This window comes from Kribbella aluminosa, from assembly GCF_017876295.1.
Taxonomy (GTDB): Bacteria; Actinomycetota; Actinomycetes; order Propionibacteriales; family Kribbellaceae; genus Kribbella; species Kribbella aluminosa.
Window position 1 is genome coordinate 4,042,736 of the sequence record NZ_JAGINT010000001.1, and the last position, 220,603, is coordinate 4,263,338.

Here is a 220,603-nt window from a genome sequence, read left to right on the forward strand (position 1 = left end):
GTCGATGAGGTGCCATACGTGAGTGGCTGTGGCTCCCACTCCGAGCCAGGCCGGGGTGGGATAGCCGCGCCTACGCATGTGCTCGACCACTCGCTGGGTTCGCAACGTCTCGTCCAGCTGGTGGGGCCGTGCCCGGGGCCATGCTTTGAGCACTGCATTTGCCCTTCCGGCCAACTGGACGCGCATGGCACCCACATCGAAGCCTCCGGGCAGGCGACTGAGAAGAGTGACCTCTGCCCCGACCACGCCGGCCACGTCGCGCAGGACCTCGGCTGGCAGCTCTTCGGGCTGAGCGCAACACATGCACAGCATCCTACGGCCGACGAATCGCCGCTGCTGGATGCCTTCACGCCGAGTGCGCCCAACCGATCGCCCGCATCACGCGTCGCGCCACTTGTGTCGGCGCGTCGAGCCCAGGGTCGACAAGAACACAGTCTCCATCTAGACCTCATCCAAGACCAAATCCAGTTCGCCACTACGCCGAAGGTGCCAGTCCCGAAGGGGTCCCGGCACGTGCCGTTCAGTCAGCCGCGCCCGGACGCGTTCCAAATCGGTCTTGAGCCGACACAGGTTCATCGGCATCGCGATGGCCGCCTCGTACCTGCGCGCGGCGGCGCGGCTCTCAACTACTCCAGAAACGACCACACGCATCGCCCCAGCAGCACGGTAGTTCTTCGCCATGGAGGCCAAGTTGGTCAGTTCGAGCTCCATGTTGAAGGGATCCTCGGCCGGGGCCGGCCATCCGCGCGCCAGCTCGTCCAGATCAATAACCGCATGCGGGATCCCCAGCTTCTGCAGCTGCTCACCGATCACCCGAGCGGTTGTCGTCTTGCCGACGCCAACGGTGCCAGTGATCAGAAGTCCTTTTACCGTCGCCGGTCCACCATGCATCGAACCAAACTAAGTCCCTCGGCGGCGCGACCTGGGTCTCTTGGGCGGCAACTCATTGGAGTGCAAATACTTGGGTTACCAGTTCTAGCCTGCGTATGGCATCAGATGAGTCAGCTACGTAGCCGCGGAACCATTACCCCGGGCGGGTCTTGCCCAGGCCGGCTGCCGGCGCGGCGAGCTGCCCGTCGGACCCGCCCGGCTCCCCCGCCCGGCTCCCTCGTCCGGCACGACCGTCCGGCACGACCGCCGGGACGACCTTGCTCTAGCCTGATTGGTCAGTCGTAAGTGCATCGCACGGAGTTGCTGTACCACCGACCGGCCGACAACAAACGGGAGCCTACATGCCGATAACCGCTATGCTCGACGTGCACTTTGCTGCCGACCACTTGGTCGACGGGCCAGCCATGTTCGCCGAGATCCTCAAGGAAACTCGGGATTTCGCAGGTTGCATGCGTGTCGACTTACTCGCAGACGTTGCCGACCCCGCGCATTACGTTGCCTATGAACTCTGGGAGTCGAACGAGCACGATCTCGCCTACCGTGCGTGGCGACAGGGCGAAGGAGCGACAAAGCTACGCGACGTCCTGGACCGTATTCCTGTTCTCACGAAGTTTGAGACTGCCGTGCAGTCATAGCCCCACCGCGGTCTGATCGAGCCTTCCGCGACTACTTCAGATCCCACCCCGACGCGAAGAAAAACGGGTTGACCGCGGACCGGTCCGACCGTTCGAATGGCTCGTGAGTCCCCGCAAGTTGCACGCCGACCAGGCCGACATCGATACGCCGCTGGTCCGCGAGCTGGTGGCCGCTCAGTTCCCGCAGTGGGCAGCCTTGCCGCTGGAGCCGGTCGACTCCGGTGGATTGGTGAACGCGATTTACCGCCTCGGTTGCGACCTGTCCGTACGGCTGCCGTTCCGGCCCTCGATCACCGACGAAGTCCGACGGGAGCAGGCGAAACTCGCGGCACTCACGCCGTTCCTGTCTGTGGCCATCCCTTCTGTCGAGGCGATCGGCTCACCCACCGACGCGTTCCCGGGCGAGTGGTCCGTCCACCGTTGGCTCGCCGGTACGCACCCCTCCCCCGACGCGCTCGTCGACCCACGCCGGCTGGCCACGGACCTCGCGGCGTTCGTCGACGAGTTCCGGCGGATCGACCTGTCAGACCGGCCGCCGGCGTATCCGGGCGAGCGCCGTACGCGCGCTCCGATGGTCTCGATGGACTCCTCGACGCGGAAAGCGATCGGCGAGCTGGACGGCCTGATCGACACTCGCGCAGCGCTGGCGTCCTGGGAGGAGTCGCTCGCCGCGCCATACGACGGGCGCGAGGTGTGGGTGCATTCGGACCTGACGCCGGGCAACCTGCTCGTGTCGGCGGAGGGCCGGCTGACCGCGGTGCTCGACTTCGAGACATGCGGTGTCGGCGATCCGGCGTGCGACCTGTTTCCCGTGTGGTACCTGCTGCCCGCGAACGTCCGCGACGAGTTCCGTGCGGCGCTGGACGTGGACGACGCGACGTGGCTCCGGGGACGCGGGCGTGTGCTGTCCCAGGCCCTGATCGTGTGGTCGTACCGAAAGGACACCAACCCGGCGGTGGCGAACTACACGCGGCACGTCATCGGTGAGTTGCTCGGAGCTCCTCGATGATGCTCTCCGAGCGCCATCGCGACCGAACACGCACGCGGTCAATACGCAGAGTCTCCGGTAGTACGAGACCTCGCAGCGCCGGGTGCGATCACGGCTTGGTTAGGCTGGCGGTGTGAGCCTCGACATTCCCGAGCAGGTCCGGAAGACGGTCGTGGCCGACGGGAACGAATCCTGGCTGGACGAGCTGCCGGGCGTGGTCGACTCGCTGGCCCGGGAGTGGTCTCTGGTCATCGGTCGCAGCTTCGCGGGCGGTCACGCTGCTCTGGCCGTCGAGGTGACGCTGGTTGACGGAACTCCGGCCGTCCTCAAGGTCGGCGTACCAGGTCGGGACGTCGCGCAGGAGGCCATGGCGTTGCGCCTGGCGAACGGAGCAGGATGCGCCAAGCTGTTGCGCGAAGACCTGGGTCGACAAGCCCTTCTGCTGGAGCGCCTTGGGGCTCCGATGTACGACCTCGTGGCCGACCCTGCAAGCCGCCACGACTTGCTGTGCGAAGTGGCCGTTCGCCTGTGGCGGCCGATCGGTCCCGACATCGACCTTCCAACCGGGGCGAAGTTGGCTGAGCAGTACGCCGATCGGCTGCCGAGGCTATGGGAGCAGGCGGGGCGACCGTGTTCGCCGGCCACCGTGGCGGACGCGCTGAATTGCATGGATCGTCGGCGCCTTGCCCACGACGATCGGTCCGCGGTTCTGGTCCACGGTGACATCCACGAGATGAACGCCCTGCAGGCGAGTGACGGCAGCTACAAGCTCATCGATCCAGCCGGACTGCGGGCCGAACCGGCGTGCGATCTCGGCACTATCGTGCGGTGCAACCCGGACCTCGGCGATGACCTGTGGGCGCGGACTGAGCAGCTGGCCTCTCGCACGGGCGTGGATGCCACCGCCATCTGGGAATGGGGAACTATCCACCGAGTCGTCAGCGGCGTCTACGCCTGCAGTATTGGCTTTCAGCCCTTTGGCGATCTGCTGCTGGCCGAAGCGGATCGCCTCACGGCGTAGTCACCGGATCGTGCTGCAGTCCCCCGCCTACCGGCCGGGATGGGGCCGGAGCTTGAAGATCAGGATGCCGAGGTACTTGTTCATCCACGCCTGCTTGTGCGGGTAGCGGCGTCGGGCGTCCTCGGATAGTTGGGGCTCGATCGCGGTCTCGATCCACAGCCCTGCCGCACTGAACACGTTGATCAGGTCAGAGACGGTGTACGTACGCTTCGTGAGGGTGATCTGGTCGTTCCAGCCGCTGACGTAGGAGAACGGGGCGGTGGAGAAATACTCTTCACCCAAGGAGGAACCATTCTGTTCGGCCCGTTCGACGGCGTATCGGATCGGTTGCGTCCTGGTCAACAGGATGAATCCGTCGTCGGTCAGCATCGTCCGCGCTGCCTGCAGGGTGCGGACCGGATCTTTCGCGTAGCCGAAGGACTGCAGGAACAAGATCCGGTCGAACCGGCGACCGTCAAGCCCGGGCACAGAATCCAGCTCAGAGAGATTGCCCCGGATGAACTCCAAGCCAGGCGGCGGGGCGCTGAGGAAGTTGCCACTGACATCGACACCTACCGAGGCAGCCGCACCGTCTCGAACCAGCTCAGCGAGCTTCCCGCCGTTGCCGCAACCGACATCGAGCACCGACCGTCCGGTGACCTCACCCAGAAGTTCTCGCTGCGCAGGCCACTCGACAAGCCGATCCAGCGAATCCTCTCTGGCTCGGGCCCGCTCGTAGTCCGGAGCAAGTTCCAGCCACGCCTGGCTCGGATCCCCAGGAGTGTCGGTCTGAGGATCCGCCCGTGAGTCGTCTGACATCGCCACGAGACAGACCATAGTCGCCGCCGCGAGGTACGCCGGTGAAGGCATCGATCGCCCACCCACCATGGGATGGGTGAACCCGTTGATGGACAGCGCGACCCCAGCCTGGTCCAACGGGTCCCACCGGCCGTAGAGATGCGCCCAGTACTCGGTCGCCGCAGCCTCGTCCGATGTTCGCGGCAACGGTTCGGGTTTCGCCGTACTTGCAGCCGGCGGCACGCGTGGTTGACTCATGGCGCTGCCTTGCTCGCACCGCACTCTCGCCGGCAACGGCGTTCCAGCTGCGCCGATCGGCGGTCACCGTGCTGGTCACGTACTCCTCACCGAACCACACGGCCCTCGTCCGGTGCCTGTGGCAACTACCTGCCCCTGCACCCCCATTGAAGCTGGCGCTCCCCCGAGCCTGCTCGAAGTCGGTTGTCAGGTTGTGGTAAGCGTGGCGACGATGGCGGTGAAGGCGTCGCGGGCTGGGTCGTGGATGTTTTTCAGGGCGGCGAGCGCGCAGGCGGACGGGGGCAGGTCGCGGAGTGGGATTGTGAGTACGTCGGGGTGGTGGAAGTGGTCCGCGAACGGCGCGACCGTGGGGTGTACGAGGCGGCCTCGGGCCAGGAGGTACAGGAGTTCGGCGTTGTCCTCGACTGCAGCGTCGACGAATCGGAGCTGGCGGCCGGACGGTGTTCGGGAGGGGCACGTCGCCTCGGCTGCCTCTGGCGTGAGTCCGTAGGGTCGCCTCACGTCGTGATCTGCGAGGTCCTCGACGGACAGCTCGGCGCGGTCGGCGAGTGGATGGGTGCGGCCTAGCATCACGACGCGCTGGTCCGCGGCGCTGAGCACCGGGCCGACGACGATGTCGGGCTGGTCGAGTGGAAGCCGTGTTACGACGAGGTCGACCTCGCGACGGCGTAAAGGACCGAGACGGTCGTTGAACGGCGTGGTACTCAGCTGCACCGTGGCGCCGACGTACAGGGTCTCGAACTGCTCGATGGCGCGGCTCAGGACGTCCACACCCGAGGCGGCGTTCAGCAGCCCGACACGCACGACCCCCGGCCCGGCGCCTCGAAAGGTCGCCGTACGCAGCACGCGCTCGAGGCCTGCAACCGCGGGACTCAGCTCGGCCTGCAGTGCGGACCCGGCCTCGGTCAGTTCGACGACACGGCTGGTACGGCGGAAGAGCTCCTGACCGCCCAGCTTCCGCTCAAGAGCTCGTACTGTCTGGCTGACTCGCGAAGTCGTGAGGCCAAGGCGCCCTGCGGTGCGCCCGAAGTGGAGCTCCTCGGCGAGCACCAGGAACACGCGCAGTTCACGCAACTCGACGTCCGGCATCGTTGAGCGATGCTACACGTTCCGTGCTGCAGATCGGCGTTGATAGCAGCCCTCCACGCTGCGAGGGTCAAGTCATGGACCTCAACGGCGTGATCACGGTGGGCGTGCTGACACCTCACGCAACACCTGGTCCAGACGTCGAGCTACCGGACATGGCGCCGGGCCGGGTCCGCGTCAAGCTCTCCAGGACCTCGAACGAGGTGCCCCGTAGGCGAGGCCCCGACGATGCACGACCTACCACGGTGCCGACCTCAGCCGACGGCGTGCGCGCACAGGCGAGGCCGACCTTCGACAAGGCGGTTTCGGCGCTGATGCCTGCAGCAGAAGTACTCGCCCTCGACAGGGCGGCGTCAGCGCTGATGCCCACGGCGGACATGCTCGCTCTCGACGAGGCGGCGGCGGTGGTGATGCCTGCGGCCGACGTACTCGCGGTCGCGTCGACGGGCTGCGGGTATGTGCTTGGGTACGACGAGGAGTCCGCGCTCGTGAAGGGACTCCGGGACCGGTGGGGCGTGCCGGCGTATGCCACGTCCCTGTCGGCCGTTTCGGCGTTGCGGTCGCGGGACATCAACCGCGTCAGCCTGGTTCATCCGCCGTGGTTCGGGCACGCGCTCAACGACCTCGGCGCCGAGTACTTCCGCGGCCAGGGCTTCGAGGTCGTGGACGCTCGGCTGGCCGACCTTCCCGACGACCCGAGCCGAGTCCAGCCGGAGATGGTCGTCGAGTGGGTCGCACAACACCTCTCCCCCGGCGCCGAAGCAATCTTCATCGGCGGGAACGGCTTGCGCGCCGCTCGCGCCATTCTGCCTTTGGAGCGCCGCACCGGACGCCTCGTTCTGGAGGCCAATCAGGTCCTGCTGTGGTCAATTCTCCGGAATGTCCGAGCACCGGTCCAAGGGTTCGGAATGCTGTTCGACTGACCGGAACAAACAAAGGAGAAATACCATGCGAGACGTCATTCTGTACATGTCGATGTCACTGGACGGTTTCGTCGGCAGCGACCGCGGACACCCCGGAATGTCGATCCCCGAAGGCGACGAACTCAAGCGGTGGAAGCTCGACCGCATCAGCACGGCAGGCGCCCATCTCATGGGGCGTACGACGTACCAGGAGATGGCGTCGTTCTGGCCGCACTCGGACGACGACTACGCGGCCCCGATGAACGACATCCCGAAGATCGTGTTCTCCAAGACCCTCACCGACGCCGAGGCCAGCTGGCCGATCACCCGGGTTGCGCGTGGCGACCTCGCGACCGAGATCGCCGCGCTCAAGTCCGAGCCTGGCCCGGACGTGATCGTGTGGGGTGGCCGGCGGCTGGCCGGCGCTCTGGCCGCGGCGGACCTCATCGACGAGTACCGCCTCCTGATCCAGCCGCTGGCGCTGGGCACCGGACAGTCGTTGTTCGACCAACTACCGGACCCCAGGCACCTGAACCTCGTCGAGGCGGTGCCGTTCCCCAGCGGCGTCGTCGTACACATCTACCGCTCCACGGATTAGCCGAGGTCCAGATGCATCGTCGAGGTCTGCTCGCCGTCGACGGCCGGCCAGTGCGGTCGGCGATAGTCGGCTTCGTAGTCGAAGTTCAACGCCGGCTCGGCGACGCCCTCGGGCGGGCAGACCAGCGCATAGCCGGCCTCCGCCGGTTCACCCGGACGCGGGCCTTCTTCCCGCATGTACGGCCAGTTCAGCAGCCGCGAGTAGAACCGCGCCAACTCACGCGGATGGGCTGCCATGATCGTCACCGCCCCGAGCCGGATCCGCGGCGGCTCGCCCATCACAGGTGACCGGCCAGGTCTGCACAGCACTGCGACATTTCCACTGCTCCCTCAATTCCCGCGCGAACTGCTGCTGACTGCATCTTTCGAGGGTAGGTGAGTGCGGGAGGTCCCCCGGGGAAGTCCGCGGATCCCGGCGCTGCTCCGGCACCACTTCAGCACGGCGAGTTGGGGAGGATTTCCCGCCCGATTCGGCACAACATCCTCCCCAACCCGGACCTACGTCCGGCCGCGAGCTACGCCGTCCACCCACACGGTGGGGTGTGCAGCGGCGAGCTGGTCTACCGCTGCCGCGCCACCCTCGACGCCGTCACCAACGCACGAGAATCGACCACACCCACCACAACCACGCCACACCGACCGCCGACGACCAGCTGATCCCCCATACCTGCAACGAAATCCGCCACGTCACCGCGTCCGACTCTGCAACTGCCGACGCCGAAAGGGTCACGATCTACGGCTGTAGTACTAGGGGGCTGAAGATCGCTTCAGCACGGAGCGGATGGGGGTTCGGAGCAGGACCAGGAGTAGGCAGACGTAGAAGCCTCCGGCGACGAGTCCGCCGGTGGCGAGGGCCAAGTAGAAGGACCTGTCCCCCGACTGCAGTTTTGTTTGCCAGATCAGAAGGGTACGGCGAGCAGCGCCGGCGTGAGCGTGACCGCGGGCAGGACGCGGCCGGGATTCTCCCCCGCGGCCAGGCGGTCGATGACGCCGAGGCGGACGAGGGTCGAGCCGGTGCCAACCACGAGATCGCCGCCGAGCTGTTCATCTCGCTCAGCATCGTCAAGGGACACGTCGCCGGCCTCCGGACGAAGCTCGAGGCCCTGAACCGTGCCGAGGTCGCCGTCTGGGTCTGGTAGTCCGGACTGGCCTGGCACCACCCCTTTGTGAATCCGATCACGAGCTGCGAGGATCTGCGGCATGACCAGCGCGGGGCGTCTTCGTGGATGGCTGGACGGTACGCGCGACACCTGGAGTCCGCCGCGTGAGAGGGACCTGGCGAGCCCGTACCGGTTCCTCTTCTGGCTCACGCGAGAGCAGGCGCGGCGGGTCGGTTGGGGCGCCGCGTTGGGCACCTGCTGGATGGTCGGCCTGACCGTACCGCCGTGGGTCTTGTCCAAGGCCGTCGACGAAGGACTTGCCGCCCGCGACACGAGCGCCCTGGTCAAGTGGGTCCTGCTGCTGCTCGGTGTCAGCGTCCTGAACGCGCTCCTCGGGATCGCACGGCACCGCACGATGACCAAGATCCGCATGGACGCCTCGTTCCGCTCCGTCCGTGCGACCGTCTGGCACACGTCCCGCCTCGGCGCGTCCCTCCAGCGGCGGATGACCGCCGGCGAGGTGGTGACGGTCGGGATCAGCGACGTGTACACGGTCGCCCAGGCGCTGACGGTCACCGGCCCCGGCGTCGGCGCGGTCATCGCGTACGCCGTGGTCGCGGCCGTGCTGTTCACGATCTCCCCGCTCCTGGCGGCCGTCGTACTCGCGGGAGTACCGCTGCTCGCGGTCGCGGTCGGCCCGTTCCTGCAGCGCATCGAACGCACCGGCGGCACGTACCGGGTACACCAGGGCCACCTCACGACGCGCCTCGTCGACATACTTGCCGGGCTGCGCGTGCTCAACGGTCTGGGCGGGAAGGCGTTCGTCGCGGAGCGGTACGGACAGGAGTCGCAGCAGCTGATCGGCCACGGCTACCGGATCGCCGGTCCCGCGAGCTGGGTCGGCGCGTTGTCCACAGGATTGCCGGCGTTGTTCCTCGCCGCCGTCGTGTGGTTGTCGGCGCGGATGGCCGCGACCGGCGCCATCACGATCGGCGATGTGGTCGCCGTCTACGGGTACGTCGCCGTACTCGTCGTCCCAGTCTCCGCCTTCATCGAGGGCGGTGGGGACATCGCCCGCGCCCGGGTGGCGGGCCGGCGCATCATCGACCTGCTCAACCTGCCGGTCGCCCGCGACAACGACGGCGCCGTACCGCAAGGCCCGCTGGCCGATCCGACGTCTGGAGTTGTGGTCCGCCCCGGCGTGCTCACCGCCCTGGTCGCCGCCCAGCCGGCAGATGCCACCGCGGTTGTCGAACGCCTCGGACAGGTAGACGCTGGTGCCGGCGGCGTCGGGGTGACCTGGGCGGGGATGCCGATCGACAGCATCGGCCGTACCGAGTTCCGGCGCCGGTTGGTTGTCGCGGACAACGATGCCGAGGTGTTCGCGGGCACGGTGCGCGAGGTCGTCGCGGGACGCGTGGATCCCGCTGACGACCGGATCCGTACGGCGCTCCGCGTCGCGGTCGCCGAGGACGTCGTCGAGGCGCTCCCCGGCGGGCTCGACGCCCCGATCGCGGCCGGCGGCACCGACCTGTCCGGCGGTCAACGACAGCGCATCCGGCTCGCCCGCGCGGTCTACTCGGCACCCGACGTACTGCTCGCCGTCGAGCCGACCTCGGCGCTCGATGCGAACACCGAGGCGGCCGTCGTCGACCGGATCCGCGCGGCCAGGCGAAACACGACGACGGTGATCACCACGACGTCGCCGCTGGTACTCGATCGCGCCGACGAGGTCATCCTCCTGGTCGACGGCAAGTTGTCCGCGGCCGGCACGCACGCGGACCTGCTGCGCAGCAACCCGTACTATCGCGACCTCGTAGCGAGGACCGCCGATGAGTAGCCAGCTGCCGGTCGCCGGCCCCGCCGAGGTCCGGGCCGCCGCGATCCGGGACCTGAGCGCCGACCGCCGCGCTGTCGTCGCGGTCGTAATCGTCAACGGGCTTGCGTCAGCGGCAGGTCTGGCGGCTCCGTGGTTGCTCGGCCGCATCATCGACACGATCCGCGCCGGCGGCGGGGACGTGCTCGGCGCGGTGGACCGGCTTGCCTTCGGGGCGCTGGTCTTCACCGTCGTACAGACCGTGCTGGCGTGGTGGGCGCTGAAGATCGGCTACCGGTTCGGCGAGCGTACGGCGGCCCGTGTTCGGGAGCGCTTCCTGAGCCGGACGCTCGCATTGCCGCCCCGCGCGGCGGACCATCTTCCGGCCGGAGACCTGATTGCCCGTGGCAGCACCGACGCCTCGCTGGTCGCATCCACGCTGCGATCGGCCGTGCCGGAAGTACTCGTGGCCCTCATGCACGCGCTCTTCCTGATCGTCGCCGTACTCGTCCTGGATTTCCGGCTCGGGCTGTGCGGGCTGGTCTGTCTGCTCGGCGTCGGCGCGGCGGTGCGCTGGTACCTGCGCCGCGCGCGACCGGTGTACCTCGCCGTGGCGGCCACCGGTGCGGATCTGGCCGACGCCGTCGTCAGTACGGCGAAGGGCGCCCGTACGGTCGAACTCCTCGGGCTGGAACGCCGCCGGGTCGAGGTCACCGAGTCCGCCGTCATGCGCGCCCGGACCGCGCGCCTCGACGCGTTGTGGCTGCGGACGGTGCTGTTCCCGTGGGTCGATGTCTCGCTGGCGCTGCCGGTGGTCGGCGTACTGCTGGTCGGTGGCGCGTTGTACGCCGGCGACCTGGTCAGCCTCGGGGTCGTGGTGACCGCGACGGTGTACCTGCGCCAGCTCGTCGGCCCACTCGACACCCTGATGCTCTGGATCGAACAACTGCAGGGCGCCGGAGCGTCGTACGCACGGGTCGAAGGACTCGCGGACATCCCCGAGCCGCAACCGACCGTGCCGGCGCAGAACCTCGGCGACCGCATCCAGGTCCGCGACGCACACTTCAGCTACACCGGCGCGCGCGACGTCCTCCGCGGCATCGACCTGCTCGTGCAGCCCGGTGAACGGCTGGCGATCGTCGGTACGTCGGGAGCCGGGAAGTCGACTCTCGCCCGCCTGCTCGCCGGTCTCGACCGGCCGCGGACCGGGTCGGTGACGATCGGCGGTACGCCGGTCGCGGAGCTGCCGCCCGAGCAGCTGCGGGAGCACGTCGTACTGATCACGCAGGACCATCATGTCTTCCACGACTCGGTCCGCGACAACCTGCTGATCGCGAAACCCGACGCCACCGACAAGGAGCTGTACGCCGCCCTCGAAGCCGTCGGCCGGCGGGGCGACCTGGACACCGAGGTCGGCACGGACCTCGACGACGCGGGCGCGCAGCAGCTCTCGCTGGCCCGGGTCGTGCTCGCCGATCCGCACACGGTGATCCTGGACGAGGCGACCGCGCTCCTGGACCCGAAGACGGCGCGCCGGACGGAACAGTCGCTGGCCGGCGTGCTGCGCGGCCGGACCGTGATCGCGATCGCGCACCGCCTGCAGACCGCGCACGACGCGGATCGGATCGCGGTCATGGAGGCGGGCGAGCTGGTCGAGCTCGGGACCCACGGCGAGCTGGTCAGCGCGGGAGGCGTCTACGGGCAGCTCTGGCGAGCCTGGCACGGAGACCCCGCCGCGCGGTAGAAGGGAACTGTGGATCTCTTGGCGATCGCGCAGCTGCCCGGCCTGCTGGAGGAGCACCGACTGCCAGGGATGGCGGTCGGTGTCTGTACGGCGGACTCGGTGCTGTGGTCGGGTGGATTCGGTGTCACGCGGGCCGGTGGTGCGGTTCCGGTGGGCACCGGGACCATGTTCAGCGTCCAGTCGTGTTCGAAGATGTACACGGCGACGGCGGTGCTGCACGCCGTACAGGAAGGGCTCGTCGAGCTGGATGTGCCGATCGTCCGCTATCTGCCGGAGTTCCGGGTGCGGAGTTCGTTCGAGGAGCATCCGGAGCGGCGGATCACGCTGCGGCAGCTGCTCAGTCATACCGCGGGATTCACGCACGAGGCGCCGGTCGGATCGAACTACCTGGTCGGGCGGGCGTCGTTCGAGGCGCATTGCCGGAGCATTTCCGGGACCTGGTTGCGGTTTCCGGTCGGGCACCATTTCGAGTATTCGAACCTCGGGATCGATCTGGCCGGGTACGTGTTGCAGCGGTGCAGTGGAATGCCGTTCCACGAGTTCGTACGGCGATCGTTGTTCGTACCGCTGGGGCTGGATCGGACGTCGTTCGATGCGCGGGTGATCGCGCGCGACGCCGACCGGGCGATCGGGCATTCGACGGGGTACTCGCGGTTGCCGGTCCGGGTGCCGGTGGTTGCCGCGGGCGGGCTGTACACGTCCGTCGCCGATGCGTGCCGGTTCGTGCAATTCCATCTTGCGAATGGTGAATCGCTTGCTGAGCTGTATCGCGGGCGGGGCTACGGGTTAGGTGTCGCGCTCACCAAGGCGAACGGTATTCCGGTGCGCGGGCACGGCGGCGGCGGTTTCGGGTTTCTGTCGGACATGTATTGGGCTCCGGAGGCGGGAATCGGCGTCGTCGTCCTCACCAATTCCACGGCTCATCCGCTGCAATGGAAGCTTGCCAGCGACATCTTCCGGGAGCTGGTCGGCGAGAGACCTCCCGCACCCGCTCCGACCCGATCGGTCGCTCCGGCGGACTCGCTGGCGGGTAGGTACGACCAGCTGCGAGTCGTCGTCGAAGACGGGCAGGGCTTCCTGGTGGAGGGCGAATCGCGGAAGCCTGTGCAGTTCGTCGGACCGCACGAGTTCCGGGTTGGCGAGGAGCTGTACCGGTTCCACGAGGGACCTCCGGCGTACCTCGAGTCGGTCGAGGACGGCAGGGTCAAGTACCGCAACGACGTACCCGAGCCGGCGCCGGCCGCGGCGGACGGGCCGTGGAACCGGGACTACGCGATCCACGTCTCCGGGGTCCGCGACGGGACGGTGCGGTTGCGGAAGGAGAACGGCGTACACCTGTTCGACCACTGGGGCGGCGGCACGTATCGGCTGCGCGAGTACCGGCCCGGGCTCTACCTCTCCTCCAACGGGGAGATGCTCGACCTGACCCGGGTGCCGCCGACGTACGCGAATGTCCGGCTGCACGGATTGTCGGATCCGGGTGCTTAGGTTCGTTGAGTGGGTGTGGCCCAGCGAATGGAGACGGTGATGTTTTCGGCGAAGCGGTTGATGCGATTGCGGACGGTCCTCGAGCAACGGGTCGAGTCCGGCGCCGTGCCGGGCGTCCTGGCGGTGCTCGCGCGCCGTGGCGAGGTGCACGTCGAGGCCGTCGGCAGCCTCGCCTTCGACGGTGGCAGTACGGCGATGGCGACCGACACGATCGTCCGGATGGCGTCGATGTCGAAGCCGATCGTGGCGGCGTGCGCGATGACGCTGATCGAGGACTGCACACTGCGCCTCGACGATCCGGTCGACGACCTCGTCCCGGAGCTGGCGAGCATGAGGGTGCTGGCCGATCCCGCGGGACCGGTGGAGGACACCGTCGCGGCGGCCCGCCCGATCACGGTGCGGGACGTACTGGCGTTCACGCTCGGGACCGGCATGGTTCCGGCGGAGACGCCGATCTCGGACGCGCTGGACACGGTCCGCGGCAGGGACCTCGACGAATGGGTCGCGCGGCTCGGAAAGGTGCCGCTGGTCCATCAGCCCGGTGAGCGGTGGATGTACGAGACGGGCTCCGACGTGACCGGCGTACTGATCCAGCGGGCCACCGGGAAGTCCTTCGGTACGGCGCTGCGTGAGCGGATCCTCGAGCCGCTCGGGATGAAGGACACCGGGTTCAGCGTCGAGGCGCGGAACTTCGACCGGTTCGCGACGGCGTACGAGCAGGAGGACGGACCGGATGGGGCGGTCGTCGAGGACGTGCCGGAGACCGGGCGGTGGAGTGCGCCGCCGGTGCTCGAGGACGGTGGCGGCGGGCTGGTCTCGACCGCCGAGGACTACCTCGCGTTCGCGTCGGCGATGCTTGCGGGCGGCAGGTATCAGGGCACGCAGGTGCTGTCCCGGGCGGCGGTGACGCTGATGACGAGCGATCAGCTGACGCCGGAGCAGCGGGCGGTGTCCGGGTTCTGGCCGGGGTACTTCGCGACCACGAGCTGGGGATTCGGGACCGGGATCGTCACCGACCGGACGCGGCTCGGCCCGTCGGCCGGGAGCTACGGGTGGACGGGGTTCTACGGCACGGCCTGGTACAACGATCCGGCCGAGGAGCTGACCGGGATCCTGATCCAGCAGCGCGCTCACGCCGGCGACGCCCGGCTCGCGTTCGCGCGGGACTTCTGGACCACTGTGTACCAATCGCTCACCTAAGGAACGGCAAAACCTGACCTGTCCTGCCGGGTCTCCCCGCTCTTCGGTCGTATCGTCCGAAGAAGGTGCCGGTTCACACCGAGCCGGAGATTCACGAACGGGGAACCAGATCCATGCGCAGGTCCGTACTGACTACCGTCCCGCTGCTGCTCATCGCGCTTTTGCTCGGTGGCTGCGGCGGCAAGACGAACAACAACAGCTCTGCCGGGACCACGCCGTCCACCGGCACTAGCGCGAGCCAGCCGACCGCGGGAAGTACCGCGCCCACGACCGCGGCCGCTGACACCTGTCCGGCGAGCAACACCAAGTCGTTCGCGAAGACGAAGTTCGTCGCGCACGTCGGGCTCGCGGCGGGCAGCTTCCACCGGTGGATCTGGAAGCCGTACAAGGCCGGGACGTTCTCGAAGGGCGCGCACGGCCGGCTCAAGGCGACCATCAAGGCCGGCCTGACCGCGGCGTTCATCGCCCACGAGGTCAAGGTCGCCAGCGACGACGTGAGCGCGAGTCCCGCACTCTGCAAGGTCCTGAAGAAGCCGCTGGTCGCCCTGGGCAACCAGTTGAGCGACCTGAAGAGCAAGATCACCGGCGGCGACCTCTCCTCCCTGGACGGCGTCAACACCGCGATCGCCGGCGTCACGACGCTCAGCGACAAGAACGGTGCCCAGATCACCGAAACCTCGCAGAACTAACCCGCACTCCCCATCGACGACCGGCCCGGCGGATATCTTCGCCGGGCCGGTCGTCACTTTTGTTCGCAAGAGTGTCGGACCGGGGTGGTTCGGTTCGTTGGGTGGGTGTACGCAGTCTTGGGAAGGGAGAAGCGCATGCAGTACCTGATTTCGGTGATCGATCATCGGACCGCGTCGGCGACCGACGACGAGATGGCGGCGATCGGCACGTTCAACGAGCAACTGGTCGCGGACGGGCACTGGGTGTTCGCCGGTGGGCTGAGCGCGCCGAGCGACGCCACGGTGATCGACGGGCGGGGTGACGGGCCGCCGATCTTCACCGACGGCCCGTTCCTGGAGTCGAAGGAGTACCTGGCCGGGTTCTGGGTCTTCGAGGCGCCGGATCTGGACGTCGCGCTGAAGCTGGCCGGTGCCGCGTCGAAGGCGTGCAACCGGCGGCTCGAGGTGCGGCCGTTCCTGTGAGCGACGTCGAGGAGGTGGTCACCCGGGCGCATCGCGAGGAGTGGGCGCGGGTGGTCGCCTCGCTCGCGAAGCGGTTCGGGGATCTGGACATCGCGGAGGAGTCGGCCGCCGAGGCGTTCGCGACCGCGGTCGAGCGCTGGCCGCTGGACGGCGTACCGCCGAACCCCGGCGCCTGGCTGACCACCACCGCGAACCGCAAGGCGATCGACCGGATCCGCCGCGAGAACAAGCGGGACGACAAACAGAAGGAGGCTCAGATGTCGTACGACGGTCCGCCGGAGCCTCTCGGGGTGATCGACGACGAGCGGCTACGGCTGATCTTCACATGCTGCCATCCGGCGCTGGCGATGGAGACCCGGGTCGCCTTGACGCTGCGGATGGTCGGCGGGCTGACCGTGCCGGAGATCGCCCGCGCGTTCTTCGTCCAGGAGACCGCGATGGGCCAGCGGATCACCCGCGCGAAGGCGAAGATCAAAGCGGCCCGGATCCCCTATCGGGTGCCGGCCGCGGAGGACCTCCCGAGCCGGGTGTCCGGCGTACTCGCGGTGCTGTTCCTGGTCTTCAACGAGGGCTATCTGGCGACCGGGCCGGATACCGATCCGGTGCGCGGCGAGCTGACCGTCGAGGCGATCCGCCTGACCCGGCTGATCCGCGCGCTGCTCCCGGCCGACGGTGAGGTCGCCGGGCTGCTCGCGTTGATGCTGCTCACCGAGGCGCGCCGTACCGCGCGCGTCTCGCAGACCGGTGAGCTGGTCGCGCTCGACGAGCAGGACCGCGGCGCCTGGGACACGGCGATGATTGCCGAAGGCCACCACTTGGTGCGGGAGCGGCTCGCGACCCGGATCGCGCCCGGCCGGTACCAGATCCTGGCGGCGATCAACGCAGTACACACGTCCGCTCGCGACCTGCGGGACACCGACTGGTCGCAGGTTGTCGCACTCTACTACCAGCTCGCGCGCGTCGACCCGTCGCCGATCGTCGCGCTGAACCGGGCGATCGCGGTCGCCGAGCTAGACGGCCCCGAGGTCGCGCTGGCGATCGTCGACGGGCTCACCGACACGCTGTCCGGCTATCACCCGTACCACGCGACCCGCGCAGACCTGCTCCGCCGGCTGGGCCGGAGCCGGGAGTCGCGGGCGGCGTACGACGCGGCCATCGAGCTGTCCGGGAACACCGCCGAGATCGCCTACCTGACCCGGCGGCGCGATCAGCTCGGCTGAGGGTGGCGCCGCTGGCTCTCGCCGAGGTCTCGAGACGGCGTTCTGGGCGTGGATCTCGCAGTACGAGTCGGACTGGTCGAACACCTTGACCAAGCTGCGCGAGGTGGCTACCTCCGACCGAAACGCGCCAGACAATGCCAGACGTACTTGATCGTCTGGGGCGGATGTTTGCGGGCTGCGTCGCCGAGGAGGTACGGCGTCAGCTCCAGGCCGAGTTCCTGCGCAAGCGCGACGATGTCGGGACCGCGGTACGCCGGGTCGAAAGTGGCCGGCGTACCGCGGAAGCCGGGGTGGTATTCGATCGGGCAGCCGAGTTCGCGGGCGGCCGATTCGACCGGGGTGCCGATGAAGGACGGGTCGAGGACCAGCGCGTCGACGTCGGTGGCGAATTCGACGGGGCCGTGGATGTGCGCCTCGACGTAATCGTCCAGGTCGTCGGAGCCGGTGGCATCCGCCAATTCACAGAGCTGCGGCAGCGAATGCCGGTCGCCGTAGTCCTCGGGCTCGAGGGCGGAATCCGGAAAGCAGAAGGTCGCCCGTTCGGCCACTTCCGATTTCAGCCGCAAGTACGACGACCCGAACCGGATCGCCCCGCCGTACACGTCCTCCCGCCGATTCCACACGCCGTACACCGGCCGAGCAGTCCCCGGCTGACCGTCGTACCGCCCGCCGAACAACCGACTCTCCCACCGCCACCGGTCCCCACCCGGAAACGCGGTCCGCCCACCATTAGAAATCCCCGTAGCGAACTGCGACCTGTAAACCCCGTCCCCCACCATCGACTCGATCACCATCCCCGAACCATGCGGCCAATTCGGCTGAAACTGCACACTGAGCATCAGAAGTGCATTGTCAGACGTTGATGTTGAAGCCGGGGTTCAGGTCGGAGGCGGCTTGGCCGGCGCGGATTCCCCAGTTGGTGGTGGGGAGGTCGCGGACCAGGATCGTGACGTGGTCGGGTGGGATGCCGAATGCCTTCAGGTTGGTGACGATGTCGGTGTAGAGGGCGCGCTTGGCGTCGACGGAGCGGCCGGCGAAGCAGTCGATGCTGACGAGGGTGAAGTACTCGGGCTGGGTCAGCCGCGGCGAGCAGGCGAGGCGGTGGGGCGCGTGCACCACGAGCCGCACGTCCTTGTCCTGCGGCGGGATCCGGAACGCGGTGATCAGCGCCTGGTGGACCGCGTCGATCAACCCCGCCTCGTCCGCCTCGGCGTACTCTCGGCGAACCTCGATCAGTGCACTCGGCATGCCAGCCTCTCCGCAGTCGGTCCCCAGACCTCATCACGAACCACCCTCCCGCGGCGACCGAATATGTCGGTGCCGCCGGACACACTCGTTCCTCATGAAGATCCCACGCGGCGCCGCCGTCGTCCTGCGGTCCGGAAAGATCCTGGTCATCAAGCGCTACCTCCAGCAGGAGTCGGCCGCGGACTGCGCGATGTGTGAGTACACCGACACACCAGGACCGGAGTGCAGCGGCCATCGGTACGCCGTACTGCCCGGCGGACATGTCGAGCCGGGCGAGTCGGCCGCCGCCGCGGCGCTGCGGGAGCTGACCGAGGAAACGACCCTCACCGGTGCCATCGACCACCTCCTGTGGACCGGCACCCACAACGGACGCCCGGCGTACTACTTCCAGATCAAGGACGTCGCCGGCGTACCCGAACTCTCCGGCGACGAAGCAGCCGTCCACTCCGGGTACGGCCCTTGTTCGTCAACCGGACCAGCCTGCGCGCGGCGCTGGTGCGACTGGTCACGGTACCTTCGCCGCCCGTGCTGCGGCGGGGGTTGCCCAGCCGCGTAGTACGGCATCAATCGTTGCCCTGAACGCGGTCTCGGCTGCAGTGCCGTCGAGGCCGCCGGCGAGTTCGAGGGTGACGAGCCCGTGCAGGGCGACCCACAACGAGACGGCGATCAGTGTGGTGTCGCCCGCGAGGATATGGTCCGCCACGGCGCGGTCGATCGCCGTGACAAGCGGCCGCACCGGGTCGCGGTCGCCGACCCGGGTCGACGGGACGAAGGACTGTGCGCCGCCGAACAACACCGTGTACAGGTGGCGGTGTTCGCGTCCCCACTGGCGGTACGCCGCGGCCAGCGCGCACAGATCCTCCAAGGCGGTCTCCGAGCTGGGAACAGCCGTCAGGTCCTGGAACAGGCCGGCGACCGCCTGGTCGCGCACCTCGCGGATCAGTCCGTCCTTGCCCTGGAACAACGTGTACACCGCCGCCGTCGACGTTCCGGCGGCGGCGGCCAGCGCGCGGACTGTGACCGACTCCTGGGGACGGGTGGCGAACATCTCGGTCGCGCACGCGACGAGCCGTTCTCTGACGGCGACGTCGTTCGTTCTCGGCCTTCCCATGGGGAGCAGTTTAGCCGAGCTGATAACATTGTTTCAAAACACTGTTACAAAACGCTGGAGGACCAACATGCCACCGTCCGTCGTACGTCCCTTGCGCCTTGCCGGCCGCCTGCTGACGGCCACCGCCGTGGTGGTGGGACTCGTCGCCGTCTTCCTCGCGTTGATCGTCGCCACCAACGGCGCGGGATCGGGGTTCGCCGCATGGTCCGCGACTGTCGGGGTCGCGGCTGTCGCGGCGCTCTGGCGGGGCCGCCGCCGCGCCTGGCGGGGACGGCTGGTGCCGTTCCTGCCGGTGCTCGTCGCAGCGGCCCTGACGCTGTCGGTGTGCGTCCCGACCGTTCCGACGACGCGCCGCTACCCGCCCGCCCTGGCGTTTGTGACCACCGAGCACTGGAGCCTGTCCACCGGCAGCCGAGTCGCCGTCTACCACTACCCGCCCACAGGCAAGGGCCCCCGGCATCGCGTTCCGCTCGTCTACCTCGCCGGCGGGCCGGTGCGCAGCATCTCGGTGCTCGACCACCGCTTCCTGCAGCGGCTCGCGGGGCAGGGCTACGACGTGTACGCCTACGAGCAGGCGGGCGGTGGACGCAGCGACCTGCTGCCCATGGACCAGTACTCGATCACCCGGTCCGTCCAGGACCTCGGCGCCTTCGTCGGCAAGCTGGCCAAGGGCCGCGCCGACGTACTGGGATTCTCCGCGGGCGGGGTCGTGCTGACCCGCGCGCTGGCCGACCCGGCCACCGCCGCCCACCTGCGCCGGGCGGTCATCGCCGAGCCAGGCCCGATGGACGGCCCCACCGCCCGGATCGCGAAGCAGACGGGCCGACCGTCGGCCCGCGGCATCGCACCGGCCATGACCGGACCGCGCTCCACACACGTCCCGCGGTACGCGGTCGCGTTCGGACTCATGCGGCTCGGACTGCTCAGCCTCGACACTGGCCTGGTAGGACAGGCGGAGGGCGTCAATGCCTTCACCGCCGCCGATCTCGGCAGCGACACCGCGTCCAGCTACTGCGCGCGGGACGCGCACCGCATTCCGGTCGAGGACACAGCGCACAACTTCTCCTTCAGCGCCGCCGCCAGTCTCCGCATCCAGCAAACGATCAAAGACTCCCCCTCCATCGCCCCTCAGCTGAGGCTCTCCCGGACACCCGCGATGCTGATGATCGCCGAGTGCTCCTCCCAGGTCCGGCAGTGGCAGACAACCATCCTCGCGAACGACCCCGCGATCCAGCGCACCCAGTACATGGCCGGCGTCGGCCACCGCATGTGGAACGGCCTGGGTGACAACGACCAACGAGCAGCAGCCGTCATCACCGCATTCCTCCAGGACAAGCCCGCACCGCTGCCGGACTACCCGACCCAAGCCGACGTCCCGGCCTTCCTCCGTGACCACAAGTAAGTGGGCAGCCCCTGATCCGGGAGTCCACGCTCGAAGGGCTCGACACCGCCACCCGCAAGGGCAAGCACGGCGGGTCGCGCACGATCGTCGCGGACGGGAACCAGAGGTCCAGCAGCGCCTGCTGCCGATCGGAGAGTCGCACAGATTAATGCAGAAAAGCGACGGAGAAGTATGGACGAATTTCCCCGGAGGATTTACCCTGGCCGAATGCAGAATTCACAGGGAAATGCCTCACCATCAATAAACGTATCATCGGGAATTGCGGAAAGCAAGTCCGGGGAATTCTGGCAGCTCGGGGCGGATCGGGTCCGCCGCATCGGCTTCGGCGCGAAGCGGCTCGCGGGGTCCGGCCTGCCTGACGGGGCGGATGTGCGGGAGCGGGCGATCGCGCTGCTGCGGCGGGTCGTCGAGCTGGGCGTGAACCATCTCGACACTGCCGCGTTCTATCCCAGTCACGGGCGGGCCGGCGAGACCGAGTTCGAGAGCCTGGACTGGGCGAACGACGTGATCCGGCAGGCGCTCGCGCCGTACCCGGACAACCTGGTGATCGCGACCAAGGTCGGCCCGACGAAGAACGGGCTGGCGCGGCCGGACGAACTGCGTGGGCTTGTCGAGGCCGATCTGCGGGCGCTCAGTGTCGACACGCTCGACCTCGTGTATCTGCGGCAGCTGCGGCTGGAATCGATCGCCGAGCATTTCGGGGCACTCGCCGAACTCCAGGCGAAAGGAATGATCCGGCAGCTCGGAATCTCGAACGTCCGGGTGTCACATTTGCACGAGGCACGCGAGATCGCGCCGGTGGTCGCGGTGCAGAATCGGTACAGCGTCGGGTTCGGGCGGGTGAACGACGAAATTCTGCAGCTGTGCGGTGAGCTCGGGATCGCCTTCGTGCCGTTCTTCGCGGTCACCGCGGAATCACGCGAGGCGGGTGGTGTGCCGGAGTCCGATCCGGTCCAGGAGATCGCCGCGCGGCACGGGGCGACCGCGGCGCAGGTCCGGCTGGCGTGGACGCTCAGCCGCGGTCCGCACGTCCTGGCGATCCCGGGCACGTCCAGCGAGCGTCATCTCGAGGAGAACCTTCGGGCCGGGGACCTCGTCCTGTCCCCCGACGAGCTGACCGCGCTGGACTCGGTGATCGACTGAGGTGGGTGGGTGCTCAGAGGAAGTGTTATCCCCCGGAGCACCTACCATCGTCGGATGCTCAGGACGGTGCTGTTCGACCTTGACGGGACGCTCGTCGATCACGAGTCAGCTGCAGCTGCGGCGGTCGTCGTGTGGGCGGCGGAGTACGGCGTGGTCGGTCCGGAGGTTGCCGCGGAGTGGGCTGCGGTGTCGGACAAGCACTACCGGCGTTACCAGCGGCGGGAGCTGACGTTTCCCGAGCAGCGGCGATTGCGCGTGCGCGAGTTCCTCGGGGTGGAGGCGAGCGAGGCCGAGGCGGACGAGATGTTCGAGAGCTATGCACGGCGGTACGAGGCGGGCTGGGCCGTGTACGACGATGCGGTGCCGGCGTTGCGGGCTGTCCGTGCGGCCGGGCTCGGGGCGGTGGTGCTGACGAACGGCAACACCGCCCACCAGACGTTCAAGCTCGACCGGATGGGGCTGACCGCGGAGATCGACGAGCTGATCACCGGCGACGACCTGCCCGCGACCAAGCCCGACCCGAGGGCCTTCGCGTACGCACTCGAACGTGTCGGCGCGGACCCTGACGAGGTGATCATGGTCGGCGACTCGCTCGAGAACGACGTACGCGGGGCGCAGGCAGCCGGGATCCACGCCGTGCTGATCGACCGGAACGACGTACACACGCAGACCGACGTACGCCGTATCCGGTCGTTGACCGAGGTCCTGGACGTGGTCAGCCCGCCAGGCGTCGACGGCGGGCGCGCTGCCGGCAGGTAGCCCCGCAGTACTGTGCCGGGCGACCCGTGGGCCGGGGCGGGAGCGTGGCGCCGCAGTCCGCACACAACCCGACGGGTTCCCGGCGAAAGCCGAGATCGTCACGAAAGGCCTGCCGTTCCGTGACGCCGACTGAAGGTCGCAGACTGTCCAGGACCAGTTGGACGAGTCGGAGACCGGCCGATCGATCGCTGTGGGCAGCGAGCATCGACGCACAGCCGACGGCGAGGGAAACCACGTCGTCAGGGCGGAGGTCGGAGCGGACACCCCCGGCCCGCTGCCCCGCGTGCAACAGTGCGGTCAAGACCTGCCGGAACCGTTGCACGGACGCCGTGAGCATCGGATGCGGCCAGCCCGCGTCGGCGGCCACGACGTCGCAAATGTGCCCGCGCTTGTGGGACTTCTCGACGACGTCCAGCAGAAACCCGAAGAACGCCTGCGTGGGCGCGAATTGCGCCATCCGCCGCTCACCCGAGGAGATCAGCTCATCCAGGTGCTGCACGAACACCGCCTCGAGCAGCGCCTGCTTGGTCGGAAAGTGCCGATAGACCGTGCCGGCGCCGACACCGGCCCGGCGGGCGATCTCTCCGAGCGGGACATCGAGTCCCTGCTCGGAGAGGGCCGCGCCGGCGGCGGTCAGCATCTTGGCCCGGTTGCGGCGGGCATCAGCCCTGTCACCGCCACCGATCGCTGCTGTCGTCATGTCACGAAATCCCTTGTGCGCCCGACTCAACCGGGTTGAAGTATTCCAGATATCCCCGGGTCAATCATCTTCCGACCAGTCCCCGGGAGAGGAGAGCGCGACATGGCCACCGAACCCACCATTAACCAGGCGCCTGACGCCGCAGCAGGCAGGACCGTCGCTGTCACCGGCGCGACCGGCAGGCAGGGCGGCGCGACGGCGCACCGGCTGCTGGCCGGCGGGTGGCGGGTCCGGGCACTGATTCGGGACAAGACCTCACCCGCCGCCGCAGCGCTCACGGACGCCGGTGCCGAGCTTGCCTTCGCCGACTTCGACGATCCGGCAAGCCTGGCACCGGCGCTGGAGGGAACCACCGATCTGTTCGCGGTACCGCCGGCTGCGTACGGGCCGGCCGGCAGCAACCACGAACTGGAGTTCACCCGCGGCCGGGCCCTGGCTGACGCGGCAGCAGCCGCTGGAGTCCGCCACGTGGTGTTCACCGGCGTCGCCTCGACTTCCGGCGACGCGTTCGCCGCCCCAGGAAAGCGGCGTACCGAGGAATATCTCCGCGAACAGCTCCCGATCGTCACGGTGCTGCGCCCGGTACGGTTCATGACGAACTACCTCGGGGCACCCGGCATCGGCCTCGACGGCATCGTCGACGGCGTTCACCGGCACCTGTTCCCGCCGGACGAGCCGTTCCAGATCATCGCGCTCGAAGATATCGCGGAGTTTGCCGCGCTGGCGTTCGAGCAGCCGGAACGGTTCGCCGGCCGGACGCTGGAGCTGGCAGGAGACGATCTGACCCCGGTCGAGGCCGTCGCCGTGATCGGCGCCGCGATCGGAGTCGAACTGCGGTACGAGCAGCTCACCCATGACGAGGCCGCCGCGCTGAACCCGGAGATCGCGGCGCTCCGGCAACGGTGGATCGATGGCCAACGGTGGCATGCGGACATCGAGGCGCTGCGAGTCATCCACCCCGGGCTGCGCACCCTGACCGACTGGCTCGCCGAGTCCGGAGCCGCCGCGCTCCGTGCGAGCCTGCTCGGCACGGATTAGCCGGCTCCAGATGTTGCCCTGGCTCGGCGCGCCGCTCGTCCGTCCGACCTGCTCAGGCAGCCGACCTGCTCGTCCGTCCGACCTGCTTGTCCGTCCGACCTGCTCGGGCAGCCGATCGCCCGGGTGATGCTCAGGTGCCGGACGGGGTCAGAAGGTCACCTCGTCGGTCTTCTTGACCGCTGCGGTGCGGCCCGGGGCGCGGTGGTTGGCCCAGTAGAGGTTGGTGTGGGCGACCACCTTGTCGGGGGTTGGTGCGCCCCACTCGGAGAGGTCCTCGGTCGTGTGGGCGTCGCCGATCAAGGTCACGTCGTACCCCCGGACCATCGCGCCGTGGATCGTCGAGCGGATGCATTCGTCGGTCTGGGCGCCGGCGACCACCAGGTGGCCGATGCCGGCGCGGCCGAGCACCTGCTCCAGGTCGGTTGCCTCGAACGAGTCGGCGTAAGTCTTGTGCACAAGCGTCTCCGAGCCGTCACGGGACAGCTCGGGGACCAGCTGCCACTCGTCGCTGTCCTTCGGGAGGTTCTCACCGGAGTGCTGGACCCAGACCACCGGGACTCCCCCGGCGCGCGCCTTGCCGACCAGGGTGCCGATGTTGGCGACCACCTGGTCCCGCTCGTACGCCTCTCCGACGACACCGGTCTGTACGTCGACCACCAAGAGGGCCGTGTTCGGCCGATCAGACAGCGTGGACATGCGCCGTTCCTTCCGTTCGAGTTGTACGACGGAACGCTAGCCGCGCCCGCCGACAGTTCTCGTCAGGTCCGCAACCTCAGCCGCACCGTCGGTACGTCGCCGTCGTCCAGATCCTCGGCCCGCCGGACCGAGGCCTTCAGCGGCAGGATGTACTGCCCGTCCTTCGGAAACATCGACGTCGCCCACACGCTTCCCCCGATCTCGGCCGTCACCGGGATCATCCCCCACCCGTAGGAAACCTGCCCCGCCTCCGCCTCGAAGTACGCGCACTCCTCCTCCGGCACCGTCACGAAGTACCAAGGCGCCGGTCCACGCCAGTACCAGACTTCTCCCGCAAACTCGATCTCGCTCACAACCACCCGTCCAGGGATCTCACGAAGTCGTCCATCCGCCCGTACCACACAGAATGCCCTGCCCTTGGGATCGCCCGAACACAGAATCCCAGCTCTTCCCGCACCCCGCTCCACGCCGGGTGGCGCCGAGGCGTGCCTGGCAGGTTGGTGACGACTGCGCGGTAGCCGTGCGCTGCTGGTGCCGGGCCGAGTTGGTGGTACTGCGTTGCCGCGCCGAGCATGCCGTGGAGCAGCGGCGCGAAGCGATCGCCGGATCCCCAGGCGAGCATCAGGCGAGGGTGCTGGCGGCGAGGAGGCGTTGGGAGAGGGCGTGGGAGGCGGTTTGGAGTTCGGGGCCGGCGAGGATTCGGTAGGGGGCCCGGATCGCGGTCAGTTGGGCGGCGTACCAGGTGGGCTCGTCGGTGCTGGCGACGAGTCGGGTGTGGGTTTCGTCGATGGGTTCGAGGCGGCCCATGCTGCGGGGGATCCAGCACGCGGTGTCCTCGCGCGGGGCGTCGATCTCGACCTCGATGGGGTACTTCCAGCCCATCGCCAGGTGCTCTTCGACCATGGCCAGCGGGTCGAAGTCGGCGGGTGGGGTGAAGTCGGTGGGTTGCGGCTCGACGCGGGTGATCCTGTCGACGCGCAGGACCCGTTGGGCGTCCTTCGTGTGGGACCAGCACAGCAGGTACCAGCGGCCGCGGCGGACGACGACCGCCCACGGGTCGACGTCCATCGGGAACTCGCTCTGGTGGCGCCGGTACTGGATGGTGATCCGGCGGTGCTCGGTGCTGTGTGAGACCAGCGCCGCGGTGATCTCCGGATCAGGCGTCCGTACGCCGGGGTCGGGGTCGCGGGCGCTGACCCGGCGGACGGCGTCGGTGGAGCGGGCGACCGGTTCGGGCAGGACGCGGATGATCTTGCCGAGCGCGGTCTCCACCGGGTCCGCCGTACCGCGCGGGCCTTCGAGGACCGCCATCACCAGGCCGAGCGCCTCGGTGGTGCTGAACATCAGCGGCGGCAGCCGAAGCCCGCGCCCGACGCGGTAGCCGCCGTACGGGCCGCGCGTCGACTCGATCGGGATGTCGGCCTCGCGCAGGATCGCGACGTACCGGCGGGCGGCGCGCTCCGAGACGCCGAGCTTGTCACCGAGTTGTTCCGCGGTGATGCCGGGCCGGTTCTGGATCAGCTCCAGGACCATCAGGGTGCGCGCGGTCGGGCTCACGTCGTACGCCATCGTCCACCGTTCCGGAAGAAGTCCGTCCGGTTCCGAGGGTAGCCCACCCTGAAGTGCTCAGGAGGTGAGCGGTTTGTCTGCGAGGATCGACGGGTGCGGGCAGATCGGTTGGTGGCGGTGCTGTTGCTGATGCAGGCACGCGGCCGGGTGACCGCGGCGGAGGTCGCGGCGGAGCTGGAGATCTCGGTCGCGACCGCGCGCCGTGATCTCGAGGCGTTGTCCACCGCCGGCATCCCGGTCTATCCGCAGCCCGGGCGGAACGGCGGCTGGCAGCTCGTCGGCGGCGCCCGTACCGATCTCAGCGGCCTGTCCGCGACCGAGGCGCAGGCGTTGTTCCTGCTCGTCGGCCCCGCCGCGTCGATCGCCCCGGACGCGAAGGCCGCGCTCCGCAAGCTGGTCCGCGCGCTGCCGGACACCTTTCGCGAGCACGCGCAGGCGGCCGCCGAGGCAGTGGTGATCGACCCGGCCCGCTGGGGCGAGCACGTGAAGGAGCGCCCGGAGCTGGTCCGTCGTCTGCAGGACGCCGTCGTACGCCGGGATCGCGTCCGATTGGTCTACTCCGGCCGCGGCCAGGACACGTCGGAACGTACGGCCGAACCGCTCGGCCTCGTCGACAAGGACGACGTCTGGTACCTGATCGCGGGTACCACCAACGGTCGGCGGACGTTCCGGGTCGACCGGATCGTGACCGCCGAACCGACCGGTGACTCCTTCGAGCGACCGGGCGACTTCGAACTGTCATCGGCCTGGGCCGAGATCGTCGAGCGGATGGAGGAACGCCGATCGGGGCTGACGGCAACGGTCCTGATGGACGAGCGGTTCGTGTGGGTGATGCAGGACCGGCTCGGCCGCAACTGCGAGGTGGACGGGACGGTCGGCGACCGGGTCCGGATCCGGGTCACCGCGGCGACGCCGTTGATGATCGCGCAGCACCTGGCCGGCTGGGGCGGGTCGGTCGAAGTCGTCGATCCGCCGTCGGTGCAGGCGGAGCTGGCACGTCTTGGCCGGGAATTGACCAACCGCTATGCCTCGGTGGACCACCCGGGTGAGTAAGGTGCCATGGTTCAGCGTGTCCCGATCAAGCCTCAGGAACCATTCGTGACGACATCCCCTCCCCAGCCGCCGCAAGGCCCGTACTCAGGTCAGCCGGACGGTTACGGCCCGCCACCGCAGCAGTTCCCGCAGTACGGCCAGCCCGCTCAGCAAGACCACCAGCAGGATCAGCAGTACGGCGGCCAGCAGGCCCCGCAGTATCAGGGCCAGCCCGGGCCGTACCAGCAGCAGTACGCCGGTCAGCCGGGCCAGCAGGCTCCGCAGTACGGCCAGTACCAGCAGCCCGGTCAGCAGGGTCAGTACCCGGGCCAGTCGTTCCCGCAGCCGGGATACGCCCCGCCGCAGGGTCAGATGGTCTGCCGCTTCTGCGGCGGCTACCCGGCGGTCGAGGCGACCGTCCGCGGCCACCAGGGCATGGTCATCCTGATGCGGTTTCTCAAGCTGCGGGGCCCGTTCTGCCGCACGTGCGGGATCGCATCCGTCCGTGACATGACCTCGAAGAGCCTGTGGCAGGGCTGGTGGGGCATCGGTTCGTCGATCATCAACCCGATCACGATGCTGATGAACATCGGCCCGATGCAGAAGTTCAAGGGCCTGCCGGAGCCGACGCCGGGTCCGGGCCGCCCGATGGATCCGGGCAAGCCGCTGTTCCAGCGCCCGGCGATCCTGATGTTGCTGCTGCCGTTCGTGGTGATCGCGCTGCTGATCGTCGGCAACCTCAACTCGACCGAGGCGAAGGCCCAGGTCGGTGCCTGCGTCGTGAACAAGGGCACGTCGAGCAACCCGAACGTGAAGGTCGTCGACTGCAGTTCGTCCGACGCCGAGTACAAGGTCATCGACAAGCTCGACTCCACGGACGAGAGCCAGTGCGGTGATACCGCCGACGCGACGTATGTCGACGAGAAAGCGAACTACACGCTCTGCCTGGCGAAGATCAAGTGAGTGCGGCGGGGTCCCGGCAGCGGGACCCCGCTCCTCAGCTGTAGTAACCCGCTACGGGTACCCGGGCCTCGTCGTACAGAGCAGGGCCTTCCAACGGCACGCCTGTGAAGTTGCCTGTGGTCTTGAGGCCGTCCAACTGCTCCCCCGACAGCGCGAACACGACCTTGCCCAGCCCGGAGCGTGCCAGCGCGCCTGAGCACATCTCGCACGGCTGACAGCTCGTGTACATGGTCGTGCCGGCAGCCACCTCGGGCGTGAGGTGCTGCGCCGCCCACACCGCCAGCTTCAGCTCCGGGTGAAAGCTGAGGTTGGTTTCGCTGATCGTCGTGTTGTGGTCCTCTGCCAGCACGTCGCCGCCCGGGCCGACCAGCAGCGAGCCGAACGGCGGGTCGCCGCCCTCCCGCGAGGCCGTGGCCAGCGCGATCGCTCGGCGCAGGAATCCTTCTGCTTCAGGTGTCACGTCGTCTCCAGTTCTCCGCAATCGTTGCCAACGCCTGCCATGCCGTCTCCGGTCGTTCGGTCTCCGCGGGATCGCCGACGAACGGATCGAGTACGACGCTCCCGGCGCCGAGCTCCCGCAGTACGGCGAGGTCCTGCAGCACCTGGTCGATCGATCCTTCGCCCGCGATCCGATCGTCGTCCGGCAGCGGGTCGCTGGTCAGCCGGAGCAGGATCCGCGGCGCGAACCCCGGCACCGGCCGGTCGAGCTGTTCCGCGAGCGCCCGCATCCGCGCCAGGCCGGCCCGCAACTCGGGAACAGTCTGCCGCAGCGGGTGCCACGCGTCGCCGTACCGCACGCTCCGCCGCAGTGCCGCCGTACTGCTGCCGCCCACCCACAACGGGACGAGGCCCTGCAGCTCCGCGAGCACCTCGTCGGTCCGGCGGCCGCGCGCGGCATGGTCCGCGCCGAGCGCCTCGAACTCCTGCCGCGCCCAGCCGACCCCGACGCCGAGCACGAGCCGGCCGCCGCTGAGCGCGTTCAGGTTCGCCGTCATCCTTGCCGTCAGCAACGGATGCCGGTACGGCGCGATCAGCACGGTGGTGCCGAGCCGGACCCGTTCGGTGATCCCGGCCAGCCAGCTCAGCGTGGTGAACGGCTCGTAGAACGGCTCCGGGTACTGCTCGGCGACGTCCGGAGTGACCACCACGTGGTCCGACACCATCAACAGGTCGTACCCGAGCCCTTCGACGATCCGGGCCCAGTCGCGCAGCCGCGCCGGGTTCGTCCCCGGCCCGAAGTTCGGCACGTTCACCCCGAGGTCCATGCCTCAAGGCTATCCAGGTGAAGACCTCCTCCTGAAGAGATTCCTCCCGGCGTACGCCGCCCTGCACCGGGGAATCACCGGTAGATTGGCCGTATGACCGAGAGTCTCGATCCGACCGACTGGGCGATCCTCGACGAGCTGCAGGCCGACGCCCGGCTGTCCCTGACCGAGCTCGGCCGGCGGGTGAGCCTGAGCGCGTCCGCGACCACCGAGCGGGTCCGGCGGCTGGAGTCGATCGGCGTGATCACCGGGTACCGCGCCGAGGTCGACCTGACGTCGGTCGGCTACCCGGTGCTGGCAGTCGTCCGGCTGAAGTACCCCGGGAACAAGCACGAGCCGTTGCACCGGCTGCTGGCCGAGCGCGGCGAGATCCTCGAGTGCCTGCGGACCACCGGCGACGACTGCTACACGCTGAAGGTCGCCGCGGCCTCGATGCCGCACCTGGAGGAGCTGGTCAACGAGCTGACCGACTTCGGCAGTACGACGACCAACCTCGTCTACTCGCAGACGCAGCGGTACCGCGGCCCGCAAAAGCCGGTGGCCGATCGGCCCTGAGGATGAGAGCGTGTCCCGATGCTGACCGTCCTCGGTATCGCCGTCTCCCCCGACCTGCTCGACCGCTGGGTCGACTGGCTCGCGCCCGACGAGCAGCCGTTCTTCGTCACGCGGAAGCAGGCGAACGCGTGGAAGCTCGGCACCGATGATCGCGAGCCGAGCCGCGAGGACCGCGACACGTACTGGATCTACGCGATCGACCGGAAGGCGGCGCGGACGGTCTGGCTGACCGAGGCGGCGTACGGCGAACTTCCGAAGGCTACCCGCGCCGGGCTGGTGCGTGCGCAGGTGAGCTACGGGCGCGGGTTCGTGCCGAGCGTGCGGAGGTGGTCCGGCGTTGTCGGGGACGGCATCAGGCAGCAGGCGGACGGGCATCGGTTCGTCTGGTGGAAATCGTTGCTGGGCAATCCGATGGCGGTACTGCCGGAGATCGTCAGCGAGGACCTGGGACCGAGTCGGCACGCGGAGGTTCGCAGCTGGCCGAGGAAGTTGCCACGGGTGGAGGAACTGGCGGGGACGTTCGCGGACGGGAGCGGGCCGAACTGTTTCGGCACGGTGATGGCGGCGTGCGGGGTCGAGGGCGCCGAGCACGTGTGGATGGTGCGCGAGCCGTTCGAGGAGTGGCTGGCGGCGCACACCGAGCGCGGCGGCAAGGACGACGTACCGGGGACGGTCTTCGTGTGGCGGGACGCTGCGGGGCTCGTGCAGCACGCGGCGGTGACCATTGGCGGCGGCTGGATGTTGCACAAGCCGTCGCAGTCGTGGAAGTCGCCGCGCAAGGTGCGGACGGTGGCCGAGGTGAAGCGCGCCACGCGGACCGCGGGCTGGCGGCTCGAACGCCATAGGGTTGTCCTGTGAGGCTGCTTGTCACCGGTGACGCAGGACTCCTGGGGCGGGAACTCCTGCGCGTGGCGTCGCACGACGTCGTCCCGGCGTACCACGCGCAACCGGTCCCGGGCGGTGTGCAGCTCGACGTACGGCGACCCGATCAGGTCCGGGACGTGATCCGGAAGGTCGAGCCGGACGGGATCATCCACACCGCGTACAAGCAGGACGACTGGGCGACCACCGCCGACGGCGCCGTCAACGTCGCCCTCGCCGCTGGCGATGCCCGCCTCGTCTTCGTGTCGAGCGACGCGGTCTTCGGCTCCCGCGCGACGGCCTACGCGGAGCACGAGTCGCCCTGCCCGACAACGCCGTACGGCGCGGCCAAGGCGGCCGCGGAGACGGCCGTCCGGGCGCTCCGGCCGGACGCGGTCATCGCCCGTACGTCGATCATCGTCGGATCGGACGGCTCCTCCGGAGAGGAACGCCGGGTACGCCGCCTCGCGGCAGGCGAACCCGGCGCGTTCTTCACCGCCAACATCCGCTGCCCGGTCCACGTCGCCGACCTGGCGTCCGCACTGCTCGAACTACTGATCCTGGACTTCCACGGCATCACCCACGTGGCCGGCCCCGAACCGCTCAGCCGTCACGAGCTGGGCCGTCTGATCGCCGTTCGCGATGGCCTCGACCCGGACGCGCTCCCGTTCGAAGCAGGCACTCCGTCGGACATCCGCGTCGACAGCCGCAGTACCCAACGCCTCCTGCGCACCCGCCTCAGGCCGCCGAAAGAGTTCCTCAGTCGTTGACCGTGGTCGTCACCGGTGTGCCGAGTTCGACGGTCCGGCTGACCGTGCACAGCCGGTCGTGGGACATCTTCACCGCGCGCGGGAGCGCCTCGCGGGCCTTGTCGCCGTCCTCGCCCTCGGGGAAGTGGACGGTGAACTCGATCGCGAGGTTCTGCATCCGGTTGCCTTCGTCGGCGTCGCGGATCTTGTCGCCCTTGACCACCGCGCTGAACTCGGTCGGCTCCGCGCGCCGGCTGACCACGACGTCGACGTCGATCGCCGAGCAGGTGCCGATCGCGGCCAGCAGCAGCTCGACCGGCGTGAAGTCGGTGTCCGCGCCGCCGGAACCGACCCGGATGCTGCCGCCGCGGGCGTTCTTCACCTCGTAGCTGCTGTTCGCCAGGCGTTCGAAGCTGACCTGGCGGAGGGTGTCTGCCATCGTCCCGTCACATTCTGTTGCTTGTGGCAACGTTAGAGGTTCTGCAGGGCCTCGCGAACCGGGGTGTCGCCGGCCACGAGCTCGAGTGTCCGGCCGATCGCGGCCGGGGTGTCGCAGAGCCCGGCCAGCACCAGCGCGACGTCGTCACGGGTGATCCGGCCGTTCCCGGTCTTGTCGGCGAGGTACACCGTGCCGGTGCCCGGGTCGTCCGTCAGGCCGCCGGGCCGCAGTACCGTCCAGTCCAGGTCGCGGGCGCGCAGGTCCTCCTCGGCCGCCCACTTCGCCTTCAGGTACACCGTGAACGTCGCGTCGTCGGTGAGCGACTCGGCCCGGTCCGCGCCCATCGAGCCGACCTGGATGTGCCGCCGTACGCCGGCCTGCTCGGCGGCGTCCGCGAACAACGCGGCCGCACCGCGGTCGACGGTGTCCTTCCGGGCATTCCCGCTGCCCGGCCCGGCGCCGGCCGCGAAGATCGCGACGTCGGCACCACGCAGTACGTCGGCCACGGCAGCCGTATCGGCCTGCTCAAGGTCGAGGACGGCGGCCTGACCACCGGCTGCGGCGATGTCGGACTCGTGCTCCGGGTTGCGCACTATGCCGACCACCAGATGACCGTCGGCGCTCAGCAACCGGGTCAGGCGCAGCGCGATCTGTCCGTGTCCACCTGCAATCACGACTCGCATACCCCGACCCTATCCCGCAGGTTGTGCTACCCGCGGAGGACCGGCCGGAGGGCATCGAGTACGGCGGGGTCCTCGATCGTCGACGGGACCGGCTCGTCGCGGCCGTCGGCGATGCCGCGCATCGTCCGGCGCAGGATCTTCCCGGACCGGGTCTTCGGTAGCGCCTCCACCACCGACACGTCCCGGAACGCCGCAACCGGTCCGATCTCCCGGCGTACTGCGGCCACCAGTTCGTCCCGCAGTACGTCGTCGGTGACCGTGGCCCCCGCCTTCAGTACGACGAAGGCCCGCGGCAGCTGCCCCTTCAGCGCGTCGTGCACGCCGATCACCGCGCACTCCGCGACGGCCGGGTTGGACGCCACGACGGCCTCGATCGACCCCGTCGACAGCCGGTGGCCGGCCACGTTGATGACATCGTCGGTTCGGCCCATCACGAAGATGTAGCCGTCGTCGTCGATGTAGCCGCCGTCTCCGGTCAGGTAGTACCCGTCGTACTCCTTCAGATAACTGTCGATGTAGCGCTGGTCGTCACCCCACAGCGTCGGCAGCGCGCCGGGCGGCAGCGGGAGCTTGATCGCGATCGAGCCCTCCTCGTGCGGCAGCAGCTCCTTGCCGTACGTGTCGAGGATCTGCACGTTCCACCCGGGCATCGGTACGGTCGCCGAGCCAGGCTTGGTCGGCAGTGGCTCGAGCCCGCGCGGGTTCGCGGCGATCGGCCAGCCGGTCTCGGTCTGCCACCAGTGGTCGACTACCGGTACGTCGAGGTGGTCGTGCGCCCAGTGGTACGTCTCCGGGTCCAGCCGCTCCCCCGCCAGGAACAAGGTCCGGAACGTGTCCATCGGGTATTTCGCCGGCTCGGCCGCCTCGGGGTCCACTTTCTTGATCGCCCGGATCGCGGTCGGCGCGGTGAACAACGCCTTGACGCCGTGCTCCGAGATCACCCGCCAGAACGCGCCGGCGTCCGGCGTACCGACCGGCTTGCCCTCGTACAGGACGGTCGTCGCACCCGCCAGGAGCGGCGCGTACACGATGTACGAGTGGCCGACCACCCAGCCGACGTCGGAGGCGGTCCACCACACGTCGCCCGGGCCGACGTCGTACACGTTCCGCATCGTCCAGGCGAGCGCGACCGCGTGCCCGCCGTTGTCACGGACCACGCCTTTCGGGCGTCCCGTCGTACCGGAGGTGTAGAGGATGTAGAGCGGGTCGGTCGCGGCGACCGGCACCGGGCCGGCCGGCTGGGCCTGCGCGACCAACGAGGTCCAGTCGAGGTCCCGTTCGCCCAGCTGCGCCTCTGCTTGCGGACGCTGCAGTACGACGGTGTACGCGGGCCGGTGCGACGCGATCGTGAGCGCCTCGTCGATGATCGGCTTGTACTCGACCACCCGGGACGGCTCGATCCCGCAGGACGCGGCCACGATCACCTTCGGGCCGGCGTCCTCGATCCGGGCCGCCAGCTCCCGCGGCGCGAACCCGCCGAACACCACCGAGTGGATCGCGCCGAGCCGCGCGCACGCCAGCATCGCGACCACGGCCTCCGGGATCATCGGCATGTAGACGATCACCCGATCACCCTTGCCCACCCCGAGCCCGGCCAGCGCCCCGGCGAACGTCGCCACCTCGTCGCGCAGTTCCGTGTAGCTGTAGCTGCGCCCGGTCCCGGTCACCGGCGAGTCGTAGATCAGCGCCGTCCGCTCGCCGTCGCCCGCGTCGACATGCCGGTCGAGAGCGTTGTACGACGTGTTCAGCTCGCCGTCCGGGAACCACCGGAAGATCGGCGCCGCGCTCGCGTCGAGGGCCTGGGTCGGCGGCCGCGTCCAGGAGATCGCCTCGGCCGCCTCCAGCCAGAACCCGTGCGGGTCGTCCAGGCTCCGGCGATAACTCTCGTCGTACGCGCCCATGGGCAGGGCCTCCCAACCGTCGGCTGTTCACCATCGTGGCAGGGTTGGGGTATGACGGTAAGTGTCGACGACGTACAGCAGGCCGCGCAGCGGATCGCCGGGCGGGTCCGGCGTACTCCGGTGATCGAGGTGGCGCCGGGCGTCACGTTCAAGCTCGAGCTGCTGCAGCACACCGGGTCGTTCAAACCGCGAGGCGCCTTCAACCGGTTGCTGACCGCGAAGGAGAACGGCGAGCTGGGCGGTCAGGGCATCGTCGCCGCGTCCGGTGGGAACCACGGGCTCGCGGCCGCGTACGCCGCGCGCGAACTCGGCGTACCGGCCCGGATCTTCGTACCCGAGACCACCCCGGCCGCGAAGCTCGGCAAGCTGCAGACGCTCGGCGCGGACATCGTGCAGGTCGGCAACGAGTACGCCGAGGCGTACGAGGCGGCGCTGCAGGCGCAGGGCGAGTCCGGCGGGCTGCTCGTGCACGCGTACGACCAGGCGGAGGTCGTCGCCGGTCAGGGCACGGTCGGCCTGGAGATCCTCGACCAGGTCGACGACTTCGACACCGTACTGGTCGCGGTCGGGGGCGGCGGGCTGATCGGCGGCATCGTTACCGCGATCGGCGACAACGCCAACGTCATCGGGGTGGAGCCGGTGCTGGCCCCGACCATGAACCGCGCTCTGCACGCGCAGCAGCCCACGGACGGGCCAGTAGGTGGCGTAGCAGCCGACTCCCTGGGAGCCCGCCGCCTCGGCGACCTCGCGTTCGCCGCAGTACGGCGCCACCAGGTGCAGTCCCTCCTGGTCGACGACGACTCGATCGTTGCCGCCCGCAAGGAACTGTGGAGCAGCTACCACCTGGCAACGGAGCACGGCGGCGCTGTCGCCTGGGCAGCCCTCTCGTCCGGCGCCTACAAACCGGCCGACGGCGAGCGGGTGGTCGTGGTCGTCTGCGGAGCCAACACCGACCCGAGCACGCTCATTTAGGACGGGCTGGTTTGTCGTCGGCGAGCACCCAGGCCGCGAACAGACCGGCGATGCCGCCGCACAGGTGACCCTGCCAGGAGATTCCGTCCTGCGGCAGCAGGCTGGTCAGCAGCGCGCTGCCCCACACCATGATGACCACGATCCCGACCAGCACCTGACCGAGCCGCCGGTTGAACAGCCCCCGCACGATCAGGTACGCCGCGTACCCGAAGACCAGGCCGCTGGCGCCGATCGTGATCACGTTCGACGGTGAGATCAGCCAGGTCCCGAAACCGCCGAGCACCGTCACGATCGCGGTCACCGCGAACAACCGGGACGCGCCGCTGACCGCGATCAGCACGCCGAGCGTCACGAGCGGCAGCGTGTTCGAGATCAGGTGGCCGAACCCCAGGTGCAGGAACGGGGAGGTCAGAATCCCGATCAGGCCGCGCGGCTCCCGGGAGATGATCCCGTACTGGTTCAGGGCGCCGTTCGTCGCGGTGTCGATGATCTCGCTGAGCCACATCAGCCCGACCAGCCCAGCGAGCAGCTTCAGGCCACCTCCGATCTTCGAGGTGTCCACGCTCCGCCCGGTCCGCTTCGCCGGCGTCTGGTAGCTCATGTCTCAACGATGCCGTATCCGGCCAAGTCTCAGCCCTTGACAGGCGCGGCGACAGCGGAACGTGACGTCTGCGATACTGCGAGTGGCTCGTCGAGTGAGGGGGAACGATGCCGATCGCGGTGTACGTCCTTGGCCTGAGCATCTTCGCGCAGGGCACATCGGAGCTGATGCTCGCCGGGCTGCTCCCGGAGCTGGCCGCGGACCTGCACGTCTCGATCCCGCAGGCGGGGCTGCTGATCTCCGCGTTCGCGGCCGGCATGCTGGTCGGCGCCCCGGTGCTCGCGGTCGTCACGCTCAACTGGTCCCGGCGTACGGCGCTGCTCGTCTTCCTTGCGATCTTCGCGCTCACCCATGTCGCGGGCGCCCTGACCACCAGTTACGCCGTACTGCTCGCGACCCGGATCGTCGGCGCGTTCGTGTACGCCGGGTTCTGGTCGGTCGCCGCGGTGACGGTCGTGGCGCTGGTCCCGTCGAACGCCCGCGCCCGCGCGATGAGCGTCGTCACCGGCGGCCTCACGATCGCCACGATCATCGGCCTGCCGCTCGGCACCGTCCTCGGCCAGCACCTCGGCTGGCAGTCGGCGTTCTGGACCGTCGCCGGCCTGTGTGTGCTCGCGATGGCCGGCGTCGTCGCCACCGTCCCCGCGGGCCGCCCTGACCCGGCGACGACCCCACGCCTCCTCGAGGAACTCCGCGCCCTGCGCAACACCCGTCTCTGGCTGGCCTTCGCCACCACGGCACTGGTCACCGCGTCGATCCTCGTCACCTTCAGCTATCTGGCCCCGCTGCTGACCCAAACCACTCACCTCCCCACCGGCGCAGTGCCAGGCATCCTCGCGCTGTACGGTCTCGGGTCCTTCATCGGGATCACCGTCGGCGGCCGCTTCGCCGACGCGCTCCCGTTCCACACGCTGTTCATCAGCATCACCGGACTCATCGCGCTGTCCGCCGTACTCGCCCTTACCGCTCACATCGCGGTGCTCGCGATCGCCGTCATCGTGTTCCTCGGCGCCTTCGGCTTCGCCGCGAACCCGGCGCTCAACGCCCGCGTCTTCAGCCTCGCCGGCGACGCACCCACGCTCGCCACCGCCACCAACTTCTCCGCGTTCAACGTCGGCATCACCGTCGGCCCGTGGCTCGGCGGCCTCGCGATCGACGCCGGCGCGGGCTACCCGAGCCTCGGCTGGATCGCGGTCGGCACCGGGCTGGCGGCGCTCGCGACGGTCCTGTTCGCCGCGCTGGTCACTGCACCGGACCCTGCTGATCGCGGTGCGCCGGATCGAAGTCGGCGTGCCGTCTGAGCTTGCGGCATCATGTCGACCGTGATGCATCTGCGCCTGATCGTTCCGCCGGATCGTAGCGAGCACGTCCTGAACACCCTGGTCGCCGATCCGCGGGTCACCAGCATCGTGCGGCTGCCCGGCGCGGCCCGCCGCCCCGACGGCGACGTGGTCGAGTGCGACGTGACCCGCGAGGCGACCTCCGACATCCTCGGCTTCCTGAAGGCCGAGGGCCTGTACGACGAGGGCGCCGTCGCGCTGTCCGCCGTCGACTCGGCCCCGTCGCGGAACGCCCAGGCCGCGGAGAAGGCAGCACCCGGTGCGCCCGACGACGCGGTGATCTGGGACGCCGTGGTCGACCAGGCGTACAACGAGGCCGGCGGCTCGTGGGTGTACTACGCGTTCCTGACGCTGGCGACGATGATCGCCTCGGTCGCCGTGGTCACCGACTCCGCGATCCTGGTCGTCGGCGCGATGGTGGTCGGGCCGGAGTTCGGGGTGGTCGCCGCGCTCGCCGTCGGGCTGTTCCTGCGCAAGCGCGGGCTCTCGCGCGCGTCGCTCGTACTGCTCGTCAAAGGGTTCGTGGTCGCGATCGTGCTCACCGCGATCGCCGCGCTGCTGGCACGCGCGGTCGGGTGGGTGGACGTAAGCGATGTGACGGCCGCGCGCCCGTTGACCGGGTTCATCTGGCGACCGGACAAGTGGTCGGCGGTGGTCGCCGTACTCGCCGGATGTGCCGGTGTGCTGTCGCAGACGGCCGGTCGCGGCAACGCGCTCGTGGGGGTGTTCATCTCGGTGACCACAGTCCCGGCCGCCGGTGATCTGGCGTTGTCGCTCGCGCTCTGGGCGCCGCACCAGATCGGCGGATCCGCGGCGCAGCTCGGTATCAACCTGGCCGGTATGACCGTCGCCGGGGTGCTGACGCTGATGCTGCAGCGGGTGGTGTGGCGCAGCTACCTGCGGGTCAAGCGCAGGACGGGCGCGCGCGTTGAGGCTTGACCGGGCGTCCCCTGTCCGGTCCGCGCGCGCCCGGCACGTCAGATGTACCCCACTCGAGGGGGTCGTGCACCTGTCCGGGTACTGACGTATGTCGGCCATGACGTGAAGTCGCCAAACCGGTCGAGCCCGTCCGGGGAACGAGATAGCCTGATCGGATGCTGGAGTCCGTGGGGGTGGAGCCGTCCGACGAGGAGGCCTACCGAGCGCTGCTGTCCGCGCCGGGTTGCGAGATCCAGCCGCTCGCCGACCGCCTCGGCCGGGACCTGCAGGACGTGATCGCGACCGTCGGCCGGCTCGAGAAGCTCGGTCTGCTGACCAGTACCTCCGACGACCCGGTCCGCCTGCTGCCGACCCGCCCCGACGTGGCGGTGGACGCGCTGGTCGCCGTACGACGGGCCGAGCTCGACCGCGTCCGCGCCGAGGCACGGGTGCTGCTGTCCGAGCTGAGCACCCAGGAGCGGTACCGGCCGGAGAACCTGGTCGAGGTGATCGTCGGGCAGGAGGCGATCGCGGCCCGGTTCACACAGCTGCTCAACGGGACGCGGAACCAGCTCCTCGTCCTCGACCGCCCGCCGTACGCCGCTCAAGCCGCCGAGTCCGACAGTACGGTCCGCGGGCTGCTCGGTGAGGGGGTCGTCGTGCACGGCATCTACTCCCCCGACTCGCTCGACATCCCGGGCGGCGTTGACGAGGCGTTCAGCGCTGCCGACGCGGGCGAGACCTCGCGGGTCCATCCGCAGGTGCCGATGAAGCTGGCCGTATTCGACGGCAGGATCGCGCTGCTGCCGTTGTCCGTGGATCAGCTCGTCGACAGCGCTCTCGTCGTCCATCCGTGTGCGTTGCTGGACGCGCTGATGGAGATGTTCTGGTTGCTGTGGGACCAGGCGGTGCCGGTGGTTCCGGCCGCGAAGGCCGACCCGACCGACGCGCGGCTGATGACGCTGCTCGCGGCCGGTTTCAAGGACGACGCGATCGCGCGGCAGCTCGCCTTGAGCAGCCGTACCGTCGGCCGCCGGGTCGCCGAGCTGATGGAGACGCTGGGCGCCCGGACCCGTTTCCAGGCCGGCATCCACGCCCAGCGCCGCCACCTTCTCGAGGACTAGCAGGTGTCCCTAGCAGGTACCCAGCATCTGCTGCAGCGCCGTCTTCTCGGTGGACTGCAGGGACAGGCTGTAGGTGTACTTCACCCAGATCCAGTACCGCGCGTACAGGCAGTGCACCGCGGTGTTGGTCGGCTGCCACGCCGACGGGTCCCGGTCACCCTTCGAGCGGTTGCTCGACGCCGACACCGCGATCAGCTGCGAGATCGTCAGGTTGTTCGCGAACTCCTGACGCTTCGCCTGGGTCCAGCCGCTGGCGCCCGACTTCCACGCCTCCGCGAGCGGCACGATGTGGTCGATGTCGACGTCCGAGGAGTTCGTGAACGTCTGCTTGTCGTACACGCTGTACCAGCTGCCGGAGGTCGGCTGGCAGCTGCTGTCGACCTTCACGCCGGTCCCGTCGCGCTTCAGGACCTCTTCCCGGGTGTCGCAGGTCCCCGACTGGTTGATCCAGTGCGGGAACTTATCCCGGCTGTAGCCGGTCGTCGAGCCCTCCGCCTTGACGGTCAGGCTCGCCAGCTCGGTGGCCGCGGCGCTCGCGGACGGCGGGGTCGGCGGCGACGCCATGACCGGCCCGGCTGTCAGAGCCCAGGCGGTCGCGGCGGCTGCCACGGTGGTGACAAGGGTGGTCATACGGGTGAACTTGCGGGGCATTGGTCAGGCCTCCGATGGGTGGGGCGGATCCCCCCGGACGTTGCTGCCCTCAGCCTTCCCCGATCACGCACCGTAGGAAACCACTCACCAGTTACAGTCGAGTGAACGTCAGTCGTGTTCCACGACGGTCAACGTCCACCCGGCCCCAGGCTTGCCAGGGTGGTCGAGTTCGGCGTTCCAGCGCTCGCCGATCAGCTTGTGCAGGGATTTCGCGGTCCCCGGATCCTTGCCCGATTCAAGCAAGTGCCGCGCGACCAGACCGCGGGTGTGCTTGGCGTTGTGCGAGACGACGGTACGTACGCCGTTCCGTTCGCGGACCACGTTCACCGACACCCACCTGTCCGCCTGCGCACCGCTCGGACGCCACGCGGCGACGTACGTCGAGGAGCGGCAGTCGACGATCACGCCGTCCACGTCGGCCAGTGCGGCGTTGAGCGGTTCCCGCCAGACGGAGGCGAGCGGTCCGTGGCCCGGCAGCGTCGTACCCATCGAGAGTCGGTACGGCGGGACGCGGTCGGCCGGGCGGAGTGCGCCCCAGGCGGCCGAGACGACGAGCAGCCGGTTCGCGGCGCGGCGCTTCGTGCCCGCGGAGAGCGTGGCGTAGCCGAGGGCGTCGTACAGGACGCCGGAGTACAGCTCGGAGACCGGAACCGACGGCTCGGTGCGCCAGCGGGTGTTGCGCTCGACCTCGTGCTGCAGCGAGGCGCCGACCTCCAGTACGTCGTGCGCGTCGGCGGAGGCGGACACCTTCGCCAGCGTCTCCAGCACCTGCTCACGGACCGGGTTCAGCTCAGGAAACGACAGCGTCGAGAAGTCCACAGCACGACCGCGCGTCCGCCCGGTCTTGCCTTCGGAGGGCGGCAGGAGAATCAGTGTCATGGGGCCTCCCGGCCTGGACTGAGGAGCGCAGGGAGCGAAGCGACTGGAGCGACGAGGGGAGGCCGGGAGTAGCAGCCCCGTGACACGCCGCGCGGAGCGCGGCATTCAATACAGTTCACGTGAGTTCGTCGAGGGCGGCGAGGTCGGCGGGGGTCGGGTCCCAGGTGCCGGCGGCGACGTTCTGGGTGATCTGCTCGGGCTTCGTCGCACCGGCGATCACCGACGCGACCGCGGGCTGCGCGGCCAGGCCGCCGATCGCCACGTCGATCATCGTCAGGCCCCGCTCGGCCGCGAACGTGTCCAGCGCCTCGAGCTTGTCGAAGTCCGCCCGCGCGAGCCGCTCCGGCTGCGACGCCAGCCGGCTGTCCTCGGGTGCCGACGTACCACGTTTGTACTTGCCGGACAGCAGACCGGAGGCGAGCGGGAAGAACGGCAGGACGCCGATCCCGAGGTGCTCGCAAGCCGGCACCAGCTCGTCCTCGACGTCACGCTCGAGCAGCGAGTACTGGTTCTGGGCGCTGATGAAGTGCTCCAGGCCGTTGGACCGTGCCGTCCAGTCCGCGTCGACCACCTGCCAGCCCGCGAACTGCGAGCTGCCGATGTACCGCACCTTGCCCTCGGCAACCAATTCGGACAGGGCTGCCAAAGTCTCTTCGATGGGCGTCACCGGGTCCGGGAAGTGCAGCTGGTACAGGTCGATCCAGTCGGTGCCGAGCCGCTGCAGGCTGGACTCGACCGCCTTCCGGATGTACCGCCGGGAGCCGCGGACGCCCCAGTCCGGGCCGTTCACACCGCCCATGTCACCGCCGAACTTGGTCGCGATCACGACCTCGTCGCGGCGCGCACCGAGCGCCTTGCCGAGCAGCTCCTCGCTGAACCCGTGCTCGCCGCGGTAGATGTCCGCGGTGTCGAACAGCGTGATGCCGGCGTCGACCGCGGCGCTCACGACGGCCTCGGTCCGGCCCGCGTCCAGCCGGCGCCCGAAGTTGTTGCAGCCGAGTCCGACGACGCTCACGGTCAGACCCGAGTCACCCAGCTGGCGGTACTCCATATTGCCCATGGGGCTCAGCCTAGTCACCGCATACAGTGGCCCTCATGCCGAGTCTCACCGTCGACGGCGCCCGCACTCGGGCCGCCGCGCTTTCCGTCCACTCGTACGACGTCGACCTCGACCTCACCCAGGGCGAGCGGACGTTCGGATCCGCCACGACGATCCGGTTCACGACCTCCGCGCCGTCGAGCTGGGTCGACGTGAAACCCGACGAGCTGATCTCGGTCACGCTCAACGGTTCGGCCGTCGACGTGGCCGGCCTGAACGACGGACGGCTCGAGCTGTCCGGCCTGCAGCCGGACAACGAGCTGGTCGTCGTCGCCACGATGGCGTACTCGCACGACGGCGAGGGCCTGCACCGCGCGGTGGACGCCGCCGACGGGCTCGCCTACACGTACGCGATGTCGTTCCTGGACGCCGGCCCGCGGATCTTCGCGTGCTTCGACCAGCCCGACCTGAAGGCGCCGTACCGGCTGAAGGTCACCGCGCCGCCGGAGTGGCTCGTGCTCGGCAACGGGGCCGCAACGCAGGTCTCCCCCGGCCGCTGGGAGCTCGCCGAGACCAAGCCGCTGTCGACGTACTTCGTCACCGTGGTCGCCGGGCCGTACCACCAGGTCACCGACGCGCACGACGGGATCAACCTCAGCGTCGTCTCGCGGCAGTCGCTCAAGGACGCCCTGGACCGGGAGGCCGCGGACATCTTCGAGGTCACCAAGCAGTCCTTCGACGAGTACCACCGGATGTTCGGCTACCGGTACCCGTTCGGCGAGTACCACCAGGCGTTCGTGCCGGAGTTCAACGCCGGCGCGATGGAGAACCCGGGCTGCGTGACCTTCCGGGACCAGATGGTGTTCCGGTCCGCGGTGACCGACGGCGAGCGCAGCCAGCGGGCCCGGACGATCGTGCACGAGATGGCGCACCAGTGGTTCGGCGACACCGTGACGATGAAGTGGTGGAACGACCTCTGGCTGAACGAGTCGTTCGCCGAGTACATGGCGCACCGGGTCGCGACCGCCGCCACCCGGTACACCGACAACTGGCTCGACTTCGCCTACATGCGCAAGTGGTGGGGCCTGCAGGCCGACCAGCGGTCGTCGACGCATCCGGTCGCGGCCGACGCGGTCAAGGACGCGGCCTCCTCGCTCGACGACTTCGACGGCATCTCGTACGCCAAGGGCGCCGCGACCCTCAAGCAGCTCGCGGCGTACCTCGGCGACGATGTCTTCCTGGCCGGTGTCAACGCGCACATCGCGGCGCACGAGTTCGGCAACGCGACCTTCGCGGACCTGGTCGGGAAGTGGACCGAGGCCGGCGCGACCGGGCTCGACGAGTGGGCCCAGGCCTGGCTGCGGACGCCCGGCCTCGACACGTTGACCGTCGTCCGGACGGCCGACGGGATCAAGCTGCACCGGAAGGCGCCCGCGGCGTACCCGGCGTCCCGGCCGCACAAGCTCACCGTCGCCGGGTACGACGCCGACGGCGGGCGGACCACTGTCGACGTACTGGTCGATGCCGATGAGGTGGACGTCGACCTGGACCCGTCGGTCGCCGTGGTGATCCCGGACTCCGGCGACGACAGCTGGGCGAAGATCCGGCTCGACCCGGACAGCCTCGCGAACCTCGCGGCGCTGCTGCCGAAGATCGGCGACGGGGTCACGCGGGCCGTCGTACTGAACAGCGTCCGGGACTCGGTCGCCGACGCCGAGCTGGACCCGAAGGCCGGGTTCGGCGTGGTGCTCGGGATGCTGCCGACCGAGACCAGCGACATCGCGGTCGGGACGATGCTGAACTGGTCGATCAGCCACCTGCTCGGCGTCTACCTGCCGTACGAGCCGTACCGCGGGCAGCTGGCCGGCGTACTGCAGGCGCGGCTGGAGACCGTCGAGGCCGGGACCAGCGTGCAGTTGTCGCTGGCCCGCGGGTTCGCGCGGTTCACCGACGACGCCGACCGGCTGAACGGGTGGCTGGCCGGTGACGACGTACCGGATGGCGTGACGATGGACGCGGACCTGCGCTGGCTGGTCACGCTGCAGCTCGCCCGGCTCGGTGCGATCGGCGAGGCCGAGATCGCCGCCGAACTGCAGCGCGACCCGTCCTCCGAAGGCGTCGTACACGCGACCCGCTGCCGCGCCGCGCTGCCGACCGCCGAGGCGAAGGAGCGCGCCTGGGCGCAGATCACGACCGACGCCGACCTGCCGAACTACGAGCTGTACGCCGCGTGCGAAGGGTTCTGGCACCCGACGCAGGCCGAGCTCACGGCGCCGTACGTCGACCGGTACTTCGCCGAGATCGCGGGCACCGAGAAGCTCCGATCGGGCTGGGTGGTCGCGAGCAGCGCCAAGCTCGCGTTCCCGCGGTACGCGATCGAACAGCGGGTGGTCGATCTGGCCGGCGGCCTGATCGCCGACGAGTCGGTCGCGGCCGGCATCCGGCGCTCGGTGGCCGACAGCGCGGACGATCTGAAGCGGGCGCTGTCGGTCCGTTCGGCCTTCGGTGACTGACCCGTCGTGGGCCGTCACGCCGTGTTGTGACTACTGTGACTGGTGTGACCAGGAGGACCCTGGTGACCAGGCAAGATGTGTTTTCGTGACGTAACCTCCACAATGACCGGGCGGCACGGCGCGCCGGTCTTGGTCAGGCCCAGCGTCCGGGAGAGACTGTCTAGAACCGCACAGGAGAACAAGGTCAATGCGCGAGGCGAGGCTCGTCGGTCTGAGCCAGGATGGGAAACAGCTCATCCTGGCGATGGCAGAGACGGGCGAGGAGTTCGCCGTACCGGTCGACGACCGGTTGCGTGCGGCCCTCCGCGGCGACCGTGCCCGACTCGGCCAGCTGGAGATTCAAATGGAGAGCGCGCTGCGCCCACGAGACATCCAGGCTCGTATCCGCGCCGGCGAAAGTCCCGAGGCGGTCGCGGCGGTCGCCCAGATGCCGATGGAACGCGTGATGGCGTTCGCCGGCCCGGTCCTGGCCGAGCGGGACCACATCGCGACCCTCGCGCAGCGCGCGTCCGTCCGCCGTCGCGGTGGCGGCGACGCTCCGACGCGAAACCTGGGTGCCTGGGTGACCGACCGGTTGCGGCTCCGGCACGTCGACCCGGCGTCGGCCGAGTGGGACGCGTGGCGCCGCGAGGACGGGCGCTGGGCGGTGCGGGTGTCGTACTTCGTCGAGTCCGAGGACAGCGAGGACTCCGGCGAGGAGCAGAAGGACGAGAAGGTCGGGATGTTCGCGTACGACGCTCCCGGTCGGTACGTCGTACCCGATGACGACGAGGCGCGCTGGCTGGTCGGCGAGCAGGCGCAGGTCCTGCCGACCCCCGTACAGCCGCAGCCCGGCGAGCGCCGGCTGGCCGCGGTCGCGGACATCGACCCGCTGATCGCACCGGACCACGGCGCCGACAGCTACGAGGCAGGCTTCGAGGACACCGTCGCCCTGCGCCGCCGAAACCACCCGGTTTCCCGCGACGACACCCAGGGCCACCAGCGCGAGGTCTCCCGCACCTCCCACGACACCGACCGCGGCCCGCGCCGAGTCCACTCCGTCCCCAACCCCGACGAAGAACCAACCCTGATCGACGTCCCCGTCGACCAGCCCCCCGCCCCCCGCCCGTCGGTCCGAGCCGTAGAACGCCCCACCCCACCCCCCACCTACGCCTCCCCCGCCGACCCCCACCGCGACGACGATTCAGTCGACGACCTCGGCGACGAGCCCTCCGCACTCAACACTCGCGACTCCCGGTCAACGCGCGGTTTCCACGACGAGTCGGCGCGCGACTTCCGTGACGAGCAGCCCGGGCGCGGACTGCCGGACGACCGCTCCGCTCGCAACCGGCCGGCTGGTTCGCGCCAGGAGCAGGCGCCGTCGGCACGTGCTACTCCGTCGCGGACCCCCGAGACGCAGCGGGCCGAGCCGAGCCGTCCGACCGGACCGCGACCGACAGCACCCCGCCCGGCGGACCCACGCCCCGAGCAGAGCGCACGCTCTGGCGAGCAGCGTCCGTCCGAGGACCGCCGCCCAGCACCGGACCGCGCCTCCGAAGACAACCAGCCCGAGTACACCCAGTCGGCCCGCGCCGAGCAGCCGCCGGGCGACGCCCGCACCGAGTCCGCTCGTCCCTCCAAGCCGGCCACAACCCCCGAGCAGCCGGCCCTGCCGGAAGGCGCCGACAACACCCAGGCCACCGACCCCCCAGCCGAACCAAAGAAGAAGCCCGCCCGCCGCGGCAAGCGCGCAAGCGTCCCCAGCTGGGACGAAATCATGTTCGGCAAGAAGGCCGACTGACCCACGGAGCAGGTACGCCTCGGACTCCCATCACCCGAACTCGTCTGCGTCGGCGCTCGATCCATAAGCGCGAATTGGATTCGCCGGCGGCAGAACCGGGGTCGAGGAATCCAGAACAGCGGTTGGCGCTGAGAATGATCTTGATGTTTGTGGGTGTTGAGGTGGGTGGGGTGGGTGAGGGTTTGGTGATCATGAAGTTACTTTGGGTGATCATCCGGAAACGTGGCGTGTCTACGTTTTGCGTCCATGCCTGTCGAATTCCTGTCTGATGAGATGGTCGCCGCGTACAGCACCTTCGGGGAGGTGCCGCCGTCGTCGGACCTGGAGAAGTTCTTCTTCCTCGACGCCTCCGATCGGGATCTGATCGCGCAGTCGCGTGCGGATTCGCACCGTCTGGGTGTGGCCGTCCAGATCTGCACCGTCCGGTACAAGGGCCTGTTCCTGGAGGACCTCCTCGCGGTGCCGTGGCCGGTGGTCGACTACCTGGCCGAGCAGCTTGAGATCGGGGACGCCTCAGCGGTGCAGAAGTACACCGAGCGGCCCAAGACCTCCTACGAGCACGCCTGGAAAATCCAGGCCGCCTACGGGTTCGTGACCTTCGGCGACCGGGAGAGCTGGCGCGCGTCAGCTCAACAAGGGGTTCCTGACGTTCCTGCACGGGCGGGCGTGGACGCACGCGGAGGGGCCGGTGGCGTTGTTCGACCAGTCGGCGGCCTGGCCGCGCCGGCACCGGGTGCTGCTGCCGGGGTGGTTTTGTGGAATTCGAAGTACCTGCGCTGCGCTCGCCGACCACTGACCAGGACGCCGCAGATGATGGCGAGTGAGTGATCACGTGGCCGAGACGCTGGCCGGTATCGCGGCGGCGCTCGATGCCGCACGGTGCCCGGTGATCCTGGCTGGGCAGGGCGCGAAACTCTCCGGGGCTGGTCCGGTCTGGCCGGGCCACGCTCGGGAGCGGAGAGCACTCCCGGTGCGATCGGGAGTGCCCTCCGCACCGGGAGGAGCGCTATTGGCAGGTGTTGGTGCTCGGGGAGCAGAACTTGAGCTCCGGGTAGCGCTTTGACGGTTTGTCCAGCAAGGGTTGTGGCTGGTTGCGCAGGTTCAGGTCGAAGAAGGCTAGGACGTATCGGCGGGTGATCTGCATGCCTCGGGTGCCGGGCAGGACGGCGTTGTGGCCGAGGCCGAGTTGGTCGTTCAGCAGCCCAAGGTCGGTGAAGGACATGTGTTGCGCCCCGGCCACGACGAGCCAGCGCTTCCAGCTGGTCAGGAGTTTCCAGTCACGGTCCCAGCTGGTGTCCGGGCCTCCCGGGCTGTGGTTGGCCTGCGTGCCCAGGAACAGGAACGGCCGAGGCAGTCCGCTGTCTGGGATCGAGGCGTAGGTGGTGCCGTCCATGTCGATGCCGGCGCGCACGCGGGAGTCCTTCAGCAGGGCTGCTATGACGCTGGCGCCGCCGAGGGAGTGGCCGACCATCGCGATCCGGGACGAGTCGATCAAAGATGCGCCCCTCCATGCCGGGTGCAGCCCGGTCAGTTCGTCGAGCACGAAGGAGACATCGGCTGCCCGTACCTGCATGACCTTTGTGAGGAACCCGGGATCTTGGGTGGCCCGGCAGGCGACGCATGCGGTGGTCCGCCCGTCGGGGAAGGTCTCGGCGAAGTTCTCGTAGGTGTGGTCGATCCCGGCCACCACATACCCGTGGCTTGCCAGGTCCTCGGCCAGGCCCGACAGTGTTTTACGAGTCACCTGGAAGCCGGGCGAGAGCACCACGAGGGGGAGACCGTGCCTCCGACCGGCTGGTTTGGCGTCACTGAAGGCGCCGGTCCGGACTCGGCTCAGCGCGTCGTAGGGCACGCCGGTGACGCCCTCGCCCTTCAGAAGGAGTTCTGACTCCTTGGGCGTCATGTATTGCGCCCGCTGTCGGCCCGGCGATGTCGCCGGATACCACAGGGTGACCATGAGTTCCCGGGCCTTCTGCTGGGGGACCCAGGGGTCGGGACGGGAGGAGTCCTTCAGATACACCGAGGTCGTGCCGACCGGATGAGGACCGGTCGGCTTGAGCAGATAGGGCGTGGCCGAAGGGGTAGCGGACGTAGTCGCCGACACCGGGGAGGCGGACGCCGGCGAGCAGGCGGCGGACAGCACGAAGGCGAGGAATGTGGTGGCGGCGGCCAGGCCACCACGCAGCCCACGGGTCCACGACCCGACGATCATCGCTTGACCGCCGCCGCGGCAGGTACGGCCTGGTCGGACGGAGCGAACTGGAGGTTCATGGCGTTCCTCTCGATCTCGATGAGTTCGAAGCCGACCCGGGTTTGCCGGGCTGCCGATTACGCTAGATATCGACCTGCCGGCGCCGATATGGGGCTGGATGGCATGTATGGGGTACGTGTAGACGTACCTGCGGTTCGGGGTTCAAGGTCACTGCGGGTCGGTCGGACGCACGGCACAATGAACCGAAATACCCCCGGCCGAGGAGATCAGCGGTGACCGGTAGAGCGACGATCCCGGCAAGGGCGGTCCCGCGGCGCGAGCGCTGGCCATGGACGTTCTGGATAGGCGATGGCCTGGTGGCTTGTGCCCGCGGGCTGGTGTTGTGCGGGTTGACGCTGGCCGGAGCCGCCGCGCTGCTGGGAGCTCCGGTGCTCGCGGTGGCCGCCGTAGGGCTGCACCACCCCGATGGCCCGGGCTCGGTGCCGTCCCCCGGTCCCGGCACCCGCGGTCAGTACGACTACGTGTGGCTGGGTCTGGCGGTCCTGCTGGTTTCGTGCAGCGTGGTGGGCATGCGGTGGGTGACCGGACGCATCGCCTGGCCGGCCGGGGCCGTGCCGCTGGCGCCTCCGGTACTGGCACTGGCGGCCGTAGGGATCAACCGTGGCACGCCCACTGGCGGACGTAGCTTCCTGTGCCTGGGCCTGGCGGTACTCCTGGTTCCTTGCGGCGCGCTGGGCACGCGCTGGGTGGCCGGGCTGACCAGACGGCTGGTCGGAGCGTGGTGCGGGGTGCCCATCGCCGTCCCGTACCGGCCCGCTCCGGGCGAGCAGACCGGCCGCCGGCGGTGGATCGGCTGGCTGCTGACCGACCCGGCGACCTGGCGGGACCTGATGTGGACGGCCGTGAACACCACCGGCGGCTGCCTGCTGGTCGCCGTGCCCGCCGCCCTGCTGGCCGGTGGGCCGGGCGCCATGATCGCCCTGCAGCCGACCGCTTGGCTGGCCGTGCCGCTGGGTTTGGCGTTGATGGGGCTCGGGCTGTGGGCCGGGCCGCGGCTGCTGCCGGCCTACGGCGAGTTCGCCCGTTCGATGTTGGGCCCCAACAGGCAGGCTGAGCTGGCGCTGCGGGTCCGCCACCTGGCCCAGACCCGGTCGGCCACCATCGATGCCGGCGCGGCCCAGATGCGCCGCATCGAACGGGACCTGCACGACGGCGCACAAGCCCGGCTGGTGGCGATGGGCATGACCCTGGACGCTGCCGAGGAACTGGTCGAGACCAGCCCGCAGGCCGCACGGGCGCTGCTGGCCGAGGCCAGGGACTCCTCGGTCAAAGCGCTGGCCGAGCTGCGTGACCTCGTCCGCGGGATCCATCCGCCGATGCTGGCCGACCGAGGGCTGGTCAACGCGGTGCACGGGCTCGCCCTGGACCTGCCGCTGCGGGTTCACTTCGCGGGCGAGTTGCCCGGCCGGCCACCGGCGCCGGTCGAATCAGCGGCCTACTTCGCGGTCAGCGAGCTGCTGGCCAACGTGTCCAAACACGCCCGTGCCGGTGCGGTCTGGATCGACATCGGCCACACCGCCGGGACACTGCGGATCGGCGTCACCGACGACGGCCGCGGCGGTGCCGATCCCGCGCAGGGCACCGGGCTGCGCGGCCTGGAGCAGCGGCTCGCCGCGTTCGACGGCATCCTTGCTGTCAGCAGCCCGCCCGGCGGGCCGACCATGGTGAACCTGGAGATCCCGTGCGCGTTGTCATTGCCGAAGACCTCTTCCTGCTGAGGGACGGCCTGACCCGGATGCTCAGAGCACGCGGAGTTCAGGTCACCGCCGCCGTCGACAACGGGCCGGACCTGCTCGCCGCCGTGGCAGCCGACAGGCCGGACGTGGCCATCGTCGACGTCCGGCTACCACCCACCTTCACCGACGAGGGATTGCGCGCCGCGCTCAAAGCCAGACGGGAGGCGCCCGGGCTGCCGGTTCTGGTGCTGTCGCAGTACGTCGAACCCCTGTACGCCCGCGAGCTGCTGACCGACAACGCAGGCGGCATCGGCTACCTCCTCAAAGACCGAGTCATGCGCAGCGCCCCCTTCATCGACGCGGTACGCCGAGTCGCCGACGGCGGCACCGCCATCGACCCCGAAGTCATCACCCGCCTGCTCACCCACAACTCCAGCGACACCACCCTGGCCACACTCAGCCCCCGAGAACGCGAAGTACTCACCCTCATGGCAGAAGGCCGCTCCAACACCGCCATCGCCCAGCACATGGTCATCACCGAACGAGCCGTCGCCAAACACACCACCTCCATCTTCCACAAGCTCGGCCTGCAACCATCCGACGACGACAACCGGCGAGTCCTCGCCGTCCTGGCATACCTCAACCGCTAAAGGCCCCTCCCCTCTCCGCGTTCCGGGTCGGAGGTAGCTCCCAAATGGCATGGCCGATGGGGGTGGAATCGTTCGTCTACGCCGCCCTCGGCCGATCCAATCAGGATCCCGCGCCCGACCTGCGACAACCGGCCACCGATCCAATCGGATCCGATCCCGGCTTCCGCCCCTCCTTTTCGCCCCCTAAATCGCTGCGGATGCCCGTCGGACACCGCCCAGCCGACCGGAGAGTGGGACACGATGGTCCGCATCTACCTGCGGCACTCCACTGACAAACAGACCGACGCCCGCCAGCGGCACGCCCTCGCCCCGCTGCTAAAGGCCGGCGCCCCCGTCTACGACGACCCCGCCACCTCCAGCCGCCAGCTCTCCCTGCACCGGGCGGGGTTCACCAAACTCCTGGACGAGGCCGCCGACGTCGTAACCGCCTACCAGGAAGGCGCCGCCGTCAAGGCCCTGGCTCGCCAGCACCAGGTCGCCCCCGAGGCCATCCGCCTCACCGCCCCGCTCGCCCTCCACCGGGCGGCCCTCCAGCAGAGCGCCGCCCTCGCCGCCGACACCGCCACACCCGCCGCCCGCAAGGCCCACCGGGTCTACGCCACCCGGATCAAAACCGCCGAACAGTAGCCGCCACCAGGCTACTCGCCAGCACACCCACACCAGATCCATCAAGATCATTCTCAGCGCCAACCGCTGTTCCTGGATTCCTCGACCCCGAGGACAACGGCAACCACCTCAGCGCCCGACGACAGAGGTACAGCCGGCACGAAGGGTTGACAAGACCCAAGGCCCGGCGTGGCGTAAGGCCAGGCCAGCCGCCGTTGCGATCGGTCTTCTCTGCTCGCTGACGGTTGGGTGTACTTCCCAGGGGCCAAGCGGCGCCCGGAAGACCCAGGTGCTCCGGTTGCGTCCATGCCCGCGAATGTCGGCACCATCGGCAACCTGCGCCTGCACGATGGCAGCCTCGAATGATCCGCTCATCCCTCAACCAGAGGACATCAGCGCCGGACCGCTGAGTTACCCCGATGCTCGGATCACCCTCGGGGGCACACGCTGAGCGTGTGTACTTCGGCTGGTCACGGATTCAGTTAGTCAATCCGTCGGTCCGGGTTGAACGTCAGACGCATCACGGTTCTGGCGCCGGCGTCGCGGAGAGTGAGGAACCCGCGTGCCTCATATGAGGCGCGGCGTCCCATCCAACTGTCGTTCTCCTCGGCCCTGCGGCTGGCTTGGGCGTGCGGTGCGAGGTTCGTCTTCGGGAACGCGTCAAGAGCGACGGCACCGCGCTCTCGCGCGTGGTCGATCGCTGCGTCCAGCAACGCGCTGGCTATACCTCTTCCCCGGACGTCGCGATCGACGTAGAAACAGGTGACGGCGAAGACATCATGGTCTCCAGCAGTTGGCCCGTACTGCCGAGATCGTTCAAGCCTGCTGTGGTCCGCACGTGGCGCCACGGCGACCCAGCCAACCGGACGGTCGTCAATGTAGGCGACGAGCCCCGGATACCGGCCTTGATCGACGGTGGCCTTCAGCGCCGCTTTGCGGCGGTCGGCCGGCCCCTGCTCGTCTCGCCAGAGCATGCACCAGCAGTGACCCGGAATCGGAACGCCACCGCGTGGACCTTTGCGTTCGAATAGTTGGACCAGGTCGTTCCAGCGGTCAGGAGTGACTACATGTACTTCCATTTGGGGAGGGCTCCCCGGGGTGGTGTCCTCGCGGTGGACGGGCATCAGATACCTCCCTGAGTATCAGTCGGCCGGCGGCCAGCAAACGCGAGGGGATGGCCCCGCGTGGCCGGCATAGGTCTGCACCTCCTCGCATGGCCGTGCGATCGTCGGCAGCACTCAGCACCCGCGCCTCAGAGCAGCCCGGCCCAGAACGAGCTCTCGGAGTCAATATCCGCGGCGTCGAACACGATCATCCGGTGTTTCACCTCCATCTGCAGCTCCTCGTCGAAGCTAGACCCAGGCTGATCAGCGCTGTTACGCGTGACCCTACTGGCTGAATCTCGGGCGAGAGTTCGGTCTCGATCGCGCGTCGCCTCGCCGGTCACCACCCATGCCGCTGAAGCCAGTCGGCCACCGGGGCTGTCGCCGGGCTTTCAGGATCGCCGAGGCCGCAGCCGCCGTGGTCAAGACCAGCGAACTCGGCGACGTCGATCCCAAGCCCGCGAAGTATGTGCTGGTCCTTGAGCGAGACGCGCTGGGCGTCCAGCGTTGGTGGGCTGTCGTCTGCCCCGCGCGTTCCACGATCAGCCCACCGTGCGGTTACCGCGTTGCGCGGGTCAGTGCGGCGCGGATGACGTCCTCGCCGGCCGGTTGGCCCTTCTCGTTCGAGTACGGTCCGTACGGCGTCCCCCACACCGGCGTGCCGGTCGCCTGCCGCCAGCTGTCGGCCAGCGGTCCGGCGTCGACCACGCTGTAGCCGATGGATTCGATGAACTCGGTCACCGTCGCCTTTGCCGGCGCGGAGTCCCCGGCGATCGGCAGGTACGAGCGGTCGGCCACCCCCGCCGGGCGGCCGAGTGCGAACAGGTGTTTGTAGAAGATGTTGTTGAACGCTTTGACGAGCCTGGCGTCCGGGAGGTACCGAAGGAGCAGTTCGCTCGAGGTGAGCGCGTTGCTGTCGAGTTCCGGGATGTACCCGTCACGCTCGGCTCCGTAGTTGCAGGTGTCGATGACCGTCTTCCCGGCCAATGGCGCGGCGGGCACATCGGGGAACGCCTTGACCGGCACCGTGACCACGACGATGTCACCGGCCGCCGCAGCCTCCCCGCTCGTCGCCGCGGACGCTCGCAGCCCCAGTCGCGCGGTCGTGTCGCCGAGCGTTTCCGGGCCGCGGGAATTGCTGATCACGACCTGGTGCCCGGCGTCGACGGCCAGGCGCGCGATGGTGAGGCCGATGTTGCCGCTTCCGATGAATCCCACAGTCGTCATCTGGGTCCCTGTTCGCGCTTCGTGGGGAAGTAGTGGCCGTTGTCCAGACCGGCGAGCAGACCGGGCTGCGCGGGTTCCCAGCCGAGGGTCTCGCGGGTGATGAGGTTGGACGCCGGGTAGCTCTGCGTGACGATGTTCGCGAGGAACCCGAAGTATCCGGGCACCATCAGGACGTCGGCAGGGATGCTCACGACGGGCAGGTCCAGTCGGCTGCCGATGGCCTCGGCGATCTCGCGGAGCGGGATGGCCCCGTCCCCGACGGCGTGCCAATAGCTGCCTGCCGGCCCCTTCTCCAGCGCCAGGCGGAACACGGACGCAAGATCGCGGACGTGTACGGCGTTCCATAGGTTAGCGCCGTCTCCGGGGTAGCCGACGACGCCTTTCTCCTGTGCGAGCGCGATCAGCTGTACGAGGAAGCCGGCAGGATCGGTCGTGCTGTGTGCGATGTTCGCGATCCGAACGACCGAGGACCGCACGCCTTGCTCGGCCAGGCCAATCACGGCGGTTTCCACCACGTTGCGAACGCGCAAGGTTCCCTTGTACTCATCGCCGCCGGGAAGCGCCGGGTCCTCCTCGGTGGCCGGCCGGCCAAGGTTGCCGGGCGAGCCGATGCTTCCTGCCGCGACCAGCGGCTTTCCGGTTCCGGCGAGCGCCTCGCCGTAGGCCAGCATGATCGGGAGCTCCGCGGCGGCCACGGCGTCGATCCCGCCGGAGGTAAGCAGGTCCTGGCGGTGCGCGACGTGGATGACGCCCTCGGAGTCCGCGGCCGCCTCCTTGAGCCCGTCGAGATCCTCGAGGTCGCCGCGACGGACCTTCGCGCCGAGCGCGGACAACGCCGTCGCGGCCGTGTCCGACCGGGCCAGGCCGGTGACCTCGTGCCCGGCGGCGATCAGCTCGGGGATGATGTAGGAACCGGTGTGGCCGGTCCCGCCAGTAACGAAAACGCGCACTACTGCTCCTTATGCGTCTAGGTGGAGGTGCTTCTCGTTGCGCTCAGCCGGCCAGGTTGACGCCGAGAGAGAAGTTGAAGGTTCCTAGGCCATGGCTGGCCAGGCCGATCATCACCAGGCCCAGCCCTTCCAGCCAGCGCGCCACCTGCAGTCCGCCGGCGTCCAGCGGGCGCAGCCCGAGGCTGTCGATGAAGGCCGACACCCTTGCCTTGGCGTCCGCGTCGTCGCCGGCGAGCAGCACGTCCAGCGAGCCGCCCTGAGCCAGGACGTGGCCGAAGATGGTATTGAACGCTTTCACCACGTGCGCGCTCGCCGGGGCGGCCTCGGCGATCTCCTGTGCACCAGAGGTGTCGCCCGGGGTGACCAGCCCGGCGGCATCGGCATTGAAGGTGTTGGTGATGTCGATGATGACCTTGCCGGCGAGCGCGTCTCCGTACTGCGCGACGATCGGCACGGCACCGGCGTACGGCACGGCGAGGATGACGAGGTCGCCGGCTGGGGTGGCGCCGAAGGTCCCGGCCGTGGCCCGGCCGCCAAGCTCGGCGGCCAGGGCCTTGGCCTTGGCCGCGTCGCGGCCGATGACCTCGACGGCGGCATCGCCCGCAACCGCGCGGGTGGCGATGGCGCGGGCCATGCCCCCAAGGCCGATGATGCTGATGCTGCTCATGATGTGCTGCCTTCTCGAGTCCGTTGACGACGCGCCGGGACGGCGCGCAATCAATGGTTGCCATCGGCTCCAGTCGATGTCCAAGACCTCTTTTGGCCGCGGCGATACCCTGTTGGCATTGCCGGACCGGGAGGCCTCGTGGATCTGGACCTGCGCAAGTTGCGCTACTTCGTCGCTGTCGCTGACACGCTGCATTTTGGCCGCGCCGCCGAGCAACTGCACATCGCGCAGCCGGTACTGAGCCGGCAGATCCGGGCGCTGGAGCACGATCTCGGCGCCGAGCTGTTTTCAAGGGACAGCCATGGCGTGGTGCTGACTGACGCCGGGAGGCAGCTGCTGACCGACACCGGTCCGTTGCTGGCCTCCGCGGACGCGGCGCGCCGCCGGGTGTCGATAGCCGCGCAGGGCAGCCGGCGAATCATGGTCGGCTTCCGAGCAGGCATCGCGGTCGCCCCGGCGGTCCAGGAGTTCGCCACCCGACACCCAGACATCCTGGTCGACGTGCAACGCATCGAAGCAGACGAGCAAGCGCCGATGCTGCTCGACGGCCGCATCGACATCGGCTACGTGCGGCTGCCGATCGACGAGGCAGGCCTCCGCATCGCCCCGCTCTACACCGAGCCACGGGTCGTGGTGCTGCCGGCCGGCCACCGGCTGGCCGGTAAGGAGGAAGTCACCGAGGCCGACCTGGCCGGCGAACCGCTGCTCTGGAACGGCGACACGAACACGCAGCCCACCAGGCGCCCACACCCCAACGCCGGGTACCTGGTGCGCGGCGTGGACGAAACACTCGAGCATGTCGCAGCCGGCCGCGGCATCTCGTTCCTGGCGCGATCGGCGACCGTGTTCTACTCACACCCGGAGGTCACCTTCGTGCCCGTCCCGGATCTCGCGCCCGACCAGGTGTACCTCGCCGTGGCGGCATCGCACATCTCACCGGTAGTCGACGACTTCTTCACGGCGGCGCAGGCCGCGGCCGAGATCACGTCGGAATGCGGGAACTACGACATGTGGCAGCTCGGAGGCGACGCCATCTCACGCACCGCTGAGAAATAGCAGCCGCGCCGATTCACTTCCTGGACAGGTGTCCCAGATCGCGGACGGTGTTTGGTGTTGGACCCTGGGTGCTGTCATGATCGTCGGCATGCAGATGCTGTGTTGTTGCTGTTGTCAGTGTTGTCACTGACGCGCGCCGACTCCGGCGCCCGAGGCCCTGCCCCTTTCCGTGGCCCGCCCGCCGACACAGCACTCACAGGAACATCGCATGAATCTCCCGGCTCTTGCCGACCTTTTCGCGTCCCACGGCCTCCGGCTGCTGCCCGGTTCGTACGCCGTACCGGTCGAGCTGCTCGTGCAGTTGCCTGACGCAACCATCGTCCGGTTCAGCGCCCGCGGTACGACCCTGCGGCTGCGCAAGTACTCCCCCGACGCGCTGACCGCGATCACCATCCCAGCCGAATGCGGCTGCGGCGACCACCACCCGCAGACCGGCCCCGCCCGCACCACCCTCAGCCGGTACGCCGTACCGCTCGAGGAACGCGCGATCCACGGCGACCTCGAGCACGGCTGGCACCACCACGAGGCCGGCCTCCTCACGCTCACCGATGCCACCCCGTTCTTCTTCGATCTCCTCAGCACTCTCCACACCAGGGAACTGGTCAGCGTTGGCTGAGCCGGCTGCGAGGCCAGCTGGTCCGTAGTAGGCGAGGAGGTGGCGGCTGGTGGCAGGTTTCTTTACTGGCCTCCCGTCTCGCGGATGGAGCGTTCGAGTTCGGCGTAGACCTCGGTGAGGACGAGATCGCCGCTGTCGGCGTCGTAGTCGAAGAGTTCGCCGTAGCGGCCCCAGTCGATGGCGATGTCGAGTTGCTTTTCGGTGTCTTCGGTGGAGTAGCCGCGGCGAAGGAGGTCGCGGAAGAAGTCGTCGCGCAGGGAGCCGTCGTCGCTGTTTTCCAGGGCTTTGCAGATCGTACGGACCAGGGGTACGTGCTGGACGGCGAGGTTCGCGAACATCTCCTTGCTGGCCAGGATGCCGGCGGTGTACCAGTCGCGACCGGTTTCGGTGAGGAACGCCTGGGCGCCTTCGACCTCGAGCAGGCCGAGCATGACCGCGGCGTCGACGAGTGGAAGCAGGTCGTCTACCTCGAATGACAGCTCGTAGGCGAGGTCCGGCAGGTCGGTCTGGCCGTTGTGTGCATACACGATCTCGACGAGGCCGGCCAGTCCGCCGACGGTTGCGTCGGGCAACGGGTGGCTGAGCGGTCCGGGCGGGACGGCCGGGGCGGGTTGCCGTTCGTCACCTTTGGCCAGGGTCGCGTAGAGTTGGTCGACGAGCGCGTCGAACGTCGGGCTGCGCCGGTCTCGCGGGCGTGGGAGCCGGACCGCTACTTCGGCCTTGATGCGGCCAGGGTTGGAGCCGAGGACGAGGACTCGGTCGGCGAGCAGCACGGCCTCTTCGATGTTGTGGGTGACGATGCAGATCGCCTTGGTCGGGAACTCCGGCTGGGCCCACAGTGCGGTCAGTTCGGTGCGCAGGTTCTCCGCGGTGAGCACATCGAGTGCGCTGAACGGCTCGTCCATCAGCAGGGCGTCCGGCCGCAGTACCAGCGCCCGGGCGAACCCGACACGTTGCCGCATCCCGCCGGACAGTTCCTTCGGGTACGCCGACTCGAATCCGTCGAGCCCGATCAGATCGATCGCCTCCAGCGCGCGCTCGCGCCGTTCGGCCGCCGGCACTCCGCGGGCCTGCAGGCCGAGTTCGACGTTGTCCTGCACGGTCAGCCACGGCATCAGCGCGAAGGACTGGAACACCATGCCGACACCCGGGTTGGCGCCGTTCAGGATCTCGCCGCGGTAGCGTACGGTTCCGTTGCTCGGGGCAATGAGACCGGCAATCGTGCGTAGCAGCGTGGACTTGCCGGAGCCGGACTTGCCGAGCAGTGCGACGATCTCGCCCTCGTGCAGGGTCAGGTTGATACCTTCCAGAACCGGCAGCGTGGTGCCTCCGGCGCCGGGGAAGAACTTGGAGAGGTTCTCGACCTCGACAATCGCCGGCGGGCGCGCGACGGTCGCTGCGGTGGTGGATGTGGATGTGGTGGCGGCCATGAGGCACCTCCCGGGGGCTGGTTGGATCATGTCAGTGAGTAGCGGGTCTCGGCGAGCCGGTAGAGACGTCGCCAGAGCAGTCTGTTGAGGCCGACGACGTACACGCTCATCACCGTGACGCCGACCAGCGTCTTGGCGAAGTCTCCGCTCTGGGTCGACTGGGCGATGTACGCGCCGAGGCCGGTGGCGGTCAGTTTGGTCGAGCCGTAGCTGACGACTTCGGCGACGATCGAGGCGTTCCAGGCGCCTCCGGCCGCCGTGAGTGCACCGGTCACCCAGGCTCCGAAGACCGACGGCAGGATCACGGTCCGCCAGCGCAGTACCAGCGGGAGGCGCAGGTTGAGCGAGGCCTCCCTCAGGTCGTTGGGGATTGCGCTGGCGCCGGCGATGACGTTGAACAGGATGTACCACTGCGCTCCGAGGCTCATCAGCACGATGCCGCCGACGTTCAGGCTGATTCCGGTCCGGATCAGCAGCAGCGTGAACAGTGGGAACAAGAAGTTCGCCGGGAAGCTGGCCAGCACCTGCACGACTGGCTGAGCGAAACGGCTCACGCGGGGGTTCATGCCGATCCAGACACCGATCGGCACCCACACCAGCGAGCCGAAAACGACGAGCACGATCACCCGTCCGAACGTCACCAGCCCGAGCGCGAACGCGTGCCCGAAGGCACCGAGGCCCGTCCCGTGGTCGACGTACACGAGCATCCGGTACAGGCCCCAGGCGACGGCGAGCGCCACCACCACGGAGAACACCACGTCGCCCGCGCGGCGCCGTACCTGATCGACGTGCAGCGGGTACTCCGCCAGGCCGAACGGCCGCGTCCCGCGGTCGAGGGCGACGCCTACCGGCTTCACCAGCAGGTGCGCGAACTGCGGCACCCGCGAGCGGCGCAGCACGTCGAGCACCAGGCTGCGCGGTGCCTCGGAGGCCTCGGACTCCTCGACCCGGAACTTCTCCGCCCAGGCGGTCAGCGGCCGCCAGAACAACACGTTCACGCCGATCACCATGACGATCATGACGCCGATCGCGAGGAACATCCGGCCGAGATGCTCCTGCGAGCCGGCCGCCGCGACATAGCTGCCGATCCCGGGCAGCGCGTAAGTGTGGTTGTTCACGCTGATCACTTCCGACGCGATCAGGAAGAACCAGCCGCCGCCGAAGCTCATCATTCCGTTCCAGACCAGCGGGATCATCCCGTTGGGTACGTCGAGACGCCAGAACCGCTGCCACTTCGTCAGCCGCAGAACCCGGGCCGCCTCGTCCAGCTCACGCGGCTGCGTGACCAGCGAGTTGTAGAAGGCAAACGTCAGGTTCCACGCCTGCGAGGTGAAGATCGCGAACACCGACGCGCACTCGACCCCGAGCGTCGTGTGCGGGAACAACGTCAGCCACACGCTCAACGTCACCGACAAGAATCCGAGCACCGGCACGGACTGCAGTACGTCGAGAATCGGCAGCAGTACCTTCTCCGTCCGACGCAACCGCGCGGCGGCCGTCGCGTAGACGAACGTGAAGACCACCGACACCACGAGCGCGGCGAACATCCGCAGCAGCGACCGCGCAGCGTAATACGGCAGATTCGCCGGATCCGTCGACACGCTCGCTGCTGCAGTCGACGGCGAGAACGGAGTGTTGATGCCCTGCGAGACACGGACCAGCAGCCAGAACAGTACGGCCATCCCGGCCAGCACGAGCACATCGGCGATCAGGTGCGTGCGCGAGCGCAGCGGCGCATCCTGCGCGGTGAACGGGCGCAGCATCGACATCAGATGGCCTCCTGGACGGACAAGCGACTACGCCTCCGCCGTCAAGAGCCCCAGTGAGCTACGGCATGACGAGGACAGCGGTGAACACGGTGAACGAGCTGGATCTATGGGCGTCCGGACTCATCACAACCACCTCCTCGGGCACGACTCGGCGCCGCTCTGGCGTCGACTGAAAGCTACTCCATACTCAACGGCTTGCGCAAATGAGTGCTCGTTGGGTTAGAGTGGCGAGATCATGACCTCCGCCGTCGATCCTCGCGTCCCAGCCGAACAACTCGAAGCCGCCGCGTCGACGTTCGACCTACTGTCGGTGCCCGGCCGGCTGCACCTCGTGGTCATCCTGGCCGGCGGCGAGTACGACGTGTCCACGCTCGCCGACCTGTCCGGCGCGAACGTGCCCGCCACCAGCCAGCAGCTGGCCAAGCTCCGCGCGGCCGGCGTCGTCACCGCCCGCCGCGAAGGCCGCCGGCAGCTGTACCAGGTCAAGGATCCGCACATCCTGTCGGTGATCGCCCAGATGTTCAGCCACATCGCGCCCGACGGCACCCTCGCCGTCCAGGAACCCGACCGTCCGCCGCGTCGCCCCCGATTCACCGCAACGAGCAACGTCAGATGAGGCGTTGGACGAGCCCGATCCAGTCGGCCCCCTGCGCAGCGCGGTCGTCGCCTGGGCCTCCCGCGACGGCCGCCGCGAACCGCGCAGGCCGTCGTACGCTGGAGCGAGCACGGCGAGCTCACCCGCCCATCGCAAACGCTGGAATGAACTTGGGCAACACGTCCGGACTCAAGACGCACTACGGCTACTTCGCCGTACTCGCCGTACTCGCCGTCATGGCGGCCGTCGCCGTCGTCCTCTACCCCGTCTTCACGCGCAAACGGTGGCTGTGAGTTGTCGAACTTCCTCGCTCCTGGGCGTCTGTGGCTGCTGGTACTGATCCCAGCAGCCGTCGCGGTCTACCTGATCCTGCAGCGCCGGCGAACGGAATACGCGCTGCGGTTCACCAACCTCGCTCTGCTCGACCGCGTCGCACCACGGCGCCCGCAGTGGCGCCGCCACCTTGCCGTCGCGCTGGTCCTGCTCGCCGCGACGTCGTCGGTGATCGCCTTCGCGCGGCCCAAGGCCGTGGTCAAGGTTCCCCGAGAACGCGCCACGATCGTGATGACTATCGACGTGTCGCTGTCGATGATGGCCACCGACATCGACCCGACCCGGCTGGGCGCCGCCAAGAAGGCGGCCAAAAACTTCATCAACCAGCTGCCGGCCAAGTTCAACGTGGCCGTGGTCGCCTTCGCCGGTACGGCGACCATCGTCGTACCACCCACGACCGACCATGCCAGTGCATTGCGCGCGATCGACAGCCTGCAACTCGCCGAATCGACCGGTACCGGCGAAGGCATCTTCGCCGCCCTGCAGGCCATCACCCAGGTCCCACCCGACCCGAACCACCCGAACGACCCCGCGCCCGCACGCATCGTCCTCGAATCCGACGGCAAACGCACCGTCGGCCGTACCATCCAGGAAGCAGCTGCCGCGGCCAAAGCCAAGGACGTCCCCGTCTACACCCTCACCATCGGCACCCAGTCCGGCTTCATCGAAATGGACGGCATCCGGCAACGCGTCCCACCCGACCCCGGCGAAATGCAGCAGATCGCCCAGATCACCGGCGGCCGCGCCTACAACGCCGAGTCAGCCGACGAGCTCGACAACGTCTACCAGGACATCGGCTCCTCCGTCGGCTACGACGAACTGGACCGAGAGATTACCTCCCGCTTTGCCGGCATCGCCATGCTCCTCACCTTCCTCGCCGGCGCCGCCTCCATCGCAGCAGCCTCGCGCCTCCCCTGATCCTCCGCCCAACACCACCACAGCCGACGACGTACCGCCGACACTGCGGGCGCCGCCGGCCGTACACCGTCTACACCGTGGCCCGCCCGGCGTGCGGCGGCAGCGCTCCATCACCGGCCATCTAGGCGTCACCGCCCTGACCGGCTGACGCCTCAGTTCACGGGTGTATCGGCGAGGACCGTGTGCACCGTGCGCGACGGTAGGCACTCCGCGGGAGATGCCGTCGCGGTGAGATCACGCGTGTTCAGCATCACCCCCAGGGTCGCCTGTCTCGCGAACGCCGGCGCGAAGGGCGCGGCGAGATATCGCGTCACCCGCAGTACGCCGAGTGGCACTCGCCTGATCGCAGTCGCGCCCTGAGCGCGAGCCAGTTCGACGAGGGTGACGTTCTCGGGGGCCGGCCACGTCGAGCACGCGCCGAATCGTCGACGGCTCGATCAGGCAGTGGTCGACGACGGCGGCCACGTCGACCACCGACACCACGTTGAGCAGGTTCTCTCCCGGGCCGAGGACGACAGCCGGTCCTCCCGTGCCGAGCCTGCCGCGGACGATGTCGAGCCACAGTTCGAGGAAGCAGGTCGGGCGCAGGATCGTCCAGTCCAGGCCGGTTGCCCGCAGATGCTGCTCGGCGGCGTACTTCGCCCGGAACAACGACGACGTGTGGTCGGGTGCCGCATCCTTGATCGACACCAGCACGAACCGCCGGACTCCCGCCCGCTGCGCAGCGTCGACCGTCGCGATGCAGGCCGCCCGGTCGATCTGATCCGGTCCGGCTCCCCGGCCACCCAGCAGACCGTGCACGCACCAAACAGCTGTGTCACAGCCCTCGAGTGCTGCAGCGACCGCCGCGTGGTTCCGGACGTCGCCAACTGCCACCTCGCAGCCATTCACTGGTGCAGTGCCCGGGGTGCGCGTCAGCATCCGGACGCGCTCGCCACGTTGCACGAGCCGCCGTACGACGATCGAACCCAGCCGGCCGGTGCCGCCGGCAACGAAGATCATTGCGGCCGCGCGGACGAGTGCAGTGCCGCGGCAACCGCCGCGTCGACGCCGGTACTGCTGGTGTCGAGTGGTTCGAGGTAGAACCTGGCCGCCGTCGCGCGGCCGCGCTCGACGGTGAACACGACAACACCGCGCATGTGGTGTCCGGTGCCGTCGCGACGGGTGCCGTCCATCGCCCATTCGGTCCACACCGTGTCGCCGGCGACCGCCAGCGCCGGCACTCGTACGACGAGATCGGGGACCATGTCGAAGATCGCCGACCAATTGCGCCCTACCTGATCGTTGCCTGTGAAGCCCCGTGCGGGATGCGCCGGAGTCTCGTTGACGTAGTCGGCAGCGAACAGGCTGACCAGCCTGTCCAGGTCGTGGCGGTTGACCGCCTCGACGAGATCGGCGACGAACCGCTCTGCGATGGTTTCCATCGCGCACCACCCTTGGCTACACTACCTAGTATTCAATACAAGACTATGGAACCAAATGCCACGACACGTCAAGACGTCCCGCAGTTACGATTCGTCTGCGCGCCGCCGTCAGGCCGAGGCGAACCGGCAGGCGATCCTCGCAGCCGCCCATGAGCACTTTCTGCAGTACGGGTACGCCGCAACCACGGTAGCCGCGGTGGCCCGGGCTGCCGGTGTGTCCACTGAGACTGTCTACAAGGCGTTCGGGCCGAAGCGTGCGCTCGTCCGGGCACTCTGGGAACGCGGCCTCGAGGGGCGGCAGCCGGTGCCGGCGCCCGAACGCAGCGACCGGCTGAGCGCCACCGAGCAGGATCCGAGGACGGTGCTCACCGGTTGGGGCCGACTCACGACGGAGGTCGCCCCGGAAGCGGCGCCGATCATCCTACTGATCAGAGATGCCGCCGCTCAGGATCCCGACATGACGACGCTGCTGGCCGAGGTGGAGCAGCAGCGCCGCGACCGGATGCGCCACAACGCTGAGCGCCTCGCCGCTCAGGGCTGGCTGAAGCCCGGTCTCGAGCTCGCCCGAGCGGCGGACATCCTGTGGACCTACTCATCGCCGGAGCTCTACGAGCTGCTGGTCCTCAAGTCCGGCTGGCCGCTCCCGGCGTACGGCGACTTCATCTCCTCAGCCCTTGCCGCCGCATTACTCGACCACGACCTCCGCTGAGCTGTCGTGCGCCTCCGCGGGGGTCCTGTCCGTTCTACCGAGCCGTCGCTGCGTTTGTGGGCTTGCCCGCGTCGGCGCGCGGTGTCGGCAAGCCGCTACAGATGTTGGCATCGGCCCCACGACTTTGCACACCCGAAACCGGCGGCCGCGGCCCTGGTGCTGCGGCTTTCGGAGCCGTGGCCGCATGATGGATTCCCGCGAAGTCGCTTCCGATGGTCAGGGTGATCGTGCTGGAACCCCCGGCTGGTGCGGTGGCGGGTGAGCCGGCGACGTACGAGCGGAGCAACTCCGCGCCTGGCCCGGAGCTGACAGTCGTGGTCGAGCTCCGCGTGGTCGTGCCGATTCCGGAGACGTGGAAGCCGAGACTGGTCAGTTCCGTCCTGACAGTGGCCGCCTTTCCGGTGACACCAGTGGCGTTCAGGACCCGTACGGCGACTTGGCCCGGTTTGGTGCGGCTGGAACCCGGATGGCCGGCAGCGGTGGACAGGGTGCCGGTCCACCGCTGGTCGCTGCGCAGCAGCTGGAAGACCTCGTTGAACTGCGGTTCCGCCGGGACAACCCGGTTGGGGTCGGTGGAGTCGGCCGTGTTGGGGGCGGTGATGAAGGTCATGCTGTTGGTCTTGAGGGAGCGGAGTTGCTCGGCGAGACCCACCAGTTTGTCGATGGAGCCTAGTCCGGGATCGACGGTGAGCGACGATGTGGCGGCGTCTGCGAGCTTGTACAGGGTCACCGGGTTGGCGAGTGTCCCAGCGCTTTCGAGCTTCTGGGCCAGCGACGACACGAACATCTGCTGCATCTTGATCCGGCCCAGGTCTCCCCCGTCGCCGATGCCGTGCCGGTCCCGTACGAACGCCAGTGCTTCCTGATCGGTGACCAGGTGCTTCCCGGGTGGGATATCGAGTTTGCTGCGCCAGTCATGGATCCCGGGATACGGGACGCAGACCTCTACCCCACCGACCGCGTCGACCATTTTGCGGAAGCCGTTGAAGTCCAGCCGGATGAAGTGATCCACACGCAGGTTCGCCATGTGCTCGACCGTGGCAACCGCGCAGGACGGACCGCCCAGAGACATCGCCAGATCGAACATCGCCGCGTTCGACCCCGCCACCGTGGCGTGCGGATCGGTCCGCGAAACACAGGCAGGCCGCGCGACGACCAGGTCACGCGGGATCGAGGTGATGATGGCGTGCTGCCGGTCGGCCGACAAGTGCACCAGCATCGCGGTGTCGGAGATGTCGGTACCCAGCTTGCTCGCGTTCCCGAAGGCTGAGCCCTGCTGACCGTTGCGGGTCTGCGACCCCAGAACGAGGACGTTCAACGGACGCTGCCCCTTGGCATCGGCTGCGGGCTGGTCGGGCCGCTGTCCGAGGATGTCCAGCGGGTTGCTGGCAAGGTTGCTGTCGAGCTTGAAGTACAAGCCTGCGCCACACGAACTGATCAGCAGCAGGCTGACCAGCGAGGCGACCAGCACCTTCCCGCGCCGCGGCATCCGCCGCCACCAGTCACCCCTGCGCCGCCGGATCCGGGACGGTGCCGCGCCGCCGGACCCACCCGGTCGACATCCTCGGGCACCAGCACGAGCGGTTCGCCCGCCGCGCCGGCCGGCTGCGGACGTCTGACCCGGACCATCTGGCGCACTCTTCTGACCTCGCTGCACCAGCATCCCTTCGTCGCGTCGACCACCTCCCCCTCGAAAATGTGACGATCAACCCTGCCCGCAGGTTGTCACCGTCCGCCGACCCACCGGGTCACCAGCCCTCGTGTGCGGCTGGTGACAGCGTTCTAATAGCAGCCGACCACCACCGTCGATGTCCCGTTGACGTCTGACAGTCCGGCTGCTGCCCGGCTCGTCCCGGTCGAGCTGCTCGTGCAGTTGCCTGACGCAACCATCGTCCGGTTCAGCGCCCGCGGCACGACGCTGCGGCTGCGCAAGTACTCCCCCGACGCGCTGACCGCGATCACCATCCCGGCCGAGTGCGGCTGCGGTGACCCACCACCAGCAGACCGGCCCCACCCGCATCACCCTCCGCCGGTACGCCGTACCGCTCGAGGAACGCGCGATCCACGGCGACCTCGAGCACGGCTGGCACCACCACGAGGCCGGCCTCCTCCGCCTGGCCGACGCGGTCCACACTTCTTCACCCTGCTCGACGGCCTCCGTACCCGCGGACGCGTCCCCGCCTGAGTCCGCCGTGGTCGGGCGGTTAGGGACGGCGGTGGGCGGGCTCGGTGGTGTCGAAGTGGTTGCGGGCGGCCTCCACCTTTGCCAGGTTGGGGGACCACTCGGCGAGGGAGTGGAAGAGCGGGGCGAGGCTGCGGCCGAGGGGGCTGATGGCGTACTCGACGCGGGGCGGGACCTCCGCGTGGTACTCGCGGGTGATCAGGCCGTCGCGCTCGAGTTGCCGCAGGCGCTGGGTGAGGACCTTCGGGGTGATGGCGCCGATCCGGCGGTGCAGCTCGACGAACCGCTGGACGCCGTACTCGTTCAGCGTCCACAGGATCGGCGTCGTCCAGCGGCTGAACACCAGGTCGACAACGGGCGCGATCGGGCATGCCTGCACGGGATCAGCAGTGGTCTCGGTCACAAACCCAATACTATCCTCTAGGTACCTACTATCCCCAGGCGATTAGCGTCTTCCTCATGATCGTGATCACCGGAGCAACCGGCAACGTAGGCCGTCCCCTCGTCCAGACCCTGACCGCACTCGGCGAGGACGTCGTCCCCGTCTCGCGCAGCGGCGCCGGCCACCAGGCCGACCTCACCGAGCCCGAAACCCTGCGGCCCGTACTCGACGGCGCGAAGGCCGTCTTCCTGCTCACCTCCGCCGACTTCCTTGCTCGCGGCAACCTCCGGTCCGTCGTCGACGTACTGCGGGAGTCCGGCGTACCGCGGGTCGTCCTGCTGTCCTCGCAGGGCGTCACCACCCAGCGGCACCCGTCCGTCCACGAGGACGCCGTCACCGGGTCCGGACTCGAGTGGACGATCCTCCGGCCGGGCAACTTCGCCAGCAACGCGCTTGCCTGGGCCGAATCCATCCGCACCCAGCGGGCGATGTACGCGCCGTACGCCGACGTCGCGCTCCCCGCGGTCGACCCGCAGGACATCGCCGAAGTCGCGGCCGCCGTCCTCCGCGAGCCGGGTCACGCAGGCGCCGTCTACACGCTCACCGGGCCCGTTGCGATCTCGCCGCGCCAGCAGGCGAAGGTGATCGAGGACGCCATCGGTACGCCGATCCAGTTCACCGAACTGACCCGCGAGCAGGCCCGCACCGGCATGCTGACCTTCATGCCCGAGCCGGTCGTCGAGGCGACGCTTGACGTACTCGGCGCACCTCTTCCCAGCGAGCAGGCGGTCAGCCCCGACGTCGAGAAGGTGCTCGGCCGTACGCCGCACACGTTCGCCGACTGGCTGGACCGGAATCTGCCGGCCTTCCGCTGAAGGACGGCAGAGCGAGCCTCTCCTTCAGTTGTCTGACACGACCTCCCCCGCTTCGGCCGTGCCGCCGCGCTGGGCGGGGAGGTTGTGCAACTGGTGGCGGAGGGTTTCGGTGACCTGTTCGGCTGCGCGCTGGGCGGCGGTGAGCGCGGCGAACCGGTCCTCGGCGGCCTTCTTCACGTCGGCCAGTTGCGTCTGGTGGTCGGCACGGAGTTGCTCGCGGTCGGTGCGGTGCTCGCCACGGAGCGCGTCGAGCTCGGCGCGGTGTCGTTCACGCTCCTGCCGTATCTCGGATGCCAGCTGGTCGGCCGTCCGCTGCGCGGTCTGCCGCTCGGCCTCCGCCGCAACCTGAGCGGCCCGCGCGGCCTCCACCTCACTCCGCACCTGACGGACCTGCTCCTCAGCCGCGACCTGAACGTCGCGAATCCGCCCCTCCGCCTCAGCCCGCACCCGCTCCACCTCGGCTACCCCGGCCTCCCGTGCCGCGCCAAGCTCCTGCCGAGCCCGCTCCAGCTCGGCCGCCACCCTCTCACCGGCCGCTGCGGCGTCCCGCCGAGCCTGGTCCAGCTCGGCAGTCGCCCTTTCGCTGACCGCTGCCGCGTCCCGCCGGACTTGCTCTAGCTCGGCGGCTGCCCTCTCGCGGGCCGCTGCGGCGTCTCGTTGGGCCTGCTGTGCCGCTTCTTCGGCGACGGATGCGTCGGCGCGAGCCTCTTCGAGTGCTGCGACAGCTTCGCGGGCGGCCTCGTCGGCTTCCTCTCGAGCGTCCTCGGCTTCGGCCGCGTGCTGCTCCGCTTTTCGGCGACGGTGCTCTTCCTGACCTCGTTGCCGCTCGGCATCGGCCAGCTCCGCCCGGGACGACGCCTGCAGTTGCTCCACCTCGGCCGCCACGGCCTCCGCGTCGCCGTACGTGCGGACCGCCTCCGCGATCTGCGCGAGGTACCCCTCAAGTTCTTCCACCAGGCGCGGCAGGTTGCCCTTCATCAGCTGCTCGAGCGTCATCCGCGCTGCCGTCACGGGTCCCGTCACCGATCGGGCCGCCGATTCTGGGGCAGTGCCGTCACGGCGCACCGGCTGTCTGGCCAGGCGGTTCTTCGCGGCCCACGCGTTCGCCTTGTTGTGTACGACCGGTTTCCCGTCGACGCCCGCTCCTTCCCGGCCGCAATACTTCGGCGGGCGCCCCGGAGTCCCGGGATCGACCTGCTTCGGGTTCGCACAGCTCACACCCGGGAACTCACACAGCCCCTGCCGAGAACGCGCGACAGTCTCCGTCGTCATCGCACCATCCTACGGTATTAAGTCGATTAAGTTGCCCATTGAGTTTGGTTTCCATCAACTACTTTAGACTGAACGAAACTGAACTGAAGTAGCGCATAATCCCCGTTATGCGCTAGCTTGTCTCTCATGAACGATCAGCCGGCGCCGCTGGTATTCCGCCCGACAGAGACTGCCGTCGAGCTGCCAAGACCCGATCGGGCGACCGAGGCTGCCGTACGACGCTCCCTCGGCCGGCGCCGCCCGCTCCACGACCCCGGAGCAGACCCGACCGACCGGCTGGACCTCCTCATCGAAGCGCTCACCCCGGAGCTGACCGCCCTGGTCGTGCTCTGGCTCGGTGGCACGCGGCGGGCGAGCCGGGATACCCGGATCGGGTATGCCGACGACCTCCTGCTGTGGGCCGACTGGGCTCGCCGTGAGCTCGGCCGGGAGCGGTTCGGGCTCGACCTGCAGCGTGGCGAGGTGACGATGTGGCTCACTTGCCAGCAGGATGCGGGGGCTGCCTCGTCGTCCATCTCGCGCCGGCTGTCGGCGCTGTCCAGTCTGTATCGGTATGCCGCGGGCTGGGGCCTGCCCGTGGTGTCACCGATCTCGGACGACGATCACCGGCCGAAGTTCCACCGCGGCCGGCGCGCGACTTCGGCCCGGGTGCTGGATGCCGACCAGGTCGGGGAACTACTCGCGGCGGCGGGCGACGTCCGCGACGCCCTGATCGTCGGCCTGCTGTACACCGGCGCGCTGCGGGTCTCCGAGCTCTGCGGCGCCGACGACGTCGACCGCCACGACGAGGGCCGCCGTACCTGGCTCGTCGTCACCCGCAAGGGCGGAAAGACGATTCGCGTACCGCTCGAGACCACGGTGGCTGAGCTTCTCGACACGTACCGCGCGTCGCGGCCTGCCTGGACCGGCGTGGGACCGGCTCCGCTGCTCGCGGATGCCACCGGCAATCGCCTCGACCGCCACGACGTCACCCGACTACTCCGCCGGCTCGCCAAGGCGGCCGGGATCCCCCGCCCGGAGACGGTCGGCCCACACTCGTTGCGCGCCACCGCGATCACCGACCAGAAACGTCGCGGCCACAGCGCCGAGGACCTCCAGGAGCTGTCCGGTCACGCAGATGTGCGCACCGTCATGGTCTACATCGACGACGACGGCCGTGCCGAACGGGTCTCTGCCCTCACCGACGACCTCGGCCGCGTCATGACGGCCGTACCGCGGCACCTCAAGTCCCCAGGTTGAGCCGATCTCCGGAGAGCGTCGCCTGCATCTTGAGTTAGTAACACGCTTGGTTTAACTTATCCGCGCAGCTGCCCTCGCCTGTCCTTCCAGCCGCCACCTGGAGGTTCCAGCATCATGTCCAGACGCTTGCTCGCGCGGATTCTGCCCGCCGCGCTCGCCGTGGACCGCCCTGGATGAGCCCACCTGTCCGGCGGATCGCAGTCCTCTCCGAGAGTCGTTGACCTGGCGTCCGTACGGCGCATACTGAATGGCATCAGGGGGTGCAGCGCAGATGGTGCCTGTCGAGGTGATCGAGAGCGGCGCCGGCGTACCAGTGGTGTTCGTACACGGCGATGTGTTCGATGCCGCCGCGGCCTGGCAGGCGCAGCAATCTCTGGCCGATGGACACCGGCTGCGGCTTGTCAACCGCCGAGGATTCGGGCAGAGCACCGCGGTGGACGGGGAGGACTTCGCGGTCGACGCAGCCGATATCGCTGAGGTACTCGGCGACGGAGCCCACCTCGTTGGGCACTCCTACGGCGGCGTGGTCTCGTTGCTGGCGGCATCAATACGACCGGAAGCGGTGTTCTCGCTGACCGTGATCGAGCCTCCCGCGTTCGGCCTGGTCCGCGACCAACCGCCCGTGGCAGCGTTCATCGACGCGGTCAAGGAGCTCATCGCGACCGATCCGACCCCGGACGAGTTCCTGCCGAAGTTCATCCGCATCGTGGGCGGCGATCCCGGTCGGCTGCCTTCGCCGCTGCCGCCCGCCCTCGTACAGGCGGCTCGGGTACAACTGCGGGGCCGATGGCCGTGGGAGGCGGAGATCCCGCTCGACCTCCTCGCGGCGACGGTGTTCCCCAAGCTGGTGGTGTCCGGGAACCACAGCCGGATCTTCGACGCTGTCTGCGATGTGCTGGAGCAGCGACTACCCGCAGCCCGAGCCGTCGTCCCAGGCGCGGGACACTCCGTCCCGTTGGTGGGCGCAGCCTTCAACCAGCACCTCACCGCCTTGTGGACCCGAGCCGAATCGGCACCAGCCAACCAGAGCAAGCAATGAATCCCCGCACCGCACGGGACTCCCTCGGTCAGGAGAGTCGGAGATGACTGTGTACACCCTCGGGCTGTGGACGGTGCGGCCTGGGCACGAGGAAGAATTCGTTCGCGCTTGGACCGACCTCGCCGAGCAGACGAAACTCGAGTTCCCCGATGAGCAAGCCACCCTGCTGCGTGACGGCGATCAGCCGAACCTATTCATCAGTTTCGGGCCGTGGACCTCGATCGCCCAGATCGACCAGTGGCGAGCATCGGACACCTTCAAGAACGGCGTCGGACAGATCCGCGCGCTCATCGACGACTTCGTACCCCACACAATGCACCCAGTTGCCGGCATCGACTAGACGCCGGCGCCGACCGCTCATGAGCGTCGAACCAGCCAGCCAGGAGGCGCTGATCGAGAATGGCTTGAGCAACAGGCTGTCGCCGGGATTCTGCAGGTTGCCGGGAATGACGATGCCGACCAGCGCCGCTACCTGCTGCCGACGCCCTATGTCGACGTCTTCACCGACGCCGACAGCCTGCACTACCTCGCGCCCTTCGCCACCGCCATGCGCCCCAGCACGCTCCGCGAAATACGCCTCCGCCGCCGGCTTCCGGGAAACGCAGATCTTGCCGATCGAACACGACTTCTGGCGCTTCTACCGCCCACTGTTGCGCCCCGGAACGTACGAGGTCGGCGCGCAGGTCACAGTGACGGCAGCCCCGAGATCGGATAGCGTTTTCCGGGACTGGACCGTGAACGGGGCGGTGGTGGCGACAACGCCGTCGTACATCTTCACCGTCACAACGGACCAGATACTGACCGCCAACTTCACACCGAAGTAGGAGCGAGATGGCTGACATACAACAGCAGGTCGCGATCGTCGGGTGCGGCATCATCGGCCGCACCCACGCCAAGGCCATCGCGGAACGGCCGGACGCGATCGTGACCGCCCTGGTGGACGGCGACGCCGCGGCCCGGGAGGCACTCCGTGCGCAACTGGTCGAGCTCGGCCAGCCGGAGCCGAAGGTGTACGACGACCTGCCCGCGGCGCTGAGTGGGTCGGACGTGTCCCTCGTCGCGATCTGCACCCCGAGCGGTACGCACGCGGCGCTGGCCGAGCAGGCGCTGGAGCAGAAGAAGCACGTGGTGATCGAGAAGCCGCTGGACGTGGACCTGGTCCGCGCCCGCCGGCTCGGCGCCGCGGCCGACCGGGCCGGGAACCACGGCGTGGTGTCGTCGGTGATCAGCCAGCACCGGTTCGACGCCGGCAGCGCGGTGGTCAAGCAGGCGATCGACGCCGGGCGGTTCGGGCAGTTGACGTCGTCCGTCGCCACGGTCGCCTGGTGGCGCAGCGACGAGTACTACGCGTCCGCGGGCTGGCGTGGTACGTGGGCACAGGACGGGGGCGGCGCGCTGATGAACCAGGGCGTGCACACCGTCGACCTGATGCTGTGGTTCATGGGCCGCCCGGTCACGATCCAGGCGCAGGCGCTGCGGGCGGCGCACCACGCGATCGAGGTCGAGGACACGGTGGTCGCGACGCTCACCTTCGAGAACGGCGCGGTCGGCACCCTGCACGCGACGACGGCGGCGTACCCCGGCGGGCGTACGCGCGTCGCGGTCCACGGCACCGAGGGCGGCGCCGAGATCGAGGACGACCGCCTCAGCCGCCTCAATCTGGACGGGGTGCAGGAGGATCAGCCTGTCGACGCGGGCGACCCGGGCGGCCACGGAGCGCAGTACGACGACATCCTGACCGCGATCGCCGACGGGAACGCACCGGCGATCACGGTGCAGGACGCCATCGATGCGCTGGCGACGGTGCGGGCCGTCTACATCGCCTCCACCCTGCAGCGCCCGGTGAAGTTCATCGACGTACTGGAGGGCCGCTACGACGACGTCGACGTCTCCCGCGGCGTCGGCCTACCCCCGAGCTAAAGGCATTGCGTCCGAAGAAGTGTGGTCCAGAGACCTCACTTCTTCGGACGCAACGTGGTGGTCAGGTCACACCGTGGTGGTCAGGTGCCGGGGTCGCGGTTGTTGAGGATGCGCTGGTAGAGGTTGCAGTCCTGCCAGTGGCCGTCGATGTGCAGGTACGTCGGCGCCATCCCGATCTGCTGGAACCCCGTGCGCTCCAGCACGCGCTGCGACGCGACGTTGCCGGTGAGAGTGCTGGCCTCGATGCGGTGAAGCTTCAACTCGGTATCGGCGATCTCGGCGACTGCCTCCACCGCGCGGGTGGCGAGGCCGCGGCCGATCGAATCGACGGACACACAGTAGCCGAGGCTTGCGCTGCGGAACGGGCCCGGAACCAGATCGCTCAGCGTGATCGCGCCGACGATCCGGTCCCCCGACGCGAGCACCCACGGCACCACCTGGCCGTTCTTGTACCGCTCGAGCTGGTAGTTCATCCGCTCGGTCTGACCCGCCGCGGTGAACCACTCCTCCGTACGCGCCGGCTCCCAGCGCCGGAGATGCTCCCGGCTCCGGGTCTGTGCGTCGGCCAGGGCGGGAGCGTCGTCGAGGGTCGCGATCCGGAGCTCGACCTCCGGCGTGAGCGGGCGGGGATCGATCACTGTGCGATCACTTGGGCAGCCTCCGTGCCTGACTCGATCCCGACACCCGAGGGGTGAACGCGTCGTGGAAGATCGTCGACGCCGCCCCGACCGCGGCCGCGTCCTTCTGCAGCATCGACTCCTCGACCCCGACCTGACGGGTCTCCCGCGCCAGCGGATGCGCGTTCACCGCCCGCCCGATCTCGGCCAGGAAGATCTCCGAGATCTCCTTCCCGAACGCCGGCCCGCCGAGCACCAGCAGATCGATGTCCAGCAGGTCGACGAGCCCGACGGCACCCTGCCCGATCACCCGCGCCACCTGCCGCACCGCCTTGACCGCCGCCTCGTTGCCGGCGGCAGCCGCGTGACAGACCGCCTTGTACCGCGTGGCCTCGTCGGTCGCGGCCGGATCCGTCTCGACGTACCCGTACTCCGCCGCGATCACCGGAAGCGACGCCGTCGGGTTGCATTCGCGGACCAGCCGCGGCCCGTTCTCGCCGTCCCACTCCCCCACCCGCAACGCCGCGACCTGCCCGAACTCCCCCGCGTTCGACGTACCGCCGCGATAGATCGCCCCGTTCAGGAACAGCCCGCTCCCGACGCCGGTGCCGAGGTACAGGTACGCGAAGTCCCGCGCCCGCGCCGACCTTCCGATCCAGCGCTCGCCGATCGCCGCCGCCGTACCGTCCTTCTCCACCAGCACCGGGTGGTTCAAGCGCTCCTGCAGCAACTGCCGGATCTTCAGCCCGCGCCAGGCCGGCTGCAACGGAAGCGCCAGCAGCGACCCGTCCGCGTCGATCGGCCCCGGGACCGCGACACCGACGCCGAGCATCGAGTCCAGGTCCACCTGGCTGATGCTCAACGCCGCGGTCACCGTCGCCGCGGTCAGATCCACCAGCTGCCCGGCCTCCAGATCCTCCGCCAGGTCGACGGTCTCCCGGCGGACGATCTTCCCGTCCAGGTCGACGACCGCGACGGTGAGCAGTTCGGGATCGACGTGGATCCCGACCGCGTGCGCAGCGTTCGAGCGCAGCCGCACCGGCGTACGCGGCTTGCCGAGCCGTTCCGCGCGCTCCTGCGCCTCCTCCACCAGCAGGCCCTGCTGGAGCAGGATGCGCAGGATCCGCGACACCGACTGCTGGGTGAGACCGGTACGGCGGGAGATCTCGGTCCGGCTGATGATGCCGGCCAGCCGGATCGTCTCGATGATCACGGCCTCGTTGAACGAGCCCAGGTCGTACTGGTTCGCGCCCGCGCGCCGCACCAGCCCTTCGAAGGAATCGCTCATCTCCGCCTCCCCGTCTCGTCGCTGCCTGGCCGTGATCGTACTGCCGAACTACGGTGCCTACGGTGCTTACGGTGCTTCCAGGGCTCCGTCGATCCGCCGTACGCCGGCCGCCCACTCGTCGTGACCGGACAGCTCGGCCGGGTACCGGGCCGCTGCCTCCAGGTCGACGTCGATACCCCAGCCGGGCGCGTCGTTCGGCCGCAGCCAGCCGTCCTCGATCCGCAGCGTGCCGGGGAACACCTCGTGCACCGCCTCGTCGTAGATGTGGCCCTCCTGGATGCCGAAGGCAACAGAAGTGACGTCGAGCGCGACGTTTGCCGCGGCTCCGACCGGCGAGGTGTCCCCAGGCCCGTGCCAGGCCGTCCGTACGCCCGAGATCTCGGCCAGATCGGCCAGCTTGCGAGCCGGGGTCAGACCGCCGATGTCCGAGACATGCGATCGAATGAAGTCGACACCGCCGTCCCGGATCAGCCGGACCGCGTCACCGAACGACGTCGTCAGCTCGCCGACGGCCAGCGGAACCGGCGAGGCGGCGCGCACCTCGGGCAGCCGGTCCCACAGCTCCGGCGCCAGCACGTCCTCGAGGAAGAACAACCGGTACGGCTCGAGCGAACGCGCCAGCAGCACCGCTTCCTTCGGCGTCAGCCGCGAGTGGACGTCGTGCAGCAGCTCGATGTTGTCCGGCAGCGCGTGCCGGGCCTCGGCGAACAGCTCCGGCGTCGTCCGCAGGTAGTCCCGCGCCGACCAGCCGTTGTGGTACGGCGAATCCGGGTAGAGCGTCGGCACCCGCGGAGCGCCGTACCCGCCGCCGCCCGGCGTGGACATCTGCAGCCGGATGTGCCGCCAGCCCTGCGCGATCAGCTTCTGGGCGTGGTCGAGGGTGTCCTCGATCGTCTGACCGCTGGCGTGGATGTAGGTGTCCGCGGCCGCGCGCACCTTGCCGCCGAGCAGTTCGTACACCGGCATCCCGGCGCGCTTGCCGGCGATGTCCCAGAGCGCCTGGTCGATCCCGGAGATCGAGTTGTTGGTGACGGGTCCGCCACGCCAGTAGCCGGAGTACGACGCGAGTCGCGTGAGGTCGCCGATGTCGCCCGGGTAGCGGCCGACGAGCAGCCGCGCGAGGTGCTCGTCGACGAACGTCTGCACCGCCTTCCAGCGCTGCGTGAACGTGGCACAGCCCAGCCCGTACAGGCCCGGCTCGGTGGTTTCGATCTTCACGACCACCAGCGGGATACCTTGCGGCGCCGTGACGATCGCCTTCACCTCACGGATCCGGAGGTCGTCGCGGACCGGCCACGGCTGGTCGAAGTTCGAGGGCATTCAAAGCTCCAGGGAAAGGGGGAGGGGAAGGGGCAAAGTCGGTAGGTCCAGTTCGTGCCGGGCCTGGAAGCCCAGCATCGTGCGTACTGCGGTCAGGTCCATCGGCACCTCACGCCCGACGAACCGCCGCAGCCGCGGTACGTCGGGGGCGTACGCGTCCAGCAGGTCCTCGGTCGCGTACGGCGCACTACTGGTGCCGGCGGCAACGAAGAACGTGTGCGCCCCGGACAGCGGCGCGGTCAGTCCGAGCTCGACGACGTACGCCGCGTCGCGGGTGTCGAGGTACGTCCACGCCTCCCGCAGGCCGCTGACCGGATTCTCCTTGACGTGCCCGGCCATCCGCTCGAGGGCGTCGGCCGAGTTCACGTGCGGGAACCGGAAGGCGACCACGTCGATCCCCCACCGCCGCCACGCCATCCGCGCGGTGTTCTCGTCGTTCTGCTTCGACAGCGAGTACCAGTCGCCGACGTCGCTCGGCGCCTTCTCGTCCCACGGGAAGTACGCCGGCCGGATCTCGTGCGGGTTGAACGGCACGCCGGTGGCGTTGATGCTGCTCGCGATCACCGCCCGGCCGATCCCCGACGCACCCGCCTGCGCGAGCACGTTGAACGTCGACACCACGTTGATCGAGTAGACGTCGTACGGCGTGCCGGCCGACGGGTGCGGCAGCGCGGCCAGGTGGACGACGTACTCCGCACCCTCCAGGGCCCGCGCCACATCCGCCTCGGACCGGGTGTCGCCGATCAGCACCCGGTCCGCCTTCAGGTCCGGATGCGGCACGTTCGACAGGGCGGTCACCTTCGCACCCAGGGCGTTCAGGTGCTCGACCGTGACCAGCCCGATCCGGCCGGCTGCCCCCGTGACCAGCACCCGCCGGCCGTTCAGTTCACTCACTCTTTGATGCCTCCGGACATTCCGACGCCGCGCAGGAACTGCTTCTGGAACAACAAGAACAGCACCACAGGTATCAGAACCGCGAGGAACAGTGCGCTCATCTGCAGCGAGATCTCTGTGGTCTTCTGCACCCGCGGCAGCGCGACCGAGATCGGCTGCAGGCGCGGATCCGGCAGCACCAGCAGCGGCCAGAGGTAATCCTTCCACGAACCGATCACGGTCAGCAGCGCGACGACCCCGACGATCGGCTTCGACAGCGGCAGGATCAGCGCCGTGAACAGCCGCAGGTTGCTCGCCCCGTCGATCCGGGCCGCCTCGATCAGCTCCCGCGGGATCGAGTCGAAGTACCGCTTCATCACCAGGATGTTGAACGCGCCCGCGGCCTGCGGCAGCCAGACGGCCCAGAACGTGTTCTGCAGGCTGACGTGCAGCAGCGGCATGTCCAGCACGGTCATGTACAGCGGTACCAGCGAGATCACGCCGGGCAGGAACAGCGTCGCGAGGACCGCGCCGGTGACGACCGGGCCCCACTTCGGGCGCAGGACGCTCAGCACGAACGCACCCGTCGTACAGACGAACAGCGTCGAGACCATCGAGCCGATGGCGATGAACGCGGTGTTGCCGAGGTACGCGCCGACCTGCACCCGGTTCCAGGCGTCCGGGATGTTCTTCAGCTGGATCCCCGACGGCCACAGCTGCATCGGGCCGCTGAGGATGTCCTGGCTGGTCGAGACGCCGGACTTCAGCAGCCAGAGCAGCGGACCGACGCCGGCGACCGCGACAGCGATGAAGATCAGTACCTGGATCACCGGCAGCCCGTACCGGACCGCACCGCGCTGCCGGTCGGCGGTCGAGATGATTCCGCGTTCCCAAGAAGTGTCACCGTTCATGAGGTACTCCAGCGGCGAGTGACGAAGTGGTAGACGGCCGACAGCACACACAGCACCAGGGCGAGCAGCACGCTCAGCGCGGTCGCCGCCCCGAAGTCACCGTTGATGAACGCGTACCGGTAGATCAGCAGCAGCACCGTGGTGGTCGCGTTGTCCGGGCCGCCGCCGGTGAACAGGAACGGCTCGGTGAACACCTGGAACGTCCCGATCAGCTGCAGCAGCATCATGATCAGGATGATGCCGCGGATCTGCGGCAGCGTGACGTGCCAGACCCGGCTCCAGATCCCGGCGCCGTCCAGTTCGGCGGCCTCGTACAGCTCGGTGCGGACACCGGTCAGCGCCGCCAGGTAGATGATCGACGTCGCACCGGCACCGGCCCAGGTCGCCTCCAGTACGATCGCCGGCATCGCCAGGGTCGGCGAGTTCAGCCAGGCGAACGGCCCGATCCCGAACCAGCCGAGGATCGCGTTGAACACACCTGCACCGCTCGGGTCGTAGAAGAACGTCCACAGCAGGATCGCGGCCACCGGTGGTACGACGGCCGGCAGGTACGAGAGCACGTTGTACAGCCAGCCCGCCTTGCGCAGCTCGCTGACGAAGACGGCGAGGAACAACGGCACGGGGAAACCGAAGACCAGCGCCAGGGCCGCGAAGTACAGGGTGTTCAGTGCAGCTTGCGGGAGCTGCGGGTCGGTCAGCACGTAGCTGAAGTTCGACCAGCCGACCCACTCGGGTGCCTGGACGAGGTTGTTCTTCTGGAAACTCAGGACCAGGCCGCGGACGATCGGTCCCCAGGAGAAGTACAGGAAGATCAGTACCAGGGGCAGGGCGAAGAAGATCGCGCTCAGCCCGCCGGAGCGGTACCAGGTCATGACCGACCTGGTACTGCTCCGGCTCTGCTTGGGCGTACGTAGCTGGAACATCGGGCTACCGCGCCAGACGCGCGTCGATCTTCGAGGCGGCATCGCTGACCAGCTTGTCGATGTCCACATCCTTCTTCGTCAGCACCTGCTGGACCACCGGGTCGAGCAGCGAATAGACCTCCTGGCCCTTGTTCGACGGCTCCGGCAGCAGCTTCAGCGAGGTGGTCGAGTCGATGTAGCCCTGGAACTGCTTCACCGGGACGTTCACGTACGGCTCACGCCACTTGTTGTACTGGTCGTACGTCGCCTGGCTGAGCGGGCTGATCCCGGGCCGGCCGACGAAGCCCTTGTCCGCGATCGAGTTCTTCGCGTCCGCGACCGCGGAGGTCTCGTTCGTGTACTTGTCGAACTGGTCGAACTTGATCCACTTCAGCGCCGCGACGACCTCGTTCTTGGTCGCCTTCGGGCTGATCATCTTCAGCGAGCCGCCGGTCAGCGTGCCGTGCGGGCCGCCGTCCTGCGGCAGCGCGCCCTCGCCGAAGTCGGCGGGCTTCATGCCGAACTGCTTCACGCTCATGTCGTACGCGTCCGGCGCCTGCAGCACCATGCCGATCTTGCCGGCTGCGAAGTCCTGGCGGACCTCCTCCTGGTTGTACAGGAACCGGCTGCCCATCGAGTTGTCGGTCCAGCGCATGTCCTTGAGCAGCTGCAGCGCCTTCTTGGTCGGCGCGTCGTTGAACGTGCTCTTCTTGCCGTCCTGGCTCTCGATGCTGCCGCCCATGCTGTACGTCATCGTGGTCAGCATCCAGCCACCGGTGTTGTTGGTGGTCAGCTGCGCGTAGCCGGCCTTGCCGGTCTTGTCCGCGATCTGCTTGGCGTACTGCCGGACCTCGTCCCAGGTCGCCGGCGGCTTGTCCGGGTCCAGGCCGGCCTGCTTGAACAGGTTCCGGTTGTAGGCCAGGCCCACCGAGAACACGTCGACCGGTACGCCGTAGATCCGGCCCTTGTCGTCCTGGACGATCTTCAGGACGTTCGGGTTCAGGTCCTTGGTCAGGTCGACCAGCTTCAGCTCGTCGGTGATGTCCGGCAGCTGCTTGTTCGGGATCATGTTGGCCGGCTCGGTGAAGCTGATGTTCATCACCGTCGGCAGCGTGCCGCCCGCGACCTGCGCCTGGAAGGTCTGCGCCTGCCAGCTGGTCTCGGTCGACTTCACCGTGACGTTCGGGTACTTCGCCATGAAGTCCGTGACCTTCTGGTTGAAGGCCTTCAGATCGTTCGGCTTGTCCGGGGTGGGGCGATCCCCGATCATGATCGTGACCGGCGCCTTCTCGTCGATGCCACCACTGCCACCACTACCGCCGCTGCCGGACGCGTCGGGGGTGCCCTTCGCACAGCCCGCCGCCAGCAACAGCCCCGCCACTCCGAGGGCAGTCCCAAACCGGCCCCACCTGCTCGCAAACGTCATCGGAACTCCTCAGGTTTCCGGATGCCGCCGATGTGCTCTGAGCCACACACCGGCCAGGTCCCGAGTAAGTTAAACCAAGCGTGTTACTAACTCAAGACCTCGTCTCACTTGCTTGCGGTAACGCTTTCGCAACGGGCCGCCGAAGTTCACCCCGGAATTGTGTGCAACTCGGCCACCGGCCTCCGACGTACCGGGTGACCGACCACGAAGGAGAGATCATGCCGAACCCAGTCGTGCACTTCGAGATCATCGGGACCGCTCCCGGCCAGTTGCAGGAGTACTACGGGAAGCTGTTCGGATGGACGTTCGAGCTCGGTGACACCAGCTCCGCGGAGGTGTCCGAGCCGGGCGCGTACGGATTCGTCCCCGACTCGATCGCCGGGATCAACGGCGGTGTCGGGGGTGGCCCGTCACTGCGGCCCAAGGTGCTGTTCTACGTCGGCGTCGAGGATGTCGGGGCCGCGCTCAGCCAGGCGGAGTCACTCGGCGGGCGCCGCGTGTTCGGCCCGGACGGCGCTCCCGGGCAGCTCGTCGTCGCCCAGTTCACCGACCCCGAGGGCAACCTGATCGGGCTCGCCGGCCCGGCGTAATCCGCTGGAGGTGGTGGTCGCCGGGCAGCAGGATGGGGTCATGCACCTGCGCCCGGCGACCGCCGTCGACCTCCCGTTCCTGACCGACATGCTGCTCGAGGCCTGCAACTGGGACGGGACTCCCTGGTACGACGAGGCGAAGGCCCGCGCCGACGACCACGCGTGGCGCTACCTCGCCGACTGGCCGCGGAACACCGACTTCGGGGTGATCGCGGAGGTCGACGGCTCCCCCGCCGGCGCCACGTGGGCCCGGCTGCTCACCGTCGACCGTCCCGGTTACGGGTACGTCGCCGACGACGTACCCGAGCTCACCCTCGGTGTCTCCCCCAGCTTCCGCCGCCGTGGAGTCGCCCGCGCCGCCCTGACCGAACTGATCGCTCAGGCGCGCGCCCTGTCGTACCCGCGCCTGTCACTCAGCGTCGACCCCGACAACCCGGCCCGGAAGCTCTACGAATCGCTGGGGTTCCGGAAGACCGGAGTCGTCGGTACGTCGGACACCATGGTGCTCGGGCTCTAGCCGAAGCCGCGGACGCGGAACTGCATCACGCGGTACGGCCAGCCCGCGTCGGTGTTCCACTGGCTGACCGACAGGTGCATGTCCGACAGCGTCGAGCCCGGGATCACGTACCCGCCGTACAGCTGCGCCACGTGGTTGTCGTCCTCGGACCCCCACGCGCCGCCGTAGATCAGGGTCTGCCGGTACGCCGTGTAGAGGTTCGAGGTCGGCGTGTCCATAATCATCCCGTCGATCCGGTAGTCGCCGGCGTCGAACCAGGTCAGCACCCACTTCCCACCCAGCGGCCGGAGGCTCATCTCGCCGAAGCTCCCGTCGAGGATCGGCGTCGCCGGGTTGCCCCACGCCCACCCGCCGTCGCGGTAGCCCCAGGGCTCGTAGGCTCCCGGGTTCGCGATCTGTTCCTGGCGGACACGCTTCAGGATGATCGGCTTGTTGCGCTGGAAACCGGTCGAGTAGACGTACACGTACCCGTCGTTCCCGAGGCCCCAGGTCAGCAGCTGGAACATCCCGCCGTCGATGTTCGGGTCGAACTTCGCGCCGGTGTGGTACCAGCTGGCGCCGGAGTCGTCGGAGCGCCAGATCTCCGTCCACACGACGTTCCCGAGGCCCTTGTTCACCATCGCGTGCAGGTACATCGACCCGCCGATCGTGATCACGTCGGACGGCAGCACGGTCGAGAACGTCGGGTTGTCGTGCGGGTAGTCCCACAGCTGCTGCGCCGCGTCACCGCCGACCGCGCCGGACCACTTCACGCCGCCGTTCAGGTCCGACGTCGTCGACCAGAGGGCGACCGGCGAACGCCACCAGCCGCCGCCGACCCGCGCTTCTTCGAACGTGTCGCCGAACATGAACAGCAACCGCCCGTCCGGCGTCCGCGCCGGAATCCCGAGATCGGTCGCGGCCATCCGGAACCGGTCGGTCAACCCCGGCCCGGTCAGGTCCGCCACCTTGTTGGTGAGGACTGCCTGGGTACTGCCGAACGCTCGGCCCGGTACGGCGGCCAGCACGCCGGCACCGACCGCGGCCTTGAGGAACGTGGATCGCTTCATCATCTCTGGTGACTCCCAGCATCAACGGGGGCGGACTGATGGGAAATCGATTTCTGCCACACCATCCCGCACCCCCACACCGGAAGTCAACCCTCAAACCCCACCAGCGCCGGCCGGGCCCGATTTCAGCGGTTAACCGTCGAACTGGCCCGTTCACCCCTCGCATGCAGGGGGCGAACGGTCCGTTTGACGGGTTAACCCCTGAAATGGGCTCATGCGACTGATGTGCGGGTCTGGCAGGTCACCGCGGCCCGGCGACCGACCGACCCTGGGCAGTTGCCGCGACCCGGGACCTGGGGAGGATTGTGTGCCGATTCGGGCAGAAACCCTCCCCAACCGCGGCTCGGAGGTCAGCGGCGGGGTGGCGGGCGCAGCGTCCACGCCGAGGGCGTCGCCGTACTTAGCTGCCGGTGGCGACCGGGCGGGTCGGGTTGGTCACCCATTCGGACCAGCTGCCGATGTAGACGGTCGCTGGTATCCCCGCCGACTCCAGGGCCAGCGCCTCGTGTGCAGCCGTCACACCGGAGCCGCAGTACACAGCCACCTCGGTACCGTCGGTAACACCCAGCGCGGAGAAACGCGCGCGCAGCTCGGCGGGCGGCAGGAAGTGCCCGCTCTCGTTGACGTTCGCCCCGGTGGGCGCGTTCACGGCACCCGGGATGTGCCCAGCGACCGGGTCCATCGGCTCCACCTCCCCCGCATACCGCTCCGGAGCCCGCGCATCCAGCAAGATCCCCCTGCCAACCGCAGCCGCAGCGCCCTCCGCATCCAACACAGGCAGATGACCCGGCGTGGCAACAAAGCCGACAGGCACCGCCCCACCAGCCGCGCCGGCGGAACCCGTCCCCGCGGACGCGGGTGGGACCTCGGTTGTCAGCTTTTCGCCGGCGGCTTGCCAGGCGGCTTGGCCGCCGTTGAGGACTCGGACGTTGGTGAGGCCGAAGTACCGGAAGGTCCACCAGGCTCGGGCGGCCGACATGGAGGTGGCGGCGTCGTAGACGACCACGGGGGTGTCGGCGGAGGTGATGCCGAGGCGGTGGAAGATGGCTGTCACGGTGGTTGCGTCGGGCAACGGGTGGCGGCCGGGGCCGGGTGGGCCGGCCAGCTCGGTGTCGAGGTCGACGAAGTACGCACCGGGCAGATGGCCCGCGTCGTACGCCTCCTTGCCGGGCGGGCCCGCGAGGTTCCATGTCACATCAGCGAGCACCGGAGCAGTCCCCAGCGCGCGCAGTTCCTCGACGGTGATCAACGGGCTCACGATGCAGCTCCTCCGAACGGCAGGACCTCGGGTGACAGCGTGGCGCGGGCGCGCGCCTGGGTGAGGCGGCGGCGGTGGTGCCGGCGGCAGAGGACCTCGTACGCGACCTCGTGGTCCCGCGTCTCCATGTCGCCCACCACCAACTGTTCGCCTTCGGTCACCATCTCCCCACTGATCGTACGGGCGTTGTGCGTGGCCCGCTCGCCGCACCAGCACAACGCCTCGACCTGCAGCAGTTCCATCCGGTCCGCGAGCTCCACGAGCCGCGCCGACCCGGGGAACAGTGTGGCCCGGAAGTCGGTCAGGATCCCGAAGCAGAACACGTCGATCTGCAACTCGTCGACCAGCCGCGCCAGCTGCTCGATCTGCAGCGGGCTGTAGAACTGGGCCTCGTCGCAGACCGCGTAGTCGATCCGCCCGCCGTGCGTCAGCTCGCCGACCACGTAGTCCCAGAAGTCGAACTCGTCACGGACCTCGACCGCGTCCGCGGACAGCCCGAGCCGGGACGAGAGCACCGAGTCCCCGGCCCGGTCGCGGCTGGTGAAGATCCGGCCGAGGCGGCCGCGCGCCTTGTGGTTGTGGTCCATCTGCAGCGCCAACGTCGACTTGCCGCAGTCCATGGTTCCGGTGAAGTACAGGAGCTCAGCCACGGGCGAACATCCTGCCAAGTCAACGGACCGTTCCGCACTCCGGGGTGTGTCGGAGGGGTGGGTTGGGTTCTGGGCCCTGGGTCCGTTTGAATGAATCGTGCGCAAACCCCTGCTTCTCGTCCTCGCGGTCTGCCTGCTGGCCGTCTCCGCAGTTCAGCCGGCTGCCGCGGCGCCGGCTCGAGCCGAGGCCGGGCTGCGGGCGTACTTCGTGATCACCGCGCCGAACCAGACCGCCAGGGTCACGGGTGCGATCACGCAGAACGGCGGCGCGGTGTATGCGGCGTACGACGCGATCGGGGTGATCGTGGTGCACTCGACGGCGGCCGATTTCGCGGACAAGCTGCGCGGCGTCGACGGCGTACAGAAGGCCGGCGCGACCCGGACCACGGACCTGCCGGCGGAGGTCGGCAACCCGGCGATCCCGCAGCAGGTGCCGGAGGTCGCGACCACGCAGGCGGAGTCCGACCGCGCGGACATGGCACAGATCGGCGCGGATCGGGCCTGGACGAAGAACCTGGGGTCCAAGAACATCACGGTCGGCGTCCTCGACACCGGCGTCGACGACCAGCACCCGGACCTGAAGGCGAACTTCGACGCGGGCAAGTCGGCGTCCTGCGCGTACGGCAAGGTCGACGCCCGTCCCGGCGCCTGGCGACCGGTCGGCGAGCACGGTACGCATGTCGCGGGCACGATCGCGGCCGCGAAGAACGGCATCGGGATGATCGGCGTCGCACCGGGCGTCCGGGTGTCGTCGATCCGGATCGCGGAACCGGGCAGCCAGCTGTTCTTCCCGGAGAACACGGTGTGCGCGTTCATGTACGCCGCCGACAAAGGCGTCTCGGTGACGAACAACAGCTACTACGTCGACCCGTGGCTGTTCAACTGCCCGAGCGACAAGGACCAGGACGCGATCGCCGAGGCGGTACGGCGGGCGGTCGCCTACTCGGACACCAAGGGCGTCGTGAACGTGGCAGCCGCCGGCAACGAGAACTACGACCTGGCGAACAAGACCGACGACAACACCAGCCCGGACGACTCGACCGTGACCGTCCGGCCGGTCACCAACGACTGCATCAGCCTGCCGACCGAGCTGCCGAACGTCGTCGTGGTCGCGTCCGTCGACCCGACCAGCCTGAAGTCCCCGTTCTCGAACTACGGCGACAACAAGATCAACCTCGCCGCGCCCGGTCAGGCCGTCTACTCGACTGTCCCCGGCGGCGGCTACAAGATCCTCGAAGGTACGTCGATGGCGTCGCCGCACGTCGCCGGTGTCGCGGCCCTGCTCCGCAGTGTGAACCCCAAGCTCACGGCCGCGCAGGTGCGGGCCGAGCTCGCGCAGCAGGCCAACGACCTCGCGTGCCCGGCCGGCTCCACGGGGCAATGCACCGGGTCGACCGCGAACAACTCGTTCTACGGCGAGGGTCTGGTCGACGCAGCCGAGGCGGTCGGTGCCGCGGCCGCGCAGCCGCGGGGCGCGCTCTCGGTCGCCCAGCCGTCCGAGCAGCTCGGCGTCGGCGGGATCCCGGCGTTCCCGCTCCAGATCGAAGGCACCGGCGGCACCGGAGAGATCACCTACACCGCCGTCGGTCTGCCGCCGGGCCTCAGCATCGACAAGACCATGGGCTGGATCATCGGCGTACTCGCACCGGGTTCCGGCCGCTACAAGGTGACCGTCACTGCGCGCGACGGCGAGGCGAAGACCGCGACGACGAGCTTCTTCTGGGACGTCTGGAGTTTCTAGTACCCGGCGTCGACCAGCAGCGGGATCTCCATCTCGTCCGGCGTGAGGGATCCGTGCAGGCCGATCAGCCCGGCCTCCTGTGCGTGCCGACGGCTGGCGACCAGCGCGAGCGGGCCGAGTGCCGCGACGATCACGTCACCGAGCCGCGGCGAGACCCGGTCCTCGACCGTCGGACCGAACCAGCCGCGAGCGATCGCCTCCGCGCGGGTCAGCACCAGCGCCTTGTCGCCGACCCGTGCGCGGTACGTGGCCAGTACGTCGGCCTCCGCGCCCGGCACGCAGTACAGATGACGAAAACGGGACTCGCCGCCGATCAGGCTGACGCCCTCGGTCAGCGCGGGCTCCTCGTCGAGGTCGACCCGGTTCTCGGGGGCGACGTCGATCATCCCGTGGTCAGCGACCACGATCAGTACGGCGTCCCGCGGCAGCGCGGAGCGCACCTGCTGCGCGAACATGTCGGCGGCGGCGAGCTCCTTCTGCCACTGTGCCGAGTCGCAGCCTTGCTGGTGGCCGATGTAGTCGAGCTGCGAGTCGTACACGTACACCAGCGACGACTGACCTTCCCGGCTCGCGAACCGGGTCGCGTCCAGCCGGTCCTCGATGGTGTCCGCACCGCGATGCATACTCCCCCGGAACGCCGCAGCCGTCAGACCTGACTTCTCGAACCGCACCTTGCTCACATTGCGCGTGGCAACACCCGCCGCCATCACCCGGTCGAACACGGTCCCGTGCGGCTGCCACCGCCGCGGATCCACCGGTGCATCCCACTGCAACGCGTTGAGCAGCGCACCGGTCTCCGGAACGATCGACGTGTAGCCGACGATGCCGTGCGCACCTGGCGGCAGTCCCGTGCCGAGGCTGGTCAGGCTCACCGCGGTCGTCGACGGCACCCCCGCGGTCAGACTGCGCCCCGCGAGCGAGGACAGGTACGGCGCAGCGTCGGCGTACCGCTGCAGCAGGTTCCACCCGAGGCCGTCGAAGAGCAGCACGGCGTACCGCGACGCGGGCGGCAGGTCCAGGACGTTGGTCTCCCCCGGCACCGACAGCGCGCCGGCCACCGACGGCAGCACGTCGGCGAGGGCACCACCGCCGTACTGCGGGGAAACCGGGTCGATCACGGCGCTACCTGCTGCTGGTCGCGAACGAGAGCGCCTTCGCGAACTCGAGCACCTGCTGGATCCCCGCCGGGCCGTCCGCGGCGGCGCTGATCCGCAGCGAGATGTCGTCGGCCGCGACCGAGCCGGTGTAGCCGTGGTCGGCCTCGCAGTTCGGGTCGGCGCAGACGGCCGGCTCGAGGTCGATCCGGTTCACCATGCCCCAGCCGATGGTGAGCACGACCTCGCCGCTGCCGGCCACCGCCGGGTCGGCCTTGCCGGTGGCGTAGCCCGCCGGGTTCGGCACGACGCGGTTCACCACGACGGCGTTCACCCGGTGCAGCGGGATCGCCTCGGTGGAGGTCGACGCGTACGGCGCGCGGATCAGCTCGTCGGCGGCGTGCTCGTCGGTGTGCCCGACGATCAGCCGGGTCGGGGTCAGCGCCAGGATCGTGATGTGCCGCCGGACCTCGTCGCGGTCGAACGTCGGCTCGTGCTGCAGGACATAGGCCCGGATCGGCTCGTCGGCGATCGCCACCTCGAGCGAATCGGTCACCACGTCGGGGTAGTAGCCGCACCGATCTATCGCGTCGCGGAGGTCCGCCGACGCATCCGCGAGCTCCGGTGTATTCAGGTCACGCATGACCTCATCCTCGCACGATCGGGCGCCGGAGCGTTCGACCCTGCACCGGGCCTGTGGACAACCGTGATCAGTTCGCACTTGCCTTCCGCAGCACCGGTGCGCCCGCGGCACCCGCGACCGCGACCAGCACGAGGCCCACGATCACCTGCCCGAGCAGCAGAACGAGGCCTGAGCTCCCCTGCGTGATCACCCGCCCGCCGCTGAGCGCCAGCCCGCACAGGGCCCCGAACCCGACCACTGGCAGGCCTACACCGAGCACAGGTACGACGGCCGCGAGCCGGGCGGCCCGCTCGATCACCTGCAGCGGTACGCCGGAACGCCGTAGCGCTCGGGCTGGTGCCGCCTGGTCCAGCGCCGTACCGACTGCGCCGGCGGCCGTGGACGCAGCCACCGTCAGGAACACCAGGGACAGCAGGAGCGCGACGCCGATCCGCATGTCCTGGAAGCTCGGGTTGTCGTTGCCGGACGGCATGAACACCGAGATGAAGCCAGTCACGAACCCGGACAAAACCAGCGCAGCCACGGGCCTGAAGGCACCCTTGGGGTCGTCCACGAGCCGTCGGCCGGCCAGCAGCGTCACGGGCCGGTTTGCGCTGTTGGCCATCGCCTTACCGACCAATTGCACCGCCCACGGCCCGATCACTCGTACAGCAAGGGCTGCGAAGCCCACACCGAACAGCAGCGGCAGGAACGCGCCACGCAGCCCGTAGTACCCAAGGATTGCCGGGCCGACCACCAAGAGACCTGCACGGAGTGCGGTGACGCCCTTACGGGTCTGACCGCGAACGACGCCCAGGGGCGTGATGCTGACGCGACCGAGGCCGATGAGCGCGCTGATGACGGACAGGATCGGAACTGCGACCAGTACGACCAGGACGGTCCACCACTGCACGGTGATGTCGCCGAGGTACCAACGGCCGCCGCCGAGCGGGATCTGCGCGATCAGTGGGCTCAGGGCGGTGTAGCCGACCAGCCCGACCACCGCACCTGCAAGGCCGAGCACGGCTTGCTCTACAGCGCTCAGCCAGAGCACCTGGCTGCGTGTAGCTCCTGCGAGACGCAGTGCGGCCAGCCGGTGTTCACGGCGCTTGGCTGCGACACCTGCTGCCTGTCCGACGAGGCTGAGGATCGGGAACAGCACCAGGGTGATGCCGAACGCGACCGCGATGAGCAGGCCGAGCATACGGCTGTCCCAGACGTTGTCGTTCCAGCTGCTCAGGTACTGCGGGTGTTCGGCTGCGGGGATCGTGTCGACGCCGTGGATGATGACGAACTCCTCCGGCGATGACAGGCCCTTGCTGCTGATGATGCCTGTCGGTTTGTCCACGCCGTACTGCTTGCTGAGGCTCGACCAGTGGTTGGCGACCTCCGGCGACACGTAGACCTCGCCGGGCTTCGGTGCGTGGTCGAGGCCCGGCGGTGCGGGCTCGTTCGGCTTCAGCACCACGAGGTCGAGCACCGTCGTACGGTGGCCGTCCACCGTCTGGTTGTCACTCACGTTGAGCATGCCGACCGCGGTCGCCGGGTCGGCCTTGTCCGCGCTCCGCCACCCGATCCGGTCGGACCGATGCGTCAGCCCCAGCGACCCCGCGATCAGGAACGTCACCAGCAGCGCCACCACGGCCGTCGCGCCGAACGCGGCCAGGTTCGCAGCCCGTCCGCCCGGGCCTGGCCGGCGTACGAACCGCAGCCCGAGGTCCGTCATCGGGCTCATCGGACGGCCCCCGACCCATCCATCCCCGGCCGCGCCGGCACGAGGTGTGCACCGTCGCCGACTCGGCCGTCGACGATGGTGAGGGAGCGGTGGCAGCGGGCGGCTACGGCGTTGTCGTGGGTTACGACTACTACTGCGGCGCCTCGGTACGTGGCAGCGCCGACCAGGAGCTCGATGACCTGCGAGCCGGTCGCCGCGTCCAGCGCGCCGGTCGGCTCGTCGGCGAACACCACCTGCGGCTCGCCGACGAGCGCACGGGCGATGGCGACGCGCTGCGCCTGGCCGCCGGACAGCTCACCTGGGCGGCGGCCGACCTCGGCAGCCAGTCCGACCTGGGACAGCGTGTTCCGCGCCCGGGCGATCGCGTCCCGCCGGCTCAGGCCGTCGACCATCAGCGGCAGCGCCACGTTCTCGTCCGCGGGCAGCTCCGCGAGCAGCTGGTTGTCCTGGAACACGAACCCGAGCCGCCGGCGGCGCATTACCGTCCGGGCCGCGTCGTTCAGCTGGTCGACCCGTTCGCCGCCCAGCCACACCTCGCCCTGGTCCGGCGTGAGGATGCCGGCCAGCACGTGGAGCAGGGTCGTCTTGCCGTTGCCGCTCGGGCCCATCACCGCGAGCGCCTCACCGGAGCGGACGGCCACGTCCACACCGGCCAGGCCGACGACGCTGCCGTAGTACTTGACGAGGCCGTGACCACTGAGCACGACCTGGGGCGCAACCTGGGGACTCTGGAAGTTCATACCCCGGAGCCTTTCGCGATCACCGCCCGCGAACGTCGGACCACGGTCCGGTCTTCGGATCGCCTTCGGGTGCCTTTCGGCGGTCCGGCGTACGACTCAGGTCGTAGTCCGGAACGCCGACGGGAACGCGTCCCGGTAGCTCGGGATGCCGCCGTCCGGCGTCTGCACGGACTCCGCGTTGAGCATCGCGTGCACGATCGCCCGGGTCAGCGTCCGCGCGCCGGCGGCGTACACGGTCTCCAGCTGACCGAGCGCGGCCGGGTCGGTGACGCTCAGCCGCGGGCCTTCCGTCGCGGTGGACAGGGCGAAGATGCTGTCGCCGTCGACGAGCGTGTGGATCGGGTCGATCGCGCGCGCCAGCCCGTCGTGCGCGATCATCGCCATCCGCTTGGTCGCGGCCTTGTCCAGCGGTACGTCGGTGGCGACGACCGCGATGACGGTATTCATCGAGGGACCGGGGATGGGGTTGCCCGCGGCCGGTGGGGGCTCGGTCGGGGTGCTGAGGTTGGCGAACTCGTCGCCGAGGCCGAGGCGGGCGCCGTACAGGGTGCCGTCGGCGTCGATCGTCGAGCCGGCCGCGTTCACGATCACCAGCGCGCCGACCGTCGTACCGTCGTCGAGCCGCACGCTGGCCGATCCGGCACCGCCCTTCAGCGAGCCGGCCCGGGCACCCGCCCCGGCGCCGTGGTTGCCCAGGGCAACCGGTCCGCCGGAGGCCGCGGCGATCGCGTCGGCGCCCCAGGACGGCTCCGGGCGGGCCTTGAAGTCGCCGCCGCGGGCCAGGTCGAAGATCACCGCGGTGGGGACGATCGGCACCACGTCGTGCTCGCCCCGACCGACGCGGACGCCCTGGCCGCGCTCCTCCAGCCAGCGCATCACCGGGCCGGCCGTGTCGAGCCCGAACGCGCTGCCGCCGGTCAGGACGATGGCGTTCACGCCGCCGTTCGAGTTCACCGGCGAGAGCAGGTCGGTCTCGCGGGTCCCGGGCGCGCCGCCGCGGACGTCGACGGCTGCGACCGCTGTGTGTGGGACGTGTACGACGGTCGTTCCGGTCAGGTACGGCGGGTCGAGGCGCTCGACCTGACCTACGTGGATTCCGGGGACGTCGGTGATCGCGTTGTGCGGGCCAGGCTGCATACCGATGATCCTAAATCGGGTTGCGGTGCTGCTTAGCGTGAAAGGCATGAACGCCGATCAATTGTGTGGTCTGCTGGCCGAACCGTCGAGGTTGCGGACGTACTCCGCGATCGTCCTCGGCGCCGCCACTCCTGAGCAGGTGGCCGGGAGTACCGGGTTGGACGCTCCGGTCGTGGCGAAGGCGCTGCAGCGGTTGACCAAGGGCGGGCTGATCACGGCGAGCCGCGAGGGGTTCACGGCGGACGCCGGGGTTTTCAAGGACGCCGTACGCGCGCAGCTGCCCGAGCGGGTTCCGCTGGATCCGGATCCAGCCCGGGACAACGTGCTGAAGTCCTTCATCCGGGACGGTCGGCTGACGCACTTCCCGACGTTCCCGGACAAGTACAAGGTCGTCCTGGAGTACCTCGTGCAGAGCTTCGAGGTCGGTCGCGGGTACCCCGAGCCCGAGCTCAACGAGCTGCTCAACCGCTGGCACCCGGACCACGCCGCACTCCGGCGCGGGCTGGTGGACGCACGCCTGCTGCAGCGAGAGAACAGCGTCTACACACGTACTACGTGAGCCGACGGGCGGGGGTGTCCTGGCGGGGTTTCTCGTTCGGGGCGATGCGGACCCGGGTGTCGAGGACCGTGGTGCCCTGGGCGGAGACCAGGACCGAGCGGAGGTCCAGCCGGACGACCTCCTCGAGGTCCAGGGTCAGCCGGGAGACCCGGTGGAGCAGGTCCTCGATCGCGGAGATGTCCACCGGGTCCGAGCCGCGGTACCCGTACAGCAGCGGCGCGGCCTTCACCTCGCGGACCATCTCCGCGGCGTCCCGCGTCGTCAGCGGCGGCATCCGGTACGAACGATCCCCCAGCAGGTCCGTCGCCACCCCGGACAGCCCGAACGTCACCACCGGCCCGAACGACACGTCCTCGATCGTCGAGATCACCACCGGTACGCCGGGCGGCGCCATCTTCTGTACGACGAACTGCGCCCGGCCCGGATCCGCCGCCACCCCGAACGTCCGGGTCATCTCCGCCCAGGCCGCCCGCATGTCCTCCTCGTCGTGGATGTGCCGCCAGATGTCCGCCAGGTCCGGGCGCATCCGCCACTGCTCCGCGGTCGCCTTCAGGATCACCTCGAACCCGAGGTCCGCGGCCCGCGCCACCGCCTCGTCCGCACTCAGCACCGGGAACGCCGGCAGCACCGGGATCCCGTAGAAGCTCAGGAGCCGCTGTCGGTCCGCCTCGTCGAGGTCCGCGCCGGACGGGTGCCGCTGGAGGAACTCCGCGACGAACTCCTCTCCCCCGGCGGTGTCGATGTCCGGCAGGTCCGGGATCCGGCTGTCCGACCGGCGCCGCCATTCGGCGTACTGCGTCGCCTTCGCCAGCGCGCCCACGGCGTACTGCGGGTTCAGGAACGACGGGATCGATCCGCGCGCCGCTCCCCCGTCCTCGTCCGGCACCCGGAGCTCCTCGGGCACGCTGCGGGACGCGAGGAACGTCGATACGACCGGCTTGTCCGAGTCGGCGGCCGCGGCCGCGAGCACCTGTGCGATCTCGCCACCGCTGGACTGCACCGGCGGCGTATAGATCACCACGACCGAGTGCACCTTGTCGTCGGAGAACACCTCCGACAGCGCCAGCCCGAAGTCGGACGGGGTCGCGTCGGCGCGCAGGTTCCGCGGCTCGCCCGCCACCTCCAGTCCGCAGCTCGCCATCGTGTCGAGCGCGAGCAGGGTCAGGGCGTCCGAGTTCGACACGATCGCCACCCGGCGGCCCTTCGGCAGCGGCTGGTGCGCGAGCAGCTGGGCGACGTCGAACAGCTCGCCGGTGGTGTCCACCCCGATCAGCCCGCTCTGCCGGAACATCGCCTCGATGGTTGCTGGCGGCAACTGGCTGCGCCGGATCATCTGCCCGACCGGCACGCCCTGCGTGGCGCGCCCGGACTTCAGCGCGACCACCGGCTTACGGCCGGCCAGCCGGCGCGCGACCCGGCTGAACTTGCGCGGGTTGCCGAGCGACTCGAGGTACAGCAGCACGACCTCGGTGGCCTCGTCGGAGTACCAGTACTGCATCAGGTCGTTGCCCGAGACATCGGCCCGGTTGCCCGCCGAGACGAAGCTCGACAGGCCCAGGCCACGTCCGACCATGTCGGCCAGGATCGGTACGCCGAGCGCGCCGGACTGGCAGAAGAACGCGACCCGGCCCTTGCTCGGCATCAACGGTGACAGGGTGGCGTTGAGCGACACCCCGGGCGCGGTGTTGATCAGCCCGAGAGCGTTCGGCCCGATCACCCGCATGCCGTACGAACGGGCCAGCCCGACCAGGTACCGCTGCCGTTGCCGCCCCTCGTCGCCGATCTCCGCGAACCCGCTCGACACCACGACCAGCCCGCGGACGCCCTTCGCCGCGCAGTCCAGGACCACGTCCGCGACCATCTCCGCCTTGACCGCGACCACCGCGAGATCGACGGTGTCCTCGACCTCGCGGATCGTCGGGTACGCCGGGACGCCCTCGATCTCGTCCGCTTTGGTGTCGGTGTTGACGGCGTACAGCCGGCCGGGGAATCCGCCGTCTCGGAGGTTCCGGAGCAGCGCGTTGCCGATCGTGCCCTCGCGCCGGCTCGCGCCGATCACCGCGACACTTCCGGGCGTGAGCAGCCGCGCGATCGAGAGCGCCTCGGAGCGCTGCTCACGGGCCTGCATCACGCCGAACGACGTGTCGGTCGGCGCGATGTCGAACTCGACCATGATCACGCCGTCCTCGAACTCCCGGGCGACCTTGTAGCCGGCCTCGGTGAAGACCGTGATCATCTTCCGGTTGTCCGGCAGCACCTCGGCGACGAACCGGTGGATCCCGTTCTCCCGGGCGGCCTGCGCGAGGTGTTCGAGCAGCAGCTGCCCGAGCCCGCGGCCCTGGTGCGCGTCCTCGATCAGGAACGCGACCTCCGCCGTACTCCGGCCGGTGCCCTCGTACCGCCCGACGCCGATCATCTCGTCACCGACCGTGACGATCAGCGCCAGCCGCTGGTGGTAGTCGACCTGCGTGAACCGCGCCACGTCCCGGTCGGACAGCTCCGGGTACGGCGCGAAGAAACGGTAGTACTTCGACTGCTCGGACACACGGGCGTAGAACGCCACCAGCAGGTGGTCGTCGGCCGGCGTGATCGGCCGGAGGTGCGCGGTCGCACCGTCCCGCAGGACGACGTCGGCCTCGTACTCCGCCGGATAGCCGTCCGGCAACGCGTGGTCATACTGGCCCTCGGTCATGGGGCCTCCCGGTCTGGACTGAGGAGCGCAGGGAGCGCAGCGACCGGAGCGACGAGGGAAGACCGGGAGGTCGAGCCCCATGACCCGCCGCGACGGAGTCGTGGCATCAATAGAGTCACTCAGACAGCGTACTCAAACAGCCACACCGGAGGTCGGGAATTTGGTCGAGCGGATCGCGCCGGTTCTGGTGTTCCTGATCGCAGTGACCGTCATCGCGGAGCTGGCGGACCAGGCGAAGGTGTTCGACGTCGCAGCGCGAGAGGCGGCGCACCTGGCCCGCGGCCGGGTCTGGCGGCTCTGGCTGCTGGTCGTCGCGCTCGCCACCGGCCTCACGATCGTGCTGTCCCTGGACACGTGTGCGGTCCTGCTGACACCTGTCGTGCTGTCGATGGCCCGCCAGCTCAACATCCCGCCGAAGCTGTTCGCGTTCACCACGGTCTGGCTGGCCGGTACGGCGTCCCTGCTGCTGCCGGTGTCCAACCTCACGAACCTGCTGGCAGTGCAGCCGTTCCGGGAGCTGGGCGTGAGCTACCTGTCGGTCAGCTGGCGTCCGGCGATCGCGTCGATCGTCATCACGGTGCTGGTGCTCGCGGCGCTGTTCCACCGCGACCTGCCGCGGACGTACGACGTACCGCCGACTCCCGGTGTCGAGGACAAGGTGCTGTTCTGGGGAGCCACCGCAGTGTGCGTGCTGCTCGGGCCGGCCTTCGTGTCCGGCGTGCAGGTGGCGTGGCCGGCCAGCATCGGGGCGCTCGTCCTGGTCGGGTTGTTCGCCGTACGGCGAAGGAGCGCGCTCAAGTGGTCGCTGATCCCGGTCAAGCTGGTCGTGACCGTTGTCGTGCTGTTCACCGTGGTGGGGTTCCTGAGCTCACACGGGCTCGAGGACGTCCTGCGGCGCGTAGCCGGGACGACTTCTGAGCTTCGGCTGAGTGCGACGGCTGCGGTCGGGGCGAACCTGTTCGACAACCTCCCGGCGTACCTGGCGATGGAACCGGTCGCCTCGAACAGCCCGCACCGCATGCTCGCACTGCTGATCGGCGTGAACTGCGGCTGCTTGCTGACACTGTGGGGCTCGCTCGCCACGCTCCTCTGGCGGGCGCGCTGTGACGCGGCCCGGGTGCAGATCTCGTGGTGGTCGTTCCTGTGGCGCGGACTGATTCTGACGCCACTCGTCGTCACAGGAGCCGTCCTCGCCCTGAATGGGTAGTGTGCGCTGCATGGCGACGGAGCAGAGCACTTCGGAGGTCACCCGGGAGTTCCGGGCGGCGCGGGACTTCCTGGTGGCGCATCGGGACGACTACGAGACGGCGTACCGGGACTTCAGCTGGCCGCAGTTCGAGCGGTTCAACTGGGCCCGGGACTGGTTCGACGCCCTGGCGGTCGAGCAGCCCGAGGTCGCCGCGCTGACGATCGTCGAGGAGGACGGCGAGGTCAACTCGCGGACGTACGCCGAGATGGCCGAGCGCTCCCGCAAGGTGGCCGGCTGGCTGACCGCGGCAGGCCTGAAGCCGGGCGACCGGGTGCTGATCGTGCTCGGCAACCAGGTCGAGCTGTGGGAGACCATGCTCGGCTGCATCCGCGCCGGCGCGGTGATGATCCCCGCGACCACGCTGCTCACCGACGCCGACCTGGCGGATCGGATCTCCCGCGGCAACGTGCGCGCCGTCGTCACCAGCGGAGCCGACGCCGGACGGTACGCCGGGATCGCGGACCACTGCATCCGCATCGCCGTCGGCTCACCGGCCGAGGGCTGGCTCCACTACGACGATGTGGTGTCGTACGACGGCCCGGTCCCCGAGGTGGACACCGCCGCCGACGACTCGCTGCTGCTGTACTTCACCTCCGGTACGACGAGTCAGCCGAAGCTGGTCGAGCACACGCAGGTCAGCTACCCGCTCGGGCACCTGTCGACGATGTACTGGATCGGCCTGCAGCCGGGCGACGTACACCTGAATGTCTCGTCCCCCGGCTGGGCCAAGCACTCGTGGAGCAACGTGTTCGCCCCGTGGAACGCGGGCGCCACGGTCTTCCTCTACAACTACACGCGCTTCGACGCCTCGCAGATGCTCGAGGTGCTGGCGACGTACGGCGTGACCACCTTCTGCGCGCCGCCGACAGTCTGGCGGATGCTGATCCAGGCCGACCTGTCCGCGGTGGACGTGAAGATCCGCGAGTGCATCTCGGCCGGCGAGCCGCTGAACCCCGAGGTGATCGACCAGGTCCGGAACGCCTGGGACATCACGATCCGGGACGGGTACGGGCAGACCGAGACGACCGCGCAGATCGGGAACCCGCCGGGCCAGCCGGTGAAGCTCGGCTCGATGGGCCGGCCGCTGCCCGGATACACGATCGCGCTGATCGACCCGTCCACCGACGAGATCGGCGACGACGGCGAGATCTGCATCGAGCTGGCTCCCCCGCCGGTCCCGCTGATGCGCGGGTACCGGGACGCCGACGAGCTCACCGCCGAGGTCATGCGGAACGGGTACTACCACACCGGCGACGTCGCCAGCCGGGACGCGGACGGCTACATCACCTACGTCGGGCGTTCCGACGACGTGTTCAAGGCCAGCGACTACCGGATCTCGCCGTTCGAGCTGGAGTCGGTGCTGATCGAGCACCCGGCCGTCGCGGAGGCCGCCGTCGTACCGTCGCCGGACCCGGTGCGACTCGCCGTACCCAAGGCGTACGTCGTACTCGCGACCGGGCACGAGCCGTCGCGGGAGCTGGCCGGGGAGATCCTGGCCTTCTGCCGCGAACACCTGGCGCCGTACAAGCGGATCCGGCGGCTGGAATTCGCGGAGCTGCCGAAGACCATCTCCGGAAAGATCCGGCGCGTCGAGCTGCGCGCGGACGAGGCGGCCAAGGTCGACAGCGGAAACGCCGGCCAGACGTACGACGAGGCCGACTTCAAGTAGCCGTCCCGGGCACCGGTTCCGGACGGGCGTACGGTGTCTCCATGAGTGACGACAAGGGCATCTTCAGCCGCATCGACGAGTTGGTGGCCGAGGAGCACGAGCTCCGTACGAAGCACGCGGCCGGGCAGGTCGACAACGCCGACGAGCAGGCCCGGCTCCGGGCCCTCGAGGTCGAGCTGGACCAGTGCTGGGACCTCCTCCGCCAGCGCCGCGCCAAGCGCGAGTTCGGCGAGAACCCGGACGACGCCCAGGCCCGCACCTCCGATACCGTCGAGGGTTACCTCAACTAGAAACCACGCAGTTTCTCCGGGGTGAGCCGGACCAGCACCGAGTACGCGGCGTGGAACTGGTCCGGCGTCATCCCGAGCCCGGCGATGTCGTCGGCGTACTTCGTGTTGTAGGCCGCCAGGGCCTCGCCGGAGAGCGGTTCGGGGTCGATCCGGGCTGTGCCGGTGATCACGCCGACGTCGCCGCCGGTGTGGGTCGCGTTGAAGTTGACGGCGACCTGCGGGTGCGCCGCGATGTTGCGGAGCTTGGCCTTGCCGGGCTCGCTGCCGATCAGCAGTTCGTCGCCGTACCAGAGGAACCACACCGGTGTCGGCGCCGGCGTACCGGACTTCGCGACGGTGGTCAGCCAGACCACCCGTTCGTCCTCGAGCTGCCGGGCGATGCGCTTGCCGAAACCGGTGGACGTGTCGATCGAGAACATCAAACCCCTTAGGGTGTCGGTCCGAGGCGACGCCACTCGATCGCGGGGCAGTGGTCCATCACCATCGTGAGGCCTGCCGCCGTCGCTCGCGCATAGGCGTCCTGATCCACTACGTCGAGCTGGAACCACACCGCCTTCGCATTGATTCCCACCGCCTGGTCCGCGATGTCGCCGGCCAGCTCGGACCGTACGAACACGTCGACGCAATCGACCGGGAACGGGATCTCGGCCAGCGTCGGGTATCCCTGCTCGCCGTGGACGGTTTCCGCGGCCGGGTGCACCGGGACGATCCGCTTCCCGTGGTCCTGCAGGAAACGCGCCACGCCGTACGCCGCACGGCTGGTGTTGTTCGACAGGCCGACCACGGCCCAGGTGTCGCAGTCGGCCAGGATCTTCCGGATCGCCTCGTCCATCGTCAGCCCCTCAGGTAGGTCAGTACCGCGGACACCCGCCGGTCGAGCCCGTCGTCCAGTCGCAGCTTCGCGAAGATGTTGCCGACGTGCTTGCGGACCGCGGCCTCGCTGACCACGAGCTGCTCCGCGATCGACGCGTTCACCCGGCCCTCGGCCATCAGCGCGAGCACCTCCAGCTCCCGCGGTGTCAGCGCCGCCAGCGGCCCGTCGTTCCGCCGTCGCGCGAGCAACTGCCGCACCACCTCCGGATCCACCACGGTACCCCCGTCCGCGACCCGGTCCAGCGACTCCAGGAACTCGGCCACATGCCCGACCCGGTCCTTCAGCAGGTACCCGATCCCGCCGCTCGTTGTCTCCAGCAACGACGACAGGTACGCGTCGGCGACGTACTGCGACAGCACCAGGATCCCGATCGCGGGCAGCTCGGCCCGGATCGCGGCGGCCGCGCGCAGCCCCTCGTCGCTGTGCCCGGGCGGCATCCGTACGTCGGTGATCACCACGTCCGGCGGGTCCTTGTGTACCACCGCGAGCAGCGTGTCAGCGTCCCCGACCGAGTCCCGCACGTCGTGCCCGGCGCGATCGAGAATGCTCGCCAGCCCCTCCCGCAGCAGCAGCGAATCCTCCGCCAGCACGATCGTCAGTCGCCGAGTCGGCACGGGCACTCCATCCTCAGTCGGGTCGGCCCACCGGGTGGGCTGTCGACGTCGAGTGTGCCGCCCAACGCGTCCAGCCGGGTCACCAGGCCCGTCAGCCCGGTCCCGGCACCGATCTGTGCGCCGCCGATCCCGTCGTCCTGCACGGTGATCACCAGCCGCCCGCGGTCCACCCAGCCGGACAGCTCGCAGGTCGTCGCCTGGGCGTGCTTGGCGACGTTCGCCAGCGTCTCGCTGACCACGAAGTACGCCGCTGCCTCGATCGGCGTGGGGAGCCGGTCCGGGAGCGTGATGTTCAGCGTCACCGGGAGCGGCATCCGGTCGGCCACCTCCCGCGCGGCTGCCTGCAGACCGTGATCGACCAGCACCCGCGGATGGATCCCGCGGACCGCGGCCCGCAGATCAGCGAGCGCCGCTTCCGCCCCGGAGTGGGCCTTCACCACCAGCCGCCGGCCCTCCCCCTCGGGCAGGTCCAGCTCGGCCAGCCCGAGCGTCATCGTCAGCCCGACCAGCCGCTGCTGTACGCCGTCGTGCAGGTGCCGCTCGATCCGCGCGCGCTCGGTCTCGAACGCGTCCACCAGGTCCAGCCGGGAGCGCCGGAGCGCGGCGAGGTTCCGCTGCAGTTCCTCCTGCCGCGGCCCGAGCATCGCCTTCGCGAGCGACGCCTCGGCCCCGGCGAGAACGCCGAGCAGGTACGAGCTGACCGCGAAGAACGGCGGGCCGAACAGGACCGTGAACAGCAGCCCTTCACCGAACGAGTCCAGCTTCCAGCTGAACATCGCCACGTCGTCGTGCCCGGCGATGAACGGGGTCGCGAGCGTGATGCCGAGGACGACCGCGCTCAGTCCGCCGAGCAGCGCGCTCAGCGGCCAGACGAAGACGCCGAGCACGAACCCGTACCCGAGCGCCCGCATCGACGCCTGCTCCCGGCGCCGGAACAGCAGCCGGGCCCTCGCCGTCAGCCCGGCCGGCAGGGCCGCGTGCGGGCTCGGGATCCCGTCCACCAGCATCAGCCCGGCCCGGCGGCGCTCGACGTACCCGATCGACGCTCCGATCAGCGGGAACGCCATCAGCATCAGGATCCCGATCACGATCGGGCTGAGGATCGCGCTCAGTCCGGCAAGACCGACCAGGACACCGAGCGACAGCACCCCCATCGGCACCGACGACAGCAGGTACGCGTACGACCGCCACGGCCACGACGAGATGAGGTACCGCGGCGACGCGAGCGCCGCCCATACCGTCTTCGGACTCTCCACCGCGTCAAGACTATGTTGGCCTCGTGCGGTCGGCGGTAGCGCGTGCGCTACTACCGCTCTCGCCTCCAGGCCAGCGTTCGGAGCGTCGTACGGCGGTTGGCTGGCAGCATGACCGCTACCGCGCCGACCTACCCCTCCGTCGCACCGATCGCGCCGCCTGCCCTGCTGCTCGACGGCATCACCAAGACGTACCGCTCCAAGGCCGGAGCGGTCGACGCGCTCCGGGGTGTCACGTACCACTTCGCGCGCGGCTCGTTCACCGCCGTCATGGGTCCGTCGGGCTCCGGCAAGTCCACGCTGCTGCAGTGCGCCGCTGGGCTCGACCAGCCGACCGCGGGGAACGTCGTACTGAACGGCGTCCCGTTGCGCGGCCTCAACGAGGTACAGCTGACCAAGCTGCGCAGGTCCGAGATGGGATTCGTGTTCCAGGCGTACAACCTGCTGCCGTCGTTGAGCGTGTACGACAACGTCGCGCTCCCCGTGCGGCTCACCGGCCGCCGTCCGGCGCGCAACGACGTACTGCGAGTGCTCGACCAGGTCGGGCTCGACGGCAAGGCCAAGCGCCGGCCCGCCGAACTGTCCGGCGGTCAGCAGCAGCGGGTGGCGATCGCGCGCGCACTGATCACCCAACCGTCAGTGTTCTTCGCCGACGAGCCGACCGGCGCGCTGGACAGCGGCACCAGCCGCCAGGTCCTCAGACTGTTGCGCGAGGCAACCGATCGCGCGGGCCAGACCGTGGTGATGGTCACCCACGACCCAGCCTCAGCGGCCTACGCCGACCGAGTCCTCTTCCTCTCCGACGGCCTCCTGGCCGGCCACCTCAACCACGCAACCCCACCCCAAATCGCCGCCGCCATGAACGAACTGCAGCGATAACGCCCGCAAACCACAAAGGACACTGCTTCGAGGCGACAGTTCTTGTCAGCCGCCTCCGGCGGCGCGCGGAAGGCACTACCGGACGCAGGTCGACGGCGAAGCCTGCCCTAGATGACATCGAGCAACGGAGCCTTCCCCGCCCAATGCCCCTCGGTCCGCACCATCCCCCGCTGCTTGGCCCACCGCCCGTTCCCGCCCATCACGATCGCCACCTGCCGCGGAACCAGCTCCTCCGGCACGCCCCCGAAGGACGCCCCTCCGGCGCCGCCACCACCACCTCGGGCTCCCGCCGAGACTCCAACGCCCGACCGCCGCCGACGACGACCAATAGGCGACATATCCCTCAGTCTCCCGCCCCACCTGCAACAACCTGCAACCTGTGGACAACCCCAAGGCCCGAACACCCTCCGTATGCAACCCTTAACCCACCCCACCCAGAACGGAGCCCCCGAATGCCCCGCCGACCGCTCCTAGCAGCCGCCACCACGCTCAGCACCCTCCTCCTGCTGACCGCCTGCAACGGCTCCCCCGAAGCCGGCCGGCCCAACTCGACGCCCAATCCGAGCTCGCCGACTACGGGCTCGCCAAGCCCGACAAAGTCTTCATCGGCGCCGTCTACGCCTGCTTGGACTCAGGCAGAACAAGCAGCGATCACCGCCGCCAAGGCGCGCTACGTGGCAGCTAGGGCGGCAGTCGACAAGGCGTTCAACGAGCCGGTGAAGGCCAAGCTGTCAGACTTGGAAGCTGCTGGAAACGGCGGCTCGTGGGTTCTGGAGCTCGGCTCACAACTCGACTTCCATGTGGAACATGGTTGGTATCAGGACGGCAAGGCAAAGGTCGTGTCGCTCAGCGTTCGATCCGCAAACATGAAGCTCGTGCAACCAGAGGTCAGGCTCACTGCATGCGTCGACAGCTCGCAGGTCGTATCGCGTTACCAGTCCAACAGCAAGCCCGTGCCGGTCGTATCCAACGACGGCACTCGTCATCAGTTCGAATCGCGACTTGTTTACGCACAGAGCAACCAAACAGGGAAGAAGATGTGGTTCGTTGTTGATGAGAAGACATCAAAATCATGTTAACACGCATCGCATGTCGGCTCATTGCTGCATCGACGTTTGTCTTCTGCGCCGTAACCTCACCTGCCGGTGCCGTTCCAATGGCGACTCCAACGCCTACGGCAAACCCCGAATTAGTGAAGGTCTGTACCCCGGTCGGGTGCCAGTTCGTTCCCCGATCGCAGATCAATGATCCCGGGAAATCTGCGGAACCTGGGCAGGCCGGGGACGGCGGAAAGCACGTAAAGTCCGTATGCAACTTCCACGGATCGGCGCAGGCCCTGTACATCCAAGCTAGGAAACTGGTCGAACAGCCAGCAGTGCTACCTGCACAGTGTTGATCCGCAGCCTCCATTCACCGATCCCGTTTGGAAGGGGCGCACAGATGGGAAGGTCTGGGCCTGTGTCCGCGAACAGGGATACGACTTGGGCAAACACCTCGTCACCAGGTGGGTGTGGATACCAGGCAAGCCCGACACAGTCGTCGTTGATCCGGTCACGCTGGCGTATCAGGCGATCGCAGACATGCGGCTTGCACCACCGCTGATCAAGACGGCTCCCAGTGCTGAGCAAATTGGTTTGGTGAACATGCCGGTCTGGTTGTGGGTGACCAAGACCGAGAACACCTGGGGACCGATTGTTCGGAGCGCAAGTGTGCCGGGGGTTTCGGTGACGGCTACGGCTCAGGTCAAGGCAATCGACTGGTCGATGGGCGACGGCAGTAAAGTGCGTTGCGAAGGGCCGGGTACTGCATACACCAAGGCTATGGGAGTGAAGAACTAACCTACTTGCGGGCACCGCTACGGCAAGACGTCACACAAACTTCCCAACTGTAAGCACCCGGTAACCGCGGTGGCACAATGGGATATCACCTGGCAGAGCACAATTGCTGATAACGGTCAGATTTCCATAACGCAGCAGACCACCACCCAACTGCGTATCGGTGAAGCGGTTCCTGTGCTCGTCGATCCCAAGGGCGGGCAGACCACCACCAGCTCCGGATGCTGACAGGAAGACCTGATCTTTGGTAGCCGGTGGTCTGGGAGGTCGGACGTTCCGCTGAGCGTCCGACGCCGTCCGTCGGGCGCACTCAGAGCATTGGTACTCGACGTCGGGCCCGGTTCCGTGGGCTGCTCGGCCGCTACTCGCCGCCGTCGCTGTGTTCAGCACGCTAGTCATGAACCCGTGCCACGGCTCCCCGAAGCCGACCAGCCCGCCAGTTCTCCCTCCTACTCGCCCACGATGCGCTCGGCCCCTGTCCCCAGCTCGCCATCCACTCCTGGATGCACCGCTGCGGACAGGCTGACATCACCACTGCTGAGCTCCGATATCTCCGGTGGACCGCGCCAGCACAGAGTCTGAGGAGTTATCCACAACGTCGAGATGTGGGTGGGGCCATGAGTGACTAGCATTTACTGCATGTTTCGGCCTACGACTGACGCCCGGATATACCTGCTCGAGGAGGACGATCGACGAATTGTTCCTGGAGGACCTGCCGTCATCGGACCGGACGGCGTACGGGAAGATATCCCGCCGGCGGTCTACCGGGTCCTGCGACATGTGCTCGAGGCCATGCAGGCCGGTCGCGCGGTCAAGGTCAGCCCGCTACGGACGGAGCTGCCCATCGACGAGGCGGCGGATGCGGTCGCCGTCGCCCGCGATGTGCTTCGCAAGCATGTCGGCGCAGGTGAAATTCCCTTCCGGTCGACGGAGTCCGTCGATTGGGTACGGCTGGCTGATGTCATGACCTGGGACAACAGCCGACGAGCAGCGCGCCGCGCCGTACTTGACGAGTACTGGGCAGATGAGCCTGACAATGATGAGCATCCGTCATGATCGAGGCCGGAGGGCCCGAAGACACGAGCCCGGAGCGCGCGTTCCTGGACGCGAACGTCATCCGCGGCCAGCAGACGACCGACGTCCTGCTATCCGTAGCCGCCGAGGGTGTCTACGAGCCACAGTGGACACAGAAGGTGATTGACGAGATGCGCCGGAATCGGCCTCCCGGGCTGTCCGAGGCCGACATCGACCGGCGTATCCGAACGATGAACAAAGCCTTCCCTGATGCCGTGGTCGAGGCACCACCCCAGGAACTGCAGGATCAGATGGACGCCGATCCCAAGGACAAACACGTGCTGGCTGGTGCCGTGCAAAGTCGGTCATCGGTGCTGGTCACGGACAATCTGAAAGACTTCAACCCGCCGACGTCGGGTCCGAACGCGATGCGGGTCGAGAACTTGAACCAGTTCCTCATCCGAAAGCTCGAAGAAGAGCCCGAGCGCGTGCAGTCCGGGCTGCAGAACATGGTGAGTCGACACCGGCGGGAGCCGCGGACGATGGCGGCTCTTATCGATGTCATGGCCGAGGGACAAGAGCTTCGTGGGTTTGCCCAGAAGCTGAACACCATGGTGCCGCCGGAGCAGCGGGGGACGTCGCCGGTGCTGGCCGCCAACCAGCGTGGGAATGCTCGGTACACCGCGCTCGAGGGGGTGGCTGAGCCTGGTTCGCCTGAGGCTCCGTCGGCGGCTCCAGCGGCGAGGAAGGATGGCGGGTCGAAGGGGACGCAGCGGGCCAGGGACGCCGAGCAGGAGAAGTGATCGCCCAACCAGATGCACGCGGTATGCCAGTCGCCGGTGAGGTGCGTGACGGTGGCGGGGACGGGAGACCACCGAGCAGACCGGGACGTCGCGGCCCAGTGCGGGCGAGGCTCAGTCGCCCTGCCAGGACTTGGGAGTTGTCCACAGAAGCGCCAGACCTGCCACGGATGCGCGGGCTTCAGCGACTAACTTGGACTTATGTTTCGGCCTACGACTGACTCGCGCATCTACCTGTTGGACGAGGATGACCGGCGCACGGCGCCGGACGGGCCGGCTGTGATCGGGCCCGGAGGGAGGCGGGAGGACATTTCGCCGGTTTTGTGTGAAGTGATTCAGCACGTGCTGGAGGCGATGCGCGCCGGGCGAGCGGTCAAAATCAGCCCATTGCGGCCTGAGTTGCCGATCGATGAGGCGGCGGACGCCATCGGAATGCGGTGTGACGACTTCCGCGCCTATGTCAGCGAGGGCGCCATTCCCTTCAGGTCTACGCAGTACGTCGATTGGGTGCGGCTGGCCGACGTCCTCGATTGGGAGAACAAGCGCTCCGCGGAGCAGCAGGCGGCGATGGACGAACTGCTCGGCGGCGACCCGATGGATGACGACGGCCAGTCATGAAATCCACCCGGCAGGCCTACACCGATCGTGTCGAAACCGCCTTCCTCGATGCCAATGCGATACGTGGCCAGCAGACAACGGATGTCTGTTGTCGCTGGCGAGCCGCCGGGTCTTCGAACCGCGCTGGACGCGGCACGTGATCGACGAGATGCGCCGTAACAACCGCAGGCCCTGCAGGATCAGATGCAGGCGGATCCTAAGAACAAGCACGTGCTGGCGGGCGCCGTGCACAGTGAGTCGGATGTACTGGTCACCGACAATCTGAAGGACTTCGATCCGCCGACGTCGGGGCCGAACGCGATGCGCGTCGAGAACCTGAACCAGTTCCTGAATCGGAAACTCGAGGAGGATCCGGGACGGGTGCAGGAGGGCCTGAACGCCATGCTCGATCGCAATCGGCGGGAGCCGAAGATGATGGCGGCGTTGATTGACGTGATGGCTGAGGGGCAGGAGCTTCGGGGGTTTGCGCAGGAGTTGAACGCGGTTGTGCCGGAGGGGCAGCGCGGGACTTCGCCGGTGCTGGCTGCCAACCAGCGAGGGGCTGCTCAGTACACGGCGTTTGAAGGGGTGGCTCGGCCTGCGGCGGCGCAAGCTCCGGAGACGGCGCCGGAGGTGCGGAAGTCCGCGGGTGGGCAGAGCGCCGAGAAGGCCAAGGACACCGAGCAGGGCAAGTGACCCGCTCCAGCTCGACAGAACCGCAACAGGCTGTGTGACGAGCCTCGAGCGGTCTCGGAGCCAGGTTCTGAGGAGAGCGGAGAGGTGAGTGACGGCGGCGGGCGGCTGAAGCTGGTAGCTGCTGGTGGTGCGGACCATGCGAGCCCGACCGCCCGCGCGCTCGACGAATCCAATCGCGCTAAGTGCGACCACGACGAGAGTCGAGGCCGCCGTACCTTCCAGCATCGCCCCCAGCCGACCTGAGTCTTATCAATTTAGTGCGCACGGTCCGGTCAGGGTGATCTGTGCGAGGGCGTCGCGTCGGTCGGTGGGTAGTTCGGCGGTCGGGAGTTGTTGGCCTGCGCGGATCTGGACGGTGCGGCAGCGGCGTGCGGTGGTGACGAACATTTTGATCGACCAGCCGGTGCGGTCCTCGATGAATCGGGTGATGGCCAGTGCGGCGAACACGATGGTGATGTGGGCGTCGATGGATTCGCGTCTGTGGTGGTAGATCGGCCGCGCCTTGAGGTTGTGCTTGGACATCCGGAAGCTCTTCTCGATGCGCCATAGCTGGTGGTAGGCACCGATCACGAAGTCAGACGTGAGGTTGTCGATGTTGGTGGTGCAGCCCTCACCGCGGCCTTCCCAGCAACGGCGTTCTCGGCCTTGGCGACCTGTTCGTCGATCCCAAGCAGCGTGCGTCGAGCCCGGTCGGCCCGGTACTGGTAGCAGATAGCCTTGTCCCAGCGGCCTCGGTCCTCCCCGACCTGTGAGGCCGGCCAAAGCTGGGTGAACGCATGCCCATCGGGAACGTCCTCGATCGCAGCCTGGTTGGCATCCGAGATCATTCCCGCATCCGCGACCACCGCCACGTCCCGCAGACCGTGAGCTGCCATGAAGGAGGCTCCGGCGCCAAGACTCCTGGGCATAGACCGGCAGCGGCGGTTCAGCGTGGGATACGACGCCGCACCGACACCGACCTCCTCCAGTACCCGCAGGCTGTCTCGCTTGCTGGTCGGCTCGATGATCCGCACCAAGCACCAGTTGCCGGAACACCTCGTCCCCACCGGCAGCCTGACCGAAGCCGCCGAGACGACCACAAGGCCTGGACCGCCGTCGCTTCTGACGCGGTCTTCACGGTCCGCGCGTACGCCACGACCCCGACCCACGAGCCGATTGATGTGCGGGCTCAGGTCGCGCACCGATGAGTTCCCGGCGCCGCGCCTGACGCCGGAGACCGATTCACGCCTCCGCGGTGGTCTGCCTGCCGGCCGCGTACGCGTTCGCGCGAAGGCTGGCATCGTGCGGAAACTGATCTACGGGATGAACGTGACCCTGACGGCTACATCGCGTGCCTGGTGACGACATCGGGTGGAGCGGGCCGCCGAGAGACGAGCTGTCGCGGTCAAGCAGCGCCACATACTTCTCGACTGCGGCGCAGTCGCCTGCCTCGGCCGCGGCTCGGTCGTAGCAGCTGATGCGTTGCCGGATCTGGGCGTGTTGGCGCCGGGCCGGATCAGCGTGGCCGGGGCAGCGTCGGCCGTGCGGCGGGTATTCAGCGCATGATCTATACATGGTCAGTTCCTCCCAACTGACCAGTCCTCACAATCCGTTGTGAACAGCGACGGGGACCGGCGCAACCAATCGAGTGACACCAGACTGCGACACTCGATTCCGGCGCCGAGGGACTCAGTCGATCAATTCCGGCATCACCGACTTGACGAACAAGTCGATGCCGGACCGGTCGTAGGCCGACTCGATAAAGTGCAGGATCGTGTACTTCATACCAAGACTCTTCATGTGGGTCAGGCGTTCCACGATCTGCTCTGGCGTGCCGACCAGCAGCCCAGAGGCGTACAGGTGGTCGAAATCAGCCAGTTTGTCGGCCGGGACCAGCGGCTCGTACTGTGCGTGGACCCAGGCCAGCCGGTCCTGGACGTCCTTCTCCGTCTCGCCGATCATGATGTTGTAGTTGGCCGACCGGACGATCGCGTCGAAATCGGTACCCACCTCACGGCAGTGCCCGGCCAGAACCTCCGACTTGTGCTGGAAACCCTCCGGGTCGCTGTCGAAGTTGGTGTAGTTGGCGTACTTCGCCGCGATTCGCAGCGTCTTCTGCTCACCCCCACCGGCGATCCAGACCGGGATGCCACCCTCCTGCAGCGGCAGCGGACGGCTGATCGCGCCGTCGACCTGGTAGTACTTGCCCTCCAGCGTCGCGGTGCCGGTATTCCATAGCTGGCGCATGATCTGCACGCCCTCGTCCAGCCTGCCGAGCCGCTCGCCAGCACGCGGGAAGCCATAGCCGTAGGCCCGCCACTCGTGCTCGTACCAGCCGGCACCGATCCCCATCTCCACCCGGCCACCGGAAATGATGTCGACCGTGGACGCAACCTTGGCCAGGTACGCCGGGTTGCGGTAACCCATGGACGTACACATCTGGCCCAGCCGCACCCGGCTGGTCGCCGCGGCAAAGGCAGCCATCAGCGACCACGCCTCGTGCGTCGCCTCCTCGGTGGGCACCGGCACGGTGTGGAAGTGGTCGTAGACCCAGATCGACTCGAAAGGCTCGGCCTCGGCGTACCTGGCCAGATCCAGCATCGTCCGCCAGTGCTCGCTCGGCTCGATCCCGACCAGGTCAAGCTTCCAGCCCTGCGGCATGAAGAGTCCAAATCGCATGGGCAGATCATAGTGCTGCCTGGGGTGCGTCCGCGGTGATGATCAATTCGGCGCAATACACCTCGCGACCCCCTTGGGCACACAACGCAACGGACTCGGCACGGTGACAACTGCGACGAGTTCCCTTCGTCGCGAGCTATGAGAGCCGCGCAATGCGTGGCTTCCGGGGCACCGACTGCTACAAAATCACCTACGCGCGCTGCTCCACGACGAGCAGGACGTGATCGTGCAGACCGAACAGTTGCAAGCCCTGGGGGTCGAGCCGGATCTGCCTGGGCACCTCGGTCTACGACTGGGACGACCAGATCAGTGCGCAAATCCACAGCCCCGGCACGCAAACCCGCAGGTCACAGCCACGCCGACTCCGTCTCGGTGATAAGAGTCAGGTTTCAGCTGCCTCCGGCGGCGCAACCCATCAACGCGCTCTCGTCCCTCAGCGAGCCCGACCGTCCGCGCTGCGGTTTCACGTCGCGGCGGGGCGCCTGCAACTTCGCCGGAGCCGGTTCGCTGCGGAGCGGCTCGCGCGCCGTCGGAGGCGGCCGAAGGTCGGGCCGCGAAGCGGTGTCCTTTGGACGGTTCCGTCGGGCATCCTGCTGGGTATCCGCGGATTTTGTCTGGTCCTGGCGGTAGGGTCCGCTCTGGCCCCGGCGACGTACCTTCTGCGGGTCGTGGCCAGGGAAACGGTCGTTCACCAGGGACAATAGGTGCGGCGCCGGACCGTCGCGGCGCCTGTACCGCTTGATCGAGGAGTTCGTAGAACCGCATGGCACGCCGTACCAGCACCGCCGAGCCCGAGGACTTCGAGGAGCGCATCCTCGACGTCGACGTCTCCGACGAGATGCGTACCAGCTACCTGGAGTACGCCTACTCGGTGATCTACGCCCGGGCGCTCCCGGATGCCCGGGACGGCCTGAAACCGGTCCAGCGGCGGATCCTGTTCTCGATGGCGGAGAACAACATCCGCCCGGACCGCGGCCACGTGAAGTCGGCCCGCGTCGTCGGTGAAGTGATGGGTAAGTACCACCCGCACGGCGACGGCGCCATCTACGACGCCCTGGTCCGCATCGAGCAGCCGTGGTCGATGCGCGTCCCACTGATCGACGGCCACGGAAACTTCGGATCTCTGGACGATGGTCCAGCGGCGATGCGGTATACGGAATGCCGGATGGCGCCGTCGGCGATGGCGATGACCAGCGGGCTGGACGAGAACGTCGTCGACTTCCGGCCGAACTACGACGGTCAGGAGGAGGAGCCCGGGGTCCTGCCGGCCGCGTTTCCGAACCTGCTGGTCAACGGTGCCGCCGGGATCGCCGTCGGGATGGCCACGAACATGGCCCCGCACAACCTGGTCGAGGTGGTCCAGGCGCTGCGGCACCTGATCAAGACGCCGACCGCGGACCTCGACGACCTGATGCGGTTCGTCCCGGGCCCGGACCTGCCGACCGGTGGCAAGATCGTCGGCCTGGACGGCATCAAGGACGCGTACGCGACCGGCCGCGGCAGCTTCAAGATGCGCGCCACCGCCCGGATCGAGAACGTCACCCCGCGCCGCAAGGGCATCGTGGTCACCGAGCTGCCGTACTCCGTCGGCCCGGAGAAGGTGATCGAGAAGATCAAGACCCTGGTGCAGAGCAAGAAGCTCCAGGGCATCGCGGACGTCAAGGACCTCACCGACCGGATGCACGGCACCCAGCTGGTGATCGAGGTCAAGAACGGGTTCGTCCCGGAGGCGCTGCTCGAGCAGCTCTACAAGCTCACGCCGCTCGAGGACGCGTTCCACGTCAACAACGTCTGCCTGGTCGAGGGCCAGCCGCGGACGCTCGGCCTGAAGCCTCTCCTCGAGGTGTACCTCGCGCACCGGTACGACGTGGTCCGCCGGCGCAGCGAGTTCCGCCGGAAGAAGGCGCAGGACCGGCTGCACATCGTCGACGGCCTGCTGATCGCGATCCTGGACATCGACGAGGTCATCCAGGTGATCCGGAGCAGCGACGACTCGGCCGAGGCGCGGTCCCGGCTGATCGAGATCTACGAGCTGTCCGAGGTCCAGGCGAACTACATCCTGGACATGCCGCTGCGCCGGCTGACGAAGTACTCGAAGCTCGAGCTGGAGACAGAGAAGGGCGAGCTGGAGCGCGACATCGAGGCACTGACCGCGATCATCGAGGACGAGGCGCTGCTCCGCAAGACGGTCTCCGACGAGCTCGCCGAGGTCGCCAAGACGTACGGGACGCCGCGCCGGACGGTGCTGCTGGAGTCGTCCGGCGCCACCAAGACGGCCGCCGTGCCGCTCGAGGTCAGCGACGACCCGTGCTGGATCCTGATGAGCTCCACCGGGCTGCTGGCCCGGATCGACGGCGTCGAGCCGTTCGGCGCCACCGAGTCGCGGGCCAAGCACGACGCGATCGTGTCGGTGGTCAAGAGCACCGCCCGCGGCCAGTACGGGCTGATCACGAGCGCGGGCCGGCTGATCCGGCTGGAGTCGCTCGACCTGCCCGCCGTACCGACCACCGCGAACGCGCCGAACCTGCAGGGTGGCGCGCCGGTCGCGGAGTTCGTGTCGCTGGAGCCGGGTGAGAAGGCGCTCGCGCTGACCACGATGGACCCGGAGTCGGTCGGTGTCGCGCTCGGTACGGCGGCCGGCGTGGTGAAGCGCGTCGTACCGGATCACCTGAGCAACCGCGACTCGTGGGAGATCGTCAGCCTGAAGGACGGCGACGAGGTGATCGGCGCGGTCGAGCTGGCGACCGGTGACGAGGAGCTGTGCTTCATCACGTCCGACGCGCAACTCCTGCACTTCCCGGCCTCCGCCGTACGGCCGCAGGGCCGGACCGCGGGCGGCATGGCCGGCGTCCGGCTGGCCGCGAAGGCGAAGGCGGTCTTCTTCGGCGCCGTGGACACCGCTCGCGAGGCGCAGGTCGTCACGATCGCGGGCTCGTCGTCGGCGCTGCCGGGGACCGAGGTCGGCGCGGTGAAGGTGACGCCGTTCAGCGAGTACCCGGGCAAGGGCCGCGGGACCGGCGGCGTCCGCTGCCAGCGGCTGCTCAAGGGCGAAGACTGGCTGCTGCTCGGGTACGTCGGGGTCGCGCCGGTGAAGGCCACCGCGAGCAGCGGGGCGCCGGTCGAGCTGCCGCCTGTCGACCCGCGGCGGGACGGTTCCGGCGTACCGGTGGCGCAGCCGATCGCTGCGTGCGCTTCCGATCTGGCAGGCTGAGGTCCGTGAAGAGAGTGCTCGCGCTGTGCGTGGTCGTCGTCCTTGCCGTCGCCGGTTGCAGCGGCAAGAAGGACTCCGGATCCGGGAGTAGTTCGACCGGTACGGATGCGGTCGCGCTGCTGACCGGTGCGAAGAAGGCGATCGACGACGCGGCCAGCGTGCACATCGTGCTGACCGGGCGCGACCTGCCGGCCGGCGCGCAGGCCCTGGTCAGCGGTGACGGCGTCGCCACGCACGCGCCGGCGTTCAAGGGCAAGCTGACCGTCCGGACGAACGGCACGCCGCTCGACGCGGAGGTGGTCGCGGTCGGGAGCAAGGTCTACGCGAAGGTGTCGTTCGCGCCGACCTTCATCGAGCTTTCGCCGACCCAGCTGGCCGGTCTCGGCGCGCCGGACCCTGCCGTCCTGCTCGATCCCACGAAGGGCCTGACCGCGGTCCTGCCGACGCTGAAGGACGCCAAGGTGAAGGGCCAGACCCGCGACGGGTCGAAGGTGCTGACCGAGGTCACCGGATCCGTCGCGGGCAAGTCGCTGCAGGGCATCTTCCCGAAGGCGCCCGCGGACAAGGACTTCCCGAGCACGTTCAAGATCGACAAGTCCACGCAGCAGCTGGTCTCGGCGACCATCACCGGTCAGTTCTACGCCGGCACCACCAGCAGCTACGACGTCACCTTGGACAAGTACGGCGAGAAGGTCGAGATCACCAAGCCGTGACGCCGGGGCTCTAGAGATGTCCGCCGCCGTGCGGCCCCGCGCCCAGCTGACGCTGGCGTCCATCGCCGTCGCGTTCGCGGCAGCGGACACGTACGTCGTCGTGCTCGCGTTGCCCGACATGATGTCCGGGGTCGGGCTGTCGGCCGACGAACTGCAACGGGCCGCGCCGATCATCTCGGGATTCCTGCTCGGGTACATCGCCGTACTGCCGTTGATCGGGCGGATCGCCGACGTCGCCGGGCGTACTCCGGTACTCGTCGGGGCGCTGCTGCTGTTCGCGGTCGGGTCGTTGGTGACGGCCGGTGCCTACGACTTGCCGCTGGTGGTGACCGGTCGGTTTCTTCAAGGGGTCGGCGGTGGTGGGCTGGTTCCGGCGACGCTCGCGCTGGTGGCCGATCTGTGGCCGGCCGAGCGGCGCGGGCTGCCCTTGGGTGTGGTCGGCGCGGTGCAGGAGTTGGGGTCCGTCCTCGGTCCGCTGCTGGGTGCGGCCGTACTCGCCGTCGCTGACTGGCGGTACATCTTCTGGCTCAACCTCACCGTCGCCGTCGTCCTCGCGCTGATGCTTCGCGGGTGGAGTTGGCCTCCCCCGTCCGCTGTCGTCGGGCTGCTCGCCTGTGTCGCGCTTGGGCTCACGTTGACGGCTCCGCAGGCGCTTGCGTCGGGCGTCACCCTCGGGCTGCCCTTCGTCCCGTTCACGGGTACGTCGCGGCTGTTGACGCCGATCGGTGTCGTGACGCTGGTCCTTGGGTTCCTCTGGCTTGCGCTGGTGCTGTGGCGGACGCGCAGTCATCTGCACGGCCTGCTGTCGCAGGTCGATCTGGTCGGCGCGCTGCTGCTGGCTCTCGCTCTGGCGGGCGTGGTGCTCGCGTTCGCGACGGCCGATCCCGAGAAGCAGCTGATGTCGCCGGCCGGGCCGTGGCTGCTGGTCGCTGCCGCCGTCTTCGCGGTGGTGTTCGCGCTGTGGCAACGGCGTACGTCGGCGGCGATCGTGCCGCGGGGTCTGCTCGGTGCGCGGGCGGCGTGGGGCTCGTTGGTGGTCAGCTTTCTGATCGGTTGCGCGCTGATCGCTGCACTGGTCGACGTACCGGTGTTTGCGCGTACGACGCAGGGCGGCGGTCAGTTGGCGGCAGCGCTGGTCCTGCTGCGGTTCCTGATCGCCCTGCCGGTCGGCGCGGTGGTCGGCGGGTGGTTGACGCGGCGGTACGGGCTCGGGCTGATCACCGGCGCCGGGCTGGGCCTGTCCGGGGTGATGTTCACGGTGATGGCGTTCTGGAGCCGTACGGCGCTCGACCACTGGCCGGCCACCTTCGTGCTGCTGGTCTGCGGGTTCGGGTTCGGGCTCGCGTTGTCGCCGGTCAACACCGCGATGCTCGGCGCGACACCGGGCGACAGCCACGGGCTGGTCAGCGCGCTCGTGGTCGTCGCGCGGATGGTCGGGATGCTGGTCGGGGTGTCCGCGCTGACCGCGATCGGCCTGCGCCGGTACTACGCCATTGCCAACGGCATCAAATCGCCGAACGAGCTCTGCCCGTCGACGCCGGCGAACTGCCGCCCGTACGTCGATGCGCTCCTGGACGCCGCCGTTTCACAAGTTCACGCGATCTTCGCCGGGGCGGCGGTGTGCGCGTTCCTGGCCGCGATCGTCGGCGTGCTGGTGCTCGGGCGGCGTGGTACAGCGCACACATGATGATCATCATGAGGGACAGCCGTCTCGCGTCGCGTACCGTGTGATGCTGTGAGCCCTGCACCTGCCTCCGGCCTGTGCTCGACGTTCTGTCGGGTGCTCCAGGAGCCATTGGCCGGTACGGCGGTGGTCGCGGCCGGCTGGGTCGTCGTCGAGCAGCCGGGTCCGTGGGGCGCGAAGGCGCCGACGCACAGCCACCTCGACCCGGCCTTCGGCGGGGCGTTCGACGACCGGTGCAAGAAGGCCGACGTACGCTTCGGGCTGATCCGCTCCCCCGGCCGGCACGCGGACGCGGTCGAGCGGTCGCACCAGGTCTTCGTCGCGTCGACCAGGCCCGGTCGTAGCTGGCTGCTCGGCGGCCGGGTCGCCGATCCCGCCGACCTGAGCGCGCTCGACCTGGACGCGGTGGCCCGCGGCGACCGTACGGCCGTGACCGCGTCGCTGCCCGGATTGACGATTGTCGACAATCCGATTGTGCTCGTGTGTACGAACGGCAAGCGCGACGAGTGCTGCGCCCTCCTCGGCCGGCCGCTCGTGTCCGGACTGGCCGAGCGGGCACCGGGGCGGGTGTGGGAGGCCAACCACCTCGGCGGGCACCGGTTCGCGCCGACCGCGACGTACCTGCCGGCCGGGACCATGCACGGGCAGCTGACCGTCGAGACGGCGGTCGAGATACTCACGGCCGCCGACCGCGGTGAGACAGTGCTGACCGGGCTGCGCGGCCGGTCCACCTGGACCAAGGGCGGTCAGGTGGCCGAGGTCGCCGTACGCGAGCTCATCGGAGAGTTTGCGCTGGATGCGTTGCAGGTCGTCGGCGAAGCTGCCGACACTGTCACCGTCCAGCATGCCGACGGCCGATCGTGGACCGTGCCGGTCACGAGTGCGCCGGCCGATCCACCTCGCCCGGACTCCTGCGGAAAGGAACCGTTCGCCATGCCGATCCTGCAAGCCGGTACCCCAGTGTCTGGTGGTGTCCGATGACCGAGGGCTTCGACGACCTGCTCGCCGCGAACGCGGAGTACGCCGCCGACTTCCACTACGGCGGGTTCGACGGGATCGCCCACGCCGGCATCGGCCTGGTCACCTGCATGGACTCCCGGATCCCCCCGCTGGAGATGCTCGGCCTGAAGGCCGGCGACGCCAAGGTCCTCCGCTCCGCCGGCGGCCGCGTCACCGAGATCACCATGACCGGCCTGGTCCTGGGCGTCCAGCTCCTCGGCGTCCGCCGGATCATGATCATCCCGCACACCCGCTGCGCGATGGCCGCGATGTCCGAGGACGAACTCCGCGCCAAGGTAGAACTCGCCGCCGGAAAACCCGCCGGCTACCTCCCCATCTCCGTCATCCCCGACCAGCTGGAAGCCCTCCGCCGCGACGTAGCCGCCGTCCGCGAACACCCCCTGATCGGCGAAACCATCCTGGTCGGCGGCTTCATGTACGACGTGGACACCGGCAAACTCACCCAGATCGACTGACCAGCACCCCGAACCCGTCGAGGTGCCGGGCGAGGCTGTACTCGAACAGCTCGCTCAGGTCGGCCACGACCTCCTCCGGAACGGCCGCGAGCAACGGGAACCGGCCGCCGGACAGCAACTCGTCCGCACGACGGCGTCTGTCCATCCACCACCGGTCCAGGCTGATACCCGTCTCCTGCTCGGCCTCGATCTCGTCCGCCATCGCACGCGCCGCGGTGATCACCACACCGTGCAGAGTGAGCGCTTCGCGGACACACACCTCGGCGGGGAGACCCAGGCAGTCGATGGCGCGCATCGTCCACTCGGTCTGGGCCGTCAGGTTCGGCACGAGCAGCGGGCGGGTGAACGACACCGCGGCAGGTAGCCAGAGGTGGCGGCGGCACAGATCCCACTGCCGGCGCGCGATCAGTTCGAGCTTCGCCCGCCAGCCGGCCGGGCCCGGTTCGGGGAGTTCGTACTCGCCGAAAACCGCGTCCACCATCTCGGTCAGCAGCTCGTCCTTCCCGGCCACATGCCGGTAGAGCGACATCGCCCCCACCCCGAGCTCCACCGCGACCCGGCGCATCGAAACCGCCTCGATCCCCTCCCCGTCCGCCACCAGCACCGCCGCCCGCAACACTTGCCCCTTGGTCAGCACCACCCGGGCAGCGCTCCCTGCGCGAGATGGGTGCCGGCCGCGGGGGCGGGCGACGACGGTGCCGGAGCCGACCTTGGTTTCGACCAGCCCCGCGTCGCGCAGCGCGGCCGTCACCTTGGTCGCGGTGGCGAGCGCGATCCCCCACCGGCGCGCGATCTCGCGCACCGACGGCACCCGATCCCCGGGCCGCAGTTCGCCGGTCAGGATCCGCGTCCGCAACTCCTTCGCAACACTCTCGTACGGCGCTTCCACCCGACCAAGTGTACTAGATCATTCTGCGCCCGAGCAGCACACTCTCGCCCAGCAAACAAGGGATTTCAGGGATCAGCTGAGTACGGTGTACGCATGGTCCACCATCCACCGTCCACCGGGCAGGCGGCCGTCCTCACCGTCCTGCACGACGCGTTCGCCGACGACCCACTGATCAGCTGGCTCTTCCCGGACACCACCACCCGAGCCGACCTCCAAACCGCGCTCTACTTCCGCCCGCTCCTCGCCCACCCAGCCGCCGAAGCCGACCTCGTCCAGGCCGGCTCAGGCGAACCAGCCGGCGCCTCCATCTGGCTCCACCTCGCCGCCGGCGAACCGCCGTACGGCTCACAGCCGCAAGCTCATCCCGGCGACGCCCGGGGCCGGCAGGGCGACCCAGGCGACACCCCGCTCGACCTGCCGGGCGACAGTCAGCGGCTCCGGGCACTTGGAGCGGAACTCGCACCGAGGCATCCGCACGACCAGGCGTACATCTACCTGCCGTGCATGGCCGTCACGCCGGCGCACCGTGGCCTGGGGCTGGGCTCGGAAATGTTGGAGCGCCGCCTGCGGTGGGCCGACTCGCTTGCGCTCGGCACCTATCTCGAAGCCAGCTCGCCGCGGAGCCGCGCGCTCTACCTCCGGCACGGCTTCCACGACCGCGGCGCACCGATCCAACTCGCAGACAGCCCGGCCCTCTGGCCCATGTGGCGGCCCACGACCAAAACAGGAGTCCACCGATGACCGATCGACCGATCTTCGTCTTCGTACACGGCACCCACTCGTCCTCGAGTTCGTGGAACGATCTCGTCAACGAGCTCACCCTGCGCGGCCATCGCTGCGTCACAGTCGACCTGCCCGGACACGGTACGGGCGGCTTCTTCCCGCGCGCGTACCAGGCACCACAGGACCTCCGCGGACTCGCCACCGAACCGTCTCCGCTGGCAACCCGCACCCTCGACGAGTACGTCGACCACACGATCGCCGTCGTACGCCGGGCGTCCGAGCACGGCCCTGTCATCCTCGTCGGCGCCAGCCAAGGTGGTGTCACCCTCAGCCGCGTCGGCAACGCCGTACCGGAGCTCCTGGAACGACTCGTCTACGTCTCGGCGTACTGCTGCGTCGACCTCCCCAGCATGGCGGCGTACTTCGCCACACCGGAGAACGGCGACAGCCTCGTCGACCAGGTCACCAAAGCCGTCGTGGGCGACCCGGCGGTCCTCGGCGTGGCCAGAGTCAACTGGCGGACCGCCGACCCCGGCCTCATCGCCGGCATCAAGGAATGTCTCGCCGCCGGCTTCACCGACGATGCGACGCACAACCTGCTGAACCACTTCCAGCCCGACGAGCCCGCCGCGATCCCGCTCGCGGACGCCCGTGGCCACGCGGACACCTGGGGCCGGATCCCCCGCACGTACGTCCGCTTCACCGCGGACCGTCTGATCCCGCCCGCCCTCCAGAACCGCTTCATCACCGAGGCAGACCGTCTGACTCCAGACAATCCCACCGACATCCGCGACGTACCCGCGCCACACGCCGGCCCGATGAGCCGCCCCGAACTGGTCGCCATCCTCGACTCCCTGGCCAGTCCGTCAGAGCAGTCGTAGAGGGTCGTGTCAGCAGCGACCTAGCGGCTGTCGTACTCCGCGCGGGCGGCGTCGATGTGCGGCAGGTGCGTGATGCTCCACTCGAGCAGCGGTGCGGTGGCCTCGCGCAGGGTCCGGCCCATCGTGGTCAGCTCGTAGCTGACGTGCGGCGGCATGACAGTGCGGACCGTGCGCGTCAGGATCCCGTCGCGCTCGAGGTCGCGCAGAGTCACTGTGAGCATGCGCTGGCTGATGCCGTCGATGCCCCGCTTGAGCTCGGTGAAGCGTCGCGGCCCGTCCTTGAGCATGCGCACGATCAGCAGCGCCCACTTGTCCCCGACGATCCCGAGGACTTCGCGGGCTTGGCAAGGGTCCTGCATGGTTACCTCCTGAGAACCGGGTCACCGAAAAGTGCCGTATTGCCCCGTGCGCACCGTCTGGACCACGATGTTATCGGTTACGAAAGGGTACCGAGGCACGAGGAGGAACCGTACGACTATGGCCACATTTCTGTTGGTACACGGCGCCTGGCACAGCGGGCAGAGCTGGGACCGGGTGGTCCCGCTGCTGGAATCGGCCGGGCACCGGGTGCTCGCGCCGTCGCTGACCGGTTACGGCGACAAGGCACACCTGCTCGGCCCCGAGGTCGGGCTCGGTACCCACGTTGACGACGTTGCCGGCCTGATCGAAAGCGAACGTCTCGACGATGTCGTGCTCGTTGGCCACAGCTACGCCGGGCTGGTCATATCGGGGGTTGCCCACCGGGTCCCGGAGCGCATCGCACAGCTGGTGTTCCTCGACGCGATGGTTCCCGAAGACGGCGAAACCGCGGTCGATGTCCTTCCGGTCACCAAACAGCTCATCGATGTCGCTGTCGACGGCTGGCGGGTTCCGCCGATGCCGGAGCAGCCGCCGCCGCTCGGCTTGTTCGGAGTCACCGATCCCACGGACGTCGCCTGGTTGCGCTCGATGCTGTCGGACCACCCGGTGCGGTGTCTCGAGGAGCCGGTCCGGCTGGACGACCCGGCGGCGCGGGCGATCCCGCGTACGCACATCCACTGCGTCGCGGGGCGGCCGGCGGGCATCATTCGGCGTGCCGTCCCGGCAGGCGAGCGGGTGCGGGAGCTGCCGACCGGCCATGACTGCATGATCACCATGCCCGTCGAACTCGCCGGGCTACTGCTCGAGGCAGCCTAGTCATCGCCGAGGCCGGCCCCGGTTGACGCGCAGTAGGTCGGGAAATCTGATAGACACGCCTCTATGAGACTCCGCCCCAGCTCATTTCATCGTTCGTTGGTTGCCGGTGCGTTGGCGTTGACGGCTGTGCTGTCCGGTGTGCCGGTCGCGCAGGCGGTGCCTGATGCAGCGGCGGTGTTTCGGGGCGGGCCGGTTACCGGGTGTCTGGATCACTCGGTTGTGGGGACGGTTGAGGAGCAGCGGCTCAGCAGGGGCATCGACGGTGGGCCGTCGGTGCCGGCGGAGATCTTGCGGCGGTCGGGGTTCGATCGGCAGGTGGCCCTGTTCGGGCAGTTGCTGTGCCGGGTGCCCAATCGCCAGGCGGCCGGGGCGCTCGTACGGGCGCAGGGCGAGGCGCTGTGGCGTGCGGCGACGTACCGGGCGCAGCACGCACCGAGTGATGCCGAGGCGCTCCCCTCGACCGATGACCGCGGGCTGTACTGGGCTCGGATCTCCATGGCGCTCGCAGTGCGCCAGTGGCAACCTGCGTTCGGACTCGGTACGGCGGAGCGCGCCGAGCTGATGCGCTCCTTCGAGTACTCGTCCCGCGGTATCACCAGTACCCGCTTCACTCCGGGCGTCCGGAAGCTCCTCGTCACCGGGTTCGACCCGTTCACGCTGGACGCGGACATCCGGATCGGCAACCCGTCCGGCGCGAACGCGCTCACGCTCGACGGGCGGCGCTGGAAGGTCAACGGCACGACGTACGAGATCCAGACCGTGGTCTTCCCGGTGCGCTACCCGGACTTCGACCAGAACATGGTCGAGAATGCTCTCGCGCCGCATTACCACCCGGGACCGCAGCGCGCCGACCTGGTGATGACCGCGAGCCAGGGCCACGTCGGGATCTTCGATCTCGAGGTGTTCAACGGGCGGCGGCGATCCGTCAGCTCGATCGGCGACAACAACAACCTCTGGGGCGGCGGCACGATCAGCGCCCCGGTCGTCTCCCCCAGCATGCCGGCCGGCCCGGAGTGGATCACGTCCAGCCTGCCGCTGGCGCGGATGGCCCAGGCCGACGTCGGGCCGTTCCGCACCCGCGTCAACACGTCCGTCCTCGAGATCCCCGCCGGTGAGACCACGCCCGTACGGCGGCCGGACGGGCCGACCGCCGGATCGATCGCGTCCGAAGGTACCGGCGGCGGCTACCTCTCCAATGAAGTTGCCTACCGCAACACTCTGCAGCGCGACCTGCTCGACCCGTCGATGCCGGCCGGTCACCTGCACGTACCGGTGCTGACCTTCGGCCTGACGAACAAGACCGCGATCACGGACCCGACGTACGAGGCGAACCGGGACGCGATCGTCGCCGGCGCTCACGCGGTGCTTCGCGCTGCGCTGTGATCAGAATAGTGGTCATGTGATCACTATTCTGATCACAGATTGAGGATCTCGGCGGTCCGGACCGGCAGCCCGTTGTCGAACGATCGATCGGCCGCCAGCCCGGTCACCAGCACCAGCGCCGCTTGTCGCGCGTCGGCGATCGAAGCCCCGTCGGTCGGCTCGTCGTCCAGCATCGCGGCCAGGACCCGTGGATCCGCGCCCCCGTGGCCCTCATGGTCGTGGTCGACGGTGTGTGATCGATCGGCGGCGACCAGAACGGCCGCAGCGTGCTGACCGTAAATGTCGACTCTTCGACATTCATCTCCAGCCGGCCACCCGACCCGTTGAACATCACCCGGCAGCCCTCGAACGGTGCGTACGCCGTCAGGTGGTACATCATCGTGGCGCCGGTGTCGTACGTGACCAGCACGGCCATATCGTCCTCGATCGACACCCTGGGCGCGAACACGTTCCGGTCACGGTAGTACCCGTCCTCCCCCTCGGCGTCCAGGCACAGCTCCCGCATCGTCGCGTTATCGCTCAGCTGCAACGCGAACGGATCGTCCGCCGCGACCGCGGATCCGTGCGCGCGCTGGTAGTCCCGCGCGTACCCGCGTCGGTCGTCATCGGCTTCTCGCAGATCACCCGTGCCCCGGCCCCCGTGCGGCAGGAACAGCGTCGCGGACACCAGCCCGAGGCAGAACCCACGCCCCGGGAACCGGGTGCGCGCGAGGACATATCCCGCGCAGGAAGTGACTACTAAACTGATCACTACCCTCCCGGCGGTGATCAGTATTGTGTTCATGAAGTACCGGCTGAACGATGCCTCCCGCCAAGCAGTCAGGTAGTTCGACCAGAGGAAGTGCGAGCGCACTCCCGAGCGCCCAGAACAACAGATACAGCCACGCCAGCCCGCTGACCAGCAGCCCCCAACCTGCTCAGGCCCATGCGTTCGCCGCCTGTACGACGTACTCGTTGCCCTCGACAAACACACTTCCAGCCCGACGACTTCACCGGCGTACTGCGGGACTGCGGCAACCGGAGCAACCTCCGAGATGCGTGGCTCCGGCTGGGAGCACGTCGTCGCCAGCCCGAACGCCGAACGCGCCTGTGCCCTCGACACCATCGCCGAACTCTCCGACCTCACCGCCAGCCGCATCAACGTCATCGCCGGCCACACCGGCGCCGAGGCCGTCCTGCGCGGCCTCCAACCCCACCCCGACGGCTCCCTCACCCTCGCACCCACCCAGTTGCTGCAGGCAACATAACCCTCCGCAACCTGCTCTTCCGCGGCCACGAGATCGATCTCACCGCCACCGCCGACACCCACCACCTCACCGTCGACGGCCGTCCCCTACCGCCCGCCACGACCCCTCGCCGTACCCGCCCGCTGACCTCAGCTGGACAGGATCGTGGCGATCGCTTCGACCACGGACTCGACATGGTGGTCGGCGACAGGCGTGTCGGTTGCGTTGTGGTCACCGACGCGGATCGTGCGCAGCCCGGCCGCGATCCCGCCGGCGATGTCGTACGACGGGTGGTCGCCGACCATCCAGCCGCCCTCCAGCGTGGCGCCGGTACGCTCGGCGACCAGCTCGAAGATCCGCGGGTCGGGCTTGCGTACGCCGACCGCGCCCGAGACGCACGCATAGTCGACGGCCTTGTCGATCTGCGTGTACTCCAGCTTCAGGTCCTGCTGCGCCGGGTCCCCGTTCGTCACCACGGCCACCCGCCAGCCGGCCGAGCGCAGCGAAGCCAGCCCGTCCAGGACAGCCGGCCGTACCCATGTGAACAGCGGATGCTCCTCGTCGTACGACGCGACCAGATCGTCCACCGATGCCGCGATCCCGAACCGCTCCCGCGCCATCGAGAACAACTCCGCCCGCGGCCGGAACCCACCGTTGTCATGAGCAACGAACCACTCGAGCGCCGTCTCGTGCAGCCCCTGAAGCTCCACCCACCACCGGGCCCACCGCAAGAACGCACCGTTGCGATCGATCAACGTGTTGTCCAAGTCGAAACAGGCCAACCGCGCAGTGCGAACCTGTTGCTTGAGCAGCGCCATGGCAACCAAGGCTAACCGCAACAGGACGTCACCGCTCCCCAATGCCTTGTGCACCGCCCCGTTCCCAGGGCCGAGGATCGGGGTTGGGGAGGATTGCTTTCCGGAACGGGAAGAAGGCCTCCCCAAGGCCCCGCTCCTGGTCGTCCGAGTGTCGCTCCAGGCGAACCGGACACCCCGGCGTTCACGCGACCTGCGCCGCCGCACTGGCCACCGTGCGGATGCTCGATGACGACGCCCGCCGCGCCGATGCCTCCCGAGTCCGCGGCTACCTGATTTGGCTGGACACCGCCAACGCCGGTGGCGACCCATTCAGCCAGGCCACGCCGGCGACGGTGCCGTGCGGTGCGGTGCGGTGCGGTGCTACCAGCAGACTGTCGCCAACTGCAAACTGTCCACCATCAACACCACCCTCGCCGCGATCGGCGATCTCTACCTGCGCCTCGGCCTCGGTGCGTACAGCGACTATCACCTCATCAGGGTTGCCGAGGCCGGCCCGGTCCGTCGCCGTCCGGAGTAACAGCGAGGCAACAATCGTGGGTGATGATTCGGTGATGCCACCACTGAAGCCACCCCGCCGTGCCGAGGATCAGACCCGGCGTGTCCGGGACCTGCTCCGTGCTGAGATCGTCGCAGGCGGTTTCGGGGACCGATCGCTCCCCTCCGAGGAGGAGTTGCGGCTGGAATTCGGGGTCCCGCGGGCGTCGGTGCGTCAGGCTCTTGACCTGTTGCAGGCGGAGGGGTTGATCGAGCGGGTGCGTGGCCAAGGGACCTTCGTCGTCGGCCTGCACATCAACCACACCATGGGTGAGCTTCACGGGGTCGAGGATCCTGCGGAGGACAGCGTCTGGAACGGGCGCATGAGGGCGGGTCTGGTCGACTGGCGCGATGTCCCGGCGCCGCCGCCGGTCGCCCGGATGTTGCGCGTCCCGCCGGGCACGACCCTCCTGCGCATCGATTACGTGGCGCACCTCGACGACATGGCCTTCGGCGGTGCCACGAACTACCTGACCTACCCGGAAGCCTCGGCGCTGCGTCCCGAGATGTTCCATGACGACTTCTACGCGCTGCTCCGGAAGGTTGGCATTCGACTCGAGGAGAGCGTCTTCCGGCTCGACGCGACGACAGCAGACGAGTACGACGCCGAGCTCTACGGCATCAGCGAAGGCGACCCCATGGCCAGCATGGAGATGGTGTATTCGATCAACGGCCGTCCGGTCGACGCGGCATTCGGTCGGAGTTGGGGGACCAAGGCGACGTTCCTCTCCAGGGCGGTCCACGTGGCGGCGAAACCTGGCGGAGCCTGATCGATTCTCGGCGTTACGCAGCGTCTCGGGCTCGATCTGAGCGTGGAATCAGTCCTCGATCACGGCGAAACTTTGGCGTTACGCGGCGCGACTGTGGGCGAAACGGCGTCTCTTCACGCTTCTGGGCATGAACGTCACGACCTCTCGTGGACGCCGCGAGGCACGGAGTCAGGCCCCGCGCTGGCTCCGTGACGAACTGCGCGCCGAGGTCCTGAGCGGCGGTTTCGCCGGCGGCCTGCTCCCTGTCGAGTCCGACCTGATGCGGATCTATTCGGTGCCACGTGCGGTCGTTCGCTCTGCGTTGGACCTGCTCCGGCGCGAGGGCCTGATCGAGCGGATCCAGGGCACCGGGACGCTGGCGGTCGCGCAGAAGCGGGCGGGGCGGCTCCTCGAATACCACGGCGTGATCGGGGACACCGCGACCATCCTGAACGGCGCCTCTAGCCGCGTGCTGGCGATGGAGGTGATGCCGATGCCCCGCATAGTCGCGCGGCATCTCGACGAGGCGCCGGGGACCGAATGCCTCCTCCTCGAGTACGTCGGTTACGTCTACGGCGAGTCCCTCGGGATCTACAGCAACTATCTGCGCTTCCCCGAAGCCGAGGCGGTGGCCAGCACCGTCTTCTCGACCCACTTCTACAAGTTGCTCGAGGACGCCGGACTCGTCATCGGCGAGACCGACTTCCGGATCGAGGCACTCGTCGCTGACGACCTGGTCGCCACGCTCCTCGACGTCGAGGCCGGCGCACCGCTGATCGGCCTCGAGCAGGTCATCCGTGACCGCGAGGGCCGACCGTACGACTACGCAGTGCTGCGCAGTCGCGGTGACCGCATCTCGCTGATCTCCTCCGAGATCCGCGCCCAACTCCCCGCCACGCGACAGGACAACGGAGGTGAGCCGCGATGACCCGGTTCATGATCAAGCGACTCGTCTACGCCGTGCCGATCCTGCTCGGCGTGGCCGTGATCGTCTTCGGAACAGTGAAGATCATCCCCGGCGACCCAGTCGCGTTGCTGGCTGGGATGAACTCGACGGAGGAGCAGAAGCAGGCGATCCGCTCCAGCCTCGGCCTTGACCAGAACGTCATCGTGCAGTTCTGGCGCTGGTTCAGCAATGCCGTCACCGGCGACCTGGGCACGAGCATCGCGCAGCATCGCCCGGCTGGCGGACTGGTGTTCTCCGCCTTCGGGAACACGCTGATCCTGGCGCTGTACGCCATGGTGATTGCGCTGGTTCTCGGCGTTCTCCTGGGCTCGGTCGCCGCCCTCATGCCGAAGAGCTGGATCGGTAAGACCTGTTCGGCGATCAGCTCGATCGCCGTCTCGGCTCCGCAGTACTCCGTCGCGCTGCTCTTCATCATCTTCGTCGCCCTCGGCACCGGGGCCTTTCCGGTCTCGGGGATACACGGCAACAGCGGCAGGGGCCTCGTGGATCTGCTCTGGCACGGGTTCCTTCCAGCGTTGACGTCCGCGCTCGTGCCTGCGGGCATGATCGGGCGCGTCTTCCGGGCCTCCCTGCTCGATGCGCTCTCGATGGACTTCGTCGAGGCACTTCACGCCCGCGGACTCAGCAGGTACCGGGTTCTCGGGCACGCGATGCACAACACGTTGCCATCGCTGCTGACGATGGCGGGGCTGCAGGTCGGCTATCTCCTGGGTGGCGTGGTGTTCGTCGAGACCATCTTCAGTTGGCCCGGGCTCGGGCAGCTCCTCTTCAGCTCGATCTCCAACCGTGACCTGCCGGTCACCCAGGCCGGCGTCCTCGTCAGTGCCGCGGCCTTCGTGCTCGTCAACATCGTCGTCGACAGCGCCCATGCTCTCATCGACTCACGAGTGAGGACCGCATGACCACCACGACCCCGCACGCCATCGCGATCGTCCCTGGACAGGCGAAGGCTGCGAAGCGCAAGCGCTCCATCCCGATCGGGATCTACGTGTACGGCGGGCTCGCTGCCGCCCTCGTCCTGCTCGGGATCGTCGGCCCCTGGATCGCCTCGCATCCGAACGACCAGGATCTGGCCGCACGCCTCCTCGCCTCAGGCAATGGGGGCCATCTGCTCGGCACTGATGGCCAGGGGCGCGATGTCCTCGCCCGACTTGTCGATGGTGCCCGCCCGAGCATGATCTCGGCACTCCTTCCGGTCGCGATCGCGGGTGTTCTGGGGTCGGCGCTGGGAATTGCCGCGGGAGTTGCGCCGGGCTGGTTGCACTCGTTCCTGATGCGGACGCTCGACGTCTTCTACGCTTTCCCCGCTGTTCTGCTGGCGATCGCGATCGCCGCGGCGCTCGGCCCGGGCACGGCGACCACGGTCATCTCGCTCTCGGTCGTACTTATTCCGCCGATCGCCCGGATAGCCGAGACCGAGACGATGCGGCTCCACGGCATGGACTTCATGGAGGCCGCTCGGGCGAGTGGAGCTGGATCCCTGAGGATCGCGGTCCGCCAGGTCGTGCCCAACGTGACCCCCGCGCTCGTTGTCTACTCGACCAGCATGGTCGGCCTCGCGCTCGTCTTCGCAGGCGGTATGAGCTTCCTCGGCCTCGGCGTCGCGCCACCCGATCCCGAGTGGGGCCAGATGATCAACGAGCAACGCCAGTACATGTACACGGCGCCGGCGAGTGCCTTGGTCCCTGCTCTTGTCATCTTCGGGGCCTCTCTCATCTTCAACCAACTGGGCGACGCACTCCGCGACCTGCTCGACATCCGAAGGAGCATCCGATGAGCAGCGATCTGGTCGTCAAGGATCTCCACACCACCTTCGGCAGCGGCGACCGCTCGATCCGTGCCGTTCGTGGCATCGACCTGGCCATCGAAGCCGGCGGAACGTTCATCCTGCTGGGCGAGTCCGGCAGCGGCAAGTCGGTCACGGCCCGGTCGTTCATGCGGCTCTACCGGTCAGGCACCACCATCACCGGAAGCATCCGGCTGGGCGACCAGGAGTTGCTCGGCCTCGGCGAGCGCGAGATGCGGGCGATGCGTGGATCGAAGATCGGGATGGTCCCCCAGGATCCGACGGGCGCGCTCGACCCGCTCCGCTCGATCGGGTCCCAGATCGTCGAGGTTCTACGGGCCCATCAGATCGTGACCGACAAGAAGCTCGCCAAGGAGCGGGCGGTGGGGCTGCTCGAGCAGGTCGGTATTGCCGATCCGGCGCGTGTCTTCAAGGCCCGCGCCCACCAGCTGTCCGGCGGTATGCGGCAGCGTGCCGTGATCGCCGTTGCGATCGCCTGCAACCCGGAGGTTCTGATCGCCGACGAGCCGACGACCGCCCTCGACGTCACCATACAGGCGGCCGTCCTCGAGCTCTTCCGGAGTCTCCAGCAGCAGCTCGGGATGTCACTCCTCATGGTCACCCATGACGTGGGTATCGCCGAGGAGCTGGGAGGTCAGGTGGGCGTGATGTACGCCGGCAAGATGATGGAGACCGGACCGGTGCGCGATGTGCTCGCCGCGCCCAGACACCCTTACACACAAGGGCTCCTGGCCTCGCTACCGCTACCCGGGATCCCCCGGGGACAGCTCCAGGTCATTCCCGGCCGCCCTCCGCTCACGGGCGAGACGAGCACGGGATGTGCCTTCGCAGCCAGGTGCTCCCTCGCGCAGGAGAGCTGCCTGACCACGCCGCCGTCCCTCCTGGTGGTCGGCCCCGGGCGCGGGTCCGCCTGCCCCATCGTCAATCCCGGCGCTGTCCTGGCGAGTGAGGAGATCCCCGCGTGAACGTCCTGAAGGCAGTGGACGACCTGCCGACCCACCGTCGTGACGCGAGGCCCCTTCTCGAGGCACAGGACCTGGTGAAGGTCTTTGGCACTGGGGTTCGAGCCGTGTCGAACGTGAGTCTCTCGGTCGCACCGGGCGAGACGCTCGGCATCGTCGGTGAGTCCGGTTGCGGCAAGTCGACCACAGCGAAGATGATGCTGCGCCTCCTCACTCCGGACTCCGGGCGGGTGCTCTTCGACGGGGAGGACGTCCATCGGATGAAGCGTAAGAAGCTCAAAGAGCTCCGTCGGCGGCTTCAGGTCGTTCCGCAGAATCCGCAGACCAGCCTCAACCCGCGCCTCAGCATCGGCGAGTCGATCGACTTCAACATGGCAGCCAGTGGCTATGCCCGCAGCGCCCGTCAACGGAGGATCCCGGAGCTTCTGGACCGAGTCGGCCTTGACCCCTCCTATGGCGACCGCTATCCCCACCAGTTGTCGGGCGGCCAGTTGCAGCGCGCTGCGATCGCTCGAGCCCTTGCCACTGAACCGGAGCTCGTGGTGTGCGACGAAGCTGTGAGCGCTCTGGACAAGTCGGTCCAGGCACAGGTGCTGAATCTGCTCTCGGAGCTCCAGACCGAGCTGGGGCTGGCCTACCTGTTCATCAGCCACGACCTTGCGGTCGTGGAGCACATCTCCGATCGGGTTGCCGTGATGTATCTGGGCAGGGTGGTCGAGGCCGGGCCGGCGGAGCAGATCTGGAACGACCCGCGCCACCCCTACAACGCGACCCTGCTCTCATCGACGCCCGGCCTCAACAGGTCCCGGATCGTCCTGGCTGGGGAGCTTCCGAACCCTGCTTCCCCGCCCAGCGGCTGTGGGTTCCGCACGCGATGCCCGCTTGCCTCGGAGGCGTGTGCCACCGACTGGCCCGTCCTGACCATCCGCACTCCGGGTCACTACGCATCCTGCATCCACCAGGAGCCGATGGCCCTCATGCCCACCCTGGTGACCGCCTGATCAGCGGTCCGCTCGCAACCGACCTGAAATCGAGCGGCTGCGACCCATCACGAACACCACCTCATCCGACCGTCACCTGAGCGGCTGGCTCATGCATCACGCCCCGAGAAAGGCGCACCATGAAACTCCTCCCCTCGCGACGGCGCGGTCGTCGCATCATCGCGGTCGCAGCCGTGGTCGTCTCCCTGATGTCCGCGGCAGCCTGCGGTGGCAGCAGCGGTGCCGCGGCCCCGTCAAGCCAGCCGGGCGTCCTGACCGTCGCCATGACCGCCGCCGACGTGCCGAACCTGGACACCCTCCTCACCGGGGGACAGGGCTACGAGGGCAACCGCTTCGCCGGCAACACGCTCTACGACAGCTTGACGAAGTACGACCTCAAGCAGGCCGGCAAGATCCCGGGCATAGTCCCTGGCCTGGCCGAGTCCTGGGAGGTCAGCGACGACAAACTGACCTGGACCTTCCACCTGCGCAAGGGCGTCACCTTCCACGACGGAACGCCCTTCAACGCCGACGCGGTGGTCTACAACTACGACCGCTACCTGAAGCCGAAGGCGCCACAGTTCGACCAGACGGTCGCGAGCCGTGCGGGCCCTCGGCGGCGCAGCCATCGCTTCCTACAAGAAGATCGACGACATGACGGTATCGATCACGTCGAAGGGACCGGACGCCCATCTCGACTCCGACATCGTGTTCCTCTACATCGCCAGCCCGACTGCCCTCCAGAAGTACGGCAAGGACTTTGCCGAGCACCCGGTCGGTACCGGTCCTTTCGTCTTCCAATCCCTCACCCGTGGGCAGCAGGCGACCTTCACGGCCAACAAGGACTACTGGGGAGGTGCCCCGAAGATCAACAAGCTCGTCCTCAAGCCGATGCCCGACGTCTCCGCCCGACTGGCCGCGCTGCGCTCGGGCGAGGTGAACTGGGCCGAAGCGCCGAACCCCGACGACATCGCCAGCCTGAAGTCCGACGGATTCCAGGTCTTCACGAACAGTTACGACCACGTCTGGCCCTGGATCTTCGACCTCTCGTACAAGCCGCTCAGCGACCCGAAGGTGCGACGGGCCCTCAACCTTGCGATCGACCGCGAGACGATGGCGAAGGAGCTCCTCAAGGACACGGCCGACCCGGCCTACCAGATCCCCGCCGTCGCCAACCAGGCCTACGACAAAGGGAACGACGTCTACTCCTACAAGCTTGGCGAGGCGAAAAGGCTCCTCGCCGAGGCGGGGTACGCCGACGGGTTCACGATGTCGCTCTCCTACCCGACCTCGGGGTCGGGCAACATGCAGCCGGGTCCGATGAACCAGCTCATCCAGGCTGACCTGGCAAAGATCGGTGTGAAGGTCGAGCTCAAGCCGATCGAGTGGGCCGCCATGCTGACGTCCATCACCACAGGGAAGATCCCGGACCAGGCGAACGCGATCAACATCTCGCTCACCATGCTCCAGGAGAGCTCGTGGTCGATGTACTTCGCCACCAACGGCTACATCAACGTCGGTCACTACTCCAATCCGAAGGTCGACAAGCTCCTGGCCCAGGCGCAGGCGGAGTTCCACACCACCAAGCGGTTCCAGCTCTACTCCCAGGCGAGCAAGCTCATCGGAGCTGACGCGCCCTGGCTCGTCGTCGTCAACGACCGCAACCCCCGAGTCCTCGGCCCGGACGTCCACGGATTCGTCCAGCCGAAATCCTGGTTCGTCGACTTGACCACCGTTTCTGTCGGCAGCTGACAGCAGTCCCCGGTGCGGGTCCGACCTGGGCCCGCACCACCAACCCTCGGAGAAAGGGAAGGCTTCGCCATGCCCGAAAACACCGTCTCTGATCAGGAAATGGTCGCCGCTCTTCTTCAGCTCCACACCCTCTCCCCCGCGCCGGACGAGGTCGACAAGCTCATCGCTGCGTATGGGCCTACCCGTGCCGCGGTTGCCGCGCTATACACGATGCCCGGTGTCCGCTACGAGGAGCCGGCGATCACCTTCGATCCCCGAGTCTGACCATGACTCACCTGACAACGGCGCCCGCGAGGGCGACTTCTTCTCGGCGATCTTCACGCCGTACTGGGACGGTGCGGGCAATCCCGTGCTGAGCCTGCCGACAGGGGTGGCCGAGAACGGCCTCCCCCGCAGCCTGCAGATTGCAGGGCGACCCTTCGAGGAGGCCCTCGTGCTTCGTGCCGGAGACGCTTTCAGCAGGCCACCGACTGGCACCTCCGGGTGCCCAACTGTTGGGAGTTGACGCATGACCAGCGACACCATGCTCACGTTGTCCGAGGCCGCAGTCGCGCTCCGCACAGGTGAGACGACCTCAGTCGGACTCGTCCAGAACGCGATCGCCGTAGCCGACGCACACGACGATGCGGTGGGGATGTTCATCGACCGCTACACCGACCGGGCTTTGGCGGCCGCAACTGCCGCGGATGCGGACCTTGCGGCCGGCAGGTTGGTGGGTCCGCTCCACGGCCTTCCGCTGGGGATCAAGGACATCATCACCACCGCCGACGGCCCGACCACCGCGCAGTCCCTCGTCCACGACCCGTCCTCGTTCACCGGTGACGCAGTCGTCGTCCAGCGACTCAAGCAGGCCGGCGGCATCATCATGGGGAAACTCACCACGATGGAGTTCGCGATCGGTGCGCCCGACGAGACCAAGCCGTTCCCGGTGCCCCGCAACGCATGGTCGCTGGACCACTGGGCCGGTGGTTCGAGCTCCGGGTCAGGCAGCTCGGTCGCGCTCGGCGCCGTCCTCGGTGCGCTCGGCACTGACACGGGCGGCTCTATCCGGATCCCCGCGGCGTTCAACGGAATCACGGGCCTGATGCCGACGTACGGACGAGTCCCGAAGTCTGGCTGTGTGCCGCTCGGCTTCACTCTCGACCACATCGGCCCGATGGCGCGCAGCGCCGAGGACTGTGCGCTCATGCTCGACGTCCTCGCTGGTCCGGACAGCTCCGACCCCACGACCCTCGACGTGCCCGTGGCCGACTACAGCGGGGCATTGACGGGCGATCTGACCGGTCTCAAGATCGGAGTCGACAAGCTCGCCCGGGTGGCCGGTGACGACGCTGATCCGGCCTTGGATCAGGCATGGAACGCCGCGCTCGAGGTCCTTGCCGGCCGCGGCGCGGAGATCGTCGGGATGGAGATCCCGTACTACCAGGCCATGGCCACTGCGGACTTCGTGAACATGCTCGGCGAGGCCTTGGCCTATCACCTGCCAGACCTGCAGGCGAAGTGGTCCGACTACGGCGCAGCGACCCGTCTCATCCTTGCCCAGGGCGCCTTCTACAGTGCGGCCGACTATGTCCAGGCCGCCCGCGCCCGAAGGGTAGGGGTCAGGGCGATCACCGATCTGTTCTCGACCGTCGACGTGATCGCCACGCCAACGGCCAGCACCGGAGCTACATCGTTTGCCGATCTGGACAGCCGCGGTGTCGTGCGGGCCATGAGCGCGATCCACACCGGCTACTGGGACAGCACCGGCAACCCGGTGCTGACCGTTCCGTTCGGCTTCACCGGTCCGGGCCTCCCGCTCGGGCTCCAGTTCGCGGGCCGGCCGTTCGACGAGGCGACCCTCCTGCGGATCGGCGACGCCTTCCAGTCGGTGACCGATTTCCACCTCCAGGCGCCGGCCCTTCTAGATCAGGAGCTCGCAGCATGAGTGACACCACGTTCCCCCGCACGATCGCTGACGCCGCGACAGCTTTGCGTGACGGCTCGCTCACCAGCGTTCAGCTCGCCCAGCACTCGATCGACCAGGCGAACAAGCTCGACGACAAGGTCGGCGTCTACATCGCACGCTATGACGAGACGATGCTCGAGGAGGCCGCGAAGGCGGACGCAGTGCTCGCCTCTGGTGATGAGGTCCGCCCGCTCCACGGCATCCCGCTTGGCATCAAGGACATCATCACGACCCGGGAAGGGGTGACGACAGCTCAGTCCATCGTCCTGGACCGCTCCTGGGGGAACGGCGACGCCGTCGTCGTTGCACGGTTGCGGGAGGCCGGCGGACTCATCTCGGGCAAGCTCACCACGATGGAGTACGCCTGCGGCGTCCCTGACGAGGCGATGCCCTTCCCGATCTGTCGCAACCCATGGGACCTCGACCGCTGGTCGGGTGGCTCGTCGTCGGGCACCGGATCCGGGATCGCGTCAGACATCTTCCTCGGCGGGCTCGGCACGGACACCGGCGGATCCATCCGCATCCCTGCGATGTTCTGCGGGGTCTCAGGCCTGATGCCGACCTCGGGTCGAGTGCCGAAGTCGGGTTGTGTGCCTCTCGGTTACAGCCTCGACCACATCGGCCCGCTCGCACGATCGGCACGTGACTGCGCCACCATGCTCAGCGCCCTCGCGGGCTACGACGCCAGCGACGCGACGGCCATCGACACGCCAGTCGACGACTATGTCGGCGCGCTGACCGGAGACCTCACGGGCCTGACGATCGGCGTCGACGTCACCAGTGGCGCCGACAACGCGCCGTACGTCGACCCCAACCTCGTACCTGCGCTCGAGGCGGCGGTGGCGGCGCTCAGGGCTCGAGGCGCGACCGTTGTGGAACTCGCCCTCCCGCTCTTCGAGGAGGCGATCGGGATGCTCTGGCCGATCAACGCCGGTGAGTCGTTCGCCTATCACATGCCCGATGCCCAGAGTCGGCTCCAGGACTATTCGTTCGGTGTGAGGGCCGCGCTCGCCGGCGGCGTGATGTTCTCGGCCGCGGACTACGTCCAGGCCCAGCGTGGCCGGCGTGTGGTGCAGAAGGCGATGCGGGACGAGGTCTTCTCCAAGGTCGACCTTGTCCTCACGCCTGCTGCGTTCCAAGGCGCCATCTCCCTCGCGGAGATGGGGCCGCAGAACGACATACACACCTGGTTCCGAGCGGTGAACACGCCGTTCTGGGACCTCACGGGCCATCCGGTGATCAGCGTGCCGGTCGGCTTCACCCATGACGGCCTCCCGCTCGCCATGCAGTTGGCAGGCCGCCCGTTTCAAGAAGCGACCGTGCTCAGGGCCGCTGACGCCTTCCAGCTCGACACCAATTGGCACCTGCGGGTGCCCGAAATCGCAAAGTAGGGAGTTCAGAGCTGACGCTGGAGAACACTGCGGTCCTCGTGATCGACATGCAGAACGGATTCGTCCACCCGGACGGCTCCCTGCCAACGCAGGGTGCGGCCTTGCCCAACGCTGCGCACGTGGTCGCGGCCAACGCCGAACTGCTCGCCCAGGCACGGTCCCTCGGGCTACCGATCATCTACACCCGGCATGTCTTCCGCCCGGACGACGTCGAGGCGCCGCCTGCGTTGCTGGCAAAGCACGGCGACGTTGTCGTCGCGGCCTGAACCGCACCGCAGCGGTCGGCAGCCGGCTCCAGGTGAATTGCGTGCCACCGATCCAGCCCGAGGACCAACCGCAAGAGTCCGCAACCACGTCCGCCGACCAGCGGCACGAGGCACCGGACAACGGCCGCGCGGTGAGCAGGACCGGTGGATCAGACGTCGATGCGGTTCTCGTCCAGTTCGTACGCGCCTTGAACGATGAACTCCTTGCGTGGGGCTACGTCGTTGCCCATCAGGAGGTCGAAGACCTGGGAGGCTGCCTCGACGTCGTCGACCGTGATCCGGCGCAGCGTGCGGTGCCGTGGGTCCATGGTGGTTTCGGCCAACTGGTCGGCGTCCATCTCACCGAGACCCTTGTAACGCTGCGGGGGCTCCTTCCAGCGGACGCCCTTCTTCATCAGCTCGGCGGTCTTCCGCTGGTACTCCGCGTCGCTGTAGGTGTACAGGTACTTGTCCTGCCCCTTCTTCGGGTTCGTCAGCTCGAAGCGGTGCAGCGGCGGCACGGCGGTGTAGACGCGGCCGGCCTCCACCATCGGACGCATGTAGCGGAAGAACAGCGTCGCCAGCAGCGTGCGGATGTGCGCGCCGTCGGAGTCGGCGTCGGCCATGAAGATGATCTTCCCGTACCGCGCCTGCTCGAGGTCGAAGGTCCGCCCGGAGCCGGCGCCGACGACCTGGATGATCGAGGCGCACTCGACGTTCTTCAGCATGTCGCCGACGGAAGCCTTCTGCACGTTCAGGATCTTGCCGCGGATCGGCAGCAGCGCCTGGAACTCCGAGCTCCGCGCCAGCTTCGCCGTACCGAGCGCCGAATCACCCTCGACGATGAACAGCTCCGACCGGTCGACGTCGTTGCTGCGGCAGTCCGCCAGTTTGGCCGGCAGCGCCGACGACTCCAGCGCGGTCTTCCGGCGCTGCAGCTCGCGGTGCTGGCGCGCGGCGACCCGGGTCCGGGACGCCGCGACGACCTTCTCCAGCACGGCGCGGGCCTGCGCCTTGAACTCGCGCTTCGTCGAGGTCAGGAACGACTCCAGCTCGGTCTGCACCACCTTCGCCACGATCCGCGAGGCGGCCGGCGTGCCGAGCACTTCCTTGGTCTGGCCGTCGAACTGCGGCTCGGCCAGCCGCACCGTGACGACCGCGGTCAGACCTTCGAGGACGTCGTCCTTGATGATCTCCTCGCCGTTCTTCAGCAGCCGGGTGCCGTCGAGTGCGTTCGTGAAGCTCTTCGACAGCGCCCGCTCGAAGCCGGCGACGTGCGTGCCGCCCTTCGGCGTCGCGACGATGTTCACGAACGACCGCAGCTCGGTCTCGTAGCCGTCGCCCCAGCGCACCGCGATGTCGACCTCGAGGTCCCGCTCGACGTCGGTCGGCGTCATGTGGCCGGCGTCGTCGAGCATCGGCACGGTCTCGGTGAAGTGACCGGTTCCGGCCAGCCGGATCACCTCGGTGACCTTCTGGTCGGTGGCCAGGAACTCGCAGAACTCGCTGATCCCGCCGTCGTGCTTGAAGGTCTCCTCGGTGGCCTCTTCGCCGCGCTCGTCGCGGATCACCAGCTCGAGTCCGGGCACCAGGAACGACGTCTGCCGCGCCCGGGTGACCAGCTCGTCGTAGTTGAAGGCGGCGTCCTTGGTGAAGATCTGCCGGTCCGCCCAGTACCGGATCCGGGTGCCGGTGACGCCGCGCTTCGCCCGGCCGGCCTTGCGCAGACCCTTCGCCGGGGTGAACCCGGCGGCCGCTCCCTCGGCGTCGAACTCGCCGGCGACACCGCGCCGGAACGAAGTGGTCCAGACCGTGCCGCCACGGTCGACCTCGACGTCCAGCCGCGCGGACAGCGCGTTCACCACCGACGCGCCGACGCCGTGCAGACCGCCGGAGGCGTTGTACGACCCGCCGCCGAACTTGCCGCCGGCGTGCAGCTTGGTGAAGACGACCTCCACCCCGCTGAGCTTGGTCTTCGGCTCGATGTCGACCGGGATGCCGCGGGCTTGGTCGCGCACCTCGACCGAGCCGTCCTGGTGCAGCACGACATCGATCCGCTCGCCGTGGCCGGCCAGGGCCTCGTCGACGGCGTTGTCGATGATCTCCCACAGGCAGTGCATCAGGCCGCGGCTGTCCGTCGACCCGATGTACATGCCGGGCCGCTTCCGGACGGCCTCGAGTCCCTCGAGGACGAGCAGGTTGCGGGCGTTGTACGTCGGGTCGATCTCGGTACTGCGAGGCGTCGGGGCGGCCACAGGGCTCCTTCACTGGTTCACGCACTTACTGCGGACAGCCTATGCGGCCGCACCCCCAAAACCGTGCAGGCACGGGCAGACCCGACCTGCCGACGGGCACCGGAAGTACATGTCGCGGCAGATATCGATCCGGACTCGATTCGAAGTGGTGTACGACACTCCGAATCCGAGCAGACGGTGACGATTCCATGGCGCACAGTGAGAGAAGAAGCACCCCGCCTCCGTAGCTCACCAGAATTCCGCCGCTCCACGAAACGATTCCTCGTCAGCAAACGTCATACGGGAACAGGTGGTTCGTCTCACATACGGACACGTTGTCCCCACCGGGAAGCGATCCGCATGTCAGGATGTTGCTATCTGGTGAGTACGGAACTAGATGAGATGAGGCCTCAATGACTACAGCACTCGCCCCGAGTTCGGCGCTGTCGGCCGCGGATCGTTGTGACCGCTGCGGTGCGCAGGCCTACGTCCGAGTCACCCTGACCAGCGGTGGGGAGCTTCTCTTCTGCGCCCACCACGGCCGGGAGCACTCGGAGAAACTGCGCGACATCGCGATCACCATCCACGACGAGACCGGTCGGCTCGAAGCCACCCCCACGGTCACCGTAGACGACGAGCGGTGACCCTCAGGCTGTTCCAAACGCGCCAATGACGGCGCCAAAGTCATACAGGCTTCGATGGCGGCTCACCCGTGAGGGTGACCCGCCATCCTTCATTTACACCACAGGTACTTCGGGACCCGGGCCATGCCGGCGCAGTTCCTGCCACGCCCGCGCCAACCGGGTCACCGCATCATCAAGCACTTGCTCTGTGTACGCGAACGGGACGCGTAAGTAGTCGTTGTGCTCGCCGGTCGGGTCCATCGCCTGCCCGGCCACCACCTCCACGCCGTGCCGCAACGCCACCTGGGCGAACACCCGGGCATCGGTGTCCGGCAACCGGATCCACAACGCCGAACCGCCGACCGGTTCAGACCACTCCCATTCCGGCAGCCGTTCGGTCAGCAACTCCCCCATCAACTTCTTCCGTACCGTCGCCACGCGCGCCCGCTCCGCCGTCAGCTCACCGAGTCTCGGCAGCAACCGTGCCGTCAGCGCCTGATCGATCACCGGGCTCCCCAGATCGGCCAGCGCCTTGTGCCGCGCCAGCCGCTCCGCCAACGGACGTGACGCCCGGATCCAGCCGATCCGCAGCCCGCCCCACACAGCCTTCGACACCGACCCGATCGTGAGCACCTCCGCGTCCTCCGGCGCGTACGCCGCCAACGGCGGAGGCACCGACGGGCCGGCCCGATCCCACGCCGAGTACGCGTTGTCCTCGACCACCACCACCCCGTGCCGAGCGGCCAGCTCCGCCACCTGTCGCCGGCGCGCCGCGGACATCAACCGGCCGGTCGGGTTGTGGAACGTCGGCATCACGAACAGCATCGCCGGCTGGTGCTCCGCGAACGCCGCATCGAGCAGGTCCGGCCGGATGCCCGCATCGTCCAGCGGTACGCCGACCACCCGCCCGCCGGCCGCGCCGAACAGGTCGAAGCACCCCGGCCAGCTCGGCTGCTCGATCGCGACCGCGGCGCCGTTGCGCAGGTACATCTGCGTGACCAGCGCGATCGCCTGGTGGGCGCCGGTGGTCACCACGATCTCGTCCGCGGACGTGGGCAGCCCCGATCCGGTGAAGTGCTCGGCGATCCGCTCCCGCAGTACCGGCAGTCCCCGCGGGTGGTACCCGACATGGCCGAGCAGCTCCGGCAGGTCGGTCGACGCCAGCTCGGCCAGTTCCGACGAGAGCTCGGGCAGTCCGGGATCCACGGCGTACGTCAGCGAGATCACCTCGCCGGGGCCGACCGTGATGCGGTGGAACAGCGATTCGCCGTACCCGGACGGCATCCGCTTGTCCGCTCGTGAACGCCCGCGGCCGGCGGCGCGGGCGACCGTCGTACCGCTGCCGCGCCGGCTCTCCACCAGGCCGTGGGCGCGAAGTTCGTCGTACGCCGCGACGACTGTCGAGCGGCTGACCGCGAGCGCCTCGGCCAGCCGGCGCTCCGCGGGCAGCCGGGCACCGACCGGGAGCTCTGCGGCACCGATCAGCGCGGCGAGCTCGTCGGCCAGCCGCCGGTACAGGCCGCCGCTGCGGCCGGTCAGCCGGTGGCCGATCAGGTCGGCCAGCGCGCCCGCGTCTCCAGAACGGTCCACTTCTCCTCTTATTGGCTCGGGTGGACTGCTTGTCGGACCGCCAGGCTAGTGCAGCCAAGCAGTCCAGTTCGAGGAGAAGGTCGAGTATGGGGATCGGTCGGGTGGCGGGCTTCGCGGGTGCGACGGTGGTGCTGGTCGGGATGCCCGGGCCGAACAACCTCTACATCTCGCTGCGCAGTCTCACCCAGGGCCGGCGAGCAGGCGTCGTGTCGGCGCTCGCGGTCGAGACCGGGACGCTCGTCTACATCGTCGTCACCGCGCTCGGCCTGGCGACCTTGGTGCGGGCCTCCCCGGCGTTGTTCACCGCGATCACGGTCGCCGGGGCGATCTACCTCGCGTACCTCGGCCTCCGGCTGCTCGTGGCGCCGGCCGCCGAGCACACCGCCGGCATCCAGGCGGCGCCGCTCGGCCGGATCTTCCGCGACGGCGTCGTGGTCAACCTGCTGAACCCGAAGGCCGCCCTGTTCTTCCTGGCGTTCCTCCCGCAGTTCACCACCCGTGGCGCCGGACCCGACCAGCTCCGCACCGAGATGCTGCTGCTCGGCACCGGCACGCTGCTGATCGGCATCACGCTCGACCTCTGTTACGCACTCGGCACCGACGCGATCGGCCGCCGCTTCCGCTCGGCTCGTACGACGGGCCGCTGGCGGAACCGCCTCGTCGCAGGCATCTACCTGGCGCTCGCCGTGGCCGCCGTACTCACAGTGTGATCAGCTCGGGATCACCTCTGCGCTGTCGCCGTCCAGCCGCACCGTCAGCACGTCGGCGCCGACCCGCAACCCCTGCAGTTCAAGGCCTTTCCACGGTGCCGTCGCCGCGGGATTGATGACCAGCGTCCCACCCGGTACGTCGGGTTCGATGCCGAGCGCCGCGACCAGGACCGCGACCGCCGACGCGGCGGCCCACGCCTGCGGGCGGCACGAGAGCGGGTACGGCGTCGGCGTACTCTCCTCGCCGGTCCCGCGGCCGCCGTACAGCTCCGGCAGCCGGTGGTCGAACGCCTCCGCGGCGCGGATCAGCCCCTCGACGTACGACGATGCGACGTCGGCGTGGCCGCTCGCGAACAGGCCCTGGATCGTCATCGCGGTGTCGTGCGGCCAGACGCTGCCGGTGTGGTAGCCGAGCGGGTTGAAGCGGGTCATTGCCGTGGACAACGTTCGGAGCCCGAAGCCGCTGTTCAGGTCGGCCCCGGCGAGTACGTCGGCGACGGTCCGCTCCTCGTCCGCGTCGAGCAGGCCGGTACCGAGCAGGTGGCCCATGTTCGAAGCGCGGCCGGCGACCGGGTTCTTCGCGCCGTCGAGCGCGATCGCCGGGTAGCCGTCGACCCAGAACGCGGCCCGGAACCGCTCCTGCAGCGCCGCCGCCCAGGCGCGCCACTCGTCGCCGGACTCACCGAACGCCTCGAGCAGCTCCGCGCCGTGTACCGCGGCGGCGTACGCGTAGCCCTGGACCTCGCAGAGCGCGATCGGTGCCGTCGCCAGCGTGCCGTCCGGCCACTGCACGGCGTCGGCGGAGTCCTTCCAGCCTTGGTTCGCTAGGCCGTGGCCCGACTCGTCGACGTACTCCAGGAACCCGTCGCCGTCGGGGTCGGCGTACTCCTTCATCCAGGTCAGCGCGCGCCGCAGGTTCGGCAGCAGGTCGTGGACCTCGTCGGCGGGCATGCCCCAGCGCCAGGCCTTGTGCAGCGTGCTGATCCACAACAGGGTCGCGTCGTGCGTCCCGTAGTACACCGGCGGCAGGACCAGGCCGCCGCCGTGGTCGGCGACCTCGGCGCGCAGCTCGTGCAGGATCTTGCCCGGCTGCTCGGCCGCGTCGGCGTCGACCTTCGTTCCTTGCCGGGCCGCGAGCGCGCGCAGCGTCCCGGCGGCCAGCGTCGGGTCGACGGGGATCAGCATGCCGGACGAGATCAGCGAGTCGCGGCCGAAGAGCGTCAGGTACCACGGCGGTCCGGCGCCGAGGTAGCGGTCGTCGCCGTCGGCCAGCTGCAGCGCGGTCACGTCGTCGAGGGAACGTTCGAGCCAGCGTTCGACCCGCTTGTCGTCGCACCGCAGCGTGACGTCGTACGGCGTACGCTCGGCCGGCGGCTCGATCGAGAAGCCGGTGGTCGACTTCGGGAAGTCCGCGGCGACGTGCAGGGTCAGCGTGAACCCCTCGCCCGGCTCGACACGTGGCGTGGCCGTGACGCCTGGTTCCGCGGTGACGACGACACGGGTGTCGTCGCTCTCCCAGCGGATCCGGCCGGGACCGTCCGGGAGCGGCGCGAGCTCCGGCAGGGCGGCCGCCGCGCCACTGCGGACCGCCGCGGTGCCCGCCAGGTCGGTGCCGAGGGCAACATCCAGCCGGCACTCGATCGCCACGCGGGAGCGGTTCACCAGCGTGATCCGCTCGGTCAGGCCGGCGGACTCGACGGTGCGGGTCCGGTAGAGCATCACGGTCGGGTCGTGCCGGGTGTCGCCGAGTCCTTCGACCATCGCGACGTACTGGTGCGTCGCGGCGTCCCGCTCGTCGACGTGCACCGGGATCGGCTCCCGGCCGTCGATCGTCACACTCAACCGGGACAGGATCCGGCGGTCCCGGGCGTAGACGCCCTCCGGACCGGAGCCGGTGAGCTGACCTGATCGCGGCGACAGCACCACCCACGGCGCGGCCAGGGCGGTGACGAGTTCGTGGAGCTGGGAGGACATGTCCCCACCCTAAGAGGTCCCGAGGTGCGAGACAGTTGGGGTATGCAGACTGCCGTGACGGTCCTGGCCGGGATCGCGATCTTCGTCGGAATCGCGGGCATCGTGCTGCCGATCCTCCCCGGCGCACTCCTCAGCCTGGCGGCGATCCTGGTCTGGGCGATCGTCGAGCGGAGCGCCACCGGGTGGGTGGTGTTCGCGATCTGCGTCGTCCTGATCGGGGCCAGTCAGGTGGTGAAGTACGTCGTACCGGAGCGCCGGCTCCGAGAGGTCGGCGTACCGCGGCGGTCGATGATCTTCGGCGTACTGCTCGGCATCGTCGGGTTCTTCGTGATCCCGCTGGTCGGCATGTTCGTCGGGTTCCCGCTCGGCGTGTACCTGTCCGAGGTGCAACGGCTGCGCGCGCACGGCACCGCCTGGACCTCCACCAAGCACGCGCTCCGCCAGACCGGCGTGTCGATCCTCATCGAACTGCTCGGTACGTCGCTCGCAGCCGCCCTCTGGCTGGTCGCGGTCCTCTTCGTCGTCTGACAGCCCACCTGTTCTTAGGTGATTGCCAGCTCGTTCTTAGCTGCTCGCGCCATTCTGGAAGCATGAAGCTCTCACAGAAGCGCTGGCGCCTGCTCGGCACGGTCGCCGCGGTCGCCGTCACCACGGCCGCCGGCGGGGTCGCCTGGGCAGCGAGCAACGCGGACCCGACACCGTCCGCCTCCCCCTCCACTCCCTCGCAGCCGAACCAGAACCAGAAGCCGGGCGGCGGTCCGGGGCGCGGCGGGTTCCGCGGTGAGTTCGGGCTCGGCGGGGCGGTGCACGGTGAGTTCGTCGTACCGAAGAACGGTGGCGGCTACCAGACCGTCGCCGTCCAGCGCGGCCAGGTGACGGCCGTCAGCAACGACTCGGTCACGGTGAAGAGCGCCGACGGGTACAGCCGGACGTACACGCTGACGTCCAACACGATGGTGAACGCGGCCCGCAACGGCATCGGCGACGTGAAGACCGGCAACACGGTCAACGTGTCGGCGGTCGTCACCAACGGCACGGCGACAGCGACCAGGGTCAACGACGGCACGGTCCGTCAGGCCGCCGGCCAGGCCTGGGGCTTCAAGCACGGGCCACGCTGACAGGGCTGACCGGGCTGACCGGGCTGACCGGGCTGACAGGCGCCGTCCCGACGACTCACAGGCGATTGCCAGGAACCTTCCAGGGTTCACACGGTTGCCGGCGGCACACTGTCACTATGAGTCCGCATCTGCTGGTCGTCGACGACGAACCGAACATCGTCGAGCTGCTGTCCGCGAGTCTGCGGTTCGCCGGGTACGACGTGACCACGGCGACCCACGGTGCCGAGGCGCTGCGCAAGGCCCGGGACGTCGAGCCCGACCTCGTCGTACTCGACGTGATGATGCCCGGACTGGACGGCTTCGAGGTGGTACGCCGCCTGCGCGGTGAGGACCGGCATGTACCGGTGCTGTTCCTCACCGCCCGGGACGCGGTCGAGGACAAGGTGCTCGGGCTGCAGACGGGGGGCGACGACTACGTCACCAAGCCGTTCAGCCTCGACGAACTGGTCGCCCGGGTGCGGGCGCTACTGCGTCGCTCCGGTCACCGCGAGGAGACCGCGACCGAGGCCGCCGTACTGCGGTACGCCGACCTGGAGCTCAACGAGGACAGCTACGAGGTGTTCAAGGCCGGCCGCGCCGTGCAGCTGTCGCTGACCGAGTTCAAGCTGCTGCGGTGCCTGCTGGAGAACGCCGAACGGGTGATGTCGAAGGGGCAGATCCTGTCCGCGGTGTGGAACTATGACTTCGCCGGTGACGCGGGCGTGGTCGAGTCGTACATGTCCTACCTGCGCCGTAAGGTCGACACCGGCGACCAGAAGCTGCTCCACACCGTCCGCGGGGTCGGCTACGTACTGCGCACCCCGCGAGGCCCCAACTGATGCAACAGAGTCACCGGCGGTTCATCGACCGGTACCCGCTGCGCGTCACCATCGTCGTCGTACTGCTGGCTCTGGTGGTGCTCGCGCTGGCCGCGTCCGGCGTACTGTCGACGACCATCATGCGCGGCTATCTGATCGACCGCGTCGACGAGCAGCTGCAGCAGACCGCCGAGCCGCTGTCGCACGCGAAGCCGGACCGGCGGCCGCTGCCGCCCGGTGCCGGCGGTCCGGTGCGGCGGCAGCTGCCGAGCGTGTTCGTCGTCCAGTTCAGCAACTCCGAGGGCGTCAGCGACAACGGCCCGGTCGGGTCGCGGATCGCGGAGACGGAGCCGTTGCCGAAACTGCCGACGCTGAACCTCAACCAGGTGCGGGCACTCGGCGCCAAACCGTTCGACGTCGGCGCGCAGTCCGGCGGCGCCAAGTGGCGGGTGCTGGCCGTGGAGACCGACGACGGGACCGGGTCGGTGATGGTCGCGCAGAGCCTCAAGGAGATGGACTACACGATCCAGCGGCTGGTCGGGATCCAGGCCGCGGCCGGTGTCATCCTGCTCGTCCTGCTGGCCGGAGTCGGGACGTTCGTCGTACGGCGAAGTCTGCGCGGGCTGGAGGACGTCGAGCACACCGCGGTCGCGATCGCCGGCGGGGACCTGAGCCGGCGGGTCCCACAGCGGGATCCGCGGACCGAGGTGGGGCGGCTGTCGCTGGCGCTGAACCAGATGCTCGGGCAGATCGAGACGGCGTTCGCGCAACGTACCGCGTCGGAGGCGGCGGCGCGACGCTCGGAAGATGTGGCGCGGCGCTCGGAGGATGTGGCGCGCCAGTCCGAGGAGGCCGCGCGCCAGTCCGAACACCGGATGCGGCGGTTCGTGGCGGACGCGTCGCACGAGCTGCGTACGCCGTTGACGTCGATCCGCGGGTTCGCGGAACTGTCGCGGCAACGCGGCGACACCACCGACTCCGACACCATGCGGCGGATCGAGGACGAGGCGAAGCGGATGGGTCTGCTCGTCGACGATCTGTTGCTGCTGGCGCGGCTGGATCAGCAGCGCCCGTTGCGGATGGAGTCGGTCGATCTGCTGCCGATCGCCGCTGACGCCCTGCACAACGCGCAGGCGATCCAGCCGGACCGGCCGCTGTCGCTGACGATCCTCCCCGACTCGGAGGCGCCCGTCGTCGAGGGCGACGAGGCGCGGCTCCGGCAGGTGCTGGGCAACCTCGTCAGCAACGCCCTCAACTACACGCCCGTCGACGCCCCCATCACAGTGTCGGTCGGCACCCGCGGCACCGAAGCCATCCTCGAAGTCAGCGACACCGGCCCCGGCCTCTCCGAGGAACAAAAAGCCCGAGTCTTCGAACGCTTCTACCGAGCCGACACCGCCCGAACCCGCACCACCGGCGGCTCCGGCCTGGGCCTCTCCATCGTCGCCGCCCTCGTAGCCGCCCACAAAGGCCACGTAACCACCACCAACACCACCCCGCACGGCGCAACCTTCACCGTCCACCTCCCCCTCCCGACGTAAGCCCGGCTCGAGCTGTGCATCGGCAGACACAGTCTCAGCGACGGCGGAGCTTCACCGTACAGTCGCGGCGATTGATCGGTACGCCGTCCCGCATCACCTGGGCCCGGTCGTGGGCGCGACTGACCAACGTCTCCCACTCACCATCAGGCAGCGCGAGGCTCTCGATCACCTCGTCGGGTTCCGGGAAGTGGACCTCGGGGTGCGGGTTGTGCTCGCCCGGCGAGAAGCCCAGGTGCCCTTCGATCAGCAGTACGCCGCCCGGCGCGACCGCGGCGGCCGCGCGCCGCAGGATGCCGTCGCGTGGCAGGTCGGTCTTCGAGTGCAGGAACTGCGCGGACACCAGGTCGAACTCTCCGTCCGGGAACGAGTTGCCCAGTTCGTGCTGCTGCCAGTCGATCCGGTCGCCGACCCCGGCGGCCTTCGCGTGCTCGGCCGCGCGGCCCAGCGCGACCGTGGAGACGTCGACGGCGGTCACCGTCCAGCCCCGCTCCGCGAGCCAGATCGCGTCGGCCCCTTCGCCGCAGCCGAGGTCGAGGGCGCGCCCGGGCGCCAACCCGGCCACCTCGTCGGCGAACGCGGCGTTCGGCTTGCCGCTCCAGATCTGCTCGTGCTCGGAGTAGAACGCGTTCCAGTACTCGTCCGGGAGCTGTTCGGTCGTCATGAGCCGATGGTCCGGCACCCGCACCGCAGCAGGCAAACCCTCTTGCCAACCTGGCAACAATCACTTGTCCCGAACAGTCGTGCGGTCCAGGTAATTGAGTGCGAGTCCGACGAACGCGAGGCCTAGAATCGGGCACCTGGTGCGGCTGTGCATACAAACGTTTCAGCAACTGGGAATGAGGTATTGGTGATCGAGGACGGCGAGGAGATCCCGCTGGTCGGCGGGGACGTGACCGAGGGGCTGGTGCGGGTCGGCGATACCGTACGGCGACCGCCCGGTGAGCGGGCCGACATGGTGCAGGAGGTCCTGCTTCACCTGGAGAGGGCCGGCTTCGACGGTGCACCGCGGTTCCTCGGCATCGACTCGAAGGGCCGGCATGCCCTCACGTACATCGACGGCGAGGTGGCCGGTCGCCCGCGTCCGGCGTGGATCGCCGACGAGGACCGGATGCTGTCGGTGGCGCGGCTGCTGCGGACGTACCACGCCGCGATCGAGCCGTTCGGCGTACCCGGGAACCTGCCCGCCCCGATCGAGCCGCCCGGCCTGCCGGAGCTGAACGATCCGCCGGAGCTGGTCGGGCATCAGGACGTGACACCGGAGAACGTGGTGTTCCGAGAGGGCCGTGCCTATGCGCTGATCGACTTCGACATGGCGCGGCCGGTGAGCAGGGTGGCGGACTTCGTGAACCTGATGCTGTGGTGGGCGCCGCTCGGTGCGGACGCCGATCTGGAGCCGGAGTTGCGCGGTCTCGACCGGCCTCGGCGGAGCCGGTTGCTCGCGGATGCGTACGGGCTGTCCGACGCCGACCGGAAGCGGGTGCTGCCGTTGGCGATCGCGCGGAACGAGCGCGCTTGGCACACGATGAGGTACCGCGCGGAAACGCTCGGCGGTGGCTGGCAGCGGATGTGGAGCGAGGGAGTCGGCGACCAGATCCGGCGACGCCAGACCTGGCTCGAGGAGAACGCCGACCCCCTCACCACCGCCTTGCTCGGCTGACCACGACCCGCGCCTTCGAGGTCCGCGGTCAGCCGACCGCGACCTCGTCGGCGACCGGTTCGGCGTCCGGCGTCTTCTTGTCCCGCAGCAGCACCCGCGCGAGCACCGCCGACCCCAGCAGCGCCAGCGCGCTCGCCACGAACGTCCCGGACATCGACTCCGCGAACGCGACCCGCGCGACGTGCACCAGCCCTGGGTCTCCGACGGACAGCGCCTGTCCGATGGACCGGCGCGCCGCGGCGGGCGCCGACTCCGGCATGTTCGCGGTGAAGTTGTTCGCCAGCGCCGAGCCGAGAATCGCGATCCCCAGCGCCGCACCCGCCTGCTGCACGGTGTCGTTGAGCGCCGATCCGACCCCGGCGTACTCCTGCGGCACCGACCCCATCAACGCCGCCGTCGCCGCCGGCTGCGCGAGCCCGGCGCCCGCACCGAACACCCCGAGCGCCAGCGCGACCATCCCGAACCCGTCGTCCGCCGTGAGCGTCGACATCACCCCGAACCCGCCGGCCAGCACCACCAGCCCGGCGACCGTCATCGGCCGGTTCCCGATCTTCTGACCGAGCGTCGCGCCGACCCCGTTCACCAGGATCACCGCCACCGCCATCGGCGCCATCGCGAGCCCGGCCTTCGTCGGCGAGAACCCGAGCACGAACTGCAGGTACTGCGTCAACGCCAGCACCAGCCCGCCGTTCGCGACCTGCAACAACACCAGCGACAAACTGCCCCCGCTGAAGTTCCGGTCCCGGAAGAGCTGCAACGGCACCATCGGTACGTCGGTCCGCACCTCCCAGACCACGAACGCCGCAAGCCCCACCACCGCGAGCGCCAGCGTCGGCCACGAGACACCGTGCTCCGGCAACTCGATGATCACCCAGACCAGCGCGACCAGACCGACCATCGACAGCAGCGCACCGACCGGGTCCGGCTTCCGCCACGGTCCCTTCGACTCCGGCATCAGGATCACCGCGGCCGCGATCGCCAGCACCACCACCGGGACGTTGATCAGGAACACCGAGCCCCACCAGAACTTCGCGATCAGCGCGCCGCCCAGCACCGGTCCGCCGATCAGCCCGACCATCAGCACCGAGCTCCAGATCGACATCGCCCTGCGGCGTTCCGCGTCGTCGAAGACCGTGATCAGCACGGACAGCGTGCTCGGCATCACGATCGCCCCGCCGACGCCCATCAGCACCCTTCCGGCGATCAGCATCTCCGGCGTACCGGCGTACGTCGCGACCAGCGAGGCCGCGCCGAAGATCGCCAGGCCGACGATCATCACCTTCTTCCGGCCGTACCGGTCGGACAGACTGCCCGCGGTCAGCAGGAGGCCGGCGAACACCAGGATGTAGCTCGCCACGATCCACTGGATCTGCTGCGCGCTCGCGCCGAGGTCCTCGGTGAGCACCGGGATCGCGACGGTCAGCACGCCGTTGTCCAGCACCAGCACGAGCGTGCTCAGGCAGAGCACGATCAGGATCAGCCATCTGCGCGGATGCCGAGCGGCCATCGCGCACCTCCTCGAGTCGTTTCTTGAACACTGTTCAGCTTGCTTGAACAGTGTGCAATTAGAACTGAACGTTGGTCAAGTCCTGTACGGCGTTCAAGAATCGGCTAGGGTGGACCCATGGAGGAGTTCACGTCCGTCTGGACCCGGCCGAAGCGCAGCAGCCGGCGCCGCGAGCAGCCCGCGCTCACCCAGGCGCAGATCGTCGCGGAGGCGATCAAGCTGCTGGACGCCGACGGACTGGATGCGCTCACGATGCGCAAGCTCGGCGCAGCGCTCGGCGCGGTCGCGACCGCCGTCTACTGGCACGTCGCGAACAAGGACGAGCTGCTGGAGCTGGTCGTCGACGAGGTGTACGGCGAGATCGACGTACCGCCGGTGACCGATCCGGACGACTGGCGGGCGGCGGCCGAGACCGCGGCCCGGAGCCTGCGGGCGATGATCGTCCGGCACCCGTGGGTGGCGCCGACGCTCGCGGACGTCGGCATGAACTACCTCGGCCCGAACCTGATGCGGGTCTCGGACGAGATGCTGGGCTGCTACCTGGCCGCCGGCTTCGAGCTGGCCGAGGCGGACCAGGCGATGAACACCGTGCTCGGGTACGTGATCGGCGTCGCCTCGGTCGAGGCCGCGACCGTGACCAAGCTCAAGCGGACCGGCAAGGACATGGCAGCCTGGCAGGCCGAGGTCTGGCCGGCCGCGGTCCAGGCAGCAGCGCCGTACCCGAACATGCGCGCGCTGTACGCCGCACACAGCGGCGGCGATCTCGAGGCCGGCGGCGAGGACAACTTCAGCTACGGCCTGGACCGGACCCTGGACGGCATCGCCGCGCGGCTCGCCTGAGTCCTGGTTGCCTTGCGCCTGGTTGCCCGAGGCAACAAGCCTCGGGCCACCAGGACACGCGTCAGTGGGTGATCTTCACCTCGGCGCCGAGCTTCGCCGACTCGTAGATCGCGGACAGCATCTTGGCCATCTCCAGGCCCTGTTCCGCGGTCGCGTCGGCCGGGATCTCGCCGCGGCAGATCCGCAGGAAGTGCTCGATCTGGTTCGCGAACCCGACCTTGAAGTCGAACCCGAGCGAGTCGATCTGCGGCTGGACGTGCAGCAGCGTGTCGTGCCGCTCGGTGACCATCAGCAGCTCCGGCTCGATCTCCGCGCCGCCCTTGTCACCGTGGATCCGGACACTCAGCTCGTTCCGTGCGTGCAGCGAGTACGACGTGTCCACGTCGAGCACCGCCCCACCCTCGAACCGGATCTGCGCGGTCGCGTAGTCCTCGACCGTGTTCGGCCGCGCCGCCGACGCGGCCTTGTACCGGGTCAGGTTCTGGATGTTGTCGCGCGCACCCAGCGGGGCGAACGTCGCACCGGACGCGGACACCGGCTTCGGCATCCCCATCAGGTACCAGCACAGGTCGATGACGTGGACGCCGAGGTCGATCAGCGGGCCGCCGCCGGACAGCTCGACGTCACCGAACCAGCCGCCCGGGTTGCCGGCCGTCCGCAGCAGCGTGGCCCGTGCCGCGTAGATGGTGCCGAACTCACCCGCCTCCAGGAACCGCTTGGTCACCAGTGCGTTCGGTGCGTACCGCCGTACGTACCCGATCTGCAGCGCCTTCCCGGTCTCCTCGACCGCTTTCACCAGCGCCTCGGCCTCGGGCACCGTCACGGTCATCGGCTTCTCGACCAGGACGTTCTTGCCGGCCCGCAGCGCCGCCTCGGCGATCGGGGCGTGCAGCGTGTTCGGCACGCAGACGCTCACCGCGTCGACGGCCGGGTCCGAGAAGATCTCCTCGGGGTCGCCGGTCACCCGCTCGACCCCGAACTGCTCGCCACGCGCCTTCGCCCGCTCCAGGTCCACGTCGCACACCGCGACGAGCTCGGCCTGGTCGTTCTTCTGGTACGCGCTCAGGTGCTCGACGGCGATCGAGCCCAGCCCGATCACTGCAATCCGCGTCGTCATATCAGGCGTTGCCTTCCGTCAGTCGGAGGATGTTGGCCAGCGAACGCTCGATGGCAGGCAGCGGCGCCTCCATGCCCTCGAACTCCAGGCTCACCGGTACGTCGGGCTTGGTCGCGGCCAGTGCGAGCAGTCCGGCCACGTCCACGTCGCCGTGGCCCGTCACCGTGCCGAGCAGGTAGTCGCCGGCCAGCGTCTTCAGCCAGCCGTCACCCGCCGAGCGGCGGATGTGGAAGTCCTTCACGCCGATCGACGCCGCGACGTCGATCAGCCCGGCGGCGGTCTTGCCGGGGACCTCGCCTACGCACAGGCCGTTGCCGAGGTCGAGCGTGACCCGGAAGTTCGGGCGGTCCACGGCGTACACCAGGCGGGCCAGCCGCTCGCTGCCGTTCATGAAGAAGCCGTGGTTCTCGATCGTCGACACGATGCCGAGCCCGGCCGCGTGGTCGGCGACCGCCCGGCAGCCCTCGACGACCTGCGCGAACGTCGTCTCGAACTCGCCCGGGTCCTGCTCCCGCCACGCCCACGGCGCGACGTCGTGCCGGAAGATCCGCGCACCGAACGCGTGCGCGACGTCCAGCTGCCGGCGCAGCCGGTCGACCTCGCCGCTGTCTGCGGTCCGCAGGTCGCCGCTGACCAGGTAGTTCACGATCGGTACGCCGATCTCCTCGGCGTGCTTCGCGGTGTCGCGGACGACGTCCTGGTGCTCCAGGTAGTACTCGCCGTCCAGCGCGGCCACCTCGATGTGCCCGGCCGACGAGGCCGCGACCCAGTCCAGGACACCGATCAGGTCCATCTCGCCGCTCGTCATGAGCTGGCGGAAACAGTACGAGCTGACTCCGAGCTTCACTGCGTGGTCCTCTCCACTTCGTGAATGATGCGGTTCCACGGACTGGGGAAGTCGTGGATACCGTAGATCGCTGACTTCATCCGGTCGAACGCGTTGCCGACCGCCCCGAGCACCACTGCTTCGCGTCCCAGTGCCGCGGCGACGAAGGGTGGGCGCTCGGGGAAGACCAGTTCGTTCTCGACGGCGGCGGCGAGTGGACGGAGCAGCGCGCTGCTGTCCTCCGCCGGTCCGCTGCGGACGACGACCACCTCCGGGTCGACGACCAGCAGGACGGTCGCGATCCGCGGGGCGATCTGGGTGCAGAAGTTCTCGAGCTCGGCCTGCGCGTCGGCGTCGCCGGCGGCGGCTGCTGTCAGTACTTCCGCGCCGGTCGGCCGGGCCGACCAGACGAGTTGTCCCCGTTGGGCGTTGCGTGTCCAGCGCATGCCGCGCTGCGCGCCGAGCTCACCCGCGAGCCGGTGCCGGCCTTGGCGGATGACGCCGTTCAGCACGATCGACACCGACAGCCGATGCCCGATCTGCAGGTAGACGACATCGGAGTACCCACGCCCCGCCCCACCTCGCTGCTCCGCGAGGGCGGCCAACTTGATGTCGTTGTCCACGACGACGGGCAGCCCAAGCTCCTTCCCCAGCAACTCCCCCACCGGCAACCCCACCAGCCCGGGCATCGCAAGACTCGCCCGCAACCGTCCATCAGCCTCGACCACCCCCGGCAGCCCCACCCCCACCGCCCGCAACCGCCCAAGGTCGATCGAGTCGCCCCCCGCGTCCGGAGCACGCCGAGACCCGACGCTGCCGGGCTCCGAGTCCTGGGCGGATTGCCCGCGGTCGCTCGCACTCGCCGCGGCCTCGAGGGCACGCTGGATCAGCGAGAGGTCGGCGGGGCTGTCCGGTGGTACTTCGGCGTACCCGACGCGGCGGCCGGACAGGTCGCAGATGATCGCGCGGGCTCCGCGTGGGCCGAGGTCGACGCCGGCGACCAAGCCGGCCTCGCGGGCGAAGCGGAACGCCCGGGCAGGTCGGCCGGGGCCCGCCGTCGCCGGGCTGGTGCTCTCCACCAGGCCCGCGTCGAGGAGGTCGTCGAGGACGGCGTGCACCGTCGGTCGCGACAGCCCGGTGGCTTCGCTGAGCACGCCGACGGTGCGCGCCTCGTCCGCGTCGGCGAGGAAACGCAGGCAGGCGACCTGGTTCGCGGCTCGCTCCGCCTGCGCGGCTCCGCGTGCAGTCTCCATCGACCCCAACCAATTTAGGAACCGGCTTTAATAAAGACGGTAGCAGAATGGCTTGGGCAACGGCAACGACTGTTGCCGCCGGCAACTGGTGTGTCGCACCTGATCTGCGTGACAGGTCTTTTGCCAGGGAGTTGACCAGCACAGCCCGACCCCGCCAACCCCCGAAGCGGGGAAACAAATTCGCACGGAGCGACGGAAAGTTACCCCGGTCCCCCGCGGACCACGACGAGTCCCCCTGGCCAACCAGCCCTTCCGCCAGGCGCAAGCGCCCTGATCGGGTGGCGGCGGGACACCCTCTGGGGTCTGGGAACAAGCTATTGCGTGTGCCCAGACCCCATTGCTTGTCTACAGCCCCTCCACCCTGCGCGACATCCTCCACCTACCGCTACCGCTGCAGGATGCTGCGTTCGACGACCGTCCAGGTGGTCGTCGTCAGCACGTACACTCCGGCCGCCAGCGGCACGAACGCGACCGTCAGCAACGTCCCGAACGGCAGCAACTGCGCCACCCGCCGAGACAAGGTCGACACCGGGGTCGCGGAAGCATCCAGCTGCCGCAACTGCAGCCGCGCCGAGAAGAACGCAACTACAGCGAGCAACAGAGCGATCACCAGGTACGCCGGAGTGCCGGTCAGGATCGGCCAGTGCGCACCGAGCGGCGAGCCGAACAGGCTCCCGCTGATCAGCTGGTTCGACTCCCCCGCGACCATCGCGCGGGAGAACAGCGTGTACATCAACCAGAAGAACGGCAGCTGCGCGAGCAACGGCAGGAACCCGGCGAACACCGAAGTACCGGACTCCGCCTGCAGCTTCGTCAGCTCACGCTGCAGCCGCTCGGGATCTCCCCGGTGCTTGTCGGTGAGCTGTTTGTACTGCGGCATCATCGCGGCACGGGCCTGCATCCCGCGATGCGCCCGCACGCTGAGCGGGACCAGACACAGCCGGACGAGGAGGGTGCACAGCACGATCGCGATCACAGCGGCGTACGCGCCGGTCAGCGGCTGGAGTGCGGAGACGAGGGACGTGAGCAAGTGATAGGCACCGGCGACCGGTGCCTCCAGGAAGGAAGGCACAGCAGAACTCCACGAGTGAGTAGGAACAGGTAGCGAGGTGGAGCGCTACAGTCCCGGCGCTCGTGGTCGGGGCCTCCCGGCTGCGTCGGGATCCCGGAGGGAGAGATAGGCGGTACGCCGGGCGTTGGCCCGGGTGGCGCTCGAGCGCGCCGGCTGCGGCGAGACCAACGGGTTCCGCGCCGCCGTGCGGGCGACCTGGACCGCCAGGAACAGCAGGGCCGCCGCCGTGAACACGGCGACGGCCAGCAGACCCGATTCCGGGCCGAGGGCAGGCATCGCCAGCGACCACACGCCGGCGAACACCTGCCCCATCGTCATCAGTCCAGGTAGTCGCGGAGCACCTGGGACCGCGACGGGTGCCGGAGCTTCGACATGGTCTTGGACTCGATCTGGCGGATCCGCTCGCGGGTCACGCCGTACACCTTGCCGATCTCGTCCAGGGTCTTCGGCTGACCGTCGGTGAGACCGAAGCGCATCGAGACCACGCCGGCCTCGCGCTCGGACAGCGTGTCCAGGACCGCGTGCAACTGCTCCTGGAGCAGCGTGAACGAGACGGCCTCGGCCGGCACGATCGCCTCGGAGTCCTCGATCAGGTCACCGAACTCGGAGTCGCCGTCCTCACCGAGCGGGGTGTGCAGCGAGATCGGCTCCCGGCCGTACTTCTGCACCTCGATGACCTTCTCCGGGGTCATGTCGAGCTCCTTGGCGAGCTCCTCCGGAGTGGGCTCCCGGCCGAGGTCCTGCAGCATCTGCCGCTGGACGCGGGCCAGCTTGTTGATGACCTCGACCATGTGCACCGGGATCCGGATGGTGCGGGCCTGGTCGGCCATCGCCCGGGTGATCGCCTGCCGGATCCACCAGGTCGCATACGTCGAGAACTTGTAGCCCTTGGTGTAGTCGAACTTCTCGACCGCACGGATCAGACCGAGGTTGCCCTCCTGGATCAGGTCCAGGAACAGCATGCCGCGGCCGGTGTAGCGCTTGGCCAACGACACCACCAGGCGCAGGTTGGCCTCCAGCAGGTGATTCTTCGCGCGCCGGCCGTCCTCGGAGATCCACTCGTACTCGTCGCGGACCTTCTCCTTGAGCTTCGCGGCCTCGTCGGCGATCTGCTCCTCGGCGAACAGGCCGGCCTCGATCCGCTTCGCGAGCTCGACCTCCTGCTCCGCGTTCAGCAGCGGGACCTTGCCGATCTGCTTCAGGTAGTCCTTGACCGGGTCCGCGGTGGCACCGGCGACCATCACCTGCTGCTCGGGCTCGTCGGTCTCGTCGGCCTCGGAGACGATGAAGCCCTGGTCCTCGGTGAGCTCCTTCTCCAGTGGCTTCACCGCGTCCGGGCTGAAGTCGGCCTCGTCCACATCGTCCAGCGCGCGCGGCTTACCGGTCTTCGGGTCGATGGACAGACCCGCCTCGGACACTGCCTTCTTCGCCGGAGCCTTCTTGGCAGCGGCCTTCTTCGCGGGGATACCGTCCTCCTTGGTGCCGGCGGCCTTCACCGCCGCCTTCTTCGCGGCCACCTTCTTGGCGGCCGGCTCGGTCACTCGGGCGCTGGTCCTCGGAGCCGTGCTGCGGGCGGTGGCGGCCACGGCCCGGGCCGGCTCGGCGGGAAGGTTCTCGGACGAGCTGGACGACACGAATTACCTCTCGTCTGACGCAGGGTTTGTACGACGGTACGACTGATGAAGCTGTGGGTGTTGCTGAGTCTTTGGGCACTGCTGTTGGCGGCTGCTCGCTGGTCAGGCGGCGGCAACAGTCCATTGTAATCCGCGAACCAAGCCCACGCGTCGCACGACCCCCCAGAACGGCGCCTTTCCAGGGGGTCGTCGGTCGATCTTTGCTCACCCGTTACGTGTCTGCCGGAGCGGTCGTGCGACGACCGGCCGCCGGACCAGTTGCTGCTCCTGCTTGAACTGCCGGACCTTCACCAGCGACGCCACGTCGATGACGTCGGCGACGGACTTGTACGCGCCGTCCTCGCCGTACGGCTCGGACGCCTCCCGCCAGCCGCGCGGCCGGACCTTGAGCTGCTTGCCGAGCAGCGCGACGAAGATCTTCGCCTTCTGCGCGCCGAACCCCGGCAGGGCGGACAGCCTGGCCAGCAGGTCGTCACCGGACTTCACGTCGGACCACAGGCCCGAGGCGTTCCCGGAGTACTGATCGTCGAGGTGCTTGGCCAGGGTCTGGATCCGGGCCGCCATCGCGGTCGGGAACCGGTGCACGGCGGGCGGGCCGGCCACCAGCTCGACGAACGCGTCCGGATCGTAGTGCGCGACCGTGGGCGGGTCGAAGGGACCGATCATCCGGTGCGCGATCGCTACCGGGCCGGCGAACGCCCGTTCCATCGGAATCTGCTGGTCGAGCAGCATGCCCACCAGCAGGGCGAACGGATCTCTGCTCAACATCTCGTCGGCGTCGGGTTGCTGGGCCAGGCACAGCTTCCTGCTGCGTATCGAAGTCACCTCAGTCCTCCCCTTCGTCGGCCTTCACGGCCAGCACCGGACACGGCGCATCCAGCAGCACCCGCTGCGCGTTGCTGCCGAGGATGAGCTTCCCGACCGGAGACCGGCGCCGCAGCCCGATCACGATGAACTCCGCGTGCACCTGCTCGGCGACGGCCACCAGGTCCTCCGCCGGATCCAGGCCACGGACCAGTTGCCGCACCTCGTACGGCACACCGGTCGCGTCGAGCTGCTCCCGTACCTCCGTCAGCGCCGCGTCGCTTGCCGCGGCTTCGTCGCTGTCGTAGCTGCGCCCGCCCCGATGCGAGTTCACCACCACCAGCTTGGCGTCCCGCAGCGTCGCTTCCTCCGCTGCCCGCCGAAGGGCCGCACGGCCTTCCGCCTTCGGCACATAACCCACGACGATGGTCGTCATCGCCCTGCCTCACCTCCGGGTGTGTGTCGACCCGTCTCGAACGATACTGCTCCCGACCCCGGTCGGCATCCGCTGCATTTGCACCTGTTGTGTCGCACCGGTGACGGAGGGCTGCCGGTGCCCGACTACTACCCGCCGCGGGCTTGCCTAACCTTCCGGTGGCCACACCTTTGCAGGGCTGTCACCGAAAGCGCCACCCCTGTAGTCCGGGTCGTTATCGAACTCGTCCCGGATCGGCCCCCGGAGACCGCCTTCCACGCCGTTGCCCAGGGCAAGAGCGGACCGGTTCCGCCAGGAGGACCGGGGTTCCGCCGGTCCTGTCTCACGTTGTCGCCATCCCTAACCGGTTCAGTCCACACCGGTTCAGTCCACCGGCCACTCGTGCACGGGCGTGTTGTCGTGCATGTGGTCGCGGTACCGGCGTAACATCCCGCGCAATGCGTCCCGGCGACCGTGCGAGCCCTGTGTATACAGGCGATGGAAGACGTCCGCCTGCCAGGACGCACCGTTACGGTTCGTGAGGCAACGCTGCTCGACGATGCCGAGCAGCCGATCCCGCACCGCCACGTCGACGCCCCAGGCATCGAGACCGCGAACCGCCAACGGCAGCAGGCGTCTGAGCACCAGCTCGGTCGCGCGCGCCGTACCGACGCCCGGCCAGAACACCTCGGCGTCGATGCCGTTCCGGGCCGCGGCGTGGAAGTTCTCCTCGGCGGCGCTGAACGACATCTGTGACCAGATCGGCCGTTCGTCGTCGGCCAGCGCCCGGACCAGCCCGAAGTAGAAGGCGCCGTTGGCAATCGTGTCGACCACCGTCGGGCCGGCCGGCAGCACGCGATTCTCCACCCGCAGATGCGGCTTCTCCCGGACAACGTCGTACACCGGGCGGTTCCAGCGATAGATCGTCCCGTTGTGCAGCCGCAACTCCGAAAGTGCTGGCGTGTCGCCGCGGTCCAGCACCGCGATCGGATCCTCCTCGGACGTGACCGGCAGCAGCGCCGGGTAGTACCGCGAATTCTCCTCGAAGAGGTCGAAGATCGAGGTGATCCACCGTTCACCGAACCAGACCCGCGGGCGCACGCCCTGGGTCTTCAGCTCGTGCGTACGGGTGTCGGCGGCCTGCTCGAACAACGCGATCCGGGTCTCGCGGAGCAGCTCCTTGCCGAACAGGAACGGCGAGTTCGCCCCGACCGCGAGCTGTACGCCGGAGATCGCCTGCGCGGCGTTCCAGTACCGCGGGAACGCCTCCGGCGTGACCTGCAGGTGGAACTGCGTCGACGTACAGGCGGCCTCCGGGACGATGCTGTCCGCGGTCACCTGCAGGCGTTCGACGCCGTCGATGGAGATCTGCACGTCCTCGCCACGGGCGGCGAAGATCTGGTCGTTGAGCAGCGCGTACCGCGGGTTGGTGCTGAGCGCGTCCCGGCGGATGTGCTCGGTCAGCAGGGTCGGCAGGATCCCGACGATCACCATCGACGAGCCGGTCCGGGCCGCCTTGTCCTCGGCGGCGTTCAGGCTGTCCCGGATGTTCGACTCCATGGTGTCCAGCCCGAGCCCGTCGATCTGCCCGGGCGGCACGTTGATCTCGATGTTGAACTGGCCGAGCTCGGTCTGGAACGCGTCGTCCTCGATCGCGCTCAGCACCTCGGCGTTCTTCATCGCCGGGTCGCAGTGCTCGTCGACCAGGTTCAGCTCGATCTCGATGCCGGTCATCGGACGGTCCGGGGCGAACCGGTTCTCGCGCAGCATCCGCGCGAAGGCGTCCAGATTGCGGTGCACCTGCTCCCGGAACGCGGTCCGGTCCGCCCGGCTGAACTCGACCCGGTCGACTTCCTCACCCATCAGCGGCCTCCCCTGGTGGATCCCCCACTACTGCATGGCCTCAGTGTGCCTGAAGGTGCCCCGCCGCGCGCTGTTCAATCGCGTCGCGGTCAGACCGGGTACACGATGAAGTCGTCGCGCTCGATCCGGACCGGGTCCGCGCCTGCCTCGGCGAGTACGTCGATCAGCTCGGTGAGTACGGCGGGACGCAGCTGGAGGACGTGCTCGCCGGGGTGCTGGTCGGCGCCCATCTCGTAGTCCTTGCCCGGCTCGGCGGTCATCTCGATGTGCGCGCCCAGTACCCACTCCACCGGCTTGCCTCCGGCAACGAACTCCCCCAGCCGCGCGATGCTCGCCCGGTACGCCGGCCAGTCGAAGACGTAGAGCCTGCCCGGGTACAGCGAGTCGCCGGTGAACAGGATCCGCGTGTCCCGGTCGTACAGCGCGAGGTGCGACGCGTGATGGCCCGGGATCGCCACCACGTCCAGCACCCGTCCACCGAGGTCCAGCTGCCGTACGCCGTTCGGCCAGTCGGCGAATCCGAAGTACCGTGCGACGTCCTCGGCCGACCTGCCGACCGCCTCCGGGAACTCGGGGTCGCCGCCGACGTGGTCGCCGTGACCGTGCGTGTGCGCGACGACCAGCTCCCGCACCCCCGCGAGCCTCTCGACCAGCGGACGCAGCGGCACGTCGCCGGTGCCGGTGTCGAGCAGGAGGGCGTGGGTCGTGCCGAGGAGGAGGTAGAGGAACGGGCCCTCGAAGTTGGTGCGGAGGGACTGGCGGATGATCGCCGTACGGTCGTCGTACCAGTGCACCTGGTGCTCAGGAGTGGACGGGTCGAGGCCGTCGTCCCAGCGGTCGGGGAAGCTCATGCCGGGAATTGTCGGTGACACTGGCGACAATTGCCCAGTGCGTAATGATCCGTCGGTGCTGCACGTCGACCTGGACGCGTTCTTCGCGGCCGTCGAGCAGCGGGACAAGCCGTCGCTGCGGGGCAAGCCCGTGGTGGTCGGCGGGATCGGCGTGCGCGGAGTGGTGTCCACGGCGTCGTACGAGGCCCGCCGGTACGGCGTCCGGTCGGCGATGTCGACCGCGGAGGCACGCTCCCGCTGCCCGCACGCGGCCTACCTGGGTCCGCGCTTCGAGGTGTACCGGGAGACCAGCCGCGCGGTGATGGCCGAGATGCGGGCGCTGTCGCCGCTGGTCGAGCCGCTGTCCGTGGACGAGGCGTTCGTCGACCTGTCCGCGAGCGGACTCACCGGGCTGACCGTCGACGACGTCCGGGCGATCGCGGACGACCTGAAGGCCGCGATCCGGAAGGTGAGCGGCGGGCTGACCGCGTCGGTCGGCGCGGGCACGTCGAAGCTGATCGCGAAGATCGCCAGCGAGCTCGACAAGCCGGACGGCGTGGTCGTGGTGCCGGCCGGGACCGAGGCGGAGTTCCTGGCGCCGATGCAGGTGACCGTGATCCCGGGCGTCGGGCCGGCGACGGCGCAGCGGCTGAGCATGGCCGGCGTCCGGACGGTCGCCGACCTGCAGCAGCTCGACGAGGACGAGCTGATCCGCCAGGTCGGCTCGGCGCACGGCACCAGCCTGCACCGGCTCGCGGTCGCGGCCGACGACCGTCCGGTGGTGAGCGACCGGGAGACGAAGTCGGTCAGCGTCGAGGACACGTTCGAGACCGACCTCATCGACCGCGCGCTGCTCACCGCGATCGGCGACCGGATGGCGCACCGGGTCGCCGAGCGGCTGCAGAAGGCGCAGCTGTCCGGGCGGACCGTCACCGTGAAGACCCGGATGCACGACTTCACCACGCACACCCGTTCGTCGACGCTGGCCGGGCCGACCGACGACGCCCGGGTGATCGCGCGGGTGGCCCGCCGGCTGCTCGAGGAGAGCGAGATCGGCGGCGGCATCCGCTTGCTCGGTGTAGGCGTCTCGTCACTCGCCGACTGGATCCAGGACGACCTGTTCACCGAGGACGAGCACGCGGCGAACCCGATCGAGGTGGTCGAGCTGCCGTCCCGGCGGCGCGATCAGCGCGGGTTCCACCCCGGACAGGACGTCGAGCACTCCGGCCACGGCCGCGGTTGGGTGTGGGGTTCCGGGCGCGGCCGGGTGACGGTCCGCTTCGAGACCGCGGACACACCGCCAGGCCCGGTACGGACGTTCTCGGTCGACGATCCGGCCCTCACCAAAGTGCAGCACACCGGTGCCGATGCAGACGGCGGACCCGAAACGGACCACAATGGGTCAGGTGACTGACGAGCGGCGGGGCGTGTACCCGTTCTGCGCGCCGTGTACCGCGGCGTCGGAGGCCTGGCGTACCGCCGAGCTGACAGGCCCGATGGGCGGCCGGTTCTACGGCCACCACGACGTCTGCGAGAACTGTGGGTCCTCGGTGCGGACCCTCTACAACACGGTGCTGTGGGTGCCGGTGTCGAAGGCCGGGCGGTACCGGATCATCCCGACCGGTGGCCGCTCGTACGTCGCCCGCCGGGTGGTCGACGAGCCGGTCGCTGCCGTCGTACGGCGGGAGCCGGTGGCGGTCGCGCATCCCGAGCTCGACGCCACCCCGGAGTACCGGCTGGCCGAGGCGTGCTGGGCCGAGAGCGAGCCCGGTCAGGCGCTGCCGCACTATCAGGCGGCCCTGGCCGAGCGGGAGCAGGTGCTGGCCGCGGACGATCCGGCGACGTTGCGGGTCCGGCTGCGGGTCGCGCAGGGACTGCTCGCGACGGCGAACTACGGTCGCGCGATCGCGTGGTTCGAGCTGATCACGCCGCAGCTGGTCGCGGTGTTCGGGCCGCATCACGAGCTCACCCGGGCGGCGACCGAGGCGGTGACCGGTGCGCGGCTGATGGTCGGCGGTCCGCGCTCGGAGGCGCTGCTGCTGACCGACATCGTTGCCGCTGACATCGATCGGCTCGCGGCCACGGACCGGCAACTGGTGCGCGATCGGGCAGCGTTGGGCAAGGCGTTGCTCGCGTGCGGCGACATCTCGGACGCGGTCGAGGCGCTGATCCAGGTGGTGCGCGACGCCGTACCGGGGCATCCGGACACTGCCGTCTATCGTGCGGCGCTGACCGAGGCGTGCGAGGTCGCCGAGGCGCGCGGGAAGAAGCGCGACGTCCAACTGGCCGGCGCGGCGCGGCAGTTGCTCAGCCGCGCAGACGCACCGACAAGCAGGTGACGCAGCCTTCCAGCTTCTCGAACTCGCTGATGTCGACGACGACCGGCGTGTAGCCGAGCCCCGCGAACAACTCCGCCGACTTCGGCGCCGACGCCGCCATCAACAGCCGGTCGTCATCCAGCAGTACGACGTGCGCACCCGCTTCCTCGGGCACCGCTCGGAAGCTGCCGAACGCGCCCGGGTCGTCCACCAGCGGCTCGTAGCCGATCACCGTCCCGTCAGGCAACGCCGTCACCGCCGACTTCAAATGCAACACCTTGCTAACGGGAACACCACGCACCACAGGCTCTCCCACCGCCCGCGCAGCGCCGGCTGAGCCGGCGGGTGCGGCGAGGGCTGCCCGGAGTTGGGCGATGCCGGCGGCATTCGTGCGGCCGCCCTGGCCGACGTAGATGGTGGAGCCGATCTTCAGCACATCGCCACCGTCGAGCGTGCCGGGTTCGACAATCGGTACGACGCGGTAGCCCTGAGCGGCCACCGTCTCCGCCGCGGCCGCTGCCTCCGCCCGGCGTTCCATGGCCCCAGCGCGGGCGATCACCGCCACGTCGCCGTACACCACCATCGTGTCCTCGACGAACACACCGTCCGGGCATTCGTCGATCGACGGCACCTCGACGGTCGTCCACCCCGCGCCGTGCAGCGCGTCGACGTACGCCTGCCACTGCCGCCTCGCCAGCCCGACATGCACCGGCTGCCGCTCGACATGTGTGACCAGCCCGTCAGCAAGCCGCGAGCTCGGACGGCGGACCAGGGCCTTCTGCATGGCTGCAGCGTATCCGTGCACCTGCAGCCTTCCGCGGCTGGCGCGGCCTGACCATGACACCCGCCGGCACGAAAACGTCACCGCTACCGCGTAACCGCACCCATGAGGCCGGAACCCACGCCGGCCGAGCGGCCGCGGTCACCCAGCCGAAGGCCCGTCGGCCGGGGCCCATTTGGGGCGGTCCAGCATCGGCGTTCCGCCGTTCGTCCAGTATTCGAATGGCTGGGCCAGCCCTCGGGCCACGCGCCAGTCCCGGACCTGCCGAAGGCAGCCCAGGACCGTCTCCTTGAACATGGCGCGTTCAAGTGTGTCGAGCGAAACCGAACAGATCGCCTTTGTATCCCTGTCGAAGCCGTAGAAGGGGGCGTGACGCTCCATGAGCACGTCGAAGCTCGGCGGGCAGGGCCAGGACCTCTGCCCTGCGGTCTGCGACCTTGACCGCGATGATGCCTTCGGTACCTGCGCTGTCGGCCATGGCATCCCCTCCTGGCTGTTCAAGTGCCGGGCGACACAAAGATCAGCCATCATGCCCGTCCGGCCTCGGCGGCGCCGAACTCCCCAACCTCACAACGCTCGCCAAACCCACTGGACTCGCCGGACTTGTCGCGGCCGGCCCGTCTACCCGGTTCGGCGGGTGTGGCTCACAGAGGCAGAGTGAGCCCTTCTTCTGCTGCGATCACTTCCCCGTCGAAGATCTGCTTGGCCTCTGCTACGGACACTGAGCGGTCGGATCCCGGCCAGAAGTGTGTCAGGAGCAGGCGCTTCGCACCGCGCGAACCGCGTGCGGCCTCGGCTGCCGTCATCAGATAGCGGTCAGAAGCATCACCCTGGAGCGTGGCGTCCGAGATGAACAGATCGGTCCCCTCGGCGAGCCTTCGCAGCTCCGGCGACGGTCCACTGTCGCCGGTGTACGCAACCGAAACCCCGGGCGCCGACAACCGCACCCCGAGATTCGTCTTGTAATGCGGCAGTTCCACCGTCAGTACGTCGAACGGCCCGATCCGCGTGGTCCCCGCCAACTCGTGCACGTCGAACACCTCCGCCGGATCAGGCTCCGGCTCGAGCGCACGCAGTACGTCGAGAACACCCGGGGCACAGTGCAGCGCAACCGGCGGCGCGTCGGGCGCCTCGTAGTGCCGCACACGCGCGAGGGCGCTCACATCGACGCAGTGGTCCGGGTGCTGGTGGGTCACCACGACCGCGTCGACCTCACCCCGCGGGCAGTGCTCCAGCAGACGCGGCAGCGCGGCGTACCCGAGATCGAGCACCACGCGGAACCCGTCGTACTCCAGCAGGAATCCGGCGCACGCCCGGCCCGCCTCCGGCCAGGCGCCGCAGGAGCCCAGGACGGTCAGCGACCTCACGCGAACGGACGATCGCTCGGCACGATCTCCTTGCCGAGCGGCAGCAGCGAGACCGGGATCAGCTTGAAGTTCGCGATGCCGAGCGGGATGCCGATCACCGTCAGGCAGAGCGCGATCCCGGTGGTCAGGTGGCCGAGCGCCAGCCACCAGCCGGCGAAGACGATCCAGATCAGGTTGCCGAGCAGCGCGCCCGCGCCGGCGCTGCGCTTGTCGACGACCGTCCGGCCGAACGGCCACAGGGTGTACCCGGCGATCCGGAACGCGGCGATCCCGAACGGGATCGTGACGATCAGCACGCAGCAGATGATCCCGGCGACCGTGTACCCGACCGCCAGCCAGAACCCGGCCAGCACCAGCCAGATCAGGTTGAGAAGCGTCTTCATGTCTCCCAGCGTGCCACCTGACGGGTGTGTTCCCGGACGAGTTCGGCCACAAGTCCGGGATCGTTCCGGGGCATCCAGTGGCCACCCCTGACCACCTTCACGGTCAGGTTCGAGGCCCAGCGCGCGACGGAGGTCTGCAGCGGGGTGGTGACGTACAGGTCGGCGTCGGGCGACACCGCCAGCACAGGTACGTCGGTACGGCGCTCCGCGGGCCGCAGCAGGTGCCGGACGACGTTCGCACGGTAGAGCTTCATACCGTTGACGTAGTCGCCGAGCGCGCGGTGGTGGTCCGGGTCCTGCTTATCGAGGAGGTTGACGGCGCGCTGCGCCCATCCTTTGCGCCAGGCAAGCTCCGGGAGCCAAGGGAGGTGGAGGTAGAAGATGTACCAGGAGTGCAGCAGTTGTTTGAGTACTGCGCGGTTGCCTTGGCGAAGGAAGTATCCGGCATGGTCCAGTGACGGCCCCGAGATGGACGTAAAAGACGCGATCCGATCCTGCAAGTCAGGGTCGGTCACAAAATGCCACGCCTGAATCGACCCCCAGTCGTGCGCCAGCACATGCACCTCCCGCCCGGCCTGATCGAGTACCGCCTGGAAATCTTCTTGGAGGCGGTCCAGGGAGTACGCGGAGGTGCTGATCGGGTGGTCGGACTCGCCGGCTCCTCGTACGTCGTACGTGACGACCTCGAAGTCCTCCGCGAGCAGTTCGGCCACCGGCTCCCACAACGCGGCGTTGTCCGGATAGCCGTGCACACATACGAGAACCGGCGCACCCGGGTTCGCGTAGGTGTAGACGGCGATGCGGGTGCCGTCGGAGCTAGTAGTTGCCGACTTCGAGGGTGGCAAAGGTCATCCCCGCTTTCATCAGGCGTTCGCGCAGGGCGGGGCCCATGGCTGCGGCTGTTGTGGTTTGGCCGGCGGTCTCCGGGAGGTCGTCGAGGGCCAGGCAGAGGGCGCTTTCACCCAGCATCTTGGCGGTCTCGTCGTACCCGGGGTCGCGGCCGGCCACCTCGGTGACGACCTGTTTGCCGCCACCGCGGCCCACGAAGCGGACGTTGAACCAGGAGCGGGCACGGGTCTCGAGGCTCGGGCCGTCGCCGGGCTGCAGCCGCTTGAGCAGCGCGTTCCGTACCGGCGGCACCTGCGCGCCGGCGACCAGCAGGCCTACCCCACCGATGCCTGCGGCAACAGCCGGCAGGCGCTTCATCGCGGCGTAGTGCGAGTACCTGAAGTCGGGTCCGTAGCGGTCGAGGAGCCGCCCCGAGAACCCGACGATCTGTGGGTCGATCGTCGGCAGCGGAACCGCCCAGAACCCTTGCTGGCGGTGGATCCGGCCCGTCACCGCACGCGCCTTCCGCCCCTGCGGCCGGGCCTCCGCGGCCCGCCGTGCCCGGTGCGCGTCGAGGTTCTGCTTCGGCCGCGAGAACGCCGTGATCGCCGTGTGGAACGTCCCACCCGACGGCCGGCCACCGGCCCGGAGCAGACCGTCGACCTGGATCGGCACGTTCTCGGGCAGCTGCTCCACGGTGTACTGCACCCCGAGGTCGTACGGGATCGAGTCGAAGCCGCACGCGTGGATGATCCGCGCCCCGGTCTGCTTGGCGCGCTCGTCGTACCGCACGTACATCAGGTCCAGGAACTCCGGCTCGCCGGTCAGATCGAGGTACCCCGTCCCGGCCTCGGCACAGGCCGCCACGAGCGGTTCGCCGTACTGCACGTAGGGGCCGACCGTCGTCGCGACCACCTTCGCCGACTCGGCCAGCGCACGCAGCGACTCGGCGTCCGTGACGTCGGCGTACAGGACGTCCTTGCCGAACCGCTCCAGCTTGGCCTTGTTGCGTCCGGCAACGGCCCAGCGGAACCCCTCCGGCGCGTTCTTCTCCAGGTACTCCGCGGTCAGCGCGCCTGTGAACCCGGACGCCCCGAGCAGTACGACGTCGTACGCGCGGCTCATTTCCCGGCAGCCTTCTCGGTATCGGCCAGGCCGCCCGCGCCGGTCGGCCGGGAGGACGCTTCCGCGCCGCGTGCCTGGACGTCGGCGAGCGCCGCCGCGTCCGCCTTCGGGACGCTGAACCGCGAACCCGCCTCGATGAGGTGCGGCAGCACCCACCGGACCACCTTCAGCGCGCCGATCCAGCCGGGCACGTGCACGGTCCGCGAGCGCTTCGTGATCCCCTCGACGAACTTGCCGACCGCGAAGTCCAGCGGGTACGTCCTGCTCACCATCGGGATCCCGGTCCGGACCTTGCCGAACACCGGGTGCGTGTCGACGCCGCGCACCATGTCGGTGTCCACGAACGTCATGTGCGCGACGCCGACCCGCACGCCGAGGTGCTTCAGCTCCGGCCGCAACGTGTCGCCCATCGCCTCGACACCGGCCTTCGCCACGTTGTACGACGCGAGCCCCGGGATGTGCACGATCGCGGCCAGCGACGACACCAGCAGGAGGTACCCCTTGCTCTCCAGCAGGTACGGCAGCGTCAGGTGCACGGTCCGCCAGACACCGAGCAGGTCCACGTCGATGACCCGCTCCCAGGCCTTCGGGTCCATGCTCCGGGTGAAGCCCGGCGCGGCGATGCCGGCGTTCGCCATCACGACGTCGATCCGCCCGTACCGCTCCGCGATCCCCTCGACGGCGGCCTGCAGGGAGTCGACGTCCGTGACGTCGGCCTCCCACCAGCCCGCGTCCGGGCCGCAGTCCTCGGCGACCTTCTTCAGCTCGTCCGGCTCCAGGCCGACGAGGGCGAGGGTGGCGCCGTCCTGCGCCAGCTTCCGGGCGACCGCGGCACCGATCCCCCGGGAGGCTCCGGTGACGAGCACGACTTGACCGGCCAACGGACGCATCGGGAACCTCCAGCTTGTTGAGTGGATACTCAACAGTAAGTGCTTGTTGACCGATTACTCAATAGACTGGCTGCTATGACCCAGACCTCATCCTCCAGGCTGCGCCCCGGCGAACGGCGCGCGCAGATCCTGGCCGCCGCCCGGCGCGTACTGCTCGCGGACCCGCACCGCGAGCTCACGGTGGAGCTGGTCGCCGCCGAGGCGGGGGTCTCCCCCGCACTGCTGTTCCACTACTTCGGCTCGAAGAAGAAGTTCCAGTACGCCGTCATCGAGGAGGCGGCCGCCGAGGTCATGCTGCGGACCGCTCCGGACCCGTCGTTGCCGCCGGCCGAGCAACTCCGGGCCGGCATCCGCGCGTTCGTCCGCGCCGTACTCGAGGCCCCGCAGCTGTACCGGGCGACGCTGCTGATGTCCGCGGCCGGCGACCCCGAGATCCGGGCGCTGCACTCCGACCTGCGGCGGGTGTTCAGCCAGTGGGTGATCGGCGCGGTCGCCGAGCGTGGCATCGAGGTCACCCCCGTCGTCGAGCTCGCCTGTCACGGCTGGCAGGGTTACGTCGAACAGACCCTGCTGGTGTGGATCGACGACCCGACCGTCTCGCCGGAAGCTCTCGAGCATCTCTGTGAACAGTCGCTGGACGCGATCCTTTCGACGACGACCTAGTGAGTCACATGAACAAGTTCTTCCTGATCGTCCACATCCTCGCCGCCGTCCTCTGCGTCGGCCCCGTCACCGTCGCGGCCAGCATGTTCCCGCCGCTCGCGCGGAAGCTGCTGACCGCGGAGACCCCCGACGCGGGCGGGCTGCCGGTGCTGCACCGGATCACCGAGGTGTACGCGTGGGCGAGCCTCGCGGTACCGCTGTTCGGGTTCGCGCTCGCGGGCAGCATGCACGTGATGGGCGAGGCGTGGCTGATCAGCTCGATCGTGCTGACGCTGGCCGCGGCGCTAGTGCTCGCGTACCTCGTCGTCCCGGCCCAGTCCGCCGTACTCGCGGTCGCCGGCGGTACGGCGGAGGAACGCGGCGCCGTGCTGTCGAAGGCGAAGCAGCTCTCGATGACGTCCGGGATCTTCGGCCTGCTCTGGCTGATCGTGCTGGTGCTGATGGTGGTCAAGCCCGGGCATCACGGAGGGTAAGGTCTTGCCGTGCTGGTTGCCACGGTGAACGTGAACGGGATCAGGGCCGCCTTCCGGCGCGGGATGGGGCCGTGGCTGCAGGACGTCGACCCGGACTTGCTGCTGATGCAGGAAGTCCGCGCGCCTGACGACGTTCTGCGCGATCTGCTCGGCGGCGACTGGAACGTCGCGCACGCCGAGCCCGCCAGCGACGGGCACAAGGGCCGCGCCGGTGTCGCGGTGGCGACCCGGCGGCCGATCAAGGGCGAGCGCGGCGACATCGGCCCGGAGCGGTTCGACGGCTCCGGGCGGTGGGTCGAGGCGGACGTGGTCCTCGACGACGGATCGACTCTGACGGCGATCAGCACGTACGTCTTCACCGGCGAGTTCGAGACGCCGCCGCGGCAGGAGGAGAAGTACGCGTTCCTGGACGCGATCACCGCACGGCTGACCGATCTGCGCGCCGACGGCCGGCACGTGCTGATGTGCGGCGACCTGAACATCGCGCACCGCGAGGAAGACCTGAAGGCCTGGAAGGCGAACCGCAAGAAGAGCGGCTTCCTGCCCGAGGAACGCGCCTGGCTGGACCGGCTGTTCGAGGCCGGCTGGGTCGACCTCGGCCGCAGGTTCGGCGGCGACGGCCCCGGCCCGTACTCGTGGTGGTCCTGGCGCGGCAAGGCCTTCGACAACGACGCGGGCTGGCGCATCGACTACCAGATCGCCTCCCCCGAGTTCGCGACCACCGCGAAGAACTGCGTCGTCCACCGCGCCCCCACCTACGCCGAACGCTGGAGCGACCACGCCCCGGTCGTCGCGACGTACGCCCTCTAACCGACCCGTGGCCCTATGAATACACCACCATCTGCATCGGAGCGGACCGACGGATCGTCAGTGCGGATCGGCGCTCTGGTTCCGCTCACCCGGCCCGGCTGGGTCGAGGCAGGCCGGCATCTGCTCGCTGGACTCGAGCTTGCCGCTCGCGAAGTCAATGACACCGGCGGGATCGCCGGACGACCACTCGAGCTGGTCGTCCGAGACACCGCAGCCGATCCTCAGAAGGCCGCGGCGGCCGTGGACGAATTGGCCGGCCTGGGCGTGGCTGCCTTGGCAGGGGAATATCACAGTGTCGTGGCGCGCACCGCTGCTGCCAGGGCCGATGCCCTCGGGCTGCCGTTTCTCTGCTCGTCGGCGGTTCTCGACGCGCTCACCGAACAACCAACGGATTGGGTCGCGCGCCTCGCGCCACCGCAGTCCCGCGGCTGGCAGCTGTACGCCGACTTCCTCCTCCGCGCGGGCCACCGCCGAATCGCCGTGGCTACCCAGCCGACCGTCTACTGGGCGTCCGGGACCCGCATCCTGCGGGACAGTCTCGCTCCCCGCGGCGGCACCGTCATCGAGCTCGACATGAGCGCGCTCACGCCCGCCGCCGTGTGCGACGAGCTCGCCGCCCAGCGGGCGACGGCCCTCCTTCTTCTGGTCGGCCATCCGGAGCCGGCCGTGCCGATCGTCAAGGCGGTTCGCCGCGACCAGCGCCTCGCCGAGGTCATGCTGGGTGCTCCGGCAGGGCAACCGGAGTTCACCGAATGGGCGGCGCTGCTCGGCGACGACGGCGCCGCGATCCCGTTCTTGCGCTACCTGCCCGAGCGCCTCGGCCCGCTCGGTACCCGAGTCGAGACCACGCTCCGCGAGCGGCTCGGCGGAGCGCCCTCCTTTGTCGCCTTCGAGGGCTACGACACGGTCGCCGTTCTGGCCGACGTACTGCGTTCTCAGGGCGCGGACCGGGCGCGCATTGCCGACTTCTGGCCGCGTGTTGCCGTCGAGGGCACCCGTGGGCAGATCCAGTTCTCCCGCACGCCAGGCATCAGCGTCTGGCAATGGGCCGGTACGCCGATCCAGGTCGTCGATCGAGATCCGGCGGAAGCCGATCGCTTCCGGATCCTTCACGCCGGCGGAGAGAGCACGGCGGCACAACCGCCCACCACCTGAGCTGGGTTCTTCGCGCGGGTTCAGCGGCCGCCGCTCACCTGTCGCCTGGTGTCGCGGGTAGTCTCACCGCATGGCTGAGTCTTCTTCTGTTACGCCGCCGGTTGCTGCCCGGAAACCGGTCGAGCGGACGCACCACGGCGACACGTTCGTCGACGAGTACGAGTGGCTGCGGGACAAGTCCGACGACGAGGTCCTGGGGTACCTGCGGGCCGAGAACGCGTACACCGAGGCGCGCACCGCACACCAGGAATCGTTGCGTGAGGCAATCTTCAAGGAGATCTCCGACCGCACGCTGCAGACCGACCTGAGCGTGCCGGCCCGGCGCGGCGGGTACTGGTACTACTCGCGCACGATCGAGGGACAGCAGTACGCGCTGCACTGCCGGGTGAAGGTCGACGGCGACCAGCCGCCCGCGACCGACGGCGAGATCGCCGGCGAAGAGGTGATGCTGGACGGCAACGAGGTCGCGGGCGACTCCGAGTTCTTCTCGCTCGGCACCATCGACGTCTCCCCCGACGGCCGGCTGCTGGCGTACTCCGTCGACGTCAAGGGCGACGAGCGGTTCACGCTGCGGATCAAGGACCTGAGCACCGGCGAGCTGCTGCCGGACGAGCTGCCCGACGTGCACTACGGCTCCGCGTGGTCCGCCGACAACTCGACGCTCTTCTACACCAAGGTCGACGACGCCTGGCGCCCGTACCAGGTCTGGCGGCACACCCTGGGTAGGACGGACGACGTCCTGGTCATGGAGGAGCCCGACGAGCGGTTCTGGGTCGGCGTCGACCTGACCCGCAACGAGCAGGCGATCATGATCGCGCTCGGCAGCAAGCTGACCAGCGAGGTCTGGCTGCTCGACGCCCAGGACCCGGCCGGCGAGCCGGTCGTCGTGGCGCCGCGCCGCGAGGGCGTCGAGTACGACGTGGAGCACGCCGGCGACCAGCTGCTGATCACCCACAACGCCGACGCCGCGAACTTCTCCCTCGCCTCCGCGCCACTCGACTCCCCCGGCGACTGGACGACGCTGATCGAGGGCGACGAGACCAGCCGGCTGCTCGGCGCGGACGCGTTCGCCGACCACGTCATCCTCTACCGCCGCCGCGACGCGCTCACCGAGCTGGCGATCATGAGGCGGACCGGCGACAGCTTCGGTGACCCGGAGGCGCTGGAGTTCGACGAGCCGATCTACACGGTATCGCCGGGCCGCAACGACGAATGGCAGGACACCCGGTACCGGTTCGGCTACACGTCCCTCGTGACGCCCGGTTCGACGTACGACGTGGACGTGGCGACGGGTGAACGGCGACTGCTGAAGCAGCAGCCGGTGCTCGGCGGCGTCGACCTCAGCGACTACACGCAGTACCGCGAGTGGGCGACCGCGCCGGACGGGACCAAGGTGCCGATCTCGATGGTCGCGCGCAAGGAGGTCGCCAAGGACGGGAACGCGCCGGTCGTGCTCTACGGGTACGGCTCGTACGAGAGCTCGATGGACCCCTGGTTCTCGATCCCGCGGCTGTCGTTGCTGGACCGTGGCGTGGTGTTCGCGATCGCCCACGTGCGCGGCGGCGGCGAGCTCGGCCGGCACTGGTACGACGACGGCAAGATGCTCACCAAGCGGAACACCTTCACCGACTTCGTCGCGGCCGCCGAGCACCTGGTGCAGGCCGGCTGGACGAAGCCGGAGCGGCTCGTCGCGCAGGGCGGCAGCGCCGGCGGCCTGCTGATGGGCGCGGTCGCGAACCTGGCCCCGGAAGCGTTCGCCGGAATCGTCGCCGAGGTCCCGTTCGTGGACGCGCTGACGTCGATTCTGGACCCGTCGCTTCCGCTCACCGTGATCGAGTGGGAGGAATGGGGCAATCCGCTCGCGGACCCCGAGGTGTATGCGTACATGAAGTCCTACTCGCCGTACGAAAACGTCACCGCGCAGCACTATCCGGCGATCCTGGCGATCACCAGCCTGAACGACACCCGGGTGTTGTACGTCGAGCCGGCGAAGTGGGTGGCGAAACTCCGGGCCACCGCGACCGGTGATTCCGACGTACTGCTGAAGACCGAGATGGAGGCCGGGCACGGCGGCCGCAGCGGGCGGTACGACGCCTGGCGAGAGGTCGCGTTCGCGCTCGCCTGGGAACTGGACACCCTCGGCCTGGGCTGAATCCAGCGCCGAATCCAGCCCGAATCCGGCTGAAAAGCGGGAATTTCCGCCCCCGGGTGTGTGTTGTGCAGCACATCCGCGGGCGGATTTCTGCGTTGTTTCTCAGGTTCGCCGCGGAGTGTTGCGCCGAATATCGCCACCAGGCCTTGGGACACCGGTTTCCAGCGTGGATTCGGTGCCGGGAACTCTCAGGGAACCTTCAGGGTGTTTACACACTGGTACCGGAATCTTGAACCCTACTCGAGCGTTGCTCTCCATGTAACGACGAAGGGAGTTTCGGTGGCTCGCATGACTCGTGTCCGGGTGACGGACGACGGTATCGACGGCAAGGACAGCGTAGGTCTCTACCTGGAAGAGATCGCGCGCACTCCGCTGCTGACGGCTGAGGAAGAGGTCGAGCTCGCTGAGACGGTCGAGGCAGGACTCCTGGCGGAGCAACTGCTGGCCGAGGGGCGGGTTGGACGGAAGAAGGGCGGAGCGCCCAAATATGCGACGGAGGAAGAGCTGGAGTGGCTGGCCGAAGAGGGCCGGCGCGCACAGCAGCGGTTCGTGACCGCGAATCTCCGGCTCGTGGTGTCGATCGCGCGCCGCTACGGGCGGTCCCAGATGCCGCTGCTGGACCTGGTCCAGGAGGGCAACACGGGGCTGATCCGGGCGGTGGAGAAGTTCGACTACCGGAAGGGATTCAAGTTCTCGACGTACGCGACCTGGTGGGTGCGGCAGGCGATCACCCGCGGTATCGCGCAGCAGGCCCGGGTGGTCCGGCTGCCGGTGCACGTGGTGGAGCAGCTGAACCAGATCGGGTCGGCACGGCGGACGCTGGAGCGCAAGCTCGGGCGGGAGCCGGAGATCGCCGAGATCGCGGCGGAGCTGGGCCTGGACCCGGAGCGGGTCACCGAACTGATCCGCATCGGCCGGGACCACATCAGCCTGAACAGCCCGGTCGACGACGAGGGTGAGACCTCGCTGGGTGACCTGATCGCGGCCGAGACCGCGCCGGGTCCGGACCAGCTGGTCGCCGATGCGTCGGACCGCTCGGGCCTGTTCAGCCTGGTCGACCAGCTCGACCCGCGGTCGGCGGACGTGATCCGGCGACGGTACGGTCTGCACGATGGCCGCCAGGCCAAGCTGGCCGACATCGGCGCGGTGCACGGCATCTCGGCGGAGCGGGTTCGCCAGATCGAGCGCGAGGCGCTGGGCCGCCTCCGCCTGATGGCAGATCCGACCCTGGCGGCGTAACACCCCACCCCGAAACCCCTCAGGACCCCTGGGCCACGATCTGGCCCGGGGGTCCTTCGGTTTCAGGCGGCGGCCTCGTTCCAGCTGTCGATCAGGGCCGGCAGGTCGGACAGGTGCTGGACGGTGGCGTCCGGCGTACCTTCCGTATGGCCGATCTGCTCGCGCGGGATCGCGCTGTGCGGCAGGTGGGCCGCGCGCATGCCGGCGTTCTGCGCGCCCCAGACGTCGTCGAACAGCCGGTCGCCGACGAACAGGCACCGGGACGGATCGGACACCCCGACCGCCCGCATCGCCGCCAGGAACGCCTCCGGGTGCGGCTTGGTGTGCGCGATCTCGCTGGTGTAGACAGCGCCGTCGAACAGCTCCAGCACGCCGTCCCGCGCGAAGATCTCCTCGTGCCGCCGCCGCGGCCAGATCGTGTTCGACAGGACGCCGAGCTTCAGCCCACCGTCCCGCAGTGCCTGCAGGGTCTCGGCCGCGTCCGGCTCGAGGACCGTGTGCGGGTCCCACTGGCGCTCGTACTCCGCGAGGCCGTCCGGCGTCATCACGATCTCCGCCAGCGCGCACACCTCGTCGAACGTGCTGCTCCGATGCTGGTCGCGGGACCGCCGCCAGACCGAGCCCTCGGCCGCGACCAGCCGGGCCGCCAGCTCGTCGGCGTTCGCCTCGTCGAGCACGGTGGTCACCGCCCGCCAGGTCTCGTGCAGGGAGATGTCGTGCCAGGTTGCCAGCGTGCCGCCCCAGTCGAACAGCACGGCCTCGATCTTCACGTTCGTCACCCGGCAAAGCCTGCCAGAGCCGACCGACAGTTCTCGCGTCCTTTTCGGTGCAACTCAGCTCAGGCGGCCGAGCTCGCGCCGCCGCGCCAGCCAGGTGACCGCGAACGCGTACGCCCCGAGGCAGATCACGTCGGACGCGAGCAGCGTCCACGGCGCGCCGCCCTGCTGGTTCCACTCGCTGCCGTGACCCATTGCCAACGGCAACAAGAACGCGACCAGGTTGTTCGTCGCGTGCAGCGCGATCCCGGACTCCAGTCCCCCGGTCCGTACCGTCAGCCAGCCGACCGTCACCGCGAACAGGAAGACGTCGGCCATCGCCCAGCCGCTGTACCCGTGCGCCGACACGAACGCGGCGGCACCGATCACGATCCCCGGCCACGGCGACCGGAACAGCCGGCGCAACCACGGCGCCCGTCCCTCCGCGCTGTCCGGCCCGTACGCCCCGACCGCCTGGATCACCCAGCCGCGGAACACGAACTCCTCCGCCGTCGACTGGAACGGCACCAGCACCAGGATCAGCAGCGCCGGTCCGACGAACGCCCCGAGGCCGATCCACGCACCGCCTTCACTGCCGATCGCGTCCTGCGGCGGGAACACCGCGTCGACGAGCAGGCCCATCAGGTACGACAGCACGACGTACCCCAGCGCCGGCAGGCAGCACCAGAGCAGCCAGCGCCAGCGGATCCTGTTCAGTACCGAGGCGACGCTCCAGAACGGCCGCCGCTGCACGATCCACGCGGCCAGGCCGACGAGCGGTGTCAGGACCGCGAGCAGTACCAGCGAGAGCGCCAGGTTCTCGGTGGCGCTCGGGAAGATGTCCGCGCCCTGCGGCGTGCCGAACGGGCCGGCCACCAGCTCGTGCACGATCACCCAGGCGACCACCACGAACATCATCACGCAGAACGCCATCGCGGCGAGCAGCACCGAGCCGAGGACCGGGCGCCACCAGGTGTGCTTCGATGTCCGGGCCAGCCGGTGGTACGGCGTTCCGGCCGGTGCCGGGACGATGCGCGGCTCCCGGTAGGCGTACGGCAGGCCGGGCTGACCATAGGGGTGCGCGTACGGCGCCGGCTGCTGCCCCCCGGTCTGCGGATACGTCTGCGGATACGGCTGCGGATATGGCTGCGGATACTGGCCGGGCGGCTGCTGTGGACCTGGCTGGCCATACGGCCCAGGCGTGCCGGGGTGGGGCGGCGGCGGTGGGTACTGCCCCGGCTGGGAGTATGGGCCCGGTTGCGGAGACGGCCCGGGCTGTTGCGGGTCCATGACTGGACTCTAGAAGATCGGGCCAACTGGACGGAGGGAGAGCACGGTGGTTACGGAACCGGATCGGGAGACGGACGCTTTGCCGCAGTCCGTACTGATGCCGTTGAGCGGCTCGGCCATCTTCCTCGTGGTGCAGATCGAGCCCGACGGCGAGGACCGCGCCCGGGATCTGCTCGAGCGCCTCAGCGGCCTGGTGCGCTCTGTCGGCTTCCGTGTACCGGCAGGCAACCTGTCCTGCGTCACGGGTGTCGGATCGGACGCCTGGGACCGGTTGTTCGGCGGACCCCGCCCCGCCGAGCTGCACCCGTTCGTCGAGCTCAAGGGCAAGACGCACCAGGCACCGTCGACGCCCGGCGACCTGCTGTTCCACATCCGGGCCACGCACCAGGACCAGTGCTTCGAGCTCGCCGCGCAGATCATGAACGTGCTCGGCGGCGCCGCCACGGTCGTCGACGAGGTGCACGGCTTCAAGTACTTCGAGATGCGCGACCTGCTCGGCTTCGTCGACGGCACCGAGAACCCGACGGGTGCCGAGGCCCGGGACGCCGTACTGGTCGGCGACGAGGACCCGGACTTCCGCGGCGGCAGCTACGTGATCGTGCAGAAGTACCTGCACGACCTGAAGGCGTGGAACTCGCTGACCGTCGAGCAGCAGGAGCTCGCGGTCGGCCGGAGCAAGCTCGACGACATCGAGATGGACGACGCCAAGAAGCCCGGCAACGCGCACATCGTGCTGAACGTGGTCGAGGACGAGGACGGCAACGAGCTGCAGATCCTGCGCGACAACATGCCGTTCGGCACCGTCGGCACGCAGGAGTTCGGCACCTACTTCATCGGCTACGCGAAGACGCCGGCGGTCACCGAGCTGATGCTGCGGCGGATGTTCATCGGAGTACCCGAGGGCAACCACGACCGGCTGCTCGACTTCTCCACCGCGGTCACCGGCGGCCTGTTCTTCACGCCGCCGGCGGAGTTCCTGGACGACCTTCCGCCGGCGGCTTGCCGAGCAAGTTGATCACGGTGGCCGTTCCGTTGGCATGCCCAACGGCGTACAGGTAGCCGGCCTTGGTGTCCTCGTCGGTACCGAGCAGGTGCGTGCGGTAGCGGAAAGTCGCGCTTCTCCGGACTGTCGGTAGGGCGAGAGACACTTGGGGCATGTTGCTGATCAAGCTGGTGGAGACCTCGGCGGCGCTGGCCGGGACCCGGTCGCGGCTGCAGAAGGCCGGGTTCATCGCCGGACTGCTGTCCGGGGCCACCGAGCCGGCCGAGATCGAGATCATCGTGACGTACCTGTCCGGCGAGCTGCGGCAACGGCGTACCGGGGTCGGCTGGCGGACGTTGACGGAGGCTCCCGCCCCGGCCGCGGAGTCCTCGTTGACCGTCACCGAGGTGGACCGGGCGTTCGCGGAGCTGGCCGAGATGTCGGGCGCCGGTGTGCAGGCGCGACGCCGGGCCGCGGTGGACGCGTTGTTCGAGCGTGCGACCGAGGACGAGCAGCGGTTCCTCCGGCTGCTCGTCGGCGGTGAGCTGCGACAGGGCGCGCTGGACGGCGTGATGGCCGACGCGGTCGCGCGGGCGACCGGCATTCCGCTGGACAAGATCCGGGCCGCGGCGATGCTGCGCGGAGCGACGGCCCCGGTCGCGGTCGCCGTACTGACGGAGGGCGAGGCGGGCCTTGCGCAGTTCGGGCTCGAGGTCGGGCGCGGGGTGCAGCCGATGCTCGCGCAGTCGGCGACCACGGTCGCGGAGGCGCTGGAGAAGACCGGTACGCCGGCAGCGCTCGAGTGGAAGCTCGACGGCATCCGGATCCAGGCGCACCGCGACGGCGATCGCGTAGTCGTCTACACGCGGACGCTGGACGACATCACCGCGCGGGTGCCCGAGGTGGTCACAGCCGTGCTGGCGCTGGACGCGCAGCAGGTCGTGCTGGACGGTGAGCTGATCGCGCTGCGGGCGGACGGGCGGCCGGAGCCGTTCCAGGTCACCGGGTCGCGCACGGCCACCCGTGCCGGGACGGGGCCGGAGAGCGTGCCGTTGACGCCGTACTTCTTCGACATCCTGCATCTCGACGGCCAGGATCTGCTCGGGCTCGACGGTGCGACCCGGCACCAGTGGCTCTCGAAGCTGCTGCCCGAGGAGCGCCGGATCCCGCGCCTCGTCACGTCCGACGCGGAGGCGGGGCAGGCGTTCTTCGACGACGCCGTACGGCGGGGGCACGAGGGTGTCGTGGTGAAATCGCTGACGGTTCCGTATGAGGCAGGTCGGCGCGGGTCGGGGTGGGTGAAGGTCAAGCAGACGTTCACCCTCGACCTGCTGGTGCTGGCCGCGGAGTGGGGGCACGGTCGGCGCAAGGGCTGGCTGTCGAACCTGCACCTCGCGGCGCGCGACGAGACCACGGGCGAGTTCGTGATGCTCGGGAAGACGTTCAAGGGGCTGACCGACGAGCTGCTGCGCTGGCAGACGGAGCGGTTCCAGGAGCTCGCCGTACGCCGGGACGACTGGGTCGTGCACATCCGGCCGGAAGTGGTGGTGGAGATCGCGTTCGACGGGGTGCAGACTTCACCGCGGTACCCGGCCGGGATGGCGCTGCGATTCGCCCGGGTGATCCGGTACCGCGAGGACAAGCGGCCGGCCGACGTGGACACCGTGCAGACCGTGCGGGCGATCCACACCGGCCCTGAACCTGTAGTCGAGATCGAGGAGCGCGTCGATGACTGAGGACCCCGATGCTGTCACCCGGCGGATCGCCCGCGCGGCGCTCGACCGCGACGACCCGACCGGCTGGTTCGAGAACCTGTACGCCGCTGCGGCCGACGGCGAGGCGGTCGTGCCGTGGGACCGCGGTACGGCGCATCAACTGCTCGCGGACTGGATCGACGAGTCCGAGCCGGACGGCACCGGCAAGACCGCGGTGGTCGTCGGCGCCGGTACCGGCTGGGACGCCGAACTGATCGTCGACCGCGGCTACGACACGACCGCGTTCGACATCTCCCCCAGCGCGATCGAGACCGCCCACCGCAACCACCCGGCCTCGAAGACGCACTACGTCGTCGCCGACCTCCTCAACCCACCCGCCGACTGGCACCACGCGTTCGACCTGGTCGTCGAGATCTACACGGTCCAAGCCCTCCCGATTCCCCTGCAACCCGACGCCATCGCCCACGTCACCGACCTGGTAGCCCCCGGCGGCACCCTCCTGGTCATCGCCGCCGCCCGCCCCGACGACCAGCCAGACACCACCCTCCAAGGCCCACCCTGGCCCCTCACCCGCGCCACCATCCACTCCTTCACCACACCGGACCTCCATCTCATCCAACTCGACCAAGCCCCCAGCCCCACCGACCCCACCCTCCACCGCTGGCGCGCGGAGTACCTCCGCGACTGAGATCCGATGGGAACATTTGTTCGAAAATGATGTAGGGTTGGAGGTATGGCGGGGCGAAGTGTGGTGGGGCCTACTGCGCTGCGGATGCTGCTCGGGAGTCATCTGCGGGAGTTGCGTGAGCGGGCCGGTGTCACGCGGACGGATGCCGGGTGGGCTATCCGGGCGTCGGAGTCGAAGATCAGTCGGCTGGAGTTGGGGCGGGTCGGGTTCAAGGAGCGGGACGTCTCGGACCTGTTGACGTTGTACGGCGTGCAGGATGCGCCGGAGCGGGACCGGTTGCTGGAGCTGGCGCGGGAGGCGAACGATCCGGGGTGGTGGCAGCGGTACGGCGATGTCACGCCGGAGTGGTTCGATGCGTACCTGGGGCTGGAGGCGACGGCGGAGCTGATCCGGACGTACGAGATCCAGTACGTCCCAGGCCTCCTGCAGACCGAGGAGTACGCGCGGGCCGTGGCGCAGCTCGATCCGGGCGGTGGCCGGAGCGACGCCGAGATCGAGCGGATCGTCGCACTCCGGTCCCGGCGGCAGCGCGTGCTCGACCGGGAGCCGCCGTTGCGGTTGTGGGCGGTGATCGAGGAGTCCGTCCTGCGGCGGCCGATCGGCGGCGTCGATGTCCTGCGCCGACAGCTCGGCGCACTCCGCGAGGCGATCGCCCGGCCGAACGTCACCGTCCAGATCGTCCCCCTGGAGAACTCCGGCCACCCAGCCACGGCGGGCGCGTTCACCCTGCTCCGGTTCCCGCAGCGCGACCTGCCCGACCTCGTGTACGTCGAGCACCTGACCAGCGCGCTCTACCTGGACAAACGCGACGACGTCGAGGCATACACGCAGGCGTTGGAGTTGCTCGCCTCAACCAGTCCCCCGCCCCAGAAGACCGAGCAAACCATCACCCGGCTACTGGATCGCCTCAACTAGGCAGGGACATGCAAGGCACCACCTGAACCCGCCCCCGTCGACGGCAATCGCCGCCGCCCCGGAGCGGACCCGCCTCCGCTCGCAGCGGCATCCCGTTTGAGACGTTCACCTTTCACATCGCCCCTTCACCTCCGGCATGCCGGAGGTGAACGGGCGATGTGAAAGGTGAACCCCTGAACTTGTGCAGTCGGTCTGCCCGCCAGCCCCGGCCAGCACCCACCGACCCGGCAGTCCCTGCAGTCCCCGCCATCCCCGGCGTACCCGCCGTACCCGCCGTACCCGCCGTCCCTGCTGTCCCCGCCGTACCCGGCGTCCCCGCTGTCCCCGCCGTACCCGGCGTCCCCGCTGTCCCCGCCGTACCCGGCGTCCCCGCTGTCCCCGCCGTACCCGGCGTCCCCACTGTCCCCGCCGTACCCGCCGTCCCCACTGTCCCCGCCGTACCCGCCGTCCCCGCCGTACCCGCCGTCCCCGCCGTACCCGCCGTCCCCGCTGTGCCTGCTGTGCCCGCCGTACCCACCGTCCCTGCTGTGCCCGCCGTACCCGCCGTACCCCGCAGTCCCCGCCGCCGTCCCCGCCAGTACCCCCAGCACCCACCTCGCGCCTGATCCGATTTCGGGGGTTAACCCCTGAGCTGGCCGGTTCTCCCCCCGGCATGCGCACTGTGAACGGTCCAACCGAGGGGTTAACCCCTGAAATGGGCGGGACGGGGTGTGGGTGAGGGATCGCGTTTCGTCCCGGAGGTCGCGGGCGATGGCGGCGCACACCTCCACTGCCTAAACGGCAGACCTCCACTGCCTAAACGGCAGACCTGGACGGCCGACCTGGGCTAAAGCACTTCCCGGTGGACATGTGGTGCAAGCTCGGGATGGTGCAGGTCGAATGCCGGCGACTCCGACCGGATCCGCGGCAGAGACTCGAAGTTGTGCCGCGGTGGCGGGCAGCTCGTCGCCCACTCGAGCGAGCGGCCCCAGCCCCACGGATCGTCTACCTGCACCCGCGGACTACGACGCGACTTATAGATGTTGTAGAAGAACGGCAGCATCGACGCGCCCAGGATGAACGCTCCGACACTCGACACCTGGTTCAACGTCGTGAACCCGTCGCTCGCCTTGTAGTCGGCGTACCGGCGCGGCATGCCCTCGACACCCAGCCAGTGCTGCACCAGGAACGTCGTGTGGAAGCCGATGAACAGCAACCAGAAGTGCAGCTTGCCGAGCTTCTCGTCGAGCATCCGCCCGGTCATCTTCGGCCACCAGAAGTAGAACCCCGAGAACATCGCGAACACCACAGTCCCGAACACGACATAGTGGAAGTGCGCGACCACGAAGTACGAATCCTGCAACTGGTAGTCGAGCGCCGGCGCCGCAAGAATCACGCCGGTCAGCCCGCCCAGCAGGAACGTGGCGAGGAAGCCGACGGCCCACAGCATCGGCGTGTCGAACGACACCGACCCGCCCCACATCGTGCCGATCCAGTTGAAGAACTTCACCCCTGTCGGCACCGCGATCAGGAACGTCATGAACGAGAAGAACGGCAGCGCCACCGCCCCGGTGGTGAACATGTGATGCGCCCACACCGCGATCGACAACGCCCCGATCCCCATCGTCGCGGCGACCAGTCCGTAGTACCCGAAGATCGGTTTCCGGCTGAACACCGGCAGTACTTCGGTGACGATCCCGAAGAACGGCAGCGCGATGATGTATACCTCGGGATGCCCGAAGAACCAGAACAGGTGCTCCCAAAGGATCGCCCCACCGTTGGCCGCGTCGAAGACGTGCGCGCCGAGCCTCCGGTCCGCCTCCAGCACCAGCAGCGCCGCCGCGAAAATCGGGAACGCGATCAGCACCAGGATCGATGTCACCAGGATGTTCCAGGTGAAGATCGGCATCCGGAACATCGTCATCCCCGGCGCGCGCATCGTGACGATCGTGGTGACGAAGTTGACGCCGCCGAGGATCGTCCCGAGGCCGGCCATCCACAGGCCCATCGTCCACAGGTCACCGCCGACGCTCGGCGAGCGCACCCCGTTGGACAGCGGCGAGTACGCCGTCCAGCCGAAGTCGGCGGCGCCGCCCGGCGTGAAGAACCCGCTGATCGTGATCAGCCCGCCGAACAGGAACAGCCAATAGCTGAACATGTTCAGCCGCGGGAACGCGACGTCCGGCGACCCGATCTGCAGCGGCATGATCACGTTGGCGAAGCCAACGAACAGCGGCGTCGCGAACAGCAGCAGCATGATCGTGCCGTGCATCGTGAACAGCTGGTTGTACGTCTCCTCGTTGACGAACTGCAGCCCCGGCTCGGCCAGCTCGGCGCGGATCACCAGCGCCATCACGCCGCCGATCAGGAAGAACGCGAACGACGTGACGAGGTACAGCTGGCCGATCACCTTGTGGTCGGTCGTCGAGAGCACCCGGCCGATCACCAGCCCCAGTGGCCGCCGCCCAACCCCAGCCGCAGCCGATCCGGTGCGCTCGGTGACCCCGGCATGCCCGCTGACGCTGGCCATGCCACCTCCCGAACTAACGCATCCCCTCGATTAGACACCTATCGGCACCACAGCAACACCCCCTCGGCCGGGTGCAGCTCTCACGCGGACCTCGCCGGACCGGCCGCACACCCGCCCGGCCACCGGCCGCGGCAGGAACCGGGCGCCATCCACCGTGTAATGCTTCCCGTGGTGATTGACGGGCTCGCCCGTCCATCCGGCGGTCAGGATGTCCAGGGTCTCGTCCAGCCATTCGGCCCGGACGCTGTCGTCCAGCTCCTCCCCCGTCTTCGAGAACTCCTGTGCGAACCGGTCGCTCCCCAGCCCGACCCCGAGCGTGAGCCGACCGTGCGACAACCGGTCGAGTGTTGTTGCCTCCCGCAACAGCTTGGCCGGCCGCCGGCGGCGATCGGCGACACCATCTGCCCGATCCGTAGCCGTTCGGTCGCGGTCGCCATCGCGGTCATCGTGATCCAGGGATCGGCCGCCGCACGGACGGGGGGCCGCCACCAGAGGTGGTCCCAGACGAAGAACCCGTCCCAGCCGGTCTCCTCGGCGGCCGCTGCCAGCCGTGCCAGCTCCAGCGGGTCCGAGAGCTCGTCGAACAGCGGCACCCACAGCGCGAACTTCATCGTGACCTCTCGGTGTGCTCAACCAGCGCGTCCACAAAAGTGGACCAGTACGGCTCGGACAGGCCGTGCCCCATGCCGGCCAGCACGATCAGGCGGGCGTCCGGCACCGCATCGCGAATAGCCTCACCGTGCGGCAGCGGGAGCAGCGGATCCGCATCTCCGTGCAGCACCAGCACCGGCATCCTCAGGTCGGCGAACCCGCCGTTCCGCGGCCCGTCGAAGGTCATCGCAAAATGGTTGGTCAGCGAGGCCTCGTAGTCCCGAGCCCGCGCGAGATCCTGCCTGACCAGTTCACGAGCCGCCGGTTCGTCGAAATGTCCCGCCGCCTCCGCCTCGATGGAGCGTACGACGTACTCCTCGACAGCCGCCGGGTCCGTGAAGTCGGGGCTGTCGAAATGCGGCATCGACGGCGGAGGCAACCCGTCGTCGCCCGTGGTCGTCGACACGAACGTCAGCGAAGCCACCCGGGACGGGTGGTCGAGGCCGAGGATCAGCGCCGTACCGCCGGACATCGACACCGCGACCACGTCCGCCTTGTCGACGCCCACGGTATCGAGCAGCCCGACCGCGTCCGCGGCCAGGTCGCTCATCGCGTACGTCGGCGCGCCGACCGGGTACGACGTCGACCGCCCGGTGTCACGCTGGTCGTAGCGGATCACGAAGCGCCCCCGAGCCGCGAGCTTCCCGCAGAGCTCACGTTCCCACCAGAGCATCGAGGCCCCCGCGCCGTGGATCAGCAGCAGGGCGGGGTCGGCAGGGTCACCGAAGGTCTCGGCGCAAAGCTCGACATTGTTGACCTCATACAGCTTCTCGGTAGTCATGCTCCGACCGTAGGAGACATGGAGCAATCATGAAAAGCGATTGATTCTTATCAAAGACGGACGATCCGGATCTCAGCGGGCTCGACCTGATGTTCTTCGACGGCCCGGCCGACGACGGCATCGAGGACCTCAAGCTGCTGGACGACCCGTACGTTCTCGTCGCGCGGCCGCTGGTCGCGCATCCGGCCATCTGCCACCAGGCTGTCGTCGAGGACTTCCTGCGTACGCACGGCATTCGGCCCCAGGTCGTGTTCCGCACCGAGGGCAACGAGGCACTGCTCGCGATGGTCCGCGCCGGCCTCGGCGCGGCCCTGATGCCGCGTCTGGCCGTACCCCGTCACGACGAGAGCCTGGCGCTCCACGAACTCACACCAGGTCTCCCGCCGCGAGAGATCTTCTTGCTGTGGCGGGCCGGCCGCACGCATTCACCGCTCGCGGCGCACGCGATCGAGCTCGCGCTCAAGGCGGCCGCCGAGCTCAGCTGACCGTGAGAACCTTCGACGCGGTCTGCGTGCCCTGGTGGTCGGCGTCGGCCAGCCAGACCACGCGGTAGGTGTAGGTGCCACGCGCCGTCGGCTTGATGCTGAACGCGTACTTCCCGTTCGTGGTCAGCTTCCCGGTCGTCACGGCCGCCCACGCCGTACCGGAGCGACGCTGCAGGTACGCCGTCGTACCGGCATGTGCCGGGTTCAGGTACCCGTACATCAACGTCGACCCGCCCAGCCTGATCGCTGCCGGCGTGAGGTACGCCGACAGCGCCGGGTGGACCTCCACCAGCGCGGCGGCGCTCCGCGTCCCGAGTACACCGGAGGCACCGTTGTAGCCCCACATGTAGTACGTCGACACGGACGGCTTCTGCGACACCTTGACGATCCCGTTCGCGTCGGACGCGTACGACCCGACCGTCGACCACTTGCTCGCGGTCTTCGCCTTCGAGAACAGCGCGACCGGTACGCCGGCCAGCTTTCCGCCGTCCAGGCGCGACACGGCCGTCGTCAGCGTGACCGCGCCGGTGTACATGATCGAGGCTGCGCTCGCCCCGATCGTCGCCTTGGAGCCGACCAGCCGGACATCGACGCCCGGGCCGATCTTGCCCTTCGCGTCCTTCGTCCACACCCGGTACGCATAGTTGGCCGAGTTCGACAGACCGTTCTGCGTGTAACTGCTCGCCGCACCGTTGTACACCGCCGTACCCGACGTCGTCAGCGGCGGCGGAGTCGAGCCGACCGCGTTCCGCAGCAGCACCGTCGTGTTCGCCGGCTTCGTCCAGTGCAGCGCCGCAGCCGCCACGCCACCAGCCACACTAAAGCTGCTCACCGGCGCCGGCGGAGCCGTCAGGTTCAGGTAGTTCTTGTCGACCGTCATCTGCACGCCACCGTTGTTCTCGGTGAGCTCACCCGCGTACTGGTGCACCCGCTGGTGGTTGCTCCAGTACGCCGAGTTGATGAAGCGGCTCGTCCCGACCGCAGAACCCCAGTGCGCGAACCAGATGTTGTCCGGTCGGGTGTACGCCGTGCTCGTGTACGCGCTGTTCAGATCGGCACCACCCGACGCCGCGCCGACGTACGCGCCGCCCTGGTACCCACGCGCGTTCAGCTCCTGCGTCCAGCCGCTCAGGTACGACAGCACGGCCGCCTTGCACGACGGCGTCGTCGTGTACGCCTCGATGTCGCTGTAGATCGCGCTCCGCTGCGCGAATCCGAGCGCCTGGGCGGCCGCGACCGCGTTGATGGCGGCGTTGCGGCCCTGGATCAGTGCAGTCGACGCGACCGAGGACATCCGGCTGTTGTACGTCGTGCACGGCGCCTGCAGGCCGACGTCGATCAGCAGGAACTGCCAGCCCTTGCTCGCGTTCGCCGCGACCCAGTCGGCGGTCAGGTTCGGCTGCGCGCACCCGCGGAGTCCCCCGCTGATGTAGATGCCGACGCCCTGGTACGTCGGGCGCCACGCGTCCATCGCGTCCTGCGACGGCGCCGCGCAGGTGTCGAACCCGTTGCCGGCGAAGTTGCCGGTAGCAACGATGGACGGCGTGACCGCGGCCGGCTGGGCCACCCGTGCCGACGGGGTCTTCGTCACCACCTTGCCGGTCCCGAGAACGTCGTTCGCCGCCCGCTCGGTGCCCGGCGCGTAGTACGCCGTCGCCAGGACGCCGGCGTCCGTGATCGCGCGGCGCAGCATCCCGTCACTCGACGACTGCACGGACGTCAGAGGCTCCAGGATCAGGCCGGAGCTGCGGCCGACCAGGTGTGCGGGGCACTTGGCCTGCGCCGTACTGCGCCCCAGGTACACGGCCGGCTGGTCGAGCCGGACGCACGCGGTCGGGTCGGTGGCCAGGTCGACCACGGGCCAGTTGGACGGGACGGTCACTTGGTAACCGCGGTAGGACACGGTTTTCGTGTCCGTCGCGGTCGCCGGGCCGGCGGCGGTGATGCCCGCCACCAGCGTCAGGGCGAGTGCGAGCCCCCCAGGTCTGAACAACCTCACAATGCTCCCCAGTTCCATCGTTGGACGGTGCCCCCGAGTCAAGGCGAGCGCCCGCTCTTCGGTCCAAGAGCCGCCAGCACTCGCCTCGATGCGGCGATGCTATCGGGTGCCGTTTTGGATCGTTCGGTCCAGAATGTGTTAGGGTCGGCACATGCCCAGACCGCGGACCTTCGACGAGGATCGCGCCGTCGACGCCGCGATGCGGGTGTTCTGGATGTCCGGCTACGAGGCGACGTCGACGCAGGACCTGTGCGCGGCGACCGGTCTCGGCCGGAGCAGCATCTACAACACGTTCACCAGCAAGCGCACCCTGTTCGACCGCGCTCTACGGCGGTACGTCGAGGACTTCAGCGCCGCCCAGCTCGAGCTCATCCAGGACGAGTCGCTGCCGATCCGCGAGCGAGTCCGGCGGATCCTGTGGACGGCGGTCGAGCCGGAGCCGGACGACCCGGCCGGCTGCTTCGTGATCAACACGATCGTCGAGCTCGGCCCGAGGGAGCCCGAGATCGTCGACCTCCTGGACCGCGACCACGAGACCAAGCTCGCCGCGCTGACCACCGCGATCCAGGCGGCACAAGCGGCCGGCGACCTCGACGCGGACCAGGACGCGGCCGGTCTGGCGGCGTACGTCTTCACCGTCCTCGGCGGCCTGCGGGTCGCCGCTCGGCGCGGCGCGACCCCGGACAGCCAGCGGACGGTCGTCGAGGCGACGCTGCGCAGCTTCTGAAAACCGACCTTTTGACCTCGGTTCGGCCTGGTCAGGTTTTGAACCGATTGATCCACTATGAGAGGACATCATGCCCCGCGCCGTCTATCTGCTCGGCCTGGCGATCTTCGCCCAGGGAACGTCCGAGCTGATGCTCGCCGGTCTGCTCCCCGAGATCTCCACCGACCTGAAGGTGTCCGTCCCGGCTGCCGGTCTGCTGATCTCCGCGTTCGCGGTCGGCATGCTGGTGGGAGCCCCGATCCTGGCCGTCACCACGCTCCGCTGGTCGCGACGCGTCGCGATGCTCGCGTTCCTCGCGGTCTTCGCCCTCACCCACGTGGCCGGCGCGCTCACCTCGTCGTACGGCGTACTGCTGGCCACCCGGGTCGCGGGCGCCTTCGTGTACGCCGGGTTCTGGGCGGTCGCCTCGGTGACCGCGATCGAGCTCGCCGGACCGCAGGCCCGCGCGAAGGCGATGAGCATCCTCGCCGGCGGTCTCACGGTCGCGACCATCGTCGGGCTGCCCGCCGGAACGCTGCTCGGTCAGCACCTCGGCTGGCGATCCGCGTTCTGGGCCGTCGCCGTACTGTCGGCCCTCGCGATCGCGGGCGTCCTCGTGACGATCCCGCGCGGGCGGTCCGCGAACGTCCCGCACCTGCGTGCGGAGCTGCGGAGCATGGCGAATCCGCAGCTGTGGCTCGCGTACGGCACGACCGCGCTGTCGACCGGTGCGATCCTCGTCATCTTCAGCTACCTCGCACCGCTGCTGACCGAGACCACCGGACTGTCGGAGGCCTGGGTGCCGGTGATCCTTGCGCTGTACGGCGTCGGCTCGCTGGCCGGGATTACGATCAGCGGACGCACCGCGGACCGGCGTCCGTTCGGCACGCTCACGATCAGCCTGACCGGCGTCGTCGCGGCGGCGGTGATCCTGGCGCTGACCGCCGGGACGCCGTGGCTCGCCGTACCCGCGATCGTCGCGATCGGCACGTTCGGGTTCGCGACCAACCCGGCGGTGAACTCGCGGGTGTTCAGCGTCGCCGGGTCCGCGCCGACGCTGGCGGCCGCGTTCAACATCTCGGCGTTCAACGTCGGGATCACGGTCGGCCCGTGGCTCGGCGGTCTCGCGCTCGACGCGGGCGCCGGGTATCCGTCGGTCGGCTGGATCGGCGCCGGTCTCGCAGTACTTGCCTTCGGCACCATTCCGCTCGCGCTCCGGGCTGCCGCTCAGCCGGCGTACGAGAGGGCCACCTCGATGACCGGCGCGTAGGCGCGCCGCCGGGCGCCGGTCCAGACCGCTGCGCCGCCGGCCAGGTCGTCGGTGGTCAACCGATAGATCAGCGCGCGGATCAGCATCTGCCCCCATTCCGGCAGGTGCGCCCAGCGCGCCGCGAGGGCCGGCTCGGCGCCGTACCAGCAGAGCGCGTCCGCGACCGCGACGGCGGCGGCCCATGCGGTTGGTCGCCAGTACACCGGCCAGTCGATGATCGCCGGCGGCAACCCGTCGGCGAACATCACGTTCCCGGGCAGGTCCCCGTGCACGACCTGCGAGGTCACCTCCACCGGCCGCCAGGCGTCCACGAGCGGCCCGACGAGGTCGACGTACGGCGGGGTGCCGTCGACCGGCTGCTCCCGCCACGCGACCCGATCGCCGTCACACCACGGATCGCTCCGAGCGTCGATGAAGTCAGGCCGCGGTAGGCCGGCCACCGCCTCGTGAAACGCGGCCGCAGCGACGAGCACGTCGTCCTGCCGCCGCACATCGGTCGCCCCGACCAGCAACTCATTCGCCTCCCACCCGAACGCGACCCACTCGCCGTCCGTTGCCCGCACCGGCCGCGGCACCCGGAAAGCCTCGGACTCCGGCAGGACACTCAGCACGTCCGCACGCCAAGCGCTCTCACCGTCCGCACGCTTCAGCACCACCCCACCCGAGCGCCACGTCTCACCTTGCCCGCCTGCCAAGCGCACTGCGGGCCCGCAGAGCCCGAACGCCGCCAACACCCGCTCCTCCGGCCCATCCATACCCGTACTCTGTCATCCCCGAGGGCGAGGTCGGACCGAGGCCACCTCGGCCTTCAGGTCTGCCCAGAACTCTGTGCGGGCATCGACTCGGAAAGCCAGCCGGTAGACCGTTGTCGTCTCCGGTCCGCGGACTCGCAGATGGACCTCCGACCGGCCCGGGTGCGCGGTGAGGACGTCGCGCAACTGGTTCACCGTTCGGCGTACGACGCTGCTCTGCGCCATCTCCAGCACCACCACCCCGACGGTCGCCACATCGGCCACCACGACCTCGGACCCGATCAGCCGGGGTACGTCGTCACGCTTGTCCAGCCGGCCTTTCACGAACACCACCGCGTCCTGCTGCAGCCGTCCCGACACCAGCTGGTACGTCGCCGGGAAGAACAGGCACTCCACCGCACCGACCAGGTCCTCGACGGTCGCGGTCGCCCACGGGTCGCCCTTCTTCGTCACCCGTCGCTGCAGCCCGGAGATGATGCCACCGATCGTCACCACCGCGCCGTCCGGCCGCTCGGCCAGCTGCGCGACCCCGACGTCCGCCCGTTCGGCCAGCACGGACTCCAAGCCGAACAGCGGATGGTCCGACACGTACAGCCCGAGCATCTCCCGCTCCCGCGCCAGCAGCACCGGCTTGTCCCACTCGTCGTCCGGGAAGCTCTCGTCGAGCGCGAACACCGGCGACTCCGCCGTACCGAACAGGTCGAACTGCCCCTCGGCCTCCTTCCGCTTGACGGCGAGCGCGTTCTCCACCAGCTCCTCGTGCCGGGACAGCAGTCCTTTGCGCGTATGACCGAGCGTGTCGAAGGCACCCGCCTGGATCAGCGACTCGGTCGCTCGCTTGCTACAGGCAACGGCCTCCACCTTCGCGAGGAAGTCCGGGAACGACGCGTAGCGGCCACCCGCCCGGCTCCGCACGATCGCGTCCACGACACCGTCGCCGACGTTCCGTACCGCGGACAACCCGAACAGTACGACGTCGTCGCCGTACGCCGCGAAGTTCGCCAGCGACTCGTTGACGTCCGGCGGCAGCACCTTGATCCCCATCCGCCGGCACTCGTTCAGGTACACCGCGGACTTGTCCTTGTCGTCCTTCACCGAGGTCAGCAGCGCGGCCATGTACTCGGCCGGATGATTCGCCTTCAGGTACGCCGTCCAGTAGGACACCAGCGCGTACGCCGCCGCATGCGCCTTGTTGTAGGCGTACCCGGCGAACGGCACCAGCACGTCCCACACTGCCTGGGTCGCCGCGTCCGAGATCCCGTGCTTGCGGCAACCGTCCCGGAACGGCACGAACTCCTGGTCGAGCACCTCCTTCTTCTTCTTGCCCATCGCCCGGCGCAACAGGTCCGCCTGCCCGAGGCTGTACCCGGCGAGGATCTGCGCCGCCTTCTGCACCTGCTCCTGGTAGACGACCAGCCCGTAGGTGAGACCAAGGACCTCGCGCAGCGGTTCCTCCAGCTCCGGGTGGATCGGCGTGATCTCCTGCTGGCCGTTCTTCCGGAGCGCGTAGTTGGTGTGCGAGTTCATCGCCATCGGCCCCGGCCGGTACAACGCGGTCACGGCGGTGATGTCCTCGAACTGGTCCGGCCGCATCAGCCGGAGCAGCGCGCGCATCGCCGTACCGTCGAACTGGAAGACGCCGAGCGTGTCGCCGCGGCCGAGGAGCTGGAACGTGTACGCGTCGTCGAGCGGCAGCCGAAGCAGTTCGATCTCGACATCCTTCGTACTGCGGATCATCTTCACCGCGTCGTCGATGATCGTCAGGTTGCGCAGCCCGAGGAAGTCCATCTTCAGCAGGCCGAGCGACTCGCAGCTCGGGTAGTCCCACTGCGTGATCGTGACGCCGTCGGTGTGCCGGACCCAGACCGGCACGTGGTCGACGATCGACTCGCTCGACATGATCACGCCGGCCGCGTGCACCCCCATCTGCCGAACGAGTCCCTCGACGCCCCTCGCGGTGTCCACCACGGTCCGGGCGTCCGGCTCGTTCTCGTACATCGCCCGCACCTCGGCGGCCTCGTCGTACCGCGGGTGTTTCGGGTCGGTGATCCCGGTCAGGTCGATCCCCGAGCCGCCGACGTCGGCCGGCATCGCCTTGGTGATCCGGTCGCCGGTCGCGTACGGCAAGCCGAGCACCCGGGCCGAGTCCTTGATCGCGTTCTTCGCCTTGATCGTGCCGTAGGTGCCGATCATCGCGACCTTGTCCGCGCCGTACTTCTCGGTGACGTACCGGATCACCTCGACCCGCCGGCGCTCGTCGAAGTCGATGTCGACGTCCGGCATCGAGACCCGCTCCGGGTTCAGGAACCGCTCGAAGATCAGGCCGTGCTCGATCGGGTCCAGGTCGGTGATGCCGAGCGCGTACGACACCAGCGACCCGGCCGCCGAGCCGCGGCCCGGGCCGACCGCGATGCCGTTGGTCTTCGCCCACATGATGAAGTCCGCGACCACCAGGAAGTACCCGGGGAACCCCATCTGGACGATCACGTCGATCTCGTACTCGACCAGCTTCTGGTACCGCTCGTCCCACCCGTCCGGATACCGCCGCCGCATCCCGCGCAGTACCTCGTCCTGGAACCAGGTGACCTCGGTGAACCCGTCGGGTACGTCGAAACGCGGCATCAGGTCGCGCTTCGTGAACATCCCGGTGGTGTCGATGCGCTCGGCAACCGTCATGGTGTTCCGGCAGCCGTCCTGCCAGGCGTCCGAGCTGTCGATCGCGTACATCTCGGCGGCCGGCTTCAGGTAGTAGCCGGTGCCGTCGAAGCGGAAGCGGTTCGGGTCCGCCAGCGTCTTGCCGGTCTGGATGCAGAGCAGCGCGTCGTGCGCGGTCGCCTCCGCGGCGTACGTGTAGTGCGAGTCGTTGGTGACCAGCGGCGGGATGTTCAGCGCGCGGCCGACGTCGAGCAGGCCGTCGCGGACTCGGCGTTCGATCTCGATGCCGTGGTCCATCAGTTCGAGGAAGTAGTTCTCCTTGCCGAAGATGTCCTGGTACTGCGCGGCCGCCGCGACCGCTTCGTCGTACTGGCCGAGGCGGAGGCGGGTCTGCACCTCGCCCGACGGGCAGCCGGTCGACGCGATCAGGCCCGCGGACCACTGCGCCAGGCTGTCCTTGTCCATCCGCGGCCACTTCTGCAGCCAGCCCTCCTGGTACGCGTCCGACGAGAGCCGGAACAGGTTGTGCAGGCCGGTCGCGTCCCGCGCCCAGATCGTCTTGTGCGTGTAGCCGCCGGACCCCGACACGTCGTCGCGCTTCTGCTGCGGCTGGCCCCAGAAGACGCGTTCCTTGGTACGGCGGGACGCGGGTGCGACGTACGCCTCGATGCCGATGACCGGGGTGATCCCGGCCTTCCGCGCCTGATGGAAGAAGTCGTACGCGCCGTGCAGGTTCCCGTGGTCCGAGATCGCGAGATGCGTCATGCCGTACTCGGCGCAGGCGGCGAACAGGTCCTTCAGCCGCGCGGCGCCGTCGAGCAGCGAGTACTGGGTATGGACATGCAGATGTGTGAACGAAGGCACCCGGGCTCCACAACCGTCAGTTGTCTGGGGTCCTCATCCAAAGCCGCCGGTTCGGCTGTGATCAAACAACCCTGTGGTCACCTCGACAACCATGAGTTGTACTGTCTGGTCGGGTGAACCTCGACAGCCTGCGCGCGTTCGTCGCCGTCGCCGAGGAAGGCCAGTTCCGGTACGCCGCCGACCGCCTCCGGCTGAGCCAGCAGGCAGTGTCGAAACGGGTCGCCGCGCTGGAGTCCTCCCTCGGCGTCACGCTCTTCGAACGCGTCCCCACCGGCGCCGTTCTCACCGCGGACGGGCGAACCTTCCTCCCGCACGCGCACGCCGTACTGATCGCGGCCCGGCACGCGGTCGAGTCCGTCCAGCGCGTGGCGCGGCCGTTGCGTGTCGACATCCTCGGCGCGCGGCTGCTGCCCGGCGTACTGATGCTCGACTTCCATCAGGCCCATCCGGAGATCGCCCTCAAGACGCTGGTCCTGCGCGGCCTCGGCGCCGCGCTGCCCGCGCTGCTGTCGGGCGAGATCGACGCGACGTTCGCGTACCACCCCGATCCGCTGCCGGCCGGGGTCGAGAGCATGGTCGCGTACCTGGAGCCGCACGAGATCGTCGTCGGCGCCGGGCATCCGCTCGCGGACCGGGCCGCGGTGCCGGTGGACGAACTGCGCCGGTACACGTTCTGGATCCCGGGGATCGTCGAGGGCAGCGAGTGGGGTGCGTTCTACCAGGAGCTGTCCGCGGAGTTCGGCCTGACGATCGACTCGACCGGGCCGAACTTCGGGTTCGAGGACCTGATCGCGACGATCGCCGAGTCCCGGTCGCTGGTCACGTTCTGGGGTGAACGCACGCGCGAGCTGGGTCCGTGGCCGCGCGGCCTGCGGAAGCTGCGGGTCGTCGAGCCGACACCCGTCTACCCGTGGTCACTCATCTGGCTCAGCTCGAACAGGCACCCCGACCTGGACACCCTCGTCGAGCACGTCCGCCGGCAACCCCAGCCTGCCTTGGACGAACTGTGGCTGCCCGAACGGCTCCGCCGCGGGTCGGAACACCACGGCACGTCGGCCGGGCTCTAGGATTTCGCGGTGACTGATCTCGACCTGTTCGGCGACCTCGACACCGGCGCGCTCCCGGAACGGCAGCAGCGGATCCTGGTGGTGATCCGGGACTGGGTGACGCGGCACGGGTACCCGCCCAGCAGCCGGCAGCTCGGCGACGCGGTCGGGCTGCGCTCCTCGTCGTCGGTGTCGAAGCACCTGGCCGCGCTGGAGGACAAGGGCTTCCTGCGCCGCAGCCCGTCGATGTCCCGGCCGATCGACGTCCGGATGTTCCTCCAGGAGCCGGCCGCCCGCAGCACCGGGGACGAGAACGTCCCGGTCCCGGTCGTCGGTGACATCGCGGCCGGTACGCCGATCTCGGCCGTCGAGCACGTGGACGACGTACTGCAACTCCCCCGCGGGCTGACCGGCCGCGGCACCGTGTTCGGGCTCCGGGTCCGCGGCGAGTCGATGATCGACGCGGCGATCTGCGACGGCGACATCGTCGTGGTCCGGCAGCAGGCCGAGGCGCACTCCGGCCAGATCGTCGCCGCGATGATCGACGAGGAGGCCACGGTCAAGGTGTACCGGCGGCGCAACGGCCACGTGTACCTCGAGCCCCGGAACCCGGCGTACGAGGTGATCGACGGCGACAACGCCACCGTCCTCGGCGTCGTCGTCTCGGTACTGCGCAGCGTCTAACGCTCGAGATTGGTCTTCAGGCGGGCCAGGTTGGCCGGCATCTCCTTGCGGGACTGCGGTACGACGATCAGCGGGACCAGGACCTTGCCGACACCGTGACCCTCGAAGTCCAGGTCGATGGTCAGCGTACTGGCGGCCCGGCCGGCGATCGGTTCGACGGTCACGTTGACGGTCGCGCGGATCGGGCCGTCCTCACCGCGGACCGCCCAGGAGTGCGGCGGGTCGAAGACGGTCAGCCGCGACGTCACGTCCCGTTCGCGGCCGCCGATCCTCCGGGTGGTCAGGCATTTCGCGCCGACGACCGGCTCGCCGCCCTCGAGGTGGCCGCCGGTGACGCCGGCCTGCCACTCGGGGAAGTGGCTCGGGTCGGTGACGTACGCGAACACCTCGTCCGCGGTCCGCTCGACCTCGACCTTCGTCACGATCGTTGTCATCTCGGTTCTCCTTGCAGTGTCTCGAGTTGCGGTGTCCCAAGTTGCTGTGTCGCGAGGCGCTCGTGGAGCAGGTCCAGCTGCGCCGGGTTCGTGGTCAGTTCGGCGGCGCGTTCGTCGGCCGCGTGGGCCTCGGCCGGGCGGTCGAGTTCGCGGAGGAACTGCGCTCGCGTCGCGTGGAACAGCGGGTAGGTGTTCAGTTCGCCCGCGAGCGCCTCGAGTTCTGCCAGACCGGCCGCCGGGCCTCGGACGTACGACAGTGCGATCGAGCGGTGCAGGCAGGTGACCGGGCTCGGCTGCAGGGTCAGCAGCATGTCGTAGAGGACGAGGATCTGCGGCCAGTCGGTTTCGTCCCAACTGCCTGCCTCGCTGTGACAGGCGGCGATCGCGGCCTGCAGCTGGTACGGGCCGGGCGCGCGGTGGCGGCGCGCCGTACGGGTGAGCAGGGCCGTCGCTTCGGTGATCGCGGCGTGGTCCCAGAGCGTGCGGTCCTGGTCCGCGAGCAGTACGAGCCCCGGCCGGAAGCGGGCCGCCGTACGGGCACGATGCAGGCGGATCAGTGCGAGCAGACCGGCGACCTCAGGCTCGTTCGGGAGCAGACCGTGGAGCAGTGCGGTCAGCCATTCCGCGTCGTCGACGAGATCGCGCGAGTGCGCACGTTCCGCCGTACTGGACAGGTAGCCCTCGTTGAAGAGCAGGTAGATGACCGTCAGTACTTCGGTCAGCCGCTCGGGCAGCTCGTCGTCGCGCGGGATCCGGTACGGGATGCCGGCATCGGTGATCTTGCGCTTGGCCCGCGTGATCCGCTGCGCCACGGCCGACTCCGATGCCAGCAGCGCGGCCGCGATCTGCGCCGTCGTCAGACCGCAGACGACCCGCAGCGTGAGCGCGACCTGCGCCTCCCGCGCCAGCGCCGGGTGGCAGCAGGTGAAGATCAGCCGGAGCCGATCGTCCGGCGGCGGGTGTTCCGGTTCCTGCAGGAGCGCCAGCTTGGCGCGGTAGTTCTCCTGCCGGCGCAGTACGTCGAGGCCGCGGCGCTTCGCGACCGTGAACAGCCAGGCGTCCGGCCGCTCCGGGATGCCCTCGACCGGCCAGCGTCTGAGCGCGACCTCGACCGCGTCCTGGACCAGGTCCTCGGCCGCGGCGAAGTCGCCGAGCAGCGACACCAGCCCACCCGCCAGCCGGCCCGCGTGGTCGCGGACCACGCGGGCGAGCTCGTCCCCGGCATCCACAGCTGGACTCACATTTCCGCGACCGGCCGGATCTCGATCACCGGGCAGGCGGGCCAGGTCTTCACCATCCGGAGCGCCTCGTCGAGGTCCTCGACGTCGATCTCGGTGAACCCGGACACGACCTCCTTGCCCTCGATGAACGGCCCGTCGGTCGTCATCACCGACCCGTCCAGGCGAACTGTCGTCGCGGTCTCGGCACCCTGGAGCTTGCTGCCCCGGTTGGTGATCTTGTCCGCGTGGTCCTCAAACCACTGGTACACCCGCCGGTACGCCGCTTCCTTCTCGGCCGGCTCCAGCGCCGCGAAGTCCTTCGCGAACTCCTCGGTCTCGACGAACATCAGCACGTACTTCACCCGCATACCTCCTTCAGGCCAGTGTGACCTAGAGATCGACACCGTCCCCGGACGGACTCTCACTCAGCAGACGATCGGCGTACGCCGGGATCCGACACTCTGACAGGGTGGGGCGATGAAACATCCGCTCTTCGCCCGGATATACGCCCGGGTCCGGCCGACGCTCGACCGGGGCCGGCGCCACCGACCACCGCCGGCGGCTGCTCGCCGGCGCCGCGGGCCGGGTGGTCGAGGTCGGCGCCGGTGACGGCGGGAACTTCGCGCACTACCCGCCCGAGGTCTCCCACGTACTCGCGGTGGAGCCCGAGCCCTTCCTCCGTACCCAGGCCCTCCGCCAGGCCTCGACCGCACCGGTCCCGGTCGAGGTCGTCGAGGGTACGGCGGACGGCCTGCCGGCAGGCGACGCCTCCGCCGACGTGGTCGTCGTGTCGCTCGTCCTCTGCTCGGTCCCCGACCAGCGCGTCGCCCTCGCGGAAGCCCGGCGGGTACTGCGGCCCGGCGGCGAGCTCAGGTTCTACGAGCACGTCGCCGCCGAGCCGGGTCGCCTGGCCACTTTCCAGCAGATCGCCGACGCCACCCTGTGGCCGCTGTTCACCGGCGGCTGCCACACCCATCGCGACACGGCGGCCGCGATCTCGGCCGCCGGTTTCGCCATCGAGGAACTGGACCGTTTCACCTTCCCGCCCGACCGCGTGACCCCGGCCGGACCACACATCCTGGGCCGCGCCCGGCTCACGGCATGAGATCGGTGGCGGCGCGCCCCTCCGGGAAGTACATCGGCACCGATGCCTGATCGTGCACGATCAGCCACTCGCCGTCGATCCGCCGCCACGCCGCCGTCCAGCGCACCCACATGCCCGCCTCGGCACCGTTCGCGAGCGTGCCGCTGATCCGGTTCACGGCGTACGTCACCGCGAGGTCGCCGTCGACCAGCACGGTCAGGTCGCGGACCTCGTACCCGAGTGGCGGCCGGTAGACCGTGAACACCTTCTCCCAATTCTGCAGCTTCGTCTCCGCACCCAGATGCCGTAGCGGCGCCTCGACGTCGAACGAGACCAGGTTCGGCGCGAAGACCGTCTTCAGCGCACCCAGGTCACCGCTCCGGATCCCCTCCAGCAGCGTCTCGATCCGCTCCCGGATGTCCACCTCGGATACCGCGTTGTTCGTCGTGTTCGTCATGCTCGTACGACGGGACAGCGCCGCGTAATGTCAGACCTCACACTTCACCGGGCCGTTGCGTCGTACCAGGTATGGAGGAGATGACCGACATGACCGAGCCCGGGCTGAGCGTGATCATGAGTGAGCGGCGGCAGCTGATCAACCTGGCGTACCGGCTGCTCGGATCGCTGGCCGACGCCGAGGACGTGGTGCAGGAGACCTACGCCCGCTGGTACGCGATGACGTTGCCCGAGCGGCACGCGATCGAGAACCCGGCCGCCTGGCTGACCAAGGTCGCCAGCCGGATCTGCCTGGACCAGTTGCGCTCCGCGCGGGCCCGCCGGGAGCGGTACGTCGGCGAGTGGATCCCGGAGCCGCTGCCCGAGCACGTCGACGGCTTGGGCGTCCCGGACGGTTCCACCGACCCCGCGGACCGGGTCACGCTCGACGAGTCGGTGAACATGGCGTTCCTGGTGGTGCTGGACGCGATGACACCGGCCGAGCGCGTGTCGTTCATCCTGCACGACGTGTTCCGGTACCCGTTCCCGGAGGTCGCCGAGATCGTCGGCCGGACGCCCGCGGCCTGCCGGCAGCTCGCCTCGTCGGCACGCCGCCGGATCCGCGAGTCGCAGACCCCGGCGCCGCCCTCGGCGCGGGAGGCCGAGCTGGTCCGCGCGTTCAAGGCGGCCTGGGAGGCGACCGACATCCGGGCGCTCGTCGAGCTGCTGGACCCGGCCGTGGTCGCGACCGCCGACGGCGGCGGCATCGTGTCCGCCACGCTGAAGCCGATCCACGGCATCCAGGCTGTCGCGGAGTCCTTCTCCCGGCTCACTGTCGTCCTGCACGGCCGGCAGATCAGCGAGCGCACGGTCAACGGTCAGCCGGGGCTGGTCATCGAGTTCGAGGGCACGGTCGAGACCGTGGTCGCGTTCGACTTCGCCGGCGACCTGATCGGCAACATCTGGGCGATCAGGAACCCGGAGAAGCTGCACCCCTGGACGAACTGACCAGCGTCATCACGGTCTCCTGCGCACACGCCTTGTTGACGCCGATCCCGCCGCGCGCGCCGCGTTTGATCCAGCCCGCCACGTAGTGGCCAGGCCGGCCGACGACGGCGCCGCGGACGTTCGGCACGATCCCTCGCTCGGCGTCGAACGGCAGCCCGTCGACCGGCCGGCCCTCGAACCCGATCGCGGTGAACAGGTTGCCCGCGGCAATCACCTCGCCGGAGTCCAGGGTCAGGCCCGCGGACGTCCAGGCCGTCGGCCGGGCCTGGTACCGCAGCTCGACCCGGTCACCCGCGACCGCGAGCAGCTCCCGCAGGGCCGGTTCGGTGTACGCCGCCTGGTCCGGCCCCCGGCGGCCGAGCAGCACGACCTTCTTGATCCCGCTGGCCGCGAGCGTACGGCGTACATCCGGCACGAGATCCGTCCGGCGGAGCTGCTCCTCGTCGCTGAGCAACAGGCGTGCGATGTCGAGCGCGACGTTCCCGTTGCCGACCACAACGGCCCCCGGTCCCACCAGAGCAGGTGGTGGTGGGGCGTCCGGCCGTCCGTTGTACCAGGCAACGAAATTCTCCGCGGTGCAGGCTGTGTCCTCGCCGGCGATCCCGAGCCGGCGGCTGCGCCGGGCGCCGATCGCATGCACCACCGCGTCATACCCGTCCGGCAAGCCGCGCCCGTCGCTGCCCCGGCCCCCGCCGCTGCGCAGCGCCGCCGCATCCGTTCGCGGCCGCCAGTGCACGCGGGGATGCCGGACCAGCCGCTCGAAGGTGTCGATGATCTGCTTGGTCTGCGGATGATCCGGGGCGACCCCGAACCGGACGAGCCCGCCGAGGTGCTCGCTGCGGTCCACCACGGTGATCTCGGCCGTTGTCCGCAGCAACAACTCGCGGGTCGCGTACATCCCGGCCGGTCCGGCGCCGACGACCAGTACCCGGCGCGGACCGCCGCCCCAGACCTGGTACGACACCGGTTCCCAGGTGTCCAGGTCCGTTGCCTCCAGCGGCTCGCGGTCGGCGAAGTACGCGGCGTTCCGCTCGACGTCCGCAGGCGCCGACCGGTCGGCCGGCTTGGCCGCGTCGACCGGGCAGATGTCCGCGCAGGCGCCGCAGTCGATGCAGGTGCGCGGGTCGACGAACAGGCTCGCGCCGGTCCCGAAGCCGGGCTCGCCCGGTGCCGGGTGGATGCTGTTCATCGGGCAGACCGCGACGCAGCTCGCATCCGAGCAGCAGTCCCCCGAGATCACAAAGGTCATCGTGCACTCACAGCAGGCCGGTCCGCCGATACACCCGGGAAGCGGCCGGTGTCAGCAGGCCGACCGAGCCGAGGAAGTCCATCAGGTTCGCGCAGCTCGTCCGCAGCAGCGACCGGTGGTGCTCGTTCTGCCGCGCCTCGCGGACGGCCCGGTCGACGTCCAGGCCGGCGTTCACGTACACCTCGCGCCCGACCATGCTGGACACGATCATGTCCGCGGCGATCGCGATCACCAGCGCGCTCACCCAGCGCCGCCCACGGCCCGCCCCCGCCAGCCGCTCCCGGGTCTCCTCGCGCGCGAACACCATGTGCCGCGACTCCTCGACCACGTGGATGTGGTTCACGGTCCGGACCAGCGGCTCGACCCGGTTGTCCCGCATCCAGTCCCGCTGCATCACGTCCAGGACCTCTTCGGCGACCAGGATCGCGGCGTACGCCGTCTCGCCGGTCGCCACGGTCTTGAACATCCGCCCGAGCTCACGGGCCAGCAGCCGCGGCCGGTACGCCGGGTCGACCAGCCGGGTGGTCGCCTTCGCGAACATGATCGAGTGCCGGCACTCGTCGGCGATCTCGGTCAGCGCCCACTGGAACTCCGGGCTCCGCGCGGGCTTGTCGTAGATGTCCCGCAGGATCAGCTGCTGCAGGATCATCTCGAACCAGATCCCGGTCGTCGCCGTCGACGCGGACTCGTGCCGGGTCAGCTCGCGCTGCTGCTCCTCGGACAACTCGTCCCAGTACGGCGTGCCGTAGAGCGTGCTCCACTCCGGCGACATCCCGTACCCGTCACCGACCGGCGCATCCCAGTCGATCTCCGTCTCGGGATCCCGGGACAACCGGCTCGCCGACCCCAGCAACCGCTCAGCGGTCAGGTCCATCGCACACACCTCCGGAGGCGATATGACATCGTCTATGTAACATAACTGATGGTTCACGCTCTTGTCGAGATGCCCTCCGATGTAACGCCCGCTACGGTGATGCCGTGTCTGGGCTTGCACCAACTCCTGGGTCAACCGCCGTGAAGCAGATGTGGCCGCTCTACGCCGCCGGTTTCACCACGGCGTTCGGTGCGCACGCGATCGCCGCGAACCTCGGCGGCTTGTCCTCGGACGGGGTGAAGTCACTGATGACGCTCGGCGTCCTGCTCGCGCTGTACGACGGCGCGGAGATACTGCTCAAACCTGTCTTCGGCACGATCTCGGACCGGATCGGCGCCCGGCCCGTGCTGCTGTTCGGTCTGGCCGGCTTCGCCGTTGCCTCCGGCACCTATGTGCTCGCGGACCGGCCCGGCTGGCTGTGGGTCGCCCGGCTCGGCCAAGGCGCCGCCGCGGCGGCCTTCTCCCCCGCTGCGTCCGCTCTCGTCGCCCGGCTCAATCCGTCGGCGAAGCACGGGCGGGCGTTCGGCAGCTACGGCTTCTACAAGAGCCTGGGATACACCGCCGGGCCGTTGCTCGGCGGCGGGATCGTGTGGCTCGGCGGATTCCGGCTGCTGTTCGGCGTGATGACGGTCCTCGCCGTGGCCGTCGCGGTGTGGGCGTTGGTCGTCGTACCCGTCGTACCGGCGCTGCCGCGGACCCGGCAGACCGTGCTGGATCTCGCGCGGCGGATCACCGACCCGGCCTTCCTCCGGCCGACCGCGGCGCTCGCGGCGGCGACGGCCGCGTTGTCGGTCGGCGTCGGGTTCCTGCCCGTCACCGGAAGGTCGGACGGTCTCGGCACGATTGTCACGGGAGCAGCCGTTTCCTTGCTCGCAGCAACGGCCGCCGTCGTCCAGCCGCGCTCGGGTCGGGCCTTGGACGCGGGCAAGCTGACCACGCGAACGGGTATTGCGATCGGTCTGGGTCTGGCGGCCGTGGGCTTTGTGTGTGCGGCGCTGCCCGGTGTGGTGTTCCTGCTGATCGCGGCCGCGCTGATCGGCGCCGGGACGGGTGTCATCACGCCGCTCGGGTTCGCGGCGCTCGCGGCGAGCACGCCGCCGGAGCGGATCGGTCAGACGATGGGTACGGCCGAGCTCGGCCGTGAGCTCGGCGACGCGGGCGGCCCGCTGCTCGTCGCAGCCGTCGCGTCGGTCGCCGTACTGGACACCGGGTACGTCGTGCTCGCCGTACTGCTCGCGCTCGGCCTGCTCACGCTCCGCCCGGGACGAAGCTGAACAGGGTCTGACCCTTCACCAGAGGTTCAGGTACGCCGGTGAAGCGGTGTACACCGACGCCGAATCCGGTCTCCTTGCCCGACACCCAGACCCGTTCGAAGCCGCCGGCCTCGAACCAGTCGCAGATCGACGGCACCAGGTCCGGGTCGCCGCGGTGCCGGGTCCAGATCACCGTCGCCCCGGTCCGGCAGAACTGCCGGCTGCCCGCGATCGTCCGCTGGATGCCGGCGTTCGTGATGTTGCCGAAGATTCCGCAGAGCAGCACCAGCTGCGCCGGCACGAACCCGTCGTACTGATCCGTCAACGAGGCGTCACCGGTGACCACCTCGACCTGCTCCGGTGCCTGCTCCCGCGCCGTCGCGGCCAGCTCCGGATTCAGCTCCACGAGCCGTGCGCGCACATCCCCAGCCCGCGGATGATCCCGCAGTACGTCGATCAGGTCGCGGCCCTGCCCCGCGCACAGGCTGATCGCCGGAATCGGCCCGGCCGGCGCCCGATCGAGCGCGGCCCGCACCTGCGCCTGCACAGTCAGCAACCGCCGCGACAGCTCGGATCCGGGGTCGTCGTACCGCTGATGCCACGCGCGCCAGTCCATGGCTGGAGACACTACGGTCCCGCAGGTCGAACGCGGCACCGTTGATCTGTAACCTCACAGTGACCGACAGGCAGGAACTTCCGGGGCCGATGGATAGTTGTTCTTCCGGAGCCCGTGCGCGATCAGAGGAGAGTCATGGCAAGGCGTGTCGAACAGAAGGCTGCAGCCCGCGAGCGGATCGCGGCGCAGCTGGCCGCCCAGCAGCAGGCCGAGCGGCGCCGGCGTCTGCTGCTCGCGGCCGGCGCGGTCGTTCTGGTCGTGGTGATCGTCGGCGGGCTGATCGCGATCCGGCTGGCCGGCGGCGGCAAGAAGACCGCCCAAGGGGCGAGCGGCGCGCTCGACTCGTCACTGGTCACCGCACTCGGCTCGATCCCGGACTCCACGTTCGCCACGGTCGGCAGCTCCGGCGTCCAGACCGCGCCGTCGGCGATCAACAACCAGCCGCCGCTGACCGACAACGGCAAGCCGAAGGTGCTCTACATCGGCGCCGAGTACTGCCCGTTCTGCGCCGCCGAGCGCTGGCCGGTCGTGGTCGCGCTGTCCCGCTTCGGCACCTTCAAGGACCTCGGTACGACGCACTCCGCGTCCGCGGACGTCCACCCGAACACGCCGTCGCTGTCGTTCCACGGCTCGACGTACACCAGCCAGTACCTGTCGTTCACCGGCGTCGAGACGACGACGAACGAGGTGCAGGGCAACAGCTACAAGCCGCTCGACACCCCGTCGGCCGCGGACCAGGCGACGCTCCAGAAGTACGACAACGTGCCGTACGTCAGCAAGGACAGCGCCGGGTCGATCCCGTTCATCGACCTCGGCAACAAGTTCATCGGCTCCGGGGCGACGTACAACCCGGACGTGCTGGCCGGTAAGACGCAGGCGCAGGTCGTCGACGCGCTGAAGGATCCGTCGAGCCCGATCACGAAGGCGGTCATCGGGTCGGCCAACGTCTACACGGCGGCGATCTGCAAGCTGACCAACAACCAGCCGGCCAAGGTGTGCTCGACCGAGGCCGTCACCGCGGCCGCCGGCAAGCTCGGCGCAGCGAAGGGCTGACGCATGACCGGCACTGCGGAGCGGTCCTCGTCCCGGACCTCGCTGGGGGTGATCCCGTGGGCGACCCTGGCGGTCTCGGTCGCCGGGCTGGCGGTCGCGGCGTACCTCACCTACGAGCACTTCACCGCCGGTACGACGCTCGCCTGTCCCAACACCGGTGTGGTCAACTGCGCCAAGGTCACCAGCAGTCAGTACTCGAAGGTCTTCGGCATCCCGGTCGCACTGCTCGGACTGGCGTTCTTCGTCGGCATGACCGCCCTGTCGGTCCCGCCGATGTGGCGCACGTCGTCGCCGTGGCCCAGTCGGCTGCGGCTCATCGGCGTAGTGACCGGGGTGGTTTTCGTCTGCTACCTGATCTGGGCCGAGCTGTTCCAGATCAACGCGATATGCCTGTGGTGCACGGTCGTCCACGCCCTCACTCTGGTGCTGTTCGGCCTGGTCATCATCCGGCTCGCCTTGGTCCCACCTGCTACCTGACGTCATGCCATCTCCCGGAGCTGAGCGGTGGGTCCCGCACGACGGCGGGATCCGCAAGCTTCGCGCGCAACTCCGGGAGTGCCGCGGCTGCGAACTCTGGGAGGACGCCGAGCAGGCGGTGCCGGGCGCGGGTCCGGTGCGGTCCCGGATGATGCTGGTCGGCGAGACGCCGGGTGACCACGAGGACAAGGAAGGACAGGTCTTCGTGGGCCCCGCCGGGCACTTGCTCGACAAGGCGCTGGTCGAGGCCGGGATCGAGCGGTCCGAGGTCTACCTGACGAACGCCGTGAAGCACTTCCGGTTCGAGCGGCAGGGTAAGCGGCGGATCCACAAGACGCCGTCCGCCGGCCAGATCACCGCCTGCCGTCCGTGGCTGGTCCGCGAGCTCGAGATCGTCAAGCCGGAGCTGGTCGTCGTGATGGGGTCCGTGGCCGCGAAAGCCCTGCTCGGCGCTGCCTTCCGTGTCACCAAGGAGCGCGGCAAGCGCGTCGAACTGCCCGACGGCCGGGCTGCGGTCGCGACCGTCCACCCGTCCGCCGTTGTCCGGTCCGACGAGTTCCGGCGCGACTTCGAGCGCTTCGTCGACGACCTGCGCGTCGCCGTCGACCTACTCGGCTGACGACCGCCAGTTGCGGACCTCCGGGAGATCTTCGCCGTACTGCGTGACGTAGGCGTGGCGCCGGGTGCGTTGGTCGGCGAAGTACTGGCGGGTGGTGGCGGCGCGGAACAACCCGTGCCGGCCGGTCAGCAGGTATCCCTCCAGCCAGCCCTGGCAGGTGTGCTCGCTGAGGATCTCCAGCACCCGTCGGCGGCGAGGTGGTTGTCGGTGTCGAAGCGCTCGGCGAGCCAGCGCTTCCCGGTCTCCTCGTACACCGCGGTCAGCCTGTTCGACGCGGTCTCGTCCGGCCCGAACAGCCGCAGGTTGTCCGGGATCAGCCGGAACGCGTCGCGCAGGAACGCACCGAACACCTTGGTCGGCTCCCCGTCCTCGGCGCCCGGCGCCTTGACCGGTACGGCGTACTCCTCGACCGTCGGCAGCTCCAGGTCCCGGCTCAGCACGCCGCCGTTCGCCTGCGGGCTCGACCCCATCCGCCGCTCAGGAGCGAGTTCCAGAAGGTCCGGCACCGGTCGTCTCTGGTCGTCGAAGAGTTCCTCGGGACGGTAGCTGCGGAGCCAGTACTCCAGTTGCCGGAGGGGGTCCTCGTTTGTCCGGACTGCTTGAGCAGCCGCGCCATCCGCACCTCGTCGCGGGTGGTGTTCGGGTACGCCGCGGTCCAGCTCCCCTCCAGCCAGGTGTTCGCCACCAGTGCGGGACCGCCATGCCCCGGGCCGGTCACGAACAGGACGTCGCGGTCCCGCTGCCCGATCACCCGGTTGAGGTGCGCGCACAGCAGGTTCAGGCCCGGCGTCGTACCCCAGTGGCCGAGCAGCCGCGGCTTGATGTGCTCGTCGCTCAGCGGCACCCCGTCGACACGCTGCACTCAGCGTCCGACGGCCCGAGCGAGCTGAGCCTTCGTCATCTTCGACCGGCCCTTGATGTTCTTGTCCCTGGCTTCTTGGTACAGCTGGTCGCGGGTCCGGCCCTGCGATCCGCTGTGCGAGCGGAGTCCACCGCGCCGGCTCGACGACAGGTCGTGCGTCGACGTACGGCTCTTCTCCTTCGACTCCCCGGAGCGGGCGCGTTCCTTGTTCACGGTGCGGGCCGCGATCTCCTCCGCGACGTCCTCGCTCCGGCCGCGGTCCTTCAGTCCGGCCTTGATGTGCTCGTACTGGCGTTCGCGCTTGCGGTTCGATCCTGCGGGCATCGGAAGACCTCCTTCTGAAGAGATCCATCCGGTACCCGGTGCCGGTCTGCAACATTCGGGCCTGGGCAGGTAACATGGTGTCGATCGCGCACACAGGAGCGGTGAATTCTGAAAGCCGTGTTCCTGGGCACTCTCTCGGCGACCCTCTGGACGACACCGGGTGGCGTCTCGTCGGCGGGTCGGTCCCCGCGCGGTCCGGAGTTCCGTCACGGCCCGGCCGTGGCACGACACAGGAGGAAATGTTGGCCCGACGAGGTCAGCGCCAGCCCGGCGCTACCCGTTCCGCACCCCGTCGCAGGCGTCGCGTCCGCGACGGTGAGTCAGACGGTCTGATCCAGGTCCTCGCGCAAGCTGTCCGCGAGGTCGAGAACGCGGTCACCCGCGGTGCTATCAAGCCGTCGACCCGGACGAAGTTCCAGGTCGTCGCGCTGCTGGTCCGCGAGGAGCGGGCCCGGGTGAACGGCGAGGCCGCGGCCACCGAGGCGTACCGGACCGAGCAGCTCCGGCGGCTCGACGGGATCGCGACGATCCTGGCCAAGACCGCCGCGCTGGAGCCGTCGCTGCTCGTGCTGCTGGCCGAGGACGCGGTGATGTCCGAGGCGGCGGCCGCGCTCAAGCGGCAGATGGTCGAGGAAGCCGGCCTGGAGGTTCCCGAGGAACCGGAGCCGGCCGAGCCGGTGTCAGCACCGGAGACCCAGGTCCGGCGGGTGGTGCCGCAGGCCGTGGTGTCCCGGCAGCTCGCCAACCCGTTCCTCGCCCCGGACTTCTCGGCGGCCCCGTCCCGCCCGACCGGTCCGAGCCGGCTCGGCGGCTGGGAGCTGATCGGCCCGCTGCTGCGCTCCTTCGAGCACGCGGCGGCCTCCGCCAGCATGGCGCTGCCGGACCCGACCTCGCTGCAACTCTCCGGCGGGATCGACGCGCTTCGGCTCCGCGGGCTGGAGCTGATGCCGCACCAGGCCCGGCTGATCGCCGCCGCCGCGGACGGGCACCGGACCTTCCTGCTCGCCGACGAGCCCGGCCTCGGCAAGACCGCCCAGGCGCTGCTCGCCGCGCAGGCCGTGGACGCCTACCCGCTGCTGGCCGTCGTACCGAACGTGGTCAAGACCAACTGGGCCCGCGAGGCCGGTCTCTGGACGCCGCGCAAGACCCCGACCGTGATCCACGGTGACGGCGACACGATCGACGGCTTTGCGGACATCGTGGTGGTGAACTACGAGGTCCTCGACCGGCACGTCGGCTGGCTCGGCGACCTGGGGTTCCGCGGCATGGTGGTGGACGAGGCGCACTTCATCAAGAACAAGAAGTCGCAGCGCTCCCGGAACGTGCTCGAGCTGGCCAACCGGATCCGCTCCCGGACCATCCGGCCGCTGCTGATGGCGCTCACCGGTACGCCGCTGATCAACTCGATCGAGGATTTCACCGCGATCTGGGAGTTCCTCGGCTGGGTCGACGAGAAGGCGCCGCGCGCCGAGCTGATGGAGAAGCTCGACGCCACCGACCTGACCCCGGCCGACCCCGGGTTCGCCGCGGCCGCCCGGGCCAGCGTGATCGACATGGGGATCGTCCGGCGCCGCAAGGTGGACGTCGCGGCGGACATCCCGGCCCGCCGGATCGCCGACCTGCCGGTCGAGCTGGACGGCGCCCTCGGGCGCTCGATCCGGGCCGCCGAGCGGGAGCTCGCCGACCGGCTGGTCGCGCGGTACCGGACCGCGCTGGAGACCCGGCGTTCGGGTGCCGTCGTGGAGGGTATCGACCACGACCTGGTCCGCCAGGTGGCCGGCTGGGAGCGGACCGAGATGGCCGCCAAGAAGACCGGCGACAACGTGTTCAGCCTGTTCCGCCGGATCGGTCAGGCGAAGGCCGGCCTGGCCGCGGACTACGCCGCGCAGCTGGCGCAGAACGTCGGCAAGGTGGTCTTCTTCGCCCGGCACATCGAGGTGATGGACACCGCCGAGGAGCTGTTCGCCGAGCGCGGCATCCGGTACGCCTCGATCCGCGGCGACCAGACGTCCCGGACCCGGCAGAAGAACATCGATGCCTTCGTCAACGATCCCGAGGTGTCGATCGCGGTCTGCTCGCTGCTCACCGCGGGCGTCGGACTGAACCTGCAGGTCTCCTCGAACGTCGTGCTCGCCGAGCTCTCCTGGACGAACGCCGAGCAGACCCAGGCGATCGACCGGGTGCACCGGATCGGCCAGGACGAGCCGGTCACCGCGTGGCGGATCATCGCCGCGCAGACCATCGACACCCGGGTCGCGGACCTCATCGACGCCAAGGCCGGCCTGGCCGCCAAGGCACTCGACGGCTCCGACGAAGAGGTCGGCTCCTCGGCCGACTTCCAGCTCGAGGCCCTGGCCGCGCTCCTGACCCGGGCGCTAGAGGCCGCTGCCTGACAGCTCGCCCACCGGCAACACGACCGCCAGCTGGTTGGTTGCCGGGGCGAGTGGGCAGGTCCACTCGGGGCTGTAGGCGCAGGACGGGTTGTACGCGAAGTTCAGGTCGACGACGAAGTGGCCCGTGGACAGGTCGCTGCCGAGGTCGGCGCCTTTGACGGTGTCGATCAGGTAGCGGCCGCCGCCGTACGTCGAGCTGCTGCGGTCCTTGACCGGGACGAAGAGGCCGCCGCCGTACGACTCCAGCCACCAGACGTCCAGGTCGCCGATCGGGAGGTGCAGGACGCCTACCCGGGAGAACGGGATCGCCCCGTCGGTGGCCGACTGGAACTCCCAGTTGTCGGGTTTCACGTCGGTGTCGAGCGTTGATTCATAGCGGTACTGCGGGTCGTACGCCGCGACCGGTGCGCCGCGGTACGTCGCGCGGTCTTGGCCCGGGACCGGGGAGGCCGGGTGGTGCATCAGTAGGTCGTTGCGGCGTGCTTGCCAGTGGGCGTGGGCTGCCGCGGGGTCCGATTCGGTGCGGACGGCGTTGTACAGGTCGAAGACCTGGCGGCGCCAGTCGGCGACGGCCAGGGTGGGGGCTGGGAAGTCCACGGTGTCTCCTGTCAGCTCTTGAGGGCGCCGGCGGACTGGGTCCAGTACTTGTGGATCTTGCCGAGGTACGACTGCGCCTGCGTCCCCGCCGTCCGGCCGCGGGCGAAGATCCGCATGTTGCCGCCGCCGGCGTTGTAGCCGAGGGCAAGCAACTCGTCCTTGGTGTACAGGTCGGCGCGCTTCGCCGGCAGCCGTCTCGCCAGGTCGTGCAGGTGCCAGGCCGCGGCCTCGATCGCCAGCGCCGGGTTGTCCGGCAACTCCTCCCACCTCCGCTTGGCGAAGTCCCGGCCACGTTTCGTCTCGTCGAACGCCGGCTTGTGCATGTTCGCGATCCCGAACGCCGGGTTCGAGTCGACCTCCGCCCACTGCCGCTCGAACTTCGGGTCGTGCGGCTTGTACGACTCGGCGTACAGGATCGCCATCAGCAGTTGCGGGTTCACCCCCGCCTGCTTCGCGTACCGCCGTACGTCGGTCGCGAAGTGCGCCGGATCGTAGTCCTGGTACCAGGCCCTGGAGGCCGTGGCGGTCGGCTTCGGTGTGGTGGTCGCCTTCGTACTCGGGACAGGCTTGTCCGCGGTGTCCTTGCTGGAGCACGCCGTCAAGACACCGACGAGCAGTACTCCGATCCCCACCCATGCCCAGCGCTTCGCCACGCCCCCACCGTACCGGTGAGCCAACAGCACGACCCCGGTTCGGGCGCTGGTCCTCCTGGCAGGCTGCCGAAGCGTTGCCCTGGCAAACGGAAAGCGCTTGCTAGGATGGTTCGATGATCTACGAGCTGAATCATGTCGGTGGGCGGGTGCAGGATCTCGAGGCGAGCCTGGCGTTCTACGGCGGGCTCGGCGCGGAGGTGGTGGACCGGTTGTTCATGAGCGGGTCGCGGGTGAACCGGGTGCACATCCAGCTCGCGACCGGGCTGGTCGAGCTGCTGCACCACGAGGAGGCGGACCCGCGGGCGACGTACGGGCTGAATCATGTCGGGTTCATGACCGACGATCTGGACGGGGACTACGGGCGGCTGATCGCGCTCGGGTACGGCGAGATCTCGTCGCCGCGGGTGGCCGGGAGCGGGCAGGGCCGACTGGCGTTCCTGTCGGACCCGAACGGCGTACGCGTCGAGCTCCTGCAGCGGTCGGAGGAGTTCCGGGTCGCGCCGATCACGTCGGGGCCGGTGCAGGCGCTGTCGTACGTCGGTGTCGCGGCACCGGACGTCGACGCCGCCGCCGAGTTCTACGGCACCCACCTCGGGATGCAGCAGGTCGCGGACGACACGTTCCGGCTGGGGCCGGACGCCGTCAAACTCTTGCCGTCGGCAACCACCACGATCGATCACCTCGGCCTCACCACCGATACCCAACAGTCCGCCGCCCAGGACCCCGACGGCAACCGCGTCACCTTCGTCTGACCGCTCCCCCACTGCCGATTCACCCGGTGGAGCCTTAACCTGGGGCGGTGTTCGACCACGACGCGCTCGGCGGGGTGTTCCGGGACGACTCGCCGTTCACGCTCGGCGACCGCGAGCAGACGCGGAACCTCCTCACGGCGGCCGGCTCTTCCGGGGCGACCTTCACCGCGGCGCGGGAGCCGATCTACTCCGGAGGCGATGTGACCGGGGTCACATTTCCGGTCTGTCGATTCGCCGGCGGTCCGGTCGACGCTCAGGCAAAAGCAAACCTACGAAGGAGCATGACGACATGCGAAAGCTGATCACCACCGCGTTCATCTCGGTCGACGGCGTCGTTGAAGGCCCGGGCGGCGAGAAGGAGTACCGGAACGTCGGCTGGACCATGAAGGACATCGAGTTCGACGAGACGGCGTACGCGCTCAAGGGCGAGGAGCAGGAGGAGGCCACCGCGCTCCTGCTCGGCCGGGTCAGCTACCAGTCGTTCGCGCCGGTCTGGCCGAAGATGGTGAACGAGTTCGCCGGCTACCTGGCGATGCCGAAGTACGTCGTCTCGACCACGCTCCAGGAGAGCGACCTGGTGACGAACTGGAACGAGATCAACATCCTCCGCTCGCTCGACGACGTCGCCGCACTGAAGGAGACCGAGGGCGGCCCGATCATCGTCCACGGCAGCGCCACCCTGAACCGCAACCTCTCCGACGCCGGCCTGATCGACCAGTACAACCTGATGGTCTTCCCGGTCCTCCTCGGCGCCGGCAAACGCCTCTTCAGCGACGCCGACCGCGACAAGATCAAGCTCAAGCAGACCTCCAGCCAGTCCTACTCCAACGGCATCCAGCGCCTAACGTACGACGTACTCCACTGACCCGCTGGACTACCGTTCGGGGGCGGGGAGCCAGCGGGCGGCTGCGTGGTAGGTGTCGTCGGGGGTGTGGTTGAACGCGATCGCGGCGTCGGGCGCGTGCCTGCGGATCAGGTTGATGATGGTTTCGAAGAGCCCGGACTGTTCCTCTGATCTGCGGATGCCGCCGCCGACGACCACGCACTCCCACGGGTGTGCGGCGAGCGCGGCCGTCACCACCGCCTCGATGTCGTCGCGGCCGTCCAGGCCGACCAGGCACGTCTCCGCGCCGACACCGTGCGCGGCGAAGTCCGCCATCCCCGCCTGGATCCCGGTCGCCACCGGCTCCGGGTCCCACGGCCCGGGGACGCGGTACGGATCCAGCCCGATCACCAGCACCCGCGGCTTGCTGTCCATCCGACGACACTAACCCTCGAAGGAGAGCAGCGTGATGCTGTGCGGCGGGAACTCGTAGGTTCCGTCGAACTCCTCCGTGCCGAGGTCGCGGAGTGCCACGGTGTCCGGTGCGCTGAGGGTGTTCGACGCGAGTACGTCGTCCGCGCTCAGGCGCTTTACCGTGCACCTGGCGGGCAGCCCCTCGTGACGGCCGTCGAGGGTCAGCCCGGCGCGGATCGTCGCATCGCGGTGGCGGTTGATCACCGCGACCCGGATCGACCGCCCGTCGGTCGTCGCCGACACATCCAGGTCCGGCACCGTCGCCGGGACGGTCCGGAACTCGCCCCGGTGGTCCCGCTCGTCACCCTGCCGTACGGCGGCCAACCGGCCCGGCGACCGGACGTCGGCCGCGAGCGCGATCGGGCCGAGGTGGTTCTGGTACAGGTCCCACACGTGGTAGGTCGCCGCGCGGACCGAACCGTTGGGGCGGGCAACGATCACGCCGTTCGCGTTCAGCAGGTTGACGGTGTTCGCCATCGTCACCGGGACTTCCCGGCCGCCGGCGCGATGCAGAGCGTGGAAGACGCCGGCGTAGAACAGCGCGTCCGCGAGCGTACGCGGGCTCCAGCGGTTCACTCGGTGCGCGGGACGGGCATCTAGCCCGTCGACGTCGCGCGCGACCGTGCCGCCGTCGTCCGACGGTTGCGGCTCCGGCCAGGTCGCGGGCTCGACGTGCCTGATGTTCCACTCGTCCAGCGCGAGCCCGAGCGGGCGGTCCACACCGGCTCGGGCGGCGACGGCGCCGACCAGGTCGGAGTACTCGACGATCTGCTGCTCGAAGTACAGCGACTGGGCGACGATCGCGTCGTACTCCGAGGCGCCGTCGATCAGCTGCGTGGTCGCGCCGTAGAGGTGGAACGACAGGTAGTCGATCTGGTTGCCGACGGCCCGCAGTACCGCGTCCGTCCAGCCGTCCCGGTCGTCGGTCTTCCCGACCGCGACGAACTTCAGCGACGGGTCGACCGCGCGCATGAAGCGGGCGTGCTCAGCCGCGTCGGCGGCGTACGCGGCGGCGGGGCGGTGGCCCATTTGCCAGTCGCCGTACACCTCGTTCCCGAGGCCCCAGTACTTCACGCCGTACGGCGGGCGGCCGCGGCGGCGGGTGTACTCCGTGTCGCCGGCATAGTTCGTGTACTCGACCCAGCGGACGGCCTCGTCGACGTCGCGGCAGCTGTGCGCGAGGTACGGCTCGGTCCCGACCTCGGCGCACCAGGCGAGGAACTCGTCGGTGCCGAAGTGGTTGTCCTCCTCCGAGCCCCAGGCCGGCTCCAGCCGGCGCGGACGACCGGCGCGCGGGCCGATGCCGTCCTCCCAGTGGTACGCCGACGTGAAGTTGCCGCCCGGCCAGCGCACGATCGGGAGGCCGAGTTCCCGGCAGAGCTCGATCACGTCCGTACGGAGACCGCTCCGGACGTCGGCGCCGCCGTACGCGAGCGGTGAGCCCTCGTCGAACACACCACCGTCGATGTTGCCGAAGAACGCGGACTCCAGGAAGTGCCCGTAGATCATCGGATCGATGGCGTGCTGCCGGTCGCTGTGGATGTCGATCGTGGCGGCGAAAGTCACAGCACTCGACTATAGACCGAAACGCACGCCGCCGAACGTCCTGCTCATCTGCACCGACCAGCAGCGCTTCTCCGCAGTAGGTGCCTCAGGCAACGACGAGATCGACACGCCGAACCTGGACCGGCTCGCGAGCCAGGGTGCATTGTTCGAGAACTGCTACCGGTGTGTGCACCTTCCTCGGCGCGCTCGACGCGGAGGGGCTGGCCGACGACACGCCGGCCGCAACCGAGAACCGCACCCAGCCCCGCATCGCGGACTGGTAAGCCATCGTCAGGCGGTGGTGAAGCGTTGTTCTACGGTGTCGAGGAAGCGCTGGACCTGGCGGTAGGTTTCGGAGCTGTAGGCGCCGACGCTGCGTTCGGTGGACAGCGCCTCGCGCATCGCGTCCAGGTAGCGGCGTTGGATGGCCTCCATCTGTTCGCGGGTGTCCGGCTTGGTGTCGCGTAGCTGGCGGGTGCCGGAGACCAGGCGGGGCACGATGCGGTCCTTGAGGGTGTGGACCACGTCGGGGTCCAGTGGTTCGCCCTCGACGGTCTGGTCCTCGAGGGGGCCGACGGCGTCGATCGCGGACTCGCCGATCAGGCGCATCAGCTCCTGGACCGAGTCCCGCTTGTCCTCGGCGCTCTCCGGACGGAACCGCAGCTTCGCGATCACCGCCGGCAGCGAGATCCCGAACAGCACCAGCGTGATCAGCGCGACGATGAACGCCGCCAGTACGACGGTCGCGCGGTGCGGCGTACCGGCCGGGATCGTCTGCGCCGCGGCGACCGTGACGACACCGCGCATCCCGGCCCAGGCGAGTACCAGCAGCCCGCGTCCGGTGATCGGCTCCCGCTCCTCGAAGTCCGCGTCGGCCCGTCCCCGCGCCAGCCGTTTCCGCGCCCACGCGACCCGGTTCTCCTCGCGCTGGCTCGACGGCTCCATCGAGTCCAGGTGCTCCTCGAACTGATCCAGCTGAGCATGCGTCTGCTCATGCCGATTGTCCGGCCCGAAGTGACTCTGCAACGCGGGCCACGCGAGTCCCAGGAACCGCAGCGCGATCAGCAACCCGACCACCAGCAGCACCAGCAGCGTGATCTCGCCGAGCGTCGTCTCAGCGCGGGCGTCGTTCACCAGCTCCGGCAACTCGTACCCCATCGCGAGGAAGACGCCGCTCTCCAGAATGAAGCTGATCGTCGTCCAGGTGGTCGCCTGCGTCTGCCGGTCGCGGGCGCTGAACCGCCGGGCCCCGAGCGCGCCGGTCAGCAGCCCGGCGATCACCACCGCGAGTACGCCGGACGCGTGCGCCTGCTCGGCCGGGAAGTACGCGAGGAACGGGACGGCGAACGAGATCGTGGTGTTCAGCACCGGATCGTCGAGCCGCTGCCGCAGTACGACGGTCAGGAATCCGACCGCTCCGCCGATCAGGATCGCGCCGACGACCGCCCAGACGAAGTCGAGCACCGTGCGGCCGAGGTTGAAGTGCGTGGTCACGGCCAGCGCGGCCACCGCCGTACGCAGCACCACCAGCGCCGACGCGTCGTTGACCAGGCTCTCGCCCTCGAGCACCGTCATCAGCCGAGGCGGCAGCCCGACCCGGCGCCCGATCGCGGTCGCGGCGACCGCGTCCGTCGGGCTGACGACGGCGCCGAGCGCGACCGCGAGCGCGAACGAGATACCCGGGAACAGCGCGTGCACGAGTGCCCCGATCACGAGCGCCGACACGATCACCATCACGACCGACAGCCACGAGATCAGCCCGAAGTTCCGCCGTACGTCGATCACCGGCAGCTTGACTGCCGACGTGTACAGCAGCGGCGGCAGCACGCCCGCGAGGATGATCTCCGGCTCGATGTGGATGGCCGGCGTACTCGGCAGGTAGCTGGCGCCGATGCCGAGCGCGACCAGCAGCAGGGGCGCCGCGACGCCGGTCCGCCGCGCGAACACCGAGGCCGCGATCATGATCGCGAGCCCCGCACCGGCAATCAGAACGATCTGGTGGTCCACGCGACCACACTCTAACTTCCGCAGCAGAGGATGTAGAGAACGCCACCACGGCTCCGTCCTCCGGGCAAAGAACACCCTCCGGAGGAGACTGACACAATGGCAATCAAGCGCATGGACCACATCGGCGTCGTGGTCGAGGACCTGGCAGCGGCGAAGGCGTTCTACTTCGAGCTCGGCATGGAGCTCGTCGGCGAGACGACGGTCTCCGGCCCGTGGGTGGAGGGCGTGTCGGGCATGCCTGGCGTGGTCGCGGACATCTCGTTCCTCCGCACCCCGGACGGACACGGGCAGCTGGAGCTGACGACGTACCGTACGCCGCTCGCGACGACGCTCGAGCCGTCCGCGCCGCCGAACACGCTCGGTATCCGGAACCTGATGTTCGTCGTCGACGACGTCCAGGACACCGTCGCGCGGCTGAAGGCGCACGGCGGCGAGCTGGTCGGCACCGTCGAGGAGCACTCCCCCGGGCTGCACTTCTGCTACCTGCGCGGCCCCCAGGGCGTCATCGTCGCGCTCGCCGAGGAGTAACTGGCCCCAAATTGTCGATGGCACGGTCTAACCTGCGATGCATGAACCGGATCGATCGGCTGTACGCCCTCGCGGAGGAGTTGCGCGCGGCCGGCGCCCGCGGGCGTACGGCGCGGCAACTGGCGGCGCGCTTCGAGGTCAGCGTGCGGACCATCGAGCGCGACCTGAGCGCGCTCGGGCAGGCCGGCGTACCGCTGGCGGCCAAGCAGGGGCGCACCGGCGGGTATTCCGTGGACCGCGCGATGAGCCTCCCGCCGCTGAACTTCACGCCGCGGGAGGCGATGGCGGTCGCGGTGGCGCTGAGCCGCAGCGAGCACGTGCTGTTCGCGCGGGACTCCCGGACCGCGCTGCAGAAGATCGTCGCCGCGATGCCGCAGCGGGACCTCGACGAGGCGCGGACCGCCACCGCCAAGGTGCGGTTACTGGTGCAGCGGACGCCGGACCCGGACGGCGAGGTCGCGGAGCAGATCTGGCGGGCGGTGCGGCACAGCCAGGTGCTGCGGATCCAGTACACCGATGTCGGAGGTGTCGAGACGGTCCGCGAGATCGAGCCGCAACACGTCGTCGTCGGGCCGAACGGGTCGTACCTGACCGCCTGGTGCCACCTGCGGCAGGAGGACCGGGTGTTCCGGATGGACCGGATCACCAAGGCCGAGCGGACCGCGACGCTGCTGCTGCGCCCGCCGGCCTCTGACGAGCTGCATGTCGACGGGTACGAGACCAGGCTGCCGGACGCCGCGCTGCATCCGGAAGATCTTTTTCCAACTCCGACATAGGGCTGTCGCCAACCGCTGGAAACGTGGTTCTCACAGTTCACTCGAGTTGAAGGAGAAGTCCCATGAGTACTCCCGCGCCTGGCACGCTGGCCTGGTTCGAGGTCGCCACCGACAACCCGGAGGCGGCGGAGAAGTTCTACGGCAGCCTGTTCGACTGGTCGTTCGATTCGTCCGGCAGCCAGACCTCCGGCGGCCTCGACTACCGCAACATCACCGCCTCCGGCGCGCAGCAGGCGATGGGCGGCCTGTTCGCGACCAAGGGCGAGCTGCCGAACCACGCCGTCTTCTACATCCTGGTCGCCGACATCGAGGCGACCTGCGCGGACGCCGAGCAGCTCGGCGGCACGGTGATCAACAAGCGGATCGGTATCGGCGGCGGTACGCCGGACTTCGCCTACCTGCGCGACCCGGCCGGCAACCAGTTCGCGGTCTTCACGCCGCGCCCCGAGTGATGAACCCCGCCCGATGACACCTGATAACCACCCGTCCCCGCCGGCCGACACCGGCGGGGACGGGCGGGAATCTGCCCGGGCGCTGTACGACGAGCTCACCGACGACCTGCTCTACGACCCGGCGATCGGCTACGGCACGATCATGGGCCACCCCTGCATCCGGCTGGCCGGCCGGTTCGTCACCTGCCTGGAGCGAAACGGCACCGGGCTGATCCTCAAACTCCCCGCCGACCGCGTGACCGCAGTGATTGCCGACGGCACCGGAGTCCCGTTCACCGCCAACCGCGCCCCGATGCGCGAGTGGGTGACGATCCCGACCGCCGACCGGGCGGTCTGGCAGACCCTCCTCGAGGAGGCGGTCGCCTTCGCCCGCAGCACCCTGGGCAAGGCGGAACGATCGTGACGCTCAGACGGCCAGCCGGCCGCCGTCGATCGGGAGGGTGGCGCCGTGGATCAGGGACGCCGCGTCGGAGGCGAGGAACACGACGCCGGCGGCGATCTCCTCCGGTGTCCCGACCCGCTGGAGCGGCGTCGTACCGGCGAGGACGTCGAGGTTCTCCCCCATCACCGCCGTGCCCTCGGTCCGCGTCGGGCCGGGGCTGACCGCGTTCACCCGGACGCCGGCCGCCCCGAACTCGGCGGCCCACGCCTTCGTCAGCAGCTCGAGTGCCGCCTTGCTCGACCCGTACGCCGCCATCCCGGCCATCCCGACGTACGCGACCACCGTGGTCAGGTTCACGATCGCGCCGGATCCGCGCGCCGCCATCAACGGCGCCAGCTCGGCGACCAGGTAGAACGGCGCGCGGACGTTCACGGCGTACACCGCGTCGAAGTCGGCGTCCGGTACGTCGGCCGTCGGGCCGAACGGGTAGGTCCCGGCGTTGTTCACGAGTACGTCGACGTGCCCGCCGCCGAGGTCGATCGCCTGCTTGGCGAGAGCGCGCACACTCGCCAGGTCGGTCAGGTCGGCCGGCACGAAGTCCGCCGTACCGCCGGCGGCGCGGATCGTGTCCAGCACCTGCTGGCCGCGGTTGGTGTCCCGGCCGCTGACCACCACGTGCGCACCGCGCGCGGCGAGCTGCTCGGCCACGGAGCGGCCGATCCCGCTGTTGCCACCGGTCACGAGTGCGGTCCGGCCGGCGAAGTCCTGCGTCATATCGGTTCCATTCACTGGGTGGAGTCGTTGGCTCCGATGGTTCACCGACGAAATTGGAGTATCAACTCCAAAATCAGTACGGTGGCGGTATGCCCGACACCAAACGACTCACCCGGAAGGGACAGGCGACCCGGGACCGGATCGTCGCGGCCGCGGCGCGGCTGATGCTCGAGCAGGGGGTCGCCCGGACCACGATCGAGGACATCCAGGCGGCCGCCGGGGTCAGCCCGTCGCAGCTGTACCACTACTTCCCGGGCAAGGACGCGCTGGTGTCGGCGGTGATCGACCACCAGGCGGCGCAGGCGCTCGACGTACAGCAGGGCTGTCTGCAGCGGCTCGACTCGATCGACGCGCTCGGGCACTGGCGGGACGTGATGATCAACATCCTGACCGAGATGCAGTGCGTCGGCGGGTGCCCGCTCGGGTCACTGGCGAGCGATCTGTCCGAGAGCGACCCGGTCGCCCGGAACCAGTTGGCGGCCGCGTTCGCGCAGTGGCAGGAGCTGATCCGGCAGGGCCTGCTCGACATGCAGCGACGCGGCGAACTCGCCCCCGACGCGAACCCGGGCAACCTGGCCGTCGCGATGCTCGCCGCCGTCCAGGGCGGCCTCCTCCTCAGCCAGGTCAACCGCGACCCGGCACCCCTACGGATCGCCGTCGACACGATGATCGATCACCTGCACGCGTTGACGCGCCCCATGGTTCCGTAAGGTTCGGGGTATGGGTAGCAGTGTCTACGTTGCTTCGGTGGAGGGGACTACCGGGAAGTCGACCGTGGCTCTCGGGGTGCTTCATCAGTTGTCGCGGCGGGTCGGGCGGGTGGCGGTGTTCCGGCCGATCGTGCGCGCCGACACCGCGACGCACGGCGGGCGGGACTACGTTCTCGAGCTGCTCATCTCGCAGGACGCGGTCGAGCAGTCCTACGAGGACGGGGTCGGGGTCACGTACGACGCTGTGCACGCGGACCCGGACGCCGCCCTGGACACGATCGTGCAGCGGTACCACGCGATCGCGGAACAGGCCGACGCGGTGGTGATCGTCGGCAGCGACTACACGGACGTGGGTACGCCGACCGAGTTCTCGTTCAACGCCAAGATCGCGGCGAACCTCGGGGCGCCGGTGCTGCTCGTGCTGAACGGGTACGACCGGACACCACACGACGTGCGCGCGATCGCCGACATGGCCGCAGCCGAACTCGCGGCCAACCACGGCTCGCTCTTCGCCGTCATCGCGAACCGGGTCGGCCGAGCCTCGGGCGAAGGCACCGACGGCGGGGAAGGCGGGGATAGCGGGGACGGCGGGGCGGGAGCGGCGTTGGTCAAAGCGTTGGAGGGGGTCGGGGCGCCGGCGTTCGCAATTCCTGAGGAGCCGTTGCTGAATCAGCCGCTGGTGGCCGACCTGCTGGCGCCGATCGACGGGCGGTTACTGAGCGGCGACCCGCAGCTGCTGACCCGCGAGGTCACCGGGCTGATGATCGCCGGTATGACGATGCCCAATGTCCTCGATCGGCTGTTCGAGGGCGCCGCAGTGGTGACCGCCGGGGACCGCCCGGAGGTCGTGCTCGGTGTGGTGATGGCGCACGCGTCCCGCACGTTCCCGCAGATCGCCGCCATCATCCTGAACGGCGGCTTCGAACTCCCCGCCCAGGTGCAGCGCCTGATCGAGGGCCTCGGCGTCACGCTGCCGATCATCGAGACCGGCCTCGGCACCCAGGCCACCTCCAGCAAACTCACCGCCGTCCGCGGCCGGCTCACGAAGGACGCACCGCGCAAGATCGACACCGCGCTGGCGTTGTTCGACCAGTACGTCGACGGCCCGGCGCTCCTCGACCAGCTCGCCCTCGCCCGCAGCAGTGCGGTCACCCCGCTGATGTTCGAGCACCGCCTCGTCGACCGCGCCGTCTCGGACCGCCGCCACATCGTCCTGCCGGAAGGCGGCGAGGAGCGGATCCTCCGGGCGGCCGACGTACTGCTCCGCCGTGGTGTCGCGGACCTGACCCTGCTCGGCGACCCGACCGTGATCAGCCAGCAGGCCGCGACCCTCGGCGTCGACGTGAGCGCGGCGACCGTCGTACATCCCGAGCACAGCGAGCTGACCGAGCGGTTCGCCGCGGAGTACCACCGGCTGCGGCGGCACCGCGGCGTCGACCTCGACCGGGCGCGTGAGCTGGTCCGCGACGGGTCGTACTTCGGCACGATGATGGTCCAGCTCGGCCTCGCGGACGG

At 69.0% G+C, this 220,603-nt stretch carries 231 protein-coding genes and 6 pseudogenes (2 of these 237 cut by a window edge); 126 read left to right on the forward strand and 111 right to left on the reverse strand.

Features of this window, described 5'->3' with window-relative positions; all coding sequences use genetic code 11:
* Both JOF29_RS19320 and JOF29_RS19325 read right to left on the reverse strand, forming a co-directional pair.
* Positions 1 to 312, reverse strand: the 5' portion of a protein-coding gene (locus JOF29_RS19320; protein ID WP_307863469.1) for a phosphotransferase. 609 nt of this gene lie to the left of the window's left edge; the window shows 312 of its 921 coding nt (coding positions 1-312); it begins with the start codon at positions 310 to 312; the stop codon falls past the left edge of the window.
* 129 nt (positions 313 to 441) lie between these two features.
* Complete coding sequence (locus tag JOF29_RS19325) at positions 442 to 891, reverse strand: adenylyl-sulfate kinase (protein WP_209695552.1); 450 nt, start codon at positions 889 to 891, stop codon at positions 442 to 444.
* Positions 892 to 1,247: 356 nt separating this feature from the next.
* Here JOF29_RS19325 and JOF29_RS19330 point away from each other — a divergent pair, with 356 nt between their 5' ends.
* The 3 genes from JOF29_RS19330 (at position 1,248) to JOF29_RS19340 (ending at position 3,535) form a co-directional block, all read left to right on the forward strand.
* A complete protein-coding gene (locus tag JOF29_RS19330; RefSeq protein ID WP_209695553.1) occupies positions 1,248 to 1,526 on the forward strand; it encodes a putative quinol monooxygenase in 279 nt (92 codons plus the stop codon).
* Between the two features lie 103 nt (positions 1,527 to 1,629).
* Positions 1,630 to 2,535, forward strand: coding sequence for an aminoglycoside phosphotransferase family protein (locus JOF29_RS19335; protein ID WP_209695554.1), 906 nt, complete (start codon positions 1,630 to 1,632; stop codon positions 2,533 to 2,535).
* A 112-nt stretch (positions 2,536 to 2,647) separates the two neighbouring features.
* Positions 2,648 to 3,535 carry an aminoglycoside phosphotransferase family protein gene (locus tag JOF29_RS19340; RefSeq protein ID WP_209695555.1) on the forward strand — a complete coding sequence of 296 codons (888 nt, stop codon included), beginning with the start codon at positions 2,648 to 2,650 and terminating at the stop codon, positions 3,533 to 3,535.
* A gap of 27 nt (positions 3,536 to 3,562) precedes the next feature.
* Here JOF29_RS19340 and JOF29_RS19345 read toward each other — a convergent pair whose 3' ends face one another.
* Positions 3,563 to 4,570, reverse strand: a complete 1,008-nt coding sequence (locus JOF29_RS19345; protein WP_209695556.1) for a class I SAM-dependent methyltransferase — start codon at positions 4,568 to 4,570, stop codon at positions 3,563 to 3,565.
* 186 nt (positions 4,571 to 4,756) lie between these two features.
* Entirely contained in the window at positions 4,757 to 5,659 is a 903-nt protein-coding gene (locus JOF29_RS19350; protein ID WP_209695557.1) for a LysR family transcriptional regulator, read from the reverse strand.
* Between the two features lie 74 nt (positions 5,660 to 5,733).
* Between JOF29_RS19350 and JOF29_RS19355 the strand changes: the two genes are divergently transcribed.
* Together JOF29_RS19355 and JOF29_RS19360 are read left to right on the forward strand one after the other, a co-directional pair.
* Positions 5,734 to 6,579 (forward strand): maleate cis-trans isomerase family protein, encoded by an 846-nt coding sequence (locus JOF29_RS19355; protein WP_209695558.1) that lies wholly within the window; start codon positions 5,734 to 5,736, stop codon positions 6,577 to 6,579.
* Positions 6,580 to 6,604: 25 nt separating this feature from the next.
* On the forward strand, positions 6,605 to 7,156 hold the full coding sequence (locus JOF29_RS19360; protein WP_209695559.1) for a dihydrofolate reductase family protein: 552 nt from the start codon (positions 6,605 to 6,607) through the stop codon (positions 7,154 to 7,156).
* On the opposite strand, the gene JOF29_RS19365 is transcribed toward JOF29_RS19360, so the two are convergent.
* Positions 7,153 to 7,434, reverse strand: a complete 282-nt coding sequence (locus JOF29_RS19365) for a VOC family protein (protein WP_209695560.1) — start codon at positions 7,432 to 7,434, stop codon at positions 7,153 to 7,155. The genes JOF29_RS19360 and JOF29_RS19365 overlap by 4 nt on opposite strands.
* A gap of 608 nt (positions 7,435 to 8,042) precedes the next feature.
* Here JOF29_RS19365 and JOF29_RS19370 point away from each other — a divergent pair.
* The 8 genes from JOF29_RS19370 (at position 8,043) to JOF29_RS19405 (ending at position 16,874) form a co-directional block, all read left to right on the forward strand.
* Positions 8,043 to 8,294 (forward strand): LuxR C-terminal-related transcriptional regulator, encoded by a 252-nt coding sequence (locus tag JOF29_RS19370; protein ID WP_209695561.1) that lies wholly within the window; start codon positions 8,043 to 8,045, stop codon positions 8,292 to 8,294.
* A gap of 61 nt (positions 8,295 to 8,355) precedes the next feature.
* Entirely contained in the window at positions 8,356 to 10,095 is a 1,740-nt protein-coding gene (locus tag JOF29_RS19375; protein ID WP_209695562.1) for an ABC transporter transmembrane domain-containing protein, read from the forward strand.
* The gene (locus JOF29_RS19380) at positions 10,088 to 11,815 is read left to right on the forward strand and encodes an ABC transporter ATP-binding protein (protein ID WP_209695563.1); all 1,728 of its coding nucleotides are present in this window, start codon (positions 10,088 to 10,090) and stop codon (positions 11,813 to 11,815) included. Before JOF29_RS19375 ends, JOF29_RS19380 begins: the two co-directional genes overlap by 8 nt.
* A gap of 9 nt (positions 11,816 to 11,824) precedes the next feature.
* Positions 11,825 to 13,303, forward strand: coding sequence for a serine hydrolase domain-containing protein (locus JOF29_RS19385; protein ID WP_209695564.1), 1,479 nt, complete (start codon positions 11,825 to 11,827; stop codon positions 13,301 to 13,303).
* A 39-nt stretch (positions 13,304 to 13,342) separates the two neighbouring features.
* A complete protein-coding gene (locus tag JOF29_RS19390) occupies positions 13,343 to 14,503 on the forward strand; it encodes a serine hydrolase domain-containing protein (protein WP_209695565.1) in 1,161 nt (386 codons plus the stop codon).
* A 113-nt stretch (positions 14,504 to 14,616) separates the two neighbouring features.
* Positions 14,617 to 15,192, forward strand: a complete 576-nt coding sequence (locus tag JOF29_RS19395) for a hypothetical protein (protein WP_209695566.1) — start codon at positions 14,617 to 14,619, stop codon at positions 15,190 to 15,192.
* Between the two features lie 135 nt (positions 15,193 to 15,327).
* Positions 15,328 to 15,654, forward strand: a complete 327-nt coding sequence (locus JOF29_RS19400) for a YciI family protein (protein WP_209695567.1) — start codon at positions 15,328 to 15,330, stop codon at positions 15,652 to 15,654.
* The gene (locus tag JOF29_RS19405) at positions 15,651 to 16,874 is read left to right on the forward strand and encodes an RNA polymerase sigma factor (protein ID WP_209695568.1); all 1,224 of its coding nucleotides are present in this window, start codon (positions 15,651 to 15,653) and stop codon (positions 16,872 to 16,874) included. Before JOF29_RS19400 ends, JOF29_RS19405 begins: the two co-directional genes overlap by 4 nt.
* Positions 16,875 to 16,981: 107 nt before the next feature.
* Here JOF29_RS19405 and JOF29_RS19410 read toward each other — a convergent pair whose 3' ends face one another.
* Both JOF29_RS19410 and JOF29_RS19415 read right to left on the reverse strand, forming a co-directional pair.
* Positions 16,982 to 17,713: a DUF3626 domain-containing protein gene (locus JOF29_RS19410; protein WP_281067247.1), complete on the reverse strand. Its 732-nt coding sequence runs from the start codon at positions 17,711 to 17,713 to the stop codon at positions 16,982 to 16,984.
* 13 nt (positions 17,714 to 17,726) lie between these two features.
* Positions 17,727 to 18,122, reverse strand: coding sequence for a tautomerase family protein (locus JOF29_RS19415; RefSeq protein WP_209695569.1), 396 nt, complete (start codon positions 18,120 to 18,122; stop codon positions 17,727 to 17,729).
* 94 nt (positions 18,123 to 18,216) lie between these two features.
* Between JOF29_RS19415 and JOF29_RS19420 the strand changes: the two genes are divergently transcribed.
* Positions 18,217 to 18,678: an NUDIX hydrolase gene (locus JOF29_RS19420; RefSeq protein ID WP_209695570.1), complete on the forward strand. Its 462-nt coding sequence runs from the start codon at positions 18,217 to 18,219 to the stop codon at positions 18,676 to 18,678.
* Here JOF29_RS19420 and JOF29_RS19425 read toward each other — a convergent pair.
* Complete coding sequence (locus tag JOF29_RS19425) at positions 18,628 to 19,233, reverse strand: TetR/AcrR family transcriptional regulator (protein ID WP_209695571.1); 606 nt, start codon at positions 19,231 to 19,233, stop codon at positions 18,628 to 18,630. The two genes, JOF29_RS19420 and JOF29_RS19425, sit on opposite strands and share 51 nt — an antisense overlap.
* Positions 19,234 to 19,300: 67 nt before the next feature.
* Between JOF29_RS19425 and JOF29_RS19430 the strand changes: the two genes are divergently transcribed.
* From JOF29_RS19430 to JOF29_RS19440, 3 genes are all read left to right on the forward strand, one after another.
* Positions 19,301 to 20,635 carry an alpha/beta hydrolase gene (locus tag JOF29_RS19430; RefSeq protein WP_209695572.1) on the forward strand — a complete coding sequence of 445 codons (1,335 nt, stop codon included), beginning with the start codon at positions 19,301 to 19,303 and terminating at the stop codon, positions 20,633 to 20,635.
* 207 nt (positions 20,636 to 20,842) lie between these two features.
* Positions 20,843 to 21,778 carry an aldo/keto reductase gene (locus JOF29_RS19435; protein ID WP_209695573.1) on the forward strand — a complete coding sequence of 312 codons (936 nt, stop codon included), beginning with the start codon at positions 20,843 to 20,845 and terminating at the stop codon, positions 21,776 to 21,778.
* A gap of 54 nt (positions 21,779 to 21,832) precedes the next feature.
* Positions 21,833 to 22,537 carry an HAD family hydrolase gene (locus JOF29_RS19440; protein ID WP_209695574.1) on the forward strand — a complete coding sequence of 235 codons (705 nt, stop codon included), beginning with the start codon at positions 21,833 to 21,835 and terminating at the stop codon, positions 22,535 to 22,537.
* Here JOF29_RS19440 and JOF29_RS19445 read toward each other — a convergent pair.
* Entirely contained in the window at positions 22,494 to 23,237 is a 744-nt protein-coding gene (locus tag JOF29_RS19445; RefSeq protein WP_209695575.1) for a TetR/AcrR family transcriptional regulator, read from the reverse strand. The two genes, JOF29_RS19440 and JOF29_RS19445, sit on opposite strands and share 44 nt — an antisense overlap.
* Before the next feature lie 102 nt (positions 23,238 to 23,339).
* On the opposite strand from JOF29_RS19445, the gene JOF29_RS19450 reads away from it, so the two are divergent.
* On the forward strand, positions 23,340 to 24,275 hold the full coding sequence (locus JOF29_RS19450) for an NmrA family NAD(P)-binding protein (RefSeq protein WP_209695576.1): 936 nt from the start codon (positions 23,340 to 23,342) through the stop codon (positions 24,273 to 24,275).
* Positions 24,276 to 24,422: 147 nt separating this feature from the next.
* On the opposite strand, the gene JOF29_RS19455 is transcribed toward JOF29_RS19450, so the two are convergent.
* The 4 genes from JOF29_RS19455 to JOF29_RS19470 form a co-directional block, all read right to left on the reverse strand.
* Positions 24,423 to 24,971 carry an isochorismatase family protein gene (locus JOF29_RS19455; RefSeq protein ID WP_209695577.1) on the reverse strand — a complete coding sequence of 183 codons (549 nt, stop codon included), beginning with the start codon at positions 24,969 to 24,971 and terminating at the stop codon, positions 24,423 to 24,425.
* Between the two features lie 62 nt (positions 24,972 to 25,033).
* Positions 25,034 to 25,324, reverse strand: coding sequence for a DUF1905 domain-containing protein (locus JOF29_RS19460; RefSeq protein WP_209695578.1), 291 nt, complete (start codon positions 25,322 to 25,324; stop codon positions 25,034 to 25,036).
* The gene (locus JOF29_RS19465; RefSeq protein ID WP_209695579.1) at positions 25,321 to 25,593 is read right to left on the reverse strand and encodes a hypothetical protein; all 273 of its coding nucleotides are present in this window, start codon (positions 25,591 to 25,593) and stop codon (positions 25,321 to 25,323) included. Before JOF29_RS19465 ends, JOF29_RS19460 begins: the two co-directional genes overlap by 4 nt.
* Positions 25,593 to 26,540, reverse strand: coding sequence for a helix-turn-helix transcriptional regulator (locus JOF29_RS19470; protein WP_209695580.1), 948 nt, complete (start codon positions 26,538 to 26,540; stop codon positions 25,593 to 25,595). The genes JOF29_RS19465 and JOF29_RS19470 overlap by 1 nt, the downstream gene beginning before the upstream one ends.
* A 93-nt stretch (positions 26,541 to 26,633) precedes the next feature.
* Here JOF29_RS19470 and JOF29_RS19475 point away from each other — a divergent pair, with 93 nt between their 5' ends.
* On the forward strand, positions 26,634 to 27,593 hold the full coding sequence (locus JOF29_RS19475) for a helix-turn-helix transcriptional regulator (RefSeq protein WP_209695581.1): 960 nt from the start codon (positions 26,634 to 26,636) through the stop codon (positions 27,591 to 27,593).
* An 84-nt stretch (positions 27,594 to 27,677) separates the two neighbouring features.
* Here JOF29_RS19475 and JOF29_RS43300 read toward each other — a convergent pair whose 3' ends face one another.
* Complete coding sequence (locus JOF29_RS43300) at positions 27,678 to 28,001, reverse strand: hypothetical protein (RefSeq protein WP_245357672.1); 324 nt, start codon at positions 27,999 to 28,001, stop codon at positions 27,678 to 27,680.
* A gap of 18 nt (positions 28,002 to 28,019) precedes the next feature.
* Between JOF29_RS43300 and JOF29_RS43305 the strand changes: the two genes are divergently transcribed.
* Positions 28,020 to 28,535 carry an LppU/SCO3897 family protein gene (locus JOF29_RS43305; RefSeq protein WP_245357673.1) on the forward strand — a complete coding sequence of 172 codons (516 nt, stop codon included), beginning with the start codon at positions 28,020 to 28,022 and terminating at the stop codon, positions 28,533 to 28,535.
* Between the two features lie 34 nt (positions 28,536 to 28,569).
* Here the strand turns inward: JOF29_RS43305 and JOF29_RS19485 are convergent, their stop codons facing one another.
* Entirely contained in the window at positions 28,570 to 28,995 is a 426-nt protein-coding gene (locus JOF29_RS19485; protein ID WP_209695583.1) for a nucleoside deaminase, read from the reverse strand.
* Positions 28,985 to 29,800 carry an LLM class flavin-dependent oxidoreductase gene (locus tag JOF29_RS19490; RefSeq protein WP_209695584.1) on the reverse strand — a complete coding sequence of 272 codons (816 nt, stop codon included), beginning with the start codon at positions 29,798 to 29,800 and terminating at the stop codon, positions 28,985 to 28,987. Before JOF29_RS19490 ends, JOF29_RS19485 begins: the two co-directional genes overlap by 11 nt.
* Positions 29,801 to 29,893: 93 nt before the next feature.
* On the opposite strand from JOF29_RS19490, the gene JOF29_RS19495 reads away from it, so the two are divergent.
* From JOF29_RS19495 to JOF29_RS19505, 3 genes are read left to right on the forward strand one after another with little or no spacing between them, the layout of a single operon-like run.
* A complete protein-coding gene (locus JOF29_RS19495; protein WP_209695585.1) occupies positions 29,894 to 30,355 on the forward strand; it encodes an Lrp/AsnC family transcriptional regulator in 462 nt (153 codons plus the stop codon).
* 18 nt (positions 30,356 to 30,373) lie between these two features.
* The gene (locus JOF29_RS19500; protein ID WP_245357674.1) at positions 30,374 to 31,213 is read left to right on the forward strand and encodes a hypothetical protein; all 840 of its coding nucleotides are present in this window, start codon (positions 30,374 to 30,376) and stop codon (positions 31,211 to 31,213) included.
* The gene (locus JOF29_RS19505; protein ID WP_209695586.1) at positions 31,210 to 31,986 is read left to right on the forward strand and encodes an SDR family oxidoreductase; all 777 of its coding nucleotides are present in this window, start codon (positions 31,210 to 31,212) and stop codon (positions 31,984 to 31,986) included. Before JOF29_RS19500 ends, JOF29_RS19505 begins: the two co-directional genes overlap by 4 nt.
* Here JOF29_RS19505 and JOF29_RS19510 read toward each other — a convergent pair.
* From JOF29_RS19510 to JOF29_RS19520, 3 genes are read right to left on the reverse strand one after another with little or no spacing between them, the layout of a single operon-like run.
* Complete coding sequence (locus JOF29_RS19510) at positions 31,976 to 32,404, reverse strand: OsmC family protein (RefSeq protein ID WP_209695587.1); 429 nt, start codon at positions 32,402 to 32,404, stop codon at positions 31,976 to 31,978. The two genes, JOF29_RS19505 and JOF29_RS19510, sit on opposite strands and share 11 nt — an antisense overlap.
* A 32-nt stretch (positions 32,405 to 32,436) precedes the next feature.
* Positions 32,437 to 33,087: an SDR family oxidoreductase gene (locus tag JOF29_RS19515; RefSeq protein WP_209695588.1), complete on the reverse strand. Its 651-nt coding sequence runs from the start codon at positions 33,085 to 33,087 to the stop codon at positions 32,437 to 32,439.
* A 26-nt stretch (positions 33,088 to 33,113) separates the two neighbouring features.
* Positions 33,114 to 34,988: a propionyl-CoA synthetase gene (locus tag JOF29_RS19520; RefSeq protein ID WP_209695589.1), complete on the reverse strand. Its 1,875-nt coding sequence runs from the start codon at positions 34,986 to 34,988 to the stop codon at positions 33,114 to 33,116.
* Between the two features lie 51 nt (positions 34,989 to 35,039).
* Between JOF29_RS19520 and JOF29_RS19525 the strand changes: the two genes are divergently transcribed.
* The gene (locus JOF29_RS19525; RefSeq protein WP_209695590.1) at positions 35,040 to 35,960 is read left to right on the forward strand and encodes a threonine/serine dehydratase; all 921 of its coding nucleotides are present in this window, start codon (positions 35,040 to 35,042) and stop codon (positions 35,958 to 35,960) included.
* On the opposite strand, the gene JOF29_RS19530 is transcribed toward JOF29_RS19525, so the two are convergent.
* Positions 35,953 to 36,561: a rhomboid family intramembrane serine protease gene (locus JOF29_RS19530; RefSeq protein ID WP_209695591.1), complete on the reverse strand. Its 609-nt coding sequence runs from the start codon at positions 36,559 to 36,561 to the stop codon at positions 35,953 to 35,955. The two genes, JOF29_RS19525 and JOF29_RS19530, sit on opposite strands and share 8 nt — an antisense overlap.
* A gap of 107 nt (positions 36,562 to 36,668) precedes the next feature.
* Between JOF29_RS19530 and JOF29_RS19535 the strand changes: the two genes are divergently transcribed.
* The 3 genes from JOF29_RS19535 (at position 36,669) to JOF29_RS19545 (ending at position 39,943) form a co-directional block, all read left to right on the forward strand.
* A complete protein-coding gene (locus tag JOF29_RS19535; protein ID WP_209695592.1) occupies positions 36,669 to 37,862 on the forward strand; it encodes a Cmx/CmrA family chloramphenicol efflux MFS transporter in 1,194 nt (397 codons plus the stop codon).
* A 24-nt stretch (positions 37,863 to 37,886) separates the two neighbouring features.
* Positions 37,887 to 38,840, forward strand: coding sequence for a DUF389 domain-containing protein (locus tag JOF29_RS19540; protein WP_209696226.1), 954 nt, complete (start codon positions 37,887 to 37,889; stop codon positions 38,838 to 38,840).
* Positions 38,841 to 38,995: 155 nt separating this feature from the next.
* Positions 38,996 to 39,943 (forward strand): helix-turn-helix domain-containing protein, encoded by a 948-nt coding sequence (locus JOF29_RS19545; RefSeq protein WP_209695593.1) that lies wholly within the window; start codon positions 38,996 to 38,998, stop codon positions 39,941 to 39,943.
* A gap of 9 nt (positions 39,944 to 39,952) precedes the next feature.
* Here JOF29_RS19545 and JOF29_RS19550 read toward each other — a convergent pair whose 3' ends face one another.
* The 3 genes from JOF29_RS19550 to JOF29_RS19560 form a co-directional block, all read right to left on the reverse strand.
* Positions 39,953 to 40,573, reverse strand: a complete 621-nt coding sequence (locus tag JOF29_RS19550) for an HNH endonuclease family protein (protein ID WP_209695594.1) — start codon at positions 40,571 to 40,573, stop codon at positions 39,953 to 39,955.
* 129 nt (positions 40,574 to 40,702) lie between these two features.
* Positions 40,703 to 41,473, reverse strand: coding sequence for a YaaA family protein (locus JOF29_RS19555; protein ID WP_209695595.1), 771 nt, complete (start codon positions 41,471 to 41,473; stop codon positions 40,703 to 40,705).
* Between the two features lie 115 nt (positions 41,474 to 41,588).
* A complete protein-coding gene (locus JOF29_RS19560) occupies positions 41,589 to 42,533 on the reverse strand; it encodes an aldo/keto reductase (RefSeq protein ID WP_209695596.1) in 945 nt (314 codons plus the stop codon).
* A gap of 35 nt (positions 42,534 to 42,568) precedes the next feature.
* On the opposite strand from JOF29_RS19560, the gene pepN reads away from it, so the two are divergent.
* The 3 genes from pepN to JOF29_RS19575 all read left to right on the forward strand — a co-directional run bounded on the left by pepN (position 42,569) and on the right by JOF29_RS19575 (position 47,633).
* A complete protein-coding gene (gene pepN / locus JOF29_RS19565) occupies positions 42,569 to 45,025 on the forward strand; it encodes an aminopeptidase N (protein WP_209695597.1) in 2,457 nt (818 codons plus the stop codon).
* 187 nt (positions 45,026 to 45,212) lie between these two features.
* Complete coding sequence (gene sepH / locus JOF29_RS19570; RefSeq protein WP_209695598.1) at positions 45,213 to 46,805, forward strand: septation protein SepH; 1,593 nt, start codon at positions 45,213 to 45,215, stop codon at positions 46,803 to 46,805.
* A 246-nt stretch (positions 46,806 to 47,051) separates the two neighbouring features.
* A complete protein-coding gene (locus JOF29_RS19575) occupies positions 47,052 to 47,633 on the forward strand; it encodes a DUF4158 domain-containing protein (RefSeq protein WP_209695599.1) in 582 nt (193 codons plus the stop codon).
* Positions 47,634 to 47,811: 178 nt separating this feature from the next.
* Here JOF29_RS19575 and JOF29_RS19580 read toward each other — a convergent pair whose 3' ends face one another.
* Positions 47,812 to 49,017, reverse strand: a complete 1,206-nt coding sequence (locus tag JOF29_RS19580) for an alpha/beta hydrolase family protein (protein WP_209695600.1) — start codon at positions 49,015 to 49,017, stop codon at positions 47,812 to 47,814.
* 272 nt (positions 49,018 to 49,289) lie between these two features.
* Here JOF29_RS19580 and JOF29_RS19585 point away from each other — a divergent pair, with 272 nt between their 5' ends.
* The 3 genes from JOF29_RS19585 to JOF29_RS19595 all read left to right on the forward strand — a co-directional run bounded on the left by JOF29_RS19585 (position 49,290) and on the right by JOF29_RS19595 (position 52,030).
* Entirely contained in the window at positions 49,290 to 50,795 is a 1,506-nt protein-coding gene (locus JOF29_RS19585) for a sensor histidine kinase (protein ID WP_209695601.1), read from the forward strand.
* Positions 50,759 to 51,403, forward strand: a complete 645-nt coding sequence (locus JOF29_RS19590) for a response regulator (RefSeq protein ID WP_209695602.1) — start codon at positions 50,759 to 50,761, stop codon at positions 51,401 to 51,403. The genes JOF29_RS19585 and JOF29_RS19590 overlap by 37 nt, the downstream gene beginning before the upstream one ends.
* Before the next feature lie 240 nt (positions 51,404 to 51,643).
* On the forward strand, positions 51,644 to 52,030 hold the full coding sequence (locus JOF29_RS19595) for a recombinase family protein (RefSeq protein WP_209695603.1): 387 nt from the start codon (positions 51,644 to 51,646) through the stop codon (positions 52,028 to 52,030).
* A 461-nt stretch (positions 52,031 to 52,491) separates the two neighbouring features.
* Here the strand turns inward: JOF29_RS19595 and JOF29_RS19600 are convergent, their stop codons facing one another.
* The 4 genes from JOF29_RS19600 to JOF29_RS19615 all read right to left on the reverse strand — a co-directional run bounded on the left by JOF29_RS19600 (position 52,492) and on the right by JOF29_RS19615 (position 55,956).
* On the reverse strand, positions 52,492 to 53,133 hold the full coding sequence (locus tag JOF29_RS19600; protein WP_209695604.1) for a GNAT family N-acetyltransferase: 642 nt from the start codon (positions 53,131 to 53,133) through the stop codon (positions 52,492 to 52,494).
* Between the two features lie 537 nt (positions 53,134 to 53,670).
* Positions 53,671 to 54,339 carry an NADPH-dependent F420 reductase gene (locus tag JOF29_RS19605; RefSeq protein ID WP_209695605.1) on the reverse strand — a complete coding sequence of 223 codons (669 nt, stop codon included), beginning with the start codon at positions 54,337 to 54,339 and terminating at the stop codon, positions 53,671 to 53,673.
* Complete coding sequence (locus JOF29_RS19610) at positions 54,336 to 55,289, reverse strand: SDR family oxidoreductase (protein ID WP_209695606.1); 954 nt, start codon at positions 55,287 to 55,289, stop codon at positions 54,336 to 54,338. Before JOF29_RS19610 ends, JOF29_RS19605 begins: the two co-directional genes overlap by 4 nt.
* A gap of 43 nt (positions 55,290 to 55,332) precedes the next feature.
* Positions 55,333 to 55,956 (reverse strand): NADPH-dependent F420 reductase, encoded by a 624-nt coding sequence (locus tag JOF29_RS19615; RefSeq protein WP_209695607.1) that lies wholly within the window; start codon positions 55,954 to 55,956, stop codon positions 55,333 to 55,335.
* Between the two features lie 138 nt (positions 55,957 to 56,094).
* Here JOF29_RS19615 and JOF29_RS19620 point away from each other — a divergent pair, with 138 nt between their 5' ends.
* Positions 56,095 to 57,012 (forward strand): LysR family transcriptional regulator, encoded by a 918-nt coding sequence (locus JOF29_RS19620; protein WP_209695608.1) that lies wholly within the window; start codon positions 56,095 to 56,097, stop codon positions 57,010 to 57,012.
* Between the two features lie 208 nt (positions 57,013 to 57,220).
* Positions 57,221 to 57,628: a hypothetical protein gene (locus tag JOF29_RS19625; protein WP_209695609.1), complete on the forward strand. Its 408-nt coding sequence runs from the start codon at positions 57,221 to 57,223 to the stop codon at positions 57,626 to 57,628.
* A gap of 62 nt (positions 57,629 to 57,690) precedes the next feature.
* Here the strand turns inward: JOF29_RS19625 and JOF29_RS19630 are convergent, their stop codons facing one another.
* Positions 57,691 to 59,058, reverse strand: coding sequence for an ABC transporter ATP-binding protein (locus tag JOF29_RS19630; RefSeq protein ID WP_209695610.1), 1,368 nt, complete (start codon positions 59,056 to 59,058; stop codon positions 57,691 to 57,693).
* Positions 59,059 to 59,084: 26 nt separating this feature from the next.
* On the reverse strand, positions 59,085 to 60,827 hold the full coding sequence (locus JOF29_RS19635; RefSeq protein ID WP_245357676.1) for an ABC transporter permease: 1,743 nt from the start codon (positions 60,825 to 60,827) through the stop codon (positions 59,085 to 59,087).
* Positions 60,828 to 61,062: 235 nt separating this feature from the next.
* Here JOF29_RS19635 and JOF29_RS19640 point away from each other — a divergent pair, with 235 nt between their 5' ends.
* The 3 genes from JOF29_RS19640 to JOF29_RS19645 all read left to right on the forward strand — a co-directional run bounded on the left by JOF29_RS19640 (position 61,063) and on the right by JOF29_RS19645 (position 62,673).
* Positions 61,063 to 61,443 (forward strand): ArsR/SmtB family transcription factor, encoded by a 381-nt coding sequence (locus JOF29_RS19640; protein ID WP_209695611.1) that lies wholly within the window; start codon positions 61,063 to 61,065, stop codon positions 61,441 to 61,443.
* A gap of 149 nt (positions 61,444 to 61,592) precedes the next feature.
* Complete coding sequence (locus JOF29_RS44620; RefSeq protein ID WP_281067248.1) at positions 61,593 to 61,715, forward strand: hypothetical protein; 123 nt, start codon at positions 61,593 to 61,595, stop codon at positions 61,713 to 61,715.
* A 1-nt stretch (position 61,716) separates the two neighbouring features.
* Entirely contained in the window at positions 61,717 to 62,673 is a 957-nt protein-coding gene (locus tag JOF29_RS19645) for a VWA domain-containing protein (RefSeq protein ID WP_209695612.1), read from the forward strand.
* Between the two features lie 234 nt (positions 62,674 to 62,907).
* Here JOF29_RS19645 and JOF29_RS19650 read toward each other — a convergent pair whose 3' ends face one another.
* Positions 62,908 to 63,675, reverse strand: coding sequence for an SDR family oxidoreductase (locus tag JOF29_RS19650; protein WP_209695613.1), 768 nt, complete (start codon positions 63,673 to 63,675; stop codon positions 62,908 to 62,910).
* Positions 63,672 to 64,097: a nuclear transport factor 2 family protein gene (locus JOF29_RS19655; RefSeq protein ID WP_209695614.1), complete on the reverse strand. Its 426-nt coding sequence runs from the start codon at positions 64,095 to 64,097 to the stop codon at positions 63,672 to 63,674. The genes JOF29_RS19650 and JOF29_RS19655 overlap by 4 nt, the downstream gene beginning before the upstream one ends.
* A gap of 55 nt (positions 64,098 to 64,152) precedes the next feature.
* On the opposite strand from JOF29_RS19655, the gene JOF29_RS19660 reads away from it, so the two are divergent.
* Positions 64,153 to 64,806: a TetR/AcrR family transcriptional regulator gene (locus JOF29_RS19660; RefSeq protein ID WP_209695615.1), complete on the forward strand. Its 654-nt coding sequence runs from the start codon at positions 64,153 to 64,155 to the stop codon at positions 64,804 to 64,806.
* A gap of 34 nt (positions 64,807 to 64,840) precedes the next feature.
* Here JOF29_RS19660 and JOF29_RS19665 read toward each other — a convergent pair whose 3' ends face one another.
* The 3 genes from JOF29_RS19665 to JOF29_RS19675 all read right to left on the reverse strand — a co-directional run bounded on the left by JOF29_RS19665 (position 64,841) and on the right by JOF29_RS19675 (position 67,391).
* Entirely contained in the window at positions 64,841 to 66,295 is a 1,455-nt protein-coding gene (locus JOF29_RS19665) for an LCP family protein (protein WP_209695616.1), read from the reverse strand.
* A gap of 469 nt (positions 66,296 to 66,764) precedes the next feature.
* The gene (locus tag JOF29_RS19670) at positions 66,765 to 66,938 is read right to left on the reverse strand and encodes a hypothetical protein (protein WP_209695617.1); all 174 of its coding nucleotides are present in this window, start codon (positions 66,936 to 66,938) and stop codon (positions 66,765 to 66,767) included.
* Between the two features lie 72 nt (positions 66,939 to 67,010).
* Complete coding sequence (locus JOF29_RS19675; protein WP_307863474.1) at positions 67,011 to 67,391, reverse strand: winged helix-turn-helix transcriptional regulator; 381 nt, start codon at positions 67,389 to 67,391, stop codon at positions 67,011 to 67,013.
* Positions 67,392 to 67,447: 56 nt separating this feature from the next.
* Between JOF29_RS19675 and JOF29_RS19680 the strand changes: the two genes are divergently transcribed.
* On the forward strand, positions 67,448 to 68,245 hold the full coding sequence (locus JOF29_RS19680; protein ID WP_209695618.1) for an NAD(P)H-binding protein: 798 nt from the start codon (positions 67,448 to 67,450) through the stop codon (positions 68,243 to 68,245).
* A 24-nt stretch (positions 68,246 to 68,269) separates the two neighbouring features.
* Here JOF29_RS19680 and JOF29_RS19685 read toward each other — a convergent pair whose 3' ends face one another.
* A complete protein-coding gene (locus JOF29_RS19685) occupies positions 68,270 to 69,517 on the reverse strand; it encodes a coiled-coil domain-containing protein (protein ID WP_209695619.1) in 1,248 nt (415 codons plus the stop codon).
* Positions 69,518 to 69,643: 126 nt separating this feature from the next.
* Between JOF29_RS19685 and JOF29_RS19690 the strand changes: the two genes are divergently transcribed.
* The 5 genes from JOF29_RS19690 to JOF29_RS19710 all read left to right on the forward strand — a co-directional run bounded on the left by JOF29_RS19690 (position 69,644) and on the right by JOF29_RS19710 (position 73,715).
* Entirely contained in the window at positions 69,644 to 70,756 is a 1,113-nt protein-coding gene (locus JOF29_RS19690) for a tyrosine-type recombinase/integrase (protein ID WP_209695620.1), read from the forward strand.
* A gap of 271 nt (positions 70,757 to 71,027) precedes the next feature.
* On the forward strand, positions 71,028 to 71,795 hold the full coding sequence (locus JOF29_RS19695; protein ID WP_209695621.1) for an alpha/beta fold hydrolase: 768 nt from the start codon (positions 71,028 to 71,030) through the stop codon (positions 71,793 to 71,795).
* Positions 71,796 to 71,838: 43 nt separating this feature from the next.
* Positions 71,839 to 72,135, forward strand: a complete 297-nt coding sequence (locus JOF29_RS19700; protein ID WP_209695622.1) for a putative quinol monooxygenase — start codon at positions 71,839 to 71,841, stop codon at positions 72,133 to 72,135.
* 268 nt (positions 72,136 to 72,403) lie between these two features.
* On the forward strand, positions 72,404 to 72,619 hold the full coding sequence (locus JOF29_RS19705) for an InlB B-repeat-containing protein (RefSeq protein ID WP_209695623.1): 216 nt from the start codon (positions 72,404 to 72,406) through the stop codon (positions 72,617 to 72,619).
* A gap of 7 nt (positions 72,620 to 72,626) precedes the next feature.
* On the forward strand, positions 72,627 to 73,715 hold the full coding sequence (locus JOF29_RS19710; protein ID WP_209695624.1) for a Gfo/Idh/MocA family protein: 1,089 nt from the start codon (positions 72,627 to 72,629) through the stop codon (positions 73,713 to 73,715).
* An 80-nt stretch (positions 73,716 to 73,795) separates the two neighbouring features.
* On the opposite strand, the gene JOF29_RS19715 is transcribed toward JOF29_RS19710, so the two are convergent.
* From JOF29_RS19715 to JOF29_RS19745, 7 genes are all read right to left on the reverse strand, one after another.
* The gene (locus tag JOF29_RS19715) at positions 73,796 to 74,353 is read right to left on the reverse strand and encodes a GNAT family N-acetyltransferase (protein WP_307863476.1); all 558 of its coding nucleotides are present in this window, start codon (positions 74,351 to 74,353) and stop codon (positions 73,796 to 73,798) included.
* Between the two features lie 7 nt (positions 74,354 to 74,360).
* Entirely contained in the window at positions 74,361 to 75,620 is a 1,260-nt protein-coding gene (locus JOF29_RS19720) for an ROK family transcriptional regulator (protein WP_209695625.1), read from the reverse strand.
* A 66-nt stretch (positions 75,621 to 75,686) separates the two neighbouring features.
* Complete coding sequence (locus JOF29_RS19725) at positions 75,687 to 76,940, reverse strand: enolase C-terminal domain-like protein (RefSeq protein ID WP_209695626.1); 1,254 nt, start codon at positions 76,938 to 76,940, stop codon at positions 75,687 to 75,689.
* The gene (locus JOF29_RS19730) at positions 76,941 to 77,834 is read right to left on the reverse strand and encodes an NAD-dependent epimerase/dehydratase family protein (RefSeq protein ID WP_307863477.1); all 894 of its coding nucleotides are present in this window, start codon (positions 77,832 to 77,834) and stop codon (positions 76,941 to 76,943) included.
* On the reverse strand, positions 77,831 to 78,724 hold the full coding sequence (locus JOF29_RS19735) for a carbohydrate ABC transporter permease (protein WP_209695627.1): 894 nt from the start codon (positions 78,722 to 78,724) through the stop codon (positions 77,831 to 77,833). Before JOF29_RS19735 ends, JOF29_RS19730 begins: the two co-directional genes overlap by 4 nt.
* Complete coding sequence (locus JOF29_RS19740) at positions 78,721 to 79,596, reverse strand: carbohydrate ABC transporter permease (RefSeq protein WP_245357677.1); 876 nt, start codon at positions 79,594 to 79,596, stop codon at positions 78,721 to 78,723. The genes JOF29_RS19735 and JOF29_RS19740 overlap by 4 nt, the downstream gene beginning before the upstream one ends.
* 55 nt (positions 79,597 to 79,651) lie before the next feature.
* Positions 79,652 to 81,052, reverse strand: coding sequence for an ABC transporter substrate-binding protein (locus JOF29_RS19745; protein ID WP_209695629.1), 1,401 nt, complete (start codon positions 81,050 to 81,052; stop codon positions 79,652 to 79,654).
* 218 nt (positions 81,053 to 81,270) lie between these two features.
* Between JOF29_RS19745 and JOF29_RS19750 the strand changes: the two genes are divergently transcribed.
* Positions 81,271 to 81,642: a VOC family protein gene (locus tag JOF29_RS19750; RefSeq protein WP_209695630.1), complete on the forward strand. Its 372-nt coding sequence runs from the start codon at positions 81,271 to 81,273 to the stop codon at positions 81,640 to 81,642.
* Positions 81,643 to 81,682: 40 nt separating this feature from the next.
* Positions 81,683 to 82,159 carry a GNAT family N-acetyltransferase gene (locus JOF29_RS19755; protein WP_209695631.1) on the forward strand — a complete coding sequence of 159 codons (477 nt, stop codon included), beginning with the start codon at positions 81,683 to 81,685 and terminating at the stop codon, positions 82,157 to 82,159.
* On the opposite strand, the gene JOF29_RS19760 is transcribed toward JOF29_RS19755, so the two are convergent.
* From JOF29_RS19760 to JOF29_RS19770, 3 genes are all read right to left on the reverse strand, one after another.
* Positions 82,156 to 83,211: a glycoside hydrolase family 183 protein gene (locus tag JOF29_RS19760; RefSeq protein ID WP_209695632.1), complete on the reverse strand. Its 1,056-nt coding sequence runs from the start codon at positions 83,209 to 83,211 to the stop codon at positions 82,156 to 82,158. The two genes, JOF29_RS19755 and JOF29_RS19760, sit on opposite strands and share 4 nt — an antisense overlap.
* Before the next feature lie 397 nt (positions 83,212 to 83,608).
* On the reverse strand, positions 83,609 to 84,466 hold the full coding sequence (locus tag JOF29_RS19765; RefSeq protein ID WP_209695633.1) for a sulfurtransferase: 858 nt from the start codon (positions 84,464 to 84,466) through the stop codon (positions 83,609 to 83,611).
* Entirely contained in the window at positions 84,463 to 85,116 is a 654-nt protein-coding gene (locus tag JOF29_RS19770) for a thymidine kinase (RefSeq protein ID WP_209695634.1), read from the reverse strand. The genes JOF29_RS19765 and JOF29_RS19770 overlap by 4 nt, the downstream gene beginning before the upstream one ends.
* Before the next feature lie 97 nt (positions 85,117 to 85,213).
* Between JOF29_RS19770 and JOF29_RS19775 the strand changes: the two genes are divergently transcribed.
* Complete coding sequence (locus JOF29_RS19775; RefSeq protein ID WP_307863478.1) at positions 85,214 to 86,857, forward strand: S8 family peptidase; 1,644 nt, start codon at positions 85,214 to 85,216, stop codon at positions 86,855 to 86,857.
* Here the strand turns inward: JOF29_RS19775 and JOF29_RS19780 are convergent.
* The 5 genes from JOF29_RS19780 to JOF29_RS19800 all read right to left on the reverse strand — a co-directional run bounded on the left by JOF29_RS19780 (position 86,854) and on the right by JOF29_RS19800 (position 92,185).
* A complete protein-coding gene (locus tag JOF29_RS19780) occupies positions 86,854 to 87,975 on the reverse strand; it encodes an alkaline phosphatase family protein (RefSeq protein WP_209695635.1) in 1,122 nt (373 codons plus the stop codon). The two genes, JOF29_RS19775 and JOF29_RS19780, sit on opposite strands and share 4 nt — an antisense overlap.
* A gap of 4 nt (positions 87,976 to 87,979) precedes the next feature.
* Positions 87,980 to 88,594 carry a DUF5998 family protein gene (locus tag JOF29_RS19785; protein WP_209695636.1) on the reverse strand — a complete coding sequence of 205 codons (615 nt, stop codon included), beginning with the start codon at positions 88,592 to 88,594 and terminating at the stop codon, positions 87,980 to 87,982.
* A gap of 67 nt (positions 88,595 to 88,661) precedes the next feature.
* Positions 88,662 to 90,308: an FtsX-like permease family protein gene (locus tag JOF29_RS19790; protein WP_209695637.1), complete on the reverse strand. Its 1,647-nt coding sequence runs from the start codon at positions 90,306 to 90,308 to the stop codon at positions 88,662 to 88,664.
* Entirely contained in the window at positions 90,305 to 91,048 is a 744-nt protein-coding gene (locus JOF29_RS19795) for an ABC transporter ATP-binding protein (RefSeq protein ID WP_209695638.1), read from the reverse strand. The genes JOF29_RS19790 and JOF29_RS19795 overlap by 4 nt, the downstream gene beginning before the upstream one ends.
* A 96-nt stretch (positions 91,049 to 91,144) precedes the next feature.
* Positions 91,145 to 92,185, reverse strand: a complete 1,041-nt coding sequence (locus JOF29_RS19800) for a P1 family peptidase (RefSeq protein ID WP_209695639.1) — start codon at positions 92,183 to 92,185, stop codon at positions 91,145 to 91,147.
* A 46-nt stretch (positions 92,186 to 92,231) separates the two neighbouring features.
* Between JOF29_RS19800 and JOF29_RS19805 the strand changes: the two genes are divergently transcribed.
* A complete protein-coding gene (locus JOF29_RS19805) occupies positions 92,232 to 92,744 on the forward strand; it encodes a DUF2087 domain-containing protein (RefSeq protein ID WP_209695640.1) in 513 nt (170 codons plus the stop codon).
* Here the strand turns inward: JOF29_RS19805 and JOF29_RS19810 are convergent.
* Entirely contained in the window at positions 92,737 to 95,436 is a 2,700-nt protein-coding gene (locus tag JOF29_RS19810) for a bifunctional acetate--CoA ligase family protein/GNAT family N-acetyltransferase (protein WP_209695641.1), read from the reverse strand. The genes JOF29_RS19805 and JOF29_RS19810 overlap by 8 nt on opposite strands.
* 160 nt (positions 95,437 to 95,596) lie before the next feature.
* Here JOF29_RS19810 and JOF29_RS19815 point away from each other — a divergent pair, with 160 nt between their 5' ends.
* From JOF29_RS19815 to JOF29_RS19825, 3 genes are read left to right on the forward strand one after another with little or no spacing between them, the layout of a single operon-like run.
* Positions 95,597 to 96,643, forward strand: a complete 1,047-nt coding sequence (locus tag JOF29_RS19815; protein WP_245357679.1) for an ArsB/NhaD family transporter — start codon at positions 95,597 to 95,599, stop codon at positions 96,641 to 96,643.
* A 10-nt stretch (positions 96,644 to 96,653) separates the two neighbouring features.
* Entirely contained in the window at positions 96,654 to 98,354 is a 1,701-nt protein-coding gene (locus tag JOF29_RS19820) for an AMP-binding protein (protein ID WP_209695643.1), read from the forward strand.
* A gap of 41 nt (positions 98,355 to 98,395) precedes the next feature.
* Positions 98,396 to 98,644, forward strand: a complete 249-nt coding sequence (locus tag JOF29_RS19825; protein ID WP_209695644.1) for a DUF2630 family protein — start codon at positions 98,396 to 98,398, stop codon at positions 98,642 to 98,644.
* Here JOF29_RS19825 and JOF29_RS19830 read toward each other — a convergent pair.
* Genes JOF29_RS19830 through JOF29_RS19845 form a run of 4 tightly spaced genes read right to left on the reverse strand, consistent with a single transcriptional unit; the run spans position 98,641 to position 101,388 of the window.
* On the reverse strand, positions 98,641 to 99,063 hold the full coding sequence (locus tag JOF29_RS19830; RefSeq protein WP_209695645.1) for a TIGR03667 family PPOX class F420-dependent oxidoreductase: 423 nt from the start codon (positions 99,061 to 99,063) through the stop codon (positions 98,641 to 98,643). The two genes, JOF29_RS19825 and JOF29_RS19830, sit on opposite strands and share 4 nt — an antisense overlap.
* Positions 99,064 to 99,071: 8 nt before the next feature.
* Positions 99,072 to 99,476, reverse strand: a complete 405-nt coding sequence (locus JOF29_RS19835; RefSeq protein WP_209695646.1) for a CoA-binding protein — start codon at positions 99,474 to 99,476, stop codon at positions 99,072 to 99,074.
* A 2-nt stretch (positions 99,477 to 99,478) separates the two neighbouring features.
* Positions 99,479 to 100,132, reverse strand: a complete 654-nt coding sequence (locus tag JOF29_RS19840; RefSeq protein ID WP_307863480.1) for a LuxR C-terminal-related transcriptional regulator — start codon at positions 100,130 to 100,132, stop codon at positions 99,479 to 99,481.
* A complete protein-coding gene (locus JOF29_RS19845) occupies positions 100,114 to 101,388 on the reverse strand; it encodes a sensor histidine kinase (RefSeq protein ID WP_209695647.1) in 1,275 nt (424 codons plus the stop codon). The genes JOF29_RS19840 and JOF29_RS19845 overlap by 19 nt, the downstream gene beginning before the upstream one ends.
* 108 nt (positions 101,389 to 101,496) lie before the next feature.
* Between JOF29_RS19845 and JOF29_RS19850 the strand changes: the two genes are divergently transcribed.
* Positions 101,497 to 102,264, forward strand: coding sequence for an ABC transporter ATP-binding protein (locus tag JOF29_RS19850; protein ID WP_209695648.1), 768 nt, complete (start codon positions 101,497 to 101,499; stop codon positions 102,262 to 102,264).
* 110 nt (positions 102,265 to 102,374) lie between these two features.
* On the opposite strand, the pseudogene JOF29_RS19855 reads toward JOF29_RS19850, so the two are convergent.
* A pseudogene (locus JOF29_RS19855) lies at positions 102,375 to 102,503 on the reverse strand (isoprenyl transferase); the annotation flags it as partial.
* A 213-nt stretch (positions 102,504 to 102,716) separates the two neighbouring features.
* Here JOF29_RS19855 and JOF29_RS19860 point away from each other — a divergent pair.
* From JOF29_RS19860 to JOF29_RS19895, 8 genes are all read left to right on the forward strand, one after another.
* A complete protein-coding gene (locus tag JOF29_RS19860; RefSeq protein WP_209695650.1) occupies positions 102,717 to 103,343 on the forward strand; it encodes a hypothetical protein in 627 nt (208 codons plus the stop codon).
* Positions 103,344 to 103,745: 402 nt separating this feature from the next.
* Entirely contained in the window at positions 103,746 to 104,102 is a 357-nt protein-coding gene (locus JOF29_RS19865; protein WP_209695651.1) for a hypothetical protein, read from the forward strand.
* A gap of 69 nt (positions 104,103 to 104,171) precedes the next feature.
* On the forward strand, positions 104,172 to 104,327 hold the full coding sequence (locus JOF29_RS19870) for a hypothetical protein (RefSeq protein WP_209695652.1): 156 nt from the start codon (positions 104,172 to 104,174) through the stop codon (positions 104,325 to 104,327).
* 411 nt (positions 104,328 to 104,738) lie between these two features.
* Positions 104,739 to 105,155 (forward strand): hypothetical protein, encoded by a 417-nt coding sequence (locus JOF29_RS19875; RefSeq protein WP_209695653.1) that lies wholly within the window; start codon positions 104,739 to 104,741, stop codon positions 105,153 to 105,155.
* On the forward strand, positions 105,152 to 105,916 hold the full coding sequence (locus JOF29_RS19880) for a PIN domain-containing protein (protein WP_209695654.1): 765 nt from the start codon (positions 105,152 to 105,154) through the stop codon (positions 105,914 to 105,916). Before JOF29_RS19875 ends, JOF29_RS19880 begins: the two co-directional genes overlap by 4 nt.
* Before the next feature lie 198 nt (positions 105,917 to 106,114).
* On the forward strand, positions 106,115 to 106,531 hold the full coding sequence (locus JOF29_RS19885; protein WP_209695655.1) for a hypothetical protein: 417 nt from the start codon (positions 106,115 to 106,117) through the stop codon (positions 106,529 to 106,531).
* A 210-nt stretch (positions 106,532 to 106,741) separates the two neighbouring features.
* A complete protein-coding gene (locus tag JOF29_RS19890) occupies positions 106,742 to 107,206 on the forward strand; it encodes a hypothetical protein (RefSeq protein WP_209695656.1) in 465 nt (154 codons plus the stop codon).
* Between the two features lie 84 nt (positions 107,207 to 107,290).
* Positions 107,291 to 107,449: a hypothetical protein gene (locus JOF29_RS19895; RefSeq protein WP_209695657.1), complete on the forward strand. Its 159-nt coding sequence runs from the start codon at positions 107,291 to 107,293 to the stop codon at positions 107,447 to 107,449.
* Between the two features lie 6 nt (positions 107,450 to 107,455).
* On the opposite strand, the pseudogene JOF29_RS19905 reads toward JOF29_RS19895, so the two are convergent.
* Positions 107,456 to 108,259: pseudogene (locus JOF29_RS19905) on the reverse strand (IS1634 family transposase); the annotation flags it as partial.
* Positions 108,260 to 108,874: 615 nt separating this feature from the next.
* The gene (locus JOF29_RS19910) at positions 108,875 to 109,864 is read right to left on the reverse strand and encodes an LLM class F420-dependent oxidoreductase (RefSeq protein ID WP_209695660.1); all 990 of its coding nucleotides are present in this window, start codon (positions 109,862 to 109,864) and stop codon (positions 108,875 to 108,877) included.
* Positions 109,865 to 110,627: 763 nt separating this feature from the next.
* Between JOF29_RS19910 and JOF29_RS19915 the strand changes: the two genes are divergently transcribed.
* The 5 genes from JOF29_RS19915 to JOF29_RS19935 are packed head-to-tail and all read left to right on the forward strand — an operon-like array spanning position 110,628 to position 116,947.
* Positions 110,628 to 113,075 (forward strand): DNA gyrase/topoisomerase IV subunit A, encoded by a 2,448-nt coding sequence (locus JOF29_RS19915; protein WP_209695661.1) that lies wholly within the window; start codon positions 110,628 to 110,630, stop codon positions 113,073 to 113,075.
* Between the two features lie 5 nt (positions 113,076 to 113,080).
* Complete coding sequence (locus tag JOF29_RS19920) at positions 113,081 to 113,788, forward strand: LppX_LprAFG lipoprotein (protein WP_209695662.1); 708 nt, start codon at positions 113,081 to 113,083, stop codon at positions 113,786 to 113,788.
* A 16-nt stretch (positions 113,789 to 113,804) separates the two neighbouring features.
* On the forward strand, positions 113,805 to 115,475 hold the full coding sequence (locus tag JOF29_RS19925; RefSeq protein ID WP_209695663.1) for an MFS transporter: 1,671 nt from the start codon (positions 113,805 to 113,807) through the stop codon (positions 115,473 to 115,475).
* A 48-nt stretch (positions 115,476 to 115,523) separates the two neighbouring features.
* On the forward strand, positions 115,524 to 116,453 hold the full coding sequence (locus JOF29_RS19930; protein WP_209695664.1) for a ferredoxin family protein: 930 nt from the start codon (positions 115,524 to 115,526) through the stop codon (positions 116,451 to 116,453).
* Positions 116,450 to 116,947: a beta-class carbonic anhydrase gene (locus JOF29_RS19935; protein WP_209695665.1), complete on the forward strand. Its 498-nt coding sequence runs from the start codon at positions 116,450 to 116,452 to the stop codon at positions 116,945 to 116,947. The genes JOF29_RS19930 and JOF29_RS19935 overlap by 4 nt, the downstream gene beginning before the upstream one ends.
* Here the strand turns inward: JOF29_RS19935 and JOF29_RS45410 are convergent.
* Complete coding sequence (locus tag JOF29_RS45410) at positions 116,931 to 117,836, reverse strand: GntR family transcriptional regulator (RefSeq protein WP_209695666.1); 906 nt, start codon at positions 117,834 to 117,836, stop codon at positions 116,931 to 116,933. The two genes, JOF29_RS19935 and JOF29_RS45410, sit on opposite strands and share 17 nt — an antisense overlap.
* Positions 117,837 to 117,929: 93 nt before the next feature.
* Here JOF29_RS45410 and JOF29_RS19945 point away from each other — a divergent pair, with 93 nt between their 5' ends.
* Positions 117,930 to 118,577: a GNAT family N-acetyltransferase gene (locus tag JOF29_RS19945; RefSeq protein ID WP_209695667.1), complete on the forward strand. Its 648-nt coding sequence runs from the start codon at positions 117,930 to 117,932 to the stop codon at positions 118,575 to 118,577.
* Complete coding sequence (locus JOF29_RS19950) at positions 118,574 to 119,440, forward strand: alpha/beta fold hydrolase (RefSeq protein ID WP_209695668.1); 867 nt, start codon at positions 118,574 to 118,576, stop codon at positions 119,438 to 119,440. Before JOF29_RS19945 ends, JOF29_RS19950 begins: the two co-directional genes overlap by 4 nt.
* Before the next feature lie 20 nt (positions 119,441 to 119,460).
* Here JOF29_RS19950 and JOF29_RS19955 read toward each other — a convergent pair whose 3' ends face one another.
* Positions 119,461 to 119,799 (reverse strand): winged helix-turn-helix transcriptional regulator, encoded by a 339-nt coding sequence (locus tag JOF29_RS19955; protein ID WP_209695669.1) that lies wholly within the window; start codon positions 119,797 to 119,799, stop codon positions 119,461 to 119,463.
* Between the two features lie 118 nt (positions 119,800 to 119,917).
* Between JOF29_RS19955 and JOF29_RS19960 the strand changes: the two genes are divergently transcribed.
* Entirely contained in the window at positions 119,918 to 120,616 is a 699-nt protein-coding gene (locus JOF29_RS19960) for an alpha/beta fold hydrolase (protein ID WP_209695670.1), read from the forward strand.
* A gap of 63 nt (positions 120,617 to 120,679) precedes the next feature.
* Complete coding sequence (locus tag JOF29_RS19965; protein WP_209695671.1) at positions 120,680 to 121,999, forward strand: PA0049 C-terminal domain-containing protein; 1,320 nt, start codon at positions 120,680 to 120,682, stop codon at positions 121,997 to 121,999.
* A gap of 103 nt (positions 122,000 to 122,102) precedes the next feature.
* Here the strand turns inward: JOF29_RS19965 and JOF29_RS19970 are convergent, their stop codons facing one another.
* A complete protein-coding gene (locus tag JOF29_RS19970; RefSeq protein WP_209695672.1) occupies positions 122,103 to 122,750 on the reverse strand; it encodes a hypothetical protein in 648 nt (215 codons plus the stop codon).
* A gap of 283 nt (positions 122,751 to 123,033) precedes the next feature.
* Between JOF29_RS19970 and JOF29_RS19975 the strand changes: the two genes are divergently transcribed.
* Complete coding sequence (locus JOF29_RS19975) at positions 123,034 to 123,246, forward strand: hypothetical protein (RefSeq protein WP_209695673.1); 213 nt, start codon at positions 123,034 to 123,036, stop codon at positions 123,244 to 123,246.
* A 128-nt stretch (positions 123,247 to 123,374) separates the two neighbouring features.
* Here JOF29_RS19975 and JOF29_RS19980 read toward each other — a convergent pair whose 3' ends face one another.
* Positions 123,375 to 124,043 carry an HAD family hydrolase gene (locus JOF29_RS19980; RefSeq protein ID WP_209695674.1) on the reverse strand — a complete coding sequence of 223 codons (669 nt, stop codon included), beginning with the start codon at positions 124,041 to 124,043 and terminating at the stop codon, positions 123,375 to 123,377.
* Positions 124,044 to 124,395: 352 nt separating this feature from the next.
* On the opposite strand from JOF29_RS19980, the gene JOF29_RS19985 reads away from it, so the two are divergent.
* The 13 genes and pseudogenes from JOF29_RS19985 (at position 124,396) to JOF29_RS20045 (ending at position 135,399) form a co-directional block, all read left to right on the forward strand.
* A complete protein-coding gene (locus JOF29_RS19985; RefSeq protein WP_209695675.1) occupies positions 124,396 to 124,560 on the forward strand; it encodes a hypothetical protein in 165 nt (54 codons plus the stop codon).
* 34 nt (positions 124,561 to 124,594) lie between these two features.
* On the forward strand, positions 124,595 to 125,347 hold the full coding sequence (locus JOF29_RS19990) for a GntR family transcriptional regulator (RefSeq protein ID WP_209695676.1): 753 nt from the start codon (positions 124,595 to 124,597) through the stop codon (positions 125,345 to 125,347).
* 127 nt (positions 125,348 to 125,474) lie between these two features.
* Positions 125,475 to 126,254 (forward strand): GntR family transcriptional regulator, encoded by a 780-nt coding sequence (locus JOF29_RS19995; protein ID WP_209695677.1) that lies wholly within the window; start codon positions 125,475 to 125,477, stop codon positions 126,252 to 126,254.
* Positions 126,251 to 127,195: an ABC transporter permease gene (locus JOF29_RS20000; protein WP_209695678.1), complete on the forward strand. Its 945-nt coding sequence runs from the start codon at positions 126,251 to 126,253 to the stop codon at positions 127,193 to 127,195. The genes JOF29_RS19995 and JOF29_RS20000 overlap by 4 nt, the downstream gene beginning before the upstream one ends.
* A complete protein-coding gene (locus tag JOF29_RS20005) occupies positions 127,192 to 128,070 on the forward strand; it encodes an ABC transporter permease (RefSeq protein WP_209695679.1) in 879 nt (292 codons plus the stop codon). Before JOF29_RS20000 ends, JOF29_RS20005 begins: the two co-directional genes overlap by 4 nt.
* Positions 128,067 to 129,065 carry an ABC transporter ATP-binding protein gene (locus JOF29_RS20010; protein ID WP_209695680.1) on the forward strand — a complete coding sequence of 333 codons (999 nt, stop codon included), beginning with the start codon at positions 128,067 to 128,069 and terminating at the stop codon, positions 129,063 to 129,065. Before JOF29_RS20005 ends, JOF29_RS20010 begins: the two co-directional genes overlap by 4 nt.
* A complete protein-coding gene (locus JOF29_RS20015; RefSeq protein WP_307863485.1) occupies positions 129,062 to 130,063 on the forward strand; it encodes an ABC transporter ATP-binding protein in 1,002 nt (333 codons plus the stop codon). Before JOF29_RS20010 ends, JOF29_RS20015 begins: the two co-directional genes overlap by 4 nt.
* Before the next feature lie 263 nt (positions 130,064 to 130,326).
* Positions 130,327 to 130,617 (forward strand): annotated as a pseudogene (locus JOF29_RS46000) (ABC transporter substrate-binding protein); the annotation flags it as partial.
* A 28-nt stretch (positions 130,618 to 130,645) separates the two neighbouring features.
* Complete coding sequence (locus JOF29_RS20025; RefSeq protein ID WP_307863486.1) at positions 130,646 to 131,794, forward strand: ABC transporter substrate-binding protein; 1,149 nt, start codon at positions 130,646 to 130,648, stop codon at positions 131,792 to 131,794.
* A gap of 69 nt (positions 131,795 to 131,863) precedes the next feature.
* On the forward strand, positions 131,864 to 132,058 hold the full coding sequence (locus tag JOF29_RS20030) for a hypothetical protein (RefSeq protein WP_209695682.1): 195 nt from the start codon (positions 131,864 to 131,866) through the stop codon (positions 132,056 to 132,058).
* Between the two features lie 244 nt (positions 132,059 to 132,302).
* Positions 132,303 to 133,721, forward strand: a complete 1,419-nt coding sequence (locus JOF29_RS20035) for an amidase (RefSeq protein WP_209695683.1) — start codon at positions 132,303 to 132,305, stop codon at positions 133,719 to 133,721.
* Positions 133,718 to 135,133, forward strand: a complete 1,416-nt coding sequence (locus tag JOF29_RS20040) for an amidase (RefSeq protein WP_209695684.1) — start codon at positions 133,718 to 133,720, stop codon at positions 135,131 to 135,133. Before JOF29_RS20035 ends, JOF29_RS20040 begins: the two co-directional genes overlap by 4 nt.
* Positions 135,134 to 135,171: 38 nt before the next feature.
* Complete coding sequence (locus tag JOF29_RS20045; RefSeq protein ID WP_209695685.1) at positions 135,172 to 135,399, forward strand: isochorismatase family protein; 228 nt, start codon at positions 135,172 to 135,174, stop codon at positions 135,397 to 135,399.
* Positions 135,400 to 135,548: 149 nt separating this feature from the next.
* Here the strand turns inward: JOF29_RS20045 and JOF29_RS20050 are convergent, their stop codons facing one another.
* Positions 135,549 to 137,633 (reverse strand): DNA gyrase/topoisomerase IV subunit B, encoded by a 2,085-nt coding sequence (locus JOF29_RS20050; protein WP_209695686.1) that lies wholly within the window; start codon positions 137,631 to 137,633, stop codon positions 135,549 to 135,551.
* A gap of 392 nt (positions 137,634 to 138,025) precedes the next feature.
* Between JOF29_RS20050 and JOF29_RS20055 the strand changes: the two genes are divergently transcribed.
* A complete protein-coding gene (locus tag JOF29_RS20055) occupies positions 138,026 to 138,256 on the forward strand; it encodes a DUF7455 domain-containing protein (protein ID WP_133789309.1) in 231 nt (76 codons plus the stop codon).
* A gap of 93 nt (positions 138,257 to 138,349) precedes the next feature.
* Here JOF29_RS20055 and JOF29_RS20060 read toward each other — a convergent pair whose 3' ends face one another.
* Positions 138,350 to 139,825, reverse strand: a complete 1,476-nt coding sequence (locus tag JOF29_RS20060; RefSeq protein WP_209695687.1) for an aminotransferase-like domain-containing protein — start codon at positions 139,823 to 139,825, stop codon at positions 138,350 to 138,352.
* Between the two features lie 86 nt (positions 139,826 to 139,911).
* Between JOF29_RS20060 and JOF29_RS20065 the strand changes: the two genes are divergently transcribed.
* Positions 139,912 to 140,535, forward strand: a complete 624-nt coding sequence (locus tag JOF29_RS20065) for a LysE family translocator (protein WP_209695688.1) — start codon at positions 139,912 to 139,914, stop codon at positions 140,533 to 140,535.
* Here JOF29_RS20065 and JOF29_RS20070 read toward each other — a convergent pair whose 3' ends face one another.
* On the reverse strand, positions 140,536 to 142,509 hold the full coding sequence (locus JOF29_RS20070) for a glycogen debranching N-terminal domain-containing protein (RefSeq protein ID WP_209695689.1): 1,974 nt from the start codon (positions 142,507 to 142,509) through the stop codon (positions 140,536 to 140,538).
* Between the two features lie 42 nt (positions 142,510 to 142,551).
* Here JOF29_RS20070 and JOF29_RS20075 point away from each other — a divergent pair, with 42 nt between their 5' ends.
* The 4 genes from JOF29_RS20075 to JOF29_RS20090 all read left to right on the forward strand — a co-directional run bounded on the left by JOF29_RS20075 (position 142,552) and on the right by JOF29_RS20090 (position 145,965).
* Complete coding sequence (locus JOF29_RS20075; RefSeq protein WP_209695690.1) at positions 142,552 to 143,037, forward strand: DUF456 domain-containing protein; 486 nt, start codon at positions 142,552 to 142,554, stop codon at positions 143,035 to 143,037.
* 62 nt (positions 143,038 to 143,099) lie between these two features.
* Complete coding sequence (locus JOF29_RS20080) at positions 143,100 to 143,627, forward strand: hypothetical protein (RefSeq protein ID WP_209695691.1); 528 nt, start codon at positions 143,100 to 143,102, stop codon at positions 143,625 to 143,627.
* 116 nt (positions 143,628 to 143,743) lie between these two features.
* Positions 143,744 to 144,445 (forward strand): response regulator transcription factor, encoded by a 702-nt coding sequence (locus JOF29_RS20085; RefSeq protein WP_209695692.1) that lies wholly within the window; start codon positions 143,744 to 143,746, stop codon positions 144,443 to 144,445.
* A complete protein-coding gene (locus JOF29_RS20090) occupies positions 144,445 to 145,965 on the forward strand; it encodes a sensor histidine kinase (RefSeq protein WP_209695693.1) in 1,521 nt (506 codons plus the stop codon). Before JOF29_RS20085 ends, JOF29_RS20090 begins: the two co-directional genes overlap by 1 nt.
* 34 nt (positions 145,966 to 145,999) lie before the next feature.
* Here JOF29_RS20090 and JOF29_RS20095 read toward each other — a convergent pair whose 3' ends face one another.
* Complete coding sequence (locus JOF29_RS20095; protein ID WP_209695694.1) at positions 146,000 to 146,626, reverse strand: class I SAM-dependent methyltransferase; 627 nt, start codon at positions 146,624 to 146,626, stop codon at positions 146,000 to 146,002.
* Positions 146,627 to 146,812: 186 nt separating this feature from the next.
* On the opposite strand from JOF29_RS20095, the gene JOF29_RS20100 reads away from it, so the two are divergent.
* On the forward strand, positions 146,813 to 147,622 hold the full coding sequence (locus tag JOF29_RS20100; RefSeq protein WP_209695695.1) for a phosphotransferase: 810 nt from the start codon (positions 146,813 to 146,815) through the stop codon (positions 147,620 to 147,622).
* A 28-nt stretch (positions 147,623 to 147,650) separates the two neighbouring features.
* Here JOF29_RS20100 and JOF29_RS20105 read toward each other — a convergent pair whose 3' ends face one another.
* Complete coding sequence (locus tag JOF29_RS20105; protein ID WP_209695696.1) at positions 147,651 to 149,129, reverse strand: MFS transporter; 1,479 nt, start codon at positions 149,127 to 149,129, stop codon at positions 147,651 to 147,653.
* A gap of 117 nt (positions 149,130 to 149,246) precedes the next feature.
* Here JOF29_RS20105 and JOF29_RS20110 point away from each other — a divergent pair, with 117 nt between their 5' ends.
* A complete protein-coding gene (locus JOF29_RS20110) occupies positions 149,247 to 149,969 on the forward strand; it encodes a TetR/AcrR family transcriptional regulator (RefSeq protein WP_209695697.1) in 723 nt (240 codons plus the stop codon).
* 61 nt (positions 149,970 to 150,030) lie between these two features.
* Here the strand turns inward: JOF29_RS20110 and JOF29_RS20115 are convergent, their stop codons facing one another.
* The 10 genes from JOF29_RS20115 to JOF29_RS20160 all read right to left on the reverse strand — a co-directional run bounded on the left by JOF29_RS20115 (position 150,031) and on the right by JOF29_RS20160 (position 159,804).
* On the reverse strand, positions 150,031 to 151,086 hold the full coding sequence (locus JOF29_RS20115; protein WP_209695698.1) for a Gfo/Idh/MocA family protein: 1,056 nt from the start codon (positions 151,084 to 151,086) through the stop codon (positions 150,031 to 150,033).
* Between the two features lies 1 nt (position 151,087).
* A complete protein-coding gene (locus JOF29_RS20120; protein ID WP_209695699.1) occupies positions 151,088 to 151,933 on the reverse strand; it encodes a sugar phosphate isomerase/epimerase family protein in 846 nt (281 codons plus the stop codon).
* Positions 151,930 to 153,165 carry an ROK family transcriptional regulator gene (locus JOF29_RS20125; protein ID WP_209695700.1) on the reverse strand — a complete coding sequence of 412 codons (1,236 nt, stop codon included), beginning with the start codon at positions 153,163 to 153,165 and terminating at the stop codon, positions 151,930 to 151,932. The genes JOF29_RS20120 and JOF29_RS20125 overlap by 4 nt, the downstream gene beginning before the upstream one ends.
* A 385-nt stretch (positions 153,166 to 153,550) precedes the next feature.
* Positions 153,551 to 154,237, reverse strand: a complete 687-nt coding sequence (locus tag JOF29_RS20130) for a YidC/Oxa1 family membrane protein insertase (RefSeq protein WP_209695701.1) — start codon at positions 154,235 to 154,237, stop codon at positions 153,551 to 153,553.
* Positions 154,238 to 154,282: 45 nt separating this feature from the next.
* The gene (locus JOF29_RS20135) at positions 154,283 to 154,555 is read right to left on the reverse strand and encodes a DUF6412 domain-containing protein (protein ID WP_209695702.1); all 273 of its coding nucleotides are present in this window, start codon (positions 154,553 to 154,555) and stop codon (positions 154,283 to 154,285) included.
* On the reverse strand, positions 154,555 to 155,871 hold the full coding sequence (locus tag JOF29_RS20140) for an RNA polymerase sigma factor (protein ID WP_209695703.1): 1,317 nt from the start codon (positions 155,869 to 155,871) through the stop codon (positions 154,555 to 154,557). The genes JOF29_RS20135 and JOF29_RS20140 overlap by 1 nt, the downstream gene beginning before the upstream one ends.
* A gap of 204 nt (positions 155,872 to 156,075) precedes the next feature.
* Complete coding sequence (locus JOF29_RS20145) at positions 156,076 to 156,696, reverse strand: HhH-GPD-type base excision DNA repair protein (protein WP_209695704.1); 621 nt, start codon at positions 156,694 to 156,696, stop codon at positions 156,076 to 156,078.
* A gap of 1 nt (position 156,697) precedes the next feature.
* A complete protein-coding gene (locus JOF29_RS20150) occupies positions 156,698 to 157,111 on the reverse strand; it encodes a universal stress protein (protein ID WP_209695705.1) in 414 nt (137 codons plus the stop codon).
* Positions 157,112 to 157,474: 363 nt separating this feature from the next.
* Entirely contained in the window at positions 157,475 to 158,953 is a 1,479-nt protein-coding gene (locus JOF29_RS20155) for a glutamate-cysteine ligase family protein (RefSeq protein WP_209695706.1), read from the reverse strand.
* Positions 158,954 to 159,042: 89 nt separating this feature from the next.
* Positions 159,043 to 159,804, reverse strand: coding sequence for an MBL fold metallo-hydrolase (locus tag JOF29_RS20160; RefSeq protein WP_209695707.1), 762 nt, complete (start codon positions 159,802 to 159,804; stop codon positions 159,043 to 159,045).
* Between the two features lie 37 nt (positions 159,805 to 159,841).
* Here JOF29_RS20160 and JOF29_RS20165 point away from each other — a divergent pair, with 37 nt between their 5' ends.
* Both JOF29_RS20165 and JOF29_RS20170 read left to right on the forward strand, forming a co-directional pair.
* The gene (locus JOF29_RS20165) at positions 159,842 to 161,197 is read left to right on the forward strand and encodes a DNA polymerase IV (RefSeq protein ID WP_209695708.1); all 1,356 of its coding nucleotides are present in this window, start codon (positions 159,842 to 159,844) and stop codon (positions 161,195 to 161,197) included.
* Entirely contained in the window at positions 161,190 to 162,122 is a 933-nt protein-coding gene (locus JOF29_RS20170) for a tetratricopeptide repeat protein (protein ID WP_209695709.1), read from the forward strand. Before JOF29_RS20165 ends, JOF29_RS20170 begins: the two co-directional genes overlap by 8 nt.
* Here the strand turns inward: JOF29_RS20170 and ddaH are convergent.
* From ddaH to JOF29_RS20205, 7 genes are all read right to left on the reverse strand, one after another.
* Positions 162,091 to 162,885, reverse strand: a complete 795-nt coding sequence (ddaH, locus tag JOF29_RS20175) for a dimethylargininase (RefSeq protein WP_209695710.1) — start codon at positions 162,883 to 162,885, stop codon at positions 162,091 to 162,093. The two genes, JOF29_RS20170 and ddaH, sit on opposite strands and share 32 nt — an antisense overlap.
* A 138-nt stretch (positions 162,886 to 163,023) precedes the next feature.
* Positions 163,024 to 163,263: a hypothetical protein gene (locus JOF29_RS20180; RefSeq protein ID WP_209695711.1), complete on the reverse strand. Its 240-nt coding sequence runs from the start codon at positions 163,261 to 163,263 to the stop codon at positions 163,024 to 163,026.
* Between the two features lie 263 nt (positions 163,264 to 163,526).
* Positions 163,527 to 164,249 (reverse strand): MBL fold metallo-hydrolase, encoded by a 723-nt coding sequence (locus tag JOF29_RS20185; protein WP_209695712.1) that lies wholly within the window; start codon positions 164,247 to 164,249, stop codon positions 163,527 to 163,529.
* The gene (locus JOF29_RS20190; RefSeq protein WP_209695713.1) at positions 164,246 to 164,632 is read right to left on the reverse strand and encodes a YccF domain-containing protein; all 387 of its coding nucleotides are present in this window, start codon (positions 164,630 to 164,632) and stop codon (positions 164,246 to 164,248) included. Before JOF29_RS20190 ends, JOF29_RS20185 begins: the two co-directional genes overlap by 4 nt.
* On the reverse strand, positions 164,629 to 165,477 hold the full coding sequence (locus JOF29_RS20195; RefSeq protein WP_209695714.1) for an alpha/beta fold hydrolase: 849 nt from the start codon (positions 165,475 to 165,477) through the stop codon (positions 164,629 to 164,631). The genes JOF29_RS20190 and JOF29_RS20195 overlap by 4 nt, the downstream gene beginning before the upstream one ends.
* Positions 165,449 to 166,585, reverse strand: coding sequence for a saccharopine dehydrogenase family protein (locus JOF29_RS20200; protein ID WP_209695715.1), 1,137 nt, complete (start codon positions 166,583 to 166,585; stop codon positions 165,449 to 165,451). The genes JOF29_RS20195 and JOF29_RS20200 overlap by 29 nt, the downstream gene beginning before the upstream one ends.
* Entirely contained in the window at positions 166,582 to 167,475 is an 894-nt protein-coding gene (locus JOF29_RS20205; protein WP_245357680.1) for an SDR family oxidoreductase, read from the reverse strand. The genes JOF29_RS20200 and JOF29_RS20205 overlap by 4 nt, the downstream gene beginning before the upstream one ends.
* 75 nt (positions 167,476 to 167,550) lie before the next feature.
* Here JOF29_RS20205 and JOF29_RS20210 point away from each other — a divergent pair, with 75 nt between their 5' ends.
* From JOF29_RS20210 to JOF29_RS20235, 6 genes are all read left to right on the forward strand, one after another.
* On the forward strand, positions 167,551 to 168,138 hold the full coding sequence (locus JOF29_RS20210; RefSeq protein ID WP_209695716.1) for a TetR/AcrR family transcriptional regulator: 588 nt from the start codon (positions 167,551 to 167,553) through the stop codon (positions 168,136 to 168,138).
* An 8-nt stretch (positions 168,139 to 168,146) separates the two neighbouring features.
* The gene (locus tag JOF29_RS20215; RefSeq protein ID WP_209695717.1) at positions 168,147 to 168,611 is read left to right on the forward strand and encodes a hypothetical protein; all 465 of its coding nucleotides are present in this window, start codon (positions 168,147 to 168,149) and stop codon (positions 168,609 to 168,611) included.
* Between the two features lie 9 nt (positions 168,612 to 168,620).
* Positions 168,621 to 169,421 carry an exodeoxyribonuclease III gene (gene xth / locus JOF29_RS20220; RefSeq protein WP_209695718.1) on the forward strand — a complete coding sequence of 267 codons (801 nt, stop codon included), beginning with the start codon at positions 168,621 to 168,623 and terminating at the stop codon, positions 169,419 to 169,421.
* Between the two features lie 15 nt (positions 169,422 to 169,436).
* A complete protein-coding gene (locus tag JOF29_RS20225; RefSeq protein WP_209695719.1) occupies positions 169,437 to 170,576 on the forward strand; it encodes an ABC transporter substrate-binding protein in 1,140 nt (379 codons plus the stop codon).
* Positions 170,577 to 170,646: 70 nt separating this feature from the next.
* On the forward strand, positions 170,647 to 172,728 hold the full coding sequence (locus JOF29_RS20230; protein WP_209695720.1) for a S9 family peptidase: 2,082 nt from the start codon (positions 170,647 to 170,649) through the stop codon (positions 172,726 to 172,728).
* A gap of 279 nt (positions 172,729 to 173,007) precedes the next feature.
* The gene (locus tag JOF29_RS20235; protein ID WP_209695721.1) at positions 173,008 to 173,967 is read left to right on the forward strand and encodes a sigma-70 family RNA polymerase sigma factor; all 960 of its coding nucleotides are present in this window, start codon (positions 173,008 to 173,010) and stop codon (positions 173,965 to 173,967) included.
* 62 nt (positions 173,968 to 174,029) lie between these two features.
* Here JOF29_RS20235 and JOF29_RS20240 read toward each other — a convergent pair whose 3' ends face one another.
* Positions 174,030 to 174,746 (reverse strand): HAD family hydrolase, encoded by a 717-nt coding sequence (locus JOF29_RS20240; protein WP_209695722.1) that lies wholly within the window; start codon positions 174,744 to 174,746, stop codon positions 174,030 to 174,032.
* A 54-nt stretch (positions 174,747 to 174,800) separates the two neighbouring features.
* Positions 174,801 to 176,012, reverse strand: coding sequence for a CPBP family intramembrane glutamic endopeptidase (locus JOF29_RS20245; RefSeq protein ID WP_209695723.1), 1,212 nt, complete (start codon positions 176,010 to 176,012; stop codon positions 174,801 to 174,803).
* Positions 176,013 to 176,058: 46 nt separating this feature from the next.
* Between JOF29_RS20245 and JOF29_RS20250 the strand changes: the two genes are divergently transcribed.
* The 4 genes from JOF29_RS20250 (at position 176,059) to JOF29_RS20265 (ending at position 180,312) form a co-directional block, all read left to right on the forward strand.
* Positions 176,059 to 177,027 carry a Dyp-type peroxidase gene (locus JOF29_RS20250; RefSeq protein WP_307863491.1) on the forward strand — a complete coding sequence of 323 codons (969 nt, stop codon included), beginning with the start codon at positions 176,059 to 176,061 and terminating at the stop codon, positions 177,025 to 177,027.
* Positions 177,028 to 177,167: 140 nt separating this feature from the next.
* Positions 177,168 to 178,730 (forward strand): ATP-dependent DNA ligase, encoded by a 1,563-nt coding sequence (locus JOF29_RS20255; protein ID WP_209695724.1) that lies wholly within the window; start codon positions 177,168 to 177,170, stop codon positions 178,728 to 178,730.
* Complete coding sequence (locus tag JOF29_RS20260) at positions 178,723 to 179,397, forward strand: class I SAM-dependent methyltransferase (RefSeq protein WP_209695725.1); 675 nt, start codon at positions 178,723 to 178,725, stop codon at positions 179,395 to 179,397. Before JOF29_RS20255 ends, JOF29_RS20260 begins: the two co-directional genes overlap by 8 nt.
* Positions 179,398 to 179,442: 45 nt before the next feature.
* Complete coding sequence (locus JOF29_RS20265) at positions 179,443 to 180,312, forward strand: Sco1979 family transcriptional regulator (RefSeq protein WP_209695726.1); 870 nt, start codon at positions 179,443 to 179,445, stop codon at positions 180,310 to 180,312.
* A 125-nt stretch (positions 180,313 to 180,437) separates the two neighbouring features.
* On the opposite strand, the gene JOF29_RS20270 is transcribed toward JOF29_RS20265, so the two are convergent.
* The 5 genes and pseudogenes from JOF29_RS20270 to JOF29_RS20285 form a co-directional block, all read right to left on the reverse strand.
* The gene (locus tag JOF29_RS20270; RefSeq protein ID WP_209695727.1) at positions 180,438 to 180,902 is read right to left on the reverse strand and encodes a hypothetical protein; all 465 of its coding nucleotides are present in this window, start codon (positions 180,900 to 180,902) and stop codon (positions 180,438 to 180,440) included.
* Positions 180,903 to 181,138: 236 nt separating this feature from the next.
* Positions 181,139 to 182,821 carry an aa3-type cytochrome oxidase subunit I gene (ctaD, locus tag JOF29_RS20275; protein ID WP_209695728.1) on the reverse strand — a complete coding sequence of 561 codons (1,683 nt, stop codon included), beginning with the start codon at positions 182,819 to 182,821 and terminating at the stop codon, positions 181,139 to 181,141.
* A gap of 30 nt (positions 182,822 to 182,851) precedes the next feature.
* Positions 182,852 to 183,310 (reverse strand): LLM class flavin-dependent oxidoreductase, encoded by a 459-nt coding sequence (locus JOF29_RS20280; RefSeq protein ID WP_372446312.1) that lies wholly within the window; start codon positions 183,308 to 183,310, stop codon positions 182,852 to 182,854.
* Positions 183,217 to 183,432 (reverse strand): annotated as a pseudogene (locus JOF29_RS46005) (LLM class flavin-dependent oxidoreductase); the annotation flags it as partial. The gene JOF29_RS20280 and the pseudogene JOF29_RS46005, both read right to left, overlap by 94 nt.
* A complete protein-coding gene (locus JOF29_RS20285; RefSeq protein WP_209695730.1) occupies positions 183,429 to 184,253 on the reverse strand; it encodes an alpha/beta fold hydrolase in 825 nt (274 codons plus the stop codon). The gene JOF29_RS20285 and the pseudogene JOF29_RS46005, both read right to left, overlap by 4 nt.
* An 89-nt stretch (positions 184,254 to 184,342) precedes the next feature.
* On the opposite strand from JOF29_RS20285, the gene JOF29_RS20290 reads away from it, so the two are divergent.
* Entirely contained in the window at positions 184,343 to 184,738 is a 396-nt protein-coding gene (locus JOF29_RS20290) for a LysR family transcriptional regulator substrate-binding protein (protein WP_209695731.1), read from the forward strand.
* Here JOF29_RS20290 and JOF29_RS20295 read toward each other — a convergent pair.
* Positions 184,731 to 186,731, reverse strand: coding sequence for a glycoside hydrolase domain-containing protein (locus JOF29_RS20295; protein WP_245357682.1), 2,001 nt, complete (start codon positions 186,729 to 186,731; stop codon positions 184,731 to 184,733). The two genes, JOF29_RS20290 and JOF29_RS20295, sit on opposite strands and share 8 nt — an antisense overlap.
* Before the next feature lie 157 nt (positions 186,732 to 186,888).
* Between JOF29_RS20295 and JOF29_RS20300 the strand changes: the two genes are divergently transcribed.
* Positions 186,889 to 187,464, forward strand: a complete 576-nt coding sequence (locus JOF29_RS20300; protein ID WP_209695733.1) for a TetR/AcrR family transcriptional regulator — start codon at positions 186,889 to 186,891, stop codon at positions 187,462 to 187,464.
* Positions 187,465 to 187,534: 70 nt separating this feature from the next.
* Positions 187,535 to 188,713, forward strand: a complete 1,179-nt coding sequence (locus JOF29_RS20305; RefSeq protein ID WP_209695734.1) for a Cmx/CmrA family chloramphenicol efflux MFS transporter — start codon at positions 187,535 to 187,537, stop codon at positions 188,711 to 188,713.
* Here JOF29_RS20305 and JOF29_RS20310 read toward each other — a convergent pair.
* Both JOF29_RS20310 and dnaE read right to left on the reverse strand, forming a co-directional pair.
* A complete protein-coding gene (locus tag JOF29_RS20310; RefSeq protein WP_209695735.1) occupies positions 188,671 to 189,468 on the reverse strand; it encodes a TIGR02569 family protein in 798 nt (265 codons plus the stop codon). The genes JOF29_RS20305 and JOF29_RS20310 overlap by 43 nt on opposite strands.
* 12 nt (positions 189,469 to 189,480) lie before the next feature.
* Positions 189,481 to 192,984 (reverse strand): DNA polymerase III subunit alpha, encoded by a 3,504-nt coding sequence (gene dnaE / locus JOF29_RS20315; RefSeq protein WP_209695736.1) that lies wholly within the window; start codon positions 192,982 to 192,984, stop codon positions 189,481 to 189,483.
* A 113-nt stretch (positions 192,985 to 193,097) separates the two neighbouring features.
* Here dnaE and JOF29_RS20320 point away from each other — a divergent pair, with 113 nt between their 5' ends.
* Positions 193,098 to 194,051: a LysR family transcriptional regulator gene (locus JOF29_RS20320; protein ID WP_209695737.1), complete on the forward strand. Its 954-nt coding sequence runs from the start codon at positions 193,098 to 193,100 to the stop codon at positions 194,049 to 194,051.
* Between the two features lie 9 nt (positions 194,052 to 194,060).
* A complete protein-coding gene (gene lexA, locus JOF29_RS20325) occupies positions 194,061 to 194,714 on the forward strand; it encodes a transcriptional repressor LexA (RefSeq protein WP_307863495.1) in 654 nt (217 codons plus the stop codon).
* Here the strand turns inward: lexA and JOF29_RS20330 are convergent.
* The 3 genes from JOF29_RS20330 to JOF29_RS20340 are packed head-to-tail and all read right to left on the reverse strand — an operon-like array spanning position 194,711 to position 196,736.
* Entirely contained in the window at positions 194,711 to 195,148 is a 438-nt protein-coding gene (locus JOF29_RS20330; protein WP_209695738.1) for an SRPBCC family protein, read from the reverse strand. The two genes, lexA and JOF29_RS20330, sit on opposite strands and share 4 nt — an antisense overlap.
* The gene (locus JOF29_RS20335; RefSeq protein WP_209695739.1) at positions 195,145 to 196,377 is read right to left on the reverse strand and encodes an RNA polymerase sigma factor; all 1,233 of its coding nucleotides are present in this window, start codon (positions 196,375 to 196,377) and stop codon (positions 195,145 to 195,147) included. The genes JOF29_RS20330 and JOF29_RS20335 overlap by 4 nt, the downstream gene beginning before the upstream one ends.
* 8 nt (positions 196,378 to 196,385) lie before the next feature.
* A complete protein-coding gene (locus JOF29_RS20340; protein ID WP_372446313.1) occupies positions 196,386 to 196,736 on the reverse strand; it encodes a YciI family protein in 351 nt (116 codons plus the stop codon).
* A gap of 218 nt (positions 196,737 to 196,954) precedes the next feature.
* On the opposite strand from JOF29_RS20340, the gene JOF29_RS20345 reads away from it, so the two are divergent.
* A complete protein-coding gene (locus tag JOF29_RS20345; RefSeq protein ID WP_209695741.1) occupies positions 196,955 to 197,473 on the forward strand; it encodes a class I SAM-dependent methyltransferase in 519 nt (172 codons plus the stop codon).
* Here the strand turns inward: JOF29_RS20345 and JOF29_RS20350 are convergent.
* Positions 197,463 to 197,909: a YybH family protein gene (locus JOF29_RS20350; RefSeq protein ID WP_209695742.1), complete on the reverse strand. Its 447-nt coding sequence runs from the start codon at positions 197,907 to 197,909 to the stop codon at positions 197,463 to 197,465. The genes JOF29_RS20345 and JOF29_RS20350 overlap by 11 nt on opposite strands.
* Positions 197,910 to 197,989: 80 nt before the next feature.
* Between JOF29_RS20350 and sigJ the strand changes: the two genes are divergently transcribed.
* Positions 197,990 to 198,895, forward strand: a complete 906-nt coding sequence (gene sigJ, locus JOF29_RS20355; protein ID WP_209695743.1) for an RNA polymerase sigma factor SigJ — start codon at positions 197,990 to 197,992, stop codon at positions 198,893 to 198,895.
* Here sigJ and JOF29_RS20360 read toward each other — a convergent pair.
* Together JOF29_RS20360 and JOF29_RS20365 are read right to left on the reverse strand one after the other, a co-directional pair.
* A complete protein-coding gene (locus JOF29_RS20360; protein ID WP_209695744.1) occupies positions 198,858 to 200,144 on the reverse strand; it encodes an FAD-dependent oxidoreductase in 1,287 nt (428 codons plus the stop codon). The genes sigJ and JOF29_RS20360 overlap by 38 nt on opposite strands.
* Positions 200,145 to 200,151: 7 nt before the next feature.
* Positions 200,152 to 201,018 carry an AurF N-oxygenase family protein gene (locus JOF29_RS20365; RefSeq protein ID WP_209695745.1) on the reverse strand — a complete coding sequence of 289 codons (867 nt, stop codon included), beginning with the start codon at positions 201,016 to 201,018 and terminating at the stop codon, positions 200,152 to 200,154.
* Positions 201,019 to 201,167: 149 nt separating this feature from the next.
* On the opposite strand from JOF29_RS20365, the gene JOF29_RS20370 reads away from it, so the two are divergent.
* Positions 201,168 to 202,292 carry an MFS transporter gene (locus tag JOF29_RS20370; protein WP_209696237.1) on the forward strand — a complete coding sequence of 375 codons (1,125 nt, stop codon included), beginning with the start codon at positions 201,168 to 201,170 and terminating at the stop codon, positions 202,290 to 202,292.
* Here the strand turns inward: JOF29_RS20370 and JOF29_RS20375 are convergent.
* A complete protein-coding gene (locus JOF29_RS20375; protein WP_209695746.1) occupies positions 202,267 to 202,887 on the reverse strand; it encodes an SAM-dependent methyltransferase in 621 nt (206 codons plus the stop codon). The genes JOF29_RS20370 and JOF29_RS20375 overlap by 26 nt on opposite strands.
* Before the next feature lie 135 nt (positions 202,888 to 203,022).
* Here JOF29_RS20375 and JOF29_RS20380 point away from each other — a divergent pair, with 135 nt between their 5' ends.
* From JOF29_RS20380 to JOF29_RS20390, 3 genes are read left to right on the forward strand one after another with little or no spacing between them, the layout of a single operon-like run.
* Entirely contained in the window at positions 203,023 to 203,940 is a 918-nt protein-coding gene (locus JOF29_RS20380) for a DUF929 family protein (protein WP_209695747.1), read from the forward strand.
* Positions 203,941 to 203,943: 3 nt separating this feature from the next.
* On the forward strand, positions 203,944 to 204,417 hold the full coding sequence (locus JOF29_RS20385) for a vitamin K epoxide reductase family protein (protein ID WP_209695748.1): 474 nt from the start codon (positions 203,944 to 203,946) through the stop codon (positions 204,415 to 204,417).
* Between the two features lie 4 nt (positions 204,418 to 204,421).
* A complete protein-coding gene (locus JOF29_RS20390; protein ID WP_209695749.1) occupies positions 204,422 to 205,036 on the forward strand; it encodes a UdgX family uracil-DNA binding protein in 615 nt (204 codons plus the stop codon).
* Here JOF29_RS20390 and JOF29_RS46010 read toward each other — a convergent pair.
* The 3 genes and pseudogenes from JOF29_RS46010 to JOF29_RS20400 form a co-directional block, all read right to left on the reverse strand.
* A pseudogene (locus JOF29_RS46010) lies at positions 205,025 to 205,568 on the reverse strand (phosphoketolase); the annotation flags it as partial. The gene JOF29_RS20390 and the pseudogene JOF29_RS46010 sit on opposite strands and share 12 nt — an antisense overlap.
* The gene (locus JOF29_RS46015; RefSeq protein WP_372446315.1) at positions 205,470 to 205,898 is read right to left on the reverse strand and encodes a phosphoketolase family protein; all 429 of its coding nucleotides are present in this window, start codon (positions 205,896 to 205,898) and stop codon (positions 205,470 to 205,472) included. The pseudogene JOF29_RS46010 and the gene JOF29_RS46015, both read right to left, overlap by 99 nt.
* The gene (locus JOF29_RS20400) at positions 205,899 to 206,222 is read right to left on the reverse strand and encodes a plasmid stabilization protein (protein ID WP_209695750.1); all 324 of its coding nucleotides are present in this window, start codon (positions 206,220 to 206,222) and stop codon (positions 205,899 to 205,901) included.
* Between the two features lie 239 nt (positions 206,223 to 206,461).
* On the opposite strand from JOF29_RS20400, the gene JOF29_RS20405 reads away from it, so the two are divergent.
* On the forward strand, positions 206,462 to 208,615 hold the full coding sequence (locus tag JOF29_RS20405; protein WP_245357683.1) for a DEAD/DEAH box helicase: 2,154 nt from the start codon (positions 206,462 to 206,464) through the stop codon (positions 208,613 to 208,615).
* Here JOF29_RS20405 and JOF29_RS20410 read toward each other — a convergent pair.
* Entirely contained in the window at positions 208,598 to 209,212 is a 615-nt protein-coding gene (locus tag JOF29_RS20410) for a DUF1684 domain-containing protein (RefSeq protein ID WP_209695751.1), read from the reverse strand. The two genes, JOF29_RS20405 and JOF29_RS20410, sit on opposite strands and share 18 nt — an antisense overlap.
* Before the next feature lie 11 nt (positions 209,213 to 209,223).
* Positions 209,224 to 209,865, reverse strand: a complete 642-nt coding sequence (locus JOF29_RS43335; RefSeq protein ID WP_209695752.1) for a transglycosylase SLT domain-containing protein — start codon at positions 209,863 to 209,865, stop codon at positions 209,224 to 209,226.
* Between the two features lie 113 nt (positions 209,866 to 209,978).
* On the opposite strand from JOF29_RS43335, the gene JOF29_RS20420 reads away from it, so the two are divergent.
* The 3 genes from JOF29_RS20420 to JOF29_RS20430 are packed head-to-tail and all read left to right on the forward strand — an operon-like array spanning position 209,979 to position 211,482.
* Positions 209,979 to 210,617, forward strand: a complete 639-nt coding sequence (locus JOF29_RS20420) for a VOC family protein (RefSeq protein WP_209695753.1) — start codon at positions 209,979 to 209,981, stop codon at positions 210,615 to 210,617.
* Between the two features lie 47 nt (positions 210,618 to 210,664).
* Positions 210,665 to 210,919, forward strand: a complete 255-nt coding sequence (locus JOF29_RS20425) for a hypothetical protein (RefSeq protein ID WP_209695754.1) — start codon at positions 210,665 to 210,667, stop codon at positions 210,917 to 210,919.
* Positions 210,907 to 211,482 (forward strand): dihydrofolate reductase family protein, encoded by a 576-nt coding sequence (locus JOF29_RS20430; protein WP_209695755.1) that lies wholly within the window; start codon positions 210,907 to 210,909, stop codon positions 211,480 to 211,482. Before JOF29_RS20425 ends, JOF29_RS20430 begins: the two co-directional genes overlap by 13 nt.
* Before the next feature lie 9 nt (positions 211,483 to 211,491).
* Here JOF29_RS20430 and JOF29_RS20435 read toward each other — a convergent pair whose 3' ends face one another.
* Both JOF29_RS20435 and JOF29_RS20440 read right to left on the reverse strand, forming a co-directional pair.
* Positions 211,492 to 211,875 (reverse strand): hypothetical protein, encoded by a 384-nt coding sequence (locus JOF29_RS20435; RefSeq protein WP_209695756.1) that lies wholly within the window; start codon positions 211,873 to 211,875, stop codon positions 211,492 to 211,494.
* 9 nt (positions 211,876 to 211,884) lie between these two features.
* Positions 211,885 to 213,480, reverse strand: a complete 1,596-nt coding sequence (locus JOF29_RS20440) for an alpha-L-arabinofuranosidase family protein (RefSeq protein WP_307863498.1) — start codon at positions 213,478 to 213,480, stop codon at positions 211,885 to 211,887.
* Between JOF29_RS20440 and JOF29_RS46020 the strand changes: the two are divergent.
* Positions 213,455 to 213,592: pseudogene (locus JOF29_RS46020) on the forward strand (hypothetical protein); the annotation flags it as partial. The gene JOF29_RS20440 and the pseudogene JOF29_RS46020 overlap by 26 nt on opposite strands.
* Before the next feature lie 158 nt (positions 213,593 to 213,750).
* Here JOF29_RS46020 and JOF29_RS20450 read toward each other — a convergent pair.
* Positions 213,751 to 215,466: a cation:proton antiporter gene (locus tag JOF29_RS20450; RefSeq protein ID WP_209695758.1), complete on the reverse strand. Its 1,716-nt coding sequence runs from the start codon at positions 215,464 to 215,466 to the stop codon at positions 213,751 to 213,753.
* A gap of 96 nt (positions 215,467 to 215,562) precedes the next feature.
* On the opposite strand from JOF29_RS20450, the gene JOF29_RS20455 reads away from it, so the two are divergent.
* From JOF29_RS20455 to JOF29_RS20470, 4 genes are all read left to right on the forward strand, one after another.
* Positions 215,563 to 215,994, forward strand: a complete 432-nt coding sequence (locus JOF29_RS20455; RefSeq protein WP_209695759.1) for a VOC family protein — start codon at positions 215,563 to 215,565, stop codon at positions 215,992 to 215,994.
* A 41-nt stretch (positions 215,995 to 216,035) separates the two neighbouring features.
* On the forward strand, positions 216,036 to 216,770 hold the full coding sequence (locus JOF29_RS20460; protein ID WP_209695760.1) for a helix-turn-helix transcriptional regulator: 735 nt from the start codon (positions 216,036 to 216,038) through the stop codon (positions 216,768 to 216,770).
* 62 nt (positions 216,771 to 216,832) lie between these two features.
* A complete protein-coding gene (locus JOF29_RS20465) occupies positions 216,833 to 217,222 on the forward strand; it encodes a VOC family protein (protein ID WP_209695761.1) in 390 nt (129 codons plus the stop codon).
* Positions 217,223 to 217,235: 13 nt separating this feature from the next.
* Complete coding sequence (locus tag JOF29_RS20470; protein ID WP_209695762.1) at positions 217,236 to 217,625, forward strand: hypothetical protein; 390 nt, start codon at positions 217,236 to 217,238, stop codon at positions 217,623 to 217,625.
* 3 nt (positions 217,626 to 217,628) lie between these two features.
* Here the strand turns inward: JOF29_RS20470 and JOF29_RS20475 are convergent, their stop codons facing one another.
* A complete protein-coding gene (locus JOF29_RS20475; protein ID WP_209695763.1) occupies positions 217,629 to 218,378 on the reverse strand; it encodes an SDR family NAD(P)-dependent oxidoreductase in 750 nt (249 codons plus the stop codon).
* Positions 218,379 to 218,467: 89 nt separating this feature from the next.
* Between JOF29_RS20475 and JOF29_RS20480 the strand changes: the two genes are divergently transcribed.
* On the forward strand, positions 218,468 to 219,088 hold the full coding sequence (locus JOF29_RS20480) for a TetR/AcrR family transcriptional regulator (protein WP_209695764.1): 621 nt from the start codon (positions 218,468 to 218,470) through the stop codon (positions 219,086 to 219,088).
* A gap of 10 nt (positions 219,089 to 219,098) precedes the next feature.
* Positions 219,099 to 220,603 carry the 5' portion of a phosphate acetyltransferase gene (pta, locus tag JOF29_RS20485; protein WP_209695765.1) on the forward strand. The gene runs 631 nt beyond the window's last position, so only the first 1,505 of its 2,136 coding nucleotides appear in the window; the start codon lies at positions 219,099 to 219,101; its stop codon lies off the right edge, out of view.

Excerpts from the sequence above, each read along its gene's own strand:
- JOF29_RS20080 (WP_209695691.1), top strand. The coding sequence starts at position 143,100 with ATGAAGCTCTCACAGAAGCGCTGGCGCCTGCTCGGCACGGTCGCCGCG.
- JOF29_RS20210 (WP_209695716.1), top strand. The coding sequence starts at position 167,551 with ATGACCCAGACCTCATCCTCCAGGCTGCGCCCCGGCGAACGGCGCGCG.
- JOF29_RS20480 (WP_209695764.1), top strand. The coding sequence starts at position 218,468 with ATGCCCGACACCAAACGACTCACCCGGAAGGGACAGGCGACCCGGGAC.
- JOF29_RS19660 (WP_209695615.1), top strand. The coding sequence starts at position 64,153 with ATGCCACGACACGTCAAGACGTCCCGCAGTTACGATTCGTCTGCGCGC.
- JOF29_RS19605 (WP_209695605.1), bottom strand. The coding sequence starts at position 54,339 with ATGACGACTGTGGGATTCATCGGAAGCGGCAACATCGGCCTCACCATC.
- JOF29_RS20180 (WP_209695711.1), bottom strand. The coding sequence starts at position 163,263 with ATGGAGCGTCACGCCCCCTTCTACGGCTTCGACAGGGATACAAAGGCG.
- JOF29_RS19785 (WP_209695636.1), bottom strand. The coding sequence starts at position 88,594 with ATGCGTGACCTGAATACACCGGAGCTCGCGGATGCGTCGGCGGACCTC.
- JOF29_RS19425 (WP_209695571.1), bottom strand. The coding sequence starts at position 19,233 with ATGGGAAGGCCGAGAACGAACGACGTCGCCGTCAGAGAACGGCTCGTC.
- JOF29_RS19790 (WP_209695637.1), bottom strand. The coding sequence starts at position 90,308 with ATGAGCCCGATGACGGACCTCGGGCTGCGGTTCGTACGCCGGCCAGGC.
- JOF29_RS20135 (WP_209695702.1), bottom strand. The coding sequence starts at position 154,555 with ATGACGATGGGGCAGGTGTTCGCCGGCGTGTGGTCGCTGGCGATGCCT.
- JOF29_RS19665 (WP_209695616.1), bottom strand. The coding sequence starts at position 66,295 with ATGCCGCGGCGCGGGAAGGTGCTGGTCGCCTCGCTGGTCAGCCTGCTG.
- JOF29_RS19520 (WP_209695589.1), bottom strand. The coding sequence starts at position 34,988 with ATGGGCGCGTACGACGAGAGTTATCGCCGGAGCCTGGACGACCCGCAC.
- JOF29_RS19580 (WP_209695600.1), bottom strand. The coding sequence starts at position 49,017 with ATGATCGTCGGGTCGTGGACCCGTGGGCTGCGTGGTGGCCTGGCCGCC.
- JOF29_RS19850 (WP_209695648.1), top strand. The coding sequence starts at position 101,497 with ATGACCGCTACCGCGCCGACCTACCCCTCCGTCGCACCGATCGCGCCG.
- JOF29_RS19700 (WP_209695622.1), top strand. The coding sequence starts at position 71,839 with ATGACTGTGTACACCCTCGGGCTGTGGACGGTGCGGCCTGGGCACGAG.
- JOF29_RS19925 (WP_209695663.1), top strand. The coding sequence starts at position 113,805 with ATGTCCGCCGCCGTGCGGCCCCGCGCCCAGCTGACGCTGGCGTCCATC.
- JOF29_RS20380 (WP_209695747.1), top strand. The coding sequence starts at position 203,023 with ATGGCAAGGCGTGTCGAACAGAAGGCTGCAGCCCGCGAGCGGATCGCG.
- JOF29_RS19410 (WP_281067247.1), bottom strand. The coding sequence starts at position 17,713 with ATGCTCAGTGTGCAGTTTCAGCCGAATTGGCCGCATGGTTCGGGGATG.
- JOF29_RS20000 (WP_209695678.1), top strand. The coding sequence starts at position 126,251 with ATGACCCGGTTCATGATCAAGCGACTCGTCTACGCCGTGCCGATCCTG.
- JOF29_RS20065 (WP_209695688.1), top strand. The coding sequence starts at position 139,912 with ATGGGGATCGGTCGGGTGGCGGGCTTCGCGGGTGCGACGGTGGTGCTG.
- JOF29_RS19415 (WP_209695569.1), bottom strand. The coding sequence starts at position 18,122 with ATGCCGAGTGCACTGATCGAGGTTCGCCGAGAGTACGCCGAGGCGGAC.
- JOF29_RS19860 (WP_209695650.1), top strand. The coding sequence starts at position 102,717 with ATGCCCCGCCGACCGCTCCTAGCAGCCGCCACCACGCTCAGCACCCTC.
- JOF29_RS19440 (WP_209695574.1), top strand. The coding sequence starts at position 21,833 with ATGCTCAGGACGGTGCTGTTCGACCTTGACGGGACGCTCGTCGATCAC.
- JOF29_RS20460 (WP_209695760.1), top strand. The coding sequence starts at position 216,036 with ATGAACCGGATCGATCGGCTGTACGCCCTCGCGGAGGAGTTGCGCGCG.
- pepN (WP_209695597.1), top strand. The coding sequence starts at position 42,569 with ATGCCGAGTCTCACCGTCGACGGCGCCCGCACTCGGGCCGCCGCGCTT.
- JOF29_RS19740 (WP_245357677.1), bottom strand. The coding sequence starts at position 79,596 with ATGACCTGGTACCGCTCCGGCGGGCTGAGCGCGATCTTCTTCGCCCTG.
- JOF29_RS19885 (WP_209695655.1), top strand. The coding sequence starts at position 106,115 with ATGTTTCGGCCTACGACTGACTCGCGCATCTACCTGTTGGACGAGGAT.
- JOF29_RS19880 (WP_209695654.1), top strand. The coding sequence starts at position 105,152 with ATGATCGAGGCCGGAGGGCCCGAAGACACGAGCCCGGAGCGCGCGTTC.
- JOF29_RS19345 (WP_209695556.1), bottom strand. The coding sequence starts at position 4,570 with ATGAGTCAACCACGCGTGCCGCCGGCTGCAAGTACGGCGAAACCCGAA.
- JOF29_RS20405 (WP_245357683.1), top strand. The coding sequence starts at position 206,462 with ATGTTGGCCCGACGAGGTCAGCGCCAGCCCGGCGCTACCCGTTCCGCA.
- JOF29_RS20010 (WP_209695680.1), top strand. The coding sequence starts at position 128,067 with ATGAGCAGCGATCTGGTCGTCAAGGATCTCCACACCACCTTCGGCAGC.
- JOF29_RS19915 (WP_209695661.1), top strand. The coding sequence starts at position 110,628 with ATGGCACGCCGTACCAGCACCGCCGAGCCCGAGGACTTCGAGGAGCGC.
- JOF29_RS20085 (WP_209695692.1), top strand. The coding sequence starts at position 143,744 with ATGAGTCCGCATCTGCTGGTCGTCGACGACGAACCGAACATCGTCGAG.
- JOF29_RS20070 (WP_209695689.1), bottom strand. The coding sequence starts at position 142,509 with ATGTCCTCCCAGCTCCACGAACTCGTCACCGCCCTGGCCGCGCCGTGG.
- JOF29_RS19830 (WP_209695645.1), bottom strand. The coding sequence starts at position 99,063 with ATGTTCTCGATCGACACGTCCACCGGTTTCGGCAAGCGCATCGCCCGG.
- JOF29_RS20255 (WP_209695724.1), top strand. The coding sequence starts at position 177,168 with ATGTTGCTGATCAAGCTGGTGGAGACCTCGGCGGCGCTGGCCGGGACC.
- JOF29_RS20215 (WP_209695717.1), top strand. The coding sequence starts at position 168,147 with ATGAACAAGTTCTTCCTGATCGTCCACATCCTCGCCGCCGTCCTCTGC.
- JOF29_RS19755 (WP_209695631.1), top strand. The coding sequence starts at position 81,683 with ATGCACCTGCGCCCGGCGACCGCCGTCGACCTCCCGTTCCTGACCGAC.
- JOF29_RS20245 (WP_209695723.1), bottom strand. The coding sequence starts at position 176,012 with ATGGACCCGCAACAGCCCGGGCCGTCTCCGCAACCGGGCCCATACTCC.
- JOF29_RS19655 (WP_209695614.1), bottom strand. The coding sequence starts at position 64,097 with ATGGAAACCATCGCAGAGCGGTTCGTCGCCGATCTCGTCGAGGCGGTC.
- JOF29_RS19720 (WP_209695625.1), bottom strand. The coding sequence starts at position 75,620 with ATGAGCGATTCCTTCGAAGGGCTGGTGCGGCGCGCGGGCGCGAACCAG.
- JOF29_RS19990 (WP_209695676.1), top strand. The coding sequence starts at position 124,595 with ATGCCACCACTGAAGCCACCCCGCCGTGCCGAGGATCAGACCCGGCGT.
- JOF29_RS20125 (WP_209695700.1), bottom strand. The coding sequence starts at position 153,165 with ATGGAGACTGCACGCGGAGCCGCGCAGGCGGAGCGAGCCGCGAACCAG.
- JOF29_RS19910 (WP_209695660.1), bottom strand. The coding sequence starts at position 109,864 with ATGCGATTTGGACTCTTCATGCCGCAGGGCTGGAAGCTTGACCTGGTC.
- JOF29_RS20360 (WP_209695744.1), bottom strand. The coding sequence starts at position 200,144 with ATGACCTTTGTGATCTCGGGGGACTGCTGCTCGGATGCGAGCTGCGTC.
- JOF29_RS20005 (WP_209695679.1), top strand. The coding sequence starts at position 127,192 with ATGACCACCACGACCCCGCACGCCATCGCGATCGTCCCTGGACAGGCG.
- JOF29_RS19575 (WP_209695599.1), top strand. The coding sequence starts at position 47,052 with ATGCCTGTCGAATTCCTGTCTGATGAGATGGTCGCCGCGTACAGCACC.
- JOF29_RS20390 (WP_209695749.1), top strand. The coding sequence starts at position 204,422 with ATGCCATCTCCCGGAGCTGAGCGGTGGGTCCCGCACGACGGCGGGATC.
- JOF29_RS20340 (WP_372446313.1), bottom strand. The coding sequence starts at position 196,736 with ATGCGGGTGAAGTACGTGCTGATGTTCGTCGAGACCGAGGAGTTCGCG.
- JOF29_RS19975 (WP_209695673.1), top strand. The coding sequence starts at position 123,034 with ATGCGTGGCTCCGGCTGGGAGCACGTCGTCGCCAGCCCGAACGCCGAA.
- JOF29_RS19680 (WP_209695618.1), top strand. The coding sequence starts at position 67,448 with ATGATCGTGATCACCGGAGCAACCGGCAACGTAGGCCGTCCCCTCGTC.
- JOF29_RS19420 (WP_209695570.1), top strand. The coding sequence starts at position 18,217 with ATGAAGATCCCACGCGGCGCCGCCGTCGTCCTGCGGTCCGGAAAGATC.
- JOF29_RS19465 (WP_209695579.1), bottom strand. The coding sequence starts at position 25,593 with ATGCTCGCCTGGGGATCCGGCGATCGCTTCGCGCCGCTGCTCCACGGC.
- JOF29_RS19695 (WP_209695621.1), top strand. The coding sequence starts at position 71,028 with ATGGTGCCTGTCGAGGTGATCGAGAGCGGCGCCGGCGTACCAGTGGTG.
- JOF29_RS19470 (WP_209695580.1), bottom strand. The coding sequence starts at position 26,540 with ATGGCGTACGACGTGAGCCCGACCGCGCGCACCCTGATGGTCCTGGAG.
- JOF29_RS19530 (WP_209695591.1), bottom strand. The coding sequence starts at position 36,561 with ATGAGCTACCAGACGCCGGCGAAGCGGACCGGGCGGAGCGTGGACACC.
- JOF29_RS19945 (WP_209695667.1), top strand. The coding sequence starts at position 117,930 with ATGGTCCACCATCCACCGTCCACCGGGCAGGCGGCCGTCCTCACCGTC.
- JOF29_RS19600 (WP_209695604.1), bottom strand. The coding sequence starts at position 53,133 with ATGCCCGTCCACCGCGAGGACACCACCCCGGGGAGCCCTCCCCAAATG.
- JOF29_RS19550 (WP_209695594.1), bottom strand. The coding sequence starts at position 40,573 with ATGACCACCCTTGTCACCACCGTGGCAGCCGCCGCGACCGCCTGGGCT.
- JOF29_RS19650 (WP_209695613.1), bottom strand. The coding sequence starts at position 63,675 with ATGATCTTCGTTGCCGGCGGCACCGGCCGGCTGGGTTCGATCGTCGTA.
- JOF29_RS20375 (WP_209695746.1), bottom strand. The coding sequence starts at position 202,887 with ATGGACTGGCGCGCGTGGCATCAGCGGTACGACGACCCCGGATCCGAG.
- JOF29_RS43305 (WP_245357673.1), top strand. The coding sequence starts at position 28,020 with ATGCGGTTTCTCAAGCTGCGGGGCCCGTTCTGCCGCACGTGCGGGATC.
- JOF29_RS20030 (WP_209695682.1), top strand. The coding sequence starts at position 131,864 with ATGCCCGAAAACACCGTCTCTGATCAGGAAATGGTCGCCGCTCTTCTT.
- JOF29_RS19825 (WP_209695644.1), top strand. The coding sequence starts at position 98,396 with ATGAGTGACGACAAGGGCATCTTCAGCCGCATCGACGAGTTGGTGGCC.
- JOF29_RS20435 (WP_209695756.1), bottom strand. The coding sequence starts at position 211,875 with ATGGACAGCAAGCCGCGGGTGCTGGTGATCGGGCTGGATCCGTACCGC.
- JOF29_RS20285 (WP_209695730.1), bottom strand. The coding sequence starts at position 184,253 with ATGACTACCGAGAAGCTGTATGAGGTCAACAATGTCGAGCTTTGCGCC.
- JOF29_RS20090 (WP_209695693.1), top strand. The coding sequence starts at position 144,445 with ATGCAACAGAGTCACCGGCGGTTCATCGACCGGTACCCGCTGCGCGTC.
- JOF29_RS19490 (WP_209695584.1), bottom strand. The coding sequence starts at position 29,800 with ATGGACCTCGGGGTGAACGTGCCGAACTTCGGGCCGGGGACGAACCCG.
- JOF29_RS20200 (WP_209695715.1), bottom strand. The coding sequence starts at position 166,585 with ATGAGCCGCGCGTACGACGTCGTACTGCTCGGGGCGTCCGGGTTCACA.
- JOF29_RS19710 (WP_209695624.1), top strand. The coding sequence starts at position 72,627 with ATGGCTGACATACAACAGCAGGTCGCGATCGTCGGGTGCGGCATCATC.
- JOF29_RS19980 (WP_209695674.1), bottom strand. The coding sequence starts at position 124,043 with ATGGCGCTGCTCAAGCAACAGGTTCGCACTGCGCGGTTGGCCTGTTTC.
- JOF29_RS20160 (WP_209695707.1), bottom strand. The coding sequence starts at position 159,804 with ATGAGCTTCCCCGACCGCTGGGACGACGGCCTCGACCCGTCCACTCCT.
- JOF29_RS20205 (WP_245357680.1), bottom strand. The coding sequence starts at position 167,475 with ATGCGTCCGTTGGCCGGTCAAGTCGTGCTCGTCACCGGAGCCTCCCGG.
- JOF29_RS19525 (WP_209695590.1), top strand. The coding sequence starts at position 35,040 with ATGACGGTAAGTGTCGACGACGTACAGCAGGCCGCGCAGCGGATCGCC.
- JOF29_RS19615 (WP_209695607.1), bottom strand. The coding sequence starts at position 55,956 with ATGAGCAGCATCAGCATCATCGGCCTTGGGGGCATGGCCCGCGCCATC.
- JOF29_RS19390 (WP_209695565.1), top strand. The coding sequence starts at position 13,343 with ATGTTTTCGGCGAAGCGGTTGATGCGATTGCGGACGGTCCTCGAGCAA.
- JOF29_RS20290 (WP_209695731.1), top strand. The coding sequence starts at position 184,343 with ATGTTCTTCGACGGCCCGGCCGACGACGGCATCGAGGACCTCAAGCTG.
- JOF29_RS19750 (WP_209695630.1), top strand. The coding sequence starts at position 81,271 with ATGCCGAACCCAGTCGTGCACTTCGAGATCATCGGGACCGCTCCCGGC.
- JOF29_RS20305 (WP_209695734.1), top strand. The coding sequence starts at position 187,535 with ATGCCCCGCGCCGTCTATCTGCTCGGCCTGGCGATCTTCGCCCAGGGA.
- JOF29_RS20465 (WP_209695761.1), top strand. The coding sequence starts at position 216,833 with ATGAGTACTCCCGCGCCTGGCACGCTGGCCTGGTTCGAGGTCGCCACC.
- ddaH (WP_209695710.1), bottom strand. The coding sequence starts at position 162,885 with ATGCAGAAGGCCCTGGTCCGCCGTCCGAGCTCGCGGCTTGCTGACGGG.
- JOF29_RS19515 (WP_209695588.1), bottom strand. The coding sequence starts at position 33,087 with ATGCGAGTCGTGATTGCAGGTGGACACGGACAGATCGCGCTGCGCCTG.
- JOF29_RS19690 (WP_209695620.1), top strand. The coding sequence starts at position 69,644 with ATGAACGATCAGCCGGCGCCGCTGGTATTCCGCCCGACAGAGACTGCC.
- JOF29_RS20075 (WP_209695690.1), top strand. The coding sequence starts at position 142,552 with ATGCAGACTGCCGTGACGGTCCTGGCCGGGATCGCGATCTTCGTCGGA.
- JOF29_RS19820 (WP_209695643.1), top strand. The coding sequence starts at position 96,654 with ATGGCGACGGAGCAGAGCACTTCGGAGGTCACCCGGGAGTTCCGGGCG.
- JOF29_RS20230 (WP_209695720.1), top strand. The coding sequence starts at position 170,647 with ATGGCTGAGTCTTCTTCTGTTACGCCGCCGGTTGCTGCCCGGAAACCG.
- JOF29_RS19545 (WP_209695593.1), top strand. The coding sequence starts at position 38,996 with ATGCTGGAGTCCGTGGGGGTGGAGCCGTCCGACGAGGAGGCCTACCGA.
- JOF29_RS19810 (WP_209695641.1), bottom strand. The coding sequence starts at position 95,436 with ATGACCGAGGGCCAGTATGACCACGCGTTGCCGGACGGCTATCCGGCG.
- JOF29_RS20040 (WP_209695684.1), top strand. The coding sequence starts at position 133,718 with ATGAGTGACACCACGTTCCCCCGCACGATCGCTGACGCCGCGACAGCT.
- JOF29_RS20420 (WP_209695753.1), top strand. The coding sequence starts at position 209,979 with ATGATCTACGAGCTGAATCATGTCGGTGGGCGGGTGCAGGATCTCGAG.
- JOF29_RS19380 (WP_209695563.1), top strand. The coding sequence starts at position 10,088 with ATGAGTAGCCAGCTGCCGGTCGCCGGCCCCGCCGAGGTCCGGGCCGCC.
- JOF29_RS19500 (WP_245357674.1), top strand. The coding sequence starts at position 30,374 with ATGCTGACCGTCCTCGGTATCGCCGTCTCCCCCGACCTGCTCGACCGC.
- JOF29_RS20110 (WP_209695697.1), top strand. The coding sequence starts at position 149,247 with ATGGAGGAGTTCACGTCCGTCTGGACCCGGCCGAAGCGCAGCAGCCGG.
- JOF29_RS19445 (WP_209695575.1), bottom strand. The coding sequence starts at position 23,237 with ATGACGACAGCAGCGATCGGTGGCGGTGACAGGGCTGATGCCCGCCGC.
- JOF29_RS19950 (WP_209695668.1), top strand. The coding sequence starts at position 118,574 with ATGACCGATCGACCGATCTTCGTCTTCGTACACGGCACCCACTCGTCC.
- JOF29_RS19555 (WP_209695595.1), bottom strand. The coding sequence starts at position 41,473 with ATGACACTGATTCTCCTGCCGCCCTCCGAAGGCAAGACCGGGCGGACG.
- JOF29_RS19430 (WP_209695572.1), top strand. The coding sequence starts at position 19,301 with ATGCCACCGTCCGTCGTACGTCCCTTGCGCCTTGCCGGCCGCCTGCTG.
- JOF29_RS20400 (WP_209695750.1), bottom strand. The coding sequence starts at position 206,222 with ATGCCCGCAGGATCGAACCGCAAGCGCGAACGCCAGTACGAGCACATC.
- JOF29_RS19835 (WP_209695646.1), bottom strand. The coding sequence starts at position 99,476 with ATGGACGAGGCGATCCGGAAGATCCTGGCCGACTGCGACACCTGGGCC.
- JOF29_RS19455 (WP_209695577.1), bottom strand. The coding sequence starts at position 24,971 with ATGTCCACGCTGTCTGATCGGCCGAACACGGCCCTCTTGGTGGTCGAC.
- JOF29_RS19685 (WP_209695619.1), bottom strand. The coding sequence starts at position 69,517 with ATGACGACGGAGACTGTCGCGCGTTCTCGGCAGGGGCTGTGTGAGTTC.
- JOF29_RS20150 (WP_209695705.1), bottom strand. The coding sequence starts at position 157,111 with ATGACGACCATCGTCGTGGGTTATGTGCCGAAGGCGGAAGGCCGTGCG.
- JOF29_RS19560 (WP_209695596.1), bottom strand. The coding sequence starts at position 42,533 with ATGGGCAATATGGAGTACCGCCAGCTGGGTGACTCGGGTCTGACCGTG.
- JOF29_RS19735 (WP_209695627.1), bottom strand. The coding sequence starts at position 78,724 with ATGAACGGTGACACTTCTTGGGAACGCGGAATCATCTCGACCGCCGAC.
- JOF29_RS19625 (WP_209695609.1), top strand. The coding sequence starts at position 57,221 with ATGAATCTCCCGGCTCTTGCCGACCTTTTCGCGTCCCACGGCCTCCGG.
- JOF29_RS20265 (WP_209695726.1), top strand. The coding sequence starts at position 179,443 with ATGGCGGGGCGAAGTGTGGTGGGGCCTACTGCGCTGCGGATGCTGCTC.
- JOF29_RS19595 (WP_209695603.1), top strand. The coding sequence starts at position 51,644 with ATGGTCCGCATCTACCTGCGGCACTCCACTGACAAACAGACCGACGCC.
- JOF29_RS20300 (WP_209695733.1), top strand. The coding sequence starts at position 186,889 with ATGCCCAGACCGCGGACCTTCGACGAGGATCGCGCCGTCGACGCCGCG.
- JOF29_RS19510 (WP_209695587.1), bottom strand. The coding sequence starts at position 32,404 with ATGGCAGACACCCTCCGCCAGGTCAGCTTCGAACGCCTGGCGAACAGC.
- JOF29_RS20455 (WP_209695759.1), top strand. The coding sequence starts at position 215,563 with ATGGCAATCAAGCGCATGGACCACATCGGCGTCGTGGTCGAGGACCTG.
- JOF29_RS19640 (WP_209695611.1), top strand. The coding sequence starts at position 61,063 with ATGACCTCCGCCGTCGATCCTCGCGTCCCAGCCGAACAACTCGAAGCC.
- JOF29_RS20365 (WP_209695745.1), bottom strand. The coding sequence starts at position 201,018 with ATGGACCTGACCGCTGAGCGGTTGCTGGGGTCGGCGAGCCGGTTGTCC.
- JOF29_RS19800 (WP_209695639.1), bottom strand. The coding sequence starts at position 92,185 with ATGCAGCCTGGCCCGCACAACGCGATCACCGACGTCCCCGGAATCCAC.
- JOF29_RS19355 (WP_209695558.1), top strand. The coding sequence starts at position 5,734 with ATGGACCTCAACGGCGTGATCACGGTGGGCGTGCTGACACCTCACGCA.
- JOF29_RS19495 (WP_209695585.1), top strand. The coding sequence starts at position 29,894 with ATGACCGAGAGTCTCGATCCGACCGACTGGGCGATCCTCGACGAGCTG.
- JOF29_RS20370 (WP_209696237.1), top strand. The coding sequence starts at position 201,168 with ATGTGGCCGCTCTACGCCGCCGGTTTCACCACGGCGTTCGGTGCGCAC.
- JOF29_RS20155 (WP_209695706.1), bottom strand. The coding sequence starts at position 158,953 with ATGGGTGAGGAAGTCGACCGGGTCGAGTTCAGCCGGGCGGACCGGACC.
- JOF29_RS19395 (WP_209695566.1), top strand. The coding sequence starts at position 14,617 with ATGCGCAGGTCCGTACTGACTACCGTCCCGCTGCTGCTCATCGCGCTT.
- JOF29_RS19365 (WP_209695560.1), bottom strand. The coding sequence starts at position 7,434 with ATGGGCGAGCCGCCGCGGATCCGGCTCGGGGCGGTGACGATCATGGCA.
- JOF29_RS20095 (WP_209695694.1), bottom strand. The coding sequence starts at position 146,626 with ATGACGACCGAACAGCTCCCGGACGAGTACTGGAACGCGTTCTACTCC.
- JOF29_RS20105 (WP_209695696.1), bottom strand. The coding sequence starts at position 149,129 with ATGGCCGCTCGGCATCCGCGCAGATGGCTGATCCTGATCGTGCTCTGC.
- JOF29_RS19350 (WP_209695557.1), bottom strand. The coding sequence starts at position 5,659 with ATGCCGGACGTCGAGTTGCGTGAACTGCGCGTGTTCCTGGTGCTCGCC.
- JOF29_RS19635 (WP_245357676.1), bottom strand. The coding sequence starts at position 60,827 with ATGTCGATGCTGCGCCCGTTCACCGCGCAGGATGCGCCGCTGCGCTCG.
- JOF29_RS19630 (WP_209695610.1), bottom strand. The coding sequence starts at position 59,058 with ATGGCCGCCACCACATCCACATCCACCACCGCAGCGACCGTCGCGCGC.
- JOF29_RS19375 (WP_209695562.1), top strand. The coding sequence starts at position 8,356 with ATGACCAGCGCGGGGCGTCTTCGTGGATGGCTGGACGGTACGCGCGAC.
- JOF29_RS19535 (WP_209695592.1), top strand. The coding sequence starts at position 36,669 with ATGCCGATCGCGGTGTACGTCCTTGGCCTGAGCATCTTCGCGCAGGGC.
- JOF29_RS19325 (WP_209695552.1), bottom strand. The coding sequence starts at position 891 with ATGCATGGTGGACCGGCGACGGTAAAAGGACTTCTGATCACTGGCACC.
- JOF29_RS19400 (WP_209695567.1), top strand. The coding sequence starts at position 15,328 with ATGCAGTACCTGATTTCGGTGATCGATCATCGGACCGCGTCGGCGACC.
- JOF29_RS19330 (WP_209695553.1), top strand. The coding sequence starts at position 1,248 with ATGCTCGACGTGCACTTTGCTGCCGACCACTTGGTCGACGGGCCAGCC.
- JOF29_RS19760 (WP_209695632.1), bottom strand. The coding sequence starts at position 83,211 with ATGATGAAGCGATCCACGTTCCTCAAGGCCGCGGTCGGTGCCGGCGTG.
- JOF29_RS19795 (WP_209695638.1), bottom strand. The coding sequence starts at position 91,048 with ATGAACTTCCAGAGTCCCCAGGTTGCGCCCCAGGTCGTGCTCAGTGGT.
- JOF29_RS19450 (WP_209695576.1), top strand. The coding sequence starts at position 23,340 with ATGGCCACCGAACCCACCATTAACCAGGCGCCTGACGCCGCAGCAGGC.
- JOF29_RS19805 (WP_209695640.1), top strand. The coding sequence starts at position 92,232 with ATGAACGCCGATCAATTGTGTGGTCTGCTGGCCGAACCGTCGAGGTTG.
- JOF29_RS19935 (WP_209695665.1), top strand. The coding sequence starts at position 116,450 with ATGACCGAGGGCTTCGACGACCTGCTCGCCGCGAACGCGGAGTACGCC.
- JOF29_RS19435 (WP_209695573.1), top strand. The coding sequence starts at position 20,843 with ATGCAGAATTCACAGGGAAATGCCTCACCATCAATAAACGTATCATCG.
- JOF29_RS20330 (WP_209695738.1), bottom strand. The coding sequence starts at position 195,148 with ATGACAACGATCGTGACGAAGGTCGAGGTCGAGCGGACCGCGGACGAG.
- JOF29_RS20470 (WP_209695762.1), top strand. The coding sequence starts at position 217,236 with ATGACACCTGATAACCACCCGTCCCCGCCGGCCGACACCGGCGGGGAC.
- JOF29_RS20430 (WP_209695755.1), top strand. The coding sequence starts at position 210,907 with ATGCGAAAGCTGATCACCACCGCGTTCATCTCGGTCGACGGCGTCGTT.
- JOF29_RS20260 (WP_209695725.1), top strand. The coding sequence starts at position 178,723 with ATGACTGAGGACCCCGATGCTGTCACCCGGCGGATCGCCCGCGCGGCG.
- JOF29_RS19960 (WP_209695670.1), top strand. The coding sequence starts at position 119,918 with ATGGCCACATTTCTGTTGGTACACGGCGCCTGGCACAGCGGGCAGAGC.
- JOF29_RS20350 (WP_209695742.1), bottom strand. The coding sequence starts at position 197,909 with ATGACGAACACGACGAACAACGCGGTATCCGAGGTGGACATCCGGGAG.
- JOF29_RS20385 (WP_209695748.1), top strand. The coding sequence starts at position 203,944 with ATGACCGGCACTGCGGAGCGGTCCTCGTCCCGGACCTCGCTGGGGGTG.
- JOF29_RS20225 (WP_209695719.1), top strand. The coding sequence starts at position 169,437 with ATGAATACACCACCATCTGCATCGGAGCGGACCGACGGATCGTCAGTG.
- ctaD (WP_209695728.1), bottom strand. The coding sequence starts at position 182,821 with ATGGCCAGCGTCAGCGGGCATGCCGGGGTCACCGAGCGCACCGGATCG.
- JOF29_RS19360 (WP_209695559.1), top strand. The coding sequence starts at position 6,605 with ATGCGAGACGTCATTCTGTACATGTCGATGTCACTGGACGGTTTCGTC.
- JOF29_RS20115 (WP_209695698.1), bottom strand. The coding sequence starts at position 151,086 with ATGACGACGCGGATTGCAGTGATCGGGCTGGGCTCGATCGCCGTCGAG.
- JOF29_RS20035 (WP_209695683.1), top strand. The coding sequence starts at position 132,303 with ATGACCAGCGACACCATGCTCACGTTGTCCGAGGCCGCAGTCGCGCTC.
- JOF29_RS19725 (WP_209695626.1), bottom strand. The coding sequence starts at position 76,940 with ATGCCCTCGAACTTCGACCAGCCGTGGCCGGTCCGCGACGACCTCCGG.
- JOF29_RS19995 (WP_209695677.1), top strand. The coding sequence starts at position 125,475 with ATGAACGTCACGACCTCTCGTGGACGCCGCGAGGCACGGAGTCAGGCC.
- sigJ (WP_209695743.1), top strand. The coding sequence starts at position 197,990 with ATGACCGACATGACCGAGCCCGGGCTGAGCGTGATCATGAGTGAGCGG.
- sepH (WP_209695598.1), top strand. The coding sequence starts at position 45,213 with ATGCGCGAGGCGAGGCTCGTCGGTCTGAGCCAGGATGGGAAACAGCTC.
- JOF29_RS19965 (WP_209695671.1), top strand. The coding sequence starts at position 120,680 with ATGAGACTCCGCCCCAGCTCATTTCATCGTTCGTTGGTTGCCGGTGCG.
- JOF29_RS19955 (WP_209695669.1), bottom strand. The coding sequence starts at position 119,799 with ATGCAGGACCCTTGCCAAGCCCGCGAAGTCCTCGGGATCGTCGGGGAC.
- JOF29_RS19540 (WP_209696226.1), top strand. The coding sequence starts at position 37,887 with ATGCATCTGCGCCTGATCGTTCCGCCGGATCGTAGCGAGCACGTCCTG.
- JOF29_RS20475 (WP_209695763.1), bottom strand. The coding sequence starts at position 218,378 with ATGACGCAGGACTTCGCCGGCCGGACCGCACTCGTGACCGGTGGCAAC.
- JOF29_RS20055 (WP_133789309.1), top strand. The coding sequence starts at position 138,026 with ATGACTACAGCACTCGCCCCGAGTTCGGCGCTGTCGGCCGCGGATCGT.
- JOF29_RS20310 (WP_209695735.1), bottom strand. The coding sequence starts at position 189,468 with ATGGATGGGCCGGAGGAGCGGGTGTTGGCGGCGTTCGGGCTCTGCGGG.
- JOF29_RS20190 (WP_209695713.1), bottom strand. The coding sequence starts at position 164,632 with ATGAAGACGCTTCTCAACCTGATCTGGCTGGTGCTGGCCGGGTTCTGG.
- JOF29_RS19745 (WP_209695629.1), bottom strand. The coding sequence starts at position 81,052 with ATGACGTTTGCGAGCAGGTGGGGCCGGTTTGGGACTGCCCTCGGAGTG.
- JOF29_RS19875 (WP_209695653.1), top strand. The coding sequence starts at position 104,739 with ATGTTTCGGCCTACGACTGACGCCCGGATATACCTGCTCGAGGAGGAC.